This is a genomic window from Streptomyces sp. NPDC031379 (genome assembly GCF_055569615.1).
In genome coordinates this window covers 38,156-206,163 of the sequence record NZ_JBVIIT010000019.1, presented here as the reverse complement: position 1 = coordinate 206,163, position 168,008 = coordinate 38,156, and the positions used below count along the sequence as shown (strand labels likewise).

The window sequence follows — 168,008 nt, the reverse complement described above, 5'->3', positions numbered from 1 at the left end:
GCACACTGCCGCCAAAGGGGGCTCGAGGAACGAGGGCTGGGACGCTCCCGAGGCGGGCTGACCAGCAAGATCCACCTGGCCTGCGACGGGCGGGGCCGGCCGTTGGCCTTCACGGTTACCGCCGGCACCCGCAACGACTGCACCCAGGCCGAAGCGGTCATCGACGCGATCCGCGTCGCCCGGCCCGGGCCGGGACGCCCCCGTCGGCGGCCCGGACGGGTCGTGGCCGACAAGGGCTACTCAGCCCGTTCCTTCCGTGCCTACCTGCGCAGACGCGGGATCAAGGCGACCATCCCCGAGCGTGTCGACCAACTCGCAGGCCGGGCACGGCGCGGCGAGCGTCGGTGCGGCTACGACAGGGCCGTCTACCGGCGCCGCAACGTCGCCGAACGCTGCTTCCACCGCCTCAAGCAGTGGCGGGGCATCGCTACCCGCTACGACAAACAGCCCGGCCGCTACCGCGCCGCCATCACCTTGGCCAGCACACTCATCTGGCTAGACACATGATCGGCAAAACGCTCCCTAGCCATGCCGTTCTTCATGGAAAACCTCCTCAACCAGGTCGAGGCGATCAAGAGCCAGAGGATGTTCTACATGGCGAACACCGCCGACCGCCCACTGGCAACGGTCGCCACCCGCGACATAGCCGCGACTGCCGCCGCCCTACTGACCGACGGCTCCTGGAGCGGACAGGACACCGTCCCGGTGATCGGCGACACGTTGTCCCCCCATGACATGGCGCAGGTCCTGTCCGAGGTGCTGGAGCGCCCGATCCGCTTCCAGCAGGTCGAGGCACAGGCATATAAGGCGACGATGACGCAGTACGGCATGAGTGACGCTTGGGCACAGGGCCTGGTCGACATGGCCGCCGCCCAGAACGACGGCATCTACGATGCCGAGCAGAAGGCCATGACATCAGCCGCCCCCACCGGCTTTCGCCAGTGGTGCCAGGAGGTGCTCAAGCCCGCAGTCCTGACCTGAACGGCCCCCGGTACCAGGCATCCGGCCGGCATCGCCGCCGTCGCGAGGCGATCCGGCCGCGCCGGGCGCCGCTGCACCGACGCTGCGAGCGTCGAGCAAACCGCTTCAGGGCTTCGCCAGCAACGCCTGCACCCTCACCTGCCACCAGCGACCCACCTGTGCCACCGGCGGCTCAGCGTCAGCACAACCCTGTCAGCCGCTGATCGGGCAACCGGCCGTCGCCGCCGCGTTCCCCCCGATGGCCGCCTTGGCGATCCGATGGCACAGCGCCTGCCCGGAGCGCAGGGACCACGGCGGGAATAGCTCTCTGACTCATTGGAGTTTCCCGCTTCCCTCTCCATCGCTTACGATGTGTGCACCATTCACACCAGAGGGCAACGTAAGCGCTGCAAACATAAGGAAGTGTGACGTATGCCGCAGGCAGGTGGCTCGTATCACCACGGCGATCTGCGCGCCGCGTGCCTGCGCGCGGCGCGGGAGCTGCTGGAAGAGGACGGGAGTGCAGGACTGTCCCTACGGGCGGTGGCGCGGCGGGCCGGGGTTTCGGCGGCGGCTCCCTACCGTCACTACGCGGACCGCGACGCGCTCGTGTCCGCAGTCGCCGCGGAGGGCTACCGTGAACTCGCCGAACACCTGGCCGCCGCGCATCCGTCGCCCGCGACTGCCGACCAGCTCGCCGCGGTCGCCGTGGCGTACGTTCGCTTCGCCCTGGAGCATCCCGCGCTGTTTCGGGTGATGTTCGCCGAGCCGTGCGATCCGAACAGCGAGGAGCGGGTCAGCGCGACCGCCGCCATCTCGGAGTACGTGCGCACCATCGTCCGCACCGCCTTCCCCGGCGTCGACCCGGACGCGCTGTCGACCACGGTATGGGCCCTGGTCCACGGCCTGGCGTTCCTGCACCTCGACGGCAAGCTCGACGCCTCCTCCCCCGAGGTGGTCGCCGACCAGGTCCGCGCCGCCGTCCACGGACTGTTCTCCGCCTCCGCGGCGCTGTCGCAGGCAGCAGCCCCTGCACCGTCCAAGTAGCCACGGTGCAAGGGCCGTACATGTGTCTCGCGGCGGCGCGTGTTCCGGAACGCGCTGGTTCCGGACGCGCCCACCACGAGAGTGGTGACGAAGGCATTGACGGTCACACGGTTCAGGGCGACGACCGCCTGGTGCCGCAGTGGTACGGCGGATGGTCGAACGGCCGCTTCGATCGAAGTAGTTGACGGCCGGCCAGAGGTTACGGAAGGCCGGGGTGCGGTTCTGCTGTCGATCAGGGAACCCGGTGGTCCCGAGGTCCTGGAACGGACCGAGGTCGAAGACCCGGTGCCTGCCACCGGCGACGTGATGCTCTCTCCGGCCCCCCGGCGCGGGTGCCGGACGCCGCCCACGGGGTCATCATGGGAGCGTGATGGAACTGTTCCCACCGATGCCGCTGACGGAGTGGCGGGACACCAAGGAGACACTGCACCGCTTCGCACAGATCGTCGGCAAGATCCGACTGGCGGCGAGCGCCCGGTGCAACCACTGGTGGAACGTCCCGTTCCATCTCACGGGGCGCGGCATCACCACGCGTCCGATGAGTCAGGTCGACGGGAATCGGATCTTCACGATCGACTTCGACTTCGTCGACCACCGGCTCATCGTCGCGACGCTGGACGGCGAAGAACGGTCCTTCCCGCTTCCGGGCCAGTCCGTCGCGTCCTTCCACGACGCGACCCTGGCCGCTCTGACCGCGCTGGACGTCCGGGTGGACATCGCCATCCCCAGGCCCTTCGACCTGCCCGACGCCGGCCGGCCGTTCGCCCAGGACACCGAGCACGCGACCTACGATCCCGTGGCCGCCAACCGCTACTGGCGGGTCCTGAGCCAGGTGGCGTCCGTGCTGGAGGAGTTCGCTGCGGGCTACTCGGGAAAGCACAGCCCGGTGCACCACTTCTGGCACACCTTCGACATCGCCCACAGCCGGTTCTCCGGGCGACAGATCGACCAGCCCCGGCAGGTCGACCCCGTCACCCGGGAGGCGTACTCCCGGGAAGTGATCAGCTTCGGCTTCTGGTTCGGCGACGACACCTTCACCGAGCCCGCCTTCTACTCCTACACCGCCCCCGAGCCCGCCGGCCTGGCCGGGGAGCCGCTCAGCCCCGCGTCCGCGCGGTGGGTCAGGCGCGGCGACAGCCACCTGGCCGTGCTGCGCTACGACGTGGCCCGCGTCGAGACCGATCCCCGTGCCGCCGTCCTCGCCTTCTACGAAAGCGCCTACCAGGCCGGAGCCGGACGCGCCGGATGGGACATCGCGGCGCTCGCGTGCCCCGGAGGCATCACGGACCCGGTCCGGCAGATCTGACGCCCGGACCGGGAAGTCCAACGGTCGAGGGCGGTCAGTGGAGCTGCCTCTCCCAGTCCTCGGGGACCTTGTCCCGCGGGCCCGGAGTGGGCTGCGAGGCCGGGTGCGCGGTGGGCGGGGCCAGCTCCGGCCCCTCGTAGTACTGGTCGGTCTCGATATTCCAGAACCAGCTCTCTCCCGGTTCGAAGCTGGTCAGGAAGGGGTGTCCCGCCTCGCGCGCGTGCTTCGTCGCGTGCTGCGAGGGTGAGGAATCACAGCAGCCGATATGCCCGCACGCCGCGCAGCGCCGCAGGTGGAACCACCACCCCGGGCCGTCGCCCGCCGTGCACTCCACACAGCCTGCTCCGCTGGGAGTGGCGGTCGGATCGAGGCCTGGGATCTGGTCGTGTGGCATGAGGGATGCCTCCCTGATGAGGCGCCGTCGTCAGGTTTCGGTGCCGGTGCGCGCCAGGATGCCCTTGAGTAGCCCCGTGGCCTGGCCCACCTCGATGAGGTAGCCGTCCGGATCGCGCATGTAGCAGCGCAGCTCGGCGCGGCGGTCGATGGGCGGGGTGAGGAACTCGGCCCCTTTGGCGCTCGCCGTGGCGTAGAAGTCGTGGATGTCCGCCACCCGTACGTTCAGAAAGCTGGAGACGGTGTTGGGGTCTTCCGGTGTGCGCAGGACGACATCGGGTTTGTCGTCGGTGGGCCCGCCGCCCGGGTTCATGATGATCCAGCTGTTGGCGGCCTTGACGATGCAGGGGTTCTCATCCAGCACCACCGTTCCACCCAGTACGTCGGCGTAGAACGCCCGCGAGCGAGGGACATCGCTGACCGTGAGGAAGTGCGTGAGCACCAGCCCCTCGGCCGGTGCGGGAAGGTCGTCGGCTGTGGCGCCGGCAGACGTGACGTCGGACATACGTCGAGCGTATGGCGCGCATGGCCGTGCGGCATTCTCAGCCGGTGCGCCTCTTCACCTGGGTAGTGCCTCCGGTCGGTGCGGGAACAAGGACCTCGACAATCCTCATTCTCCCTGGTCAGAGGCACTTTCTGTGGCCGGCTGGCAGTCCTGTGAAGGCGGGGAGGCACTGTGACCGGCGCTGCGATTCGTCCCTGGCCCCGTTCGTGACCCGGGTGGGGCGTGATCGGTGAGTCAGTCGTGCCTACTCGACGGTGATGTCCTCGTAGGTGATCGTCACCTGCTCGGTTGCGGGCCCGGTCTCAGAAGCCCCCAGTGAGGGGCCTTCCCAGCGGGACGCCCAGGCGTTGCTGAGGTGGATACGCCGAACGGTCTGCTTCTTCGCGTCCTTCAGAGCGATGGTGAGGTTCTGCCGGGCACCGTCGAGGTCGGCGTTGACCAGCGTGGCTTTGATCCAGTCGGTGAATGCGGTGCTCTTGTCCATACCGCGGGTGATCGTGATCTCACCGGTCTTGCGTGCGCCCGGCTGCTTGCGGATGAGCAGTTCCCCGGTCGGGGACACCTGCCGGACCTCGACCACGTCCTGTTCCAGTTGCAGCCCAGACACGCTCTGGACCGTCTCGACTTGGAACTTGCCCAGCTCGATGGCAAAGGTGCTGCCACTGAAACTGTCACCGGTCAACACGACGGTTACCTCCCGCTGCTCGTCCCTTCGACCTGCTTCATTGCCGATAGTCCCTTGCCTCGGATGTCGCACCCCTGAGGCGCGCCTATCGGATCAAGGCAATCCACCCGTCGAACGGCCTGAAGCAGCCGACGAGCCGACCGGCTACTGGAAGACCGACCTGCCTGCCACCACCCCGATCGCCGACCTGGTGCGTGGTCGGCGTGGAAGGCATCAGGACATGGCGTGGTCCTTGCCCGAGCCGATGCAGCTCCACGGCCGTGGCAGCGGGCGTCCCGCCCCTCCATGTCGCTCGATGTGGACCATCTGCGCGGAGCCGATAACTTTCCGCCGCCTGGGGAGTCGTACACGCGACGACCAGCCGAGCGGAAGGCCCCCGATGGAGAGGGACTCACTTTTCCGTATCGCGTCGATCACCAAGCCCATCGCAGCGGCGGCGGTTCTGATGCTGGTCGAGGACGGACAGCTCGCCCTGGACGCGCCCGTCGAGGCGTGGCTGCCGGAACTGGCGAAGCCGAGCGTGGTGCGCACCGCGGACGGGCCGGTCGAGGACGTCGTCCCGGCGGCCCGCCCGATCACGGTCGAGGACCTGCTCAGCTCCCGCACCGGTTGGGGCTTCCCCGCCGACTTCTCACTCCCGGCCGTGCAGTCCCTGTTCGCTGTGCAGAAGGACGGCCGCGCCCTGCAGGACTGGCCGGACTCGGACACCTGGGTGGGTCTGCTCGCCCAGGTGCCCATGCTGCACCAGCCGGGAGAGGCCTGGCTGTACGGCACCTCCTCCGACCTCCAGGGCATCCTGGTCGCCCGGGCGTCGGGCCGTACGTTCCCCGACTTCCTGGCGGAGCGGATCTTCGAGCCGCTGGGGATGACGGACACGGCTTTCGAGGTTCCCGCGGTGAAGCGGCACCGCTTCACCTCGTTCTACACGCCGGCCCCGGACGGCACCCTGGCACTGGCGGACGCCCCGGACGGGGAGTGGAGCCGCCTCCCCCGCTTCCCCTCGGGCGGCGGGGGCCTCGCCTCCACCGCCGACGACTGGCTGGCCTTCGCCCGCATGCTGCTGAACGGAGGCGAGGCGGGCGGCCACCGCATCCTCACCCCCGCCTCGGTCAGCCGCATGACGACCGACCACCTCACGGCCGGGCAGCGCGCGAACGCCACCCTCTTCCTGGAGGGCCAGGGCTGGGGCTACGGCGGCCAGGTCGACGTCACCCGGACCGACCCCTGGAACGTCCCCGGCCGCTACGGCTGGGTGGGCGGCACGGGTACTACGGCGCACATCGACCCGTCCACGGGAGCGGTCGCGATTCTGCTGACGCAGGTCGCGATGGAAAACCCGACACCGACACCGCTGATGCGGGACTTCTGGAGGAGCGCGGCGCGCAGCCGACGGTGACGAGGACACGAGGGTCTCGGGAACGACAGTCCCTCGGGGAAGGCAGCCGGCATCATCAGTGTGCGGATCCGCCACCTGTCCACCCACGCGCCGGCGAAGAACGACAGCAGCTGGATCGGCACCTGGCCCACCGCGCGCAGGACGCCCTGCCGGCCGGCGTCGGCGTTGAGCGTCAGGACGGCGCAGCAGGACCACCGGGCTTGCGTGTTCGCCCAGTTGGGAGGCCGTCTGGCCCACCCAGATCCGGGCAGCGGGAAGGGAAGGCTCGCCATGCCGCGCATCAAGGGCAGCACGCGATGACAGGCCGCTCACGGCCCTGAACGTCAACGCGTGCTCGGACGACCGACCATGTCTTCGCTCCTCGTGAGTCACTCGCTGCGCGAACACCAGCTCCCGCTCGGCAGGGCACGAAAGGCGATTGAGGGCCGGGCGTACGGCGGAAGGAGTCCGGCTGTGTCTCTTCTGCGACGCGGCCGGCCACTACCCGTGTGACTGAGCACTTCCGCTGGCCGCTCCGAGCACCGAAGTTGGTCGCCCCGAGCCAATGGCTGGGGGGCATAGGTCGCTGGGAGTAGGTCCTGCGGCTCAGGCGTGCTTCGCGCCTGCTTGACTAGGGTCGGGCCTCATGGAGACCACGGGAATCGTTCGTCGCCGGACGGCGGAGCGTATGCGCGACGCTCTGGAGCGGCTCGCCACCGAGCGGGATGTATGGGTGTCGACGGCTCACCCTGATCACGGGCCGCACCAGGTGCCGCTGTGGTTCTTGTGGGACGGGCGAGCAGTGTGGATGTGCACCAGCGCCACTTCCGTGACTGCGCGGAACGTCCGCAAGGAGCCGCGCGTGCGCCTGGCGCTACCGGACACCTTCGACGTGGTGCTCCTCCAGGGTGAGGCGGAGTGCTTCCCGGACCATGAGGTGCCCGGAGGCGCAGCGGAGGCGTTCGCCGACAAGTTCGGGTGGGATCCACGTGTGGAAGAGGGTTCCTTTCTGTATGTACGCGTGGTCCCGAGGACTGTGCGCGCTTGGCGCGGCGAGCCGGAGCTACGCGGGAGAGTCATCATGCGCGACGGGGTGTGGCTGGAATAGCGGCCGTCCCTCGCCGACGCGCCTCCCTCGGATCACGATCGACAGCTGGGGTACTGCTTGAGATTCCGCGGCGCTGGGCCTCTTCGCGTACCAGCGGCAACAGCTGTGTGCCGAAGTCGGCTGCGTCGCTCAGAGGATCGTATCCACGCAGCAGGAACGTCGAGACTCCGATTTCGGCATAGTCGAGGAGCGCCAGGGCCACGGTCTCGGGCGTGCCGACCAGGGCTGTTGAATTTCCTGCCCCGCCGGTGGCGGCCGCCGGGGCCGTCCACAGGGCGCGGTCATGGCGCTCACCGGCTGCCGCCGCGGCAAGGAGACGCTGCGAGCCGGCGTTCTCGGGTCGGGTGTCCGGCCCGAGTGGCAGTGGCGGCCGGGACTTGTCAAAAAACGACCCGGCTGTTCCGTTGCGCCGGATGGTGTCCAGGACGCGGTGCGCGCGCTCCCAGGCTTCCTCTTCCGTGGCCCCGAGAATGGGCCGGAACGAGACACTGATGCGTGGAGGATCCGTCCGGCCCTCCGCGCGTGCAGCCTTTTCGATGGCCTCGATCTGTTGTGCTGTCTCAGCCAGCGGCTCACCCCACAGAGCGAACACGTCGGCGTGCTTACCCCCTACCCGGTAGGCGGCGGGCGAGGATCCTCCGAAGTAGATCGGAATCCGGGGCTGCTGCAGGGGAGCGACCTCAGAACGGAAGTCCTCGAAGCGGTAGTGCTTCCCGTGGTGGCTGATGGGCCCGGCCGACGTCCAGATGCGCTTCAGGACATCCAGGTACTCGTCCGTGCGCTCGTAACGTGCTTCCTTGTCCAAATAGTCACCGTCACGGCGCTGTTCGGCGTCGTGACCGCCCGAGATCGCGTGCAGCGCCACCCGCCCTGCGGAGAGGTGGTCCAGTGTCGCGAAGGCCCGTGCAGCCACGGTGGGGGCGATGAAACCAGGCCGGTGCGCGACCAGGAAGCCGAGCCGCTCGGTCTGTGACGCAAGGTGCCCGGCTGTCAGCAAGCCGTCGGGTGTGCTGGAACTCAGCCCGATCAGGACGCGATCGAACCCTGCCTCTTCGTGCACCCGGGCGAAGTCGACGCTGTACGCCGGATCAACGGCTGGGCCCCCCGCCGGATTCCGCGTACCGATCATTCCGATGAACTCAAGGGACATACGTGCTGCTTTCTTGTCGGCCGCTCAGCGGGGCGCGACGTCGGAGGGCCAGTCGGTCAACGCCTTCCGGTCGGCCTTGCCGCTGGGCGTGCGCGGAAGCCCGTCCGCCCAGCGGACGAAGACCTCGGGCACCATGTGGTCGGGCAGGCAGCTCAGCAGCGCCCCGCGAAGAGCGGTCTCATCGACTGTGGCATGTGTCTCGGTCACGTAATGTGCGGTGAGTTGCCTGCGTCCCCCGGATGCGACGAGTACGACAGCGACGTCTGCGATCCCGGGCCGGCCGCGCAGCGCGGCCTCGATCTCACCGAGTTCGATTCGGTGACCCCGAATCTTGACCTGCCCGTCCAGCCTCCCCAGGAGCTGTAGCTGCCCGTCAGGAAGCATGACGGCCAGATCGCCCGTCCGATACATGGCAGAACCGGGCATGAACGGGTCGGGGACGAACCTCTCCTCTGTCAGTTCCGGCACCCCGTGGTATCCGTGTGCCACGGCCACCCCCGCAACGCACAACTCGCCGGCGACACCGATGGGCTGCGGACGCAGGGCGTCGTCCAGGACGTATACCCGCACACCGTCGACGGGCCGTCCTACCGTGGGCAGCGAGGGCCAGGACGAGGGGTCCCCGCTCAGGGCGAGACAGGTCACCACGTGGGTTTCCGTGGGGCCGTACTGGTTGATGAGCTGAGCGCCAAGTCCGGTGAAGAACCGGCGAATCGCAGGGCTCACCTGCAGCGGCTCACCTGCGGTGACAACCTCGGTCAGGTGTGACGGTGCCGGCAGGTTCAGTGCGGCCGCGTAGTGGGTGAATGCCTGCAAGGCGGCAAACGGTACGAACAGCCGTTTGACCCGCTGCTTTTCCATCAGCTCGGACAAGGCGTCGTAGTCGGCCCGCTCGTCGGCGTCGACAAGGACCAGAGTCCCGCCGGCGACCCATGTACTGAACATCTCCTGGAAGGACACGTCAAAGCTCAGTGCCGCGAACTGCAGGGTGCGATCGCCCACCCCGCAGCCGGAGTTGCGGCACTGCCAGTCGATGAGGTTGGCCAGTGCCCCGTGGTGCATCCGTACGCCCTTGGGACGGCCGCTGGAGCCGGAGGTGTACATGATGTACGCGAGATCGTCCGGCCTTGCCGAGGGCAGAGCCGTACGGCTGTCCTCGTGCGCGAACTCCAGCGGCTGGGCTGCCCATCCGTCCTGAGCACGCAGGACCGTGATGTCCTCCGGGAGAAGCAGGCTGTCGGGCAGGGTGCCGTGGGTCAGCAGGATACGCAGTGCGCTGTCCTCGACCATGTGCTGGACGCGTGCGGGAGGGTACTGCGGGTCCAACGGTACGTAGGGCAACCCTGCTTTCAGCACCGCGAGCACGGCCACCGTGAGATCGAAGGACCGGTCCAGCAGGATGCCTACGGGCTCCCCTGCCGTGCCCAGTTCGACGAGTCGACGTGCAAGCCGGTCGGCGGCGTCACCCAGCTCCGCGTAGGTCAGTTCCCGGTCGCGCCATACGACGGCGGTCGACTGCGGCATGCGGGCACGTACCGTCTCGAATGCCTCGTGGACGAGGGGCGCCCGTGCCGGCTCTGGCCCCCCTGCCGCCAGCGGGCCTGTGACCAGTGCCTCCTCCTCGGGAGGAAGCAGCCGCAGGGCTCCGATCCGCTGCTCGGGCTCGGCGACGGCGGACGCCACGAGCGTACGGAACCGCCGCGCGACACGCTCCGCGGTCTCGGGCAGAAAGAGGTCCGACGCGTAGTCCAGGAAACCGCGATAGCCGCCGCGATCCGCGACCAGCGTCAGGCAGAGGTCGAACTTGGCCCGGCCGGAGTGAACGTACAGCCGCTCCTCCGCCACACCGGGCAGGGCCAGGGCCGTTCGAGGGGCGTCGTCGACGACCAGAACGGTCTGGAACAAAGGGGACTTGCTGAGGTCCTCGCTTCGCCCCGTCTCACGCACCAGCTCGCTCAGGGGCACGTCCTTGTGCCGCATCATCTCGACCACCGCGGACCGGGTGTCGGCCACCAGGTCCGCGAAACTCGTCTCAGCGCCCACGGAACAGCGCAACGGCATGGTGTCGGTCAGGCACGCCACGAGTCCGTCCACGTCGGCGGAGCCGCGACGGGAAACCGGCACGCCGAGAACGAGGTCCTCCTGGCCGCTGTGCCGGTGAAGCAGGGCGGTCACCGCTGCGGCCAGCACGACGAAGGGGGTCGTGCGATTCGCCCGGGCGGTCCGGCGGATCCCTGCCACCACGTCCCGGTCGAGGACCAGAGGCACACGTCCGCCACGCGTGCCGAGTTCAGCGGGTCTGGGGTGGTCCGGCGGCACGGTGGACAGTTCGGGCGCCCCGTCCAGCGCGCCTCGCCAGTGGGCGAGCAGCGACGGATCGACGCCCCCGGACCGTTGGCGCAGCGCGTAGGGACCCATCTGCAACGGAAGCGGGTCCAGCGTCTGCAAACGCCCCTCCGCCCTCGCCCGGTACAGCTCCCCGAACTCCCGGTCCATCTCACCGAACGCCCAGTCGTCGATGACCAGATGGTGCATGAGGACGGCGAGCACCCAGTCGTCCGGTGCGATGCGGAGCAGTTCGGCGCGCAGCGGCGCTCGAGTGAGGTCGAGCCGTTCCGCGGCGAGATCGGCGAGGCGGGCGGACAGTTCCTCCGCCGAGCAGTCGCTGAGCGAGAAGTCCGGACGGCCTTCCGGCTGCACGGTCTGGACCACGCGGCCGCCCTTCAGGCCATAGGTGCTGCGCAGTGCTTCGTGGCGGTCGACGATCTGCTCCAGTGCCCACTGGACCGACTCCGGGTCCACCGGTCCCCGCAGTCGGTGGGCCCAGAGTTCGACGTACGCCGACTGGTCGTCCTGGCTGAGGGCGTCGACGACCCAGATCGCCTCCTGCTCCCAGGTGACCGGATAGTCGGCAGCCGCGGATTCGACGGCCATGGTGCCCTTTCTGTTCATGCTGTGGGCAGGGGTTCGGTGGCACGGGCCGGGCCGGACCCGACGCGGCGGCGGGCTCGGGGAAGACGGCGCGCCAGATCGCCGAGGGCGTTGCGGTCCAGCTTCCCGTTCGCGGTGACCGGGAAGCGGTCCAGCGCGTGGACGACGGCCGGCACCAGATACTCAGGCAGCGAGCGTGCCAGCTGTACCCGTACGTCCAGCGGATCCTGCCCTCGGTCGGCGAGGTCGCCGGACCGGTCTGCGCAGAGATAGAAGAGCGCCAGCCCGGTGACCGTGCCATCGGGTGCGCCGGTCGGGACGACGGCGCAGTCCTGGACACCTGACAGGACGCGAGCGGCGTTCTCCACCTCGGCGGGCTCGATGCGGTGACCGCTGATCTTCAGCTGGCGGTCGGCGCGCCCGCGAAAGTGGAACGTGCCGTCCTCGTCAGCGACCCCGAGGTCCCCCGTGCGGTAGGCCCGGACGTCGTGGCCGTCGAGGCGGATCGTCCGGAACTGCCGGGCGGTCATCTCGGAATCGTGCAGATAGCCGATCGCGAGTCCCTCACCGGAGATCCAGATCTCGCCGGGCGCGCCGGCCGGGCTGGGACGGCCGTCAGGTTCCAGCAGCGCCACGCTCGTGCCGGGGACGGCGGTGCCCAGGGGGATGCCTCCGGGCACCGCGCAGTCCTCAGGCAGGATCCTGCGGGTGGTGGTGAGCATCGCGCTCTCCGCCGGTCCGTATCCGTTGAAGAGCGGAATGTCCGGGTGGTGGCGGAGGAATGCCTCGACATGGCGGGGGGAGAGTTTTTCCCCGCCGGTGAAGACGTGCCCGAGCCCCAGGAAGCACTCCGGGTCCTCGTCGACGAAGAGGTTGAAGAGCGCGGTGGTGAGCCACAAGGTCGTGACGCCGTGGTCACGTACGGCGCGGCGCAGGTCACTGGGCAGCAGGTGGTCACCGTCGACGAGGACGCTCGTCGCACCGCTGGTCAGGGCGCCCCACACCTCGAAGGCATACATGTCCCAGGCCGGTGGGGCGGCCTGGGGCAGAGCCTTGCCGGGGCCGAAGCCGGGCAGTCCGCCCGGCCGGAACAACCGGGTGACGGCCTGGTGGGGGGCCATGACGCCCTTCGGCACACCCGTGGTTCCCGAGGTGAAGAACACGGTGGCCAGGTCTTCCGGGGACACCGGGACGTCCGGGCGTTCCGGTGCCCCCGCGGCGAGATCTCCGAGGTCCTCGTCCGGGACGGCGAACACCGGGTGGCTCTCGTCTTCTGCGGCCTCGTCGCCGGCCGGGACGACGAGCAGGCGAGGGTGCATCCAGTCCAGCAGGCTCTTGCGACGTTCGCGCGGCCAGCGCCGGTCCAGTCCCGCGTACGCCGCACCGCATTTCAGTACGCCGAGTTGGAGGGCCACCGTCTGGGGCGACCGCGGCATGAGCAGGGGAACGATGTCGCCGCGTGTGACGCCCCGGTCGGCGAGCCGGGCAGCGTAGGCGTCGGCAGCCGCGTTCAGCGTCCCGAAGTCGACGGTGCGGTCAGCGTGGATCAGAGCGGGGTCGCCGGGCCTGTCGGCCGCGATGCGGGCAACGGCTTCGTGAATGACACGGTCAGCCACTGTGTGCCTCCTGGCCGTGCGCAGCCGGGCTCTGCTCCTGCGTGGTCCGCTCCAGCCGCGCCGCCAGGTCGGAGATCACGTCATGCTCGAAGAGCACGACCGGCTCGACTTTTCGGCCGGACTCCTTTTCGATGCGCGCACAGACCCGGATCGCCTGCAGGGACGTACCGCCGAAGTCGTAGAAGCTGTCGTCGCGGCCGACGCGCTCGATTCCCAGGACATCGGCGACGACCGCGGCGACCAGGGTCTCCAACGGACCCTGGGGGGCGCTGTAGGCCGTGTCGGTGTAGTCCTCGCGAGGCTGGTTCATGTTCTCTCCAAGTGAGGCGCCGGCAGGGCACGGCGAACGCGGTGGATCAGGCGGATGTCGAGGCGTCGGCGGAAACGGCGTCCGGCGAGGTCTCGGTGGTGTCTCCCGTGCGCAGCGAGAGGATGAGCACCGTCCCGAGAAGGCACCCCGCGACCATGCCGACGACCAGGCCGGTGCCGTTGTGCCAGGGCAGTGCGGCACCCGCGATGACGGGGGCGATGACGGAGCTGGTCGAGATGGTCATCGACAGCAGGGCGTTGGCCCGTCCGCGAAGGTCGTCGTGCACGAGGTTGTTGAGCATCGCGGTCAGAATGGGCATGACCAGCGCCTCGCCGATGGACAGCGCAACCATGCCGGCGGCGGCGAGGGCCAGGGCATTGGTCCCGCTGGTGGAGCCGGCGGCATAGGCGAGGGCCCAGCATGCGGCGAAGAGCAGTCCGCTCGCGGCGAGCAGGGAGTACCGCGAGTACTTTTCCAGGTACGGCATGACGAGGAACTGCACCACCGCGACGACCACGATGTTGAGCGCGAAGGTGAACGACAGGCCGCCCGCGCTGACGGCGTCGGTGCTCGTCAGATAGCCGGGCAGGCCCGACTTGTACTGACTGATGGAGGTCGTCATCAGCACGAACGTGATGACGAGCACCGTGAGCAGCTGACGGTCGCGCAGTACGGCGAGGTAGCCGCCGGAGCGTTCTTCCTTCGGGCGGCTCTGCGCGACGGTACCGGGCAGGAGAAGCGCACACGCTGCCGCGGTGAGGAGGAAGGTGAGGCCGTCGACGAGGAAGAGCAGGGCGTAGCGCTCGGACCGGGTGCCGAAACCGGCCACGGCCACCAGACCGCCGACCACGACGCCCAGGCCCATCATGATGTTCAGGGTCGAGTAGTCGAGGGAGAAGACGAACTCGCGCTGCGACTTCTCCGCCGTGGAGGCGTACATCACCCTGAGGGCGGTACCGACTCCGCTGATGCCGAGGCCGTAGACGACCGCGGCCGCCAGCGCCAGGGGTGCGGAGTCGACCACGGCGTACAGGGCCGTGCCCACGCCCGCGAGGGTCATCACGAGCGGAGCGATGGCACGCTGGGAAAGGCGGTCGACGAGGACACCCCACACCAGCCCGCCCGCTACGGCGGTGAGGGCCTGAACGGCCAGGGTGGCCGCGGGAATCCACTCCGCCAGGTGCCGGACACCGGTCAGGTACACCCAGAGGAACGGCAGCACGAGGCCACCGCCGAAAGCGCTCACGGCGTTGGTCACCAGCAGGACCTTGACCGCACTGGGCAGGGCCCGTGCCCTATCGATCGTTCTCATCTCAGTCTCTCTGATCGTCGGCTGTCGCAGGTGCGCCGATGAGTGCGCCGAGGCTCTCCAACGCGTCGAGGAGCCTCAGCAGTTCGTCACGGCGCCCGAGTGAGACACGGATGTATCCGCCCAGCCCGAACGCCTCGGCGTCCCGCACGAGGACGTCGTGTTCGGTGGCCAGCTTCTCGGCGACCGCGACGGGTGCCTGCACGGCGACTGCGACGAAGTTGGTGGCGGAAGGAAGGGAGGTTCCTCCGCGCCGAGCCACCTCGTCACGGAACCAGTCTCGCTGCTCGGCATTGCGCTCGCGTACGGACTCGATGAATCCGCTTCGGCCGAGCGTGGCGGCCGCCGCGGCCTGGGCCACGCGGTTGACGCTGAACGGGAGCATCCCCTGCGCCGCCCGGACGGACGAGATCAGGTCGGGTGACCCCATGGCGTAGCCGATGCGCAGTGACGCCAGTCCGTAGGCCTTGGAGAACGTCCGCAGGCTCAGCAGCGGCCGCTCGCGGGTGAGGTGGTCGCTCAGCCGAGGAGTTCCGGCAGGGGCGAATTCCAGGTAGGCCTCGTCGACGACGAGAGGGACACCGCTTGTCGTGGCGACGTCCACGAGGTCGGTCAGCTCGTCCGCGGTGAGGGTGCCGCCTGTGGGGTTGTGCGGGTTGCACACATAGGCGATTCCGCTTCGCCGCATCGTGGCGCCGAACTCCGGCACGTTCATGTGCACACCGCGCAGCGGTACTTCGCGACAGCCGCGGCCGACCTTCTCCAGGCAGATCCGGTAGCCGGGGAAGGTACCGGCCGTGGTGACGCCGGGGAGTTCCCTCGCGCCCACGGAGAGAGCCGTGAGCAGGACCAGCTCGTCGCTGCCGTTGGCGACGGCTATCTGATCCGGCTGCACGTCGTGGTGGCGGGCGAGCAGTTCGGTCAGCTCGGCCCGGCCGGGGTCGGGATAGACGGAGACCTGCTCCAGTGCACGCCCTGCGGCTGCCAGGGCCTCGGGAGCCGCGCCGTAGGCGCTCTCGCTGAGATGCAGGCGAGCTGTGCCCGTCACGGTGCCGTGTCCGTGGTGTTGCCGAGGAGCAACCCGAAGCAGTAACTGCCTGGTTCCGCTTCCAGGGTCAGGAAGCGGTGCCGTGCGCCGGCCGGCACGTAGCACAGCGCGGGCGAGGTCAGTTCTCGGCGTTCCTCCTCGATGACGACCTCGATACGCGCTTTCCCCGGATTCGGTGAGACGAGGAAGTAGATCTCCGGAACCTCGTGGGTGTGCGGATCCGCCACGGGTTTGCCCACCAGATGGGTGATGGGGCCGCCGGCCAGCTCCACCGGGACACCGCCGAACATGTCGGAGGTCAGGTAGAACGGCGCCGGTTCGTGGTGCCCGGCTACGGGCACCGCAATGGGGAGATCGCTGCGGACGAGCGGGTCTGGATGCATCGATGGTCCTTCAGTCGGCGTCGAGTACGTAGAGCCAGGAGTGCGGGGTGGCGAACGGTTCCACCCGGCGGATCCGCAGACCGGCCTCGGCGAAGAGGCGCTCGTAGGTCTCCTTGCTGTGGAGCGGGACGCCCATCAGGGCGTGGGCCAACTCGTATCCGACGGAGAAGACCGGCAGCGTTCCCTCGGTGTTGTCGGTGGGCCGGAGCATCGTGTCTGTCAGGACGAAGGTGCGGGCGTTGGGAAACGCCTCGCGCAGCCGCGGCAACGTCTGGGAGCGCGTCGTGGGGTCGGCGAGCAGGTCGTGCATCAGGAAGAAGCTCATGACCGCGTCGACCTCGCTGAGCGCCGTGGGCCGACGGCCGTCGACCACCTCCAGCACATCCGCCTGCAGTGCCTGGACACGGTCCGCGAGTCCGGCGTCGCGGATGGTGCCTTCGGCGAGCGCGGTCGCCGGGGCACTGATGTCCAGCCCGACTCCTCGAGTGCCGTCCCGGCCCGCCACGACGCGGCAGACCCGGGCGGAGATGCCGCTGCCGAGGTCGGCGATGGTGGTGAAGTCGACCTCGGAGAGGACGTCGTCGAGGATGCCTGACATCAGGGCCTGGTCGTTCTGCCCGGAGCCCAGCGCGACCATGGCCTCGTCGCGGGTGATGTCCTTGCCGAAGACCCGTGCGCCCGTGGCCATCTGGGCGATGTGGGAGAACATCTCCCCGTAGCCGCCCACGCCCCAGGTGAAGTAGCCCCGCATGCGGGCCATCTCCTGACCCGCGTCGGTGAGGCGGATCAGGCCGTCCTGCGCGGTCAGGTAACCGCAGGCCTCCGCGCCACGCACGATCTGGCTCAGCAGTCGTTCATCGGTCCTGGACGACTCGCAGAAGGACCGAAGGTCCACCTGCCCGAGTTCCACAAGTCGCTCCCACAGCCCCAGGCGGTCCAGCGAGAAGACGAGGTTCGCCGCGAGATAGCCGTTGAAAGCCTGGTCGACGCCGATCGGGGTGACGGCGCTCCCGGTCCAGTCCGCCGGCCAGGCCGCACGGGCTTCGGGTGTGGTGCTGATGTGTTCCAGCGTCACTTTCGCTCCTCCTGGGGGCTGGAGACGCCCGCGGCGCCGTCGGCCATCTGCTGCGTCACGGCGACGGTCAACGTGTGGATCGTCCTGTTCCGGAAGATCAGACGCACCGGCAGCCTGACTCCGAGGTCACCGCTCAACGCGGCCATCACCTGCAGGGCGGTGAGGGAATGGCCACCCGACAGCGCGAAGAAGGCGTCGTCGTCGCCGAAGTCGCCGTGGCCGAGCGCCTCCTCCCAGGCGGTTCGGATGACCCGGCGCAGGGCCTCCGGCTCCCGTGTTGCGGTGTCGGTCATGATCTCTCCTCAGATGCGCCGGTGCTGCGCACGAACGTCTCCGTACTTGACTGCCAGAGCTTGGGGAACATCGGCCTCATCGCCATGCGTTCGAGGTCGCTGACGGGCCGGCCGCGCAGGCTGGTGGGCGAGGGGCCGTCGGCCGCGGTGGTGGCGGCCGGCCGGGCCTCCGCGGCGAAGGGGTGACCGCCCACCATCATCCAGACCATCTGCAGATGAACCTGCTTCCACTCCATGACGAGCTGGTCGAGGCGGTACATCGCGGCCATGACGTCTGCCAGGAGAGCTGTCCGCTCGTCGCTGTCGTAACTGGTGGACGCGGCTTCGGCGAGCGCGGCGAGGTCCGCTCCGGAGCCGGCCATGGAACGCTCGAAGGCGATCCACACGGCGCTGCACGCGCGCCGGAGGTTACGGGCGCCGGGTGAGTCCAGACCCGTGGTGTTGGGCGGAAAGAGCGCGCGCATGTGGAGCAGGCCCGTCTGCGGCAGAGATCTGACGAACTGCCGGACACCGGAGACCGGAATCTCGGCCAGCCCCGCGGCGCGCTCCAGCAGCCGCCGGGCGGTCACCAGACGGCCCGCGCCGAGTGCTTCTTCCACGTCGCACAGCGTGTGGTGGATGCCGACCCAGGCGTACTCGGTGACCAGGTGCACGACCTGGAAGAAGCGGTGGTCCCTGGAGTGCAGTTCGGCCTCGGGCACCAGCGCGGACAACGCCGTGGTGAGGCGGGTGTCCTCCTCGTAGTTGCTCCCCCTGTCGTACTCGTACCGCAGCAGGGGGTCGGGTTGAGAAGGGTTGAGGACCTTCCGGGCCTTGCCCGGGCGGCCGTCATGAGAGGGCACGATCACCTTCCACGTGTGCGGTGTCGTCACCGAGCTGCCAGAACAGGCGGTTGCCGAGGACGCTCTTGAGGTAGGGGACGCCGGCGGTGTAGCCCGATCCCCGGACGTCGCCCAGCATGCGCTGGGCGAGGCGGTAGTGGGTCGTCTTCCAGCGCTGGTGCGCCTGTTCCAGCCGCACCGCACTCAGGCGGAATGCCTGCCACTGCGCGTCCGGGCCCCAGCCCTTGCGTCTCTCCTCCAGGTAAGCGCGACTGATGGTGTCGGGGTCACTTCTCGCTATTTCCTGGATGCCTGGAACACTGGCAAAAGCCTCGGAATCCAGGCGGGACCGACGCGGCACACCACAGAGCAGTTCAAATTGCTTGTAATGTTCCGACTGAATCGCGCTCGCCCCGTCCGTGAACTCTCTAAAAATACGGAAGGAAGCGGGTCTCATCGTGGCCAGCAGACTGAAAAGCAAGGAGGCTCGGTCGAACCCGTCGGCCGCGATATCCAGCGCCGCACAGGTTTTCCCAAGGTTCTGCGAACGCAGTCCGCTCAGTGCCCTTGTCGCGCGCTTCACCAACGAGGTGAAGACGGTTTCGTAGCTCTGCAGCACCCGGATGAACATGTACTCGTCGTGCTGCACATAGACGGGCAGCATCGAGGCTTCGATCCGCCGCCGGTACTCTCCCTCGCCGGCGTGCGGCAGGTTGGCGAGCAGCCGTCGCGCAGCACTTTCGGAGCGTGTCCAGGCCTCCAGATCGGCCTCCGCGGGCACTGGGTCCGCAGGGACGGCGCGAGCGATGCAGCGCACCCCGAGGCGTACGCGTTTGCGGGCCACGCCGACACCCGGCCGCTCCTGCGGCAACAGGTCGTGCCAGTCGTGAACGGCCCCGATCTCGAACCGTATGACGTCCGCGACCAGGAGAGATGCCAGATCGGGGGCTGGCGCGTCAAGATCCTCGGACAGGTGCATGACATCCTGGAGGACAGGGAGCGCAAGGTAGCTGGGGTAGGCGTACCGGCCGTCGACCTTGTCGAGGACACAGTCCAGGAGAGCGCGGCCGAACCCGTCCCGGGTGCTCGCGCGCTGGCGCCCCAAGGCCTCCGTGTCGGCCTCGCTCAGGAAGTGCTTTCCGGTCCTCTGGACCAAGCTGACGATCGCCTCGTAGGGGAGGTCGTGACCCTCGCCGGCAACCCTGCCGGATTTCTTTGGAAATTCTTTAAGGAAGCCGTCCATGCAGCGTTCCAAGCCGGATTAACCGGCCCCCCCTTCCCCGTCTAGCTCGCCGTACCCCGACTATCGATCCAGTAGGGGCGTTGCGACCAGGCTGTACCGGTGTGTCCGGTTACCTGAATTTTCCTCCGACTGCCCCTGCTGGTCGCGAGCAGCAAGACGGGACCCTACCTATCGACATCACGTTCCACCACCACTGTGACGAGCATCACACTCGCTACGGAGATCTGTGCGGCCGCCTTATGCGGATTGTTCTTCATTACTTCCGATGCGCCTGTAGATCTCTTGCAAAGTTGTCCGTCGGGTGAGGTATAAAAGCAGCTCCGGTCCACCAAAAGCGAAGCCCGTTCTTGACCGGGCTCGGAACCAGGGCGGCGAGCCCGTCATGACGAAGGGACATCGTCCGTGACCGAGAGGCGACTTGCGGCCTCGTCCGAGCAGTACGAGATATGGCTCGCGGTACAGCGTGAGCCGGAATCCGGGCGCTACAACATCCCGTTGGATCTCGAGTTCGAGGTACCGCCGGACGCGACAGCCGTCCGGGCGGCGCTGACAGCCTTGCTCGACCGGCACGACGGGCTGCGCAGCCGCTTCGACGCCGAGGGCGACGAGCTGGTCCGAATCGTCGTACCGGAAGCGGAGTTGGCCTTCGTCGAGCATGTCTTCGAGGAGCCCTACCGCAGGGAGAGCGCCCTTACGCAGGCGGCCGCGGCCGGCTGGCGTCCGTTCGACCTCGGCACCGCGCCGCTGCTGCGTGGCGAGCTGTTCTCATACTCCGACGGCGCGGTACTGGTGCTGACAGTGCATCACATCGTGTCCGACGGCTGGTCGCAGAACATCCTCCTGGACGACTTCCTCAACTGCTACCGGGCCGTCTGCGAGCAACAGCCGCGATCCTCCGCGGCCATCCCCGTCGCGTCCTCCCCGGCGCCCACCGCGGCGGTCGTCACGCAGGAGCCGGACGCGGCCGTGGGCTACTGGCGCGATGTGCTGCGGGGCGCCGGCAGTGCGCTGGCCCCGGTACCCGACCTCGTACGGGACGGTGCCGACACCGCTGTGTCCGGGTGCGTTCACCGGCCCGTACCGGACCAGCTCCGCGATCGCGTGCGCGCTCTGGCACAGGCCGAGGGCACCACACCGGCCCAGGTGCTGCTGGCCGCCTACGCGGTGCTGCTGCATGCCTGGGACGGGGCGGAGGAGGGCACCTTCGGGATGCTCGTCGCGGACCGTCCCACCGTCGAGTCGCAGGCCGAGATCGCGATGCGGGCCAAGACCCTGCCGCTGCTGTCGCACCTGACGTGGCAGGACCCGTTCCGTGACGTGCTCACCCGGCTCGGGGACAAGGTGCTGGACTGTCTCGACCACGCCACGGTGACATCCCGGCAACTGCGCGACGCGCGCACCGAAGCAGGCCTCGACAGTACGCAGGACACCAGTGTGTTCCTGCACTTCCCCGTGCAGGAGGGCCAGTGGACGGTCGCGGGGAGCACCGTCCGTACCGTCGACCACGACGTCGCCGCGGGCAAGTACGACTTCGCCCTCGCGGTGTTCGAGACGCACGACCGCATGGACGTGCAGGTCGACTACGACACCTCGCTCTACCTGCGTGCCACGGCCGAGTTGTTCCTGGAGCAGTTCCTCGCTGTGCTCACCGCCGTCTCCCAGCGGCCCGAGGCCACCTGTGGCGAGCTGATCAGCGCGAGTGACAGCCGGCCGGCCGACAGCCCCGCACCGCCGCCGGTGCCCACCGCCGGGCTCCCACTGGTGGACGAACTCGTCGCCGCGCAGGCGGTACGGCGCCCCGAGGCCGTAGCCGTCCGCCACGGCGACGTCTCCCTCACCTACCGGGAACTCGTGGCGGACGCCGCCGGCGTGGCCGAGCACCTGCGGGCCGCCGGGATCGGCCGTGGCGACGTCGTCGCCACACTGCTCCCCGCGGGCATCGACACCATCACCGTATGGCTGGCCGCCCTGTTCGCCGGCGCCGCCTATCTGCCTCTCGACACCGCCTACCCCGACGCCCAGCTGCAGTTCGCGCTGGACGACGCCGGTCCACGGCTGCTCGTCGTCACACCCGACGCCGTCGGCCGTCTGCGTTTTCCGGACGAACGCACCGTGTCGGCCGGCAGCCTGCTCGCGTCCGGCCGCGCGACGGGCCGCACCAGCCCGGCCCGGACGGACGGACGCAGCGCCGACGACCCGGTGAACATCCTCTACACGTCCGGCTCGACCGGCCGGCCCAAGGGCGTACTGCTGCCGCACCGCGGGCTGGCGCGGTTGCTGGAGCAGCCGGACTTCCTGCACATCGCCGCGACCGACGTCTTCACCCAGCTGTCACCGCTGAACTTCGACGGCGCCACCTACGAGGTCTGGGGCTCGCTGGCGCACGGCGCGGAGCTGGTCGTCCTCGACAAGGACCTGGTGCTCGACCCGCAGCAGCTGCGGGCTGCCGTACGCCGCCACGGCGTGACCACCCTCCTGGTGACCACCCCCCTGCTCAACCGGATCATCGAAGACGCCCCCGACACCCTGCAGTCGCTGCGGCGCGTCTACTTCGGCGGCGAGATCATCTCCGTCCCGCACATACGCAAGGCACTGCGGTGGAGCCGGCCCGGCACCCTGGTGCACAGTTACGGCCCCACCGAGAACTCCTTCACCTCGACCCGGTACGTCATCTCCGACGTCGGGGACGCCGTGCGGACGCTCCCCATCGGCTCCCCCGTTCCGGGCACCACCGCACATGTCGTGCTGAGCGGCAGCTTGTTGCCCGCACCGCGCTGTGTGCCCGGCGAGCTGGTCCTCGGCGGCTCCGGAGTGGCCCTCGGATACGTGGGGGATCCCGCGCTCGGCGAAGGCAGGTTCGTCCCGGATCCGTTCTCCGCCGAGCCCGGTGCCCTGCTGTACCGGACCGGCGACCGAGTGCGCTGGACGGCTGACGGGCAGCTGGAGTTCATCGGCCGTACCGACAACCAGGTCAAGATCCGCAGCCAGCGTGTGGAACTGGGCGAAGTCGAAGCCGCCCTCACCGCGCACCCGGCCGTACGATCCTGCTTCGCCACCGCGCGGGTCAACCCCCGCTCCGAGAAGGAGATCGTCGCCTACGTCGTGCTGGAGCCGGGCCGGGACCTGGAGAGCGTCCGGTCCCATCTGCGCTCGGCTCTCCCCCAGTTCGCGGTTCCCTCCCATCTCGTTCCCATGGACGCGCTGCCGCTCACCGCGAACGGCAAGATCGACCGCCGGCGGCTGCCCGAGCCCGCCGCCCCCGGCACGGCCGGCACGGCCGGCACCGGAGCGACGCGACCCGCTCCGGAACCGCCCTCGGCATCCCGCGGTCCGGCCGCGGCCGGGGACCGGCGCGGCGTCCTCGCGGCCTGGGCGGAGGTGCTGGGGCACGACGCCTTCGGGCTCGACGACAACTTCTTCGACGCGGGTGGGCACTCGCTGCTCCTCGTCCGGCTGCGAGATGCGATTCGCCGGGAGACCGGCGCCTCGCTGAGCATCCTGGACCTCATGCGCAACACCACGGTGGCGGCGCAGTCGCGTCTGGTGGATCCGAACACGCCTGTCGGTCCCCCGCCCGCCGAGCGGAGCCGTGGCCCGGTTCTCCAGGACGAACCGATCGCCGTCATCGGCATGGCGGGCCGCTTCGCTCAGGCACCCGACCTGGACGCCTTCTGGAAGAACCTGGCCGCCGGTCGCGACTGCTTCACGACCGGCGGGCGGACTGTCGTCGCCGACCTCGACGGCGGCAGACGCCAAGTGGCGCGCTGGGGCATGCTGGGCGGTGGCCTCGGCTACGACGCCGGCCTGCTCGGTTTCAGCACCGAGGACCTCCGCCACGGCGATCCGCAACAGGGCATTCTGCACGAGGTGCTGTGGTCCGCGGTGGAGGACGCCGCGCTGCGGCTCTCGGACATCTCCCGTCGGACCGCGCTGTACGCGGGCTGCTCGCGCGTCATCCAGACTCCGGGTGACGTACGCGTCGACGACATCGTCAACGCCGACCCCACGTTCGTCGCTTCGCGCTTCGCCTACCGGCACGACCTGTGGCGCGAGGCGCTGCTGGTCGACACCGCCTGTTCCACCTCGCTCTACACGGTCCACCTGGCCCGCCGCAGTCTGCTCAGCGGCGACTGCGACTACGCGCTGGCCGCCGGTGTGTCCGTGGACGGCTCCAGCGACGGCACCTACCTGTACCGGCCGGGCATGCTGTTCTCGGAGGACGGCTTCTGCCGCCCGTTCGACCGCAGGGCGTCCGGCACCGTCGGGGGCTTCGGCGCGGGAGCCGTGCTGCTGCGCCGGTTGTCCGATGCGGTCAGGGACGGTGACCCGATCTACGCCGTACTGCCGGGAAGCGCCGTCAACAACGACGGGCGGGCACGCGTCGGTTACTCGGCGCCCGGTGTCGAGGGCCAGGCACGGGTCATCCGGGAGGCTTTCGGCAGCGCCGGAGTGACCCCCGAGGAGTTCGGGTTCGTCGAGGCCCACGGAACCGGCACCCGACTGGGCGACGCCATCGAGGCGACCGCTCTCGGCGAGGTCTTCGCCGGCTGCGCCGACGGCCAGGTCGCCATCGGGTCGGTCAAGGCGTCGATCGGGCACTGCAACACCGCGGCCGGCGTGGCGGGGCTGATCAAGACGGTGCTCGCCGTCCACCACGGATACCTTCCCGGGACGCCGCACGTGGGCGACCCCATCGACGAACTCTCCGGTGCTCTGCGGCTGCTCCCCGAGGGACAGGAGTGGAGCGAGCCCGGCCGCCCGCGCACCGCGGGTGTCAGCGCCTTCGGCGTCGGCGGCACCAACGCCCATGTCGTGGTCCGGCAGTTCGACGGCGCCGCCGTCACGAGACACCAGGAGAGGTGACAGACATCGTGGAGTCCGACATGCTGCGCACCGCACCGCACGTCCTCGTCCTCTCCGCCCGCACCGAGGAGGCGCTCGCCCACAGCAGGCAGCGCCTGGCCGACCGACTGGCCGACGGGCCGGAGCACCTGGCCGACGTCGCGGCCACCCTGCACCGAGGCAGGGAGGTCTTCCCCGTACGGTGCGCGGTCGTCGCCGAAACGGCGCAGGAAGCCGTACGGCTGCTGCGCGGCGCGCAGGGCACGGCCGACGTGGAGCCCGCTGTCCACCTGGGTCGCGCTCCGCACGATCCGCCCGTCGTCCTGGAGTTCGCCGCGGACGGCTGGGAGGACCCCGGTCCCCATCACGAACTCGCTGAGGTCCGTGCCGCACTGGACGCCCGTCCCGCCGACCGGGGCGGCGCGGTCCGCCTGGGCTTCCTGGGTTTCCTGCGCTCACTCGGCATCGCCCCTTCCGCGGTACGCGGCGTCGACGAGGCGACGGACAGCGCGTTCCAGCCCGCCGATCCGGCTCCGCCGGTGACGGTCCACGTCGCCCCCGGACCGGTTCGCACAGCCGGAGCCTTCGGCTTCGACGTGACCGACCCCAAGGCGTACGCGGACCTCGTGGCACACCTGTGGACGTCGGGCCTCGACGTCGACGTCACGCTGTGCCGTCCCGGCAAGCGGCTGCGCCTGCCGGGCTACGCGTTCGAGCGGGTGACCGCCGACAGCGGCGCGGTGGCAACTCCGAGCGGGCGTACCCGCCCCCTCACCCCGCTCGAACAGCGGCGGCTCTTCCACGACCTCGTGCGCAGCGGCGACGGGACGGAGTACAACCGCACCGCGATCGGCGCGGTGCGGGGCCGTTTCGACCGGGACGCGGTCCAGGCGGCGTTCGTGGCACTGCAGCAGCGCCACTCGCCGTTGCGGACCGTCCTCGAAGAGACGGGCGGGCGTTGGCAGGCACGCGTTCTGGAGTCGCCGGCCGTGCACGCCGTCCTGCTGGACACCTCGGAATCGGCCGGGGGTCCCGGGCCGGAGGAATGGCTCACCACCATCACACGGCGGCCCTTCCGTCATGCCGGTGAGCCGTACGTGCGCTGCGGCGCGGTCGTCACCGAGGACGAGACGGTCCTCGCCCTCACCGTGTACGAGCCGATGGCCCTGAAGGTCCCGGTGGACCGTCTCCACGCGGAACTGCTCTCGCGCCTCGAGGCGCCGACAGCCGTGGAGGCGTCAGCCTCCGTCGGCGAGCTGGAAGGAAACTGAACCGACATGCGCAACTGGCCGCTGTCCGACCTGACCGTGCGCACCTCCGAGGTGGAGTTGCGCTGGCCCACCCTGGACGACCTCGACAGGTTGGCCGACTGTGCCGCCGAAGGGGTGCACGAGCCTGGCTTCATGCCGTTCTTCTCCCAGTGGACCGACGGTGACCGGGACACGGTGACCCGCCGGGTGCTGCAGCGGCACTGGAACTCCCTGGCGTCCTGGCGCGCCGAGGACTGGACGCTCTACCTCGTCGTGGTGGCCGACGGCGAGATCGTCGGATCGCAGAGCATCGGCGCCCGCGACTTCGCGACCACCCGGGAGGTGCTGCTGACGTCATGGCTCGGGCTGCGCCATCAGGGCCGCGGGCTCGGCGCGCACGCCCGGGCGGCGATGCTGGAACTGTCCTTCGCCGGCCTCGGCGCCGACCAGGCCTTCTCCGTGGTGCGGCAGGGCAACGCGGCCTCGCAGGCGGTCTGCCGCCAGTTCGGCTTCGCGCACGACGGTACGCAGATCAACGCGGTACGCGGGGAACGCGTGGTCAGTGACCGCTACCGGCTTTCACTGGAGGACTGGCGGATCCACCGGACGATCGAAGCGGACGTGGCGGGCCTGGAACGTGCTCTGCCCCTGTTCGGTCTGCCCGGTGCGCCGCGCTCCGCCACCCCGGTGGCGGCAGACGCGGAAATGCTGTCGGGTGTGCGCTACGCGGCGGAAGGCGACCTGTGCGCCGAATAGACCCTTCGCCTTCGTCCGCCTCCGCGCGGCCGTCCACACCTCACGCCGTCGAACCGACCACCCCCGAGGCACCAGTGGATACCCGTCCGGCTCCGCGCTCCACCAGCTCCCTGCCGCGACCGTTGCCCCAGCCCTACGAATACCGGCCGCGAGAGCTGGTCGAGCCCGACTGGCGGCGGTTTCCCGGCTGGCGAGACGTCACGCCGGCCCAGTGGCGCGACCCTCAGTGGCAACGGGCCCACTGTGTGCGCAACGTGGCGCAGTTGCGGCAACTGCTCGGCAGCCACCTGCCCGACGGCTTCTACGACGATGTGCACCAGGACCAGCAGCGGTTCGCGACCATGCCGATCCTGCTCACCCCGCAGGTCGTCAACTCCATCGCCCCGCAGGGCGTCCCCGACCGGGACGCCTGGTATGCCGATCCGGTCCGGCGCTACATGCTGCCGGTCGCCTCCGAGCGCCACCCCCGGTGGCCCAGTCACCCTCTCGCGACCCGGGACTCGCTCCATGAGAGCGACATGTGGGTGGTCGAGGGAATGACCCATCGCTATCCGACCAAAGTGCTGGCCGAACTCACGTCCACCTGCCCGCAGTACTGCGGGCACTGCACCCGCATGGACCTGGTGGGCACCTCGACCACTCAGGTGACGAAGTACCGGTTCGCCCTGAAGTCCCCGCAGCGCCTGCAGCAGATGATCGAGTACCTGCGTGCGACGCCCGCGGTCCGCGACGTGGTGGTCTCCGGCGGCGACGCGGCCAACGTACCCTGGCCCCGTCTCCAGGCGTTCCTGGAACAACTGCTGGAGATCGATTCGGTCCGCGACATCCGGGTCGCGACCAAGGGGCTCGTGGGCCTGCCGCAGCACTGGCTCGCACCCGAGGTCCGCACCGGAATGGCCGAGGTGGCGACCACCGCGTCCAAGCGTGGTGTGGCCCTTGCCGTACACACGCACGCCAACGCGGCCCAGCAGGTGACCCCGCTGGTCGCCGAGGCCTCCCGCGCCCTGCTGGATGCCGGCGTACGCGACGTGCGCAACCAGGGCGTGCTCCTCGACGGTGTGAACACCGCGTCCGACGCCCTGCTCGACCTGTGCTTCGGCCTGCTGGACGGCGCAGGCATCACCCCGTACTACTTCTACCTCTGCGACATGGTCCCCAACGTCGAGCACTGGCGGATCCCGCTGGGACAGGCACGGCTTCTGCAGGAGTCGATCATGGGCTACCTGCCCGGTTTCGCCACCCCCCGCCTGGTGTGCGACGTGCCGTTCGTCGGAAAGCGCTGGGTGCATCAGACGGTGCGCTACGACCAGGTGCGGGGCGTCTCTTCATGGTCGAAGAACTACCGGACGCCTGTCGAGGGCGAGGACGGCCCGGGGCTGGACCGGCTGTACCACTACTACGACCCGATCCACTCGCTTTCGGAGGAGGGCCGCCGCTGGTGGGCGGAACAGGATGCGGCGCCCGCGGCGCCATCGACGTGATCCCGTCGCACGTGTCCGACCCACAGCTCGTTCCGATCACACAAAGGACTCCGCATGAGATCGCGTCCCCCCGCAGACTCGGGCGCACTCGGCCTGCACCGGGTCATCGAGCCCCTCGGGGTGCTGCCTCAAGCCGCGCATCGTCTCGACCCGCTCCTGCCCCTGCGCGACGACGAGGTACGCATCGCCGTCTCGCGGCTGAACCTCGACGCCGCCTCCTACCGGCAGTTGCACGCCGCGCATGACGGCAACGGTCAGGCCATCCGCGACGCCGTGTGCGCGATCATCGACGAGCGCGGCAAGATGCACAATCCGGTCACCGGATCGGGCGGCATGCTCATCGGCACCGTGCAGGAGGTGGGGCCGCGATCCCCACTCGGTCTGAGCCCGGGAGATCGAGTGGCCACCCTGGTGTCGCTCACCCTCACTCCGCTGCACATCACGGACGGCCTGCGCCGTTGGGACGGTCTGAGTGAACAGGTGCCCGCGGCCGGGCACGCCGTTCTGTTCGGCCGGTCCGTGGCAGCGAAGCTGCCCTCGGACCTGCCCGAGCCGCTGGCCATGGCGGTCCTCGACGTGTGCGGCGCCCCGGCCCTGACCCACCGTGTCGTGGCCTCTCACGTCGAGCAAGGTGTGGAACCGGTGGTGTGTGTGATCGGAGCCTCGGGCAAGTCGGGCTCGCTCGCACTGGCCGCGGCCCGGCACGCCGGCGCGGGCCACACGATCGGCGTGGTCCCGACCGCCGAGGAAGAACACCTCGCCCACGAGTCCGGGCTGGCGGCGGCCGTCGTCCGCGCCGATGCCCGCGACGCCGTCGACACCTGCGAGCAGATCGCCCGCGCGGGTGGTCCGGCCGACATCACGGTCGTCTGCACCGATGTCCCGGGATGTGAACAAGCTGCTCTGCTCGCGACCCGGGACGGCGGAACGGTCGTCTTCTTCTCCATGGCCACCTCGTTCTCCGCCGCGGCGCTGGGAGCCGAGGGCCTCGCGGCGGACGTGACCATGCTCATCGGCTCCGGCTACTCCCCCGGCCATGCGGACCAGGCGCTGGAACTCCTTCGCTCGGAGCCCGGAGTGGCCACCGTCTTCCGTCATCGCCTGGCGAGCGGTCCGGGTCTCTCCGCCACCACCTCGACCAGGACTTCTACATGAACGCAACTCCGCCGGGGGCACCCATCGTCCCCTCCGCCGTGCCTCGCCTCGGTCTCGACCCGGATCTGGTCCGCAGGGCCCGGTCCTTGGCCACGCGCGTCACCCGCCCCATCGTCGAGCTGGCCCGCACCCACACCACCGTGTCCGTCGAGCGCACCGTGCTGCGGCTGGCCGGGCTCGACACCGCCGATCCAGAGGGAATCCCCTGGGTGAACCGCCTGGTGGACGCGGTAGGCGACCAGGTCGGGCTGGCGCACGGAGTGAGCCTTCCCGTGTGGGACGCCCTGGCACGCGGCGAAGCCTCCGACCTGGCCGAGCTGGCGGCGAAGGCCGCGGCCGGCAAGGTGCGCTTTCGCGTACCTGCCGGAACCGGGGCGCAACGAGCCCGTGCCATGGCCGGGCAGGCGGTCGCCCGTGGCTTGAGCATCGTCGACGCCCAGCGCCGTCGCCGCGAGGCGATGGTGAGGGAACTCGGTGACCCGGGCGCCCCGTGGATCTATCTCATCGTGGCGACCGGTGACATCTACGAGGACGTCCGCCAGGCGCAGGCCGCCGCCCGTGGCGGCGCCGACGTCATCGCGGTGATCCGGTCGACCGGCCAGTCCCTGCTGGACTACGTGCCGCAAGGCGCCACCCGCGAGGGCTTCGCCGGTACGTTCGCCACACAGGAGAACTTCCGGATCATGCGCGCCGCACTCGACGAGGTCTCCGTGGAACTGGGCCGTTACGTCCGGCTCACGAACTACGCCTCCGGCCTGTGCATGCCCGAGATCGCTGCGCTCGCGGGTATGGAGCGGCTCGACATGATGCTCAACGACTCGATGTACGGGATCCTCTTCCGGGACATCAACCCCGTTCGCACCTTCGTGGACCAACGGCTGTCGCGTCAGATCCACGCGCGGGCCGGCATCATCATCAACACGGGTGAGGACAACTACCTGACGACGGCCGACGCCATGGAGGCGGCCCACACCGTCACCGCGAGCCAGCTGCTCAACGAGTGCTTCGCCAAGGAGGCCGGGCTCGCGGACTGGCAGCTCGGCCTCGGCCACGCCTTCGAGATCGACCCGGAACTTCCCGACTCCTTCAGCTACGAGCTGGCCCACGCCCTGCTGGCCCGCGAGCTGTTCCCGAAGGCGCCGCTGAAGTGGATGCCGCCCACCCGTCACATGACGGGTGACATCTTCCATGGCTACCTGCTCAACGGCCTCTTCAACCTCGCCGGAGTCCTCACGGGCCAGAGCATCCTGCTCGTCGGCATGATGACCGAGGCGGTCGTGACCCCGTTCCTGTCCGACCGGGACCTCGCCCTGCGGAACGTGCGGTACATACTGAACGCCGCGGGCCGTCTGGCCGAGGACCTGCGTCCGGACCCCTCCGGCCTGGTCGCCCGCCGCGCCCACGAAGTCCTGGGGCAGGCGGTCGACCTGCTGGAGCGGATCTGTGACGAGTCGCTGCTGTCCGCCATCGCCTCCGGCACCTTCGGCGCCATGAAGAGACCCGTCGACGGCGGACGCGGCGCCGACGGGGTGATCGCCCACGCCGACGATCACTACAACCCCGCGATCGACCTGCTGGAGACCACTGACTACCGCAGCCAGTCTGGAGGGGTGGGTTCACGATGAACACGCAAGGCACGGACCCCAGGGTCCGCCCGTACGGGGACACGACCGACGACGGCATGGTCCAGATGTCGTTCACCCTGCCGCTGCCGCACGGCCCGCAGGCAGAAGCGGCGGCACTGCGGTTCGCCGACAAGTCGGGGATCGACCAGCCGCTCCTCGTGCACTCCAAAGGCATCGGGCCGGATTTCAGCTTCTTCGTGGTGTATGGACGAAGCCGCTACAGCATCGATCTCTCCGAGATCGACGTGCCCCGCCGCCCTTACCCGCTGCTGACGCCGAAGGAGACGAACGAGGCGCTGCGCGCCGCCCTGGGCCGCAAAGCAGTGGTGATCGGTGCATGCATCGGCACCGACGCGCATACCGTCGGGATCGACGCCATCCTCAACCTGAAGGGCTTCGCCGGCGAAAAGGGGCTGGAGTACTACGGGCAGATGAGCGTGCTGAACCTCGGCTCGCAGGTTGCCGTGGAGGAACTGGTCGCACGGGCACGGGCAGAGGGCGCCGACGCCGTCCTGGTCTCGCAAGCCGTGACGCAACGGGACTCCCACATCACCAATGTGCGGGAGTTGAGCGCCGCGATCCGCGCCGAATTCGGCGCGGACGAACGCCCGCTGCTCGTCGTCGGTGGCCCCCGGTTCGGCTCGTGCACCGCACAGGAACTCGGCGTCGACCGGTTGTTCGGCCGGGGCACGCATCCGGCGGAAGTGGCCTCGTACCTGGCACACGCGATGACTCTGCGGGCACGCGGCGAGGTCGCGTCCGCGATGGCGGACGGGGTTTCGGCGACTCCCGACCAGGCTCAGGAGCGCTCCTGATGACGACGGTCAGCGCGATACCCGGTCAGCGGCGCAATCCCTGGCTGCCGTTCCCCGTTTCCCCGGACGCCCGGGTACGTCTGCTGTGCTTCCCCCATGCGGGCGCTGGAGCGTCGACTTACCGCGCCTGGGCCACCGGCATGCCGCCGTTCGTCGGCGTCTGTCCCGTCCAACCCCCGGGCCGGGAGAACAGGCGCAAGCAGCCACCACTGACCGACGTGCACGACCTCGTCACACAGTGCACCGACGAGGTTCTCCACGTCTTCGACGCGCCGTACGCGCTCTTCGGGCACAGCACGGGGGCCCTGGCCGCCTATGTCTTCGCGCAAGAGGCACGGCGACGCGGTCTGCCCGCCCCCGTCCACCTCTTCGTGGCCGGCCGCAGGGCCCCACAGATTCCGATGCGGCGCACGGAGCTTGCGGGGCTCGCCATGGACGAACTGGTGTCGGTGCTCCGCCGGCTCGGCGGAACCCCCGAGGAACTCCTGGCGGACCATGGTCTGCTGCGGATGCTCCAGCCGCTGCTGGCAGCGGATTTCTGCGTCAACGAGTCCTACCGCTTCGAGGACGAACCTCCGCTGAACGTGCCGGTCACGGCGTTCGCCGCGTCTTCCGACGCCGGAGCGACGCCCGAGCAGACGGAGGCGTGGGCTGCCAGGACGTCCAGCACCTTCGTCCAGCACACGCTGGTCGGCGGCCATTTCGCCGTGTTCCAGGAGTCGGCGCGCGTACACGCGTGGATCAGCGACGCCCTGGACCCCGAGCCCGCCGGATGAGGACAAGAGGAGAAAGGACCACCATGGGGCTGTCGTTGAGCGGTGCCAAGATGGCCAGAGCGTCGGGCCTGCGCAGCATCATGGACGACATCGCGGCCACGACGGGCGTGGCGAACGGAGACAAGTGGCTCAACCTCAGCATCGGAAATCCCGCGCTCATACCTGAGGTCGTCACCGCGTGGCAGGAACTCGTCCTGCGATCGGCTAACGAGAACTTCGCTGCGGCCAGCTGCCAGTACGGACCGTCGCGAGGGGCTCCGGAGCTGATCTCCGCCATCGTCTCCTATTTCAACTCCCGCTACGGCTGGGACATCGGGCCCGGCAACGTGGTTGTCGGACCCGGCAGCCAGATGCTCTGCTTCATCGCGGCGTCTCTGTTCACCGGCCCCAGCGCCGGGAGCACCCAGCGCATCGTGCTGCCGATGACTCCCGACTACACCGGGTACCAGGGGGTCAGCCTCACGGCGGACACCATCGCAGGTGTCGGGCCGCGCATCGACGTACTCGACGATCGCACCTTCCGCTACTCCTTCGACCTGCCGGCGTTGAGACAGCACGACGACATCGGCATGCTGCTGCTCTCCAGTCCGTGCAACCCCACTGGTCGTAGCCTGGAGGTTGACGAACTGGCCGCTCTGGTGGAGTTCGCCGAGAGCAGGGACGTGCCCCTCTTCGTCGACCACGCCTATGGAGAACCCTTTCCTCACATCGCCGATACCGCAGTGCCTCCGATGTGGCACGACAACGTCATCAACTGCTTCACCCTGTCGAAGGCGGGACTCCCGGGCGAGCGGGTCGCGTTCGCGGTCGGAGCGCCGCGCTTCATCGACGCGATGGTCTCGCACATGGCCAACTCGGCTTTGCACGCTCCGCAACTGGCGCAGTCAGCGGTCGCACGCGCCCTGCGCGAGGGTGTGCTGGACGCCATGGTCTCCACCAGCATCGTTCCCTTCTACCGCGCACGAAGGGCCCTGGCCGAGCGCCTGTTGGGAGAATTGCTCCCCAGCGATGTCGACTGGCGGCTGCACGCCGGCGCAGGGGGTATGTTCTGCTGGCTCTGGATCGACCATGACTGGTTCGACGACGACGCCCTGTACCAGTTGTTGAAGGAGAAGCGAGTCTTCATCACCCCGGGTCGGCACTTCTTCGTCCCGCCGATCGCGGATGCGTACCTGCGCAGGCACAGTCGCCGGTGTTTCCGCATCAGCCTCAGCGGTGACGAGGAAACACTTCACGAGGGTGTGCGGCGTATCGCGCAGGCACTGGACGAATTGCGCAGTTCCGGCGCGGGAAGCAACAGCAGCCGCGGCTGAATCGGTGGACCGTCTCCTGCTGCCTGAAGTCTGTTGTGTGTCAGCTGGGCTGAGACGGGCTTCCACTGCCCGAACAGCTGACACGCTCGGGCTGTGGCTATGTCAGCGTCGGCGCTGGTCAGCGCGCAGTTCGAAGTCGCCGTAGCTGTTGTCGGCGGGGTTGACGGTCACACCGGGGGCCACGATCTCGTCGATGCGGTCGAGGACATCAGCCGACAGCATGACATCGGCGGCAGGCAGGAACGCTTCCAGTTGCTCCATGGTGCGCGGTCCGATGATCGCCGAGGTGACGCCCGGATGGTTGACGACGAAGGCGACGGCAAGTTCGATCAGGGTGAGGCCGGCCTTCTCCGCCAGGACCGCGAGCTGTTCGACCGCGTCGAGTTTGCGCTGGTTGGCGGGGCTGGTCATGTCGAAGCGGGCTGCGGGACGTGCCGCGGAGGCCGGGCCGGAGGTGTTGTCCTTGCGATAGCGGCCCGAGAGCCAGCCCCCGGCGAGCGGGCTGTAGGTGAGCGTGCCCATGCCGTGGCGGCGCACGGTGGGCAGGACGTCCTCCTCGATACCGCGCACCAGGATCGAGTACGGCGGCTGCTCGGTCACGAACCGCTCCAGACGCCGCTCCCGGGAAGCCCACTGGGCCTCGACGATCTGGGAGCCGGAGCAGGACGAGGAGCCGATGTAGCGGACCTTGCCCTGGTGGACGAGGTCGGAGAGAGCGCCGAGGGTCTCTTCGATGTCGGTGTCCGGGCTGGGGCGGTGGACCTGGTAAAGGTCGATGTGATCGGTGTCCAGGCGCCGCAGGGAGTCCTCGACCGCGCGCATGATCCAGCGCCGTGATCCTCCGCGCTGGTTGGGGTCGTCCTGGTTCATGGGCATGAAGAACTTGGTGGCGAGAAAGACGTTCTCGCGGTGGTCCTTGAGCGCCTTGCCTACGATTTCCTCAGAAACGCATCATCGCGCCCAGGCAGAGGGGGCTGACCTGCACACCGGTGCGGCCGAGCGGTCGGTACCGCATGAAGCTGTTCTCCTCGTTCGTGTCCGTTCGATCAGTCGTTCCCTGGCCGGTCGTTGCCGGAGGGAACGGCTGTTGCCGTGCTCGCCCAACTGGCGAGGAGACCGAGTGCCTCCCGCTCTCGCGAGTCCGGTTCAGGGGTGTAGAAGTTGAGGCGGAGGCCGGGGTCGGACGGCAGCTCCATCGCCTCGTAGGGCAGGGCGAGATCGCCGACCAGCGGATGGCGCAGGTTCTTGATGCCGGAGCGGTGGAACTTCACGTCGTGGCGGGCCCACCGGCGGGCGAATTCGCTGCTCCTCGTGGACAGCTCTCCGATCAGATCGGTCAGGGCCTTGTCCTGGGGCGCCCGGCCCGTCTCGGTCCGCAGGAAGGCCACTGCGTCGTCGGCACCCTTGTCCCAGTCGACCCAGAAGTCTTTGCTCATGGGGTCCAGGAACATGAAACGAGCACTGTTGACCGGACCGCGCTGGGCGAACAGCGGCGAGTCGAAGAGGGGTGCGTACACGGCACGGCCCAGCGCGTTGGTGGCCAGGATGTCGAACCGTGCGTTGCGGACGTACGCCGGTACGTCGGTCATGGAGTCGAGCAGCCGCAGGATCGTGGGCCGCACCCGGGAAGCGGTCGCCACGGGCCGCCGGCCTGAGGGCGTGGCCGCACGGGCCAGGTCGTAAGATTGTGCCTCGGGAGTCTCATGCGCATCGCGGTGGCGGGCGTGCCCTCGGGCCGGTCGGCGTCGGCCGTGGGGTGGGTGAAGACTTCGGTGTGGGCGGCCCGGGACACCGAGACCTCCTCTTGCTCGGGCGGTGGGGATCTGTCCTGCACTCTCGCGGTAGGTGCGTCGGTGAGCGTCTGCGAGGTACTGCCATTACCTGGAAAAGGAGTGCACTCCCACCTGCGCGTCCGTCCGCGGTTCCCTGGAAAAGGCCGAGGACGGCGAGTCCTCGAGGATCCGATGAACCGACCCGAAGGACGGCGCCGCTACGTCCCTCAAGGAACCGCGAGGCCCTCAAGGCGCTGGTGCGGCTGTGAGCGGCCAGCCTGTGATCAGCACGGTGGACGCCTCTGTCCGCCGCGGTGGCGCGTCGTCCGCCGTGTGGGCGATCACAGGAACCCACTGCAGGACGACGCTGACGGTGGGGCTGGTGACGCGATGACCACCACCGCACAGCGGGCGTCCGCACCTGCGGCGACGCGCCCCCACGTGACTCCGGTCCACGCGACGCTGATCCTTTCGATCATCTGCGTCAGCTACGTCATGGTGATCCTGGACAACTCGATCGTCTTCACCGGGCTGCCGCAGATCCGCTCCGACATGGGGTTCTCCGAGACCGGCCTGTCCTGGATCACCAACGCCTACGTGCTGGTCTTCGGCGGGCTTCTGCTGCTGGGAGCCCGGGCCGGTGACCTGTTCGGCCACCGCAGAGCATTCCTGTTCTCTCTCGTCGTCTTCTCGCTGACCTCTCTCTGGTAGGCGCGGCGCAGACAGCCCGCTCTGCACACCGCCAGGGCCCGGTGCACGTCCGCCATCTGTGGTGCTCGGTCTCCGTGTCGGTGAGGCGGCCCACGCCATACCTACTTGAATTAGAGTACGTGTTCGAATTCTGAGCGGAGCGCGACGCGCAAAAGCGACGGAAGTCCTCGCCCCTTCGGCTGCAGAACAGCGCGGAGACGAGGGAAGACCCGCCGGGGGCGTCGCAGGTTTCCCCTGACCTTGCCGGAGTCGCGGAACACGTGCGACACCGACAAAGCCGGCGAGCCGGCCCGGGGGCAGGGGGGGCGAATCCGATCTGCCAGAGCGCTATGCCCTCATTGCGTAGATATTCTGTGAAGTGTGATCGAGTCTGGACGGCTGCGGCTCCGTCGTCGCCACGGCCGGGGGTGGTTTGTGCGGCTGTCGCCGGTCGTCCTCACCGTGGTCATCGCCAGCCTGGCCTACGCCACTCCCCCGGAAATGGCCTTCAGTCGCCTCCTGCCCGCGGCGCCGGCCCTCGCAGCCGCGATGTGGCCGGTGCTCCCCACCGTCCTGCTGGGGACGATCTGCCTCTTTCTGATGATCGGCCTCGGCATGGTGTTCCCCGGTCTGGGAACGTGGTGGACGGCTGCGGGGATCATCGCGGTCACCGTGGCGGCCGCGTACGGAAGTCATGTCCGGCTCCAGCGGGAGAGAACCCTCTTTCACGTGCGGCTCGTCGCCGACGCGGCGCAGCAGGTGGTACTGAGTCCCGTGCCGCGCCGCTTCGGGAGCGTCGAGATCGAGTCGCTGTACCTCGCGGCCGCTGCGGAGGCCCGTATCGGCGGGGACTTCTACGAGGTGGTCGACACTCGATACGGAGTCAGGCTGCTCATCGGTGACGTGCGGGGCAAGGGCCTGCCGGCAGTGGGGGCGGCCGCGGCGATCGTCAACGCCTTCCGGGAGGCGGCCTACGGCGAGGCCGACATGGTCAGTGTCGCGCGCCGGATGGACGCCAGCTGCACCCGATACAACGCAGCGTTTCCCCCCGAGGGGGCGATGGAGCGCTTCGCCACCGCCCTTCTCGTCGAGATCCCGCACGGGGGCAGGCGTATCGAGATCCTCAACTGCGGACACCCCCCGCCGCTGCTCGTGAACCGGGGGGAACTCCGTGCCCTCGAGCCCACAGCCCCCTCGCCACTGCTCAACCTCGCGGAGCTGATGGGCGATCACTACAACGTCGACACCTTCGACTTCGCCCCCGGCGACCTGCTGCTTCTCTATACCGATGGGGTCGCCGAGGCCCGCGCCCGCGACGGCGAGTTCTTCCCGCTGGCGGCCTGGATGCGCCGACAGCCCCCGACGCCGCCCCGCGAGCTGCTCACGGCTCTTCACCGCGACCTCCTCCACTACAGCAGAGGACGCCTTGACGACGACATCGCCGCCCTCGCCGTGCGCCTGCGTGAACCCTCGGAGTAGGACCGGCCCAGATCGCGGCCATGTGATGCCTCCATGCGGTGTGCCGCCGGTGCCTCCCACGCTCGACGATGTCCTTCAGGGGTACGCGCCCCTCGCGCGCACCTCCACGAGATGACGACCACCGTTCCCGCACCCGGGCTGGGCGATATCCCGTTGCCCTGGGGCGGCCGCTACTTCGGCCACCCCGCGCACCGTGCACAGCGGCGTCCGGTCGTACGCCATATCGGCAGCAACCGCATCCGGTCGGGTGCACGGCCTGCCCACGGGCCCGCGCACCCTGGCCTTCTCCCACACCCAGACGAACCGGGGACCGTCGGCGGCCTGCTCAGGCGTGAGCACGAACGCCAGCGGCGCCGGTCTGCCGCAAGGTAGACCTTGCTGGTCAGCCCACCCGGGCGAGCGGCGGGGTCGCCGCCGAGCCGGGTGGTTCCATCGATCAGTTCGTGCTACGCGTCCAAGTGGCCGCTGTGGCGGGTGACTTCGGCGAGCACGTGGATCAGGACGTGACACATGCCAGGCGGCCGCCAGGTCGGCCAGATCTCCACGGGCCAGGCGATGGGGTCCTGTTCGGGCGCGGAGGTGGCGAGCACGGCGTCCGCGCGCGCGACGGCCGCCCGGTATCCGGCGAAGACCTCCTCGGCGCTCCCCCCTCGGGTACGTACCAGTGCGCCTCCGCGCCCACCGTGAGCTGCCCGACCGTATCCGGCTCGCGCTGGCGCTCCAGGGCGCTTTTACGGGCGCCGAGTTCGGCGTTCACCGGGCGGTGCACAGTTCGGCGAGCCGTTCCAGGGTGCTCGCCATTTGCGTCCGTTGATCATCACGCATACCGAAGGAGGGACCCGAACCCGGGTGATCGCGCCGGCTGGGCGGTTGCCTGGCCGTATTCGGTTACCTTCAGCCAGGTTGGAAGAACGCGAGCATTTTCTGGCTGGCGTCGGGCGACGCCAGGATTTCCTGGACGTGCGCGGACTGCCGACCGGCAGCGCTGGTGCGTTCGAACATCTCGCGTTCGTATTCTTTGACGGCGGTGGGAAAGTCGTCCGGGTACGCGGCCAGCGCGAGGCCGAGCAGGGCGCCGTCGAGCAGCGCCATGTTGGCGCCCTGCCCCACCGGCGGCATCAGGTGCGCGGCATCGCCGAGCAGCGTGACGTTTGGCCTCGACGACCAGGTCAGGCCGACCGGGAGCGTGGTGATCGACCGAGGCAGGACCATGTCGTCGCAGGCTGCGATCAGTGCGGTGAACCGTGCGTCCCAGCCGGTGAACAGCTCGATCAGCCGCACCCGGGCGGCGGCCGGATCGCCGAACGGGATCCCGCTGGTCGCGAACCAGTCCTCGGCGGTGTCGTAGAAGCTGAGGTAGATGCGTACGCGGCCGTCGCCGTTGCGCTGCGCCGACAGGGATTGTCCGTTGCCGAGCACCCAGTAGTTGCCGCGCCCCACCATCGCCGCGAGGTCGGGGTGGGTGCGGTCGACGTCAGGAATCCCGAGTTCAATGACGTTTTGGCCGGTGTGCGCTGGCAGGGCGTCGGTGAGCAGCGCGCGGACCCGGGAGCCCGCGCCATCGGCGCCGACCAGCAGGTCATACGGCGCACTGCTGCCGTCGGCGAAGTGCAGCAGGCCGTTGTCGGCGGATTCGAACGCGTGCCCCCAGCGCACCGCGTGTTCGGGGAGAGAGTCCAGCAGCAGGTTGCGCAGATCGGCACGGTCGACCTCGGGTCGTTCGAGCGGGGCGTCGTCGGGCGTGTCCTCACGGAGCAGCAGGGTGCCGTCCGGCTGGAGAAGACGGAGGTCCTGGCCTGCACGACGGGCAATCGCATGGAACTGGTCGATCAGGCCGGCCTCGCGCATCGCCCGCTGCCCGGTCCCGGAGTGCAGATCGAGCATGCCGCCCTGACCGCGCGCGCCGCGCGACGATTCACGTTCATAGACGACGGCGTCGATGCCGTTCACGTGCAGCACACGGGCAAGGGCCAAGCCGCCTAAGCCGGCTCCGACGATGGTAATGGTCATGGTTGCCTCCGATTCAACGTATTGGCTGCTCGCGGGAGATCGACCCGTGGTGTGTGCGGGCCACCGCCGGTGAGGCGCCAGCGCATCGTCGTTCATCACGCCCTCGTCCTCGTCTGTCCCCCCCGTCAGGTTCCGGCTCGCTGATCAGCCGGTTCACCGGCGGAGCCGGGGCGCGAGGACCGTGCGCACGGCCTTGGCCACCTTGCTCGTGGCGGATCCGTCCTCTTCTTCGGGTTCCGGTTCCAGCAGGTGCTGGATCCGCTGCAGCAGTTGGTTGGTCGACCGCCAGAGCGGGACGAACATGCCGGCGACCGGCCCGACGCCCTGGATCGGGCCGTCCGACAGCTCGGTGACCTTCTTGGCGATCGCGACCGTGGCCGGGTCCCGCAGGATCAGGTGCACCTCATCGTCGACCAGCCGGATTTCCATCTTGCGCGCGGCGGCTTCCTCCGGGTTCGCGTCCGTGGTCGTCTCCGGATCCAGTTCGTCGATCTTGGCGGCGACCGCGTCCGGGTCGACCCCGAGTTCGCGCAGCACCTTGGCCGCCATGCTGTTCTCCGCCCTCAGCATCGCCTCGAGCAGGTGATGGCTGCCGACCGGTGCGCCACCGGCCAGCGCGCTGGCGGCGGCCACGGTGTCCTCGGTGGCCGGTGTGCCGGCCGGCCATGGGCCGGCCGCGACGTCCTGCGATCCCTCGACTGATGCCAGCACCGCGGCACGGATCTTGCTGATCGGATCGATCCGCTGGGCAAGCACCTTCGCGCCGACGCCCTCACCTTCCCTGACCAGGGCGAGCAGGATGTGTTCCGTACCGATGTGGTTGTGGTGCAGCTGCTGCGACTCGCGCAGGGCGAGTTCCAGCGTCTCCTTCGCCCGCGGCGCGAACGGGATATGGCCGCTCAGTTCCTGCGTGCCGGGCGTGACCACGGCGGCGATATCGACCAGCGCCGTCTCCTTGTCGTACCCGAGCTGGTGCAGAACCTTCGCCGCCACGCTGTCCGGCACGTCGAGCAGCCCCAACAGGATGTGCTCCGTGCCGATGTGGTTGTGCTTGAGCAGCCTCGCCTGCTCCTGGGCCGCGACGACCACCCGGCGGGCTTTCACCGTGAACCTTTCAAATGTCATGGTTCCATGGTCGCAACCCTGTCAATACACTGTTAATGACAGGGTTACCGTGCCGGAGGGAGGGTGTGATGGAGAGACCGTCGGACTGGGAGGACCGGCTCGCGCGCTGGCAGAATGAGCTGGAGTTGTTCGAGCAGTTGGACGAGAGTCCGTGGGTCACGCTGGCCAAGGCGGAAGCCGAGACCGGCGTTTCCCGATCGGCCCTGCGCTCCTGGTACCGCAACGGCGAGATCCAGTCCCGGCTGGTGGACGGCCCGAACGGGCCGCAGCGCCTGGTCCAGCTGGACGCGGTGATCCAGCGCGCCGCCGCATCACCGCGCATTCAGCGCCGGGCGGAACGGGAGGTCAGCCTGGAAGCCCAGGTGACCCTGCTACGGCACCGGGTTGACCAGCTTGAGCTGCGGCTGGCCGCGCTGGAGCGGAAGTGACCGGCGCGAACAGCCCAGCCGACATCGGGATCCCCATAAAACCTGAGAAGGCCGAGGCGGACGCGGTCATGCGCCCGCCGGCCACCTGGAACGGGGCGCCCGCATCCCTCAGCTGACGCCTGCGGCTGCTGAACCGTTGCCGCAACTGGTCCCGCCCGGTCGGACTGCCCGACCGGGGCGAAGGCGCCTCCGGGGCGAACGGGCCTCCGCCGGGTAGTGCCCCCAGCCCGGCAAGCGGCTGCGGCTGCCCTAGCCGCGGCGCTCGCCGGTACGGTGACCCCGGCCGTGAGGGTCGCCGCCGTCAGGGCCGCGCCGACGACAGCGGGAATTGGCCTCATGGTGCTGCTTTTCTCGGTGAGCAGGAGGGACCAGCCCCGTTCACTCCTGCTGGTGAACTGCCGCATGCGGTACGCAACGAGAGGTATGTATAGGTGACAGAACGCCATGGCATGCTCCGGCTGTGGCTCGGGGCCTGACGCAGCTGGTCGAGCGAAGAACGGACAACGATGCGTGAGACCTTCGCATGAGCGGGCACCCCCGTGCCGCCTCCACGGTGCTGCGCGGTCGGGTCGCGGTGGTGACCGGAGCCGCCCGCGGGGTCGGCGAAGCCCTGGCGCGGCACCTGTCCGACGCCGGAATGCTCATCGCCCTGCTGGGCCGAGAAGAGGAAACCCTTCGCCAGGCAGCCGCCCGCTTGCCGAATCGCAGCATCTTCGTCGAAGCCGATGTCACCGACCGCGCCGCGCTCGAGGCCGCCGCCCGACGGGTGGAGAACGAACTGGGGCCGGCGAGCGTGGTCGTGGCCAACGCCGGCATCGCCGCCGGCGGCCCGTTCGCCCACACGCCCGCGGACCTGTGGCAGCGGGTCGTCGATGTCAACCTCGTCGGATCCGCCAACACCGCCAGAGCCTTCCTCGCGCAACTGGCCGGCACCCACGGATACTTCCTGCAGATCGCTTCCACCGCCGCCTTCGGCTCCGCCCCCATGATGAGCGCCTACTGCGCCTCCAAGGCCGGGGCGGAATCCTTCGCCCAGGCGTTACGCGGTGAGGTCGAACCGGACCGCATCGCCGTCGGTATCGCCTACCTCCACTGGACCGGCACCGACATGATCGCCGGCATCGACGACCACCCCGTCCTCAAAGCCCTGCGCAGCCACCAGCCCCGCTTCGCTCGCCGCGTCCACAAGCCCGACCAGGTCGCCGACTGGCTGGCGACCGGCATCGCCCGGCGCGCCCACTACATCTACGCACCGCCGTGGCTGCGCTGGTGCCAGCCCTTGCGGCCGTTCTTCCCGTCGATCGTCGCCCGCATCACCCGACGCGAACTGCACACGCGCTCCCCCACCGAGTTGGCAGCCGACATCGGGGTCCTGGGCGCCGGCGGCCGCGCCGACTGGAACTCGTACCAGTCCGACACCCGCCCCTAGGCACGAGCGAGGCATGCCTCGGAGCCGCTCCACTCCACCAGCCATGTGATCAGCCAGACGGGCCGGTGGATCCCCAGCTCCCACCGTGCGTGCACTGCCGGCCCGACACCGCCCTGGGCATCCTCGCACCGAGATCGGCACGCTGCGGTGCGTGGGCTGGAGCGGCGCAGAAGTGCTCAGACTGGTTCTGGGGGAACTGGCCGCGATCGGTCTAGCGGCAGGGGTCGTGGGGGCGATGCTCGCGTACGTGCTCGGCAGGCTGCTGGGCCAGCCGGAAGCCGGCACCACATCGCTCCTTGTTCTGCCGGTGGCGCTGCTCCTGGCCACGGCCGCAGGCCTGATCCCGGCCTGGCTCGCCACCCGGCTGGGCCCCATGCAGGCTCTCCGGCCCCCGGTGGCGGCCGCCCGCCGCGCCCGCCCGGTGCGCTCAGTGGCCGGGCTGGCCGTGCTCAACCTCCTGCGGGTGCGCGGCCGCACCCTGCTCGGCGCGGCAGGCCTGGCGCTCGGAGTGGCCGCCTTCACGGTGCTGCTCGCCCTGACACTGGCCTTCCAGGGCGAGGTGGCGGGGTCGCTGCTGGGCAACGCCGTCGTGGCACAGGCGCGGGGTGCCGACTATCTCAGCGTCGCCTTGTCCCTGGTGCTCGGCGCCGCGGGAGCTGTCGATGTACTGGTGCTCTCGCAGCGTGAACGCGCAGCCGATCTCGCGGTCCTGCGGGCGACCGGCTGGACCAACCGCGAACTCGCACTGCTGACCCTCTACGAGGGGATCGGACTGGCTCTGCTGGGCGGTCTGTCGGGTGCCGCGGCGGGCCTGGTGGCGGTGCTGGCGCTCGGGCAGGGTGTACTGCAGGGACATCTCCTTGCCATCACCGGCGCCGCACTGCTGGCCACGCTGGTCGCCACCGCAATGGTCACCGCCGCCCTGACGGTACCCATCCGAAAACTGTCCCAGATCGCCCCCGCCCACCTGCTGGCCGCCGACTGAACCTCCGGGCTGCTCCTGCCCGACAACAGCTCATTCAGCGCATCCACTGGTCGAGAGCGGTGCTCCGTCACAGCCAGGTGGTGGCCAGCCAGGTGACCACGGCCGTGGTGACGATGAGCCCGGTGTTGAGTGCGATCCGTCGATCTTCGCCGGTCAGATGGACGGCGATCGCACCGATCTGCAGGAGCACGAACCCGATGGCCGCAGCCGGTGCCAGCCAGGGCGCGATGCCGGTCAGTGGCGGCAGGATCAGCCCGGCCGCGCCGAGTATCTCGACCGACCCCAACGCCCTGACGACGGGCAGGGGCATGCGGTCCACCCAGGTCATCATCGGGCGGAGTCGGTCGCGGCTGCGGGTCGCTTTCATCGCGCCCGCATAGAGGTAGAAGAGGGCGAGCACTCCGGCGACGATCCAATATGCGATGTTCATGATTCCTCACCACGTCCCTGGTTGCAGGTGACCCGTCGATGCCCACGGCGGCCCCGCGGGCTCGGTCGCGTAGCGGCTCATCGCCTCGATGCCGGCCTGTGGTGTCAGCGGCCGGCCGTCGGCCATCAGATTCTGGAGGTCTCGGAAGTACTGCACGTACAGGTCGGGGGTGAATGTGCTGAGCATGACGGCGGGTTGGTCGGTCGGGTTGGCGAAGGTGTGCGGGACACCGGGCGGGACCATCACGAGCGTGCCCGTGGTGGCGTCATAGTCCTGGTCCCCGACGGTGAACCGGACCGTGCCGGAGATGATGTAGAACCCCTCGTCGTGCTGGGCGTGACGGTGCTGCGGCGGTCCAGAGGTGTGGGGGGCGAGGACGGATTCGGCGAGTGCCAGGCGGTGTCCGGTACGGCTGCCGTCTTCGAGGACGCGCATGCGTGTGGTGCCCATGACGATCGTCTCGCCGTCTTCGGGGCCGACCACCGATACGGCGGGCTCGGTCTGCGGGTCGCTGTTCTTGGCTTCGTCAGTCATGCTCCGAGTGCACCGCGGGGGCCCTGCGACTGTCCAAGACCCGTTCCGCGACGCTGATGCCTTGTGGGTATCGTCGCAGCGTGGAGCTACGTACCCTGCGCTACTTCGTCACGGTCGCTGAGGAACTCCACTTCGGTCGGGCCGCCACTCGGCTGCACATGAGCCAGCCGGCGCTGAGCCGGGCGATCAAGCAGTTGGAGACCGAGGCCGGCGGCCTGCTGTTCACCCGCTCGCCTGCCGGCGTCACGCTCACCCCGGTGGGCGCAGTGCTGCTCGGTGAGGCGCGGGCCCTACTCGACCACGCCGACCGCGTCCACGCACGCGTGACCGCAGCCGCCGGCGTCGCGACCATCACCGTCGGCATCCTGAGCGACGGCACCGACCCGGGAGTGTCCAGGATGGCCGCCGCATTCCGCCGGAGCCACCCCGGCATCGACATCCGTATTCGCGCCACAGACCTGACCGACCCGACCTGCGGGCTGCGCGCCGGACTGGTCGACGTCGCCCTGACACGGGCGCCGTTCGACCAGACCGCCCTGACGGTGCGTGAGCTGCGTACCGATCCGGTCGGCGTGGTCCTGCGCGCCGACGATCCGCTGGCCCGCCGCGGCCGGCTGGAGCTGGCCGACCTGGGCGACCGCCCCTGGTTCCAGTTCCCGCGGGGAACCGACCCGTTCTGGCAGTCCTACTGGAACGGCGGCGAGCCACGCGAAGGCCCAGTGGTGCGCGTCGTCCAGGAATGCCTGCAAGCCGTATTGTGGAACGGCACGGTCGGCCTGGCCCCGCTCGGACACGACCTGCCCGCAGAGCTGGCCGCCGTGCCGCTGACCGACATGGCGCCGAGCCGAGTGGTGGCGGCATGGAACGAGGGTGACACCAGCCCGTTGATCCGGTCCTTCATCGAGATCGCGACGGCCGCGTACCGCCGCTGAGCACGTAGCAACCGGTGCTGCCGGAACTCGGGTTCCGGCTCGACTCGGGAAAGGGCCGGATGATGCACGGGGAAAGGACGCCGGCGGAGCAAGCTCTGGAGCGCCCGTACACCACCGTTGACGGAGTCGGGTTCCACGTCACCGGACTGTCTGTCGAGCACCATCCGGACCGCACGGTGACGTTCGCGTTCGGGCTGGCTGTGGAACGACCGGGCCACCCGAACGAAAGCTGGGCGGTCGCTCTCCCATGGGACGACAAGTCCTTCGTCGACGTCCTCACCTCGCCCGACCCCCACCCGGATCGGTTGCAGCAGCTGGTCCACATCGTCCACGCCTTGCTGGAAGAGTGGTGGGACACCAAGGGCCGCAACAGGCAGTCGGCGAAGCTGGGCCAACGGATCTCCTGAGACGGCTTTGTTCCCCGATGCTGGTGATGTCGCCACCCGCTTGGAGTCGAGGCGGGCCGAGGCACCCGGCCGTTGATCAACACACAGTAGACTCCCATGAATTCACAGGAACATCGCATTAAGGGGAGGGCTGAGTGCGACGGACACTATCGTTTCTCTTTTCCGTTTTGGCGCTGACCATGGGGTTGTCACTCCTACCCGCGACGCCCGCTCAGGCTGCGACGATCTCGGCGGACGCGGAGAACGTCGTCAAATCCGCCGGTGAGCGCTACGCGTTGAGAGCCGAGGCCAACGACCTGTATGTCTCAGTCGATCCGAACAACAACGGACGAATGACGGCGAAGGCCTCGCAGGTGAGCTTGTGGGAACGATTCACGCTGCACACCAATCACGCCGGCAAGAACATCGGGCTGCGTTCCGCGGTGACCGGTTTCTTCGCCACGACCGAGCGGGGCGCGACCGGTGACTACGAGGGCATGATGCAGGCCCGAGGCGGCACCCTCGGGAGTTGGCAGCAGTTCATCGTCGAATCCCACGAATCCGACGGAATGATGCAGATCGCACTGAAGTCGGTGGACAGCGGTCTGTACGTCAGCGTCGAACACGCCTCCGAGGGCGACGACAAGGACATGCTCAGGGCCCGGGCGTCGACCGTCGGCAAGTGGGAGCGGTTCACCCTGGTTCCGCAGGGCCAGCAGGGCACGAGCGCAGGCAGCCCGGCTCCCGCCGGCGTTTCCAAGTCCGATCTGCGTGTCATGACCTGGAACGTCTGTGCCAACAACAACACCAAGCACTGCTGGGACGCGAACCTGGCCGGCAAGGACCAGGTGAGCGCCGAGATCGTCGATCGGTTGCCGCAGCCGGGGACCGGGTACATGCCCGATGTGATCTTCTTCCAGGAATTCTGCGAGAAGCACGCGAAGCCGGTGGAGGAGGCCCTGGAGACGAACACCGGGCGCCAGTGGGACGTGCGCTTCGCCCCCACCCAGTACAACCTGGGCGAACTCGGTCAGTCGGTCCTCGGTCAGTACGGCGTGAAGGCTCAGAAGGAATGCGCGATGGCGGACGGTCTCGACCGGGGCGCCTTCGGAGTCGCGTTGGCCGTACCGGACTCGAACACGTTCTATCAGGGTTTCACGCTGGATTCTCCCGCTTCCTTCAAGGACACCTCGGACGGCGGCACGGTGAAGAAGGCCGAGCAGCGCCCGGCGCTCTGCGCCGACCTGCCCTCGCGAGCACTGCACGTGTGCACGTCCCACTTCAGCGCCGGCGAAGGCTACGACGATCCGCACGGCGAATTCCGGACGAAGCAGGCCGCACAGCTCATGGATATCGCCACGGGCGCGCCCACGGGTTACCGGCCCGTGTTCGGCGGCGACCTGAACTCGGTCGGGCCGGACTCGACCGGCGCCGACGGCGGGAAGCGCGACATTCTGAACAACATGTACGCGTCGTACCGTGAGTGCGCCCAGCTCGACGACCTGAACAAGGCCCGCACGGGTCCGGCCACGGCTGTCGCCGACGCGGACGGCCTGCCGACGATGAAGATCGATTACATCTTCGCACCGCGGAATGCCCCGTTCACATACTGCAAGGTTTCTGCCACCAACGGCTCCTCGGACCACTGGACGCTCTACGGAACGATTTCCGTGCCGGCCACCTGAGGCCCCGCTCGGCCGTCCGCTGCTGCCCCCTTCTCATTCAGGAAGGGGGCAGTTCCGTTCTGCGACGAACCGTCCATCGCTCAGCAGATGACGTGTGTGTGCAGTCTCGCTCACATAAGGGCACCGCAACGTTCCGCGTTCACTCTGTGGCGGCGGCCGCTCGCTGCGCAGGTGACAGTGCGCTCGTGCCGCAGGCCGCGGCGCGCGTCGTCAGGCGGCGGTGGGGCCCCAGGAGGTCGACATCCCAGTACCGGTTCTCGTAGCCGAGTCCGAGCGCTACGGGCTCCGGGCTCATGAGGGCTTTGTAGAAGCCGTTGTCGGGATCGGGATCGGTGGCCATGTCCGCGAAGTACCCGTCGTGGTCGTACCCTTGGAACGTGAACTCGTGGATGAAGGGCGAGAAGATCCCTGCGTCGTTCAGCCGCGTGCGCAGGTCGCTGCCATCGCTTCCGATGGACGAGAGCTTGTTCATCATGGCCATGTCGCTGGCATGGGCCCGGGCGACATCGCCGGCCTTGTCCGAGATCCGCAGCGCGGGAAGCCCCTGGCCGACCCGCTCCTGGTTGATCTCGCAGACGATGTAATCGACGTTCGGGTAGTAACCCTCCACGGACGTCACCGCTGCCGGTTCCGGCCGCGGCCCAGCGCCCGCAACCGCGTTGGAGGGCCCCGGAGACAGCAGCCCGAGAACTCCGGCCGCCGCGACGGCAACCGCCGACCTCACCACATGCTTCATACCTGGCCTCCTCAACAGCACGGCCTCTGATCGGGGACGACGTGCCCACTGTCCCGGCCCTCGCACCTCATGGGCGCCCGCGACATGCCCCGATCCCCCGCACGGACGCAGGTCTGCGCCGTCCGCCGAGCCCGGGCGAGAAGCCAGGCCACGACCCCGCGGAGGCGTCGTCGGCCCTGCGGCAACGACGTCCATGGCGGCAGGCCACCACCCGTTCGGCTCCGTATCGGTGCCGCCGAGCAGGGCAGCCGATGTGTGCGTGGGTGAGTGCCCTCCAGGGTGCCGCGGCCGATCCCCCGGGTTCGGCCGCGGCACAAGGCACGACTGTGCCGCGTTCACTGGCAGGATCAGAAACAGGCCACAGTCAATACGTCACCGTGATCCGCTGCGCCGGGCCGTTCACGCTGACCGATCCGCCGTACGGGATCACCAGTTGGGGATCGGTGTGCCCGAAGTCGACGTCGAACACCGCCATGGCGCCCGGGGCATACGCCGCCAGCGCGCGCAGCACCGCTTCGCGCTGCTCAGCGGCATAGCGCCGCTTGTCCTCCATCGTGTTCGGCTGCTGGAAGGACCACGCTTTGGCACGGCCCATCAAGGGCCGGGAAGCGCGCCAGCAGGCCCCGCTCCCCCATGTTGCGCAAGATCCGGAAGACGTCCTCCCCGCTCGGCAGCTCCTCCGACGTCTCGAGGAAGAGCACGCCGCCCTCGTAGACGGCTGGGTCGCGTGCGATCTCGCGGTCGGCCATCAGCAGCCAGGACAGGATTTCCAGGTTGCCGCCCCAGGCACGGCCCTCGACGAGTCGGTCGGGCTGGTGCCAGATCCAGCCATCGGCGGGCTGCGAGTCCGGTTCCCTCTCGAAGGTGGCCGCGTCGGCCCAGTCACGGTCGGTGTCGCGGTAGCGCTCGCCTGGCCGGAGTTCGTACGGGCCCGAGGTGAACAGGGCCGCGCGTACCGAATCAGCGGTCATGGGGTGGAGTGCGTAAGGGCGGCCGATCTCGGTCATCAAGCAAGCGCCGTGGTAGGCAACGATGCCCAGGTTGTGCAGGAAGACCAGCAGGTTGGTGTTGTCGCTTGTTCCGAAGAAGGGTTTGGGGTTGGCGCGGATCAGCTCACGGTCCAGGAAAGGAAGCACGGTGATCTGGTCGTCGCCGCCGATGGTGGCCATCACCGCCTTGACCGTGGGATCGGCGAACGCGGCGTGGATGTCGTCGGCTCGTTCCTTGGGTGTGGAGCCCATTTTCCGCGTCGTGGGGTATTCCACCGGTTCGAGGCCGAAATCCTCGCGCAGCCGCTTGAGCCCCAGCTCGTGTGGAAGGGGGAAGAGTTCCGGCAGGCCGGACCCGGGCGAGATGACTGCTATACGGTCGCCGGGCACAGGCTTGGGGGGATACACAGCTGAGGGCATGTCGGTCAGGGTAGGGGCCTGGTCACTTCTGATCATCTTCATTTCGGACGGGTCATTCTGGTGGCGGACGGGGTCGTCGCTCATCGCCTTGAAGGCGACGTCCGGTCTGCGCAGCGGTCACGGATCTTGCCGAGGAGTTCCGCGAGATGGGTGCGCTGGGTGCAGATCTCGCGCCGGCGCCCTACTTCGGTGCCTGGAATCCGCCGATCTCCAGCTCGAGCAGTTCGGCCAGCCGCAGCGGGGTGCGGTCCTCGAGCATCGGACCGATGAGCTGCACTCCCACCGGCAGTCCCTCTGGGGACCGGCCCGCTGGTATAGCGGTGGCGGGCAGGCCGGGCATGGTGGCCACACCGGCCCAGACGAGCTGGTCGAAGTACGGGTACCCGACGCCGTCGATGTCGATCCGGCGTTCCCTCGGATCGGGGTTGTGGTCGTGCGGGAACGCGGGAGTGGGCGTGATGGGACACACCACGGCGTCGAACTCGGCGAAGAGCTGCCGCCAGCAGTGGCGGTGGAGTTCGCGACGGCTGTGCGCCTCGATCCAGTCGCGGTGGCTGAGCACCATGCCGCGCAGCCGCGCCGCATCGAGACTCTGGTCGTCCGCGCTCAGTCCGGCGGCGCGGGTCCGCAGCTGCTCGTACGCTTCGACGGGAAGACGTGCAACGGAGCCCGAGAACAACAACTGCGTGTAGAGCAGCGCGGCTTCGGCCAGATCGGGCAGCAGCGGACTGTGCCGTTCGACGCGGGCGCCGCCGTCGGCCAGCGCGTCGGCCACCCGGTTCACGCCCGCCCGCACTGCGGACCCGGTCGGAATGAGCGGATGCTCGTCGAGAACCAGGACCCGGAAGTCGCGGAGCCGCTCGTGGCGCGCCGGCGGCAGCGTCAAGTCGTACGCCACCCCGTGCGTCAGCGGGTCCGGTCCGGCCATCACGTCGAGCAGAAGCGTGAGGTCGCGGGCAGTGCGCGCCATCGGACCGACGACGGCGAGGTCGAGGTCGTCGGGCAATGCCGGCGCGAGCGGCGGAACCATGCCGCGGTGCGACGCCAGGCCGAGTGTCGGCTTGTGCGCGTAGACACCGCAGAAGTGTGCGGGGGTGCGCAACGAACCGGCGATGTCGGAGCCGATGGACAACGCACCGAATCCGCACGCCAGGGCCGCCGCCGATCCGCCGGAGGATCCACCCGACGTGCGACCGTGATCCCACGGGTTGTTGGTGGTGCCGTAGATCTCGTTGAAGCTCTGCACGTCTTGCAGCCCCAAGGGCACGTTGGTCTTACCGAGGACCACCGCGCCTGCGGCCTTGAGCCGCGACACCTGCACCGCGTCCTCGGCCGGCATGTAGTTCCGGTGTGCCGGCAGGCCCCAGGTCGTGGGCAGCCCGGCGATGTTGTAGGACTCTTTGACCGTCACCGGAATGCCGAGCAGCGGCCGGTCCTCACCGCGGGCGCGCGCCTGGTCGGCATCGCGCGCGGCGACCCGTGCACGGTCAAAGTCCGGCACACAGATCGCGTTGATCGTCTTGTCGTCCCGCTCGATACGGGTGATCGCCTCGTCGGTCAGTTCCGCCGAGGTCACTTCACCGGCACGCAAGGCAGCCGCGAGTTGTTCGGCCGTCTGAAAATTCCACTCCATGAATCCGACCGTACTGGCCTCGGGAACAGGTCATGAAATACCGCTTCGCGCAACGGTTTTGACGTCTCCACACGCGTCATGTTTTCCTCTCCGGCCGCCGACATTCGGCGTGGACGCGTCCTTCCGCAGCGTGGGCCAACCGCGAGTGGCTCGTGTTCGTAGAGAGGGTGTGCGGATGATCCCGTGCAGTGGCTCGACGGGAGTGTGTGTCCGGCGGACCAGGGCCTGATCAGGTGGCGGGCAGCGGACGGTTCCCGTGCGGGTGCAGGCGGTCGGTGAGGAACGCGAGGATCTCGTCGCGGGCCCGGACCGTGGGGTGGCCGGCCTCGTCGACTAGATGGGCGGTGACGACGCTGTGCGGGGTGCCGACCAGGTCGGCGAAGAAGGGCGGCGGGGCCGGGTTGGCGGCGCTGTCCGGGAGGACGCGCCCGTCGAAGGCGTCGCCGAGCAGCGCGCGGTAGGCGGCGAAGCGCTGCCCCGTGCACCAGCGGTCGCCCTCGAAGCGGTAGGCGAGGACGGTGAGTCCGTCGCGGTCGAGCCGGTCGCGCACCGCGCGCGCGTCCGCGGCGTCGAGTTCGAGTCCGCCGGGGTCGTCGAGCGGCAGTGACGGGTGGTTGACCACCGGGGCGATCACCGCCGGCTCCAGGGCCATGGTGAGGGCGAAGTTGCCGGTGAAGCACAGGCCGATCGCGCCCACCCCCGGCCCACCGCACGCGGTGTGGGCCTTGCGCGCCAGGCCGCGCAGCCAGACTGTCACCGGGCTGGTGCCGCCCCCGGCGAAGGCGCGGAACTCCGCGCTGACACAGGCGCGGCGGACCACCTCCCGGCCGCCTTCGACCGTGGGGAAGGCGCCGTCCGTACCGAACAGGGAGGGCACATGGACGGTGAAGCCCGCGTCCCGCACCCACCGCGCGAGCCGCAGGACGTCGGGACTGATGCCCGGCATCTCGGGCAGCACCACGACCGCGGGCCCGGCCCCGGCCACGTACACCGTCTTCTCCACCCCCTCCACGGCCACGCTCCGGCGGGTGAAGTCGGTGATCGGATCGTCATCGCTCATGGGGTCAGCCTGGTCCCGGGGCCGGCCGCCGGGTGAGGGGCGGGATCGCCAAGGCCGGGGGTAATCTCGCCACACGTGAGGACGGCGAGCGGTACGCGGTCGGCGGCCCGGGGCCGGGGACACCAGGGGGTACGGGAGCGATGGCGGAGGCGGCGCGGCGGGCGGAGGACGGTGCGGGTCCGGGCGCCGGACCGGGTGCGCTGCGGGTCGGGGTCCTGGCGTACCCGGGCTGCTTCGCGTCCGAAGTGTTCGGCGTCCCAGACCTGTTGACGATGGCCGGGCATGTCGCCGGCCCGGACGCGCCCGGCTACCGGGTGTCGGTCGCCTCGCCCCGCCGCCGGGTCACCGCCTCGGGCGGCGCGAGCCTGGACGTGCGTCCCCTGCTCGAGGTCGACGTCCTCGTGGTCCCCGGCTTCGAACTGCGCCCGGACACGGACCTCGACGCGCGGCTCGCCCGGCTCGCCCCCGAGATCGCGGCGATCCGCGCGCAGGCCGCCGCCGGCACCGCCGTCGTCTCCCTCTGCGTCGGCGCGTTCCTGCTCGCCGCGGCCGGGCTCCTCGACGGGCGCCGGGCCACCACCTCCTGGCTGCACGCCGGCGAGCTGGCCCGGCGCTGCCCGAGTGCCGACGTGCGACCGGAGCGCCTGGTCGTCACCGACACGGGGGTGACGACCACGGCCGCCTTCAGCGCCATGTACGACTTCGCGCTGGACCTGATCCGCCGACACGACGGAGCCCGGGTGGCCCGCACCACCGCACGGTTGGCGCTCGTCGACGACGCGCGGACCTCCCAGACCCCGTACGTCGACCCGCGGCTCCTCCCGCAGCCCGGCCGGGAGTTCTCCCAGCAGGTCATGCGGCGGCTCGACCAGAACCTCGCCGAGCGGTACGACCTCGCCGCGCTCGCGGACGCCTTCCGGGTCAGCAGCCGCACGCTGTTGCGGCGCTTCGCCGAAGAGACCGGACACAGCCCGCTGGCCCATCTGCAGGCCTCCCGGGTCCGCCGCGCCCGCCATCTTCTGAAGACCACCGACCGTACGGTGGCCGCCGTGGCCGCGGCCGTCGGCTACCAGGACCCCGGCACCTTCGCCGCCCTCTTCGCCCGCCACACCGGCCACCGCCCGAGCGTCTACCGGGCCGCATTCCGCCGCACGGGCCGGGCGTCCGCCCTGGACGGCGGCGTCTAGGTTCTGTCTCCTTGGTCATCCGGCGGCGGACTGCGGCGCTCACCTCCGCCAGGACATCACGAAAGCCGTCATCGTCGATGACACGCGTGGCAGGATCTGGGTTCGATGTCCGCGAAGGCCCATCCCGTTGACCTCCCTGATCACGGATCCTGGTCTCCCGACACACGAGGGTGTGATACTTGGAGTAGCGGCACGGCTACGTTTGGTCCCCTACCCCCTGGCCACAGCATGCCGCGGCGGGCGCTACTGCCGTCATATACGGAAACCATGGGAAGGGACGGCTCTGTGGTGCGGGGTCCCACGCATCACCGACTGCCATCGAGTCGCATTCCTCTGCAGGAGGTCCTCATGGACTACTTCGACCTCGGAGCCTTCACCCGCCCCGTCTCGACGCGTTCGCCCGAAGCACAGTGCTGGTTCGACCGGGGCCTTGTGTGGTGCTACGCGTTCAATCATGAAGAGGCGGTCACCTGCTTCGAAGCGGCTGCTGCCGCCGATCCCGGCTGCGCCATGGCGTACTGGGGCATCGCCTATGCCTTGGGCCCCAACTACAACAAGCCGTGGGACGTTTTCGACGACGCCGATCTGCGGCGCACGGTGGCGCGGACGCACGAGGCCGTCGGACGAGCGCAGGCACTGGGCGACCGAGCCACGCCGACCGAGCGCGCTCTCATCCAGGCGCTGCACGAGCGCTACCCCAGCGCCGACAGCGCGGCAGACCGTTCCATCTGGAACGAGTCCTATGCCGAGGCCATGCGCGGCGTGTACGACCTCGCACCGGACGACATGGACGTCGCCACTCTCTACGCGGACGCGCTGATGAACCTCACACCATGGCAGCTGTGGGACCTGCGGACAGGTGAACCAGCCGCCGGCGCGCGCACCTTGGAGGCGAGGGCCGTCCTCGACCGCGCATTGCAGACCGAGGCGGGCGCCGGTCACCCGGGGGTCCTGCACATGTACATCCATCTCATGGAGATGTCGCCGACCCCGGAGAAGGCCCTCGCCGTCGCCGACCGGCTACCGGGACTGGTACCGGACGCGGGGCACCTGCACCACATGCCCTCCCACCTCGACGTGCTGTGCGGTGACTACCGGCGGGTGGTGGCGGGCAACAGCGACGCGATCAGGGCGGACGAGAAGTACCTGCGCCGGGCCGGCGCGATGAACTTTTACACGCTGTACCGCTCGCACGACTACCACTTCAAGATCTACGGAGCGATGTTCCTCGGTCAGTCCAGGACTGCCCTGGAGACGGCGACGCAGCTGGAGGCGTCCATCCCTGAAGAACTGCTGCGGGTGGAAAGTCCCCCCATGGCCGACTGGCTGGAGGGGTTCCTGGCCATGCGGGTTCACGTACTGATCCGTTTCGGCCGGTGGAACGACATCCTTGCCCTGGCCATGCCCTCCGATCCCGATCTGTACTGCGTCACCACAGCGATGCTCCACTACGCGCGCGGAGTGGCGTACTCCGCGACCGGGGCGGTCGCCGAGGCCGAGATCGAACGAGAGCTGTTCCGTCGCGCAGCCGCACGGGTCCCCGAATCACGGACGTTGTTCAACAACACCTGCCGGGACATCCTGGAGATCGCATCCGCCATGCTCGACGGCGAACTCGAGTACCGCAAAGGCGAGTACGGCCTGGCGTTCGCCTCCCTGAAACGCTCCATCGAGCTGGACGACAATCTGCCCTACGACGAACCGTGGGGCTGGATGCAGCCGACCCGGCACGCCTACGGAGCGCTTCTCCTGGAACAGGGGCGGGTCGAGGAGGCCGAGGCCGTATACCGCGCCGACCTCGGACTGGACGACACACTTCCTCGTGCCTCCCAGCATCCCGGAAACGTCTGGGCCCTGCACGGCTTCCACGAGTGCCTTGTGAGGCTGGGCAGGACGGGGGAAGCCCGGATCGTCGCCCAGCAGCTCACCGTGGCCGCCGCGCTCGCGGACGTTCCCGTCGAGGCGTCATGCTTCTGCCGCCTCGATACCGCAAACGCGGGCAGCGGCTGCTGCTCCGCCTGAAGCACTGGCCCGCGCAATGTGCGGTGTCACAGCTCCCCTGCCGCCTGCCGCCTGCGAGGAACGCGATTCAGGATCCAGGACAGTGATCGGCCTAGATTCCTTCTACGGTCGGTCCATGACCACTTCGTCGCAGAACCCAGCCCTGTCTCTTCCGGGCGTGCGCGGAGAGCTGCTGCACGCACTCGCGGAACAGCGGGCGTTACTGCTGATCACCGTGCGCGACATCACCGACGCCCAGGCCGCGGAGCACACGACCGTGAGCGAACTTACCCTGGGGGGCATTCTCAAGCACCTCACCCGGGGTGAGCAGGTCTGGACGCAGATCATGGTCAAGGAGGACGGAGAACTACCGGAGGGCATGCTCGACCTGGAGCAGTACCGCATGGTCGAAGGCGAGGCGCTCGCTGGGCTGCTGGAGCAGTACACCGCCGCTGCTCAGAGGACCGAGGAGGCCGTGGCCGCCCTGCCGGACCTCGACCGGAGCATTCCCCTTCCCAAGACCCCGTGGTCCCCGCCGGAGACCGTCCGCTGGTCCGCACGCCGGATCCTGCTGCACTTGATCAGGGAGACAGCCCAGCACGCCGGACACGCGGACATCATCCGGGAAGCACTCGACGGGGCCAGCACCACCGCTCAACGGTGACCGCCCACAGCCGGCGATCTCAAGGAGTCCCCACGCGATCGGCGCCTTGCCGAAGAAGGCAACACCCTGCCGACAGCCGCCCCCGCCGAAATACCCACCGGCAGGGCTTCACCGTCAGCGCCAGGCAACACGCCGGATCCTGGGGAGTGGATCAGTACGCGGAGTTGACGTTGTCGATGGAGCCGTAGCGGTGTGCGGCGTAGTTGGCGGCCGCGGTGATGTTCGCGACCGGGTCCGTGACGCTGTGGGCGGTCCCGGCGACGTGGTAGGCGTTGAAGGTGGGGTCGATCACCTGCAGCAGGCCCTTGGACGGGATGCCCTTCTGCGCGTTGACGTCCCAGTTGTTCTGGGCGTTGGGGTTGCCGCCGGACTCGCGCATGATGTTGCGGCGCAGGCCCTCGTAGCTGCCGGGGATGCCCTTCTCCTTCATGACGGCCAGGGACTTCTTGATCCAGCCGTCGAGGTTGTTCGCGCTGCCGGCGGCACCGGGGTCTGCCTGGCCGTCTCGCGAGGCAGCCGTGACGCTGTGGGCGCTCTGCGGTGCCTCGGCAGCGTGCGCGGAGGCCGGCATCAGGGTGAGGGCAGCGGCCGCGGCGCCGGTCGTGGCGATGCCGGTCAGAGCGAGGGAGCGCAGGCGGGCAAGGCGGCGGGGGGCGGTGATCGCGGTCATGAGAGAGGGTCTCCTGTGTGGGACGTCTTTCGAGGCGCCGGCCGGAAGTACCGGTCGCGGCCTGCAGGGCGTCGGGGCGAGGCCCTGTGCTGCACGTCGCGGCGGCGCGTCCGGCGCTCAACGCCCGGTCGGCTCTGCGGCTTGCGGCAACGACCAACATGATTAGCGGCCCGCCGGGACCAAGACAAGAATGTGACCTACTACCCAGCTTAGGAGAAATGCACCAAAACGGTCATTTGGCAGCTTTCAGTCCTGCTTGCCGCGATGCTCCTCTACGGTCCTGCTTAGGACGTGATATAGCCCCTATGGGCCGCGTCACCCGTTTCCCGGGGAAATCAGCCCCAGCCCGGCCGTCGCCAGCCCCCGAGCGTCGAAGATTTCGGGCAGGTAGCGCTGCTCGACCACCCGGCGATCGGCAAGACCTTCGAGGTCTTCTACGAGGACGGCTCCGCCGACAGCGGCCGTGAGCCATCCGGTGCTCAGGGAAGTACGGCGCCCTCGCCGCTGCGCGAGGAGGGCAAGGGGTACGCCGACCAGGGCGGCGCCTGCCGTCATGGCTGTACGAGCCAGGCCGGCGTAGGTCTCACTGTGGGCGACCGACTCGGCCAGCAACGAACCGATCGACACCGATACGCCGACGCCGACGCCGCCCACGACCTGGGCTGCCACCAAGAGCCGGACCGTGCGCTTTTGAACAGCGCGCACCGGCGCCTCGGCCTGCCACGGCACCGCGCGTGCTTCTTGGGATGCGGTCACGTACCAGCACTCCTTCTGGAAACCAACCGGTTGACATGGGCGCGGGTGCTCGGAACGGCGGGCGTCGCCGCTACGGCGTGTGCTGCTCGCTCTCCTGCCGCGAGGGCACCTTCGATGTGCCCGGCGTGGTGGGTCGCTGTCTCGGTCGATGCCCAGTGCAGTCGGCCGTGCAGCGCCGGCCGCTGGTAGAGGGGGTGGCCGAAGAGCGAGTAGTCGGTCAGATGCTGCGCGGTGGAGGGGGACGTCCACTCCTCGGCACTCCAGTTCTGCACGTGCAGGACGTGGGGGCCGGCGGCGTCCGGCCCGAAGAGCCGTGCGAGCTGTGCGGTGACGGCGCTGCCGAATCCCGTGCGGACGGTGCGGGCGTGCGCGAATCCGAAGAGTGCGGCGGGGCGGCCGTCGGGCCCCGACATGTCGTGTATCTCCTGCAGCGGGCCGGTCCTGCTGAACGCCGCACCGGCCGGCCCCTCCTCCCGCCAGAACGCGGCCGGGTAATGGGCGACGACCTTGACGACGGCCCCCATCCAGATCGGGGTGGACCGGGCGAGGCGCACGAGGTCGGCGGGCAGCGCGTTGCCGAAGTCGATGCGTTCCAGGGCCAGGGCCGGTGGGACGGCCAGGATGACGTGCTCGGCGTGCAGGGTTCCGGCCGGGGTGAGCACGGCAAGGCCACCCCGGCTGTCCGGCTGGATCGTGGTGACGGGTGTGTTCAGCCGCAGGGAGTCGGCGGGCAGCGCGGCGGCGAGGGCGGCGGTGATGCTCTGGGCACCGGCGGCGAAGCGGCGGGAGGGGGCGTCGACCAGGTTGCCGGCGAGACGGCGGACACCGGTGGTTTCCTGCAGGAGGGTGTCGCCGGCGAGGTGCTGGTCGAATGTCTCGATGCCGCTGCGTGCGGTCAGGTTCCGTACACGCTCCTCTCCGTCCCAGGACCAGGTGGCTCCCAGGCGCGGTGGCCGCGGCCAGTCCGGAGGCGCCGGTGACGGCGGCGCGGAGCGGCCGGAAGGGCCGGATCACTCGTTGCGGGCGGTGTCCGGGACGACGCGGAAGCGGGGGGCTCCGGATCGCAACCGGGTCACGGCTTCGCCGGCCTGCTCCAGCGGCATGCGCTCGACCATGGGCCGTACGCCGTTGGTGACGGCGAACCGCATCGCTTCTTCCGTCTCGCGCGCGCTGCCGGTCAAATGCCCGGTGAGGGTGTGGCCGTTCATCACGAGGCGGGCCGCCGGAACGGTCACGGATCCGGCGTCGACGCCGACGAGGGTGAGCCGGCCGTGCACATTCAGCCCGGTGAGCAGTTCGTCCGAGGGGGCCGTCGAGGAGGCGGTGTGGACGATGAGGTCGGCGCCGCCGAGTTGCTCCAGGGCGGCTCCGGGCGCCTGGGCGGTGCTGTCGATGTAGTGGTGGGCGCCGAGGTCGCGGGCGAGCGTCTCGCGGTCGCTTCCCCGGGCGATGGCGATGGTCTCGTAGCCGAGCTTCGCCGCGAACTGCACGGTGAGGTGCCCCAGGCCGCCGAGCCCGAAGACGGCGACGCGACCGCCCGCGCGCGTGCCGGCCCTGCGGACCGCGTTGTAGGTCGTCACCCCCGCGGAGCCGAACGAGGCGGCGTCGAACGGGTCGAGTTCGTCGGGGATGCGCGCGAGCGCGTCAGCAGGCACGGTGACGCTCTGGGCCCAGCCGCCGGGGTAGGACTGGCCGGGGATCTGGCGTTCGGGGCAGTGGACGACGTCGCCCGTCCGGCAGAACGCGCAGTGCCCGCAGCTGCCGCCGAACCAGCCGACGGCCACGCGGTCCCCGACCGCCCAGCCTTCGACCCGCTCGCCCAGTTCGGCGATGACGCCGGCGACCTCGTGCCCCGGGGTGACCGGGAAGGACGTGCCCGCGCCGGTGGCCGCGGCCGTGGCGATGTCGGCGTTGCACACGCCGCTCGCCGTGACGGACACCCGGACCCACGTGCCCGTCGGCGATGCCGTCTCGGCAACACACGGGTGAAGAGGGCCCCGGGGCTCGGTCACGAAGCTGGGCCTGGGCTCGGCCATGGTCCCCCGCTCCAAACTCACCTCGCCCGAGGTGCCCCACCGGCCACTGGTGAACGAGGGACGCGAGGTTCAGATCTCCTTCGAAGCGGTCTGGAGCGCCGACTCCCCACTGGCCGCGGACCTGCTCCGCCTTGCCGACAGCCTCGCGGCCGTCCGTCATGTGGCCGGTGGCCTGTCCCCACTGCTGAGGGCGGCACCCGGGGTGCGCGTCTACGACACCGTCTGAACGTTTCCCGGAACCGTCGCCAGACCCTCGCTCCGGCCCTGTCAAGGACCGCCCGCGCCCGCCCCGGGACGCGCCCCCTTCCCCCCGACACCGACAGGTGGAGTCATGCACTGCCTCACAGCTCTGCTGAGCGAGTACGACCGTGCCCGCGCCTACACCGATGACCTGTGGAAAGACCTCACCCCTGACGAGGTGACCTGGCGCCCGCACGAGGACTCCAGTGCCATCGGCTGGCATCTCGGCCACCAGGCCCACGTCGCTCACTTCATGATCCGCAACCTGACCGCGGCCGAGCCCAGCCCGGACCCGGAACTGGACGCGCTCATGGACTCGGCGAATCCGGAGAAGTTCCGCGGCGCGCTGCCCACCGTCGAGCGGCTCACCGCGTTCCGGGACACCGTCGCCGAACGCGTCCACGCCCGCATCGGAGACATCGCCGCCGGCAATGTCGGTGCCCCCACCCAACTGACCGTCGTCGGCACCTACCTGCTGACCGCGCTGATCAACCACGAGTACCAGCACGACCAGTGGATCAGCGAGGTCCGCGCCGACAGCCTCGGTCACGCGCTGCCGCCGGACCCGGCCTCGGACCGGCTCAGCCGCGTCGACGGCTACCTCGTCCTCGACCCCCATGCCTGACCACCGCACCGGACACCTTCCCCCCGTCAACGCGGCCGGTGTCTTCGCCCCGAAGCCCTTCCTGGAGCACACGCCCGAGGACTACGACCGCCACCAGACCATCAACCGGGCCTTCTTCTTCCTCACCCAGACCGTCGCCGACAACATGATCGCCCGCGGTGCGAGGGGAGCCGTCGTCAACATCGGCTTCATGTGGGCGCACCAGGCCGTCGCCGCCACGCCGTCGTCGGCGTACTCGATGGCCAAGGCCGGACTGCACTTGCTCACCCAGCACCTGGCGATGGAACTCGCCTCGCACGGCATCCGCGTCAACGCGGTCGTCCCCACCCTCGTACGCACGCCGATCTACGAGGAGTTCATCCCCAAGGCGGACGTCGACTCCGCCCTCGACCGCTTCAACTGCTTCCACCCCCTCGGGCGCACCGGCACGCCCGACGACGTGGCGGCCACGGTGGCCTTCCTTCTGTCGAGTCGCGTCCGGGCAGGGCACGTTCTAGGTCAACGGTTCGTGGCGGGGCGGCTGCCGGCTCACCGTGCAGACCGACGCGAGCAGCCACCCTCGGCGATCAGCGTGTGCTGATGCAGAAGGGATGCCCAGCCGGATCGGTGAGAACCCGCGCCTTGTCCCCGTGGGGCTGGTGATCCGGCTTGCCCGCACCCAACTCCAGCAGCCGGGCCTCTGCTTCGTCCAAGTCCTCCTCGATCGTGAAGCAGATATGCAGCTGCTGGGGAACGATCTGGTCGGGCCAGCTCGGAGCCCGGTAGTCGTCGACCCGTTGGAAGCCGATGAAGAGTCCGAACTCACCGTTGAGGCCCGCGAAGTCGGCGTCCGACTTCGGGTGCGGTTCCAAGCCGGTGGCCTGCTGATAGAACGCCGCCAAGGCCGGCGGGTCAGGGCAATCGAGCGTTATCGCAACCAACTTCATCTGCAGGGACATGGCATCTCCGGCCGGTCGGTGGACTTCCGCGATCAACACCTTAGAGCCGGCCGCCCACAGCTGAGCGGGCCGCGTCGTGCGGTGCCGCGGGGACGATGCGCTACTGATCTGCTGAGTGCTTGGCCAGCGCTTCTCGGTGGATCCACTGGAGCAGGGTGGGGTGGTCGACGGTGGTGATGACGCTGATGGTGGTGTGGACGTGGCGGTCGTCGTCCAGCTGGGCCAGCAGGGTCGCGGCCAGGTCCGTGCGGGCGGTGAACCTGCCGTCGGCGTGGCCTTCGACGAGGGTGTAGTCGGTGACGCACGGGAGGTGGTAGAGCCCGCTCGGGCGGACGATCGTCCAGTCGAGACCGCTGGCCGCGACCAGGGTCTCCATCCGCCGCATGTCGTCGTACAGGGTTTTGCCCAGCACCCGTGTCACATAAGGCAGAAGCACTCGGTTGAACAGGAACCCGCCGTCGGAGTAGGGCCGCGGGTCGACCCCGCTGGAGCTGACCACGGCAAGTCGGCGCACCCGGTGGCGTTGCATGGCGGTGACGATGTGGGCCGCTCCCCGGGAGTAGGTGCTGATCGGCTGCTTGCCGGCGGGGACGCCGAGCGTCGACAGCACCGCGTCCTGACCTGCCACGGCCGCGTCGACGGCTGCCGGGTCGAGTACGTCGGCGCCGGTCACCTCGAGCCGATCGTGGCGCAGCGGGAAGGAGTCCGGCTGCCGGGTGACCGCGGTGACCTGATGTCCGGCGGTGATCGCCTGGCCCGTGAGCAGGCGGCCGGTGGGGCCGTTGGCCCCGAAGACGGTGATTCGCATGCCGGTTGTTCCTGGCTGTGCCGGTTACGGCACGTGTCGGCCGGCGGGCCGGGCGGGGGCGCGCAGGGGGCCGAGCGCGTGGGTCCAGGCCAGCAGTTCGTCGACCAGTGCGTGTATCCGTGCCCTGTGCAGTTCTCGTGGCCGGAAGTCGGTGAGGTCGACGAAGTCCTCGCGCAGCGACAGCGCCACCTGCGGTCCGATGTCGGCCATCCGGAGCACGCCCGCCTGTGCGCGTAGCTTCTGCACCGCCATGACCGCACCGAAGACGCCGTACCCGACGTAGGCGACCGGTTTGCCTCCCCACTCTTCGTGGAGGTAGTCGATGGCGTTGGTCAGGGCCGCGGGGGGCGCGGTGTTGTATTCGGGGGTGACGACGACGAAGGCGTCGTACGAGCCGATCCGTTCGTCCCATCGCCGCGTGTGCGGCTGCCGGCCCGGTGCCGCGCGTGCCGGTACGGGTTCGTCGAGCAGCGGCAGCGCGTAGTCGGCCAGGTCCACGAGTTGGAACTCGGCCGTGTCGCCCGCATGTCGGGCGGCCAGGTCTTGTACCCATCTGGCTACGCGGTGGCCGTTGCGGCCGGGGCGGACGCTGCCGATGATGATGCCGATCGTTGTCATGGGCGATGCCTAGTCCTTGTCCTTCTCATTGCCCTTGTAGCTGGGGCGCGTCATGGGGTGGCGCGGCACGTCGCCGCCGGTGGCCGTGGACTCCTGCCGGGGTCTCTCCGGGGGATGCCGCTGCCTGCCTGGTTGCCGTGGGCGGCGCGGCTCAGGGGCTCCGGTGGGACCGGCTGACGCTGTCAGTCGGGGCTCGCTGGGCCTGCTGCGTGTCGCGCAGGACGGCCCAGGCATCCGCCACGGGGCCCATATGTCCGAGTTTGTCGGGGTTGCTCACGGTGCGGATCGCCTGGATCTGACCGTCGAGGATGTCGAGCGTCCAGGTGTTGACGACCTTGCCGTCCCGATCGCGGAAGATCGCGCCCGGCTGACCGTTCACCTGGTGCGGTTCCACGATGCCGCCGATGCGCATGAAGGGCGGCAGGAGGGTGGTGAGCACCTGAGTCACGTGGCCCGCGCCGAAGAAGCCCGCGGACCACTGCGGGGCCTTGCCGCCGCTGTCGGCGATGAGCTGGACGTCGGCGGAGAGCAGCTGCCTCAGTCCGTCGACGTCCCCTTCGGTGACGGCCTCGAAGAACCGCGTGGCGAGTTCCTCGCGTTCGCGCCGGTCGGCCTCGAACCGGGGCCGGCCTTCGTGCATGTGGCGGCGGGCCCGTACGACCAGCTGGCGGCACGCAGCCTCCGAGCGGCCCACCGCCGTGGCGATCTCGGGGAAGCCGAAGGCGAACACCTCCCGCAGCACGAACACCGCGCGTTCGAGCGGGGAGAGCCGTTCGAGCAGGAGCAGCGCCGCCATCGACACCGAGTCGGCCAGCTCGGCCGAGCGCTCGGGGTCCTGGTACGGATCGGCAAGCAGCGGTTCGGGGAACCAGGGCCCGACGTACTCCTCGCGCCGGACGCGGGCCGAGTGCAGCACGTTGATCGAGATGCGGGTGACCACGGCGGACAGGAACGCCTTGGCCGAAGTGGGGGGTGTCGGGGACGCCTCGTAGCGCAGCCAGGCCTCCTGGACGGCGTCCTCGGCCTCGGCCACACTGCCCAGGATCCGGTACGCGATCGAGAACAGCAGCGGCCGCAGCTCCTCGAACTCCTCGGTCTTCCCCGTGCTCCCGGTCACGCCAGCTCCTCCTCGAAACCCGTGCGCCACGACGGATGGCGCAACTGCCAGCCGAGTTCGCGCTTGGCCTTGGCATTGGTGAAGCCGCGCCCCTCGGTCATCATCACCACGGCCTGGTCGCCGGCCAGCAGCCGGGCCAGCCACACCGGGATCCGCATCGGCCGCTTCGCTCCCGCGCATGCCGCCAGGTGGGGCAGCCACTCGCTCGCCGGGGCCGGTTCGTCGTCGACGATGTTGTACACGCCTGCCGCCTTCTGCTCCACGGCCAGGACGGTGGCGCTCGCCGCGTCGTCGAGGTGCACCCACGAGCTGTAGCCCGTGCCCCGCCCGATGAGCGGGTACTGCCGTCTGCGGACCAGTTCGACCTGGTCGTCGATGGCGCCCGGACCGTAGAAGGCGCCGTAGCGCAGGAACGCGCCGCCGGCCCGCAGGACCCTTTCCTCGGCGTACCGCAGAGTCTCGAGGCCCGCCTGTGCCGCCGTGCCCTCCAGCACGTCCAGCGGATCCTCCTCCGTCTTCACCCACCCGCCCTCGCGGATGCCGTTCCAGGAGGCGTAGCCCTGCGCGACGACATGGGACACCTCGGTCGCCTCGGCCGCCGCCAGCAGGTGGTCCGTGCCTGCCCCGCGCAGCCGGTTGGTGAGGGCGAACCATCGGTCCGGGTGCTTGATGTCGGGCTTGCCGGCGTGCCCGAGGGAGATCGCGGTCATCTGGTGCACGATCACGTCCGGCCGGGCCTTGGCCACCGCCTCCCCCACCGACGCCGCGTCCAGCCCGTCCATCACCACTCCGTCCGCGCCCAGCCGCGCCAGCATGCCCAGCTTGGCCGCGCCCGTCGTGGTGGCCGTCACCTGGTGACCGCGGGCCAGGAGCTGCGGCACCAGCCTCCGCCCCAGGACCCCTGTCCCGCCTGCCACGAACACCCGCATGACCATCACCTTCCCGATGTGAGCGCCTGTCTCCACCTCACGAGACAAGACAGCCCGGCCATCTGTGACATGGCGCGGAAGACCGTGTGCGGAAAGCGCCCCGTAAGGGGCCGGCGCCGAGAGCAGGCCGGGCCGGCCTCACCGTCCCGCGACGAGCAGGCGACAGCCGCAGTCCATGGCCTCCCGGCCGGGCAGGTCCGCGTGCCGGTGCCGCCGGGCCCCCGAGGCGAGGCCCTCGCGGAGCCGACGATCGCCGGCTCGACCCGGCTCGACCACGGACGCTGCGCGCGCTCGGCGAGGGCGGCGCGGCTGCGTGGCTCCTTCACCGGTCGGCACGGACGGCCGGCAAGAGCGTCCCGGCAGGGCGCGGCAGCCTGGCGGTTCGTCAACGGATACGAGACCGCCGACCGCTCCGGCACCGCGGTCGCTCCCGGCAGCGATGCGAACACGCCGGGTGGACTCCTGAAGGCCCGCCGAGGCCTGTGGCTACTCGACCGCCGGGTCCTCCTGGGAGCAGTGCACGGCCCGTCGCACCGCTTGCTCCACCTCCTGCCGACTGCTTCCGGTCGCCTCGGCGTGCGCGGCGATCGCCGCCTGCACAGCGTCCGACGCCGCGCGCCAGCGGCGCGACTGCTCCTCGTAATCGTCGCCGGTGAGGCCCGCGAGCTTGGCACGCTCGACTTCGGCTGATCGTTCGAGTCCGACCAGTTCCTCGGGGATGTCCGTCACGTGCACGGATCCTAGGCGGCAGGCCTGGCACGCCGGCCCTCGGACGTACCGCCCGATCGGGTACAGCCGTCACTGAACGCGGACCGGGTTCTCGGGCCGCGGTTTTCCCGGGCCGCGGCCCGCGATCGTAATCACCGGCTTCTTGGGTACCCGTCGCGACGGGCCCGGGTCCGCCCGGAGGCCGACGGTGATCGGCCCGTACAACGGAGGCGCACCAATGAGCACGCACAAGAAGTCGGTGGACGTCAACGTCCCCGTCAACACGGCCTACAACCAATGGACGCAGTTCGAGGACTTCCCCCAGTTCATGGAAGGGGTCGAGGAGGTCAGGCAACTCGACGACCGGCACAATCACTGGACCACCAAGATCGGTGGAGTGCGGCGGGAGTTCGACACCGAGATCGTCGACCAGCTTCCCGACGAACGCATCACCTGGCGCAGCACGACCGGCGACACCCGTCAAAAGGGCATGGTCCGCTTCGAGCGCCTGGACGACACCCACACCCGGGTGGAGCTGGTGATGGACGTCGAGCCCAGTGGCGCCGTCGAGAAGGTCGGAGACCTGCTCGGTACGATCGACCGGCGCGTCAAGGGAGACATGAACCGGTTCAAGCAATACATCGAAGAGCGCGGGGCGGAGTCCGGTGAGTGGCGCGGCCGGATCGCGCCCGGGGACTCCGGCCCTGCCCTCTGATCCCGCTCAGCCGCGCGGGAACGCGGGCGCCCCGGCGGGCTGCCGCCGGGGCGCCACCCACGGACCCGCTCACGAGCGGTCTCACCGACCGGTGCCTCGCCGTCCCTCCAGGAAGGCGGTGAGTGCCTGGGCGACGGCGGCAGGGCATTCGATCGGAGGGTAATGGCCCACCGGGGGTGGTCCGGCGAGTTCCGCCACCGTGGCCTCGGGCATGCGTTCGCGGATACGTGCGAGGACGTGGGCACCGCTGATCGGGTCTGCCGGTCCCCAGACGAAGAGGGTCGGCCCTTCGTAGGATTCCAGGGCGCCGATCCAGCGGTCGGCATGCTCGCGACGCTCGTCGATGTACCGCAGCAGCCGGGGGGCAAGGCGGTGCCCGTCCCGGTCCCTGACGGACGACCAGAGATCTCGAAGGTCCTCGTCCGCGACGTCTCCGCCGAGAATCCGGCGCAGCGAGGAGACGAATCGCCGTCGCGTGGCGAGCGGGGCGAGCAGAGGACCGAGGGGGCCGTGGAGGAGACGCTGGATCCGCACCGGCCGGTGCAGATCGTGGTAGAGACCACCATTGAGCCATGCCATGCGGGTGACGCGGGCCGGGTCGCGGGCCAGCAGCTCCTGGGCGACACTGACGCCGTAGTCGTGGGCCACCAAGGCGGTCCGGTCCACACCGACGGCAGACCACACCCCCTCGACCAGTGAGGCCTGTTCCAGGACGGAATAGGCGTGGCCCCGGGGTTTGTCGCTCGCACCGAAACCGAGCAGGTCCACGGTGGTGACACGGTTGCCCGCCTCGACGAGCCGGGGGACGACGGCCGCCCAGTCGTGGGACGAGGTGGGGAACCCATGGATCAGCGTGACCGGACGGCCGTCGGGAGAGCCGTCCTGACGGACGAACAGTGAGTGCCCGCGAACGGTGAGGTGGCGTCCGCCGGCTGTCCACTCGGGCAGGGGCGGCAGGACACGGCGTGTCATGGGGTCTCCGATTCCGTGGTGCGGGGATGCCCGAATCCTCGGAGGAGCGCGCGCAGCCCGAAGTCGAACTCGGCTTCCGCGTCCGGCACGTTGAACAGTTCGGCATGGCGCTGGACGACGGGGTAGGTGTCGGGCGGCAGAGAGGCGAACAGTGCCGTCATGTCCCTGCGCCGAGCCGGAGTGCGGGCGGCGCCACTGCCCGCCCAGACGGCCGCGCCGATGACGAAGTGGGTGACCGTGAGGTAGATGTGCACGGCGGTCTCCGCCGGCCAGCCGGCGCGGAGGAGCGCCGCCAGGGCGTGGTCACGGGCGCGCAGGGCGTTGGGGCCGAGGAGCTGACCGGTGGTCATCAGGGGCGCCACGGCCGGGTGGGCGGCGAGCACCCTGCGGAATTCGCGTGCGCTCCGCTCCAGGTCGGCCGGCCAGTCCTCGCCCAGCACGGGAAGTTCCACCTCGCCCAGTACGTGGTCGACGAGTTCGACCAGCAGAACGTCCCGGCTGGCGACATGCCGGTAGAGGGAGGTGTGCCGTACCTGGAGCAGGTCGGCCAGCTTGCGCATGGTCAGCTCGTCCAGGCCCTCGCGGTCGACGAGTTCGAGGGCGGCACGGGTGATGCGTTCCAGGGTCAGCCCGCCCGGGCGCGGCCTGCGGCGGGCGCGTTCCGCGTAGCGGTCCTGCCACCAGGCCGCGCTGCCCGGACCGGAGTCGACGGCGTGCGAGGGCTCGGGGCCGGGGGTGCCGGCGACCGTCATGGGCTGCTCCTGCCAGGGATGCGTCCACTGGACGCATTCTTACGCGTCCACTGGACGCATGACAAGAGCCGGTCGGCCTCCGTCGCGTCCCGGTCCCGTGGCCGGCAGCGGGTCGGCGGCTGCGGGCCCAACGGCGGACGAGGGCGTCGTGAGCCGTCGGCGGGGTCACTGCCCGGAGGCCTCCAGCACCTCGTCGGCCGACGCGAAACGGTGCTCCTCCGGCCGCAGCACTTCGTAGAGGTGACCGAAGTACTCCGTCTGCGCCGTCCCCGTGAGTACCGCCAGCAGGAAGGCGAGACACCCGGTGTCGTGGTGCTCCCACAGTGGGCCGCGTCCCTCGTTGTAGAGCACCGTCCATTCGTCGGGATGCCGGCCGGGCCGCACCAGCCAGTACAGGAACGCCCCCGTGCCCTCCTCGAACGCCCAGGGCAGGACCCGGGCGCCCGGCTCCTGCAGTTCGCCGGGCCTGTCCTCCCCCGCGTCCCACAACCCGGCCAGGATCTCGGCCCGTTCCGCGGTCTGCGCGTGCAAGTCGCAGTCGTCGTAGGCGGAGTCGGGGACGAGCAGCCAGACCGTCTCGTCGAAGATCCCGTCGCCGTACTTCTCGACCAGCTCCTTGTAGTCCGCGGGCAGAGCTGTGCCGAGGGCACGTTCGGCCTGCGCCCAGTCCACGGTGGGCGGTGGGACGGCCGGCGGTGGGCAGAGGCGGACGAGATCGTGGAGGGTGTTCACGGGACGAACGCTACTGGACATGCGAAACGCCCAGGGGCGTGCCGGTTCCGTTCCGCGACGGACCCGGTCCTCCACATGGGTGACGCCGGGATGCGATGTGTGCACATTTCCGTACGGTCGGTTGCAGGGCCGGGACATGCCTTGGCCTGGACGTCAGGAGGCTCGACATGCGTCGCATCAGCTCGACACTCGCCACCCTCGCCGGCGCCGGGGTGCTCGCACTCACCGTTCCCGGCTCGGCCCTGGCCGCGAACGGGTTCCTCGAGATCGACGGAGTCGTTCACGATCACCCGCATGGCTGCTACGAGATCCCGAAACTGTCAACCGTCTTCAACTTCACGGACATACCCGCTCTGGTCCACAACGTTCCGGGCTGCAAGGGTGGTGTCGTCCGGATCCTCCCACCCGGGCTGGCCGTGCAGGTACCCGGAACGCACAGCGTCTTCCTCGGTTGACCGGTGGTGGGTTCCCTCTGGTTCGAGGCAGGAGCAGGGATCAGCGTCCGTAGCGCTCGCAGCGCAGGGGCTTGTGGAAACCGTCGGTGAGGCAGACCCGCACGACCGCTGCTCCGCCGGGGACGTCCGCCGGCACGATGATGCTGAAGCGGGCGCTCGAGCCGCACACGATGTTGTCGCTGAGCCCCTCCCCCAACTGCCCGTCATGGCTGTCCAGGGTGTACGCCCGGGTCGCCCGGCAACTCGCCACGTCGGCCGCTTGCCACGGGGGCGCCCAGCAGCGTCACTCAAGTCCGGCAGTACCGCCCGAACTCATGGCCCGCAGCACTGTTCCCCCTTCGAAGGCGAACGACCAGCCCGGAGATCGTATGGGTGCTGGTGTTCAGCCCGCCCGGCCGCCGGGGGTGAACGTGACCGGAAGCCGCACCGGGCCGCGAAGGCCGCCGGGCCGCCAGCTCAGCTCGGTCGGCGGCACGGCCAGGGCGAGATCGGGCAGGCGGCGCAGCACCGTTCCGATGGCGATCTGGCCCTCCAGCCGGGCCAGTGGCGCGCCCAGGCAGTAGTGGATGCCGTGCCCGAAGGCCAGATGACCGTTGTCCTGACGGGTGATGTCCAGTCTGTCGGGGTCGGGGAACCGTGCCGGATCACGGTCGGCGATCGCGGACGCGACGACCACGGTCGCGCCACGCGGGATGGTCACGCCCGCGATCTCGACGTCTTCGCGCGCGAAGCGGACGATGCCCGGGCTGACCGGGCCGTCGTAGCGGAGGAACTCCTCGATCGCGGCCGGCAGCAGCTCGGGGTGCTGCCGGAGCAGGGTCAGCTGTTCCGGGTGGGTGAGGAGCGCGGCGATACCGCTGCCGATCAGGTTGACCGTCGTGATGTAGCCGGCCACGAGCAGCAGGAAGGTCATGGCGATCAGCTCGTCCTCGTTCAGCCGCCGCTCCTCGTCGCGGGCGCTGATCAGCGCACTGAGGAGATCGTCGCCGGGCCGGGCGCGCTTGGCTTCGAGGTGCTTCGTCACGTACGCGCGCATCTGTTGCCACGCCTCGTCGACGACGGCCGGGTCGGGCATCTCCTCTCCGCGGACGACCAGGGTGTCGGTCCATCGCTGGAAGTCATGCCGGTCGTCCACCGGTACGCCGAGCAGCTCGCTGATGACGGTGACCGGCAGGGGAAGCGCGAAGTCCGCGACCAGTTCGGCCCGGCCGGCCGGCAGCACCGCGTCGAGCAGCCGATCGGTGATCTCCTCGACGCGGGGCCGCAGCTCGGCGATCCGGCGTGCCGTGAACGCCTTCGAGACCAGGCGGCGCAGCCGGGTGTGATCGGGCGGGTCGGAGCGCAGCATGTTGCTCATCATCGATTCGCGCTCGAAAACGGGCAGCTGCTCCATCAGGCGCGGGTCGGAGGCGTCACGGACATCGCTGCTCAGCCTCGGGTCGCCCAGGGCGGCGAGCCCGTCCTCGTGGCGGGTGACCACCCAGGCGTCCAGACCGCCGGCAATGATCGCGCGGCGGACCGGGCCGTCCTCTCGTAGCTGTCGGTAGAGCGGGAAGGGATCCGCGACGAAGGCCGGATCGGCGTAGGGAAGTAGGACTGGCTGCCGGCTCATCACGCCTCCCCGGGCACGCGACGACCGAACGCACCCTTTGTTGAATCCTAAGGGTGTTTGTGTCATTTGTCCGAATTATGGCGTCTGTGCAGGACCGACGGAGCGGGGGCCGATGCCGTGCAGGTCCGGCGACGGTACCGGCCCGAGCGTGGGTCTGCGTGGTCCGGCTCAGATCCAGGTGTCGAGCGCATTCTGCTGTGCCAGTCGGTGTACGGGATCGTCTGCCCGGTGTAGAGGGGGAAGAAATAGATGAAGTTCCACGCGATGAGCAGGACGAGCACGCCCGCGGCCACCGCTCCCCCGATGCGGCGTCTGCCGGTCGCGCCCGGCGGCCCCAGCAGGGCTCCCACCATCATCGTGACGGCCAGGCACAGGTACGGCACGAAGACGACCGCGTAGAAGGAGAAGATCGTTCGGTCCTGGTAGAGGAACCAGGGCAGATAGCCGGCACCCACCGCACACAGGATCGCACCGGCGCGCCAGTCGCGGCGCAGCGCCCAGCGGTGGAGCAGGTACACGAGGGCGCAGCATGCCGACCACCACAGGAGGGGTGTGCCCAGGGCGAGGACGGTCTGTGAGCAGTCGGCGGTGGTGTGGCAGCCGTCGTGTCCGGGTTTGGGTGACTGGTAGTGGAACAGCACGGGGCGGCCCAGGACCAGCCAGCTCCAGGGGTTGGACTCGTAGGTGTGGGGCGAGTGCAGCCCCACGTTGAACTGGTAGACGTTGTACTCGTAGTGCCACAGGCTGCGCAGCGGGGCGGGGATCCATGACCAGGTGCCGCCGCGGCCGTCGGCCCAGTGGCGTCCGTAGCCGTTGTCGGAGAGGAACCATCCGGTCCAGGTGGCCAGATAGGTGACGACGGCGACCGGGACCAGGGAGAGGAACGACCAGCTGAGGTCCTTGCGCAGTACCGCGCGGTAGGGGTGGTGGGCTCCCGCGATGCGGCGGGCGCCGGCGTCCCACAGCAGGGTGAGGATCACGAAGAAGGCCAGGACGTACAGGCCGTTCCATTTGGTGGATGCCGCCAGTCCCAGGAAGAGGCCGGCCATGAGCCGCCAGATGCGTACGCCCGTCCCGGCGTGGTCGCCGGTGTGTGCGTCCGGACGTGTACGGCCGTCCTCGCCTGCCGGCAGGGCTGCCGCGAGCCGGGCTCGGGCGTGGTCCCGGTCGATCAGCAGGCATCCGAACGCCGCCAGGACGAAGAACATGACGACGAGGTCCAGCAGCGCGGTGCGGCTCATCACCAGGTGCAGCCCGTCCATCGCCAGCAGCGCGCCGGCCAGGCAGCCCAGCAGTGTCGAGCGGAACAGGCGGCGTCCTATTCGGCACAGCATGAGCACCGACAGGGTGCCCAGCAGGGCCGTCATGAAGCGCCAGCCGAACGGGGTGAGGTCGAACATCCACTCGCCGAGGGCGATCACCCACTTGCCCGTCGGCGGATGCGCGACGAAGGCCCCGGTGTCGGAGAGCGGAATCGACTGCGGGTGGCCGAGGATCTGCGGGTCGGAGACCGTGCGGTCCGGCCAGGTGCCCTCGTAGCCGAGCCGCAGCAGGGACCAGGCGTCCTTGGCGTAGTAGGTCTCGTCGAAGACGACCGCCCGCGGCCGGCCCAGGTGCCAGAAGCGGACCGCCCCCGCCAGGACGGCGACGAGCACCGGGCCCAGCCAGTCCATCACCCGCGCGACACGCTCCACCCGCGCCGGGCCGAAACGTGTGAACCCCCACAGACGCGCCGACGGCTTCGGAAACGGCGGCACGAGACGCTCACGGATGTCGGCCCCCGGCCGTGCCACGTATCCGAACCGGCGAAGCCGTTCACGCCAGTTGCCGGGCGCCGGTGCGGGACATGTGTCGTCGAGGACAGGGGAACCGGTCGCGTTGCTACTCGTCACCGGACGACCATAGTTGAAACGTGTGGCGTCCGGATCCGGTCTCACCGCCGGCGTCGCGGCCGCCCGGCTTCCTCGCCCGGACGCGCGTCGTCCACCGTCGTCTGTCTCCCGTCGCCCGTAGGTGTGACCCGCACGCGCGCCTCCGGACCCCGTCCTCCCCCGCCCCGAAGACTGGCGTCATGTCTCAACGCCCGCGCATCACCAGGCTGCTGCAGCGCACCGCCCTGGTCGTGGCCGCTGTCCTCACGACTGCCCTGTCCACCACGTTCGTCGCCGCACCGGCGGCGTACTGCGCCGACTCCTGCGGCGGCTCCGTCGTCGTCGCCCCGCTGTCGCAGGAGCCGCCCGCCACCGGCCCGTGCACCAGCCCCGAGCCGGTGGTGTGCGAGATCCGCCGGTCCACTCCGCAGGAGCGGGAGGAACAGCGGGACATCCGCATGCGGTACCACTCCCTCATCGGGGACATGGACCGCGTGCGGTGCGCGATGCGTGCCGAGGGACGCAGCCCGCAGGAGATCGCACGCCACCTGGTCGACATGCGCAACGACGCCAAGGAGATCACCCGGGCCGGGATGTCGCCCGAGGAGGTCCGGCTGCTGGAAGAGCGCAACATGGCGAAGTACGGCAACCCCCTCGGCCCGACGGCAGACCAGCTCTACGCCAAGTACGGCTCCTGGGAGAAGGTCGCCGACGCCGCCACCCGCACCAGCCGCGCCGTCGACGGCGAACTCGGCCTGGAATACCGCCCCTGCCCCTGCGAACTGGTCCCCGCGGCGAGCGCCTGACCGGCCCTCACAGCGGGCTCCACGACCGGTCACCCGAGGCGTTCGCCGAACTCACGAGCGCGCTCGCGCCCGGCGGAGGCAACCGCCGAGCCGCCTTCCTCGATCCGTCTCGGTGGCGACGGCGGAGGCGGACAGGAGCGTCGCGGCGGCGAGACTGCCCCAGAGGGCGGCCGCGCCGTGGGGTGCGAGAGCGGTGATGACCGCCGGGGAGACGGCGAGACCGAAGCCCGTGGAGAGTTCGAAGCGGGCGAGGGTGCGTCCCAGGAGGTGGGCCGGGGCGAGGGCGGTGACGAGCGCGGTGGCGCTGCCGGCGTAGAGGATCTCGCCGATGGTGCAGACCACGGACACCGTGGCGACGGCAGGGGCGCCCCAACCGTGTCCCAGTGAGGTGGCCGCGAGGAAGCCGAGGTAGGACGCGGCGAGTACCACGCCGGCGAGAGCCAGCACGGTCCGCCGGGAGAAGCGGGACATCAGGACGGTGACCGGAACCTGCAGGGTGACCACCAGCACCGTGTTGGCCACGAAGATGGCTGCCGACCACATCGGGGATGCGTGCAACTGTGTCACCAGGACCAGCGGGAGCGCGATTTCGGGGACGTTGAGGCAGAAGACATAGACCACGTTGGCGGCCGGCAGCGCGCGCATCCGGGGCCCGGGCGCCTCGTCCCTGTCCTTGGCCGGGGCAGCGGCCGGATGCGCGTGGAGGCGGACCGACCACGCCAGGGCCGCCGCGGCGAGATAGGCGAGCCCGGTGACGGCTGCCAGCGCCTGCAACGCGGTCGTTCCGCCCGTCAGGCATGCGGTGGCGAGGAGCGCGCCCACGCCCAGGCCCGCGTTGCGCAGGGCCCGGCCTCCCGCGAGAGCGGTGTCGCGTTGCCGGCCGTGGGCGACCGTGGCCACGAGAGCCGCGTGGGCGGCCGGCCATGCCTGGTTGCCGACGCCGAGGAAGAGCGCCGCCGCCGCGAACGGCCAGACGTGCCCCGCCGGAGTGAACAGCAGCAGTGCCACGCCCAGCACCCGGACCAGCATCGACGCCGCCACGACCGTGCTGCGTGCGCCCCGGTCCAGCCATCGGCCCACCGCCGGCATGCACACCAGGCCCAAGGCGACGCCGGCCGTCATGGCGATGCCGGTGACCGGCGCGGACAGCCTCAGCACCGTCACCCCGTAGAGCAGCAGAAAGGGCCGCAGCAGGCCGGTGCCGAGCGCGTCCACGGCCAGGGCGAGGGCATAGCGGGGGCCTCCGGAGGCCCGGACGAGGGCGCGGGGCTGGATCTTGGTGAGGGTTGCCATGACGTCCGACGGTGCGTGCGGCCGCCGGGCCGGGCACGTCGGTTGACGGACACCGTCAATCGACGCCGTCACCGGACGTCAGAGCCGTGATGATGAGCGGATGACGTTGAGGATCGACATCAGCGGCCTGCCGTCCGGGCGGGTGCGGTTCGCCGCCTCCCCGCTGGCCGAGCTGACCGCGATGCTGCACGTGCTGGCCGAACCCGGGCATCATCCGCGGCACGCCGGCTGGGCCGGGGAGGTCTGGGCCGGGCTGCGGCCGGGGCTGGCCGAGCGGCTCAGGGAGGCGGAGTTCCTCTGGCGTTCCTCACAGGCCGACTTCCTGCTCCCCGCCCGGCCTCGCCCGACCCTCGCCGAGGAGTTGGACGACGTGGACCGGATCGACGACGAAACGTATGTGACCGCCGCGCTCGTCACCACGTGCGGCGGCAGCCGGGTCCGTTTCGCCGCTCCGTCGCCGCTCACCGACGCCGGTGCGCGCGAGCGGGCCCTGGAGCTGGCCCAGGCCCGCGGCGCGCGGCAAGAGGCCTTCGCGGAACGCCTGCTCGCGGACCCGGCCGCCGTGCGGGCGCGGGTGCGCCAGACCCTCGAACAGTGCGCCGAGGCCTTCTTCGACGCCGCCTGGGCGGACGTCGCCGTTGGGCTCGCCACCGATCTGCGCCTGAAGAACGACCTGTTGCGGCGCCAGGGCGTCGGGCCGGCACTCGCGTCGGTCTCCGGCGCGGTCTCCCTGGCCCCGGACGGCGACTGCATCATCGTGGACAAGCTGCAGGACAAGGCGACCGCCGCCCACGGTGCCGGGGTCACCTTCATACCCAGTGTCTTCGGCGGGCCTCACCTGGTGGTGGTCCACGCGCCCGGGTGGCAGCCGGTGGTGCAGTACCCCGTGGCGGAGCCGAGTCCGGCAGAGCCGGTGTCGCTGGACACGGTCACGCTGCGGCTGGAGGCACTCTCCCATCCGGTGCGGTTGCGGCTGCTGCGCACCCTGGCCCGCGGCGCGCACACGACCGGTGAGCTGGCCCACGCCTGGGAACTTTCGCCCCCGGAGGTTTCCCGCCACCTCGCCGTCCTGCGCCGCGCGGGCCTGCTCACGGCCCGGCGGCACGGTCGTTACGTCCGCTACACCCTCAATCTGCACGATCTGACGGCGCTGGGCACCGACCTGCTGGCGGCCGTGCTGCGCTGAACGGGCTCTGGCCCGCCGGAGCGCGGGCGACCGCCTCCGTTTTCCTCAGGTCCGCCGCATCGCAGGATCAGGTGACGCGTGAGGTGTCCTGGCGGGACATGTCCTCTCGGGGCTGCGCCACGCACAGGGCCCAGATGACGACTCCCGAGAAGGCGATCATCAGGGTGGACCAGATGGGGGAGTACGGCAGGGACAGGAAGTTGGCGATGATGATCAGTCCGGCGATGACGATGCCGGAGATCCGTGCCCACGTCACCGTCCGGAACAGCCCCAGGCTCACCAGCACGGCGACGGCGCCCAGGATGAGGGTGACCCAGCCCCAGCCGGTCAGGTCGAACTGGAAGATGTAGCCGTTCGTCGCGATGAACACGTCGTCCCTGGCGATTCCCATGAGGCCGCGGAAGATGTCGATCACTCCGGCGACCATCAGCATGACGGCGGCGAAGAGCGTCAGCCCGGCGGCCCACTGCTGCTTGCCTGCCTCTGTGGTGTGTGTCGTGGTCATTTTCAGGCCTCGATCGATTGTGTCCGATGATCAGTGAGGGCCGAGCGTTGCCGAGGTGGCGCTGTCTGTGGGGCCGCTGCCGCTCAGGACCAGCGCCTTCGCCCTGTGGAACTCCTCCTGCGTGATGTCGCCGCGCCTGCGGAGGTCGGCGAGCTTGGCGAGTTCGTCGGCACTGCCGGAACCGGGACCGCCCGCCGTCTCCCTGATGTACGAGTGGAACGCCTCGCGCTGCTGGATCGCCCGTTCCATCTCGCGGCGGCCCATGTCCTTGCCACGGGCGAGCAGGTAGACGAAGACGCCGAGGAACGGCACCACGATCACGAACGCCAGCCAGCCGGCCTTGCCCCAGCCGCCCATGGAATCGTCACGGAAGACATCGAAGACGATCTTGAAGAGCAGGAAGAACCACATGATCCACAGGAAGAACCACAGCATGGTCCCTAGGGCGCCCAGCAGGGGGTAGTCGTATGCGAGGTCCATCTGCGTGATCCTTTCTCGTCACCTCCGGGCCTGGGCCTTGAGTCCACACTGCGCCGGAAAAGGACCGGCGGCCTCACACGCTCCGGGTGATTCCGCGGCCGCGCTCACCCGTCCGAGGTAACCGTCGCTGCGCCTGCGTGTGTCCGCGACGGGGACGCCGGAGTGTGCGCACCGTGGGCTACGCGCAGGGAACGGCGGTGAGGGAAGATGATCGTTTCGGTGGTGTCGATGCCCGGCGGGACCACCGCTCGTACCAGCCTGGCGGAGGCACGTGAGTGCCTGGCCGCCTCCGACTTCGTGCTCGTCGGCGTCCAGCTGCCCGACGGGCCGGCGGCCGAGGGGCGGCCGGTCGTCGCCGGGCTGGGCCTGGAGGCCGAGAGTCCGAGGTGGTTCGGCAGGGCGGGTGAACCGGCACGGGCCCAGTTCTTCGGCGACCGGGCCGGTTTCGTCGTACCCGTCGTGGAAGGCGGCCGAGTCGTCCTCGTCCATTTCCTGGTGACGGAACGGCACCTGATCACTCTCCACTGGGGGCCGGCCGGGCCGCTGCGGAGTGTCATCGCCCGGCTGGGGCAGGAGAGCCCTCCCGACATCGTGTCCGTGCTGTTCCTGATGCTGCAGGAGGCGCTGGACACGTTTCGCCGGGCCGCGGTGGCGGACCTGCTGAGGGTGGAGGAACTCGAGGACGGGATGTTCGAGCGACGACGCCCCGATCAGGTGTACCGCCTGGCTCGGCTACGGCGGCGTGCCGCGCTTCTGCACCACTTCCTCCTCCCCTACCTCCAGGCGACGGACGAGGTTGTCGAGCGCAGAATGCTGAATCCCGACTTCCCCGAGGAGCGCCAGCGGCTCGCCCGGGAGTTCCAGCACACCGGCCGGCTGGTGCTCACCGACGTCCAGTCCCTGCAGGAGGCCACCCGGCGGGCCTTCGCCAGCTACGCCTCCCTCGTGTCGGGCGAGCAGAACGGCGTGATCAACCGGCTGGCCATCGTGTCGACGATCTTCCTGCCCCTGACGTTCCTGACCGGCTACTTCGGAATGAACTTCGCCTACCTCACGGACGAGATGGAGAGCAGGGCCGTCTTCTGGCTGTTCGCCGTCGCGTTGCAGGGGGGCGTGCTGTTCGTCGCCCTGTATGTGCTGCACCGCACCCACATCTGGCGAAGGCTCCGCAGCGACGACGGCAGGGAGGAAGAGTGAGCCCGCGACGTCAGTCGGGGGCGAAGGAGTAGCTGCGCCACAGGCCGGTGGACCTGACGATGTCGTCCGACGACTGCATGTCCAGGTAGATGCTCTCCCCACCCGGCGGAACGGTGCAGTCGGGTGTCGTGTACAGGAGCATGCTGCTCTGCGTGTAGTTGGTGACGCGGGTCACGCCCTCACGAAACCGGTGACATCCGTGGATCGACGGGTTCGTGATGGTCTCCACGAGCCTGGCACCGTTGCGCGCCACGATCTGGCCGGAAGCCTGGTCCTGGCAGGCGGTGAGCGCGAGGCCGAGCACAGCGATGCCGGTGAGCGCGGCCATGGACCGTGAAACGGGCATCAAGCCTCCTGTGCCGGGGGACGGGAGCTGCCGGGGACGTCGTCCCGCCCACCACTATCCGTCAGAGCGGGCGGGCACGCCTGGTGGGTACGACCGTTGCGGGCACGGCCGGGCCTTCGCCACTGCTCAGCCTGCCGGTGCCGGCTCAGGGCGGGCGGTTCGCGCAGGCGGCGTGGTGCGCGGTGCCGGGCGATAGTGGAGATGCACCAGTGTTCCACCGTCTCCTCAGGTGTCGCCGCCTGTTGCGCGTTCAAGCGCCTGAAGCCACCGCGGCGGACCGACTCCCGCTCCCAGGAGGTTACGGATGGATCTGATCCACTTCCGCATGGTCATGCCGCCCGCCCTCACCCAGCAGGCCGTCGACCTGCTCACCTCGCACGACCGCGTCCTCAATCTCGTGGTGGTGAGAGCGGCCCGCGTTCCGGACGGCGACATGCTCGAATGCGACGTGCTGAGGGGCGCCGCCAACGGCGTGCTGGGCGATCTGCGCAAGCTGGGCGTCGACCGGACGGGGTCGATCGCCGTCGACGACGTCGACATGATGTTCTCGCACGACGCCGAGCGGGTCGAGGCCGACCAGCCGAGCGCGCTCGTCCACGCGCCGCTGTGGGCCGCGGTCGAGGCCCACATCCGCAAGGAGGGGACCTATCCGCCGTCCTTCTACCTGTTCCTGGTCATCGCGGGGCTCATCGGCTCCGTCGGCATCATGACGAACTCGCAGATCCTCATCGTGGCGGCCATGGTGGTCGGCCCGGAGTACAACGCGATCACCAGCATCGCCCTGGGCCTCGACCGTCGTAACCGCCGCAGGGTCCGGGAGGGGGTGCGTGCGCTGACGGCCGGCTTCCTGCTGGCCATCGTGGTCACCCTGGGGTTCGCCGCGCTGGCACGAGCGTTCGACCTGCAGTCCACGGCCTTCGAGCTGGGGCTGCGGCCCGTGTCCCACCTCATCGACACGCCGGACTTCTTCTCCGTGGCCGTCGCCGTCCTCGCCGGCATCGTCGGGATCGTCTCGCTCACCGAGGCCCGCGGCACTGCCCTGCTCGGGGTCTTCATCTCCGTGACCACGATTCCCGCCGCCTCGGACCTCGCGGTGTCGGTCGCCTTCTCCGAGTGGGACCAGGCGTGGGGGTCCCTGCTGCAGCTGCTGCTGAACGTGGTCGTGCTCGTGATCGTCGGCGTCCTCGCCCTGCGTCTGCAACGCCGTCTGTGGCGCCGCGCGGCGCGCCGTGCCACCGCACCGGCGCCGCGCTAGCGGAGGAGCACCGGCACCCCTGTGACCGGCGCACACCGCCGGAACGGGTCCGGCGGGCCCGAGCCGGATCCCCGGCTTACGCTGATCGAGGGGGGAGCGTTCGGGTGAATCGCGCACCGGAAGGGACTCCCCGATGGACGACTACCCGCTGATCGAGAACCACGGTCTGCTCGGCGATCTGCAGACGGCGGCGCTGGTGACCACCGACGGGACGGTCGACTGGCTGTGCCTCCCGAGGTTCGACTCCCCCAGCGTGTTCGGCGCGCTGCTGGACAAGGACAAGGGCGGGCACTGCACGGTCCGGCCGACACACGCGACGCATGCGACCAAGCAGTTGTACCTTCCCGACACGGCGATCCTGGTGACCCGGTTCATGACGGAGGCGGGCGCCGGCGAGGTCCTGGACTTCATGCCGGTCACGGGCACGACGGCCACGCCCACCCACCGGCTGGTCCGCCTGGTGCGTTGTGTGCGGGGCAGTATGACGTTCGATGTGGAAATCGCTCCACGGTTCAACTACGGCCGGACGGCCCACCGGTTGCACATCAGCGAGCAGGGAGCGGTGTTCGCGGCCGAGGACGGCACGGAACTCACCGTGCATCCCATCCGCGAACCGGAGGACGAGCGGCTGGTGGACGTCCTCACGGGCCGGGGGAACGACCTGCACCTCACGTTGACGCTGCAGGCGGGACAGCAGCGCGGGCTGGTCCTGGAGTCGGCCGCCGACGGGCCGCCGCGGCAGATCCGCCTCGCCCAGTACCAGGAGCTTTTCGAGGAGACCATCAGGTTCTGGCGGTCCTGGCTGGGCCAGTCGCAGTACTCGGGGCGCTGGCGGGAGACGGTGGAGCGATCCGCCATCACGCTGAAGCTGATGACGTACGCGCCGAGCGGCGCCCTGGTGGCCGCCCCGACGACGGCGCTGCCCGAGCAGCTGGGCGGGGAGCGGAACTGGGACTACCGGTTCACCTGGATCCGTGACGCGTCCTTCTCCGTCTACGCCCTGCTGGGGCTGGGATTCACCGAGGAGGCGAAGGCGTTCATCGCGTGGCTGGGCGACCGGGTCAAGGAACGGGCCGGCAGCGACGGGGATTCGGGCCCGCTCAACATCATGTACCGGGTCGACGGATCCTCCGATCTGGTGGAGGAGATCCTCGAAGACTGGGAGGGCTACGAACGCTCCGCGCCGGTACGGGTCGGCAACGGGGCCGCGACCCAGCTCCAGCTGGACATCTACGGCGAGGCACTGGACAGCATCTACTTCGCGCACCGGCACGGGATCCGGCTGGGGCACCAGGGCTGGAACTCGCTGCTGACGAACCTCGACTGGCTGGTCGACCACTGGGACCAGGCGGGGGAGGGCCTGTGGGAGACCCGCGGCGGCCGCAAGCACTTCACCTACGGCCGCGTGATGTCGTGGGTGGCGTTCGACCGCGCTCTGCGGCTCGCCGAGTCGCACGGCCGGCCGGCCGCGACCGCGCGCTGGGGCGCCGAACGGGACGCGATCTACGAACAGGTCATGACGAAGGGATGGAGCGAGGGCCGGCGGGCCTTCGTGCAGCACTACGGCAGTGACGTGCTGGACTCCTCGCTGCTCCGGATGTCCACGGTCGGGTTCGTCATCCCCGAGGATCCGTTGTGGACGTCGTCCCTCGACGCGATGGAGGAGGAACTGGTCAGCGACAGCCTGGTCTACCGCTACAACCCCGAGGCCTCGCCCGACGGGCTGCGCGGCTCGGAGGGCACCTTCTCGCTGTGCACGTTCATGTACGTCGACGCCCTCGCGCGCGCGGGACGGACCAACCGGGCCAGGTTGGTGTTCGAGAAGATGATGGGGTACGCCAACCATCTGGGACTGTACTCGGAGGAGATCGACCCGACGGGCCGTCAGCTGGGCAACTTCCCCCAGGCGTTCACGCATCTGGCCCTCATCGACGCCGCGCTCACGCTGGACGAGGCCCTGGCCCGGCAGTAGCCGGTCCCGGTTCAGCCGGTCGGCGGCGCGGGTCCGAGGAGCACGAGCGTGTCGCCCTGATCCGCGGTGGCGGTCGAGGCGTCGGTGACCGGCTCCAGCCGGCCGTCACGCCGTACGACGAACAGAGCGTCATGCCCGGGCGGGCGGGGCGCCGAGGCGGGTTGCACGTGGAAGCGGCCGCCCCGCTCGTGGCGGTCCGCCAGGGTGTGCCGGACCAGCTCCGGGCCGAAGAGGATGCGACCGGCGGTGTAGGGGGCGACCACACCCTCGCTGCCGGGGGGCGGGCCGACCCGGTAGACGGGGCCCTCGACGCTGTCCTCCATGAGGATCGCGGCCAGCGCGTTGAAGTCGTCGTCGGCCGTGAGAAGGAAGACCGAGGTGACCCCCTCCAGCCGCGCCTGGGGATTGGTGGCCGCGGCCATGAGTTCCCCGGTGACCAGTTCGATCCCCGCCTCGTTGATCTGGTTCCTCTCCTGTGCGACGCCCGCCCACATCAGCACGTCGACCCCGGCCGCGCGCAACGACCGGGCCAGATCGACGACCCAGCGATCGCCGCCCACCAGCAGCGGACGTGCACGCGCGGGGCGCGCGACGCCCAGCCTGCCGGCGACGGGTCTCGCGGTGAGCGCGTAGATCACCACGGTGCCCACGATCACCAGGAAGGTGACGGGAAGGATGTCTTCGGCGCCGGGCAGTCCCTTGGTGGTGAGGGAGGCGGAGAAGGTCGTGGCGGTGGACGCGGCCACGATGCCGCGTGGGGCCATCCAGCCGATGAAGGCACGTTCACCCGCGCCGAGACCCGTCCCGGCGGTGGACAGCAGGGCCACCAGGGGCCGGACCACCACGACGAGCGTGACGACGAGCGCGAGGGCGGGCAGGAGCACCGGGACGACGGTCTTCGGTGTCACGGTGGCCGAGATGGAGACGAACAGCAGGCCGATGATCAGCTGGACGAGTGTCTCGAAGAACGGTCTGCGCGCGGGCATGTCGAGTCCGGGCAGGTTCGCGACGGTCAGTCCGGTGACGATCGCGGCGATGAGGCCGGTGTCGTCGTACACCATGTCGCAGCCGACGGCCACCACGACGACCGTGGCCAGTTGGGCGAGGGTGCCGAGGGTCTCCCCGAGGCGGAGCCGCCGGAGGGTGAACCACAGCAGTGCGGCACCGATCGCTCCGCCGGCGAGTCCCAGGGCGAGGCCGGCGAAGAACTCACCGAATCGGAAATGACCGCTCTGGAGTCCCCCGGAGACGATGGAGTGGAAGACGACGGCGCCGAGGATGCCGCCGACGGGATCGATCAGGGAGCCTTCCCACATCAGGACCCGCCGTACCTCGTCCGTAGGCCGGACGTGCTCCAGCAGGGGTCCGACGACGGTCGGCCCGGACACGACGAGAATGACCCCGATCATGCTGGCGGCGGCCAACGGCACACCGAACAGGGCCGGGCCCAGGCCCATGACGGTCCCCCAGGTGAGCAGGACCCCGGACACCAGGAGTCTGACGACGGTGTTGCGGGTGGCGCCCTTGAGATGGCGCAGGTCCAGGCCCAGCCCGGCGTCGTAGAGGATGATCGCCACCGACACCGACACCAGGGGGGAGAACGCCGGCCCCAGGAGGGCGTCGGGGTGGACGTCGTCGGTCAGGGCTCCGGCGGCGAACCCGGCGGGCAGCAGGAGGATCAGGGCCGGGATCCGCAGTCGGCTCGCGAGGATCTGGCACCCGACGGCGAGGGCCACGGTCAGCCCGATGCCCAGCAGGACGTCGTCCTCGGTCACCTGCCTCCTGCCCTTCGGTGCGCACCCGGGGAGTGCGGGCCCGCCGTGGGGTCAGCCCTGGTCACCGGCATCGGCGCGCCGCAGGTCGGAGTCGGTGAGGCCCTCCAGCTCACCGTGGGTGTCCAGCCAGTAGAGGAAGACGACCGCGGGGATGACGAGCACGACGGCGACGAGGGTGACCAGGCCGAGCCAGCGGAGCGTGGTGTGTGCCCCCGCGCCCTCGGCCACGGTGAGTGAGGTCGGGATGAGGTAGGGGCGCTGCGCCATGCCCCAGGCGATGACCGCCGACGCCACCGCGCCGACGGCTGTCACCCGGGACCAGGCCGCGGTGGGCCGCATCAGCAGCCACGCGGTGGCGAGGGTGCCCAGCGCGGCCACGACGACGAAGACGAGGCCCACGCCGTGCGTGAGCCCGTGCCACACATGCGGGGCGTCCCCGTGGGTGACGATCAGGGTGATCACGGCGAGCACGGCGAGGGCGGCCAGTGCGCCCAGGGCGCGCCGCCGGAAGTAGCGGTCGAGGTCCGGCGCGTCGAAGCGCCGGGCGTCCGCGGCGAGGAAGACGGCACCGAGCGACGCGGTGGCCGCGACGGCGAGCAGGCCGAACAGCAGCGAGGTGGGATTGGCCCAGACGTCCGTCGATGCCGTCGTCGTCGAGGTCACCCGTCCCGAGGCCACTCCCCCGGCCGCGGCACCCAGGAAGAAGGGGGTCAGGAGCGAGGCGACGGCGAACACCGCTCCGTACAGGCGCCGGCCGGACAGCCTCTGGGCGGGCTTGCGCAGGGCGAAGCCCGCGCCGCGCAGCACGGTGCCCACGGCGGCCAGGGCCAGGGGCAGCCACATCGTGGTGAAGACCTGCTGGAAGAGGACGGGGAAGCCCGTCCACATGATGACCAGGACGAAGATCAGCCAGACGTTGTTGACCTCCCAGACGGGGGCCATCGCGTGGTCGATGAGCCGACGTGGGCGCTTGCCGCGCTCCGCTCCGCCCGCCGTCAGGTCCCAGAAGCCGGCTCCGTAGTCGGTGCCGCCGCCGCAGGCGTAGGCGGCGATGGCGAGCAGCAGCACGACGGCGATGACTCCGGCGATCACGATCGGCTCCCGGTGGTGCGCGGCCCGTACGGCGTGTCGGTCTCCGGTGGCTCCTGCGGTGGCCGCGTTCCGCCCGACTCGTCGGCCTGCCGCCAGCGGGAGCGCATCTTCAGCAGGATCGCCAGGAACGATCCGAAGACGAAGACGTACACGACGATCACCAGGCCGACCATGAGCCACAGACTGCTGGAGCGCGTCGCCGTCACGGCTTCGGCGACCCGCATGTTCTGGTACACGATCCAGGGCTGGCGGCCCACTTCCGTGGCGATCCAGCCGCATTCGACGGCGACGACGGAGAGGAAACCGGAAACGGCGGCGGACCGGTAGAACCAGGGTGAGCCGGGCATGCGGCGGCGCAGCAGCCAGAGTCCGGCGTACCAGAGCGCGAGCAGCACCAGCAGGGAGGCGATTCCGACCATGGTGTCGAAGGCCCAGTGGGCGATGGTGGCCTGCGTGGCCGTCGGCCGGTCGCTCGCGGGCACGGAGGTCAGCCCGGTCACCTTGGTGTCCGCGTGGAACCCGGCGAGGATGGAGTCGAGTTGGGGGATGCGGATGCCGCCGGAGATGCTCCCGTCGGGATGCAGCCGGCCGTAGAGGTATTCCGGCTGGTGGGTGTCGGTGTCCCAGACGATCTCCATGGCGGCGAACTTCACCGGCTGTTTGTGGAAGACCTGCCGGGCGATGGAGTCGCCGAGCACGAACTGCACCGGTGTGAGGACCGCGGCCAGTGTGAAGGGGATCGTGAAGCCGAGCCGGTGGTAGCGGTCCCGGCGGCCGCGCAGCCAGCCGACCGCGTAGACGCCGGCCACGACGTAGCCCGCCGTCAGGAACATCGCCACGACGAAGTGCCAGTACTGCGGGCCGAACATGGGCGTGAAGATCGCCTTCCAGATCTTCACGTCGACGGGGTTGCCGGCGGAGTCGAGGGTGAAGCCCCGGGGGGTGTTCATCCACGAGTTGGCGGCCAGGATGCCGAAGGCGCCGAGCAGGGCCGCGAACGGCAGGGGCAGTCCGAGCAGGAAGTGGGTGCGCGAGGGGAGCCGTCGCCAGCCGTAGAGATAGATGGCGATGAGGACGGCCTCCAGGAAGAAGGCCCAGGCCTCGACCCCGAAACCGATGCCGAAGACGTCGCCCCAGCGGCCCATCATGCCCGGCCACAGCAGCCCGAACTCGAAGGAGAGCACGGTGCCGGTGACGACCCCGATCGCGAACTGGACCGCCATGACGGCCGACCACCGCCGTGCCAGCAGCAGGGCGGTCGCGTCGCCGCGGCGCAGGCCGTAGCCGTGCATGATGAGCGTGATCAGCGGCAGGGCGACGCCCAGGGGCACCAGGATGATGTGGGAGGCGAGGGTGAACGCCATCATCGATCTGGCCGGGAGCGTTTGGGCGGGCGCGTCCGCCAGCATCAGGACCGTGTGCATGTGAGCCCTTCCGGGAGCCGACGCGGAGGAGGCGGGTCAGCCGCCGGTGGCGAAGCCGGGGAAGAGGGTCATGCCGCCGTCGACGTACAGGGTGGTTCCCACCACGTAGTCCATGAGGTCGGAGGCGAGGCCGACGACGGCGTGTGCGATGTCCTCGGGCTCGCCGATCCGCTTGTAGGGGATCAGCCGCAGGAGGTCCTCCTGCGCCTCGGGCGTCTCCCAGGCGCTGCGGTTGATGGGTGTCTTGATGGCGCCGGGGGCGACCGCGTTCACACGGATCCGCTTCGGGGCGAGTTCCTGGGCCAGCGTCGCCATCATCATCTGCACGCCGCCCTTGGAGGAGGCGTAGTTCACGTGGCCGGACCACGGGATGAGCTGGTGCACCGAACTCATGCAGATGATCTTCCCGGCCGCACGCGACACCTCTGGGACGACTCCCCGGCGCAGGAACTCCTTGGTCGCCTCGCGGGCGCAGAGGAACTGCCCGGTGAGATTGACGTCGATGACCTTCTGCCACTGGGCGAGGGTCATGTCGGTGAGCAGGGCGTCCCGCTGCAGTCCGGCATTGGCGACCAGGATGTCGATCGTGCCGAACTCCTGGACCATCCGGTTCGTCATGGCGACGACCTGGTCCTCGTTCGAGACGTCGGCCTCGTAGGCGGCGGCCTTCACCCCGAAGGCGGCGATCTCCTCGACCACCTTCTCGGCTTCCTCGCGGCCGGCCACGTAGTTCACCACGACATCGGCCCCGGCCCGTCCCAGGGCGACGGCGGTCGCCCTGCCGATTCCGGAGTTGGCGCCGGTGACCAGCGCCTTCTGACCCTTCAGCAGCTGCGCCGGAATCACGTTCTGCGGTGCGCCCTCGACGGAACTCACGATGCCCTGTCCTCCACTGTGTACCCGGATGAACCGGGCCGCGGCCCGGAGGGTTCAGCCGTCAGACAAGCATCGTGGAGGAGAATCGGCACGCCGGGGCGGACGGCGTTGCGCCCCCCGGCTGACGATCTTCGCCCGCTCGGAGGCGGGACGTGGGGACCGCGTTTCAGCCCAGCCGCTGCAGCAGGTGGTCGCCCACGCGCAGGGCGTTCGCGATAGCCGTCAGGGACGGATTGACCGCGCCGATGCTCGGGAAGAAGCTCGTGTCGACGACGTAGAGGTTGTCCAGGTCGTGGGCCTTGCAGTCGACGTCCAGCGCCGAGGTCGCCGGGTCGGTGCCGAAGCGCACCGTGCCGGCCTGGTGGGCGGTGGCGCCGATCGGCATGCCCTTGTGCAGGTAGATGCTGTGGGACAGCAGTCGGTGCTCGTGCATGCCGAGATGACCGAGCATGTGCTGCAGCTTGTGCCGAAGGCGCTTGAGGCCGGCGATGTTGTTGCCCTCGTCGAGGGTGAGCCGGATCCGGCCGTCGTCCTCCAGGGTCACCCGGTTGTCCGGCTGGGGCAGGTCCTCTCCGCACAGCCAGAAGTCGACGGCGTGATGGGCCAGGACCTCGAAGGGCATGTCCGGCGCCACCGCGCCCGCCCAGCGCGGGGCCTCGCCGTGGATCTGCTCGGCGTCCGACTTGCCGAGCATCTGGATGCCGCCCAGGGGGTAGTCCCAGTCGTCCGCTCCCAGGTACCAGTCGTGCAGGGCGAGGGTCTTCTGGAACTGGGTGTCGTTGGGCTCCTTCGAGATGGCCATCAGGGCCAGGTTGTTGTGGCGCATGTAGTGCCGGCCGACGACGTCCGAGCTGTTGGCCAGACCGTTGGGATGCCGGTCATCGGCGGAAGCGAGCAGCAGGGCGGCGGAGTTGACGGCACCACAGGCCACCACCACGATGTCCGCCGAGAAGCGGGCCTCCTCCTCGCCCGGAAGCCGGGCGACGACGCCGGTGACGGCGCGCCCGGTCGGATCGGTCTCGAGTCTCGTCACCCGGGCGTTGGTGATCATCTCCACGTTCGGGTGTTCGAGTGCGGGCTCCACACAGATCACCTGGGCGTCGGACTTGGCGCGGACCAGACACGGGAAACCGTCCACCCGGTTGCAGCGGATGCAGGCACTGGAGTGGGTGGCCCCGCCGAACTCGTCCTGGGTGAGGTTGACCCCGACCGGCAGGTGGAAGGGGTGCAGTCCCTGCTTCTCCAGGTCGTCGCTCAACTGCCGTATGCGGGGCTCGTGTTCGACCGGCGGATAGGCGTACTGTGCGCTGCTCGGCCCTTCCCAGGGGTCCTCGCCGTGCCGGCCGTGCACCAGGTAGAGGTGCTCCGCCTGGGTGTAGTACGGCTCGAGGTCGTCGTAACCCAGGGGCCAGGCCGGTGAGATGCCGTCATGGTGGCGCAGTTCGCCGAAGTCCTCGGGCCGCAGCCGGAACAGCGCGGCACCGTAGAACTTGGTGTTGCCGCCGACGTAGTAGTTCACCTCGGGCGGGAACTCGTTTCCGTGACTGTCGAGCCAGAACTCCGGGGCCCGGTACTTGGCCTTGACGAACACGGCCGTGGAATCCCAGTTGTCGCGTTCGCGCCGTAGGTAGTCGCCGCGTTCCAGGATGAGCACGCGCTTGCCCGACGGGGCCAGGCGGTGGGCGAGTGTGCCGCCGCCCGCGCCGGTACCGATGACGATGACGTCGTATGGGGGGAGGGCGTCCACGGCAACCACCGTCCTTGCTCGTGCGGTCTGTGGCTGGTGCCGGCTTTTGCTCTTCGAACGTACGCGCAGCGCGGTCGTGCGGCACCTGGAACGGGCCCCGCCTCGGCCCGGTCACAGAACGGCGATCGGGTTCACCGGGGAGCCGGTCGCCGCGGGCAACCGCAAAGGGGCGACGACGCACAGGAAGTGCCGACGGCCCTGCTGCTCGCACACCGTGGCCAGTTCCTCGAGGTCCAGCCAGTCCAGCAGATGCAGGCCCATGGCGTTGACGGCGAGCGCGTGCACGGGGAACGGGATCTCCGGCACAGCGCTCGGCGCCGTGTCGCTGTTGCCGTCGCACCCCAGGACGGACACCTGCCGCTCCGCGAGGAAACCCATGGCCGTCGGGTGCAGGCCCGCCCTCGCCCGTGTCACGTCCCAGGCACCGAGGGTGCGGCGCCGCAGGCGGTGTCCCACGCGCACGAGCAGCAGATCGCCGGGTCCGACCGTCGTCCGCTGGGCGGTCTCGGCGGCGACGAGGTCCTCGGCGGTCACCTGGTCCCCGGGTTCGAGCCACGGCACACCGCGCAGGCGCGGAATGTCCAGCAGGACACCGCGGCCGACGATGCCGTCACGGACCAGGTCGAGCGTGAGCGCGCCGGCTCCGTCCGGTGTCACGGCGCTCGCCGGTACTCCGCCGTACAGCTCGCCGTCGAACATCACGTGGCACAGCGCGTCGAGGTGCGTGTCGGCGTCCCCGTGCACGTTCATGGCGAACCGGTCGCGGGCGAAGTACAGCCCGTGCTCGTCGGTCTCCCGGTTCGTCGGTGCGGTCATCCGATGGGTCGCGGGCTCCGGGCTGTCCGGACCCGGCCGGGTCTCGACCGGCGCGGCCAGTGACACGGTGCGTCCGCACCGGACCTCGGCGGCGGCCGCCACCACCCGTTCGGTCGTGATCCGGTCGAGCGCGCCACGCCGGTGTTCCCCACCGTCCTGGGCCTGGTCCCGCAGCCGGCGGTACAGATCACGGAAGGCCCCCTCCGACATGGGCCGCGGTGCCGTGGAGGGCGCGGGCTGCGAGGGCGCGGGTTCGGGTGCCCCGGGCGGAGAAGGCGGGGGCTGCGGTGCCCCGGAGGGAGATGGCGAGGGCTGCGGTGCCTCGGACGGCGAAGACGGGGGCTGCGACGCCCCAGACGGCGAGGCCCCAGACGGCGAAGGCTCGGGCTGCGACGCCCCAGACTGCGAAGACCCAGGCTGTGGCCGCGGGTGCGAGGTCATGGTGAACCCCCGTGTGTGTAGCCCGGCCGGGTTTCGCCGCTGTCGTCCCAGGTGGCGGCGGGCCGGGTGTCGGGTGGGCCGGCCGGCTTGCCCACCGCTGGGGCGGCGCGTCCGGGCGGCAGCAGTTCCACGGTCACGAAGCCGACCACGGCGGCGAGGATCGCCACGGGAATCATGGCGCCGCTGCCGAGCACCAGGACGACCAGCAGCACGCTGCTCACCGGGAGCCGCAGCGCTGCCGCCGTTGCGGCCGCCATGCCCGCCGCCATGCCGGGTACGACGCCGAGGCCGGGCAGCGGGGCGAGCAGTACGCCCACCGCGGCGCCGAGGAACAGCGAGGGGAAGACCGGGCCGCCGCGCAGGCTGCCGAGGCAGAGCGCGTACGCCACTCCCTTGCACAGCAGCACGGCGACCAGGGCGCTCACTCCCCAGGCGTGCGGATCCGCGGCCAGCCGCTGCAGCACGGCCTCGCCGGACGAGGCCACGTCCGCCGGCGACCGGTCCACGGCCAGCGTGTACACCGCGGCACAGGCGCCGGCGGCAAGCGCACAGAGTGCCGTGTGGAGCACGGGGCCGCCCACGACGAACACGGCGGCCCTGCGCCCGACGGACAGCAGCAGGTGGACGGCGGCGGCGATACCGACGGCCATCAGCACCGACCAGAGCACGTCTCCCGCGTCGAGGCGGGGGAACGGGACACCCACCTTCAGCGACAGGCTTCCCGTCGACAGACCGGTCCAGCGGCCGAAGCCGGTGAACACCAGCGAGCCGATGCCGCTGGACAGGAGCGCGGGCAGCATGACGGCGAACAGCTGGGGGCCGCCCACACCGGCCACCTCGATGAGGATCACCGCTCCGACCAGCGGATTCCCGAAGATCGCCGACAAGGCCGCCGCGGCGCCGGCCGCACCCACGAGGGCCGTGCTCCGTGGGGTCACCGGGGCGCGGGCCACTTCCCTGAAGAACAGGGCGAGGCCGCCCCCGAGCGCGATCAGCGGGGCCTCCGGACCGAGGGTCGCGCCGAGCGGAAGGCCGGCCGCGGCGGCGAGGATCACCCCCGGCAGCGCGGCCGGTGCCATGCCCGCCGCGTGCAGACCGGAGGCGGGCACGTGTCCGCCGGCTCCCGGCAGATGCCTGACGACGAGGCCGACGACGACACCGGCGAGCGCCAGCAGGGGCAACGGCCACCACCAGGGAGGCACGCTCCGGCCGAGACCGGCCGGCAGGTCGGTCCAGAGCAGATGTTCCAGCTCGTGGAGTCCGGCGAGGAACCAGAAGGCGGCCAGCGAGACCGGGACACCGATGGCCGCTGAGAACACGAGCGCCTTCTGGTACGCGGGGTCGCGCAACAAGTCCCGCAGCCGGTCGGCCTCTTCCGGCTGCGTACCAGCGGGGGCAGGGGGCGTGCCCGCAGCGGGGGCGGGGGGCGGATCCGACCGCGTCACGGCACCGTTCCTCCCGAGTCAGCCGGGCATCGGGCACTCCTGTGCGTCGACATGTGCGCGCGTCTCTCCCGCTCATTGCAGCACTCGGCCCAAGGCCTCGCATGTCCGGACGGCACCCGTCGCAGGACGCCGACGGAGCCGTTGGGGTGCCTGCGCGGATCGGACGGCCCACTCCGCGAGCGGGACTCGGCCGTTCCCCCTTCACTGAGAAGGTCAGTTCGTTTCGAGGTCACGGGAGGCACGGCATGGCAGGGCACTGGACACGGGGTGCGACGGGCGCGGTACTGGCCCTGGCCGTCGCCGTCACGGCCGCCGGATGCTCCGACGACTCCGGAAACCCGTCCGGCAGCGCCAGCAAGGCGGCATCCGCCGCAAGCAAGGCGGCATCCGCGGCGTCCTCCGCCGCCTCCTCCCTCGCCTCCCAAGGCGCCGACGCACTCGCCTCGGCCACTGCGGAGGCCAAACGCAAGCTCGACGAGGCCAAGGGCGGGGTCAAAGCGAAGGACGACGTCACGCTCGGCACCGTCACCACGAGCAACGGCAGCAACGCCACGGTCAAGGTCACGGCCAAGAACACCGCCGACTCCACCAAGTCCTTCGCGGTCCAGGTCAACTTCACGGACACGAGCGGCAACCTGCTCGACGTGACCGTGGTGACGGTCAAGGACGTCGCCGCCGGCGCCTCCGGCGACGGCACCGCCCAGAGCAACCGCAAGCTGACCGGCGAGGTGCGCGCGGACGTCGGCACAGCCCTGCGCTACTGAGTCGTGCCCGGTGCCGCACGGGTGTGGGAGGGGCCCCTGTCCGGCGCTGACGCCGGGCAGGGGCCCCTCGAGGCGATCAGGCTGCGTCAGCCGTCGGATTCGGGCGACGGGATGTAGGCGCCCGGCACGTCCTCGGGTGCGAAGATCTTGCCCTCGCCGGGGTACGGCTTCTTCCACCCGTGCGTCTCGTACCACGTGAAGTGGTTCATCTGCGCGGGGTTGGCGTAGTCCGGCACGGCGTTGGGGCCGGTCAGACGCTGCTTCGACTTCCAGTGCTCCCACTTCGCCGCGAGCATCCGCCGGTCCGCCGGCACCTTCGCCGACGGTACGGCCGCCGCATGCGGGTTCTGCGGCGCCGGGGTGTCCAGGCCGCAGGGCGGCGGGGTCTTCAGGCCGTCGGTCAGCGGGGTGCGGTTGGGCAGCGCCGTGAACGGCGTGGGGTCCGCGTGCCGCGTGAACGCCCCGCGCATCGGGCTCGCCGCGCTGTCCTTCTGGTTCATCGGGTGGATCCCGAGGATCTGCTCGATGGTCCGGATCACCGTGATCTGGGTGTAGTAGCGGCTGTCGACGGTGCCGTGCCGGGCCCAGGGGCTGATGATCTGGATGGGGGCGCGATGCCCGTCGACGTGGTCGAGGCCGGCCTGGGAGTCGTCCTCGACGTCGAAGACCGCCGAGTCCTTCCAGTACTTGCTGTGCGAGATCTCGTCCACGATCCTGCCGGTCGCGAGGTCGTTGTCCGCGACCTGAGCGGCGGAGTTCGCCGGGCCACCGGTGTGGTCGCTGGAGAGCCAGAACATGTTCAGGTTCGCCGGCCCGTTCTTTTCGAAGTCACGCTTCCAGATCTCGTACCGGTAGACGTCCGGGACGCTGGTGTCGAACTTCGGGAAGCCGTGCACCGACACGTCGTTGAGCGACGGAATCGGCGAGGACGAGTTCAGGGCGTAGGCGGTGTCCTGCCCGGTGGCGTCCATGTTCTTGGCGTCGCAGTACAGGTTCTGCCAGCTCGCGCCCGACGGCTTGGTCAGGAACTGCTGGAACTCGCCGAAGTCCCGCACGGACTTCCCCACCGCCTGCGCACCGGTCCAGATGAAGCCGGTCCGCTGGTGGCCGCGGGCGTCGTCCTCGGTGTCGTAGCTGCGCGCGTACTCACCGGCCGAGGACTCGGTGTACTCCGGGTCGTCGGCCTGCATCAGCCAGTTGTGCCCCTCGGCGGAGTTCGTGCCGATGTCGTACGTGTTGTCGTACAGCCCGAACTGCCCGGCCAGGGCGTGCTGGTTCGGCGTCACGTTCTCGCCGAACTGCGTCAGCGAGGGGTCGCCGTTGCCCTGCGGGATGTCACCGAGGACCTGGTCGTAGGTCCGGTTCTCCTTGACGAGCAGGAACACGTGCTTGATCGTCGAAGGGTCGCCGAGCCGCTGCGGGACCGGCACCGGCTTCGCCTTGCTCCTTGCCTCGGTGAGCTTGACCGAGCCGGGGGTCCAACCGTTCTGCTGGAAGACCTTGGCCGTCTCGGACCTGATGACGCCGTCCCGTGGCAGCGTGAACCGCTGCACGCTCGATGTCGTGTCGTGGGTGGCGTGCCCGGCGCCGGCGGTGGGGCGGCGGGCGTCGATGCCGCGGGTGTTGGAGACCAGGACGTCCTTGCCGGCCGTGGCGATCTCCGCCGGGAAGTAGTCAGTCGGGAGCAGGCCGACGTAGCCGACCGGCTCCTGCGGGGTCCGGTAGCGGTAGACGGCGACCGCGTCGGCGCGGCCGAGCGTCACGAGCAGGTGACCGTCGTCGGTGAGCGTCACCGCGTCGGGCTCGTAGCCCACCGACGCCTCCGGCCACGGCTGGGTGGCGATGGTCTGCACGACCTTGTCGGTGGCGGTGTCGACGACCGACACGTCGTTGGTGGCGGTGTTGGTGACGAACAGCGCGCCCTTCCTGGCGTACAGGGCGGTCGGGTGCAGGCCTACGTCGATGCTCGCGACGGCGGCGTCCGGCTTCGCCAGGTCGATGACGCTGACCGTGCCGGTGGTGGTGGCGGCCGTCACCGGGTCGGCCGGCACCTGGGTGTTGTAGGAGTTGAGGGTGGTGTCACCGGGCTTCGCCGTGCGGCCGCCCTCGTTGCTGACGTAGCGCTTGTCACCGACCTCGGCCAGGTCACGCGGGGCGTTGCCCACGGCCCAGCTGTGCCGGACGGCGCCGGTCGCCGCGTCGATGGCGACCACCCGGTTCTGGCCGTTGACCGCGCAGTACACGGTGGAGCCGTCGGCCGAGAACACCGCCTCGCCGACGAGCGCGTGCCTGGCCCCGTCCGCGGGGATGCTGACGGACGTCGGGGAGGTGACGCTGCCGTCCGGGTTCACGGTGAACCTGGTGTAGCCGTCGGTCTGGCCCAGCCACAGCTGTGAGCCGTCGGGCGAGTACGTGGGGCCTTCCTGGCCGACGGAGTTGCTGCCGATGCGCGGGGTCGACGACGCGGAGGTGCCGACGAGTTGCTGCACCTTCCAGTTCTTCAGGTCGACGATGGCCAGCGCACTGCCACCGTCGGTGACCGAGGCCGCGAGGTGGGCGCCGTCCGGGCTGACCGAGGACGACATGATCTTGCCGTTGTCGATGACGAGCCGGTCGCCGTACGGGGCGAGGTACTGGTCGCTGGAGACGACCTGGCCCCGATCGGTCGTCTGGCCGACCTGATCGGTGGCGAACTGGTGCGTCTGGGCGAAAGCGGCACCGGCCGCGACGAGGGCGAGAGCGGTGATGCCCGTCGTCACCAGGGGTATCCGGCGACCGATGCGTCTACCGAGAAGGCCGGAACGGTCCTTCTCGACACGCCGGCGGCGGCGTGTTACCTGCATGGAGTCATCCCTTCGAGGTGGCGAGCAGTTCGACGTCGCCGTCGAACTGCCAGAGGGGGTTCGGTGCGTCGCCGGCCGGGGTGCGGACCAGGAAGTAGCCGTTCACTTCCTTGGGTCCGTCGCCGTCGGCCATGAAACGCCCGTCTGGGGTGACGTCGAGCTGGTAGACGGCCGTCCCCGCGGCCTCGACCCCGGGGAGATGCCAGGAGACGACGCAGCGCCAGTCGTTGCCCGGCCCCTCTGCGGCGACCCTGACGCTGCCCTTGTCGCAGGTAGCCGTGGCCTTCAGCTGTGTTTCCGTGACGTCCGGGCGGTTGAGTTCTTCGGTCTGCAGGGGGTAGAGGTGGGCGAACGCCGTGGCGACCGAACGCTGCACCTCGTCCTGCTCGACTCCGGAGCCCGTGGCCCCGGTCGTCGCGGTGAGGACCGCGACCGTCGCCGCGACAAGTCCGGCCGGCAGCAGGGCCCCGGCGGTGAGCGCGCGGCGCCCCGAGCCGTCGTAGCCGGGGTTGGTGAAGTCGCGCCGCAGGAACAGCAGGTAGGCCAGCGCGGTCGCGGTGACGGCCCACACCAGGCTGACCACGATGCCGATCAGGAGCGGGCCGAGCTGCGCGGGGCCGGTGAACAGACCGTTCCAGGCGATGAAGGCGTAGCCGGGCAGGGCGAGGCGTACGACGACGGGCAGCGGCAGCATCTGGGCGAGCTGCATCGCGAGCGCGACGAGCGCGGGCAGCAGCAGCCCCATCGGGGACCGCCCCAGGGTGACCGACCCGAGCAGTCCGATCGCGGCCAGGGCCAGGGTCGGGGCCAGGACGCACACCCAGGCGAGGAGCACCTTTTCCGCCGCGTCCGCCGGTGCCAGTATGTGGCCGTCGAGGCCGACCAGTGGCTGGTTCCCGACCGCCAGGACCCCACCGGCAGCGCTGGAGCCGGCCAGCCCGGCCACGAGCAACAGGATGACGGTGAGGCTGGCCAGTGCCTTCGCTGCGAAGATCCGCCGGGGCGAGCGGACGGCTACGAAATGCCCGGCGCTCGGGCCGTGTCGGGACCGGTTCCGGGCGCGTTCTCGGAGCAGCAGCGCCGGCTGGGCGGCGAACTGGGGCGGCCACCGGCACCGCGGCACGGCAACGGTGATCACCGGGCAGCGCGACCGAGGGCCCCTGACCAGACCGCGCATCGAACGCCGGCCACAACGAGGAGACGCATCGTGAACCATGACCTGTCACCCGCCGCCGCGACGGGCCCGGCGGCGCCGTCCAGCCGACCGGTGGTCCGACCGGCCACCCCGGCGGATGCCGAGGGCATCATCCGGCTGCGCTCCGCCTACATCCTCTCCGAGCACCTGAGCGAGGAATGGATCAGCCGGTGCGCCGACGAACTGGCCCCCAGGCTGGTCCCGGCCGGGGACGCCCGCGCCTTCGTCATCGATTCCCCCGACGGCTCCCTCGCCTCCTGTGCCCTCGGCCTGATCCACCCCGTGCTGCCGGCGCCCAAGTACCCCAGGGGACTGGCGGCCCGTGTGCAGGCGGTCGCCACGCGTCCGGACGCCCGGCGCCGCGGCTACGCCCGAGCGGTGCTGTCCGCGCTGCTCGAGCACCTCCACACCGAGCACGTCACGCTCTTCGAACTCCACGCCAGCGACGAGGCGTCACCTCTCTACCGGGAACTCGGGTTCGCCGGCAGCCCGGCGCTGATGCGGATGACGCGACTCGAGAGAACGGCCGCGGCGGGCGAGCGGGGAAACGGAGAAGGCGGTCGTGGGTGGCTGCCGACCGAGCAGTACGCCGAAACGGTGCCCAAGGCCACCGCCTTCGCCTGCGTGTACTTCACCGACGGCGCAGACCGGCCGCTCCAGCTGCACTCCACCTACTCCCCCGCGTACCCCTGGCAGCTGGTGGGCGGCACCATGGACCCGGGCGAGCGTCCCTGGCAGACGGCCGTCCGCGAGTGCCGGGAGGAGACCGGCATCACGCTGTCCGTGCCGCCTCGGCTCCTGGCGACGGTGTACGGCCTCCCCGGCGCCGAATGGCCGTACAGCACGATGGGCCTGGTCTTCGACGGAGGCCGCCTCACCGAGGCGGAGATCCGCGCCGTCGTACTGGATCCGTCCGAGCACGACGAGGCCCGCGTCCTGCCCCTTGAGGCGTGGGAGCCGTTGATGCCACCTCAGGACTTCGCGCGCCTGAGCGCTGTGGCGCGAGCCCGCCGCACCGGCGTGGCCGCCTACTTCGACACCTGGGACTGGGGAAACGGATGAGCATCGGATGGCCGCCCGGCGGGAGGGAGGCCGCGGTCTCCCTCCGGAGTCCGGGCGGTCCTGCGTCGGCTCGCGTCCACCCGGCGGCTCGGCGGGGCGGCGTTTCGCGCGTCCCCGGGTCCTGCCCGGAGTCTAGGCTCGGCCCGTGGGACAGCCTGACCAGCGTGCCGAGGGCGCGGGACCGTTCGTCACCCGACTCACGTGGCACCTGCCCGACGGCGGCATGGCGGTGTGGGAGTCACGGACCGCGCGGCGGCGCGGCACGCTCGTCGTCCGTCCGCCCGGTGCGACGGAGAGCCGGCGCACCCGTGCGGATGCCGTTGCCCTCGGCCGGCTGCGCACGCTCAACGTCATCGCGGCGTTGTCCTTCGTCATCGGCGGGGCCCTCTTCGCGGCCGGCGCGGCTGACGCCCAGTTCGGCTCCGGCGATGCCACCGAGTGCGCCTCGATCTACTTCGCCGGCGGCTTGTTCTTCAACACCGGCGGCTACGTCTCGCTGCTCCAGGTGGTCAACGCACCCCGCAACGCCGCCGCCGGTGAAGGCCGGCTGACGACCCGCCACTGGCGGTGGTGGAGCTATGAGCCGATGCGGGTGGACTGGCTGAGCACGTTCCTCCTCTTCGCGGGCACGCTCGTCTTCGCCGTCAACCTGCTGGACTCCTTTCTGCAGGGGCTGAGCGTCCAGCAGGTCAACCGGCTGATCTGGGTGCCCGACGTGATCGGCTGCATGCTCTTCCTGATCTCCGGACATCTTGGCTTCGTCGAGCTGTGCCACGGCCGGCCCTGCTTCCGCCCCCGCGGCCTCAGCTGGTGGATCGTCGCGGTGAACCAGCTCGGCTCCGTCCTGTTCATGGTCTCGGCACTCGCCGCCTTCACCCGCCCCGCCACCGGCAGCCTCGTCAACGCCGACATCGCCAACTGGGGCACCCTCACGGGAGCCCTGTGCTTCTCGCTCGCCGGTGTCCTCCAGCTCTACGAACATCCCTGAGAGCTCGTCACACGATTGTGTTGCGGTGCGCCGGTCTGGCGCGACCAGTACGACGATTCCGCCGTTCGTGAGGCGTGGGGCATCGGGCGTGCATCGTGGACGACGGCTTGTGGGGGCTGATCGAGCCGCTGCCGCCGCGGGTGTCTTCGACCGGTTGCACCGCCTCCTGCCATCCGAGCTGCACGCGGCCGACGCTCCGGCCTGGTTGCGGGCCTGCCCTCGGTCCAGCCCCACAACCGCCGCCAGGCCGTCACCCCGCTGCAACCGATGCGTTCGGACGGCCCAGCGGCCCCGCTCGACCGCGTTCCGGCACTTCGCCGAATGGTCGAAGGCCAGGGCGTGAGCCACGTGCTGCCGCTACACCGTTCGACCCCGGCGTCGAGTGATTCGTAAGGCGACAATTGAATCGCCAATCATCCTGGGAAGATGCCGAGAGGGTCGAGTGGCGGTTTACTGGGGATGGGCGTTGCTGTCGCCGGCGTCGCGCAACAGCATCAGGATGCGGCAGCAATTGAGGGGGATTCGTTTCTCTTGCTGTCGTAAAAACCCAACTCCACGCCCGGAGGTGCGACATGGGCGGAAAGTTCTTCAGTGGCCGCGCCCGACGCTGTGGTTGGCTTTTGTCGGGAGGTTTGGCGCTCGCGGTGACAACAGTACCGCTCACTGGAGCCACTCCTGCTCAGGCTCAGTACGGTCCGTACACATGCGCGCCCGGTCTGGTATGGCGGGAAGCAGTAAGCGGAGATCGCGTCTGCGTCAGGCCACAATGGCGGGACAAGACGTGGGAGGAAAATCGGCTCGGCCCCTCACGTGTGCAACCCGGTGGCGGGCCTCACGGTCCGGACACGTGCAAGCAAGGATTCGTCTGGCGCGAGACCCGCCCTTCGGACCACGTCTGTGTTCCCCTACAGAGTCGCACTGATGCCCGTCGCGGTAACGCAAGCGCATACACCGGGTATGCGCATCCAGACCAACTCCCCAAGAACGGCACCGCAGCCTGGTGGACGGATTATGGTAGTCAGTTGGCGGTAAGCCCCTCACACCTGTCCTTCTATGGTTGGGAACCCGGGAGGGGTTACCACCGCCAGATGGGCAACACCGGCAATTACTACGGCGCCCGACTAGTGACTCCTCCGAACTGTCAGCAGAGTTACACTCGCAACATGTATGTGCTCGCAGTCGACGAGACTACGGGTATCGTGAGCAATGCCGGAAGCGTGCGGGTTCCTCTCTGCCTCTACCCCTGAAGCAAGGTCTCCACAACGACGCCAGCCGGCAACTTCTACCGCTGGAGCTGGGGTTCGGCTCCGGACAGACCTGCTGGCGCCGCTCGGGCCGGTGACATGAGGCGGGTGTCTTCGACCCGTTGCACCGCTTCATGCTCGCCGCCGAGCTGCACGCGGCCGATCGGACGGGACGGAGTCGGGGCTGTGGCGTTCGCGGAACCGGACGGTGGCGGTGGGCCCATGCCCTCCACCGAATCGCCCCCGCAGGCGGCACGACGGTCCTGGGCACCGCTGCTGGCGGTGTGCGCCGGGTATTTCATGGTGATCCTGGACGTGACGGTCATCAACGTCGCCGTACCGGTGATCGGCCGTCAGCTGTCGGCGTCGCTGACCGGCATCCAGTGGATCACCGACGGGTACACCCTGGTCTTCGCCGGTTTCCTGCTGACCGGTGGCGCGCTGGGCGACCGGCTGGGCAACCGTCGGGTCTTCTGCTGGGGCGCGGCGGTGTTCACCGTGTCCTCGGCCGCGTGCGCGCTGGCGCCGAACGCTCCCTTCCTGGTCGCGGCCCGGCTCGTGGAGGGGCTCGGCGCGGCGCTGATCGTGCCCGGTTCCCTCGCCCTGCTCCAGCAGGCCTACCCGTCGCCTGCCGCCCGCTCGCGGGCCTTCGGGCTGTGGGGTTCGATGGCGGGCATCGCCGCCTCCGCCGGCCCGCTGCTGGGCGGGCTGCTCGTCTCCACGGTGGGTTGGCGCTGGGTGTTCCTCATCAACCTGCCTGTCGGAGTGGCCTGCCTGGTGCTGACACTGCGGCACGTGACGCGCTCGCCCCGGCACGCCGGCCGGTCCCTGGACTGGCCGGCGCAGTGCGCGGTCGTGGCGGCGGTGGCGCTGCTGACCGCGGCGCTCAACGAGGCCGGACGCCGGGGCTGGTCCGACCCGGCTGTTCTCGGCGGTCTGTGCCTGGCCGTGCTGGCCGCCGCCGCGTTCGGAATGCGTGAGCGGCTGGCCCGCTCTCCTGCCCTTCCGCTGAGTCTGCTGCGCTCTCGTGCACTGAGCGGTGGAGCCGTCATCGGCCTGCTGTTCAACTTCGGCTTCTACGGCATGGTGTTCACCGCCAGCCTGTACTTCCAGCACCAGCGCGGTTTCAGCGCCCTTCGGACCGGGCTGGCGCTGTTCCCGGCGGTGGCGATGACCATGTTCGCCTCGGTCCTGTCGGGGCGGCTGACCCGCCGCACCGGCGACCGTCCGCTGGTGCTCTCCGGCATGCTCCTGGCCGCCCTGGGGCTGGCCGGCTGGGCGGCGGCGGGACCCGACCCCGTCTACCCGCTGCTGGTGGCGCCGATGATGGCCGCCGGATTCGGCACCTCCTTCGCCCTCACCGGCTCCACCGCCACCGTGATGGGCGCCGCTCCCCCGGCGTACTCGGGGGCCGCCTCCGCCCTGTTCAACACCACCCGCCAGGTCGGCAGCGCCTCCGGGGTCGCGCTCGGCGGCAGCCTGCTCGCCACGGCCACCGACTACGACTCCGGGTTGCGCACGAGCATGGTCGTCGGCGCGCTCGCCTACCTGACCGCCGCGGGCCTCGCGTGGCGGTGCGTGCCGGCGAAGACCGAAAGGACGTAGGGCGTCTCGAGGCCGTCTCCCTCGGCGGTCCGCGGAACTCGTCGGCCGGTTCGCCCGCTCCGAGGCCCGCGGCCTCGCCTCCGGTCGGGGCCCCTACGCCGACGCACCTTCGCGGCGGCGTGTCCGTGTCACGGCTCCCGCGATCCGTCGCCGCCGCGTGGCGCGATGTGGAAGTCGAACGCGAGCGTTCCGGGGTCGAGAGCCGTCGCCCCGCCGTCGACCGTGAGCACGGTGCCGTTGACGTACGACGCCGACGGGGACAGCAGCCAGCCGATCGCCTCGGCGATCTCGCGCGGCTCTCCCGGCCGCCCCAGGGGCAGCAGCCGGGTCGCCTCCGCGTACGCGGCCTCCACACCCCCGTCCCGCAGATCCGTCTCCTGGGCGAAGCGGGCCATGCGCCGGTCGGCCATCTCGGTCCGTACCCAGCCGGGGCACACCACGTTGGCACGCACCCCCTGACGCCCGTAGTCGACGGCCACGGAACGGCAGAGCTGGAGCAGGGCCGCCTTGGACGTCGCGTACGGGGCGTTGCCGGCCCCGTTGCGCAGTGCGGACACCGAGGCGACAGCGACGACGGAGCCCCTGGACTCCAGCAGGTGCGGTATCGCCGACCGCAGCAGCAGAAGCGGACCGGTGACGTTGGTGCGCATGACCTCGTCCCACTCCTGCAGCGACAAGTCCCCCACCGTTCCACCGCGCCCGATGCCCGCGTTCAGCACCAGCCCGTCGAGCCGTCCGTGCGCGTCCAGGGCCGCCCGGACCAGACCCTCGGCCGCATCGGGATCTCCCACGTCGGACGGAAACGCCAGCGCCCCGGTCTCCCGCTCCAGGCGCCGCAGGGGTTCGGCCCGCCGGCCGGAGACGATCACGTGGTGACCCTCCTCGCGCAGCAGCCGGGCCGTGGCCTCCCCGATGCCCGTGCCTGCGCCGGTCACGACGACAACCCTCTTGTCCGTCACTTCACTCAGGTCCTTTCACCGAGATCATCCAGCGAGGCCGAGACTAGAACGCGCTGATCCACGGCTGCCTACTTCCGGCCACCTCCCGCCGGAGGAGCGCGGGGAGAGGGGGCGGTTGCACGCCGGGCGAATCCTCGGACGCGACAACGATCGGTGGAAGCGTTCTGGGCATCTCGTCTCCCGCCCTCTACCCTCGGTGCCCGATCTCGGCCTCTTCCCCCAAGGAGGGCGTACGAAGATGAGACGTGGAACGGACAGCACCCGCTTACGGCGTTCGGTGGCCGGCCTGGTCGCTCTGATCCTCGCCGGCACGGCACTGATGACGAGCGGCGGACCGGGGCAGGCGGCACCGGCCGCGCCGGGCGGCCGGGTCTCCGCCGCGACGGTGGACCTGGCGCGCTGGATGGGTGACATGCACGCCTATCTCGACCACGCACCGCTGAACCGGATCGCGATGCCCGGCAGTCACGACTCCGGCAGCTGGAGCATCCCGGCCGACCCGGCACTGTGCACCAGTGGCTGGTCCTACGGCGTCGCCTCACTCGACCCACGGCTGGCCGCCAGCATCTCGCGAACCCAGAGCGGCGGTCTCACCGACCAGCTCGACGAGGGCGCCCGCTATCTCGACCTGCGGCTGTGCCTGGAGGGCGGGCAGTGGAGGACCTTCCACGGCGCCCCGATGGGCGGACCGTTCTTCGACGAGGCCACGGGAGAGGCGGCCTCGGTCAAGCGCTGGATCGACGAGCACCCCTCGGAAGTCGTCATCATCAGTGTCTCGGCCACTGCTCCGGCGGGCGCCGACGCCAAGGAGCCGCTGACCAGACTGCGGGAGCTGTTCGGCTCCCGCGTCGCGGCCCGGACGGAGCTGTCCCCGACCTCGGCCTACGGCGACTTCGTGAAGGCCGGAAAGAACGTCGTGCTCGTCGACGCGTCGGCGGCGGTCGACCAGCCCTGGGCCTGGCACGCGGACAGCGTCTCCGACCGCGGCAGCTACCCGGCCGGAAACCCCTCCTGGTGGGAGATCATGAAGTCCTTCTTCCAGGCAAGCCCGCCGCAGCGGGTCTACGACCAGACGCTGGCCCTCAACCAGGCCGCCCTCGCCCGGGAACCCGGTGCGGACGCCGACCGGTTCTTCGTGCTGTCGAGCATCGTCCAGCCGGATCTGCAGATACCGCAGCTGTTCCTGATCCGGTTGCTCTCGCCGTTCTTCCCGGCGTCCGTCAGGGACAACTACCTCATCCACCTCGCCAATGGGCTCAACCCCCAGCTGGTCACCAGGCTGAGGACGGACTGGCGCGCACCTGAACTCGCCCGCCACATGAACATCGTGGCGATCGACGACCTGGGCCACCGGCCACAGGGCGATCTCCAACGCGCCGTGATCGACATCAACACCCTTGCCGCCCGCGCTGGTTGACGTCCTGCGAAGCACCCGCCGAGGTGAGCGGCCCTCTGTACACACCGAGTTCTCAGGAGTCCCTACGGCGCCGCGGCGGTGTGAAGGTGTACAGATCGAGGATGTCCGGCCGGGGAGCCACACCCGGGCCGCCTGCGCGCACCCAGGTGACGATGTCCTCGGTCGCGTCCGGGTCGTTGACGAGTCCCAGCCAGACCGGCCGCGCACCGGTGGCCCGGCCCGCGGCGGACGGCTGTACGACGATGACGTTGGCCTGGTCACACACGTCGAGGCAGTCGGAGATCCGCACGGGCACCGCGGCCCGCAGCCGCTCGGTCTGCGCCGCGTGATCGACCCCGGTCACCTTGGCACTGCCGCAGCAGCAGTCCCGGCACACGACGACCCGGCACGGCACCGGGTCGGACCCCTCGGCAGCGACCTCGTCGAGCACCACCTCTTCGGCCTGCCTCTCGGGCATGCCCCACCACCCCTCCCTTGAACGTGAGCCGGCCGGCGCCCGACTCTTCGCCCGGGCTGCCCGCCCCCTCGGACATTAGCCTGCCGCGCCTCGCGCCCTGATCACCTGGTCGGAACCTCAAGTTCGCCGGCGCCCCGGCCACGGGCAGGCGCGTGGAGTGGGGCGAGGTCGGCGTGCCGCACTTCGACGACGGGGGCCGGATCACCGACCTGTGGTTCATGTGCCAGGAGTTGAGCCTCGCCGAGCGGATCGGTTACGAGATGCAGCTGAGCTGAGGCGCCGTCCCGCTCAGTCCCGCCGCGGGGCGGCGGCCTCGAGGTCGGTGATGCTGCCCGACATGATCGTCCGCACGTGCTCGGTGATGTGTTCCGCCGGCCAGTCCCACCAGGCCACCGCCAGCAGCCGGGCGACGTCCTGGTCGCTGTAGCGGGTGCGGATGAGGCGGGCCGGGTTGCCGCCGACGATGCCGTAGTCGGGCACGTCGCCGGTGACCACGGCGCCGGAGGCGATGATCGCGCCGTGTCCGATGCGTACGCCGGGCATGACCGTCGTGCCGTGGCCGAACCAGACGTCGTTGCCGACGACGGTGTCCCCCCGGTCGGGCAGGCCGGTGAGCAGGTCGAAGTGGTCGGCCCAGGAGCCGCCCATGGTGGGGAAGGGGAAGGTCGAGGGGCCGTCCATCCGGTGGTTGGCGCCGTTCATGATGAACCGCACGCCGGTGCCCAGCGCGCAGAACCTGCCGATGACCAGCTTCTCCGGACCGTAGTGGTAGAGCACGTTCCGCGTCTCGAACGCGGTCGCGTCGTCCGGGTCGTCGTAGTAGGAGTACTCCCCGACCTCGATCAGCGGAGATGTCACCAACGGCTTGAGCAGCACCACCCGCGGCTGCTCCGGCATCGGGTGGAGGACGGTGGGGTCGGCAGGTACAGGCATGGCGGGTGATTCCTCGGCGGTCAGGTGTCCGTGACGGTCCATGGTCGCGTCACTGAGGTGTCCCGGACACCGATTTGCCACCCGGCCGGTCGTCGGAGGCCTCCCGGCCGTCGGCGTCGCTCGCCTCAGGTGTCTGCCTGTTGGGGGCGGATGAGGAGCAGGGCGATGTCGTCGCTGCGGGGTGCGGATCGCTGGGCGTGGTCGATGAGGCTGTCGGCGAGGGTGTCCGTGGTCTGGTTCCGGGCGTGTGCGAGCTGGTCGGCGAGAGAGGCGATCGCGTCCTCGATGTCGGTGCCTCGGGATTCGACGAGTCCGTCGGTGTAGAGGGCGAGGACGGCGCCGGGCCGCAGGGGGATCTCGCTGGTGGGGTAGTCGGCGGCGGGGTCGATGCCGAGCAGGAGTCCGGGCGGCAGGTGGAGGACCTCGGTGTGGCCGTCCGGGTGGCGCAGGATCGGCGGGGGGTGGCCTGCGGTGGCCAGGCATGCGCGGTGGTGGGCGAGGTCGAGGTCGATGTAGAGGCAGCTGGTGAACAGCCCGGGGTTGAGGTCGGTGAGCAGGCGGTTGGTGCGGGCGAGGACTTCGCCCGGGGGCGCGCCTGCGGTGGCGTGGACGGCGGTGCGCACTTGTCCCATGAGGGTGGCGGCCTGCACGTTGTGGCCCTGGACGTCGCCGATGGCCGCGGCGGCCCTCTCCTCGCCGAGACGGATGAGGTCGTAGAAGTCGCCTCCGATGTCCATTCCGTAGCTGGCGGGGAGGTAGCGGGCGGCCACGTCCAGACCGGCGATGGCGGGCAGGGTGCGGGGCAGCAGTCCGGCCTGGAGGTTGTGGGCGAGCTGGTGTTTGGCGTCGTACAGGAGGGCGCGGTCCAGCGCCTGGGCGATCAGCCCGGCGGTCGAGGTGAGGACGGAGCGCTCCTCCAGGGGAAAGGTGCGAGGCCGTTCATAGGCGAGGACCAGCGAGCCGACGGGGCGTCCGGAGGTGATCAGCGGCAGGAACGCCCAGGCGGCCATCGCGTCCTGCAGGGCGGCGGGGGGATAGGACCGTTTCAGGTCGGCGAAGGTGGCGAAGAAGCTGGGTGTGCCCGTCGTCAGGACGTGCACCGCGGGGGTGTCGGAGGTCAGCGGGGCGGCATCGAAGTGGCGCATGAGTTCGGCCGAGTAGCCGCGGTGACCGATGATCCGCAACCGGCCCTCCTCCGCCGCCATCAGGGCGAGGGCCTGGGCGCCGAAGGCGGGAAGGATCTGGTCGGCGACCCTTTCCACCACATCCTGCACACCGACGGCCTCGGTGAGCGTGGCGGCGAGATGCATCAGGTGGTAGAGCGCCGTGGCCCGGCCGGGCTCCACGCCAGGGGCGGGGTGCAGCAGTCGTGGAGGTGCCACGGCGTGGGCCGAGGACGTGGGGACGATGCGCACGCTGATGCCGGACGCGTCCGGGTAGAGGTGGAAGGACAGCCAGCGGTCCGGGGGGCGGCGGGCGGTGAAGGACGTGGGCCGACGGCTGAGCGCCGCGGCCCGGTAGCGGTCTTCGGCGACGGGGTTGTCCAGCCACGGAAGTGCCTCCCAGGGGCGGGCGCCCAGCAGGTCGGGGATGCCGAGGCCGAGCAGGGTGGCCGCGGCGGTGGTGACGAAGGTGATCCGGCCGTCCGGGTCGAGGGCGCAGCAGCCGCTGGGCAGGCGCTCGGCGAAGTCGACCGCGGCCTGTGCCTCGGCCGGCCCGGCGGCGCGGTTCCGCGAGGGAGGCAGGATCCGCGGCTCGGGCCCGGCCAGTACCGGGTGGCCGCTGTCGGCGGCCTGCCGCAGGATCAGGCCCAGGCGGTCGCAGGCACCGGCGATCCCCTCGCGTTCGGGTGCGCTCAGCGTGGGTGGGTGTGCGCTGGACCAGTGCAGCACCAGACCGCCCCACGTCCTCGGGCCAGTGGTGATCGGCGCGGTGCACAGGGCGAAGGGGTGGGGCAGGACGAGCGCCAGCTGCGGGTAGCGGCGCGCCAGTTCCTCCTGACTGCCGATCCAAACCAGGCCTCGCTCCCGCACGGCGTCGCTCACCGGGGTCGCTGCCGCGAGCGCCACCCGCGCCCAGGGCAAGGCGATCCGCTTCGAGATTCCGCTCAGCACCGCGAGCTGGAGCAGTTGCCCGTCCGGTGACAGCAGGTAGACCGCGCCGGCGTAGGCACCGATCTCCCGTGCGAACTCGCTCAGGGCAGGGGCGAGCGCTTCAGGGCCGAAGCCCGAGGAGGGGGCGCCGGTCGCCGTGTCGGACACGTCTCACCTCCGGGTGCATGCGCCGAGCGGTGATCTCCGTACCCGCCCGAAGCGGCTGCGGGCCGTGTCCGCGCTGATGCCCAGGACGGCGCCGATCTGCGCCCAGCTCGCCCCGGCCCGCCGGTCGGCCAGCACCGCCCAGCGCACCAGCTGGCCCGCCAGCTCGGGCACCTGCGCCACAGCGACGCAGTGCAGGCCCCTGGCCGAGGCCCATGGCATGGGGCCGGTGCTCTGCTTCTGTGCCACGGCCTGTACGTGGGCGAGCAGCTCCGTCCCGGCCACGATCATCGCCTGCCGCTCCTGCGCGGCCGCCCGCCACCGTCGCCGGGCCCGCCATGCCGCCTGCCGGTGCGCCGGACAGCAGTACCGGCGACCGCGGCCGTTCGGCTCCGGCAGCACCGTGCCGCACCAGCCACACCGAACGTCACCCATATTCGGACGATACGCCCACCCTGGCGTGACAGCACTGCGATGTCGGCACCGCGCCCGCGGGTGCGGTCGCACGCGGGCGAGGAACACGATGGGATGCACCGGTCCCGCTCCCCGGGAGCTGGGTTCCGGCACATCGTGACGGTCGCGGCATGGAGCGCCGGATCGCCCCGGAGGAAGGAGTTTTCCGTGGATGAACCGGCGCCGGAGGGCGGACGCTACGGAAGAGACCTCTTCGCCCCCGATCAGTCGGGCGAAGCGGAGCGCGTCGACTACGGCGCCCTGGCCTACGACGCGGTGAGCCAGGCGCGTCTGGCCGCCCTGGGTGTCGGTCCCGGGTGGCGCTGCCTCGATGTGGGTGCCGGCACCGGGACGATCAGCCGCTGGCTCGCCGAAGAGGCCGGCGTCGACGAGGTGCTGGCCCTGGACCGCGACCCCCGCTTCGTGAACGCTCCACCGAACGGCCGGCTCCGGACGATGGCCGTGGACGTCACCGATCCGGCGTCGGGGCCGGCGCCGGGCGGGTTCGACCTGGTCCACTGCCGTTTCGTTCTGATGCATCTGCCCCAGCACGCGGACGTGCTGGCGCGCCTGGCCGGCTGGGTGGCGCCCGGAGGCTGGCTGGTCGTCGGCGATGCCCTCGACCTGACCACGGCCCACTCGCCCCACACGGCCTACCGGCGGGCCATGGCGGCGATGTGGCAGGTGCTGCGGGACACGATCGGGACCGACATCAGCTGGGTGACGGGCTACCCACATCTCCTGCACGACCTGGGGCTGCTCGATGTGGGCGCGGAGGTCGTTCTGCCGCCGCTGACCGTCGACGCGCCCATCACCGCCTTCTGGAAGAGCACCTGGCTCAGCATGCGAGACGCTCTGGAAGCCGGTACGGCGCTGGAGGCGGGCGAACTCGACAGCGCTCTGGACTACCTCTCCTCGCCCGCGCTCGCCGACCTCTCCCCCGGCATGATCACCGCGTGGGGCCGACGGCCTCGCGGGTGAGCCGCGGGAGCGGCGGGAGCCGCCTTGGGCCTGTCCCACCGGGTCCGACGGATGCGCGCGGTCAGGGTGTGGTGCTCCGGAGCTGCTCGCCGTCGCCGCGAGGACCGCTGGACGGCAGACCGGTCAGGTCGGCCGCTTCGTGGCCCGGCTCCAGTGCCGGGCCGATCCATTCGCACAGCAGGACGGTGGCATCGTCCTGGAGACGGCCGTCGTGGTAGGCGAGGACGGCCTGGACGAGGCGGCGCAGGGTTTCGGGGACGGGCAGGCCGTCGGCGTGGTGGCGGATGAGGAAGTCGGTGAAGCGTTCGACGCCGCATTCGCGACCCCCGCGGCGACGGGCCTCGGTGATGCCGTCGGTGTACAGGACGATGCGGCCGTCGCCCTGATCGACGAGGCGGAGCCGCCTCGCCCCGTCCAGCGCCGCTTCACCGTCGGCTACCGGAAGCCGAAGCCCACGTCATCGTCCGATGCCCCGGTGCCATCGGATCTCGCCGTCGTGCCATTCGTCGGTGGGAGTGAGCCCGGCAGCCGTGGCGACGGCCGCGGATGCCCGGTGTTCGGGGTGGATATGGGCGATGACGGTGTGCACCGGCTGCCGGGCGAGCCAGTCGACGAGCCCTCGGGCTGCTTCGGCGGCGATGCCTCTTCGCTGCCAAGGGGTCCCTACCACCCAGGCGATCTCGGCGATGTGGCCGTGGCCGGAGGGGCTGACCGTCGCCTGGACCGTGCCCGTGAGGCAGGACGTGTCACGGAGCCGGATCACCCAGTTCAGCCAGGAGACGGCCGGATCGGGAGAGCCCGCGGTCATGCGCCGGTAGCGCGAGCGCAGGGCTTGCGGGGTGTCCGGAGTTCCGCCGATGAAGGTGTGCAGGGCCGGGTCGGACAGCACCTCGGCCATCTCCTCGGCGTGTTCGACGTGCAGCGGCAGCAGGTCCAGCCGCCTGGTGCCGATGGCCTGGGCCGTGAGGGCGCTCACGCCGCGACCGCCTTCATCGCAGCGCGGACCGCAACGCCGGGACCGCATTCCCTGAACTGCTGGAGGGGATCTTCCAGCGGAAGGCGTCGCCGTTGCCGTCGACGTAGACGAGGGTGCCGCCCTTCTCGGCGGCCGTGATGTCGAAGGCGGTGGTGTCGTTCTGGAAGGTGCCGGGCCGAACGGTCGGGCCACCGTCACTGAAGCCGACGGGAGCGATCCCTGCCGCCCCCTCGCTGTTCCCCGACCTGACGACATGCCCGTCGGGCGACTCCCAGCGGAAGCCTCCGTCGTCGGTCGTCGCCGTCACCGGGGTCTTGACCCGATTCGCGGCACTGAAGGCGACGACCGCGAAGAGGTCGTGCTCCGGGGCACCGGTGTCGGTCCTGTCGACGTAGACGACGGTGTCCGGAGTGATCCGCACCGTGCCCTTGCCGCCGACGCCGGCCGTGTCGGCGCTCTGGCCCAGCCGGAGTTCGGTGCGCGGACTCGGCCTCGGCTCGCTTCCGTCGTCACCATCGGTGCAGGCGGCAAGTCCGAGGACGCAGACAGCAATGAGCGCGGTTGTTCTGACGGCGTGACGCATGATCTTTCATACTAATACTGCAGCCGCAGTCGAGTCGTCTCCGTAGACTGCCGGCATGGCATGCCGCATCAGTGAGCTGGTCATCGACTGCGCCGACGCCGAAGGGCTCGCCGCATTCTGGAGCGAGGTCCTCGGCTACGTCGAACTCGCCCGGGACGACGACGGAAGCATCGAGATCGGGCCGCCGGACGTCGGCTTCGGCGGACCGCAGCCCACCCTCGTCCTCAGCCCCAGCAGCGAGCCGCGGACCGGGAAGCTCCGACTGCACATCGATGTCAACGCCACCGACCGCGACCAGGACGCCGAGCTGGAGCGGCTGCTCGCGCTCGGTGCCAGGCCCGCCGACGTCGGCCAGACCGGCACCGAGAACTGGCATGTCCTGGCCGATCCGGAAGGCAACGAGTTCTGCCTCCTGCACGCCCGGATCCGGCCCTGACCGCGTCCGTACCCGCGGGCCCATACTCCTCGACGCATGCCGGGCGTTGCCATCGCAGCCAGAAGCACCTGCACACGGCCCAGGACCTCCTCGTCTGGCACGGGGAGCGGTTCCTGGGTCAGCGGCCGGGTGCACGGGGAGCCCCCGCGCAGAGGCGGAACCACGCTCTAACGGGCGCGCCGCCGCTGACCCCCGTAGAAGACGGTCGCGCCGACCAGCAGAGTCAGCCCGATGGTCACGGCAGCGGTGATCTCGCTGGTGTCCCGGTCCTCGGGCCCGTGGGGCAGCCATGGATCGAGCAGCCCCAGCGGGTCCTCGCGCACCACGATCCGGTCGCCCCGCCGGGCCTGGCCGAAGCAGTTCTGCATCTGGGAGACCTCGAACGTGCGTCGTTCGCCGCCCAGTTCGCGGACCGTGCACATCATGTCGGCGCCGTGCTTGCGGTGCAGGTCGACGACGTCCACGACGACCGCGTCCACCGGATCCCCCACGGTCCGCATGTACCCCTCGTAGACCGCCGGCCCGGCGAACAGCGTCAGCGCGAACGAGGCCACCGCCACCAGCGTGGCCGCCCCGGCCCGGTGCCACACTCCGCCGACCAGACACGCCGCGACCGCGATGACGGCCAGCACGACCACCACTCCGAGCGGCGTCACCCACTGCGCCACACCCGCCCCGAACAGCAGGAGCACCGGCACCGCCACGGCCCACTTCGACGAGTTGACCGCCTTGCGAGCCGGACTCAGCGCCCGCTTCCCGCTCACCGTCCCGCCAGGCACGGTCCCCGCCGCGGTCCCGAGTCCGCTCATGCCCCCGCCGCCTCCCAGAAGATCACCAGCCGTCCGCCGACGAGGGTACGGACACGCCCCGAGGCCTGACGCGAGGGGTCGGGCGTGCGGGCTCGGCGCTACTGCCGGCTCAGACCAGAACGGGGAGAAGCCGTTGAGGATGCGAACGTAGTCGCTGTCGACCCTTTCCGTCAGGGTGATCATCTCACCGACCGGGCCGGAGGCTCGGGAAGAAGCGGGGTGGGGGGAGGGCACAGCGTGGACAGGAAAGCCCCGGCGGCGACCAGTCACACTCGGCCACCGGGCGGTCTGAAGGTTCACCCGACCGAGTAGCGCGAGCCGACCGCCCTCAGGGAGTGCCGCCAGAGCTGTCGAAGCGGCATCGGTCACCCCGCTCGGTCCGAACGGCTGGACAGCATCGCACTCATCACGGACCGGGCCGGCGTCAACCGATCACCGCGGCGTGACACGAGTGCGGACGGCGGGTTGATACCTCCCGGCTGGTGCGCAACGATCACGCCACCCGTGACCGGCGAAACCCGTCAGCACCACTCCGCTAACATGTTCGAACTTACGATGATCACCCCGATCGCCCGCTCTTCACCGGAAAAGGCGTCATACAGCACCATCAATAGTTTATGTGACCAATATCTATCAAATCGGCCAAACAATTGATATCCAATATATCTCAAGTGTTTTCACGAAAAAACTACAGAATAACCTTCGCCGCATGGCGTCAGCCGCGGGTGATCCTCTGGGCCACGGTGGGCGTGGTGACCCTCGGATTCCTGGTCGCGCTGGAGATCGCCGCGCGCCACTACGGCTTGCCGGGGCCGATCACCAACCAGGCGAAAGAGGTGATATTCGCCCCCAAATCGGGGCCGCTGCTGTACGCCAGCATGGCGTTGATGATGGTCGTGCTTCCCTGGCGGCAACGGTTCATCGCGGCCGGTGTCGCGGTGGGCATCGACATCGTCTTCTTTCTGGTGCGGTGGGCCGTCGACGCCAAGATGATGTTCGGCAACGGCGCGTTGTGGGTCGTCGTGGGCTACGCGGTCATCGCTGTCACGCGCCGCACCGGACAGGAACGAGCCCTACTGCTGAAGGGCGTCGGACTGGCCCTGCTGCTGGTGGCCGGCCGTAAGACCGGCGACACCTGGCTGCTCGTCACGTCCAAGACCCGCCCGGCGGTGCTGGACCAGTACGTGGCGACCGCCGATCACGCACTGGGCGACCCGTCATGGCTGGTGGGCCGGTTCGTCAGGGCCACCGGTCCGATCGGCTCCCACGTTCTCGACTACGTCTACATCCAGCTCGCGGTGGCCGCGGTCGTCGTCGCGCTGTACCAACTGCGCAACGTGGCGACCGAGCGCCGATTCCCGCGCCATCATCTGGTGCGCACCTTTCTGGTGATCGGCCTCCTCGGGCCCGGCATCTACATGATCTTCCCGGTGGTCGGGCCGATCTTCGTCTACGGAGCCGACGGCGGCCACTGGGCGGTGGCCAACGTGTGGCCGGACACGGCGCCGGTCCATGTGCCGCACCCGATGCCGTTCGATGAGATCACCCCGCGCAACTGCATGCCCAGCCTGCACACGGCTTGGGCCACCACGATCTTCATCCATTCCCGCAAGGGGCCGAGGGCTCTGCGATTCCTGGGCACGTTCTGGCTGATCGCCACGCTCGGTGCAACGCTGGGCTTCGGCTACCACTACGGCGCGGACATCGTCGCCGGCGTGGTGTTCGCGGTCACGATCGAGGCGGCCATGCGCTCGCTCGCACGTGGCTGGGACCGGTCGGGAATCCAACTGGTCGCCTACGGCGCAACGGTCTTCACCGCGCTCCTGGTGTCCTACCGCTATCTGTCGATGGAGATGGCCGGGCGTCCCTGGGTGTTCGGACCACTCATCGTGCTGGCGATGGCCTCGGTGATCTACGGCTACGTGCGGACCACCAGACTGTGGGAACCGAAGGCCGTACCGGCGCTGCAACCGGAACCGCAACCCGAGCCGGCGTGAGTTCACGGGGTCAGTTCGATTCGTCGGCCGCCGGTCTGTCGGGCGACTCGTCTCGCGCGGCGGACCGTCCTGACTGGTGGGCTCCCCCGGAGAAGGTCGTGAACGCGCTCTCCAGTCGTTCGGTGGCCGCCTCAGGAAGTACCACGGGATGTACCACGAGCTGACGTTCGGCGAGGCCAGGTCCCGACGGATGCGCGGGAGCATGCGGACGGATCCGCCGAGCAGCCCGCAGCACGCCACGCAGAGCAGGATGCGTCGCTCCGGGGAGACGGTCCAGGACCACTCGAGCAGGCGGACCCTGCTCGGGGCGGCCAGGTCCGCCTGCTCCGGCCACAGGATCACGAGACAGGCCGCGCGGATCGGGCCTCTGAGCCCGGCGAACGGGCGACCCTCATCAGGTTGACGTTGTGCGCCCACGGGACCGGCCCAACATCAGATGACCCACCACGTGAGGGGGCGTGGCGCTCGCCCACCCGACTCGCGAGCGGTGGTCGCGGCCCCGACGATGGATGAACAAGACCATCGACCTCTTGGACGGCCTATGTCCCCGAACCGACTCAGAGCCTCTGCCGGAGCCCGGCGCGGCATCGTCCTGGGAAGTGCGCTCGGCAGTCTTCTCCTGGTCGGCGGGCTCGCCGGCTGCGGCAACGGCGACGGTCAGGGCTCCTCGCCCCCGGCAGGCACTCCCAGTACGCCGAATGCCTCGTCCTTCTCGGGGACACCGCCGTCGGCGATGGCGTCCTCCGCCTCCGCCGCGATCAGCTCGGCCCAGGCCTCCGCCTCCGCCGCGGCGTCGTCCGCCTCGGCCCGCGCCTCCGAGTTCGAGGCATCGGTGGACGCCGAGACCCACCGCAGAAGCGCGGCGGCGGAAAAGGAACTGAAAAACGTCACGGGCCAGGGCAACGCGCTCTCCGAGGTCGCCATGACGGGTATTCCGAGAGCGCAGAGCGGCGGAGTACTCGCGGTACTCGTCACGATCACCAACAAGACCGACAGCAAGGCCTCCTATGCCGTGCAGGTCGACTTCAAGAACTCGGCGGGCAAGGTGGTCGAGACACGGTACGTCGGCGCCGAGGATCTCGAGCCCGGCAAGAAGGAACAACCCATTGCCTTCAGCCACGAGCCCCCGGAACCGAAGCTGACGCCCGTGCTCGCCAAGGCACAGCGCTACTGAGGACTCTCGGCGAGGTCATGGGGGCTGAAGGTGCGGCGGTAGGCGGCGGGTGAGATGCCGAAGGCCGTTCTCATGTGTGCGCGCAGGGAGTTCGCGGAGCCGAAGCCGGCGCGGTGGGCGACCAGGTCGATGGACAGGTCGGTGGTCTCCAGCAGTTGCTTGGCCAGTTCCAGGCGTTGTGCGGTGAGCCATTGCACCGGTGTCATGCCGACCTCGTCGCGGAACCGCCGGGTGAAGGAGCGCAGGCTCATCCGGGCGTGCTCGGCGAGTCGGGCGAGGGACAGCGGTTCGCCGAGGTGTTCCAGGGCCCAGGCGCGGGCGGCGGTGGTGCTGGCGGCGGTGGGTTCGGGGACCGGGCGGTCGATGTACTGGGCCTGGCCGCCGTCCCGCCAGGGCGGTACGACGCATATGCGGGCGGCCCGGTTGGCGGCGGCCGCGCCGTGGTCGCGGCGGATCATGTGCAGGCACAGGTCCACGCCCGCGGCCACGCCCGCCGAGGTCAGCACGTCGCCGTCGTCGACGAAGAGGACTTCCTCGTCGACCTTGACCCTGGGGTAGGCCCGGCGGAACTCCGGGGCCAGGTTCCAGTGGGTGGTGGCCGGCCGGCCGTCGAGCAGCCCGGCCGCGGCGAGCACGTAGGACCCGGTGCAGATGGACACCAGCCGGGTGCCGGGCCGGATGCCTGCGATGGCCGCGGTGACCTCGGAGGGCAGCGGGCCGCCGCGGCCCAGCTCGGGCATCGCGTGCGTGGGCGGGACGATCACGGTGTCCGCGGTGGCCAGGGCCTCGGGACCGGCCGCGGGCTGCACGGTGAAACCGGCGTCGCTGAGCACGGGGGCGCCGTCGGCGGTGCAGACGGTGACGTCGTAGAGCGGGCGGCCCTCGGCGTCCTCCACGCTGCCGAAGACACGGGAGGGGATGCCCAGCTCGAAGGGCGGCACCCCGGGCAGGGCGAGCACGGCGATCCGGTGCCGCCGGGGCGCCCGCGCCGCCCGGTCCCGCTCGTCCCGCGTGATCGTCCGCTGTGCCGTACCCATGGCCAGATCCTGTCACATGGTGGCCATACGGCCAACACCATGGCGGGCCGATGTGCCGGATCGTGGACTGCGTCGCGCCGGGAACCTCCCGGCGCCGAGCCGATCGAGACGGAAACGAGGCGGACAGCATGCGTGCGGTGGTCGTGCAGCAGTGGGGCGGACCCGAGAACCTGGTCGAGCGTGAGGTCGAGCGCCCGGAGCCGGGACTGAACGAGGTCCTGGTGCGGGTGCACGCGGCCGGAGTGAACCCGGTGGACTGGAAGACCCGCGCCGGCGGAGCCCTCATCGAGTGGGGCGCCGTGCCGGCGGTCGGCTGGGACGTGTCCGGCACGGTCGAGGCCGTCGGGCCCGGTGTGGGGATGTTCCGTCCCGGTGACGAGGTCTTCGGGATGCCGCTGTTCCCGCGCCAGGCGGGCGGGTACGCCGAGTACGTCGTGGCGCCGGCCCGGCATCTCGCTCCCAAGCCGGCCGGTCTGACGCACGTGGAGGCGGCGGCGCTGCCGCTCGCCGCGCTGACCGCCTGGCAGGCCCTGGTGGACACGGCGGACGTGCGTCCCGGTGAGCGGGTGCTGGTGCACGCGGCGGCCGGCGGGGTCGGTCACTTCGCCGTGCAGATCGCCAAGGCCCGCGGCGCGTACGTCATCGGCACGGCCAGCGCCGGCAAGCACGACCTGGTGCGGCAGCTGGGCGCGGACGAGGTGATCGACTACCGCGCGGTGCGGTTCGAGGACGTCGTGTCCGACGTCGACGTGGTGCTGGACGGGCTCGGCGGCCAGACGGCCGAGCGCTCCCTGAAGGTCCTGCGGGCCGGCGGCCGGCTGATCACCCTGCCCGGCCCGGACGACGTTCCCGCCGCTCAGGAGGGGGTGCGGGCGGTGTGGGTCCTGGTCGAGCCGGACCACCTGGGTCTGCGCGAGATCGCCGGCCTGGTGGAGCGGGGCGCGCTCAAGCCGGTGGTCGAGACGGTCCTGCCGCTGGCGCAGGCGGCGAAGGCGCACGAGATCGGCGAGCAGGGCCGTACCACCGGCAAGATCGTCCTGACGGTCGACTGATCCCCGGCCGTCGGCTGCCGCGGGGAGCACGCGGCCGCGCGAGCGGATACGGAACGCGTCCCGGTGTGCGGTCGGCCGAGCCACCACCGGGCCCGGGCCCGCGGACCCACCCGCCGGGCCCCGGCCCGACGAGGCGCCGACGCGGCCCCGCCGGCTTCAGCTCGCGAGCCGTTCCCGGTCGCCCATCACCACGACGGGGTGCTGCGCCGGATCCAGGGTGCGCAGGAGGGTCTTCATTCCGGACTCCGGGACGGTGACGCATGCCGACGTGCCGTCACCGTGGTCCAGGTGCAGCCAGATGCCGCCGCCCTTGTCGACCCCGTCGGGACGGTTCCAGTCGAAGGGCGGTGCGCCCTCGAGCCGGTTGTAGTCGATGGCGATGACGTAGTCGAAGTCACGGGCGTGGGCTTCGTCCGGATTCAGCATGGACGCGTAGGCGTTGTCGTCGTGCCAGTACCTCAGTCGGCTTCCGGGATCCGCGAGCGTGCCTCCCGCGTCGGTGAGGGTGAACACGCCGACGGGACTCTGTTCGTCGTCCATGCGATGGTCGGTCGTCCAGCCCAGCCTGCCGTTGTGCGCGGGCCAGCCTGCCGTTCGCTCCCAGGTCGAGCCCCGCTTCTGGTAGAGGACGACGAAACCGTCGGGGGAATACCGGCTTTCGCCGTAGACGACCACCACCTGTCCGGTGTCGGCCGGTACCTGCCTGCCCATCCGGTCTCCGATGCCCGGAAGGCGGGTGCCCACGGCCTGGCCGGGCAAGGCGGACGCCGCGCCCGGTGCGCCGCCGGGACTCCTCCTCTCGGCCCCGTGGTCGCACGCCGTGGCAGCGGCCATCAGGACGCCGCAGGCGAGAGCCGTGCCTATGGCATGTCGCGCACCGCCGCGCCGCATCGGCCGTCGAGTGGGCCGGGTCACCGTGAACATCCGCATGATCACGATCCTGTGGGGAGGCGGATGTCCTCCGCATGCCGAGGCGGCATCCGGCGCAACGGTCCGCCTCCCGCGCTGATGGTGCGCGCCGGCCTCCTGGCCAAGGTGCGGCGTTCCCAGGAGGCGGTCGACGCCTGCACCGAGGCCGCCACCGTCTTCCGGGAGACCGGCGACCATCACCACGAGCGTCAGGCACTCCAGCGGCCGGCGCGTGCACGCGACGAGCGTCGGCCCAGGGTGACCGGCACCCGGTCGGACCGGTCTCCGTGCGGATCGGCCGCACGTCAGTCGTGTGGGGCCCAGGGAGCAGGATTGCCGGTGGGCCGGGCTCGCTCGGTTGCGGCCCAGGTGGCGAGGAGCCGCAGGGCATCGTGGTCGGGTGTCCCGGGGGCGGCGCTGTAGGCGGTGAGGGTCAGGCCCGGCTGTGCGGGCAGTTCCATGGCGTCGAAGTCGAGGGCGAGGACACCGACGGCGGGGTGGCGGAAGGACTTGCGGCCGGTGTGGTGCAGGCGCACGTTGTGTTTGGCCCAGGCCGTGCGGAACTCCTCGCTGCGGGTGACGAGTTCGCCGATGAGCCCGGTCAGTCCGGCGTCGTGCGGGGCGCGTCCGGCCTCGGTGCGCAGCAGGGCGACCGTGGTGTTGACGGACTCCCCCCAGTGGGGAAAGAAGTCACGGCCCCCCGGCGTCAGGAACTGTGAGCGGGCGATGTTGACCGTCTGGGCGGTGGGGTCGGCGAACAGGGGCGCGTACAGGGCACGGCCGAGGGTGTCGGTGGCGAGGATGTCCAAGCGGCCGTTGCGTATGAAGGCCGGGGAGTCGGCCATGGACCGCAGGACGCGCAGGACGCTGTCCGGGAGCGGTCCGCGGGCGCGCTTGGTGCGGCGGGCGGGGCGCTTGGCGGCGGCGCGGGCCAGGTCGAAGAGGTGGGCGCGTTCGGCGTCGTCGAGCTGGAGGGCGTTCGCGACGGCGTCGAGGACCTCCTCGGAGGCTCCGGCGAGGCGGCCGCGCTCGAGGCGGACGTAGTAGTCGATGCTGACGCCGGCGAGCAGGGCGACTTCTTCGCGGCGCAGGCCGGGCACGCGCCGGTTGCCACCGTAGGCGGGCAGGCCGGCCTGCTGCGGGGTGATCTTGGCGCGGCGGGAGGCCAGGAACTCGCGGATGTCGCTCTCGGTGGTCACGCGTTCCAGGCTAGGCCGGACGGTCCACAGGTGGGGGGCTCTGTCGGTACCTGGCACAGCAGACCCTTCTTCACACTGCCGACCTGCGGTTTCCTCGATACCGGCAGCGGCTTTCGCTCCGATGTCCGACCGGGGTACGGGGTGTGGCGGCTGCCGGAAGGCCGAGCCCGCCACACAGTGGGTGGTGGCCGGTTCACCCCGTTCGGATCGAGGAGTCGCCCCCATGCCGAAACAGTCCGCACCCCCGGAGCTGGCCGGGATCGCACCCAAGCTCGTGGAGGTCACCGACGAGGTCCTCTTCGGTGACGTCTGGGAGCGGCCGGGGCTGTCCCCGCGCGACCGGAGCCTGGTGACCGTGAGTGTCCTGGCCGCCCTGTACCGCGGCGAGCAGCTCGGCCACCACCTCGGGGTGGCCCTCGACAACGGGCTGAGCGTGAAGGAGCTGTCCGAGGCGATCACGCACCTGGCCTTCTACGCGGGCTGGCCCAACGCGATGACCGCGATCAACCGGCTGAAGCAGCTCGCGGACGAGCGCGGCGCCTGACGAGCGGCGCTGCTCACTCGGCACCACACCCGCCCCTCCAGTTCGATCAAGGAAACGCAGTCGTGGAACACGTCCCTGACACCCCCACCGTGAAGGCCCCGGCCGAGCGCTTCACCGGAGACGTCTATCTGAACCCGATCTCGGTCCCCGCGGAGCCGGCCCGTCTTGCTTCCGCGCTGGTGCGCTTCACCCCGGGCGCCCGCACCAACTGGCACTCCCACGCCCTGGGCCAGGTCCTGCACGTCACCGACGGGGTGGGCCTCGTCGGCACCCGTGACGGCGGTGTCGTCCGCGTGAGCGCGGGTGAGACCGTGCGGTGCCCGGCGGGCGAGGAGCACTGGCACGGCGCCACCGACACCCACCTCATGGCCCATATCGCCATGGTCGTCGGTGACGGCACCGGTGACGGCACCACCTGGCTGGAGCCGGTCACCGACGAGCAGTACGCCGCCGCTCTCGTCGGCATCGGCCGCTGACGGCCACGAACAGCCACGACCTCTCCCCCCTGTCGCCGCCCGTACGTGTGCCGCCGAGAGCGTGCACCTACGGCCGGCCGAATCACCGATCAGAAAGAGCGATGTCCCATGCGGGCAGCATTCATGTACGAAGCCGGTGACGTCCGTGTCCAGGACGCCCCGGACCCCACCATCGAGCAGGCCACGGATGCCGTCGTGCGGATCGTCCGCTCCTGCGTGTGCGGCAGCGACCTGCACCCCTACCATTCCTTGACCGCCGCCGACGGCCCCGTCCCCATGGGACATGAGTTTCTCGGTGTCGTGGAGGAGACCGGCTCCGAGGTCAGCGGTCTCAGCCGTGGCGACCTGGTGGTCTCCCCGTTCGCCTACGCCGACAACACGTGCGAGTTCTGCCGCGAGGGCGTGCACACCTCCTGCCCTCAGGGCGGCTTCTACTCCGCCGGCGGTGTCGGCGGCGCCCAGGCCGAGGTCATTCGTGTCCCCCAGGCCCAGGGCACCCTGGTCAAGCTGCCCCGGGACGTCGACGAGCGGCTGCTGCCCTCGCTGCTGACCCTGGCCGACGTGTACGGCACCGGCTACCACGCCGCCAAGCAGGCGCATGTGCAGCCCGGTGACAGCGTCACCGTCATCGGTGACGGCGCGGTGGGCCTGCTCGCCGTGCTGTCGGCCAAGCAGCTCGGTGCGGAGCGGATCATCCTCATGGGCCGGCACAAGACGCGCACCGACCTCGGTGTCGCGTTCGGTGCCACCGACGTCATCGCCGAACGCGGCGAGGAAGGCATCGCGAAGGTGCGCGACCTGACCGGCGGCTACGGCACCCGCGCCGTCCTGGAGGCCGTCGGCCACATGCCCGCCTACGAGATGGCCGTCGGCGCCGTCCGCCCCGGCGGCGTGATCAGCCGGGTCGGTGTGCCGCAGTACGAGGAGGCTCCGGTCGGTTTCGCCAGTCTGTTCGGGCCCAACGTCACTCTCACCGGCGGTCCTGCCCCCGTGCGGGCCTACATCGACGAACTGCTGCCCGCCGTCCTGGACGGCAGTGTCGATCCGGGCCGTGTCTTCGACCGCACCCTCCCTCTCGAGCAGGTGCCCGACGCCTACCGCGCCATGGACCGGCGCGAAGCCCTCAAAGTGCTCATCGCTCCCTGAACCCCGAGCGGCCGGGACAACGGGCGGCCGGGACACCGGGCGATGAAACCAAACCGCCCGGGCCCGGACCTACCTGGGCGTGATCGTGACCGTCGCATACGCCTCGCCCGGTCCCGGCGGCCTGGTCCACGGCCGTGTCGGCACCGTGGGCAATCTGCCGTGCTCGAGGGCGAACCGGGGCAGGTGAGACGGCGAACGACTGCGCGATCGCGTCCGGGGCACGGCGCTCGTCCGAGCGGTCGGGGGCGGGCCCGGCGGGGGCCCGGAACAGGCCGTCGGGGCAGAGCGCGGCAGGGAGGGTGCCCGTCCGGCGGCGCTCGGCCTCATGGACCGTGAAGGCGTACCGCTGTGCGCCGTCCTCGGCGCAGGCGAAGTGGAACAGGCCCGGCTGCACCCAGACCGTCAGGGCGCGGGTGCCGTGCGACAGCTCGGGACCGGGGTCGGCCAGGCGGGCCGGGTCGAAGCCCGGCCGGGGGGCCGACTCGAAGGCGAAGCCCCAGCCGTCGCGGGCGCCGAGCCGGGCCAGGGGACCGCGGCGCTGCCGGGAGAATCGCAGATCCCAGAGATCGGCCTCGCCCGCCACCGGCTCCAACGGGCCCGAACCGAACCGCTCCGCCAGCTCTTCGGGGCGTACGCCCTCGACCAGGACGAACCGGTACCCGTCCCGGCGGGGTCCACCCGTGGGGTGCCCGTCGGCCGGCCACCCGAGCCCGTCGCGCGCAGGTACCCCCTCGACGGCGGGCGCGGGCAGCGCCTCCCCGTGACCGGCCCGGGGTGTGGTCAGCAGCAGCCGGCCCCGCTCCGGTGTCACGACCGGCCCGAGCAGCGGGTCCCCGAGCAGGCCGAACGGGGCCACGTGGTCCTCCTGGTACGGCTGCCACAGCGGGACCGTCGCGGCGAGCACCCGCCAGGCGCCGTCCGTGTCACCCCAGCGCGCCAGCTCTCTGGCCTCCTCGACCGCGCGCCCGAAGGGGCCCGGCGAGGTGTACTCGTAGGTGCGCTGCCTGATCTGCTCCAGGACGGTCCTGGCCCGCTCCCTGTCCGTCGCGTAGTCCTCCGTCGCCGGGCCGAGCACCAGGGCGTCGTCCCGCCGGCGTGCGCGCAGGTGCTCGCGCGCCCTCAGGGGCAGTACCTCGCCCGCGTACAGCGGATCGTCCATGCGCGGGTCAACCGGTACACCGCCGCGCCCGCCGTCGAGCAGCGCCCGCAGCTGAGCGGACAGCAGTCCGGCCCTCGGTCTGCCCAGCTCCCCCGCCTCGTCGAGGACAGCGAGCGCCGCGTCCAACTCGCCCCGCAGACAGGCCAGTCGGGCCTCCTCCACCTTGACGTCGAGGTCATGCGTCACGCTGTTCTCGAAGCCCGGCCGACCGCCGCCCAGGCGGTAGAACTCCTTGTACATGTCCTCCATGAAGGCGCGGAACGAGGCGTACCGGTCCGGCCGTTCGCCGCCCCAGCCGTGGTACACGTACACCGCCCACTCGCCGTCGGCGCCCACATCGCCCGGGTCGATCAGCACATCGGTCAGGTCCGAGTCGACCGACAGCTGCAGCGCCCGGCCCCACATGCCGGGCAGGAGCGCCTCCTCCTCGGCCGGGTCCTCGCCCAGCTGCTCCTCGTACATCGGCTGCAGGCCGTACGGGTCTCCGTACGGCCCGATGTCCTCGGCCCCCGGGTGCGGGAGGCGCGGAAGGCGGCGTACACGGCGGCCAGTTCCTCGTCACCGGCGTACTCCCACAGAGCCGGCATCGCGACCGTCTCCTCCGCATACAGGTGCGCCGGATATGCGCTGATCACCTCGTCCAGTGCGAGGTACAGCGCGTGCTGGGCCTCCGCGAGGGTGGCGGCAGGGCTCGAGGGGAAGGCGCGCGCCCGCTCGTCCAGCGCGGCGAAGGCCGCGTCGAGGCGGACATGCCCCGCCTCCAGCGCGTCGGCCGCTCGTGGCGCCCGCTCCCGCAGGAGCTGGTGGATGAAGGTGTCTTCATGGTCGGCGTGCTCACGCAGCTCCCGCGTCATGGCCAGGCAGCGGTCCGCCTGTTCGGCGGCGGCGCCGCGGGAGATGTCCGCAGCCCCGAGTTCGACGGCGAGGGCGAACAGTCGCGCGCGCTGCCCCATGTGAACATTCCGGTAGAGGTCGATCTTGGACATGACCCGTCCTCAGGGTGGTCGGCAGGTGCTGAGCGTCGCGTCCGACGACCCCCTCACCGTTCCCCAGGCCGCGCGCAGGCTCGGCGTGAGCCGCCAGAACATCCAGCGAGTCGCCAACGATCTCGTGGCCCTCGGGCTCGCCACCTACGAGCCCAACCCGGATCACCGCAGCTCGCCCCTGCTGACCCTGACGGCCGAAGGCCGGGCATCACTCGCCCGTGTCACCGGCAGGGCCACGAAGGCGCATCGCAGCCTCTTCGCGGACATCCCCGACGAGGAGATCCGTGCCACCCGGGCGTCGCTGCGCCGGCTGCTGGCGGCCCTCGACCGCCACGAAGGGGCGGCCGGCAAGCGGTAGCGGGCAGGGGTGCCGGTCGTCAGGATCCGCCGCGCATCCGACGGGTCATGAAGAGTGCCTGTTCGCCCGCCGAGGCCGTGCCGTCGTACAGGGAGGTGTCCAGCCCGCAGAAGACGAAGCCCATCCTGAGGTAGGCGCGAACGGCGGGAGCGTTGACGCTGCTGACCTCGAGCCACACGTGCACCGCCGCGCGCTCCCTGGCGAAGTCGAAGGCGTGCCGCATCAGGGTCCGCCCCACCCCTTTGCCTCTCCACTTCGGTGCGACCTCGATGTCACACACGGTCAGACGCGCGTTCCACGGGTCGAAGGAGGCCGTGACGAAGCCGCACAGCTCCCCTTGGCGGTCGGCGACCACCGTCCGGCTCAGCTCGGGATCGGTGTCGTCGTCCTCGCCGTCGCCCTCCTCGGGGAAGACCTTGTGCAGGGGCGGATCCACCGGAACCTCACGGATCCTGAAACCCTCGGCGCTCGCGGTCACTTCGAAGACGGAATCCGTCGTGAACGAGCCGTCGATTCCGGCGAGGGCCTCGCCGTCCTCGGGTCGCGCCGGCCTGTAGACGATGGTCCCCACCGGGTCCGGCACCGTGGCATCGTGTGCAGTCCTCTTCATGATCCGACCGTACGCCCGCCCCCGGCCGCGCGGCCGGTCAGCGGCCACACGTCCCGAACTGGCAGGCACGAAGCGCATGTTCGACGTAGGTTGTGCGGTGAATGATCCACGCCTCGGCTGAAAGACGGACACGACTCATGACCGACCCCGCGACGACGCCCGGACCAACGATGCACCAGAAGATCGACACATCCGTGCCGCACTCCGCCCGCATCTGGAACTACTGGCTCGGCGGCAAGGACAACTATCCCGTCGACGAGGAGGCCGGAGACGCGTACACCGCCGTCTTCCCCGGCATCGTCACCATCGCTCGCAGCAGCCGTGCGTTCCTGCGCCGCAACATCGCCCATCTGGTCCGCGAGGCGGGCATCCGGCAGTTCCTGGACGTCGGCACCGGCCTGCCGACCGCCGAGAACACCCACGAGGTCGCCCAGCGGCTCGCCCCCGAGGCGCGGATCGTCTACGTCGACAACGACCCGATGGTCCTGGCCCATGCCCGGGCCCTGCTCTACTCCTCCGCCGAGGGCGCGACCGCCTACATCGACGCCGACGTGACGGACCCGGACCGCATCCTGGCCACTGCCGCCGAGACGCTGGACTTCAGCCGGCCCACCGCGCTCATCCTCAGCAACATCCTGGGCCACGTCTCCGACTACGACCAGGCCCGTTCCATCGTCACCCGGCTGATGGGCGCCCTGCCGTCGGGCAGTTACCTCTCGATCAACGACGGTTCCCGTGGCGTCGACCCGGTCTTCGAGCAGGCCCAGGACGCCTACAACAGCAGCGGTGCCGTCCCGTACAACCTGCGCACCGTCGAGCAGATCACCGCGTTCTTCGACGGGCTGGAGCTGATCGAGCCCGGCGTCGTGTCCGTCACGCAGTGGCGTCCGGAGCCCGGTGCACCCGGCGCCGAGGTCATCGCCGAACACGGCGGACTCGGCCGCAAGCCGTAGCGGCGGGACACGGGCCGGCCCACCCTCCACTCCGCCCCGGGTGAGGCGGAGTGGAGGGATGTCTCGCCGGCCGCGAGAGAGCCGGGAGCCTGTTTCCGGGATCCCGCGTGCCCCCGCCGGCCGGCGAGTCGGTGTGCCGTGCCGGATCAGGCGGCCCGGCCGGCCTTCAGCGCCGCCGCGGTCTCCGAGACACGCCGGGCCTGGTAACGGATCGCCTGCAGCGTCTCCTCGCTGGGCTCGCCGGCCCCGCAGGAGGTGCCGTAGGGGGTGCCCGTCTGGAACTGGATCGGGTCGGTGTAGCCGGGCGGCACGATGATCCCGCCCCAGTGGTAGAAGGTGTTGCTCAGCGCCAGGATGGTCGACTCACGGCCGCCGTGGGCGGTGTTGGAGGCGGTGAACGCCGAGTACACCTTGTCCTGCAGCTTGCCCGTGAACCACAGCGGGCCGGTGGTGTCGATGAAGGCCCGCAGCTGGCTGGCCGGGTTGCCGTAACGGGTCGGGGTGCCGAACAGCACCGCGTCGGCCCAGGCGAGGTCGTCGTGGACCACCTCGGTCACATCGGCACTGTCCTGAACATGCTGGGCCCAGGCCGGGTTGGAAGCGATCGCCTCCGGCGGAGCCGTCTCGGCGACCTTGCGCAGCCGAACGGTGGCACCGGCCTTCTCAGCTCCTTCGGCGGCTGCTCGCGCCAAGGCGTGAATGGTCCCGGTGGAGCTGTAGTAGATGATCGCGACGTTGACAGATGCCATGATCGATTTCCTTCCTGTGCAGGTTCGATCAGTACGACGAGACAGCCCCGCAAGATGTGAGGCGATGCGACCGGCCTCACACTCCTGGGTGATGACTCGTCGTACAAAGGTGAGACGCACCATCCAAGGGAGCCGGTGACACCATGACCAACCCGTCCGAGCCCGAGCCGGGGCAGGGCCGGCCCGACCCGGGCCTGCAGGCGATCATGAGCGAGCGACGTCAGCTGACCAACCTCGCCTACCGGATGCTGGGCTCCCTGGCCGACGCCGAGGACGTCGTACAGGAGACCTACACCCGCTGGTACGCCCTCACCCCGCAACAGCAGCAGGCCATCGACTCCCCCGGCGCCTGGCTGACCACCGTCGCCAGCCGTATCTGCCTCGACCAGCTCGGCTCGGCACGGGCCAGGCGCGAGCGCTACATGGGCGAATGGATCCCGGAGCCGCTGCCCGACCGCACGGAATGGATCAGCGGACGGCCGGGCGCCGGCATCATAGACCCCGCCGACCGGGTGACCCTGGACGAGTCGGTCAACATGGCCTTCCTCGTCGTCCTCGAGGCGATGACCCCGGCCGAACGGGTGGCGTTCATCCTCCACGACGTCTTCCGCTACCCGTTCACCGAAGTGGCCGAGATCGTCGGCCGGAGCCCGGCCGCATGCCGCCAGCTGGCCACCTCGGCCCGTCGGCGCATTCGCGCCCCGCAGCCCGACGCGGCCTCGGCGGCCCGGCACGCCGACATCGTCAGGGCCTTCAAGCAGGCGTGGGAGGCCAAGAACATCGACGCCCTCATCGGCCTGCTGGCTCCCGACGCCACCGCGACGGGTGACGGCGGCGGACTCGTCAGGGCCGCGCCCCACCCCGTCGAAGGCGCCGAGCAGGTCGCGCGCTTCTTCACCGACCGGCCCGCCACGGCCCCCGACGTGACGCTCGTGGAGCGTACGGTCAACGGTCAGCCGGGCCTGGTGGCCCAGCGGGACGGCGTCACCGTGTCGGTCATGGCGTTCGACATCGCGGCCGACCGGATCAACCACATCTGGGCCGTGCTCAACCCCGACAAGCTCCGCTCCTGGACCACGCCCTGACAGCCCCCGGCCGACAGCGGCACGAGGGCCGGGTCGGCGAAGGGTGACCGCGGCGGGTGACGGCAAGCCCTAGTGGTCGCCGCCGACGGTCCTCATGAAGTCGAGCATCAGCCGGTTGGTCCGGGCGGCGTGGTCGATCTGCGGGCCGTGGCCGGTGTCCGAGATGATCTCGGCCCGGGCTCCCGGGATCAGCCGGGGCACGCGCTCGACCTGCCGACGCGGGTGCACCAGCAGGCTGCGCCTGCCGAGGACCAGGTACGACGGGATGCGGACGGTGGCGAGTTCGGCTTCCGTGAGGGGCAGGGGCGCGGGGCGCCGTATGCGGTGGGCGCGCACCCCGGCCCTGACCATGGCGCGGAGTTCCGGTACGACCAGCACCGGCTGTTCCAGCCAGGAGGCGAGGCGGGGCCGCAGCCGCCTGGGGGCGAACGTCGCGAAGAGGCTCACGAAGATCCAGACGAAGAAGCGCAGGCCAACCTTCTCCAGGCCGCCGGGGTCGAGAAGGGTGACCGAGGCGAGGCGTTCGGGCCTGCGGTGCGCCTGGTTCAGGGCGAGCCAGCCACCGTAGGAACTGCCGACGAGATGTACCCGGTCGAGCCCGAGCCCGGCGAGCGCCTCCTCCAGCCACTGCGCGGCGCGTTCGGGCTGGTGGATGGCGGCGCGCTGGATGCTGCGGCCGGGATCGCCGGGGGTGTCGAGCGCGTAGACGGGCCGCTCGGCGCTGAGGTCGGGGGTGTTCGGGTACCACATGGCCGAGCAGCTGCCCGCGCCGTGCACGAGCACGACGGGGGTGCGCTCGCGGGCGGCCGGGTCGGCGGGGACGTAGCGGTAGACGTGGGTGGTCCCGAAGGAGGTCTCCACGTCCTGCTCCCCGGCGGCGGGTGCGCCCAGTGCGTAGACCGCGTCGCAGGCCGCGAAGTAGCGGTCGCGCAGGGCGTCACTGACGAAGCGGCCGACGTCGGGCCGGGGACGGGTTGTTACGGCTTCGGACACGGTCACGGCCACCTCCGGGGCCACCGGGCGGCTCGGGCTGCACGCCGTGGGGATGCGGGACGTGGCGGCGGAGGCGGGCGTGTCGCTGCGGCTGGTGCAGTACTACTTCGAGTCCAAGGAGAAGCTGCTGCTGTTCGGACTGCGGCATCTGGCCGAGAGGTTCGGGGAGCGGGTGGCGGCCAGGGTGCGGGCCGCCGGGGACGATCCGGGACCGCGCGCGGTGATCGAGGCGCTGCTGCTGGCGGCCCTGCCGGTCGACGCGGAGAGCCGCGTCTTCCACCACCTCTACACCTCGTACGCGGTCCTGGCCGTGACCGACGAGGCGGTCGCCGCCCAGCCGTTCATCAAGGATCCCGACGCGGCCGAGGCCACCGTGACCCACCTGCTCCGGCAGGCCGCGCAGGAGGGGCGGTTGCGGCCCGGCGTGGACGCGCACGCGGAGGCGGTCGGCCTGCTGGCCATGTCCGCGGGGCTCGGCACCAGTGTCCTGGTGGGCCAGCGCGGCGCCGAGTCGGCCACCGGCGTCCTCGCCTACCACCTGGACCGGATCTTCCGGCCGGCCGACCCGGGCCCGACGGAGGGGCCTACGCCTCCGTCTGCCGGTCGCTGAGCAGGGTGGGCAGTTTGCGCATGTCGTGGAAGACGACGGTGCCCGGGCCCTCGAGCTGTCCTGCCGGGGTGAGGCCGCCGGCGTAACCGAAGGCACGCATGCCGGCGGCGCGGGCGGCCTGGACGCCGGGCCGGCTGTCCTCGACCACCACACAGGCCGCCGGATCGACACCCATCCGCCGCGCGGCGTGCAGGAAGACATCCGGGGCGGGCTTGCCGCAGGCGACCTCGGTGGCGCTGAAGATGCGACCGGCGAAGCGTTCGTACAGACCGGTGCGGCCCAGGGTGTGCCGCAGCTTGTCGTGCGAGCCGCTGGAGGCCACACAGGTCGGCACGGTGATCGCTTCCAGCGCCTCGAGCAGCCCGTCGACGGGGGCGAGTTCGGCGTCCATCGCCTCGCGGTGCAGCCGCTCGAACCGCTCGTGCCAGAGCGCGGCGGTCTCTTCGCCGAGCCGGTCGGCGACCAGTTCGCGGATCGTGGCGTGCGTGCGCCCGATGAACCGGGCGACGACCTCCTCATGGGTCAGCGGCCAGCCCAGCTCGGCGCCGAGGACGACCTGGAGGCGCACGGCGATGCGTTCGCTGTCGACCAGCACGCCGTCACAGTCGAAGATCACCAGTCGGATCGGATGGATCATCGCAGCAGCATAGGGGCCGGCCCGCTCGCGCGGGCCGGCCCCTGTCGGCTTGCCGTCCCGGAGGATCAGCTGATCCTCATGGTCGCCATCATGCCCATCGCCGAGTGGTCGAGCATGTGGCAGTGGTACACGTAGTCCCCCGCATAGGTGTCGAACGTCGCCTGGAGCTTGACGGTCTCACCGGGCTGGAGCACCACCGTGTCCTTCAGTCCCGACTCGGCGGGCCCGGGGGCGTTGCCGTTGCGTTCGATCACCCGGAACTGCACCAGGTGCATGTGGAAGTTGTGCGGAGCCTTGACGTTGGCGTTGGTGACCGTCCAGATCTCGCTGGCACCGAAACGGACGTCGGCGTCGATCCGCTCGGGGTCGTACAGCTTCTCGTCCATGTACGCCTGCGGGTTGGTGCGGCCGTCCTCGTCCATGCGCAGGACGACGGTGCGGCTGGCCGTGGGGGTGGGCAGCGACGGCAGGCTGCGCAGCACGGACGGGACGGAGCTGGGGTCGTCGGCGGTACGCGTCACGTCGAAGCGCATCACCTGCCCGACCTGCTCGACGGGGCCGCGGCCCCCGGTGTTCTGCAGGACGACCTGGGTGCCGACCGGGTAGCGCGAGAAGTCGATGACGACATCGGCGCGTTCACCCGAGGACAGGTAGACGGACTTGGTGGTGTTCGGGCTCGGCAGCAGTCCGCCGTCCGAACCGATCTGGATCATGTCGCTGCCGTCGGCGAGACGCAGCTCGAAGAAGCGCATGTTGGAGGTGTTGGCGAAGCGCAGCCGGTACTTGCGGGCGGCGACCTCGAAGTACGGGTAGGGGGCGCCGTTGACCAGGAGGGTGTTGCGGTTGCGGTCGCTCATGGCGTACAGCAGCTGGCCCGTGGCGTCGAAGTCGGCGTCGCGCAGCTGTATCAGCACGTCGTACTGGCCCTTGGGCAGCGGCAGGGCGGCCTCGGTGTCGTCGCAGATCAGATAGCTGCCCTGCAGGCCCCGGTAGACGTTCTCCGATTCCACGTGGTGGGCGTGGTCGTGGTACCAGAGCGAGGCGTGCGGCTGCTTGTTGGGATAGGTGTAGATGCGCTTGGCGCCCGGCTCGATGGTCTCCATCGGGCCGCCGTCGCTGTCCTGCGGCACCGAAGCGCCGTGCAGATGGCGGGAGATGGGGACGTCCAGCCCGTTGCGCTGGACGATGACGACGGGGCGGTTCTTGCGCGCCTTGATGGTCGCGCCGGGGAACTGGCCGTCGTAGGTCAGCACTTCGGTCTGGATGCCGGGCAGGATCTCCTTGGTGATCTTGCGCGTGGTGCTCTCGTAGAGGTCCACACCGCCGAGGGTGGAGACGGGCTTCGCCACCGGGACCAGGGGCATGGGCACCTTGAACAGCTCGATCGCCAGGGGCGTGGTGCCGGTCGCCGGTGCGTCGGCGGCCTCGGCGGCGCGGGCGGAGAGCAGGGGTACCAGCGAGGCCCCGGTGAGCCCCGCGGATCCGGTCGCGATTCCCGCGGCAAGCACACGGCGTCTGGTGACCATGATGTGTCGTTCCTCCTTGGGTGGAGCGTGGTCGAACTGGTGGATCTGCAAGGAGCCGGTCAGCCGGGACGGGTGCCTTGCCGGGATCTGGTGGGTTGTGCACGTGCCTGGGCATCCGGGCCGGCTCGAAGGGCCCGGATGCCGCTGTACGCGTGTGGGCCGGCTGCCGGTTCGCGGCGTCGTCGGCCGCACCGTGCCGGGCCGGTTCAGGTGGGAATGCCCTCGCGCTTGATCGTGGGGACGGCGATGCCCAGCGCACGCAGCTGCTCGAAGGGGTTCATGAACTCGCGGTTCTGCACGATCTTTCCGTCGTCGAGCTGGAAGGAGTGCAGGAAGTGGTTCTCGTAGTAGCCCTCGGGGTAGCCCGGGAAGCGGATCTTTCCGTGGCCGTCGCACTCGACCCAGAAGAAGTTCGGGTCGTGCGTCTCGAAGACCTGGATGTTGTACCACTCCCAGTCCGGGAAGCATTCCAGCGACCAGACTCCGTGCTCGGCCAGGCGGTCGCGGCCCTTGATGACGATGGGTTCCCCGGTGTCGTTGGTCCACAGGCCGCCGCTGCCGTGCTCGACGAACAGCTCGTGCCTCTTCAGACGGGCCGGCCCCTTGGTGTCCGCCAGGTACTTCTCGACGGTGGCGCGGTTCTTGCGCCGCAGTTCGGCGGCGTCGGTGAAGCCGTGCGATGCGTCGTCAGCCATGGTTTCCCCCAGCAATGTGTCAATGGGCCGAAGCAGGCATGAGTGTCATCGCCGCGACTCGGGACCGGGTCGAGAAGTGTTCGAGGACCTGCGGCGACGGTGTGGGCCCGGGGACGTGGCTCCCGTCAGTCTCGAGCGGAACACGATGGGCCGGGTGCAGGCTGGGACACGCATGCCCAGACCGCGTGCACGACCATTGCGTCCCTGGATTTCGCAGGGCACGAGAAGGGGGACCTGATCCGATGGCTGGCGCTCGCCCCGAGGCCGCAGAGGTTTCCAAGACGACACCCGCCGCGCACGGCGCGGGTGGGCGGCCGCCCGGTCCGGCCGCCACCGACCAGGCGGTGACGGGCGAGCTGCTCGAACTGGCGCTGGGATATGTGTATTCGGCGGCCCTGCACACCGCCGCACGGTTCGCCATCGCCGACCATCTGGCGGACGGCCCCCGCTCGGCCGCCGAACTCGCCGAGGCCGCGCAGGTCGACGGTCCGTATCTGTACCGGCTGTTGCGGTTCCTGGCCACCAAGGGTGTCTTCCGCGAGGACGAGGAGGGCCGCTTCCACCTCACCCCGCTCGCCGAGCCGTTGCGCACCGGCGCGGAGCGGTCGCTGCGGGACTACATCATGGTGCGCGGCGAGGCGGCCTTCTGGGAGTCCGCGGGCCACCTCCATGAGGCGGTACGCACCGGCACGACCGCCTTCGAGCACCTGTACGGGGTCCCCTTCTACGACCATGTCGCGGCGGATCCGGCGTTGGGCAAGGCCTTCAACTCCAGCATGGCGGCGTTCTCCGAGACGCTGAGCAACGACGTCGCCCAGGCCTGGGACTTCTCCGAGGCCAAGAACGTGGTCGATGTGGGCGGCGGGCGCGGCGGTCTGCTGCGCGCGGTCCTGCGGCGCAACGCGCACATGACGGGGACCCTGTTCGACCTTCCCTCCGTGGTCGCCGGGCATGTCCTGGACGTCCCGGAGCTGGCGGGACGCTGGAGCGCCGAGGGCGGGGACTTCTTCGCCTCCGTGCCGGCCGGCGCCGACGTCTACCTCCTCAAGCACGTGCTGGCCAGCTGGCCGGACGAGGAGTGCGTACGCATCCTGCGCACGTGCCGGGACGCCATGCCCGCGCACGGACGGCTGCTGGCCGTCAATGCCATGATCCCGGCGGGCAACGAGCCCCATCCGGGCAAGACCATCGACATGCTGATGATGACGGTCCTGAACGGCAAGGGCCGCACCCGCGCGGAGTACGAGGCGCTGCTCACGGCGGCCGGATTCACCGTCGTCCGCGTCACGGAGCCCTCGTCGCACGCGTCGGTGATGGAGGCGGTCGTGGCCGGCTGAGCGCACACGACCGACGGGCCACGGAGGCGGCAGCCTCCGTGGCCCGTGGTGTTGACGGCCCTTGGATCGCTGGGCGCACCGGACGAGCGGTTCTGCCGGATCAGGGCGGAGCGTGCGTACGCGGCCGCGGGCGAGCGCCGCGGCCGCGTACGACGAAGCCCCCTAGGGCTGGAGGCGGCTGATCTGCCAGCCGTCGTCGGTGCGGTCGTAGCGCAGCCGTTCGTGCAGTCGGTCGGTGCCGTTGGCCCAGAACTCCACGCTTTCGGGGACGAGGCGGTAGACCGCGTAGGTCGCGGGGCGGGGCAGCGGCCGCTGCGGATCGCCCAGTGCGCGGGCCCTGGCCCGCAGTTCCTCGAGGTGGTCGAGGTCGTCGACCGGCCGGCTCTGCCGGGAGACGGTGGTCATGGCGTGGGTGAAGACGGGCCGCGCGACCCACAGGGCCTCCGCCTCGGCGTCGGGCAGCCGCTGCACGGGGCCCGCGACGGTGATCTGCTGGCTGGTCTCCCTCCAGTACAGGACCCCGGACGCCCAGGGGTTGTCGGCCAGTTCACGGCCCTTCCGGCTGTCGGCGTGGGTGGTGAAGACCAGGCCGGCATCGGTGGCGGAGGTGAGCACCACGATCCGGGAGGAGGTGCGGCCGCGGGTGTCGGCGGTGGCCAGGGCCAGCGCGCGGGGCTCGCGCACCCCGTGGGCGGCGGCCGCCTCCAGCCAGGAGGCCAGCAGGCCCAGCGGCTCGGCAGGCGGTGCGAGGAACTCGGGAAAGTCCACCGTGATGGTGGCGGTGAGCGATTCTGAGCGGGTGGAACCGCCCTCGCGGGTGCCCGCCGCGGTGCCGGGGGCCTGGTGCGAGCGGGACAGGTCAGACATGGAGCACCCCTTCGATCGTGACGACGCCGTGGCCGAAGACCTCGACGGAGTCGACCCGGTCGCCCTCCCCGTGCACGAGCGCGCCCATGGGAGAGGGCCGGCCCATCTCGACGCCCTGGGTGATCTCGATGCGCTGCCCGTAGGCGGCGAGGCCGTGCCGGGCGAGATGGATGGCGATGGGCCCGGCCGCGGAGCCCGTGGCGGCGTCCTCCACCACCCCGTAGGCGGGCGAGAACATGCGGTTGCGCCACTCGAGGCCCGATCCCGCATAGCAGTTGGCCGCCAAGTCGGGGAAGCGGGCCAGGGCGCGGTGGTCGGGGTTCACCTTCGACAGGGCCTCGATGCTCTCGAAGCCGACCAGGACGTGCCTCGGGCCGTTGCGGTAGATCTCGACCGGCAGCGTGGAGTCGCTGACGCCGAGTGCCTCGAGGAGTTCGGCCGTGCGGTCGAAGGGCTCCCACACGGGCACCGGCTGGCGCATGCTCGCCGCGACGACCGTGCCGTCCGCGCGTTGCAGTTCGAAGGGGATCACTCCCATGGCGGTCTCGATCCGCAGCCGGTCGGCGTCCGTGCGCCTGCCCAGGGCGATGGCGGTGCCGAGCAACGGGTGCCCCGCGAAGGGGAGTTCGTTGACCGGGGTGAAGATCCGCACGTGGGCGTCGGTGCCGTCCTGCCGGGGGGTGAGCACGAACGTGGACTCCGAGAGGTTCATCTCCCTCGCGATGCGCTGCATCTGCTCGGCGGTCAGGTCGTCGCTGCCGAAGAACACCGCCACCGGGTTGCCGGTGAGGGGTGTTCGCGCGAACGCGTCGACGACGACGTAGGTGTGCATCGGTTCTCCACTCGTGGTACGGGTGCGGGCCTCGCCGGGATCGCTTGCGGCGGCGAGGCGGGGGCGGCCGCCGGGCCGGTGCGCGGGGGGACGGGCACCTGCCCGGCGGCTTGGGGGGTTGGATGGATCGGTCGGGGGCGGTCGGGGTGGTTCAGGCCGGGTCGGGGGTGCGGGCCGGGGCGAGCAGACCGGACAGGAGTGTGCCGACGATGCGCGGTCCTTCCCGGGTGAGCACGGACTCGGGGTGGAACTGCAGGGAGGCGAAGTGGGGCCCGCGCAGCGCGTGGACCTCCCCGGTGGCCGCCTCCCGGCTGACCCGGACGGGTCCCACACCGTCAGCGGTGACGGTGTCCTCCTCGCTGACCAGGGCGAAGGTGTTGTAGAAGCCGACCTGTTCCGGGGTGCCGAACAGGTCGATCTCCTTCTGCACGCCCTGGTTGGGCACCGTCCTGCGGCGCAGCGGCAGTCCGAGCCCGAGTCCGAGGATCTGGTGGCTCAGGCACACGGCGAGGAACGGCCGGCCCGTGCGCAGCAGCGTCTCGACGGCGGTGTGCAGGTGACGCATCCTGGGGTGCGCCCTCTCCTGCGGATCGCCCGGCCCCGGCCCCATCACGACCAGGTCGTGGCCCGAGAGGGTGTACTCCTCGTCGTAGCGGCGGACCGTCACGTGCAGGCCCAGGGAGCGCAGTTGCTGGTCGATCATCGAGGTGAAGGTGTCCTCGGCGTCGACGACGAGGACGCTGCGCCCGGCCAGCTCGGGCAGCGCCGAGGCGCGTTCGGCGGTGTCGGACAGCCAGAAGCCGGCGAGGGAGTCGTTGCGCAGCTCCAGTGCCCGGCGCACGCGGGGATGGTCGGCGAAGCGCTGCGCTCGGCCGCCATCGAGGGCGGCCACGAGTCCGGCCGCCTTGGCGCGGGTCTCGGCGGCCTCGGAGGCGGGGTCGGAGTGCCGCACGATGGTGGCGCCCACGGCGATGCCGATGCGTCCCTCGCGGGTGATGTCCGCGGTGCGGATCAGGATCGCGGAGTCCATGACCCGTCCACCGCCGGCATCACGTCCGATGAGTGCGGCGACGCCGCTGTAGTAGCCGCGGCCCCCCGGCTCGTACTGGTGGATGATGCGGCAGGCGCTCTCGAGCGGGCTGCCGGTGACGGTGGGCGCGAACATGGTCTCGCGCAGGATGTCGCGCACGTCGCGGCCGGTGCGCCCTTCGATGAAGTACTCGGTGTGCGCGACCCGGGCCATCTCCTTCAGGTAGGGGCCCACGACACGGCCGCCCTCCGGGCAGATCCGGGCCATCATCTTCAGTTCCTCGTCGACGACCATGTACAGCTCGTCGGTCTCCTTGCGGTCGCCGAGGAAGTCCAGCACGCCCGGCAGTGAGGGCCCGGAGGACGGATAGCGGTAGGTTCCGCTGATGGGGTTCATGACGGCTGTGCCGCCCTCGAGGCTGACGTGCCGCTCGGGCGAGGCGCCGACCAGGATCCGGGTGCCGGTGTCGATCAGGAACGTCCAGTGGGCACCGGACTCGCGTTCCAGGAGCCGGCGGAAGAGGGCGGGGGCGCTGTGCGGGCCGTAGTCGGTGATGTCGGCGACGAAGGTGCGCTTGATGACGAAGTTCGCGCCCTCCCCGGTGCCGATCATCTCCTTGACGATGCGGCGCACCGTTTCCTCGTAGGCGGCGTCGTCGACGTCGAAGTCGGCGCCCGCCAGTGTGGTCGGCACGTCCGGGATGCGGGCCAGCGCCTCGGCGAGCGGCAGCTGCTGCTGGCCGGTGACGGTCATGGCCACCAGGGGCGTGGCGTCGTCGGCGCAGGCGAAGCCGCGCTCGCTGAGCTGCCGGTAGGGGACGACGACGAGGACCTCGTGGTGCGCGCCGGTGTCCGCGGCCGGGGTGGAGGGCAGCGGGATGTCGGCGAGCGTGGCCGGCAGGGACACCGAACCGGCCAGGACCTCCATGACGCCGGGTCCCGTCGTGGCGGGCCGGTGCAGCAGGGCATAGGCCTGCCGGCGGCCGTTCAGCACCTGCTCGAGCAGGTCGCCGGCGCTGTCGTGGCCGGGTGCTCGGGGCGGTCGGTGGGTCATGTGAACAGCCCCTTGACGGTGGTGACCTTGGCGCAGCACTCGGCGGCGTAGGTGAGTGCCGAGCGGTGATGGTGGGGGGTGAAGTCGGCCGTGGCGTCCGCGACGAAGAACGGCTGGATGTCGTGGGTGAAGGCGTCGACGGCGGTGGCCAGCACACCGACGTGGGCGTAGACGCCGCACAGGATGAGCTGGTCGCGGCCCTCGGCGCGCATCCGGTCCAGCAGGTCGGTGCGGAAGAACGCGCTGTAGCGCCACTTGGTGAGCAGCCAGTCGTCCGCGGCCGGCGCGAGGGCGTCGACCACCTGGCGGTCCGCGGGTTCGGGCCGCATGCCCGGACCCCAGAAATCCTTGAGCAGGCCGCGTTGCCGGTCGTCCATACCGCCGGGCTGGGCGGTGTAGGCGACGGGGATGCCGAGGGCTGCGCAGCGGTCGCGCACCTGCGCCGCGTTGCGTACCAGTTCCCGGCGCATGCCGTCGGGGAAGGGGGCGAGGAAGTAGCGCTGCATGTCGTGGACGAGAAGGACCGACCGGTCGGGTTCGGCGTTCCAGTGCACGACGGGGGTGGGCAGGTCGCCCTCGGCGGGCAGCGGGTACGGGTCGATGGGGGGTATGCCGGTCATGGCTCCAGTTCCTGGCTTGCCGGGTCGGTGAAGGGTGCGCGGTGCGACCTCGTGCCCGCGGGCCGTCTTCAGGCGGTCCAGGACGAGACCACCGCGACGGCCTGCCACGGGTTGAGGCGGGGGTCGCAGTGCGAGGTGTAGCGCTCGCCGACGAAGTCGAGGCCGGCCTCGGTGACGGCGCATTCGGTGACGTCGTCCGGCGTGGTCTCCAGGTGCAGTCCGCCGGGGACACCGCCCGCGCCGCGTACGGCCTCGACGAAGCGGGAGACCTCGAGCGAGACGGTCGGTACGAGCCGTGTCTTGTGGCCGCCGGGAGCGGTCACGGTGTTGCCGTGCATGGGGTCGGTGAGCCAGACGACGGGGTGGCCGGCTTCGCGTACGGCTTCGACGAGGCGGGGCAGCCGGTCGCTGACGTGGTCGGCTCCCATGCGTGCGATGAGGGTGAGCCGGCCGGGGTCGCGCCAGGGGTCGAGCCGCTCGCACAGGGCGAGCAGTTCGCCCGGTTCCATGGTGGGACCGACTTTGCACGCCACCGGGTTGCTCACCTGGGCGAGCAGGGCGACGTGGGCCCCTTCGACCTGGCGGGTCCGTTCGCCGATCCACGGCCAGTGGGTCGAGCCGAGGAACAGCCGCCCGGCCTCGTCGGTGCGGAGCATGGGCATCTCGTAGTCGAGGAGCAGTGCCTCGTGGCTGGTCCACACGACCGGTTCCACGGTGTCACGTCGGGCGGCGCGTTCGCGCCAGCCCAGGTGCTCGACGATGTCGCAGGCGGCCATGTAGCTGGTGAGGATGCGCAAGGGGTCGGGGCGGCGGTTGTCGTGGTCGGGCTCCGGGCCGTTGACCATGTGGCCGCGGAACACGGGGAGTTCGACACCGTCGACGGATTCCGTGGGTTTGGAGCGGGGCTTGGCGAACTGGCCCGCGATCCGTCCTGCGCGCAGGACGGGCTTGCCGGCGATCAGGCCGAGTGTCCCGGCGAGCAGGTCGAGCAGCGCGGCCTTGCGTGCGACGTGGTCGCGGGTGCACTCCCCCGGGTCCTCGGCGCAGTCCCCGGCCTGCAGCACCATGGATTCGCCCAGCGCCACCTTGCCCAGCAGGGTGCGCAGCGTGGCCACGTCGTCGGCCCGTACGAGGGTGGGGCGTTGGGCGAGTGCCTCGGCCACCCGGCTCACCTGCCGCAGGTCGCTCCATTCGGGCTGCTGTAATGCCCCGCGAACACGAATCTCCCGTATGACGTCTTCCATGAAGATCTCCGATACCGAGCGCCCGAACCTGCTGGAAGGGGTTCATGAACTCGCGGTTCCGCTGGGTCGTCCCATTGATTTCGAGCAACTGAATGGACCGGAATAATGATTCCGGCAGGTTGCTCTCGGCACGCATGATCCCGTCAGCGATCCTGCACCAGGAGGCAAGTGTCCGCAATAAAGATCCACGAATGGTCAATTAACACTCGAGGCGCATTCGATCGGGACACCATCGGGTGGATACGAATACCGGCTGTCTGGTTCCCATGAATACAGCCGATAATCCGCCATGGAAATAGGCGCGGTCAGGTGGCGGCCGGGTCCGGTCCGCTCAGGATGCGGATGCTCCGGATCCGCCCGTCGTGGATGTCGAGTGCCATGGCCTTGAGGACCTGGCCGTCGCGGTCGCGCAGGAGCGCACCCGGCCGCCCGTCGACCGGGTGGTGTTCCAGGGTGATGCCGATCCGCACCAGTGGCGGGACGGCCGCGGCGAGCAGACGGGCCACGTTCTCGGCACCGGTGATCCGCCGGGGCCACGCGAGAGTCCCGCCCTGGTCGCCGCTGCCCACGGGGAGGGTGGCGGCGAGCTGCCGGCACGCCGTCTCCGAGCACCCCACGGCCGACGCGATCTGGGGCAGGCCGCACCCGAACACCTCCCGCAGCACGAAGACCGCGCGCTGCAGCGGGGACAGCCGGGCGAGCAGGAACAAGGCGGCCGCGGCCGCCTCGGCCGCCGCCGTCACGGGCTCGGCATGCTCCGCGAAGTCCTCGGTCCCGGTCATGGCGGCTCCGGGCTCGTCGGGTCGGTCGGCTGGGGTGCGCCGGCGAACTCGTCGACGTGCGCGCGGCGTTGAGGGGAGCCGTCGGGACGGATCCGTCCGTCGGAGGGCGGGCGTACGCAGGCGGGTGGGCGTACGCGAGTGGGCGGGCGTACGCAGGCAGGTGGGCGTACGCGGGTGGTGGGTGCAATGGCTGCGGCGCGGGTGACCCGTCGTCCGATCACCCGCGCCGCCGTTCGGTGGCCCGCCCGTGCCCTGCCGCCGGTCAGCGGGCCGGGCGGCCCGGCCCCTGTCCCTCCAGGGTGGTGTGCGGACCGGATTCCAGTTGCCCGTCGGAGGAAGCGTGCCCGTCGAGCGAGGGGTGCCCGTCGGAGGAGTGGCCGTGGTGTTCCAGGGCCCGCTGCAGCTCCTGCGGTGTCGGCGTGGCGATCTGCCCGCCGTGCATCCAGCGGCTGAGCCGGTGGCGCAGCACGTCCTTGCGGGCTCGGGGGTTGGGCACGCCGTCGTGTTCCAGGGCGGGTGCCGGAAGCGGCTGCTGGATCTCCCGCGAGAGCAGCGTGTACTCCTGCTCCCGGTCGAGGCGGGCGTGCACCTCGACGAACTCGCCGTGCGGCAGCCTGACGATCCTTCCGGTCTCCCGGCCGTGCAGGAGCTTGTCGCGGTCCCGTAGCTGCAGGCCCAGGCAGATCCTCTTGGTGACGACGTACGTCACCGCCGGGACGAGGAACACGCCGATCCGTACCGCCCAGGTGATGTGGTTGAGGGACAGGTTGAAGCGCTCGGCCAGGATGTCGTTGGCGCCGCCGAAGAAGAGCACCAGGTACAGGGCGACGAAGGCGCAGCCGAACGCGGTCCGCGTGGGCTGTTCGCGTGGCCTGTCCAGGAGGTGGTGCTCGCGTCTGTCCCCGGTGATCCAGGCCTCCAGGAAGGGCCACAGGGCGAGCACCGTCGCCATCACCGTGGGCAGGACGGCGGCCGGGATCAGGACGCCGAGGTTGACGGTGTAGCCGCCGGGGATGGTGAACTCCCAGGCGGGGAACGCTCTCAGGGCGCCTTCTAGGAAGCCCATGTACCAGTCGGGCTGGGAGCCCTGGGAGATCTGGTCGGGGCGGTAGGGCCCGAACCGCCACACGGGGTTGATCGTGGCGATGCCCGCCATCAGCGCCAGCGCGCCGAAGACCATGAAGAAGAAACCGCCGGCCTTGGCCGTGTAGTTGGGCACCAGGGGCTGTCCGACGACGTTGTTCTCGGTGCGGCCTGGACCCCGGAACTGGGTGTGCTTGTGGTAGACGACCAGGATCAGGTGCACAACGGTCAGCGCCAGCATGATGCCCGGTATGAGCAGGATGTGGAAGCTGTAGAACCGGGACACGATGTCATGGGAGGGGAACTCGCCGCCGAAGATGAACATCTGCAGATACGTGCCGACCAGCGGGACGGCGAGCGTGATGCCCTCGAAGATGCGCAGGCCGGTGCCCGAGAGCAGGTCGTCGGGGAGTGAGTACCCGAGGAAGCCCTCCACGATGGCCAGGACGAGGATCAGGAAGCCGATCACCCAGTTGAGTTCGCGGGGCTTGCGGAACGAGCCGGTGAAGAAGTGCCGCAGGGTGTGCACACAGAGCGCCGCGATCATGACCAGGGCCGACCAGTGGTGCAGCTGGCGGATGAACAGCCCGCCGCGCACCTCGAAGCTGATCTTGACGGTGGAGGCGTAGGCCTCCGACATCAGGACGCCCTGCAGCGGGGTGTGCGGGCCGTGGTAGACCGTCTCGCCCATGCTCGGTGTGAAGAACAGGGTGAGCCAGGTTCCCGTGAGGATCAGGATGATGAAGCTGTAGAGCGCGATCTCGCCGAGCATGAAGGACCAGTGCTCGGGAAAGACCTTGCGGAGCAGGCCTCCCCATTTGTAGACCCCGAGCCGTCCGTCCAGCCAGTCGGCGACACGCTCACCCTGCGGCGCCTCCCGGCGCTCGCTGCGCGGCGCTTTGTCGGTGATACTCATACCCGCGCGCCCCTCCCCTCGCCGCTCGTCCGTCACAGGCACACCCGTCCGGCCGCTGAGCGGTCAGTGGTGGGGGGTGGCCTGCGGCGGCGAAAGCGGGCCCGTGCCTGGGAGCGGAAGAACGCTATCGAGGCGCGACCCGGCCGGACAACGACGCTCGAGTCGGGTTCCGGTCGCGACTCGAGTGCTTCTCCAGCGAGTTGCGAGCCGCTCGGACGCACGTCGGCGGGGCCGGGCATCCGCTTGCCTGCGGCTCACGGAACGGGCCGGTCCTCGGCCGGTGCCGTGGTCGGCCACTGCGCCGAGGAACCCGTGGAGCGCGGCCGGGCGGCACCGGTGGAGATGCCGATGGCGGGTATGTGCGGCGTGGCGGGGCGTCCTCGTGGCGCGTTCGGACCGTGGGTGAGGCTGGGGGGTGCCGTCTGCCGCGGGCCGCGCCCGGAGGCGGACAGGGCCCGCAGCAGGCGCGGCCACGAGGGGGCGGCTGTCGGGGCGGCCGTCTGCAGCCGCCTGAGCAGGAGGGTCGCCGCGTGCCGGTCGGTGGTCGCGGCGGCCGCGATCCGGGCGGCGTAGCGCCGGTCGAGCCGGGCACGAACCCCGGTGGTCTCGTCCGGGTGCCCGCCGGCCGTGCGCAGGTTGCGGATGCTCGTCCGCCAGGCGGGGGCGAGGTGATGGGCGAGGGCCCGGCGCAGCCGGTTGCTGAGGCCGACCGCGGTGCCGTGGTCGGCCAGCATGTGGTCCAGGACGAGGGCGCCCCGTACGGCGAGGGTCAGGCCCTGACCGTGGACGGGATCCAGGGTGGCGAGCGCGTCGCCCATGACGAGGAACTGGTCGGGCCAGCGGCGCGGCTTCTCGTAGTGGCGCCAGCGGTTCTCGCCGTGGGTGCAGCCGTAGACCGGGCCGAGCGGCGTGGCGGCCTCGATGACGTCCCGCAGCAGCGGGTGACGCAGGGCCCCCGCGGCGCGCAGCAGTCCCGCGTGGTCGGTGGGCGGCGGCTCGCCGTCGGCGGCGCAGAGCGTCACCGACCAGCGGCCGCCCTCGACGGGGTTGAGCATGCCCTGACGCGGATGGCCGGGCGAGGGCATGAGCAACAGGCTCTTCCAGTCGGCGACATGACCGACGGGCGGAGCGAACACGGTGGAGGCGTAGGTGGCCGGCGTGGAGACGACCGTGTCCACGGGCGGTTCGTAGCCGAGTTCGTCCAGCCATCGGGGAGCGTGCGAGGCGCGCCCGGAGGCATCGACCACGAAGTCGGCGCGGAGCAGGTGACGGGGGCCCCAGCCGTCGGGCGCCTGCCGGTCGCGGCCGCGCACCCAGACGCCGGCGACCGTGTCGTTGCGGCCGGGCTGCAGGCTCACGACCTCGTGCCCGTACCGGAAGGCCACCTTGGGATCGGCGCGCAGCCGGTCGCGTATCACCCCGTCGATCAGGTCGCGGCCGGCACTCAGCACCGACAGGCCCGAGTCGAAGCGGGGCAGCCAGCCCTCGGGCCCGAGCAGCAGCATGTCCTCGGGCATGCGGACGCGGACCGCGCCGGCGCGGGTGAGGTCGTCGCCGATGCCGGGGAACAGCTGCTCCAGGCCCTGCCCGGCGGCGGTCGTGAGGCTGTGCGTGTGGCGTGCCTGGGGTACGCCTCGGCGTCTGCCGGGGCCGAACGGCTGCCGGTCGCGCTCGATCACGGTGACCCGGTCCATGAAGTTGGCCAGGGCCCGGGCCGCGGTGAGCCCGGCCAGGCTCGAGCCGATCACCACGGCATGACCGTGGCCGGCGTGGACAACACGTGCGTCCTGGTTCAACTCGGCCGCCCTCCCCTGTGCATAGTGGTGGCATCATGCGGCGCTCGGCCGCCGTCGGGTCAGGGGGTGCCCGGCGGGTGCCGGCGGGTGGTGGTGCTGGGACGGTGGTGTGCGGGGCCGTGCGTGCGCGGGGGTGTTCGGCGCCGACATGCCTGGTGGCGGGGCGCGCGTCGGCACGGTACGACGTTACTGTGCGCGGCTCGCGCGGGGTGCCGCGCGGCCGTGGCGGCTCGAGCGATGCTCGAGGCGGGTGCGATTTCGTCTTTGGCGGGTGTCGAGGACGCGGGGCCCGGGTGCGGCGGGAGGAACCGGCGGCGGGGGCCGTGTCCGTCTGCTGCCGGAGCACAGGGGAACCGCGCGGTGGGCGGCGGGCCGCCTCGGCGGCGTCGGTGGCGCAGCCGTCGCGGTCGACGGGGGCGGTCGGTGGCGGTGGGCCGTGCACCGGGTCGGCGGCGGATCACCGGGTTGCGGTCCGCCTCCCGACGGGCCTGCTCGAGTACGACGACACGGGCCTGCTCGAGCACGACGACCCCGGGCCTGCTCGAGCACGGCGACCCGGACGGCCGAAAGCAGTCGCGGCAGCGGGTCCACACGGACAGCACCCCTTCCCCGGGCTTGTCCGGACGCGCCCTGATGCTGGCTCAGTAACTGCTTGCGGCAGCCTCGGCGAAGGCTCACCATGACGTTTCCCACCCGCTGTTCGCCAGGGAGTGGCCCATGCGCCCGAGCGCGTCAGTGGTCATCGCGAGCCGCACAGTGCTCGCCGCGAGTCGATGCCGGTGTCCCATGTCTCCCGAAGGGGCTGGACGTGCCAGAGCCGCTTGATGCCGTGCCCCATGTCGCTGCCGGCGGGCCCGGGCTGCCACCGGAGGCGACCGCACCGCCGACGGTGGGTGTGGAGGAGGAGTTCGTCCTGGCCGACCGGAACAGCAGGTCGGCCGTGTACAGATCGCCTTCCGTGGTGTGTGCCGCCCGCGCTCGCCTCGGCGCGCCGCATTCCACACCCGAACTCTCGCGGTCCCAGGTGGAGACCGTCAGCGCGGTCTGTCGTACGGCCGTCGAGCTGCAGGCGGAGATCGTTCGGCTCCGCAGAGGCACGGCCGCCGCCGCGGCCGAGTACGACTGTCTGCTGGTGCCCAGTGGCACGGCGGTCCTCGGCCGTTGCGGGCCACCGCCCCTGCTCGACCAGGCACGTTACCGGTCCCTTGCGCGCCGCTTCGGGCCCGTGGTCGACGAGCAGGGCGTGAACTCCTGCCATGTGCACGTGGGCGTGGCCGATCGCGAGGAAGCCGTCCTGGCGCTCAACCACTTACGGGGCTGGATGCCTCTCCTGCTGGCCCTCACCGCCAACTCCCCGTACAGCGGGGGCTCGGACACCGGGTACGCCAGCTGGCGCTCGATGGTCTGGAGCCGGTGGCCGTCGGCGGGACCTCCGCCCTATCTGCGGGGCGCCGCCCACTACGCATGGGTCGTCGACCAGCTCGTGGCCAGCGGAGTGGCCATGGACCCGGCCATGATCTACTGGCACGTCCGGCCGTCGGCGCACCTGCCCACCATCGAGGTACGCGTCGCGGACGTGCTGCCCGACCCCGGTGCCACCGCGGCGTACGCGCTGCTCGTCCGCGCCCTCGTCGGCAGCGCCCTCGAGTCGGTACGCGCCGGCGACCCCGCGCCCGAGGTCCCCGACCTGCTGTTGCGGGCGGCATGCTGGCAGGCCGCCCGGCACGGGCCGATCGGCACCCTGCCCGCCACCCACACCCGCGACTGCGCCCCGACGACCGTCGGCCGGCTGATCGAGGAGCTGTGGAAGCGGGTCGAGCCGCACCTCAGCCGGTACGGCGACGACCCGTGGGTCAGCGACTGGCTGGGCGATGTCCAGCTCGAGGGGACCGGCTCCGCACGGCAGAGGCGTATCGCCGACCGGTACGAGGGTCGGCTCCAGGCCGTGGTGGACGACCTCGCCGTCGAGCCTCCGTAGCCGGTCTGTGATGCCGCGTGCGCAGCCGATCCCCGAGCGGCTTCAGGCGTCTCCCCACCGGGCCAGCGCGCGCAGCACCGCGCCGCGTCCCCGGTTCGGTACCGTCCACAGGGTCTGGCCCCGCACCCCCCAGCGCTCCAACAGGGCGTTCGCGGCGAGGAATCCGCTCGTCGCGGCCCGCTCCATCAGCGCCACCGGCAGGTCCGTGCGCACCAGGTCGCCGGCCAGGACGAGACCCGGGTCGGGTGTGCGTACGGTCGGCCGGTCGAGGTAACCGCCCACGGGGAACGACGGGCAGTCCTGACGCCATTCGTGGCGCACGTCGACGACGGCGGCCCGCCGCGTTTCCGGGTACACGCGGCGCAACTCCTCGGTCAGGCGCTTCTGTTCGACGTCGCGTGAGGCGTCCGCCGGTACCGCGTAGGCGTGCAGTTCCACGACGGACCCGCCGGTGCGCGCCGCCCATCGGGCCGCCTCGTCCTCCCAGCGCTCCAGCACGCTGATGTTGTCGAGGCCGCCGTGACCGCTCGTGCCCAGGAACCCCGGGCGGCCGGGGTGCACGGGGCGATCCAGCCACAGGCGGGTCACCAGGAAGGGCGGGGCGGGGCGCAGCCGTTGGACGCGCTCGCGCCACGGCGCGTCGCCCAGCCCGCCGGAGCGGCCGACGACGGCCCGCAGGCCCGCCGTGTCCAGCGCGAGCACGACCGTGTCGTGGCGCCGTTCGGCGCCGCCGGCGGTGAGCACGTACGCCCCGTCCCGTGTCCGCGCGATGTGCTCGACGGCCGTGGCGGTCCGTACGTCGGCACCGTGCCGCCGTAGATACCCGGCCAGCGGATTCCACAGAGCCACCGGAAAGGGGGCGCGGGGCACATCGAAGAGCAGGCCCTCGGAGGAGCCGAGGAAGTAGATGTGGAACATCAGCACCATCTCCGCCGCCGACAGCTTTCGCGGGTCGGTGAAGAAGCTTCGGGAGAAGACCTCGAACGCCAGGTGGCGGGCCTTTCCCGGGAAGCGCACGGCGTCGAGGAAGTCGTGGGCGCTGATGCCGTCGAGGCGCTCGTACACGTCGGGCACGCGTACGTCGAGCAGGGGTCGGGCGGCGAGGGGGTTCATCGCGCTCAGGTCCCGCAGGCCGAAGGAGGGGCTGAGCGCGACGAATCCGAGCGCGCTCCACGGCGGGGTGCGCGGGACGTGGCGGAAGCTGTCCCGCAGGCCGCTGCTGTGCTGCAAGGGGTAGTCCGGCAGTGCGGTCAGGCGTTGCAGCCGGTGATCGGTGCGGCGCAGCAGGCCCCGGAGGTTGTAGTACTGGCGGAAGAAGGCGTGGAAGCCGCGGCTCATGGTCACGGTGGAGCCGTCCGCCAGGTCGACCGGCCATCCGCCGGCGCGGCCGCCCAGGTATGCCTCGCGCTCGTACAGCGTCACGTGTACTCCGCGTTCGGCCAGTGCCGTGGCGGCTGCCAGTCCGGCGATCCCGCCGCCGACGACTGCGGTCGTGGGGCGGGGGCCGTCGATCCGCGGGCTTCCCGGGCGCGGGGGCAGGAGGCCGGCCCGGCGGTCCCGGCCGCGACGGGCGCCGTCGGGGCGGTGGGCACCGGTCATCGGCCGGTCTCCGTCGCGGCATCGGTGCGGCGGGCGACGAAGGTGTGCGCGATGCCCGTCTGCCAGCCCGGCAGCGGAACGACCCTGACCTGGTGGAATCCCGCGGCGCCGATCCGTTCGGCGAAGCGTTCGGCGGTGTCGAACTCGACGACACTGCGCCACAGGTGACGGTAGAGCCCGCTGTCGCCGAGCACGGCGGCGACGGGCTGGACGATGCCGCGGCACACCAGCGTCCACATCGCGCGATCGGCACGGCGGCCGCTGAGGGTGTACTCGTGCGCTCCGAGTCGTCCTCCCGGCGTCAGCAGCGTGCGCACCGCGCCGAGGACGGCGTCGGGATCGGACAGGTTGCGGAAGAGGTAGGCGGCGAACACCGCGTCGAAGGGGCCCTTCACCCCGGCCTCGGGCAGGCGTTCCGCCGGGGCGTGCACGAAGGTCACACCGGCCGGCCACGGCTTGGCCGCGGCTCGCTCCAGCATGCCGGCGGAGGCGTCCACCGCCGTGATGTCCGCGCCCGGCAGCGCCGAACGCAGCGCGGCGGTCGAGGCGCCGGTGCCGCAGCCCAGGTCCAGGACGCGCAGCCCTTCTCCGTGGCCGGGCAGCCCGAGGCGGCGTACCGAGCGGCGCAGGTGCGCGTGGTAGCCGGGGTTGGCGGCCACCAGCGTGTCGTAAGTGCGGGCGGCGTGATCGAACGCGGCGGCGAGGTCCTCGTCGCGCAACAGGCTCATGCGGTCTCCAGGAGCGGCGGTGGTGGTCGTCAGGGGTGGCGGGGTGCGGAGCGGGGGTGATCGAAGGGGCGGCGGGGCAGGCCGGGCAGTTCCAGCGCCGAGCGGAGCATGGGTCCGAGCGGTGTGCGACAGCCGATGGAGAGGTCTTCCAGCAGGTGGGTGTGCCCGTCGAGGAAGCGCAGGACCCGGTTCGGGGGCAGGCGCTGGAACATCCGTGAGAAGAGTTCCGGGCCGTCGACCCGGCCGCTGGCCAGGGCGCGCAGCAGTACGGCGTCCATGGCACGGGAGCGGGCGGAGTGGGCCGGCGGCGGGACGGGGCGGCGGCCTCGGCGCAGGGCGGCCGCCACGGCCCGCGTCTGGCGCTGAAGCCCGGCGAAGGTGTACCCGGTCGACGGGCGGGTGGCACCGCCTGCGGCTCCGATACGGAAGACGGACTGCCCGACCTGTCTCGCCATGGGGCCGTCCGTCATCGGGATGACGCCGGTCTCGGTCGCGAGCACCTCGCTGTCGCCGAGCCGCAGGACGTCCTCGGCGTAGTGCCGTACGGCCGTTTCGTAGCCGTTCGCCGTCAGGACGCGAGGGGAGAACTCCGTGTACTCGACCAGGGCCTCGTGGCGGCCGGTGGGCAGCACGTAGCCGAACGACAGGCCGTTGTGGGGCTGCGGGGTGCGGAAGTCCATCAGCTCGGCGGTCGCGGGGTCGAACACGGGCCGGGCGGTGTGCACGAACCAGCCGTGGAAGTGCTGCAGCAGGGTCGTACGGGCCGCCGGGAGACTGCCCAGCGGGCGGGAGTCGAACACCCAGCGGGCCTGCAGGAGATCCGACCGGCCGTCGGCCGTCCGGAGGACGATCCGGGCTCCTTCGGCGATGTCCTCGACCGTCTCGACGGTCGCGTCCAGGCGCCGCACGTTCGGGCTGCGCGCCAGATCCCGCGCGACGAGGTCCTCGAAGTCGTCGGACCGGATCATCTTGTAGCGCAGGGGCGAGATGTCCCCCGTGACCGGGTCACCGGTCGGCGGGCGCACCCGCAGGACCCGCCAGCTCGCGCCGACGGCGGCTTCGAAACGGCTGCGACCGCTCTCCCAGAAGCACCACGTCCGGCTCGGCGGCCGCAGCGGTCCGGGCGGGGCGTCCACGAGGACCACCGAAGGCGTGCGTCTTCCGGGCAGGTGCCCCGACAGCCGGTGGGCCAGGGACAGCCCCGCCGCTCCCGCGCCGACGACCGCCACGTCCGTCTCCCGCACGACGGCTGCCTCCTTCCCGCGCCCGCCGGCGCGCACTTGGCCGGTGTTCCCGCTCGTCTGCCCGATCGGATGCAGGTCACCCGAAAGCGACAGGCGGCTCTCGCGGGCGGGGCCGGGCGTGGAAGGCATGTCCCGCACCGTCCGTACGCCGGGCTTCGGGTCCGTCGCCGCATCCGCGCGCGGCTTTCGGAGCGAAGGTCCTGTCAACGGAGCGACATGCGATCACGAGGAGAGGAACCGCGATGCGCCCCACCCAGGCGACGGATGATCACGCGGCCGGGCCGCCGCCCGCCTCCGGGCCGGCCGGCCTGCCACGGTCACCCGTCCGGGTGCGTCCGTCCGGCCCTCGCACCGGGCCGCCCGCCGGCCGGGCGGCGGCGGGCCACGACAGGGAGCCGGCCGGGGTCGGTGCGGCGCGCGCCGTCGACCGGGACGTGTACGCGGCTGTGGACCGTGTGCTGGAGGAGGTGCTGGCCGACCGGGTCGACCGGGCCCGCGGCGTGGACCCGGTCTTCGCCGACGACCTCGCCCTGCGCGTCGCGCACTTCACCCGGCGGGGCGGCAAGCGCGTCCGCTCGCGACTGCTCTGGTGGGCACTGCGCGCCTGCGGCGGCGCCGACGGCGCGTCCGCCACGGCGGCCCTGCGGCTGGGAGCCGCGCTGGAACTCCTGCAGACCTGCGCGCTCGTCCAGGACGACGTGATGGACGGTTCGCCGCGGCGCCGGGGCGGGCCCGCCCTGCACGCGGACGTCCGTTCCCAGTACGCCCGCGCCGCCCGGCCCGACCGTCTCGCGCGGTTCGGGGAAGCGGCGGCCGTCCTCGCCGGGGATCTCGCCCTCGCGTGGGCGGACGACCTGGTGGCCGAGACGGCTCTGCCGACGGGCACCGGGCCCGTGGTGCGCCGGCTGTGGAGCGACCTGCGCACGGAAATGGTGGCGGGCCAGTACCTCGATGCCCACGGGCAGACCACGGCGTACCACTCGCCGGCGCGGGCGTTGCGCTCCGCCTGTCTCAAGAGCGCCCTGTACTCCGTCGAGCGGCCCCTGGCGCTGGGCGCGGCACTGGCGGGGGCGGGCACCGCCACGACGGGCGCGCTGTGCTCGGCGGGCCGCCGCATCGGCGTGGCCTTCCAGCTGCGTGACGACCTGGACGACGTCTTCGCCGACGCCGGGGCGACCGGCAGGCCCGCGGGCGGAGACATCCGCGAGGGCAAGCCGACCTACCTGATCGCGCTGGCCCTGGCCAGGGCCCGTACGGCCGGGGACCGCGCGGCCCTCGCCGTGCTCGACCGGTCGCTCGGCAAGGCCGACCTGACCCGGGAAGGTCTCGAGGAGGTGCGCAGGGTCCTGGAACGCACCGGCGCCCGGGCCACGGTCGAGGCGCGGATCGGGCGGCTGGTGACCCAGGGGCTCCGCCATTTCGACGGTGCCCCGCTGGAGCCGGAGGGCGGGAGCCGCCTGCGCGAGCTGCTCGTGGTCGCGGCGGGTGGCACGCCGACCGGCCGGGACGCCCGCTCGGAGGGACGTGCGCCGGACGGCGCGCCGGACGACCACGGCGCGGCCATGCCCTGCATCGCCGGCGCCGGTGAGGAGATCCGCGTATGAGCCGCGTCCTGCCAGGTCCCAGTGATCACGTCGTCGTCGTGGGTGCGGGGCTGTCCGGGCTGTCGGCCGCCCTGCACCTGCTGGGCGCGGGCCGCCGGGTCACCGTCGTGGAGCGCGACCCGCTGCCCGGTGGCCGTGCCGGGCGTCTGGATCTCGCGGGCTACCGCGTGGACACCGGTCCCACCGTGCTGACCATGCCGGACCTCGCCGACGAGGCGTTCGCCGCGGTCGGCGAGAGTCTGTCCGAGCGCGTCGAGCTGATCCCGCTGCACCCCGCCTATCACGCCCGTTTCGCCGACGGGAGTTCGCTCGACGTGCACACGGAGGCCGAGGCCATGGCCGCGGAGGTGGAGCGGTTCGCCGGTGCCGCCGAGGCGGCGGGCTACCGGCGGCTGCGGGCGTGGCTGGAGCGGCTCTACCGGGTACAGATGCGCCGGTTCATCGACGCCAACTTCGATTCCCCGCTGGGCCTGCTCCATGGCGACCTGGCGCGCCTGGCAGCCCTCGGCGGCTTCGGCGCTCTGGACTCCCGGATCGGCAGCTTCCTGCGGGACGAGCGGCTGCGTCGCGTGTTCTCCTTCCAGGCCCTGTACGCGGGGGTGCCTCCCGCCCGGGCACTGGCGGCGTACGCCGTGATCGCCTACATGGACACCGTCGCCGGCGTCTATTTCCCCCGGGGCGGTATGCACGCGCTGCCGCAGGCCATGGCGGACGCCGCCGCCGACGCGGGTGCCGTACTGCGGTTCGGGCAGCGGGTGACCCGTCTGGAACGTTCCGGTGAGCGGATCACGGCGGTCGTCACCGACCGGATGCGGATCCCGTGTGACGCCGTCGTCCTGACCCCCGACCTGCCCGTCGCCTACGGCCTGCTCGGCCGCCGGCCACGGCGCCCGCTGCGGCTGCGCCACTCCCCCTCCGCGGTGGTCCTGCACGCGGGCACCGACCGTACCTGGCCCCAACTGGCCCATCACACCATCCTCTTCGGTGCCGCGTGGCGCCGCACTTTCGATGAACTGACCCGCACCGGCCGTCTGATGAGCGATCCCTCGCTGCTCGTCACGCGCCCCACGGCCACCGATCCCGCGCTCGCGCCCCCGGACCGGCATCTGCACTACATCCTCGCGCCCTGCCCCAACACCGAGGTGGGCCCCGGGGTCCGGGCCTGGACCGATCTCGCGCCGCGCTACCGCAGCGAGCTGCTGCGGGAACTGGAGCGGCGCGGCCTCGACGGCATCGAGGCCGCCATCGAGAGGGAATGCCTCGTCACCCCGGCCACCTGGCAGTCCCAGGGGCACGCGGCCGGCACCCCGTTCTCGGCCGCGCACACCTTCGCCCAGACCGGCCCGTTCCGTCCGCGCAACCTGGTCCGCGGCACCGAGAACGCCGTCCTCGCCGGCTGCGGCACCACACCTGGCGTCGGCGTGCCGACCGTACTGCTGTCGGGAAAGCTGGCCGCGGCACGGATCACCGGCGTTCCCCGGTCCTCTTCCGCACGCGCGCGCAGGGCGCAGTCCCCCACGAAGGAGAACGCCGTATGACCGACCGTGAACTGGACGCGGCGGGGATCACCGACGCGGCGCTGCGCGAGGCCTATCGCCACTGCCGCGCCCTCAACGCCCGCCACGGCAGGACGTACTTCCTCGCCACCCGGCTCCTGCCCGTCGAACGCAGGTCCGCCGTGCACGCCCTGTACGGCTTCGCGCGCTGGGCGGACGACATCGTCGACTCGCTCGATCCGCGGATCCGAGCCGACCAGCGGGGTGCGGCGCTGGCCGGGCTCCAGGAGAGCCTGGACGAGGGGCTGCGCGGCGGGCGGAGCCGCGAACCGGTGGTGCTCGCGCTCGCCGACACCGCTCACCGCTACGGCATCTCCCCCGAGCACTTCCGGGACTTCATGACCGCCATGCGTGCCGACCTGGTGGCCACGGAGTACCCGACCTACGCCGACCTGCGGGGCTACATGCACGGCTCCGCGGCCGTCATCGGGCTGCAGATGCTGCCGGTCCTGGGCACCGTGGTACCCCGCGCCGAGGCGGCGCCGCACGCGGCCGCGCTCGGCGTGGCCTTCCAGATGAGCAACTTCCTGCGGGACGTGGGTGAGGACCTCGACCGCGGCCGGGTGTACCTGCCGGCCGATCTGCTCGACGCGCACGGCGTCGACCGCGCCCTGCTGCGCTGGAGCCGGGACACGGGCCGGACCGACGCCCGCGTCGTCGCCGCGCTGCGGGAGTTCGAAGCTCTGACCCGGGGCGTCTACCGAGAGGCGGCGCCGGGTCTCGGCATGCTGGATCCGGTGTCCCGGCCCTGTATCCGTACCGCGTTCGTCCTGTACGGCGGCATCCTGGACGCCGTCGCCCGCGACGGCTACGCGGTGCTGCACCGCCGGGCCGTGGTTCCCCGTCGCCGGCGCGCCGCGGTCGCCGCCGACGGGCTGGCCCGGGTGGTCGCGGCGCGGCTGCGCGCCCGTGACGATCCGCGCCGCGGGGAGGCCGCGCGAACGGGCCCGCCGTCCGCCGGCCCGGCGTCACCGCGCCCCGGCGTCCACCGGGAGGCCGCGTGAACCCCGCCCGGCCGGGCAGGCGGAAACGTCTGCCGCTCTCCCTGCGCCGGCATCCTGTGCCCTGGGACAGGCAGCCGCCCACGTGGCGCGAGGCCGGGCCGGCGCTGATCGCCGCGGCGCTGAAACGGGCGCAGGCCCGTCCGTCGGGCAACTGGTACGTCGTGGGCGCCACGCGCGGTCTGCGCGAGGACCGTCCGCTGGCGCGGACCGTGGCGGGGCGGGAGCTGGTCGTCTGGCGGGCCGCCGACGGCCGCCCGGTGGCCGGGCCGGGGATCTGTCCGCATCTGGGCGCTCCGTTGCGGGACGGCCCCGTCCGCTGCGGCACCCTCGTCTGCCCGTGGCACGGGCTGGCTCTGAACGGCGCCTCGTTCGCCGGCTGGCATCCGCTGCCGGTGCACGACGACGGGGTGCTGCTGTGGGTGCGGCTCGACGAGGCCGGCGGCGAGTCCCCGTCGGACGAGCCTGTGGTGCCCCGCCGTCCCGACCTCGGCCGGGCCCTGTCGGCGGTCTACGTCACGAGGGGCGTGTGTGAGCCCGAGGATGTCGTGGCCAATCGGCTGGACCCCTGGCACGGGGCGTGGTTCCACCCGTACTCGTTCGTCGACCTGACGGTGGTCGACGCACCGCGGGCCTCCGGTGAGGGGCAGGACGACGGCTTCGTCGTGGACGTCTCCTTCAAGGTGGCGGGGCGGCTCGTGGTCCCGGTGCGGGCCGTCTTCACCGCGCCCGGACCGCGCACCGTCGTCATGCGCATCACCGAGGGCGAGGGCCGGGGTTCCGTCGTCGAGACGCACGCGACCCCGCTGGGCCCGGACGAGCGGGGCCGGCCGCGCACGGCGGTCGTCGAGGCCGTCGTCGCGGCCTCCGACCGCCCCGGCTTCGCCGTCGCGCGCGGGGCGGCCCCGGTCCTGCGCCCGCTGGTCCGGGCCGCCGCCGGACGCCTGTGGCGCGACGACCTGGCCTATGCCGAACGACGCTGGCGACTGCGCTCCACGGGCCGCTTCCCCGGCTGATCACCGGCCGTGCGCGGCTGCGGCCTCCTCGTGTCGGCCGGTGATCAGCCCTGTTCGCGCAGGCCCCAGGGAGAGCCGTACTCGGTGAGCAGGTCGAGGAACGGGCGGGGCGGAAGGGCCTCGGGGCCGAGGACGCCCTGGCCCGACCAGACGCCCGTGGCGAGGAGTTCGAGCGCGACGACCGGGTTGACCGCGGTCTGCCAGACCACGGCCTGGGAGCCGTACTCGCGCATCGACCACTGGTTGTCGACCACGTGGTAGAGGTACACCTCACGCGGTGCGCCGTTCTTCGTGCCCTTGACCCAGGTGCCCGCACACGTCTTGCCGGTCATGCGATCGCCCAGCGTGGCCGGGTCGGGCAGGCAGGCGGCGACCACATCATGCGGGGACACCCGCACGGGCCCGTCCTCACCCGGGACGGTGACCTTCGCCGTGGCGTCCAGGCCCAGCTCGTGCAGGGTCTTCAGCCTCGCGATGAAGTCGTCGCCCAAGCCGTACTTGAACGTCACCCGGCGCGCGTCCACCCAGCGGGGGATCAGCAGCACCTCCTCGTGCTCCACGTTCACGCACTCGACGGGGCCGATGCCCTCGGGGAAGTCGAAGACCTCCGGTTCGCTGAACGGGGCGGTGGTGAACCAGCCACGGTCCTTCTCGTAGACCACGGGAGGGTTCAGGCACTCCTCGATGGTGGTCCAGATACTGAAGGACGGGGCGAAGCCGTGGCCCTCCACGGTCAGGTTCGCTCCGTCGCGGACGCCGATCTCCTCGATCTCGTCGAAGAGTTCGTCGGCGGCGTACCGGGCGAAGACGTCGGACAGGCCGGGTTCCACTCCCATGCCGACCAGGGCCAGGCGGCCCGAGTCCGCCCAGCGGCCGGCCAGGTCGAACTGGCCGTCGCCGAGCTTCACGCCGCACTCCGTGTAGGGGCGCTCGGCGTGCGGGACGGACAGGGACATCGCCATGTCCAGGTAGTGCGCGCCCGCCGCCAGTGCCGCGCGGAACAGGGGCATCACGAACCGCGGGTCGGTCGCGTTGAGCAGGACGTCGCAGCGCTCCTCGGTGAGCAGCCGGCGCACGCCGTCCTCGTCGGACGCGTCCAGGCGCCGTGCGCTGAACCGGTCCCCGTCCGTTCGCAACGCGGCGACGGCCGCCTCGGCCCGGGCCAGGTCGTAGTCGGCCACGACCATGTGGGTCAGGAAGCCGCGACGAGCCGCGATCCGTGTGACGGCGGTTCCGACGCCGCCCGCGCCCACCAGGAGTACTCGCATGTCAGACACCTTTCTTCGGGGACGCTCAGGCCCCCGGGGATGCCCTGATGCAACGGGACGCCGCCATGTAAAGTCAACCGTGTTGGCATAAGGGTCGCCGTCGTGTCGGCGAGGAGGGTGGTGCGCATGGCCAAGCAGGTGGTGTCCGAGTCGGCGCGACGCAGGCGCCGGCCGACCCAGCGGGGCACCGTGCTGTCCGAGACGCTCATCGTGCACACCGCGCTGCGGGTCCTGCGGGAGCACGGCAGTGCCGGCCTGACCGCGCGCCGGCTGGGCGCCGCCCTCGGCGCCGACCCGAGCACTCTCTACCGCTACTTCGCCGGCATGGACGGGCTGGTCCGGGCCATCGGTGAGGAGCTGATGGGGCGGGCGCTGGACAGCTGGTCCGCCACCGGCGACTGGCGGGCCGACCTGCGGGCCCTGGGGCTCGCCATCCATTCCTCGTATCTGGCCCACCCGCAGGCCGCGGCCCTGACCGCGAGCCGGGTCACCGGCCGGCCCCGGGAGATCGCGGTCGACGAGACGATCCTCGGCATCCTGCGTTCAGCCGGCTTCCCGGACGCCGCCGCCGTCCGCCTGTACCACGCCTTCATCGACCTGAGCCTGGCGTTCGCCGCGCTGGACGCCGGGGCGCTCGCCCTGGCGGACGAGACCCGTGCGGCGGACGAGGAGATGTGGACCTCCACGTACGCCCGCCTCCCGTCGGAGTCCTACCCGAACATCGCCGCGACCGCCCGGCTGCTGGCCGCCCGCATGCCGCACAGCGCCTACCCGGTCGTCCTGGACACGCTGCTGGACAGTGCCGCCGCACAGCTGATCGGCACCTGACCCGGGCCCACCGGAGGATCCGGCCGCGTGACGATCAGCGTCACATACGGCCCCCGGTGAGGCGGGTGAGGGGCCCTTGCGTGTGACGTTCGGCTCGTCGTCCCACCGCGTAGGACGCGGCGGTCAGTGCCGTGAGGCCCGCGCCCACGCCGGCGGCGACCAGCTTGCGGTGGGCGACCACCGCCCAGGCCGTCCTCGCCGTGGTGGCGACCTGGCCCGACGCAGTGATCAGCGCCCGGCGCCCGGACTCGACGCCGCGGCCCGCCGTGTGGACGGCCGCGCTCGTCGCCCCGGCCGCCCGCTCCGCGCCCTTCTTCGCGGCTGACAGCCCGTCATCGGTGGTCGCCGCGGCCTTCTCGGCCGCGCGGCCTGCAGGTGCCGTCGCCTTGTCCGCCGCCCGCCGGGCGTTCGGCGCGGTCTCCTGCTCGGGTGCGGACTTCCGGCTCGTGTCGTTGTTCGATTCGCTCATGGGTTTCGCGTTGCCCGCCCCTGTCGGGGCAAACGTGCCGGTCCCCGGACCGTGTCCGACGTCAGCCGAAAGTGGCCGATGCACGCGTGCTCGGCGTCAGCCGGGAGTGCTCGGTGCGCTCACGCCGCCGCGCGGTGCGGCGCCGGACGGCGGCCCCACGGCGGTCCGCCGGCCGACCGCGGCCGGCCGTTTCCAGAGCAGCGGCCCGGCGTGAACGTTCCGGCACGCGTCCGGCGTACCCGGCGTACCCCACATGCCCGCGGCCGGCGGCGCGACGGGCCGGCGCGCACGCTCCAGCCACTCCAGGTAGGCCGGCGCCTCACGGACCACTGCCCCGTAGGCCTCCTCCAACTCCGGGTAGACGGCGTCCAGTTCGGCCTCCGAGCGGGCCGCCAGCAGGAGGCGTACGCCTATCGGGTCGCCCTCCAGGGGGCGGATCGCGAGGTCGGGACGGGGATGGGCGGTGGGCTGACTGACCGTGACCACCTCGCCGATGGCGGCCAGCGAGTACGCGGTGAGGTAGTCGCCGTGCAGTATCTCCGGCTCCAGGCCCGCGGCCCGCAGCACCCGGCACAGCGCGTCCCACTCGCCGTCGACCGTGGAGTCGACCATCCAGCGGTCACCCGCCAGGTCACCCAGCCTCACCTGCCGCCGTGACGCCGCCGGATGGTCCGCGGCCAGCGTGACGAACTGCGGTTCACGCTCGACGAGCACGCGCAGGCACAGACCCGGCGGGATGCGCAGCGGACTGCCCTCGACCTCGTGCACGAAGGCCATGTCGAGCCGGCCCGCGGCGACCATGCCCAGCAGCGCGTTGGCGGACACGTTCATCTGCAGCGTCGGTTCGATCCGCGGCGCCCTGGACCGCAGCCGGCGCAACCAGCCCGGGATGGCCCGGCTCGCCGTGGCCCCGATGCGCAGCTGGAACCCGTCGGCGGCACGGGCGGCCGCCGCCCTGGCCTCGGTGACGATCGCCGCGAACTCCGCCACCAGCGGCCGGGCCCGGCTCAGGACCACCAAGCCCAGCGGGGTGGGGCGGCAGCCGGTGCGGGCGCGCACGAAGAGCTGCGCACCGAGCGCGTTCTCGATGCGCCGCAGCTGAGTGCTCAACGAGGGCTGGGCCATGCCGAGTTCCCGGGCCGCTTTGTGCAGACTGCCGGTGTCGGCGATGGCGCAGAGAACGCGCAGGTGCCTCACCTCGAGCTCCATGGGGGGAGCGTAGGGCGGCACGAGGGCGCGCACCAGATGTTCAAGTTCCAACGAAAGTGGACGAGTCGGCCGCCGATAGCCCCGCGCTATCCCCGATTGCCATCATCCGCAGCCCCGTTGGCCTGCCTGAGACTCACTGGCAATCGATCGTTCAACCCCACAGGACGAGTAGGAGCCCCCCACATGGCTTCGTTCCGCATGACCACCAGGCCGAAGAACTCCAGGAGACTCCTGGCCCTCGCGCTCGGCCTCGGTCTGGCCTCCGCCGCGCTCGGCACCGCGAGCCCGGCGAGCGCCCAGAGCGCCCCCGCCGCACCGGCCCACGCCGCCACCGCCGGCTACGTCGGCCCGACCGAGAACGCCGGCAACAAGGCGTTCTTCGACGCCGTGCTGAAGTCGGTCGCGAAGCGGCAGGCCGACCAGCCGACCCTGAAAGTGGTGACCGTCTACTACAACGCCTCCCAGGCCCCGAGCTTCCGCTCCCAGATATCGAGCTCCGCCTCCATCTGGAACAGCTCCGTGTCGAACGTCAAGCTGCAGGCGACGTCGGGCAGCGCCGACTTCACCTACTACGAGGGCAACGACTCGCGCGGGTCCTACGCCTCGACCAACGGCCACGGCCGCGGCTACATCTTCCTGGACTACGCGCAGAACCAGCAGTACGACTCGATCCGCGTCACCGCCCACGAGACCGGCCACGTGCTGGGCCTGCCCGACCACTACAGCGGCCCGTGCAGCGAACTGATGTCGGGCGGCGGCCCCGGCACGTCCTGCACCAACCGGTACCCGAACTCCACCGAGCGCGCCCGGGTCAACCAGCTCTGGGCCAACGGCCTCGCCAAGGCCCTCGCGGGGGTGAACAAGACGGGCTGACCCGTTGTCACGAGGCGGGCCGGCCTCCCCACGACCCGGCCCGTCTCCCTCCGGTACGGACCGCGGCGCCGATCCGCGGTCCGTACCGCTGTCGTGTGCCCGACGACCCGTACGCCGGTCAGTCCGTGTCGACGTGCTCCCGGACGATCTTGCGGTCGGCCGCGTCGATGTCGTAGGTGGTCTTGTTCCAGTCGCCGGTCGTCACGACGTCGACGGACCACACCTGTGTGCCCCCGTCGGAGTCGTCGAGTTCCACGGAGGTCACCGTGCCCTTGGTCTTGTCCGTGGCGGTCTGCGCGGCCTGTTGAGCGGTCACGGTGGCCTTGCGCAACCGGTCCGCCAGCTCGCTCTTGTCGTCGGCGTCCTGGTCCTTGGCCTGTGCCTGGCCGGCCTTGCCGGTGACCGCGTCGACGCGCACGGTGTGGGCGGTCCCGTCGGCCGTGGCCACCTCGGCCTCCCAGCCGGGGCTGTCGTCCGGTCCCTTGAGTTCGATCGAGACCGGCTCCGATTTCGCCACCGTCGCCACCGCGGCGCGCAGCGCGTCGTCGTAGTCGACCTTGGCCTTCGCGAGGAGGGCCTTCCGTTCGGCCTGGTCCTCGGTGAGGGTGCCGCCGCTCGCCGGGGCGGAGGACGCCGCCGTAGCGACCTGGGCGGCCTCGACGGCACCGGCCCGCGCGGCTCCCTCGTCGTCCGTGCCGCAGCCCGTGATCAGGGCTCCCGCGGCGGCCGCCGCACACACCAGACCGATGCCGCGCGACACAGGCGGACGTTGACGCTGTGGAGTCAAAACATCGCTGTTCGTCACCATAGGGGCCACGTTAGGCGGAGCCCCCTCGCCCGGCCACTCGGACGAGTTCGGCGGCCTCTTCCTCCGTCTCGACGGAGGGCGGGGAGCCGGCCAGGGGTTTGTTGGCGGTTTCCCTCATGCACAGCACCGCGGCGACACCGACGGCCGCAGCGGCCGTGGCGTAGTAGGCCGGCATGAGATTGCTGCCGAAGGCACTGATCAGAGCGGTGACCACCAGGGGGGTCGTGCCGCCGAAGAGCGAGGTCGAGAGGTTGTAGGCGACCGAGAGGGAGCCGTAGCGGACCCGGGTGGGGAAGATCGCCGGCAGTGCCGCCGACATCGTGCCGAGCATGGCCACGAGCGAGAGCCCCATCAGGAGCAGGCCCAGGGTGATGAGGACGGTGTCGCCCTGCCGGATGAGGAGGAAGGACGGCACGGAGAGGAGGAGGAAGCCGAGCATCCCCGTCATCAGCAGCGGCTTGCGCCCGAAGCGGTCCGAGAGCCGTCCGACCTGGTTGATGACGCACATCTGGAGGACCATCACGATGAGCAGGATCAGCAGCCCGCGGTTGGTCCCGTAGCCGAGTTCGTCGGACAGGTAGGTCGGCATGTACGAGAGCAGCATGTAGTCGGTGATGTTGTACGCCGCGACGAGCGCGAGGCACAGCAGCAGTGGCCGCCAGTACCGGGTGAAGATCTTGCCGAGGTCGGCGGTGGCCGAGGTCTCCGCGGCGTCGGCGGCCTCGCTCGCCCCGGCCCGGCCGCCCTCGAGTTTCCGGAAGGCGGGTGTCTCGTCCAGCCTGAGCCGCAGGTAGAGGCCGATGAAGCCCAGCGGGGCGGCGGCCAGGAAGGGGATGCGCCAGCCCCAGTGCAGCATCTGGTCCTCGCTCAGGACGCTCGTGAGGAGGACGACGAGGCCGGAGGCTCCGACATACCCGGCGAGCGTGCCGGACTCCAGGAAGCTGCCGAAGAAGCCACGCCGCTTGTCGGGCGCGTACTCCGCGATGAAGGTCGAGGCACCCCCGTACTCCCCGCCGGTCGAGAAGCCCTGCACCAGCCGGAAGAAGATCAGCAGGACCGGGGCCCAGAGGCCGACGGCCGCATGGGAGGGGATGAGGCCGATGGCGAAGGTGCCCACCGCCATCAGGACCATGGTGAGGGAGAGGATGCGCTTGCGGCCGATCTTGTCGCCGAGCGGCCCGAAGACCATTCCACCGACGGGGCGGACCAGGAAGGCCACCGCGAAGGTCGCGAAGGAACTGAGCAGTTGGGCGGTGTCGCTCCCCGAGGGGAAGAAGACCTTCCCCAGAGTCGAGGCGAGATAGCTGTAGATGCCGAAGTCGTACCACTCCATCGCGTTGCCGAGCGCGGCGGCCTTGGTGGCCCGCTTGACCGCCGCCTCGTCGGTCACGGTGATGTCGCTGCGGCGCAGCTTCGGGTCGCGTCGCCTCGCGATCGCGCGGAAGAGCCCTCGGTGACGGCTGACCGCGGCGGGGTCCACCGACTCGTCGTTGCCGGTCGCCGCCATGACGGTGTTCCTTTCGTCGGTCGCATGGACAGGAAGAACGTCTGCGCACTTCTCTCCCGCTCAAACGGATGTCTTCCGTCGGCGCAGGGGCGGCTACCGAGGGTGACGACCAAGCCGTTGCGGTGAAGGCGAGGGGCGGGGCGCGGAGCGGCCGGGCTTTCCCTCGGAGCGCTGCGGTCGCAGGCTGGGGGTGTGCCCATGCCCTGATGGGGGAACTTGTTCCGCCCGGGTGCCGCCCTGCTGAGAGGAGCCCAAGTGACTGCGTCGGCGTCAGCGGCAGGCGACCGGAGCCCGGGCGGCCAGGAGGCCGGGTACGAGCCCGACCCGCAGCGGTGGCGGGCCTTGTGGGTGACCTTGGTGGCCGGCTTCATGAGCCTGCTGGACGTGACGATCGTGGCGGTCGCCCTGCCCACCGTCCAGCGGGATCTGCACGCCTCCCCCGCGCAGGTGCAGTGGGTGGTGTCCGGCTACGCCCTCGCCTTCGCCCTCGCCCTCGTCACCGCCGGGCGCCTCGGTGACGCCCTGGACCGGCGCCGCATCTTCCTGCTGGCCCTCAGCGGCTTCGTGGTCTTCAGCGCGGCCTGCGGGGCGGCCCCCGACATCACGCTGCTGGTGCTGGCCCGGCTCGCCCAGGGGCTGGCGGCCGGCTTCATGGCCCCCCAGAACTCCGCGCTCATCCAGCAGATGTTCCGGGGCGCCGAACGCGGCCGCGCGTTCGGCTTCTTCGGGGCGACCGTCGGTATCTCCTCCGCCGTCGGCCCCCTCACCGGCGGTGCCATCCTCGCCCTGGCCTCCGGTGCACAGGGCTGGCGGTGGATCTTCTACGTCAACGTCCCCATCGGCATCCTCGCCGTCCTCCTCGGCCGCCGCCTGCTGCCCCGTACCCGGCGCTCCGGCCGGGGGCACGTGGACCTGCCCGGCGTCCTGCTCCTCGGGCTCGGTGTCCTGGCGTTCATGTATCCGCTGGTCCAGGCGGACTCCGGGGGCATCGGCCGGGTGTGGTGGCTGTTCCTCGTCGGCGTTGCGGTCCTCGCCCTCTTCGTCCAGTGGCAGCGCCGGCTCGTGGCCCGTGATGCCCAGCCACTGCTCGACCCGCGCCTGTTCACGACCGTGCGCGGCTACGCGGTCGGCGCCGGCGTCGGCACGCTGTACTTCGTCGGCTTCAGCGGCGTCTGGCTGGTCTTCGCCCTCTTCTACCAGCGGGGCCTCGGTTTCTCCCCGCTCCGGTCCGGCCTCGCCGTGACCCCCTTCGCGCTGGGCTCGGCGTGCGCGGCGGTGGTCGCCGGCCGGCTGGTGGACCGGTTCGGCCGCCTGCTCACCGTGTGCGGTCTCGTGGGCGTGATCGCCGGCCTGGGCGGCACCGCACTGCTGCTGCGCTTCGCGCCCCTCGGTCCGGCTCCGTGGATCGCCGCCCCGGTCCTGTTCCTCGGCGGCGTCGGCGGCGGCTTCGTCGTCTCGCCCAACATCACCATGACGCTGCGGGAGGTACCTGTACGCATGGCGGGGGCGGCGGGCGGCGCCCTGCAGACCGGGCAGCGGCTCGGCGCCGCGGTGGGGACCGCCGCCCTGCCCGGCCTCTTCTACCTGGTGCTCGGCCGGAGCAACGACTACCGCGGCGCGCTCGTCACCGCGCTGGGCTGCGCTCTCGTCGGCATGCTGGCGTCGCTGGCCCTCGCGACGTTCGACTGGCAGCGCGACCGGCACAAGCACCGGCCGCACCGCAAGTGCCCGGACGAGGTCGCCAACAGCCCGGTGCACGCCCGGCAGAGCTGACCGGCGCTGCCGGATCCGCCGCACGCCGCATCGAGGCAGAGGCCGTGAAGTGGCCTGTTTCACGCCTTACTTCAGGTAAGACTTGCGGGCCGAGTGGGACTATATGATCAAATCTACCGATGCGTACCCCCCACACATCGACGCATCACCCCTCTCCGTCCGACGGGCCTCCCGGCGAACGGGTTCCCTCCGCCCCTGACCCCTACGCAGAACTGGCCTCACTGGCAGACCCCCCGCTGGACGACTTCCTCACCGCCGACGGCCCACCGGCCCCGCGGGAGGACGACGACGAGGAGCCCTGGGCGCCGCCCAACCACAGGCGTGGCAGCCGACGCCGCAACCGCGCCACCGGCCTGCCCCTCGTGGTGAGGTCCCTGGCCTGGGTGCTCACTCTCGTCTGCCTCGTCGCCCTCGCCGACCGCTGGGCGTTGCTCTACGCCGAGCGCAAGGCCTCCGAGCGGCTCAAGGACCAACTGCGCCTCGCCGCCGCCCCCGAGGTACGGATCGACGGCTTCCCGTTCCTCACCCAGCTGGCCTCACGGCGCCTGGACTCGGTCCGCGTCACCGTCCCGGACGTTCCGGCCCACCGGGTCACCCTCACCCAGGTCACCGCCACCGCACGCGGCGTACGCATCGACGGCGACGGACCCACCGCGGTGCGCGGCGCGCTCGTCCACCAGGTGCGCGGTCAGGTCCTGCTGTCCTTCGCCGACATGAACCGCGAACTGGGCGCCTCACAGGTCGCCTTCACCGCCCATGGACCGGACCGGGTCCGGGCTCTCGGCTCCCTGCGTGTCGCGGGCCGCGATGTGCGCGTGCGGGCCGGCGTCCGCATCCGGCGCGACGGGGAACGCGGCATCGCCACCTCCGTGGACGGCATACGGCTCGACATCGGCGACCTCGCGACGTACCGGCCCGGCACCGGACCCGCCGAGGGTCTTCACCTGACCCGCGCCTCGGCGCGCCGGCTCACCCGCGAGGCCGGGAAGATCAGGGCGTTGCTCGGCGTCCCGGAGATCGTGCGCCGCCTGGGCGTGCCGGACACCGCGGTGCGCGCCGCCCTGCACGACGAGGACAGGCTCCACCGGCTCACCGGCGCACCGCGCTTTCTGCACGGCCTGACCCGCGTGAACCTCGTGGACGCGGCGCTCGCCCACCCCAGACTTCTCGAGCGGCTGGGTCTCGACCTGTCCCTCCTCGGCGCGCTGACCAAGCTCACCCGCCCGCAGATCGCCGACCGCTTCTCCTTCTCCTTCCGGCTTCCGAAGCCGCCCGCGGGTGCCCTGCGTCTGCAGCGCGTGACGGTGGGCAGGGACGGCATCCACGCCGACGTCAGGGGAACGGGGCTGCTCCTGGGACGCTGAGGCCGCGCCTCGTCCCGCGTGGCCGGCCGCCGCCCGCGGAGACCGCAGGCCGCGTCCATGCGGGTTGCATTTCCGACAGGTGCGAGCCGAAGGCGGCCCTGGCGCCGTTGTCCAGGACGCCGATCCATCACCAGCAGAAAGGCTCCGCCCATGCGCCGTAGCACCGTTCTCGCCCTGTGCGCTCTCGTCACCGCCGCAGCGACCGGATTCCTTGCCACCACCGCCATCCGCAGCCGCTGAGCGACGCGTTCGGGGCCGGCCGTCGGCCGGTCCGCCACGGAGCCATGGAGCCGCAGCGCCGTGCGCTGCGGCTCCCCTGCTCCACCGGGACTGTCCCCCCTGTCCCTCGGGCCCCACCGGTGGCGGAACGCCGGGTTGTCAACGGGGCGCCGAGGGGGCGTGTTGTCGGCCAAAGTGGAACAGGCCTCGCTGCCGTCGCCGGGCCTGCCGCTGTACGGATCGCCGGCGTGGCGACCGGATCCGCGAGACGGATCGGCGCCGCGCGGGCGAGCGCCTTCGTTTCGTACCGCAACGCCCGGATGCGAGTCCCTTCGGCCATCCGTGGTGGTCCGCCGAGCCTCGTGCAGGCATGCGGCCTTTGTCGGCGAGCGGGCCGGCGGCAGGGCCGGCCGGGGGCCCTGCACATCGTCGTTGTGCGCTATCGCGAAGTCCCGCGTCCCTCCGCGGCAGGTCGTGGGCGCGGTCGTCGCGGTGCCGGCGCGGGGCGACCGGTCGCCCTGTGCGGCCAGTCGACTGTCGGCCATCTTGGGCATCGCGGAGGGACCGGAGGGGACTTCAGGGCCCTTGTTCCCGTGGTGTCGCGGTGATTAGGCTCCGGCTCACTTTCGCACTTCGCACACATTTTCCACACATGGCCGTCGGTTCCCGGTGCGCCATTTGCTTTCGCATGCCTCTGCCGGACGCCTCCGGCGGTGGCCGCCGGGCTTTCAGGGGGTGGGGGACATCGACGCGTCTGGCGTACCGTGGCGCGCCGACGGCGAGCCGCCCTCGCCCGTCGCCGTTCCCCTCCCGCAGGGAACCGGGCCCGGCGTGGGCAGCCGCCGCGACACAGCCGTTCTGTGGGTCGTCAACGCCGTCGACGGTCTCGGCAGTCAGGCCTCCGGACTGGTCTTCCCGCTCCTGCTGCTGGACCTGGGCCACGGCCCGGGAACCGCGGGCGCGTTCGCCAGTGCCGCCGCGATCGCCGGGGTGGTGCTGGGGCCGCTGGTCGCCGTGCCGGCCGACCGCGGACACCGGCGCGCCGTCATGAGCGCATCGGCGGTGCTGGCAGCACTGGCGATGGCGGGACTGGCCGTCTGCTGCCTCGGGCGTCCGCCGCTGTGGGCGCTGCTGGGCCTGGCGTTCACGGAGCGTCTGTGCGCGACGGCGTACGAGGCCGCGGCGCGCGGCGCACTGTCCCGGCTGGCGGCCGCGGAGGACATGCCGCGGGCCGTGGCCGGCGTGCAGGCCGGTGATCAGGCGGCGCTGGTGGCGGGACCGGCGTTGGGCGGTGTCCTGTTCGGCGTGAGCCGGGTCCTGCCGTTCGCCGTGGACGCGGTCACCTACGCCGTGGCGGCCCTCGGGACACGGGCCATCCGAAGTCGCCTCGATGCGCCGGCCGTCTCCGCGCGGCCGCCCGGCGGTTCGGCCGAGTCGCCCGCCGGCACGTGGCGGCGGCTGTTCGCGGGCGAGCTGCGGGCCGGTCTGGTCGTGGTGGTCCGCTCCCCCGTGCTGCGTCTGGTGCTGTGGTGGTCCTCGGTGGCCGGCGGGGTGCTCGCCCTGCTGTTCTACACCGCCGTGTTCGTGCTCGGTGACGACTCGGGCGGCGCGGTGACCGGGGGGGTGCTCGCGGCCTCCGGGGCAGCGGGACTGGCCGGTTCGCTGGCGGCGGCGCGGGTGGTGCGGAGGCTGGGCGCGCACCGGTCGCTGGCGGCGGCCACCTGGCTGCTGCTGGTGCCGTGCGCCGCGCTGTCGGTGGCCGGGGGAGCGTGGATGTGGGCCCTGTGCTTCTCCGTGCTGTGTGCGGTGCTGCCCGTGGTCACCGTCGTGCTCGGTGCGGCGGCCGTGCTCGCCGCCCCGCCGGAGGTGCAGTCACGGACCGGGGCCGTCCTGGCCGCCGGCGCCACGGTGACCGCCGCCATGGCACCGGCGTGTGCGGCGGCCCTGGTGCACTGGGGCGGGGGCAGGGCCGCGGCCCTGGTCTGTGGAGCCGTCCTGGCCGTGCTCGCGGTGCACACCCAGCGTTCCGCGGCCGCGGTGCTGCGGCCGCCCGTGCCGGCGGACGGACGCGAGCGCACCGGCCCCTCGGCGGGTTCTTCCCCGGAGGAGCGGTCATGAGTTCTGCCTACCAGGTGTTCGTCGCCGCCCTGCCGGACGTGTGCCCGGCGGACCGGCGCCGCATGGTCTTCACCGCGGACGCCGACGGCCGCTGCGAGGTCTTCACGTGGCATGCCGGCACCGGCCGGGTCCGGCAGGTGACCGCCGGCGCCGGGGGCACCGTGCACCGGGCGATCGACGCCGACGGGTACGTGTGGTGGTTCGACGAGGACGCGGCCGGAGCGGGCCGCTGGTGGTTCCAGCACTTCGACGGCGGCCCGCGGCTGCCGGGACTGCCCGGCGCGCCGGCCGGCCCGTCTCGCGGGCTGGCCGTGACCGCGGACGGGACGGTCGCCGCGGCCGTCGCCCGGGGACAGCGGACCGTGGTGGTGGCCGGTCGGCGAGGCCAGGCCCCTGACGAGGTGCTGCGCACGTCCTCGTCGTGCCGGCTGGGCGGCATCAGCGCGGACGGCGAACTGATCGCCCTGGCCGCGTCGGCCGACGACGCGGTGGCCGTCTCGGTCGTCGCGCGCGACGGCCGGACCGTGGCCGCCCTGGCCGGTTCCGGCGCCGCCCTGCCCGGCTCCGGGCGGACCGGCACCGGACTGTGGTGCCAGGGTTTCTCCACCCTGGCCGGGCACGGCGAGTTGTTACTGGTGCGGGACCTCGGCGACCGGTACGCCCTGGCCACCTGGACGCGGGACGAGGGACTGCGCACCCATCACTGGTGCGCGTTCGACACCGAGATCACCGCCCGCTGGTATCCGGACAGCCGCAGGGTGCTGGTGCGTCAGGACCGCCACGGCCGCTCCCTGCTGCACCGCGTGGACCTCGGGTCGCGGCGGCGGACCCGGGTGCCCACCCCCACAGGCAGCCTGCTGGACGCGGCGCCGAGGGCCGCGGACGCGGTCGACTACCTGTGGACCCACACCGCCCGTCCACCCGTCCTGCGCGCCACGGACGGCGTCGCCCTGCCGCCGGCCGGCCCCCCGGTCGTCGTTCCCGGCCGGCACACCGACCACTGGACGCCCACGCCCTCGGGACGGGTGCACACCCTGCTGAGCCTGCCCGAGCCGGCCGGCAGCGCGCCGCCACCCGCCGTCTTCCTGGTCCACGGCGGCCCGGCCGACCACGACCGGGACGCCTACGACGGCACGGTGCACTCCCTGGTGGCCTCGGGCTACGCCGTCGTCCGCGTCAACTACCGCGGCTCCACCGGATACGGGCCGCGCTGGCGGCGTGCCTTCCCCGCGGGGGTGGGGCACACCCAGGTGGAGGATCTGGGCGCGGTCCGAGCCGACCTCGTGTCCCGGGGGCTGATCGCCGGGGACGCCACCGCCCTGTGGGGGGTGTCCTGGGGCGGGTACCTGGTGCTGCTCGCCCTCGGCTGCCGGCCCGGGCTGTGGCAGGCGGGCATCGCCGTCAAACCCGTCGCCGACTGGGCTGCCGCGCACCGGGCGACCACGCCGGCGCTGCGGGCCCTGGACATCCGGATGTTCGGCGGCACCCCGCAGGAGGTTCCCGGGCGTTACGCGGACAGTTCGCCCCTCACCTACGCGTCCTCGGTCACGGCTCCGCTGCTCGTCGTCGGCGCGACCCGGGACACCAAATGCCCGCCCGGGCAGATCCGTACGTATCTCGACGCGCTGACGGCCGCGGGCGTACCGCACGAGGCCATGTGGCTCGACACCGGCCATGACGGCTACGACGGCGCGGCGCACGTCGCCGTTCTGCGCCGGTCCCTGACCTTTCTGCGCGCGCGGCTGCCGGAACCGGCGTCCCGCGCCCCTGGACGTCCTCCGGCACCGACCGGAGGGCCCCGGTCCCGCTGAGGCCACAGCGGGACCGGGTGTGCACAGCACTCACACCACTCACAGAAGGAGAAGCACCGTGCAGAAGGACATCATCCACAACGACCCGCTCGCGGGCGACGAGGAGAACCGCAAGCCGGGCATCGGGATCACCATCACCGTCCCGTTCCGCAACGCCGACGAGGGCGACGACAACGAGGAGTGACGCACGGTCCGGGGGGGGGGGGTGTTTTTTGGTCGGTCGTGGGCGGGTTCCCCCCCCCCCCTCTTTCCTTCTCCCCC

The 168,008-nt window shown here is 70.9% G+C and carries 150 protein-coding genes and 9 pseudogenes; 67 read left to right on the top strand and 92 right to left on the bottom strand.

Annotated elements, in window-relative coordinates; translation table 11 throughout:
* The 4 genes from ACZ5CW_RS26705 to ACZ5CW_RS26690 all read left to right on the top strand — a co-directional run.
* Window positions 1–507 (top strand): IS5 family transposase (locus ACZ5CW_RS26705; protein WP_468605577.1); only part of this gene is annotated, 507 nt, incomplete at its 5' end.
* A 21-nt stretch (window positions 508–528) separates the two neighbouring features.
* Window positions 529–981, top strand: a complete 453-nt coding sequence (locus ACZ5CW_RS26700; protein ID WP_468605575.1) for an NmrA family NAD(P)-binding protein — start codon at window positions 529–531, stop codon at window positions 979–981.
* A 411-nt stretch (window positions 982–1,392) separates the two neighbouring features.
* Entirely contained in the window at window positions 1,393–2,007 is a 615-nt protein-coding gene (locus ACZ5CW_RS26695; protein ID WP_468605573.1) for a TetR/AcrR family transcriptional regulator, read from the top strand.
* Window positions 2,008–2,377: 370 nt separating this feature from the next.
* Window positions 2,378–3,313 carry a DUF5996 family protein gene (locus ACZ5CW_RS26690; protein WP_468605599.1) on the top strand — a complete coding sequence of 312 codons (936 nt, stop codon included), beginning with the start codon at window positions 2,378–2,380 and terminating at the stop codon, window positions 3,311–3,313.
* A gap of 34 nt (window positions 3,314–3,347) precedes the next feature.
* On the opposite strand, the gene ACZ5CW_RS26685 is transcribed toward ACZ5CW_RS26690, so the two are convergent.
* From ACZ5CW_RS26685 to ACZ5CW_RS26675, 3 genes are all read right to left on the bottom strand, one after another.
* The gene (locus ACZ5CW_RS26685) at window positions 3,348–3,707 is read right to left on the bottom strand and encodes a UBP-type zinc finger domain-containing protein (RefSeq protein WP_468605571.1); all 360 of its coding nucleotides are present in this window, start codon (window positions 3,705–3,707) and stop codon (window positions 3,348–3,350) included.
* Window positions 3,708–3,737: 30 nt separating this feature from the next.
* Window positions 3,738–4,211, bottom strand: coding sequence for a VOC family protein (locus ACZ5CW_RS26680; protein WP_468605569.1), 474 nt, complete (start codon window positions 4,209–4,211; stop codon window positions 3,738–3,740).
* A gap of 244 nt (window positions 4,212–4,455) precedes the next feature.
* Window positions 4,456–4,896, bottom strand: a complete 441-nt coding sequence (locus ACZ5CW_RS26675) for a phage tail protein (protein WP_468605567.1) — start codon at window positions 4,894–4,896, stop codon at window positions 4,456–4,458.
* Window positions 4,897–5,263: 367 nt separating this feature from the next.
* Here ACZ5CW_RS26675 and ACZ5CW_RS26670 point away from each other — a divergent pair.
* Window positions 5,264–6,292, top strand: a pseudogene (locus ACZ5CW_RS26670) (serine hydrolase domain-containing protein); the annotation flags it as partial.
* Between the two features lie 50 nt (window positions 6,293–6,342).
* Here ACZ5CW_RS26670 and ACZ5CW_RS26665 read toward each other — a convergent pair.
* Window positions 6,343–6,595: pseudogene (locus tag ACZ5CW_RS26665) on the bottom strand (MFS transporter); the annotation flags it as partial.
* Window positions 6,596–6,917: 322 nt separating this feature from the next.
* On the opposite strand from ACZ5CW_RS26665, the gene ACZ5CW_RS26660 reads away from it, so the two are divergent.
* The gene (locus ACZ5CW_RS26660; protein ID WP_468605565.1) at window positions 6,918–7,379 is read left to right on the top strand and encodes a pyridoxamine 5'-phosphate oxidase family protein; all 462 of its coding nucleotides are present in this window, start codon (window positions 6,918–6,920) and stop codon (window positions 7,377–7,379) included.
* On the opposite strand, the gene ACZ5CW_RS26655 is transcribed toward ACZ5CW_RS26660, so the two are convergent.
* The 11 genes from ACZ5CW_RS26655 to ACZ5CW_RS26605 are packed head-to-tail and all read right to left on the bottom strand — an operon-like array spanning window position 7,351 to window position 19,558.
* Window positions 7,351–8,529 carry an LLM class flavin-dependent oxidoreductase gene (locus tag ACZ5CW_RS26655; protein WP_468605563.1) on the bottom strand — a complete coding sequence of 393 codons (1,179 nt, stop codon included), beginning with the start codon at window positions 8,527–8,529 and terminating at the stop codon, window positions 7,351–7,353. The two genes, ACZ5CW_RS26660 and ACZ5CW_RS26655, sit on opposite strands and share 29 nt — an antisense overlap.
* Window positions 8,530–8,553: 24 nt before the next feature.
* Entirely contained in the window at window positions 8,554–11,463 is a 2,910-nt protein-coding gene (locus ACZ5CW_RS26650) for a non-ribosomal peptide synthetase (protein WP_468605561.1), read from the bottom strand.
* A gap of 14 nt (window positions 11,464–11,477) precedes the next feature.
* Window positions 11,478–13,076 (bottom strand): amino acid adenylation domain-containing protein, encoded by a 1,599-nt coding sequence (locus ACZ5CW_RS26645; protein WP_468605559.1) that lies wholly within the window; start codon window positions 13,074–13,076, stop codon window positions 11,478–11,480.
* Complete coding sequence (locus ACZ5CW_RS26640) at window positions 13,069–13,386, bottom strand: phosphopantetheine-binding protein (protein ID WP_468605557.1); 318 nt, start codon at window positions 13,384–13,386, stop codon at window positions 13,069–13,071. Before ACZ5CW_RS26640 ends, ACZ5CW_RS26645 begins: the two co-directional genes overlap by 8 nt.
* Window positions 13,387–13,432: 46 nt before the next feature.
* Complete coding sequence (locus ACZ5CW_RS26635; protein ID WP_468605555.1) at window positions 13,433–14,698, bottom strand: MFS transporter; 1,266 nt, start codon at window positions 14,696–14,698, stop codon at window positions 13,433–13,435.
* A 1-nt stretch (window position 14,699) separates the two neighbouring features.
* Entirely contained in the window at window positions 14,700–15,743 is a 1,044-nt protein-coding gene (locus ACZ5CW_RS26630; protein WP_468605553.1) for a pyridoxal phosphate-dependent aminotransferase, read from the bottom strand.
* On the bottom strand, window positions 15,740–16,126 hold the full coding sequence (locus ACZ5CW_RS26625; RefSeq protein WP_468605551.1) for a cupin domain-containing protein: 387 nt from the start codon (window positions 16,124–16,126) through the stop codon (window positions 15,740–15,742). Before ACZ5CW_RS26625 ends, ACZ5CW_RS26630 begins: the two co-directional genes overlap by 4 nt.
* A 10-nt stretch (window positions 16,127–16,136) precedes the next feature.
* The gene (locus ACZ5CW_RS26620; protein ID WP_468605549.1) at window positions 16,137–17,201 is read right to left on the bottom strand and encodes a class I SAM-dependent methyltransferase; all 1,065 of its coding nucleotides are present in this window, start codon (window positions 17,199–17,201) and stop codon (window positions 16,137–16,139) included.
* Window positions 17,198–17,494, bottom strand: a complete 297-nt coding sequence (locus ACZ5CW_RS26615) for an acyl carrier protein (protein WP_468605547.1) — start codon at window positions 17,492–17,494, stop codon at window positions 17,198–17,200. Before ACZ5CW_RS26615 ends, ACZ5CW_RS26620 begins: the two co-directional genes overlap by 4 nt.
* Window positions 17,491–18,336, bottom strand: coding sequence for a hypothetical protein (locus ACZ5CW_RS26610; protein WP_468605545.1), 846 nt, complete (start codon window positions 18,334–18,336; stop codon window positions 17,491–17,493). The genes ACZ5CW_RS26615 and ACZ5CW_RS26610 overlap by 4 nt, the downstream gene beginning before the upstream one ends.
* Window positions 18,323–19,558, bottom strand: coding sequence for a tryptophan 2,3-dioxygenase (locus ACZ5CW_RS26605; protein ID WP_468605543.1), 1,236 nt, complete (start codon window positions 19,556–19,558; stop codon window positions 18,323–18,325). Before ACZ5CW_RS26605 ends, ACZ5CW_RS26610 begins: the two co-directional genes overlap by 14 nt.
* Window positions 19,559–19,960: 402 nt before the next feature.
* Between ACZ5CW_RS26605 and ACZ5CW_RS26600 the strand changes: the two genes are divergently transcribed.
* From ACZ5CW_RS26600 to ACZ5CW_RS26560, 9 genes are all read left to right on the top strand, one after another.
* A complete protein-coding gene (locus tag ACZ5CW_RS26600; RefSeq protein WP_468605541.1) occupies window positions 19,961–24,421 on the top strand; it encodes an amino acid adenylation domain-containing protein in 4,461 nt (1,486 codons plus the stop codon).
* Complete coding sequence (locus ACZ5CW_RS26595) at window positions 24,418–25,671, top strand: CurL C-terminal domain-containing protein (protein ID WP_468605539.1); 1,254 nt, start codon at window positions 24,418–24,420, stop codon at window positions 25,669–25,671. The genes ACZ5CW_RS26600 and ACZ5CW_RS26595 overlap by 4 nt, the downstream gene beginning before the upstream one ends.
* 6 nt (window positions 25,672–25,677) lie before the next feature.
* The gene (locus tag ACZ5CW_RS26590) at window positions 25,678–26,406 is read left to right on the top strand and encodes a GNAT family N-acetyltransferase (protein ID WP_468605537.1); all 729 of its coding nucleotides are present in this window, start codon (window positions 25,678–25,680) and stop codon (window positions 26,404–26,406) included.
* Between the two features lie 122 nt (window positions 26,407–26,528).
* Window positions 26,529–27,887, top strand: coding sequence for a KamA family radical SAM protein (locus ACZ5CW_RS26585; RefSeq protein ID WP_468605534.1), 1,359 nt, complete (start codon window positions 26,529–26,531; stop codon window positions 27,885–27,887).
* A gap of 54 nt (window positions 27,888–27,941) precedes the next feature.
* Window positions 27,942–29,042, top strand: a complete 1,101-nt coding sequence (gene kdd, locus ACZ5CW_RS26580; protein WP_468605532.1) for an L-erythro-3,5-diaminohexanoate dehydrogenase — start codon at window positions 27,942–27,944, stop codon at window positions 29,040–29,042.
* The gene (gene kamD, locus ACZ5CW_RS26575) at window positions 29,039–30,667 is read left to right on the top strand and encodes a lysine 5,6-aminomutase subunit alpha (protein WP_468605530.1); all 1,629 of its coding nucleotides are present in this window, start codon (window positions 29,039–29,041) and stop codon (window positions 30,665–30,667) included. Before kdd ends, kamD begins: the two co-directional genes overlap by 4 nt.
* A complete protein-coding gene (gene kamE, locus ACZ5CW_RS26570) occupies window positions 30,664–31,482 on the top strand; it encodes a lysine 5,6-aminomutase subunit beta (RefSeq protein ID WP_468605528.1) in 819 nt (272 codons plus the stop codon). Before kamD ends, kamE begins: the two co-directional genes overlap by 4 nt.
* Window positions 31,482–32,258, top strand: a complete 777-nt coding sequence (locus ACZ5CW_RS26565; protein ID WP_468605526.1) for a thioesterase II family protein — start codon at window positions 31,482–31,484, stop codon at window positions 32,256–32,258. The genes kamE and ACZ5CW_RS26565 overlap by 1 nt, the downstream gene beginning before the upstream one ends.
* A 23-nt stretch (window positions 32,259–32,281) precedes the next feature.
* On the top strand, window positions 32,282–33,571 hold the full coding sequence (locus ACZ5CW_RS26560; protein WP_468605524.1) for a valine--pyruvate transaminase: 1,290 nt from the start codon (window positions 32,282–32,284) through the stop codon (window positions 33,569–33,571).
* Window positions 33,572–33,673: 102 nt separating this feature from the next.
* On the opposite strand, the pseudogene ACZ5CW_RS26555 reads toward ACZ5CW_RS26560, so the two are convergent.
* Window positions 33,674–34,586, bottom strand: a pseudogene (locus ACZ5CW_RS26555) (aldo/keto reductase).
* Between the two features lie 31 nt (window positions 34,587–34,617).
* Complete coding sequence (locus tag ACZ5CW_RS26550; protein ID WP_468605522.1) at window positions 34,618–35,211, bottom strand: MmyB family transcriptional regulator; 594 nt, start codon at window positions 35,209–35,211, stop codon at window positions 34,618–34,620.
* Between the two features lie 522 nt (window positions 35,212–35,733).
* On the opposite strand from ACZ5CW_RS26550, the gene ACZ5CW_RS26545 reads away from it, so the two are divergent.
* Window positions 35,734–36,054: an MFS transporter gene (locus ACZ5CW_RS26545; protein WP_468605520.1), complete on the top strand. Its 321-nt coding sequence runs from the start codon at window positions 35,734–35,736 to the stop codon at window positions 36,052–36,054.
* 360 nt (window positions 36,055–36,414) lie between these two features.
* Window positions 36,415–37,512, top strand: a complete 1,098-nt coding sequence (locus ACZ5CW_RS26540; RefSeq protein WP_468605518.1) for a PP2C family protein-serine/threonine phosphatase — start codon at window positions 36,415–36,417, stop codon at window positions 37,510–37,512.
* A 213-nt stretch (window positions 37,513–37,725) separates the two neighbouring features.
* Here ACZ5CW_RS26540 and ACZ5CW_RS26535 read toward each other — a convergent pair.
* From ACZ5CW_RS26535 to ACZ5CW_RS26520, 4 genes and pseudogenes are all read right to left on the bottom strand, one after another.
* Window positions 37,726–37,904: pseudogene (locus tag ACZ5CW_RS26535) on the bottom strand (IS5/IS1182 family transposase); the annotation flags it as partial.
* Between the two features lie 54 nt (window positions 37,905–37,958).
* Entirely contained in the window at window positions 37,959–38,177 is a 219-nt protein-coding gene (locus ACZ5CW_RS26530) for a mycothiol transferase (protein WP_468605597.1), read from the bottom strand.
* A 229-nt stretch (window positions 38,178–38,406) separates the two neighbouring features.
* Window positions 38,407–39,522, bottom strand: coding sequence for an FAD-dependent oxidoreductase (locus ACZ5CW_RS26525; RefSeq protein WP_468605516.1), 1,116 nt, complete (start codon window positions 39,520–39,522; stop codon window positions 38,407–38,409).
* Between the two features lie 153 nt (window positions 39,523–39,675).
* The gene (locus ACZ5CW_RS26520) at window positions 39,676–40,647 is read right to left on the bottom strand and encodes a Clp protease N-terminal domain-containing protein (RefSeq protein WP_468605514.1); all 972 of its coding nucleotides are present in this window, start codon (window positions 40,645–40,647) and stop codon (window positions 39,676–39,678) included.
* A gap of 68 nt (window positions 40,648–40,715) precedes the next feature.
* On the opposite strand from ACZ5CW_RS26520, the gene ACZ5CW_RS26515 reads away from it, so the two are divergent.
* The 3 genes from ACZ5CW_RS26515 (at window position 40,716) to ACZ5CW_RS26505 (ending at window position 43,489) form a co-directional block, all read left to right on the top strand.
* Complete coding sequence (locus tag ACZ5CW_RS26515; RefSeq protein ID WP_468605512.1) at window positions 40,716–41,075, top strand: excisionase; 360 nt, start codon at window positions 40,716–40,718, stop codon at window positions 41,073–41,075.
* Window positions 41,076–41,598: 523 nt separating this feature from the next.
* Window positions 41,599–42,504, top strand: a complete 906-nt coding sequence (locus ACZ5CW_RS26510) for an SDR family oxidoreductase (RefSeq protein WP_468605510.1) — start codon at window positions 41,599–41,601, stop codon at window positions 42,502–42,504.
* A gap of 85 nt (window positions 42,505–42,589) precedes the next feature.
* Window positions 42,590–43,489, top strand: a complete 900-nt coding sequence (locus ACZ5CW_RS26505; protein ID WP_468605508.1) for an FtsX-like permease family protein — start codon at window positions 42,590–42,592, stop codon at window positions 43,487–43,489.
* Between the two features lie 67 nt (window positions 43,490–43,556).
* On the opposite strand, the gene ACZ5CW_RS26500 is transcribed toward ACZ5CW_RS26505, so the two are convergent.
* The gene (locus tag ACZ5CW_RS26500) at window positions 43,557–43,919 is read right to left on the bottom strand and encodes a DoxX family protein (protein WP_468605506.1); all 363 of its coding nucleotides are present in this window, start codon (window positions 43,917–43,919) and stop codon (window positions 43,557–43,559) included.
* Between the two features lie 6 nt (window positions 43,920–43,925).
* The gene (locus ACZ5CW_RS26495; protein ID WP_468605504.1) at window positions 43,926–44,453 is read right to left on the bottom strand and encodes a cupin domain-containing protein; all 528 of its coding nucleotides are present in this window, start codon (window positions 44,451–44,453) and stop codon (window positions 43,926–43,928) included.
* Window positions 44,454–44,509: 56 nt separating this feature from the next.
* On the opposite strand from ACZ5CW_RS26495, the gene ACZ5CW_RS26490 reads away from it, so the two are divergent.
* The 3 genes from ACZ5CW_RS26490 to ACZ5CW_RS26480 all read left to right on the top strand — a co-directional run bounded on the left by ACZ5CW_RS26490 (window position 44,510) and on the right by ACZ5CW_RS26480 (window position 47,456).
* Window positions 44,510–45,385 (top strand): LysR family transcriptional regulator, encoded by an 876-nt coding sequence (locus tag ACZ5CW_RS26490; RefSeq protein WP_468605502.1) that lies wholly within the window; start codon window positions 44,510–44,512, stop codon window positions 45,383–45,385.
* A 59-nt stretch (window positions 45,386–45,444) separates the two neighbouring features.
* Window positions 45,445–45,792 (top strand): hypothetical protein, encoded by a 348-nt coding sequence (locus ACZ5CW_RS26485; RefSeq protein ID WP_468605500.1) that lies wholly within the window; start codon window positions 45,445–45,447, stop codon window positions 45,790–45,792.
* Window positions 45,793–45,926: 134 nt separating this feature from the next.
* Window positions 45,927–47,456, top strand: a complete 1,530-nt coding sequence (locus ACZ5CW_RS26480) for an endonuclease/exonuclease/phosphatase family protein (protein ID WP_468605498.1) — start codon at window positions 45,927–45,929, stop codon at window positions 47,454–47,456.
* Between the two features lie 139 nt (window positions 47,457–47,595).
* On the opposite strand, the gene ACZ5CW_RS26475 is transcribed toward ACZ5CW_RS26480, so the two are convergent.
* The 4 genes and pseudogenes from ACZ5CW_RS26475 to ACZ5CW_RS26460 form a co-directional block, all read right to left on the bottom strand.
* Window positions 47,596–48,192, bottom strand: a complete 597-nt coding sequence (locus ACZ5CW_RS26475) for a CAP domain-containing protein (protein WP_468605496.1) — start codon at window positions 48,190–48,192, stop codon at window positions 47,596–47,598.
* Window positions 48,193–48,556: 364 nt separating this feature from the next.
* Window positions 48,557–49,601: pseudogene (locus tag ACZ5CW_RS26470) on the bottom strand (S66 family peptidase).
* A gap of 181 nt (window positions 49,602–49,782) precedes the next feature.
* Entirely contained in the window at window positions 49,783–51,234 is a 1,452-nt protein-coding gene (locus ACZ5CW_RS26465; RefSeq protein ID WP_468605494.1) for an amidase, read from the bottom strand.
* A gap of 229 nt (window positions 51,235–51,463) precedes the next feature.
* Window positions 51,464–52,294, bottom strand: a complete 831-nt coding sequence (locus ACZ5CW_RS26460) for a dienelactone hydrolase family protein (protein WP_468605492.1) — start codon at window positions 52,292–52,294, stop codon at window positions 51,464–51,466.
* Window positions 52,295–52,434: 140 nt separating this feature from the next.
* Here ACZ5CW_RS26460 and ACZ5CW_RS26455 point away from each other — a divergent pair, with 140 nt between their 5' ends.
* From ACZ5CW_RS26455 to ACZ5CW_RS26445, 3 genes are all read left to right on the top strand, one after another.
* Window positions 52,435–53,481: a GlxA family transcriptional regulator gene (locus ACZ5CW_RS26455; RefSeq protein WP_468605490.1), complete on the top strand. Its 1,047-nt coding sequence runs from the start codon at window positions 52,435–52,437 to the stop codon at window positions 53,479–53,481.
* Between the two features lie 348 nt (window positions 53,482–53,829).
* A complete protein-coding gene (locus ACZ5CW_RS26450; protein ID WP_468605488.1) occupies window positions 53,830–55,503 on the top strand; it encodes a tetratricopeptide repeat protein in 1,674 nt (557 codons plus the stop codon).
* Window positions 55,504–55,618: 115 nt separating this feature from the next.
* A complete protein-coding gene (locus tag ACZ5CW_RS26445) occupies window positions 55,619–56,146 on the top strand; it encodes a DinB family protein (protein WP_468605486.1) in 528 nt (175 codons plus the stop codon).
* A gap of 151 nt (window positions 56,147–56,297) precedes the next feature.
* Here ACZ5CW_RS26445 and ACZ5CW_RS26440 read toward each other — a convergent pair whose 3' ends face one another.
* From ACZ5CW_RS26440 to ACZ5CW_RS26425, 4 genes are all read right to left on the bottom strand, one after another.
* Window positions 56,298–56,816: a transglycosylase SLT domain-containing protein gene (locus ACZ5CW_RS26440; RefSeq protein WP_468605484.1), complete on the bottom strand. Its 519-nt coding sequence runs from the start codon at window positions 56,814–56,816 to the stop codon at window positions 56,298–56,300.
* A gap of 315 nt (window positions 56,817–57,131) precedes the next feature.
* Window positions 57,132–57,572 (bottom strand): hypothetical protein, encoded by a 441-nt coding sequence (locus ACZ5CW_RS26435; RefSeq protein WP_468605482.1) that lies wholly within the window; start codon window positions 57,570–57,572, stop codon window positions 57,132–57,134.
* Complete coding sequence (locus tag ACZ5CW_RS26430; protein ID WP_468605595.1) at window positions 57,569–58,375, bottom strand: flavin monoamine oxidase family protein; 807 nt, start codon at window positions 58,373–58,375, stop codon at window positions 57,569–57,571. The genes ACZ5CW_RS26435 and ACZ5CW_RS26430 overlap by 4 nt, the downstream gene beginning before the upstream one ends.
* A 207-nt stretch (window positions 58,376–58,582) precedes the next feature.
* The gene (locus ACZ5CW_RS26425; RefSeq protein WP_468605480.1) at window positions 58,583–59,512 is read right to left on the bottom strand and encodes an alcohol dehydrogenase catalytic domain-containing protein; all 930 of its coding nucleotides are present in this window, start codon (window positions 59,510–59,512) and stop codon (window positions 58,583–58,585) included.
* 145 nt (window positions 59,513–59,657) lie between these two features.
* On the opposite strand from ACZ5CW_RS26425, the gene ACZ5CW_RS26420 reads away from it, so the two are divergent.
* The 3 genes from ACZ5CW_RS26420 (at window position 59,658) to ACZ5CW_RS26410 (ending at window position 61,053) form a co-directional block, all read left to right on the top strand.
* Window positions 59,658–59,834: a hypothetical protein gene (locus tag ACZ5CW_RS26420; protein ID WP_468605478.1), complete on the top strand. Its 177-nt coding sequence runs from the start codon at window positions 59,658–59,660 to the stop codon at window positions 59,832–59,834.
* A gap of 105 nt (window positions 59,835–59,939) precedes the next feature.
* Window positions 59,940–60,473, top strand: a complete 534-nt coding sequence (locus tag ACZ5CW_RS26415; RefSeq protein WP_468605476.1) for a DinB family protein — start codon at window positions 59,940–59,942, stop codon at window positions 60,471–60,473.
* Entirely contained in the window at window positions 60,466–61,053 is a 588-nt protein-coding gene (locus ACZ5CW_RS26410; RefSeq protein ID WP_468605474.1) for an SDR family NAD(P)-dependent oxidoreductase, read from the top strand. The genes ACZ5CW_RS26415 and ACZ5CW_RS26410 overlap by 8 nt, the downstream gene beginning before the upstream one ends.
* Here the strand turns inward: ACZ5CW_RS26410 and ACZ5CW_RS26405 are convergent.
* From ACZ5CW_RS26405 to ACZ5CW_RS26380, 6 genes are all read right to left on the bottom strand, one after another.
* Entirely contained in the window at window positions 61,040–61,411 is a 372-nt protein-coding gene (locus ACZ5CW_RS26405; protein ID WP_468605472.1) for a VOC family protein, read from the bottom strand. The genes ACZ5CW_RS26410 and ACZ5CW_RS26405 overlap by 14 nt on opposite strands.
* A gap of 100 nt (window positions 61,412–61,511) precedes the next feature.
* On the bottom strand, window positions 61,512–62,219 hold the full coding sequence (locus tag ACZ5CW_RS26400) for an NAD(P)-dependent oxidoreductase (RefSeq protein WP_468605470.1): 708 nt from the start codon (window positions 62,217–62,219) through the stop codon (window positions 61,512–61,514).
* A 24-nt stretch (window positions 62,220–62,243) separates the two neighbouring features.
* Entirely contained in the window at window positions 62,244–62,837 is a 594-nt protein-coding gene (locus tag ACZ5CW_RS26395) for an NADPH-dependent FMN reductase (RefSeq protein WP_468605468.1), read from the bottom strand.
* A 151-nt stretch (window positions 62,838–62,988) separates the two neighbouring features.
* On the bottom strand, window positions 62,989–63,954 hold the full coding sequence (locus ACZ5CW_RS26390) for an RNA polymerase sigma-70 factor (protein WP_468605466.1): 966 nt from the start codon (window positions 63,952–63,954) through the stop codon (window positions 62,989–62,991).
* On the bottom strand, window positions 63,951–64,889 hold the full coding sequence (locus tag ACZ5CW_RS26385; protein WP_468605593.1) for an NAD-dependent epimerase/dehydratase family protein: 939 nt from the start codon (window positions 64,887–64,889) through the stop codon (window positions 63,951–63,953). The genes ACZ5CW_RS26390 and ACZ5CW_RS26385 overlap by 4 nt, the downstream gene beginning before the upstream one ends.
* A gap of 480 nt (window positions 64,890–65,369) precedes the next feature.
* Complete coding sequence (locus ACZ5CW_RS26380; RefSeq protein ID WP_468605464.1) at window positions 65,370–65,612, bottom strand: hypothetical protein; 243 nt, start codon at window positions 65,610–65,612, stop codon at window positions 65,370–65,372.
* 217 nt (window positions 65,613–65,829) lie between these two features.
* Between ACZ5CW_RS26380 and ACZ5CW_RS26375 the strand changes: the two genes are divergently transcribed.
* Window positions 65,830–66,306 carry an SRPBCC family protein gene (locus ACZ5CW_RS26375; RefSeq protein ID WP_468605462.1) on the top strand — a complete coding sequence of 159 codons (477 nt, stop codon included), beginning with the start codon at window positions 65,830–65,832 and terminating at the stop codon, window positions 66,304–66,306.
* Between the two features lie 81 nt (window positions 66,307–66,387).
* On the opposite strand, the gene ACZ5CW_RS26370 is transcribed toward ACZ5CW_RS26375, so the two are convergent.
* From ACZ5CW_RS26370 to ACZ5CW_RS26360, 3 genes are all read right to left on the bottom strand, one after another.
* The gene (locus ACZ5CW_RS26370; RefSeq protein WP_468605460.1) at window positions 66,388–67,278 is read right to left on the bottom strand and encodes an alpha/beta fold hydrolase; all 891 of its coding nucleotides are present in this window, start codon (window positions 67,276–67,278) and stop codon (window positions 66,388–66,390) included.
* Window positions 67,275–68,030, bottom strand: coding sequence for a TetR/AcrR family transcriptional regulator (locus tag ACZ5CW_RS26365; protein WP_468605458.1), 756 nt, complete (start codon window positions 68,028–68,030; stop codon window positions 67,275–67,277). The genes ACZ5CW_RS26370 and ACZ5CW_RS26365 overlap by 4 nt, the downstream gene beginning before the upstream one ends.
* 165 nt (window positions 68,031–68,195) lie before the next feature.
* Complete coding sequence (locus tag ACZ5CW_RS26360; RefSeq protein ID WP_468605455.1) at window positions 68,196–68,762, bottom strand: SMI1/KNR4 family protein; 567 nt, start codon at window positions 68,760–68,762, stop codon at window positions 68,196–68,198.
* Window positions 68,763–68,929: 167 nt separating this feature from the next.
* On the opposite strand from ACZ5CW_RS26360, the gene ACZ5CW_RS26355 reads away from it, so the two are divergent.
* Window positions 68,930–69,217: a hypothetical protein gene (locus ACZ5CW_RS26355; RefSeq protein WP_468605453.1), complete on the top strand. Its 288-nt coding sequence runs from the start codon at window positions 68,930–68,932 to the stop codon at window positions 69,215–69,217.
* A 40-nt stretch (window positions 69,218–69,257) separates the two neighbouring features.
* Here ACZ5CW_RS26355 and ACZ5CW_RS26350 read toward each other — a convergent pair whose 3' ends face one another.
* The 3 genes and pseudogenes from ACZ5CW_RS26350 to ACZ5CW_RS26340 all read right to left on the bottom strand — a co-directional run bounded on the left by ACZ5CW_RS26350 (window position 69,258) and on the right by ACZ5CW_RS26340 (window position 72,721).
* Complete coding sequence (locus ACZ5CW_RS26350) at window positions 69,258–69,467, bottom strand: hypothetical protein (protein ID WP_468605451.1); 210 nt, start codon at window positions 69,465–69,467, stop codon at window positions 69,258–69,260.
* 132 nt (window positions 69,468–69,599) lie between these two features.
* Window positions 69,600–70,829 (bottom strand): cytochrome P450 family protein, encoded by a 1,230-nt coding sequence (locus ACZ5CW_RS26345; RefSeq protein ID WP_468605449.1) that lies wholly within the window; start codon window positions 70,827–70,829, stop codon window positions 69,600–69,602.
* A 168-nt stretch (window positions 70,830–70,997) separates the two neighbouring features.
* Window positions 70,998–72,721: pseudogene (locus tag ACZ5CW_RS26340) on the bottom strand (dolichyl-phosphate-mannose--protein mannosyltransferase).
* A gap of 179 nt (window positions 72,722–72,900) precedes the next feature.
* Here ACZ5CW_RS26340 and ACZ5CW_RS26335 point away from each other — a divergent pair.
* Window positions 72,901–73,506 carry a hypothetical protein gene (locus tag ACZ5CW_RS26335; protein ID WP_468605447.1) on the top strand — a complete coding sequence of 202 codons (606 nt, stop codon included), beginning with the start codon at window positions 72,901–72,903 and terminating at the stop codon, window positions 73,504–73,506.
* A 51-nt stretch (window positions 73,507–73,557) separates the two neighbouring features.
* Here the strand turns inward: ACZ5CW_RS26335 and ACZ5CW_RS26330 are convergent, their stop codons facing one another.
* Window positions 73,558–74,799: an MFS transporter gene (locus ACZ5CW_RS26330; RefSeq protein WP_468605445.1), complete on the bottom strand. Its 1,242-nt coding sequence runs from the start codon at window positions 74,797–74,799 to the stop codon at window positions 73,558–73,560.
* Window positions 74,800–74,899: 100 nt separating this feature from the next.
* Here ACZ5CW_RS26330 and ACZ5CW_RS26325 point away from each other — a divergent pair, with 100 nt between their 5' ends.
* The gene (locus ACZ5CW_RS26325) at window positions 74,900–75,985 is read left to right on the top strand and encodes a DUF5937 family protein (protein WP_468605443.1); all 1,086 of its coding nucleotides are present in this window, start codon (window positions 74,900–74,902) and stop codon (window positions 75,983–75,985) included.
* A gap of 67 nt (window positions 75,986–76,052) precedes the next feature.
* Here the strand turns inward: ACZ5CW_RS26325 and ACZ5CW_RS26320 are convergent, their stop codons facing one another.
* Entirely contained in the window at window positions 76,053–76,490 is a 438-nt protein-coding gene (locus ACZ5CW_RS26320; protein WP_468605441.1) for a DUF7144 family membrane protein, read from the bottom strand.
* 30 nt (window positions 76,491–76,520) lie between these two features.
* Complete coding sequence (locus tag ACZ5CW_RS26315; RefSeq protein WP_468605439.1) at window positions 76,521–76,970, bottom strand: SHOCT domain-containing protein; 450 nt, start codon at window positions 76,968–76,970, stop codon at window positions 76,521–76,523.
* A gap of 207 nt (window positions 76,971–77,177) precedes the next feature.
* Here ACZ5CW_RS26315 and ACZ5CW_RS26310 point away from each other — a divergent pair, with 207 nt between their 5' ends.
* Window positions 77,178–78,167: a CorA family divalent cation transporter gene (locus ACZ5CW_RS26310; protein ID WP_468605437.1), complete on the top strand. Its 990-nt coding sequence runs from the start codon at window positions 77,178–77,180 to the stop codon at window positions 78,165–78,167.
* A gap of 10 nt (window positions 78,168–78,177) precedes the next feature.
* Here ACZ5CW_RS26310 and ACZ5CW_RS26305 read toward each other — a convergent pair whose 3' ends face one another.
* The gene (locus ACZ5CW_RS26305; protein ID WP_468605435.1) at window positions 78,178–78,513 is read right to left on the bottom strand and encodes a hypothetical protein; all 336 of its coding nucleotides are present in this window, start codon (window positions 78,511–78,513) and stop codon (window positions 78,178–78,180) included.
* Between the two features lie 304 nt (window positions 78,514–78,817).
* Between ACZ5CW_RS26305 and ACZ5CW_RS26300 the strand changes: the two genes are divergently transcribed.
* On the top strand, window positions 78,818–79,768 hold the full coding sequence (locus ACZ5CW_RS26300) for a DUF389 domain-containing protein (RefSeq protein WP_468605433.1): 951 nt from the start codon (window positions 78,818–78,820) through the stop codon (window positions 79,766–79,768).
* Between the two features lie 133 nt (window positions 79,769–79,901).
* Window positions 79,902–81,740: a glycoside hydrolase family 15 protein gene (locus ACZ5CW_RS26295; protein WP_468605431.1), complete on the top strand. Its 1,839-nt coding sequence runs from the start codon at window positions 79,902–79,904 to the stop codon at window positions 81,738–81,740.
* Between the two features lie 11 nt (window positions 81,741–81,751).
* Here the strand turns inward: ACZ5CW_RS26295 and ACZ5CW_RS26290 are convergent, their stop codons facing one another.
* The 7 genes from ACZ5CW_RS26290 to ACZ5CW_RS26260 all read right to left on the bottom strand — a co-directional run bounded on the left by ACZ5CW_RS26290 (window position 81,752) and on the right by ACZ5CW_RS26260 (window position 91,356).
* The gene (locus tag ACZ5CW_RS26290) at window positions 81,752–83,515 is read right to left on the bottom strand and encodes a cation:proton antiporter (RefSeq protein ID WP_468605429.1); all 1,764 of its coding nucleotides are present in this window, start codon (window positions 83,513–83,515) and stop codon (window positions 81,752–81,754) included.
* Window positions 83,516–83,566: 51 nt separating this feature from the next.
* A complete protein-coding gene (locus ACZ5CW_RS26285; protein ID WP_468605427.1) occupies window positions 83,567–84,607 on the bottom strand; it encodes a cytochrome d ubiquinol oxidase subunit II in 1,041 nt (346 codons plus the stop codon).
* Window positions 84,604–86,031 (bottom strand): cytochrome ubiquinol oxidase subunit I, encoded by a 1,428-nt coding sequence (locus ACZ5CW_RS26280; protein WP_468605425.1) that lies wholly within the window; start codon window positions 86,029–86,031, stop codon window positions 84,604–84,606. Before ACZ5CW_RS26280 ends, ACZ5CW_RS26285 begins: the two co-directional genes overlap by 4 nt.
* A gap of 36 nt (window positions 86,032–86,067) precedes the next feature.
* On the bottom strand, window positions 86,068–86,907 hold the full coding sequence (locus ACZ5CW_RS26275) for an SDR family oxidoreductase (RefSeq protein WP_468605423.1): 840 nt from the start codon (window positions 86,905–86,907) through the stop codon (window positions 86,068–86,070).
* 166 nt (window positions 86,908–87,073) lie between these two features.
* Window positions 87,074–88,663 carry a GMC oxidoreductase gene (locus ACZ5CW_RS26270; RefSeq protein ID WP_468605421.1) on the bottom strand — a complete coding sequence of 530 codons (1,590 nt, stop codon included), beginning with the start codon at window positions 88,661–88,663 and terminating at the stop codon, window positions 87,074–87,076.
* Between the two features lie 102 nt (window positions 88,664–88,765).
* Complete coding sequence (locus ACZ5CW_RS26265; RefSeq protein ID WP_468605419.1) at window positions 88,766–89,680, bottom strand: cyclase family protein; 915 nt, start codon at window positions 89,678–89,680, stop codon at window positions 88,766–88,768.
* A gap of 227 nt (window positions 89,681–89,907) precedes the next feature.
* Window positions 89,908–91,356 carry a chloride channel protein gene (locus ACZ5CW_RS26260; protein ID WP_468605417.1) on the bottom strand — a complete coding sequence of 483 codons (1,449 nt, stop codon included), beginning with the start codon at window positions 91,354–91,356 and terminating at the stop codon, window positions 89,908–89,910.
* Between the two features lie 245 nt (window positions 91,357–91,601).
* On the opposite strand from ACZ5CW_RS26260, the gene ACZ5CW_RS26255 reads away from it, so the two are divergent.
* Window positions 91,602–92,120 carry a hypothetical protein gene (locus tag ACZ5CW_RS26255; protein ID WP_468605415.1) on the top strand — a complete coding sequence of 173 codons (519 nt, stop codon included), beginning with the start codon at window positions 91,602–91,604 and terminating at the stop codon, window positions 92,118–92,120.
* An 86-nt stretch (window positions 92,121–92,206) separates the two neighbouring features.
* Here the strand turns inward: ACZ5CW_RS26255 and ACZ5CW_RS26250 are convergent, their stop codons facing one another.
* Entirely contained in the window at window positions 92,207–94,963 is a 2,757-nt protein-coding gene (locus ACZ5CW_RS26250; protein ID WP_468605413.1) for a bifunctional YncE family protein/alkaline phosphatase family protein, read from the bottom strand.
* Between the two features lie 4 nt (window positions 94,964–94,967).
* Window positions 94,968–95,981 (bottom strand): annotated as a pseudogene (locus tag ACZ5CW_RS26245) (ABC transporter permease); the annotation flags it as partial.
* Between the two features lie 189 nt (window positions 95,982–96,170).
* Here ACZ5CW_RS26245 and ACZ5CW_RS26240 point away from each other — a divergent pair.
* The 3 genes from ACZ5CW_RS26240 (at window position 96,171) to ACZ5CW_RS26230 (ending at window position 101,057) form a co-directional block, all read left to right on the top strand.
* Window positions 96,171–97,220, top strand: coding sequence for a bifunctional GNAT family N-acetyltransferase/NUDIX hydrolase (locus ACZ5CW_RS26240; RefSeq protein WP_468605411.1), 1,050 nt, complete (start codon window positions 96,171–96,173; stop codon window positions 97,218–97,220).
* A gap of 145 nt (window positions 97,221–97,365) precedes the next feature.
* Window positions 97,366–98,208 (top strand): hypothetical protein, encoded by an 843-nt coding sequence (locus ACZ5CW_RS26235; RefSeq protein ID WP_468605409.1) that lies wholly within the window; start codon window positions 97,366–97,368, stop codon window positions 98,206–98,208.
* A 1,466-nt stretch (window positions 98,209–99,674) separates the two neighbouring features.
* Window positions 99,675–101,057: an MFS transporter gene (locus tag ACZ5CW_RS26230; protein WP_468605407.1), complete on the top strand. Its 1,383-nt coding sequence runs from the start codon at window positions 99,675–99,677 to the stop codon at window positions 101,055–101,057.
* A 128-nt stretch (window positions 101,058–101,185) separates the two neighbouring features.
* On the opposite strand, the gene ACZ5CW_RS26225 is transcribed toward ACZ5CW_RS26230, so the two are convergent.
* Window positions 101,186–102,016: an SDR family NAD(P)-dependent oxidoreductase gene (locus ACZ5CW_RS26225; RefSeq protein ID WP_468605405.1), complete on the bottom strand. Its 831-nt coding sequence runs from the start codon at window positions 102,014–102,016 to the stop codon at window positions 101,186–101,188.
* A 238-nt stretch (window positions 102,017–102,254) separates the two neighbouring features.
* Here ACZ5CW_RS26225 and ACZ5CW_RS26220 point away from each other — a divergent pair, with 238 nt between their 5' ends.
* Window positions 102,255–103,433 (top strand): hypothetical protein, encoded by a 1,179-nt coding sequence (locus ACZ5CW_RS26220; protein ID WP_468605403.1) that lies wholly within the window; start codon window positions 102,255–102,257, stop codon window positions 103,431–103,433.
* Window positions 103,434–103,485: 52 nt separating this feature from the next.
* On the opposite strand, the gene ACZ5CW_RS26215 is transcribed toward ACZ5CW_RS26220, so the two are convergent.
* Entirely contained in the window at window positions 103,486–103,890 is a 405-nt protein-coding gene (locus ACZ5CW_RS26215) for a (2Fe-2S) ferredoxin domain-containing protein (RefSeq protein ID WP_468605401.1), read from the bottom strand.
* Between the two features lie 152 nt (window positions 103,891–104,042).
* On the opposite strand from ACZ5CW_RS26215, the gene ACZ5CW_RS26210 reads away from it, so the two are divergent.
* Window positions 104,043–104,165 carry a hypothetical protein gene (locus ACZ5CW_RS26210; protein ID WP_468605399.1) on the top strand — a complete coding sequence of 41 codons (123 nt, stop codon included), beginning with the start codon at window positions 104,043–104,045 and terminating at the stop codon, window positions 104,163–104,165.
* Between the two features lie 13 nt (window positions 104,166–104,178).
* On the opposite strand, the gene ACZ5CW_RS26205 is transcribed toward ACZ5CW_RS26210, so the two are convergent.
* From ACZ5CW_RS26205 to ACZ5CW_RS26195, 3 genes are all read right to left on the bottom strand, one after another.
* Window positions 104,179–104,823 (bottom strand): CatB-related O-acetyltransferase, encoded by a 645-nt coding sequence (locus tag ACZ5CW_RS26205; protein WP_468605397.1) that lies wholly within the window; start codon window positions 104,821–104,823, stop codon window positions 104,179–104,181.
* A 125-nt stretch (window positions 104,824–104,948) separates the two neighbouring features.
* A complete protein-coding gene (locus tag ACZ5CW_RS26200; RefSeq protein ID WP_468605395.1) occupies window positions 104,949–107,084 on the bottom strand; it encodes a SpoIIE family protein phosphatase in 2,136 nt (711 codons plus the stop codon).
* Between the two features lie 3 nt (window positions 107,085–107,087).
* Window positions 107,088–107,516: a hypothetical protein gene (locus ACZ5CW_RS26195; RefSeq protein ID WP_468605393.1), complete on the bottom strand. Its 429-nt coding sequence runs from the start codon at window positions 107,514–107,516 to the stop codon at window positions 107,088–107,090.
* A 186-nt stretch (window positions 107,517–107,702) separates the two neighbouring features.
* On the opposite strand from ACZ5CW_RS26195, the gene ACZ5CW_RS26190 reads away from it, so the two are divergent.
* Entirely contained in the window at window positions 107,703–108,515 is an 813-nt protein-coding gene (locus ACZ5CW_RS26190) for a class I SAM-dependent methyltransferase (protein WP_468605391.1), read from the top strand.
* 61 nt (window positions 108,516–108,576) lie between these two features.
* Here ACZ5CW_RS26190 and ACZ5CW_RS26185 read toward each other — a convergent pair.
* The 3 genes and pseudogenes from ACZ5CW_RS26185 to ACZ5CW_RS26175 all read right to left on the bottom strand — a co-directional run.
* A pseudogene (locus ACZ5CW_RS26185) lies at window positions 108,577–108,906 on the bottom strand (SpoIIE family protein phosphatase); the annotation flags it as partial.
* A 66-nt stretch (window positions 108,907–108,972) separates the two neighbouring features.
* Window positions 108,973–109,491 (bottom strand): GNAT family N-acetyltransferase, encoded by a 519-nt coding sequence (locus ACZ5CW_RS26180; protein WP_468605389.1) that lies wholly within the window; start codon window positions 109,489–109,491, stop codon window positions 108,973–108,975.
* Window positions 109,492–109,504: 13 nt separating this feature from the next.
* Entirely contained in the window at window positions 109,505–110,074 is a 570-nt protein-coding gene (locus ACZ5CW_RS26175) for a hypothetical protein (protein ID WP_468605386.1), read from the bottom strand.
* Window positions 110,075–110,129: 55 nt separating this feature from the next.
* Between ACZ5CW_RS26175 and ACZ5CW_RS26170 the strand changes: the two genes are divergently transcribed.
* Window positions 110,130–110,510, top strand: coding sequence for a VOC family protein (locus ACZ5CW_RS26170; RefSeq protein ID WP_468605384.1), 381 nt, complete (start codon window positions 110,130–110,132; stop codon window positions 110,508–110,510).
* 167 nt (window positions 110,511–110,677) lie between these two features.
* Here the strand turns inward: ACZ5CW_RS26170 and ACZ5CW_RS26165 are convergent, their stop codons facing one another.
* On the bottom strand, window positions 110,678–111,319 hold the full coding sequence (locus tag ACZ5CW_RS26165; protein ID WP_468605382.1) for a hypothetical protein: 642 nt from the start codon (window positions 111,317–111,319) through the stop codon (window positions 110,678–110,680).
* Between the two features lie 749 nt (window positions 111,320–112,068).
* Here ACZ5CW_RS26165 and ACZ5CW_RS26160 point away from each other — a divergent pair.
* Both ACZ5CW_RS26160 and ACZ5CW_RS26155 read left to right on the top strand, forming a co-directional pair.
* On the top strand, window positions 112,069–113,316 hold the full coding sequence (locus tag ACZ5CW_RS26160) for a phosphatase PAP2 family protein (RefSeq protein ID WP_468605591.1): 1,248 nt from the start codon (window positions 112,069–112,071) through the stop codon (window positions 113,314–113,316).
* Window positions 113,317–113,857: 541 nt separating this feature from the next.
* The gene (locus ACZ5CW_RS26155; RefSeq protein WP_468605380.1) at window positions 113,858–114,490 is read left to right on the top strand and encodes a hypothetical protein; all 633 of its coding nucleotides are present in this window, start codon (window positions 113,858–113,860) and stop codon (window positions 114,488–114,490) included.
* Here ACZ5CW_RS26155 and ACZ5CW_RS26150 read toward each other — a convergent pair.
* Window positions 114,484–115,527 carry a GlxA family transcriptional regulator gene (locus tag ACZ5CW_RS26150; protein WP_468605377.1) on the bottom strand — a complete coding sequence of 348 codons (1,044 nt, stop codon included), beginning with the start codon at window positions 115,525–115,527 and terminating at the stop codon, window positions 114,484–114,486. The two genes, ACZ5CW_RS26155 and ACZ5CW_RS26150, sit on opposite strands and share 7 nt — an antisense overlap.
* 128 nt (window positions 115,528–115,655) lie before the next feature.
* On the opposite strand from ACZ5CW_RS26150, the gene ACZ5CW_RS26145 reads away from it, so the two are divergent.
* The gene (locus ACZ5CW_RS26145) at window positions 115,656–116,579 is read left to right on the top strand and encodes an NADP-dependent oxidoreductase (RefSeq protein ID WP_468605375.1); all 924 of its coding nucleotides are present in this window, start codon (window positions 115,656–115,658) and stop codon (window positions 116,577–116,579) included.
* 156 nt (window positions 116,580–116,735) lie between these two features.
* On the opposite strand, the gene ACZ5CW_RS26140 is transcribed toward ACZ5CW_RS26145, so the two are convergent.
* Together ACZ5CW_RS26140 and ACZ5CW_RS26135 are read right to left on the bottom strand one after the other, a co-directional pair.
* The gene (locus tag ACZ5CW_RS26140) at window positions 116,736–117,509 is read right to left on the bottom strand and encodes a hypothetical protein (protein WP_468605373.1); all 774 of its coding nucleotides are present in this window, start codon (window positions 117,507–117,509) and stop codon (window positions 116,736–116,738) included.
* 284 nt (window positions 117,510–117,793) lie between these two features.
* Window positions 117,794–118,687 carry a helix-turn-helix transcriptional regulator gene (locus ACZ5CW_RS26135; RefSeq protein ID WP_468605371.1) on the bottom strand — a complete coding sequence of 298 codons (894 nt, stop codon included), beginning with the start codon at window positions 118,685–118,687 and terminating at the stop codon, window positions 117,794–117,796.
* Between the two features lie 223 nt (window positions 118,688–118,910).
* Between ACZ5CW_RS26135 and ACZ5CW_RS26130 the strand changes: the two genes are divergently transcribed.
* From ACZ5CW_RS26130 to ACZ5CW_RS26120, 3 genes are all read left to right on the top strand, one after another.
* Window positions 118,911–119,231, top strand: coding sequence for a carboxymuconolactone decarboxylase family protein (locus ACZ5CW_RS26130; RefSeq protein WP_468605369.1), 321 nt, complete (start codon window positions 118,911–118,913; stop codon window positions 119,229–119,231).
* A 62-nt stretch (window positions 119,232–119,293) separates the two neighbouring features.
* Window positions 119,294–119,707 carry a (R)-mandelonitrile lyase gene (locus tag ACZ5CW_RS26125; protein WP_468605367.1) on the top strand — a complete coding sequence of 138 codons (414 nt, stop codon included), beginning with the start codon at window positions 119,294–119,296 and terminating at the stop codon, window positions 119,705–119,707.
* A gap of 108 nt (window positions 119,708–119,815) precedes the next feature.
* Window positions 119,816–120,853, top strand: a complete 1,038-nt coding sequence (locus ACZ5CW_RS26120; protein WP_468605365.1) for an alcohol dehydrogenase catalytic domain-containing protein — start codon at window positions 119,816–119,818, stop codon at window positions 120,851–120,853.
* Here the strand turns inward: ACZ5CW_RS26120 and ACZ5CW_RS26115 are convergent.
* Entirely contained in the window at window positions 120,840–122,474 is a 1,635-nt protein-coding gene (locus ACZ5CW_RS26115) for an SMI1/KNR4 family protein (RefSeq protein WP_468605363.1), read from the bottom strand. The two genes, ACZ5CW_RS26120 and ACZ5CW_RS26115, sit on opposite strands and share 14 nt — an antisense overlap.
* A complete protein-coding gene (locus tag ACZ5CW_RS26110; RefSeq protein ID WP_468605361.1) occupies window positions 122,375–122,998 on the bottom strand; it encodes a hemerythrin domain-containing protein in 624 nt (207 codons plus the stop codon). The genes ACZ5CW_RS26115 and ACZ5CW_RS26110 overlap by 100 nt, the downstream gene beginning before the upstream one ends.
* Between ACZ5CW_RS26110 and ACZ5CW_RS26105 the strand changes: the two genes are divergently transcribed.
* Window positions 122,997–123,356, top strand: coding sequence for a MarR family winged helix-turn-helix transcriptional regulator (locus tag ACZ5CW_RS26105; protein WP_468605359.1), 360 nt, complete (start codon window positions 122,997–122,999; stop codon window positions 123,354–123,356). The two genes, ACZ5CW_RS26110 and ACZ5CW_RS26105, sit on opposite strands and share 2 nt — an antisense overlap.
* 19 nt (window positions 123,357–123,375) lie before the next feature.
* Here ACZ5CW_RS26105 and ACZ5CW_RS26100 read toward each other — a convergent pair whose 3' ends face one another.
* Window positions 123,376–123,966 carry a GNAT family N-acetyltransferase gene (locus tag ACZ5CW_RS26100; protein WP_468605357.1) on the bottom strand — a complete coding sequence of 197 codons (591 nt, stop codon included), beginning with the start codon at window positions 123,964–123,966 and terminating at the stop codon, window positions 123,376–123,378.
* A 137-nt stretch (window positions 123,967–124,103) separates the two neighbouring features.
* On the opposite strand from ACZ5CW_RS26100, the gene ACZ5CW_RS26095 reads away from it, so the two are divergent.
* The gene (locus ACZ5CW_RS26095; protein WP_468605355.1) at window positions 124,104–124,919 is read left to right on the top strand and encodes an SAM-dependent methyltransferase; all 816 of its coding nucleotides are present in this window, start codon (window positions 124,104–124,106) and stop codon (window positions 124,917–124,919) included.
* Window positions 124,920–125,065: 146 nt separating this feature from the next.
* Here the strand turns inward: ACZ5CW_RS26095 and wrbA are convergent, their stop codons facing one another.
* The gene (gene wrbA, locus ACZ5CW_RS26090) at window positions 125,066–125,671 is read right to left on the bottom strand and encodes an NAD(P)H:quinone oxidoreductase (protein WP_468605589.1); all 606 of its coding nucleotides are present in this window, start codon (window positions 125,669–125,671) and stop codon (window positions 125,066–125,068) included.
* Window positions 125,672–125,811: 140 nt separating this feature from the next.
* Between wrbA and sigJ the strand changes: the two genes are divergently transcribed.
* The gene (sigJ, locus tag ACZ5CW_RS26085) at window positions 125,812–126,753 is read left to right on the top strand and encodes an RNA polymerase sigma factor SigJ (RefSeq protein ID WP_468605353.1); all 942 of its coding nucleotides are present in this window, start codon (window positions 125,812–125,814) and stop codon (window positions 126,751–126,753) included.
* A gap of 69 nt (window positions 126,754–126,822) precedes the next feature.
* On the opposite strand, the gene ACZ5CW_RS26080 is transcribed toward sigJ, so the two are convergent.
* On the bottom strand, window positions 126,823–127,752 hold the full coding sequence (locus ACZ5CW_RS26080; protein WP_468605351.1) for an alpha/beta fold hydrolase: 930 nt from the start codon (window positions 127,750–127,752) through the stop codon (window positions 126,823–126,825).
* Between the two features lie 19 nt (window positions 127,753–127,771).
* On the opposite strand from ACZ5CW_RS26080, the pseudogene ACZ5CW_RS26075 reads away from it, so the two are divergent.
* Window positions 127,772–128,356: pseudogene (locus ACZ5CW_RS26075) on the top strand (TetR/AcrR family transcriptional regulator); the annotation flags it as partial.
* Here the strand turns inward: ACZ5CW_RS26075 and ACZ5CW_RS26070 are convergent.
* The 3 genes from ACZ5CW_RS26070 to ACZ5CW_RS26060 all read right to left on the bottom strand — a co-directional run bounded on the left by ACZ5CW_RS26070 (window position 128,331) and on the right by ACZ5CW_RS26060 (window position 131,214).
* A complete protein-coding gene (locus ACZ5CW_RS26070) occupies window positions 128,331–128,993 on the bottom strand; it encodes an HAD family hydrolase (protein ID WP_468605349.1) in 663 nt (220 codons plus the stop codon). The pseudogene ACZ5CW_RS26075 and the gene ACZ5CW_RS26070 overlap by 26 nt on opposite strands.
* 65 nt (window positions 128,994–129,058) lie before the next feature.
* Window positions 129,059–130,519, bottom strand: coding sequence for a multicopper oxidase family protein (locus ACZ5CW_RS26065; RefSeq protein WP_468605347.1), 1,461 nt, complete (start codon window positions 130,517–130,519; stop codon window positions 129,059–129,061).
* A 206-nt stretch (window positions 130,520–130,725) separates the two neighbouring features.
* Window positions 130,726–131,214 (bottom strand): PhzA/PhzB family protein, encoded by a 489-nt coding sequence (locus ACZ5CW_RS26060; protein ID WP_468605345.1) that lies wholly within the window; start codon window positions 131,212–131,214, stop codon window positions 130,726–130,728.
* Between the two features lie 242 nt (window positions 131,215–131,456).
* Between ACZ5CW_RS26060 and ACZ5CW_RS26055 the strand changes: the two genes are divergently transcribed.
* On the top strand, window positions 131,457–132,551 hold the full coding sequence (locus ACZ5CW_RS26055; protein ID WP_468605343.1) for a methyltransferase: 1,095 nt from the start codon (window positions 131,457–131,459) through the stop codon (window positions 132,549–132,551).
* Between the two features lie 162 nt (window positions 132,552–132,713).
* Here the strand turns inward: ACZ5CW_RS26055 and phzG are convergent, their stop codons facing one another.
* From phzG to ACZ5CW_RS26015, 8 genes are all read right to left on the bottom strand, one after another.
* Window positions 132,714–133,418 carry a phenazine biosynthesis FMN-dependent oxidase PhzG gene (gene phzG / locus ACZ5CW_RS26050; protein ID WP_468605341.1) on the bottom strand — a complete coding sequence of 235 codons (705 nt, stop codon included), beginning with the start codon at window positions 133,416–133,418 and terminating at the stop codon, window positions 132,714–132,716.
* Complete coding sequence (locus ACZ5CW_RS26045; RefSeq protein ID WP_468605339.1) at window positions 133,411–134,250, bottom strand: PhzF family phenazine biosynthesis isomerase; 840 nt, start codon at window positions 134,248–134,250, stop codon at window positions 133,411–133,413. The genes phzG and ACZ5CW_RS26045 overlap by 8 nt, the downstream gene beginning before the upstream one ends.
* A gap of 151 nt (window positions 134,251–134,401) precedes the next feature.
* On the bottom strand, window positions 134,402–136,333 hold the full coding sequence (locus ACZ5CW_RS26040) for an anthranilate synthase family protein (RefSeq protein WP_468605337.1): 1,932 nt from the start codon (window positions 136,331–136,333) through the stop codon (window positions 134,402–134,404).
* Window positions 136,330–136,953: an isochorismatase family protein gene (locus ACZ5CW_RS26035; protein ID WP_468605335.1), complete on the bottom strand. Its 624-nt coding sequence runs from the start codon at window positions 136,951–136,953 to the stop codon at window positions 136,330–136,332. Before ACZ5CW_RS26035 ends, ACZ5CW_RS26040 begins: the two co-directional genes overlap by 4 nt.
* 68 nt (window positions 136,954–137,021) lie before the next feature.
* Window positions 137,022–138,197, bottom strand: a complete 1,176-nt coding sequence (locus ACZ5CW_RS26030) for a 3-deoxy-7-phosphoheptulonate synthase (RefSeq protein ID WP_468605333.1) — start codon at window positions 138,195–138,197, stop codon at window positions 137,022–137,024.
* A gap of 305 nt (window positions 138,198–138,502) precedes the next feature.
* Complete coding sequence (locus ACZ5CW_RS26025; protein ID WP_468605331.1) at window positions 138,503–138,979, bottom strand: sigma factor-like helix-turn-helix DNA-binding protein; 477 nt, start codon at window positions 138,977–138,979, stop codon at window positions 138,503–138,505.
* A 262-nt stretch (window positions 138,980–139,241) separates the two neighbouring features.
* On the bottom strand, window positions 139,242–140,978 hold the full coding sequence (gene qcrB, locus ACZ5CW_RS26020; RefSeq protein ID WP_468605329.1) for a cytochrome bc1 complex cytochrome b subunit: 1,737 nt from the start codon (window positions 140,976–140,978) through the stop codon (window positions 139,242–139,244).
* A gap of 254 nt (window positions 140,979–141,232) precedes the next feature.
* Window positions 141,233–142,729: an FAD-dependent oxidoreductase gene (locus tag ACZ5CW_RS26015; protein ID WP_468605327.1), complete on the bottom strand. Its 1,497-nt coding sequence runs from the start codon at window positions 142,727–142,729 to the stop codon at window positions 141,233–141,235.
* A gap of 853 nt (window positions 142,730–143,582) precedes the next feature.
* Here ACZ5CW_RS26015 and ACZ5CW_RS26010 point away from each other — a divergent pair.
* A complete protein-coding gene (locus ACZ5CW_RS26010) occupies window positions 143,583–144,752 on the top strand; it encodes a carboxylate-amine ligase (RefSeq protein WP_468605325.1) in 1,170 nt (389 codons plus the stop codon).
* A 42-nt stretch (window positions 144,753–144,794) separates the two neighbouring features.
* On the opposite strand, the gene ACZ5CW_RS26005 is transcribed toward ACZ5CW_RS26010, so the two are convergent.
* The 3 genes from ACZ5CW_RS26005 to ACZ5CW_RS25995 are packed head-to-tail and all read right to left on the bottom strand — an operon-like array spanning window position 144,795 to window position 148,323.
* Entirely contained in the window at window positions 144,795–146,351 is a 1,557-nt protein-coding gene (locus ACZ5CW_RS26005) for an FAD-dependent oxidoreductase (protein WP_468605323.1), read from the bottom strand.
* On the bottom strand, window positions 146,348–147,079 hold the full coding sequence (locus ACZ5CW_RS26000) for a methyltransferase domain-containing protein (RefSeq protein ID WP_468605321.1): 732 nt from the start codon (window positions 147,077–147,079) through the stop codon (window positions 146,348–146,350). Before ACZ5CW_RS26000 ends, ACZ5CW_RS26005 begins: the two co-directional genes overlap by 4 nt.
* A gap of 29 nt (window positions 147,080–147,108) precedes the next feature.
* Window positions 147,109–148,323, bottom strand: a complete 1,215-nt coding sequence (locus tag ACZ5CW_RS25995) for a lycopene cyclase family protein (RefSeq protein ID WP_468605587.1) — start codon at window positions 148,321–148,323, stop codon at window positions 147,109–147,111.
* A 242-nt stretch (window positions 148,324–148,565) separates the two neighbouring features.
* Here ACZ5CW_RS25995 and ACZ5CW_RS25990 point away from each other — a divergent pair, with 242 nt between their 5' ends.
* From ACZ5CW_RS25990 to ACZ5CW_RS25975, 4 genes are read left to right on the top strand one after another with little or no spacing between them, the layout of a single operon-like run.
* Window positions 148,566–149,927 carry a polyprenyl synthetase family protein gene (locus tag ACZ5CW_RS25990; RefSeq protein WP_468605319.1) on the top strand — a complete coding sequence of 454 codons (1,362 nt, stop codon included), beginning with the start codon at window positions 148,566–148,568 and terminating at the stop codon, window positions 149,925–149,927.
* Window positions 149,924–151,465 (top strand): phytoene desaturase family protein, encoded by a 1,542-nt coding sequence (gene crtI / locus ACZ5CW_RS25985; RefSeq protein WP_468605317.1) that lies wholly within the window; start codon window positions 149,924–149,926, stop codon window positions 151,463–151,465. Before ACZ5CW_RS25990 ends, crtI begins: the two co-directional genes overlap by 4 nt.
* Window positions 151,462–152,487, top strand: a complete 1,026-nt coding sequence (locus ACZ5CW_RS25980; protein WP_468605315.1) for a phytoene/squalene synthase family protein — start codon at window positions 151,462–151,464, stop codon at window positions 152,485–152,487. Before crtI ends, ACZ5CW_RS25980 begins: the two co-directional genes overlap by 4 nt.
* A complete protein-coding gene (locus ACZ5CW_RS25975; RefSeq protein WP_468605313.1) occupies window positions 152,484–153,500 on the top strand; it encodes a DUF5914 domain-containing protein in 1,017 nt (338 codons plus the stop codon). The genes ACZ5CW_RS25980 and ACZ5CW_RS25975 overlap by 4 nt, the downstream gene beginning before the upstream one ends.
* 44 nt (window positions 153,501–153,544) lie before the next feature.
* Here ACZ5CW_RS25975 and ACZ5CW_RS25970 read toward each other — a convergent pair whose 3' ends face one another.
* The gene (locus ACZ5CW_RS25970; protein WP_468605311.1) at window positions 153,545–154,768 is read right to left on the bottom strand and encodes a saccharopine dehydrogenase family protein; all 1,224 of its coding nucleotides are present in this window, start codon (window positions 154,766–154,768) and stop codon (window positions 153,545–153,547) included.
* 126 nt (window positions 154,769–154,894) lie between these two features.
* Here ACZ5CW_RS25970 and ACZ5CW_RS25965 point away from each other — a divergent pair, with 126 nt between their 5' ends.
* The gene (locus ACZ5CW_RS25965) at window positions 154,895–155,596 is read left to right on the top strand and encodes a TetR/AcrR family transcriptional regulator (RefSeq protein ID WP_468605309.1); all 702 of its coding nucleotides are present in this window, start codon (window positions 154,895–154,897) and stop codon (window positions 155,594–155,596) included.
* A 40-nt stretch (window positions 155,597–155,636) separates the two neighbouring features.
* Here ACZ5CW_RS25965 and ACZ5CW_RS25960 read toward each other — a convergent pair whose 3' ends face one another.
* Window positions 155,637–156,065, bottom strand: a complete 429-nt coding sequence (locus tag ACZ5CW_RS25960; RefSeq protein WP_468605307.1) for a hypothetical protein — start codon at window positions 156,063–156,065, stop codon at window positions 155,637–155,639.
* 96 nt (window positions 156,066–156,161) lie between these two features.
* The gene (locus tag ACZ5CW_RS25955; protein ID WP_468605305.1) at window positions 156,162–157,274 is read right to left on the bottom strand and encodes a LysR family transcriptional regulator; all 1,113 of its coding nucleotides are present in this window, start codon (window positions 157,272–157,274) and stop codon (window positions 156,162–156,164) included.
* Between the two features lie 183 nt (window positions 157,275–157,457).
* On the opposite strand from ACZ5CW_RS25955, the gene snpA reads away from it, so the two are divergent.
* Window positions 157,458–158,147, top strand: a complete 690-nt coding sequence (gene snpA, locus ACZ5CW_RS25950; RefSeq protein ID WP_468605303.1) for a snapalysin — start codon at window positions 157,458–157,460, stop codon at window positions 158,145–158,147.
* Between the two features lie 118 nt (window positions 158,148–158,265).
* Here snpA and ACZ5CW_RS25945 read toward each other — a convergent pair whose 3' ends face one another.
* Entirely contained in the window at window positions 158,266–158,907 is a 642-nt protein-coding gene (locus ACZ5CW_RS25945) for a PepSY domain-containing protein (RefSeq protein ID WP_468605301.1), read from the bottom strand.
* Window positions 158,908–158,965: 58 nt separating this feature from the next.
* Window positions 158,966–160,462 carry an MFS transporter gene (locus tag ACZ5CW_RS25940; protein WP_468605299.1) on the bottom strand — a complete coding sequence of 499 codons (1,497 nt, stop codon included), beginning with the start codon at window positions 160,460–160,462 and terminating at the stop codon, window positions 158,966–158,968.
* 255 nt (window positions 160,463–160,717) lie between these two features.
* Between ACZ5CW_RS25940 and ACZ5CW_RS25935 the strand changes: the two genes are divergently transcribed.
* The 5 genes from ACZ5CW_RS25935 (at window position 160,718) to ACZ5CW_RS25915 (ending at window position 167,931) form a co-directional block, all read left to right on the top strand.
* On the top strand, window positions 160,718–162,235 hold the full coding sequence (locus ACZ5CW_RS25935; RefSeq protein WP_468605297.1) for an MFS transporter: 1,518 nt from the start codon (window positions 160,718–160,720) through the stop codon (window positions 162,233–162,235).
* A 119-nt stretch (window positions 162,236–162,354) separates the two neighbouring features.
* Window positions 162,355–163,599 (top strand): LmeA family phospholipid-binding protein, encoded by a 1,245-nt coding sequence (locus tag ACZ5CW_RS25930; RefSeq protein ID WP_468605295.1) that lies wholly within the window; start codon window positions 162,355–162,357, stop codon window positions 163,597–163,599.
* A gap of 1,050 nt (window positions 163,600–164,649) precedes the next feature.
* Window positions 164,650–165,936, top strand: a complete 1,287-nt coding sequence (locus ACZ5CW_RS25925; RefSeq protein ID WP_468605293.1) for an MFS transporter — start codon at window positions 164,650–164,652, stop codon at window positions 165,934–165,936.
* Window positions 165,933–167,747 (top strand): S9 family peptidase, encoded by a 1,815-nt coding sequence (locus ACZ5CW_RS25920; RefSeq protein WP_468605291.1) that lies wholly within the window; start codon window positions 165,933–165,935, stop codon window positions 167,745–167,747. Before ACZ5CW_RS25925 ends, ACZ5CW_RS25920 begins: the two co-directional genes overlap by 4 nt.
* A gap of 58 nt (window positions 167,748–167,805) precedes the next feature.
* Window positions 167,806–167,931, top strand: a complete 126-nt coding sequence (locus tag ACZ5CW_RS25915) for a hypothetical protein (protein WP_356942887.1) — start codon at window positions 167,806–167,808, stop codon at window positions 167,929–167,931.
* Window positions 167,932–168,008 lie beyond the last annotated feature (77 nt).

What these genes read in the sequence shown, in the direction of transcription:
- ACZ5CW_RS26040 (WP_468605337.1), bottom strand. Translation starts at nt 136,333, where the DNA reads ATGACCCACCGACCGCCCCGAGCACCCGGCCACGACAGCGCCGGCGAC.
- ACZ5CW_RS26000 (WP_468605321.1), bottom strand. Translation starts at nt 147,079, where the DNA reads ATGAGCCTGTTGCGCGACGAGGACCTCGCCGCCGCGTTCGATCACGCC.
- ACZ5CW_RS26490 (WP_468605502.1), top strand. Translation starts at nt 44,510, where the DNA reads ATGCCTTGTGGGTATCGTCGCAGCGTGGAGCTACGTACCCTGCGCTAC.
- ACZ5CW_RS26115 (WP_468605363.1), bottom strand. Translation starts at nt 122,474, where the DNA reads ATGTACGAGGAGCAGCTGGGCGAGGACCCGGCCGAGGAGGAGGCGCTC.
- ACZ5CW_RS25930 (WP_468605295.1), top strand. Translation starts at nt 162,355, where the DNA reads ATGCGTACCCCCCACACATCGACGCATCACCCCTCTCCGTCCGACGGG.
- phzG (WP_468605341.1), bottom strand. Translation starts at nt 133,418, where the DNA reads ATGTCTGACCTGTCCCGCTCGCACCAGGCCCCCGGCACCGCGGCGGGC.
- ACZ5CW_RS26170 (WP_468605384.1), top strand. Translation starts at nt 110,130, where the DNA reads ATGGCATGCCGCATCAGTGAGCTGGTCATCGACTGCGCCGACGCCGAA.
- qcrB (WP_468605329.1), bottom strand. Translation starts at nt 140,978, where the DNA reads ATGAGTATCACCGACAAAGCGCCGCGCAGCGAGCGCCGGGAGGCGCCG.
- ACZ5CW_RS26510 (WP_468605510.1), top strand. Translation starts at nt 41,599, where the DNA reads ATGAGCGGGCACCCCCGTGCCGCCTCCACGGTGCTGCGCGGTCGGGTC.
- ACZ5CW_RS26095 (WP_468605355.1), top strand. Translation starts at nt 124,104, where the DNA reads ATGACCGACCCCGCGACGACGCCCGGACCAACGATGCACCAGAAGATC.
- ACZ5CW_RS26175 (WP_468605386.1), bottom strand. Translation starts at nt 110,074, where the DNA reads ATGCGTCACGCCGTCAGAACAACCGCGCTCATTGCTGTCTGCGTCCTC.
- sigJ (WP_468605353.1), top strand. Translation starts at nt 125,812, where the DNA reads ATGACCAACCCGTCCGAGCCCGAGCCGGGGCAGGGCCGGCCCGACCCG.
- ACZ5CW_RS26400 (WP_468605470.1), bottom strand. Translation starts at nt 62,219, where the DNA reads ATGCGAATCACCGTCTTCGGGGCCAACGGCCCCACCGGCCGCCTGCTC.
- ACZ5CW_RS26405 (WP_468605472.1), bottom strand. Translation starts at nt 61,411, where the DNA reads ATGTCCCTGCAGATGAAGTTGGTTGCGATAACGCTCGATTGCCCTGAC.
- ACZ5CW_RS26660 (WP_468605565.1), top strand. Translation starts at nt 6,918, where the DNA reads ATGGAGACCACGGGAATCGTTCGTCGCCGGACGGCGGAGCGTATGCGC.
- ACZ5CW_RS26330 (WP_468605445.1), bottom strand. Translation starts at nt 74,799, where the DNA reads ATGGCAACCCTCACCAAGATCCAGCCCCGCGCCCTCGTCCGGGCCTCC.
- ACZ5CW_RS26295 (WP_468605431.1), top strand. Translation starts at nt 79,902, where the DNA reads ATGGACGACTACCCGCTGATCGAGAACCACGGTCTGCTCGGCGATCTG.
- ACZ5CW_RS26150 (WP_468605377.1), bottom strand. Translation starts at nt 115,527, where the DNA reads ATGGGTACGGCACAGCGGACGATCACGCGGGACGAGCGGGACCGGGCG.
- ACZ5CW_RS26650 (WP_468605561.1), bottom strand. Translation starts at nt 11,463, where the DNA reads ATGGCCGTCGAATCCGCGGCTGCCGACTATCCGGTCACCTGGGAGCAG.
- ACZ5CW_RS26685 (WP_468605571.1), bottom strand. Translation starts at nt 3,707, where the DNA reads ATGCCACACGACCAGATCCCAGGCCTCGATCCGACCGCCACTCCCAGC.
- ACZ5CW_RS26230 (WP_468605407.1), top strand. Translation starts at nt 99,675, where the DNA reads ATGCCCTCCACCGAATCGCCCCCGCAGGCGGCACGACGGTCCTGGGCA.
- kamD (WP_468605530.1), top strand. Translation starts at nt 29,039, where the DNA reads ATGAACGCAACTCCGCCGGGGGCACCCATCGTCCCCTCCGCCGTGCCT.
- ACZ5CW_RS26615 (WP_468605547.1), bottom strand. Translation starts at nt 17,494, where the DNA reads ATGACCGACACCGCAACACGGGAGCCGGAGGCCCTGCGCCGGGTCATC.
- ACZ5CW_RS26120 (WP_468605365.1), top strand. Translation starts at nt 119,816, where the DNA reads ATGCGGGCAGCATTCATGTACGAAGCCGGTGACGTCCGTGTCCAGGAC.
- ACZ5CW_RS26165 (WP_468605382.1), bottom strand. Translation starts at nt 111,319, where the DNA reads ATGAGCGGACTCGGGACCGCGGCGGGGACCGTGCCTGGCGGGACGGTG.
- ACZ5CW_RS26100 (WP_468605357.1), bottom strand. Translation starts at nt 123,966, where the DNA reads ATGAAGAGGACTGCACACGATGCCACGGTGCCGGACCCGGTGGGGACC.
- ACZ5CW_RS26110 (WP_468605361.1), bottom strand. Translation starts at nt 122,998, where the DNA reads ATGTCCAAGATCGACCTCTACCGGAATGTTCACATGGGGCAGCGCGCG.
- ACZ5CW_RS26690 (WP_468605599.1), top strand. Translation starts at nt 2,378, where the DNA reads ATGGAACTGTTCCCACCGATGCCGCTGACGGAGTGGCGGGACACCAAG.
- ACZ5CW_RS26300 (WP_468605433.1), top strand. Translation starts at nt 78,818, where the DNA reads ATGGATCTGATCCACTTCCGCATGGTCATGCCGCCCGCCCTCACCCAG.
- ACZ5CW_RS26560 (WP_468605524.1), top strand. Translation starts at nt 32,282, where the DNA reads ATGGGGCTGTCGTTGAGCGGTGCCAAGATGGCCAGAGCGTCGGGCCTG.
- ACZ5CW_RS26060 (WP_468605345.1), bottom strand. Translation starts at nt 131,214, where the DNA reads ATGGCTGACGACGCATCGCACGGCTTCACCGACGCCGCCGAACTGCGG.
- ACZ5CW_RS26395 (WP_468605468.1), bottom strand. Translation starts at nt 62,837, where the DNA reads ATGACAACGATCGGCATCATCATCGGCAGCGTCCGCCCCGGCCGCAAC.
- kdd (WP_468605532.1), top strand. Translation starts at nt 27,942, where the DNA reads ATGAGATCGCGTCCCCCCGCAGACTCGGGCGCACTCGGCCTGCACCGG.
- snpA (WP_468605303.1), top strand. Translation starts at nt 157,458, where the DNA reads ATGGCTTCGTTCCGCATGACCACCAGGCCGAAGAACTCCAGGAGACTC.
- ACZ5CW_RS25990 (WP_468605319.1), top strand. Translation starts at nt 148,566, where the DNA reads ATGCGCCCCACCCAGGCGACGGATGATCACGCGGCCGGGCCGCCGCCC.
- ACZ5CW_RS26625 (WP_468605551.1), bottom strand. Translation starts at nt 16,126, where the DNA reads ATGCATCCAGACCCGCTCGTCCGCAGCGATCTCCCCATTGCGGTGCCC.
- ACZ5CW_RS26410 (WP_468605474.1), top strand. Translation starts at nt 60,466, where the DNA reads ATGCCTGACCACCGCACCGGACACCTTCCCCCCGTCAACGCGGCCGGT.
- ACZ5CW_RS26265 (WP_468605419.1), bottom strand. Translation starts at nt 89,680, where the DNA reads ATGTCGGAGGGGGCCTTCCGTGATCTGTACCGCCGGCTGCGGGACCAG.
- ACZ5CW_RS26640 (WP_468605557.1), bottom strand. Translation starts at nt 13,386, where the DNA reads ATGAACCAGCCTCGCGAGGACTACACCGACACGGCCTACAGCGCCCCC.
- ACZ5CW_RS26605 (WP_468605543.1), bottom strand. Translation starts at nt 19,558, where the DNA reads ATGGACGGCTTCCTTAAAGAATTTCCAAAGAAATCCGGCAGGGTTGCC.
- ACZ5CW_RS26475 (WP_468605496.1), bottom strand. Translation starts at nt 48,192, where the DNA reads ATGAAGCATGTGGTGAGGTCGGCGGTTGCCGTCGCGGCGGCCGGAGTT.
- ACZ5CW_RS26130 (WP_468605369.1), top strand. Translation starts at nt 118,911, where the DNA reads ATGCCGAAACAGTCCGCACCCCCGGAGCTGGCCGGGATCGCACCCAAG.
- ACZ5CW_RS26695 (WP_468605573.1), top strand. Translation starts at nt 1,393, where the DNA reads ATGCCGCAGGCAGGTGGCTCGTATCACCACGGCGATCTGCGCGCCGCG.
- ACZ5CW_RS25970 (WP_468605311.1), bottom strand. Translation starts at nt 154,768, where the DNA reads ATGCGAGTACTCCTGGTGGGCGCGGGCGGCGTCGGAACCGCCGTCACA.
- ACZ5CW_RS26215 (WP_468605401.1), bottom strand. Translation starts at nt 103,890, where the DNA reads ATGCCCGAGAGGCAGGCCGAAGAGGTGGTGCTCGACGAGGTCGCTGCC.
- ACZ5CW_RS26445 (WP_468605486.1), top strand. Translation starts at nt 55,619, where the DNA reads ATGACCACTTCGTCGCAGAACCCAGCCCTGTCTCTTCCGGGCGTGCGC.
- ACZ5CW_RS26495 (WP_468605504.1), bottom strand. Translation starts at nt 44,453, where the DNA reads ATGACTGACGAAGCCAAGAACAGCGACCCGCAGACCGAGCCCGCCGTA.
- ACZ5CW_RS26700 (WP_468605575.1), top strand. Translation starts at nt 529, where the DNA reads ATGCCGTTCTTCATGGAAAACCTCCTCAACCAGGTCGAGGCGATCAAG.
- ACZ5CW_RS26310 (WP_468605437.1), top strand. Translation starts at nt 77,178, where the DNA reads ATGATCGTTTCGGTGGTGTCGATGCCCGGCGGGACCACCGCTCGTACC.
- ACZ5CW_RS25920 (WP_468605291.1), top strand. Translation starts at nt 165,933, where the DNA reads ATGAGTTCTGCCTACCAGGTGTTCGTCGCCGCCCTGCCGGACGTGTGC.
- ACZ5CW_RS26065 (WP_468605347.1), bottom strand. Translation starts at nt 130,519, where the DNA reads ATGGTCACCAGACGCCGTGTGCTTGCCGCGGGAATCGCGACCGGATCC.
- ACZ5CW_RS25980 (WP_468605315.1), top strand. Translation starts at nt 151,462, where the DNA reads ATGACCGACCGTGAACTGGACGCGGCGGGGATCACCGACGCGGCGCTG.
- ACZ5CW_RS26070 (WP_468605349.1), bottom strand. Translation starts at nt 128,993, where the DNA reads ATGATCCATCCGATCCGACTGGTGATCTTCGACTGTGACGGCGTGCTG.
- ACZ5CW_RS26520 (WP_468605514.1), bottom strand. Translation starts at nt 40,647, where the DNA reads ATGACATTTGAAAGGTTCACGGTGAAAGCCCGCCGGGTGGTCGTCGCG.
- ACZ5CW_RS26140 (WP_468605373.1), bottom strand. Translation starts at nt 117,509, where the DNA reads ATGCGGATGTTCACGGTGACCCGGCCCACTCGACGGCCGATGCGGCGC.
- ACZ5CW_RS25955 (WP_468605305.1), bottom strand. Translation starts at nt 157,274, where the DNA reads ATGGAGCTCGAGGTGAGGCACCTGCGCGTTCTCTGCGCCATCGCCGAC.
- ACZ5CW_RS26280 (WP_468605425.1), bottom strand. Translation starts at nt 86,031, where the DNA reads ATGCACACGGTCCTGATGCTGGCGGACGCGCCCGCCCAAACGCTCCCG.
- ACZ5CW_RS26055 (WP_468605343.1), top strand. Translation starts at nt 131,457, where the DNA reads ATGGCTGGCGCTCGCCCCGAGGCCGCAGAGGTTTCCAAGACGACACCC.
- ACZ5CW_RS26485 (WP_468605500.1), top strand. Translation starts at nt 45,445, where the DNA reads ATGATGCACGGGGAAAGGACGCCGGCGGAGCAAGCTCTGGAGCGCCCG.
- ACZ5CW_RS26565 (WP_468605526.1), top strand. Translation starts at nt 31,482, where the DNA reads ATGACGACGGTCAGCGCGATACCCGGTCAGCGGCGCAATCCCTGGCTG.
- ACZ5CW_RS25965 (WP_468605309.1), top strand. Translation starts at nt 154,895, where the DNA reads ATGGCCAAGCAGGTGGTGTCCGAGTCGGCGCGACGCAGGCGCCGGCCG.
- ACZ5CW_RS26355 (WP_468605453.1), top strand. Translation starts at nt 68,930, where the DNA reads ATGCGTCGCATCAGCTCGACACTCGCCACCCTCGCCGGCGCCGGGGTG.
- ACZ5CW_RS26385 (WP_468605593.1), bottom strand. Translation starts at nt 64,889, where the DNA reads ATGGTCATGCGGGTGTTCGTGGCAGGCGGGACAGGGGTCCTGGGGCGG.
- ACZ5CW_RS26325 (WP_468605443.1), top strand. Translation starts at nt 74,900, where the DNA reads ATGACGTTGAGGATCGACATCAGCGGCCTGCCGTCCGGGCGGGTGCGG.
- ACZ5CW_RS26205 (WP_468605397.1), bottom strand. Translation starts at nt 104,823, where the DNA reads ATGCCTGTACCTGCCGACCCCACCGTCCTCCACCCGATGCCGGAGCAG.
- ACZ5CW_RS26440 (WP_468605484.1), bottom strand. Translation starts at nt 56,816, where the DNA reads ATGACCGCGATCACCGCCCCCCGCCGCCTTGCCCGCCTGCGCTCCCTC.
- ACZ5CW_RS26655 (WP_468605563.1), bottom strand. Translation starts at nt 8,529, where the DNA reads ATGTCCCTTGAGTTCATCGGAATGATCGGTACGCGGAATCCGGCGGGG.
- ACZ5CW_RS26465 (WP_468605494.1), bottom strand. Translation starts at nt 51,234, where the DNA reads ATGGAGTGGAATTTTCAGACGGCCGAACAACTCGCGGCTGCCTTGCGT.
- ACZ5CW_RS25940 (WP_468605299.1), bottom strand. Translation starts at nt 160,462, where the DNA reads ATGGCGGCGACCGGCAACGACGAGTCGGTGGACCCCGCCGCGGTCAGC.
- ACZ5CW_RS26255 (WP_468605415.1), top strand. Translation starts at nt 91,602, where the DNA reads ATGGCAGGGCACTGGACACGGGGTGCGACGGGCGCGGTACTGGCCCTG.
- kamE (WP_468605528.1), top strand. Translation starts at nt 30,664, where the DNA reads ATGAACACGCAAGGCACGGACCCCAGGGTCCGCCCGTACGGGGACACG.
- ACZ5CW_RS26045 (WP_468605339.1), bottom strand. Translation starts at nt 134,250, where the DNA reads ATGCACACCTACGTCGTCGTCGACGCGTTCGCGCGAACACCCCTCACC.
- ACZ5CW_RS26590 (WP_468605537.1), top strand. Translation starts at nt 25,678, where the DNA reads ATGCGCAACTGGCCGCTGTCCGACCTGACCGTGCGCACCTCCGAGGTG.
- ACZ5CW_RS26195 (WP_468605393.1), bottom strand. Translation starts at nt 107,516, where the DNA reads ATGGGTGACGTTCGGTGTGGCTGGTGCGGCACGGTGCTGCCGGAGCCG.
- ACZ5CW_RS26515 (WP_468605512.1), top strand. Translation starts at nt 40,716, where the DNA reads ATGGAGAGACCGTCGGACTGGGAGGACCGGCTCGCGCGCTGGCAGAAT.
- ACZ5CW_RS26450 (WP_468605488.1), top strand. Translation starts at nt 53,830, where the DNA reads ATGGACTACTTCGACCTCGGAGCCTTCACCCGCCCCGTCTCGACGCGT.
- ACZ5CW_RS26680 (WP_468605569.1), bottom strand. Translation starts at nt 4,211, where the DNA reads ATGTCCGACGTCACGTCTGCCGGCGCCACAGCCGACGACCTTCCCGCA.
- ACZ5CW_RS26635 (WP_468605555.1), bottom strand. Translation starts at nt 14,698, where the DNA reads ATGAGAACGATCGATAGGGCACGGGCCCTGCCCAGTGCGGTCAAGGTC.
- ACZ5CW_RS25960 (WP_468605307.1), bottom strand. Translation starts at nt 156,065, where the DNA reads ATGAGCGAATCGAACAACGACACGAGCCGGAAGTCCGCACCCGAGCAG.
- ACZ5CW_RS26415 (WP_468605476.1), top strand. Translation starts at nt 59,940, where the DNA reads ATGCACTGCCTCACAGCTCTGCTGAGCGAGTACGACCGTGCCCGCGCC.
- ACZ5CW_RS26370 (WP_468605460.1), bottom strand. Translation starts at nt 67,278, where the DNA reads ATGACACGCCGTGTCCTGCCGCCCCTGCCCGAGTGGACAGCCGGCGGA.
- ACZ5CW_RS26375 (WP_468605462.1), top strand. Translation starts at nt 65,830, where the DNA reads ATGAGCACGCACAAGAAGTCGGTGGACGTCAACGTCCCCGTCAACACG.
- ACZ5CW_RS26220 (WP_468605403.1), top strand. Translation starts at nt 102,255, where the DNA reads ATGAGACGTGGAACGGACAGCACCCGCTTACGGCGTTCGGTGGCCGGC.
- ACZ5CW_RS26365 (WP_468605458.1), bottom strand. Translation starts at nt 68,030, where the DNA reads ATGACGGTCGCCGGCACCCCCGGCCCCGAGCCCTCGCACGCCGTCGAC.
- ACZ5CW_RS26320 (WP_468605441.1), bottom strand. Translation starts at nt 76,490, where the DNA reads ATGACCACGACACACACCACAGAGGCAGGCAAGCAGCAGTGGGCCGCC.
- ACZ5CW_RS26305 (WP_468605435.1), bottom strand. Translation starts at nt 78,513, where the DNA reads ATGCCCGTTTCACGGTCCATGGCCGCGCTCACCGGCATCGCTGTGCTC.
- ACZ5CW_RS26155 (WP_468605380.1), top strand. Translation starts at nt 113,858, where the DNA reads ATGTCCCCGAACCGACTCAGAGCCTCTGCCGGAGCCCGGCGCGGCATC.
- ACZ5CW_RS26525 (WP_468605516.1), bottom strand. Translation starts at nt 39,522, where the DNA reads ATGACCATTACCATCGTCGGAGCCGGCTTAGGCGGCTTGGCCCTTGCC.
- ACZ5CW_RS26455 (WP_468605490.1), top strand. Translation starts at nt 52,435, where the DNA reads ATGGCGGAGGCGGCGCGGCGGGCGGAGGACGGTGCGGGTCCGGGCGCC.
- ACZ5CW_RS26335 (WP_468605447.1), top strand. Translation starts at nt 72,901, where the DNA reads ATGTCTCAACGCCCGCGCATCACCAGGCTGCTGCAGCGCACCGCCCTG.
- ACZ5CW_RS26030 (WP_468605333.1), bottom strand. Translation starts at nt 138,197, where the DNA reads ATGGAAGACGTCATACGGGAGATTCGTGTTCGCGGGGCATTACAGCAG.
- ACZ5CW_RS26105 (WP_468605359.1), top strand. Translation starts at nt 122,997, where the DNA reads ATGACCCGTCCTCAGGGTGGTCGGCAGGTGCTGAGCGTCGCGTCCGAC.
- ACZ5CW_RS26005 (WP_468605323.1), bottom strand. Translation starts at nt 146,351, where the DNA reads ATGACCGGTGCCCACCGCCCCGACGGCGCCCGTCGCGGCCGGGACCGC.
- ACZ5CW_RS26035 (WP_468605335.1), bottom strand. Translation starts at nt 136,953, where the DNA reads ATGACCGGCATACCCCCCATCGACCCGTACCCGCTGCCCGCCGAGGGC.
- ACZ5CW_RS26545 (WP_468605520.1), top strand. Translation starts at nt 35,734, where the DNA reads ATGACCACCACCGCACAGCGGGCGTCCGCACCTGCGGCGACGCGCCCC.
- ACZ5CW_RS26345 (WP_468605449.1), bottom strand. Translation starts at nt 70,829, where the DNA reads ATGAGCCGGCAGCCAGTCCTACTTCCCTACGCCGATCCGGCCTTCGTC.
- ACZ5CW_RS26315 (WP_468605439.1), bottom strand. Translation starts at nt 76,970, where the DNA reads ATGGACCTCGCATACGACTACCCCCTGCTGGGCGCCCTAGGGACCATG.
- ACZ5CW_RS26460 (WP_468605492.1), bottom strand. Translation starts at nt 52,294, where the DNA reads ATGAGCGATGACGATCCGATCACCGACTTCACCCGCCGGAGCGTGGCC.
- ACZ5CW_RS26025 (WP_468605331.1), bottom strand. Translation starts at nt 138,979, where the DNA reads ATGACCGGGACCGAGGACTTCGCGGAGCATGCCGAGCCCGTGACGGCG.
- crtI (WP_468605317.1), top strand. Translation starts at nt 149,924, where the DNA reads ATGAGCCGCGTCCTGCCAGGTCCCAGTGATCACGTCGTCGTCGTGGGT.
- ACZ5CW_RS26250 (WP_468605413.1), bottom strand. Translation starts at nt 94,963, where the DNA reads ATGCAGGTAACACGCCGCCGCCGGCGTGTCGAGAAGGACCGTTCCGGC.
- ACZ5CW_RS26500 (WP_468605506.1), bottom strand. Translation starts at nt 43,919, where the DNA reads ATGAACATCGCATATTGGATCGTCGCCGGAGTGCTCGCCCTCTTCTAC.
- ACZ5CW_RS26145 (WP_468605375.1), top strand. Translation starts at nt 115,656, where the DNA reads ATGCGTGCGGTGGTCGTGCAGCAGTGGGGCGGACCCGAGAACCTGGTC.